223 protein-coding genes, 1 tRNA gene and 1 pseudogene (2 of these 225 running past the window's edge) are annotated in these 227,110 nt (G+C 70.7%); 159 read left to right on the forward strand and 66 right to left on the reverse strand.

Annotated elements, in window-relative coordinates; genetic code table 11:
• The 3 genes from AS029_RS08950 to AS029_RS08960 all read left to right on the forward strand — a co-directional run.
• A protein-coding gene (locus AS029_RS08950; RefSeq protein WP_058232244.1) for a hypothetical protein crosses the window boundary here: on the forward strand, window positions 1–150 show its end. Its footprint begins 219 nt before the window's first position; 150 of the gene's 369 nt are visible here — the last part of the coding sequence; the start codon falls outside the window, past its left edge; it ends in the stop codon at window positions 148–150.
• Window positions 151–364: 214 nt separating this feature from the next.
• On the forward strand, window positions 365–784 hold the full coding sequence (locus AS029_RS08955; RefSeq protein WP_058232245.1) for a hypothetical protein: 420 nt from the start codon (window positions 365–367) through the stop codon (window positions 782–784).
• Entirely contained in the window at window positions 781–1,725 is a 945-nt protein-coding gene (locus tag AS029_RS08960) for a bifunctional riboflavin kinase/FAD synthetase (RefSeq protein WP_058232246.1), read from the forward strand. The genes AS029_RS08955 and AS029_RS08960 overlap by 4 nt, the downstream gene beginning before the upstream one ends.
• 445 nt (window positions 1,726–2,170) lie before the next feature.
• Here AS029_RS08960 and AS029_RS08965 read toward each other — a convergent pair whose 3' ends face one another.
• Window positions 2,171–3,526 carry an MFS transporter gene (locus AS029_RS08965; protein WP_058232477.1) on the reverse strand — a complete coding sequence of 452 codons (1,356 nt, stop codon included), beginning with the start codon at window positions 3,524–3,526 and terminating at the stop codon, window positions 2,171–2,173.
• Between the two features lie 323 nt (window positions 3,527–3,849).
• Between AS029_RS08965 and AS029_RS08970 the strand changes: the two genes are divergently transcribed.
• The 4 genes from AS029_RS08970 to AS029_RS17595 all read left to right on the forward strand — a co-directional run bounded on the left by AS029_RS08970 (window position 3,850) and on the right by AS029_RS17595 (window position 10,604).
• Window positions 3,850–6,396 carry a heavy metal translocating P-type ATPase gene (locus tag AS029_RS08970; protein ID WP_058232247.1) on the forward strand — a complete coding sequence of 849 codons (2,547 nt, stop codon included), beginning with the start codon at window positions 3,850–3,852 and terminating at the stop codon, window positions 6,394–6,396.
• A 300-nt stretch (window positions 6,397–6,696) separates the two neighbouring features.
• The gene (locus AS029_RS08975; RefSeq protein WP_058232248.1) at window positions 6,697–8,856 is read left to right on the forward strand and encodes a DEAD/DEAH box helicase; all 2,160 of its coding nucleotides are present in this window, start codon (window positions 6,697–6,699) and stop codon (window positions 8,854–8,856) included.
• A 463-nt stretch (window positions 8,857–9,319) separates the two neighbouring features.
• Entirely contained in the window at window positions 9,320–10,348 is a 1,029-nt protein-coding gene (locus AS029_RS08980) for a 6-phosphofructokinase (protein ID WP_058232249.1), read from the forward strand.
• 97 nt (window positions 10,349–10,445) lie between these two features.
• Complete coding sequence (locus tag AS029_RS17595) at window positions 10,446–10,604, forward strand: hypothetical protein (protein ID WP_167345253.1); 159 nt, start codon at window positions 10,446–10,448, stop codon at window positions 10,602–10,604.
• A gap of 133 nt (window positions 10,605–10,737) precedes the next feature.
• Here the strand turns inward: AS029_RS17595 and AS029_RS08985 are convergent, their stop codons facing one another.
• Both AS029_RS08985 and AS029_RS08990 read right to left on the reverse strand, forming a co-directional pair.
• Window positions 10,738–11,583, reverse strand: a complete 846-nt coding sequence (locus AS029_RS08985) for an endonuclease domain-containing protein (RefSeq protein WP_058232250.1) — start codon at window positions 11,581–11,583, stop codon at window positions 10,738–10,740.
• A 286-nt stretch (window positions 11,584–11,869) separates the two neighbouring features.
• Window positions 11,870–13,984, reverse strand: coding sequence for a S9 family peptidase (locus tag AS029_RS08990; RefSeq protein ID WP_058232251.1), 2,115 nt, complete (start codon window positions 13,982–13,984; stop codon window positions 11,870–11,872).
• A gap of 209 nt (window positions 13,985–14,193) precedes the next feature.
• On the opposite strand from AS029_RS08990, the gene AS029_RS08995 reads away from it, so the two are divergent.
• The 4 genes from AS029_RS08995 to AS029_RS09010 all read left to right on the forward strand — a co-directional run bounded on the left by AS029_RS08995 (window position 14,194) and on the right by AS029_RS09010 (window position 18,612).
• On the forward strand, window positions 14,194–15,411 hold the full coding sequence (locus AS029_RS08995) for an inorganic phosphate transporter (protein ID WP_058232252.1): 1,218 nt from the start codon (window positions 14,194–14,196) through the stop codon (window positions 15,409–15,411).
• Entirely contained in the window at window positions 15,411–15,740 is a 330-nt protein-coding gene (locus tag AS029_RS09000) for a hypothetical protein (RefSeq protein WP_058232253.1), read from the forward strand. Before AS029_RS08995 ends, AS029_RS09000 begins: the two co-directional genes overlap by 1 nt.
• Window positions 15,741–15,946: 206 nt before the next feature.
• The gene (locus AS029_RS09005; RefSeq protein ID WP_058232254.1) at window positions 15,947–16,846 is read left to right on the forward strand and encodes a phosphodiesterase; all 900 of its coding nucleotides are present in this window, start codon (window positions 15,947–15,949) and stop codon (window positions 16,844–16,846) included.
• A 302-nt stretch (window positions 16,847–17,148) separates the two neighbouring features.
• Complete coding sequence (locus tag AS029_RS09010) at window positions 17,149–18,612, forward strand: aspartate ammonia-lyase (RefSeq protein WP_058232255.1); 1,464 nt, start codon at window positions 17,149–17,151, stop codon at window positions 18,610–18,612.
• A 317-nt stretch (window positions 18,613–18,929) separates the two neighbouring features.
• Here AS029_RS09010 and AS029_RS09015 read toward each other — a convergent pair whose 3' ends face one another.
• Window positions 18,930–19,796: a fumarylacetoacetate hydrolase family protein gene (locus AS029_RS09015; protein ID WP_058232256.1), complete on the reverse strand. Its 867-nt coding sequence runs from the start codon at window positions 19,794–19,796 to the stop codon at window positions 18,930–18,932.
• Window positions 19,797–19,881: 85 nt separating this feature from the next.
• Here AS029_RS09015 and AS029_RS09020 point away from each other — a divergent pair, with 85 nt between their 5' ends.
• The 3 genes from AS029_RS09020 to AS029_RS09030 all read left to right on the forward strand — a co-directional run bounded on the left by AS029_RS09020 (window position 19,882) and on the right by AS029_RS09030 (window position 22,286).
• A complete protein-coding gene (locus tag AS029_RS09020; protein ID WP_058232257.1) occupies window positions 19,882–21,042 on the forward strand; it encodes a PrsW family intramembrane metalloprotease in 1,161 nt (386 codons plus the stop codon).
• Window positions 21,043–21,209: 167 nt separating this feature from the next.
• Window positions 21,210–21,575: an FKBP-type peptidyl-prolyl cis-trans isomerase gene (locus tag AS029_RS09025; RefSeq protein ID WP_013583439.1), complete on the forward strand. Its 366-nt coding sequence runs from the start codon at window positions 21,210–21,212 to the stop codon at window positions 21,573–21,575.
• Window positions 21,576–21,725: 150 nt separating this feature from the next.
• The gene (locus AS029_RS09030; RefSeq protein WP_058232258.1) at window positions 21,726–22,286 is read left to right on the forward strand and encodes a YceI family protein; all 561 of its coding nucleotides are present in this window, start codon (window positions 21,726–21,728) and stop codon (window positions 22,284–22,286) included.
• Window positions 22,287–22,411: 125 nt separating this feature from the next.
• Here AS029_RS09030 and AS029_RS09035 read toward each other — a convergent pair whose 3' ends face one another.
• The 3 genes from AS029_RS09035 to AS029_RS09045 form a co-directional block, all read right to left on the reverse strand.
• Window positions 22,412–23,359, reverse strand: a complete 948-nt coding sequence (locus AS029_RS09035) for a DMT family transporter (RefSeq protein ID WP_058232259.1) — start codon at window positions 23,357–23,359, stop codon at window positions 22,412–22,414.
• Between the two features lie 136 nt (window positions 23,360–23,495).
• The gene (locus tag AS029_RS09040) at window positions 23,496–24,800 is read right to left on the reverse strand and encodes an MFS transporter (RefSeq protein ID WP_058232260.1); all 1,305 of its coding nucleotides are present in this window, start codon (window positions 24,798–24,800) and stop codon (window positions 23,496–23,498) included.
• Window positions 24,797–25,018 (reverse strand): DUF167 domain-containing protein, encoded by a 222-nt coding sequence (locus AS029_RS09045; RefSeq protein ID WP_058232261.1) that lies wholly within the window; start codon window positions 25,016–25,018, stop codon window positions 24,797–24,799. The genes AS029_RS09040 and AS029_RS09045 overlap by 4 nt, the downstream gene beginning before the upstream one ends.
• Before the next feature lie 189 nt (window positions 25,019–25,207).
• On the opposite strand from AS029_RS09045, the gene rpsO reads away from it, so the two are divergent.
• Window positions 25,208–25,477 (forward strand): 30S ribosomal protein S15, encoded by a 270-nt coding sequence (gene rpsO, locus AS029_RS09050; RefSeq protein WP_013583433.1) that lies wholly within the window; start codon window positions 25,208–25,210, stop codon window positions 25,475–25,477.
• A gap of 478 nt (window positions 25,478–25,955) precedes the next feature.
• On the opposite strand, the gene AS029_RS09055 is transcribed toward rpsO, so the two are convergent.
• Complete coding sequence (locus AS029_RS09055) at window positions 25,956–26,966, reverse strand: isopenicillin N synthase family dioxygenase (protein ID WP_058232262.1); 1,011 nt, start codon at window positions 26,964–26,966, stop codon at window positions 25,956–25,958.
• A gap of 192 nt (window positions 26,967–27,158) precedes the next feature.
• Here AS029_RS09055 and efeU point away from each other — a divergent pair, with 192 nt between their 5' ends.
• The 6 genes from efeU to AS029_RS17600 all read left to right on the forward strand — a co-directional run bounded on the left by efeU (window position 27,159) and on the right by AS029_RS17600 (window position 33,829).
• Window positions 27,159–28,265 (forward strand): iron uptake transporter permease EfeU, encoded by a 1,107-nt coding sequence (gene efeU / locus AS029_RS09060; protein ID WP_058232263.1) that lies wholly within the window; start codon window positions 27,159–27,161, stop codon window positions 28,263–28,265.
• Window positions 28,262–29,491 carry an iron uptake system protein EfeO gene (efeO, locus tag AS029_RS09065; protein WP_058232264.1) on the forward strand — a complete coding sequence of 410 codons (1,230 nt, stop codon included), beginning with the start codon at window positions 28,262–28,264 and terminating at the stop codon, window positions 29,489–29,491. Before efeU ends, efeO begins: the two co-directional genes overlap by 4 nt.
• Before the next feature lie 2 nt (window positions 29,492–29,493).
• A complete protein-coding gene (efeB, locus tag AS029_RS09070; RefSeq protein ID WP_058232265.1) occupies window positions 29,494–30,804 on the forward strand; it encodes an iron uptake transporter deferrochelatase/peroxidase subunit in 1,311 nt (436 codons plus the stop codon).
• A gap of 329 nt (window positions 30,805–31,133) precedes the next feature.
• Window positions 31,134–32,366 carry an LLM class flavin-dependent oxidoreductase gene (locus AS029_RS09075; RefSeq protein ID WP_058232266.1) on the forward strand — a complete coding sequence of 411 codons (1,233 nt, stop codon included), beginning with the start codon at window positions 31,134–31,136 and terminating at the stop codon, window positions 32,364–32,366.
• A 1-nt stretch (window position 32,367) separates the two neighbouring features.
• A complete protein-coding gene (locus AS029_RS09080; RefSeq protein ID WP_058232267.1) occupies window positions 32,368–33,012 on the forward strand; it encodes an FMN reductase in 645 nt (214 codons plus the stop codon).
• Window positions 33,013–33,226: 214 nt separating this feature from the next.
• Window positions 33,227–33,829, forward strand: a complete 603-nt coding sequence (locus AS029_RS17600) for a class I SAM-dependent methyltransferase (protein WP_058232268.1) — start codon at window positions 33,227–33,229, stop codon at window positions 33,827–33,829.
• Window positions 33,830–33,915: 86 nt separating this feature from the next.
• Here AS029_RS17600 and AS029_RS09090 read toward each other — a convergent pair whose 3' ends face one another.
• Together AS029_RS09090 and AS029_RS09095 are read right to left on the reverse strand one after the other, a co-directional pair.
• Window positions 33,916–34,626, reverse strand: a complete 711-nt coding sequence (locus AS029_RS09090) for a Pr6Pr family membrane protein (RefSeq protein ID WP_058232269.1) — start codon at window positions 34,624–34,626, stop codon at window positions 33,916–33,918.
• Window positions 34,627–34,725: 99 nt separating this feature from the next.
• Window positions 34,726–35,508 carry a DNA/RNA non-specific endonuclease gene (locus AS029_RS09095; RefSeq protein ID WP_058232270.1) on the reverse strand — a complete coding sequence of 261 codons (783 nt, stop codon included), beginning with the start codon at window positions 35,506–35,508 and terminating at the stop codon, window positions 34,726–34,728.
• A gap of 46 nt (window positions 35,509–35,554) precedes the next feature.
• Between AS029_RS09095 and AS029_RS09100 the strand changes: the two genes are divergently transcribed.
• A complete protein-coding gene (locus AS029_RS09100) occupies window positions 35,555–36,316 on the forward strand; it encodes a fructosamine kinase family protein (RefSeq protein ID WP_058232271.1) in 762 nt (253 codons plus the stop codon).
• 166 nt (window positions 36,317–36,482) lie between these two features.
• Here AS029_RS09100 and AS029_RS09105 read toward each other — a convergent pair whose 3' ends face one another.
• On the reverse strand, window positions 36,483–37,094 hold the full coding sequence (locus tag AS029_RS09105; protein ID WP_058232272.1) for a DedA family protein: 612 nt from the start codon (window positions 37,092–37,094) through the stop codon (window positions 36,483–36,485).
• 122 nt (window positions 37,095–37,216) lie between these two features.
• Here AS029_RS09105 and AS029_RS18030 point away from each other — a divergent pair, with 122 nt between their 5' ends.
• On the forward strand, window positions 37,217–39,184 hold the full coding sequence (locus AS029_RS18030; protein WP_058232273.1) for a GDSL-type esterase/lipase family protein: 1,968 nt from the start codon (window positions 37,217–37,219) through the stop codon (window positions 39,182–39,184).
• A 129-nt stretch (window positions 39,185–39,313) separates the two neighbouring features.
• On the opposite strand, the gene AS029_RS17895 is transcribed toward AS029_RS18030, so the two are convergent.
• Window positions 39,314–40,642: an aggregation-promoting factor C-terminal-like domain-containing protein gene (locus tag AS029_RS17895; RefSeq protein WP_175456646.1), complete on the reverse strand. Its 1,329-nt coding sequence runs from the start codon at window positions 40,640–40,642 to the stop codon at window positions 39,314–39,316.
• Between the two features lie 305 nt (window positions 40,643–40,947).
• Between AS029_RS17895 and AS029_RS09120 the strand changes: the two genes are divergently transcribed.
• The 5 genes from AS029_RS09120 (at window position 40,948) to AS029_RS09140 (ending at window position 46,546) form a co-directional block, all read left to right on the forward strand.
• Complete coding sequence (locus tag AS029_RS09120; protein ID WP_058232274.1) at window positions 40,948–43,245, forward strand: polyribonucleotide nucleotidyltransferase; 2,298 nt, start codon at window positions 40,948–40,950, stop codon at window positions 43,243–43,245.
• Window positions 43,246–43,477: 232 nt separating this feature from the next.
• Window positions 43,478–44,503, forward strand: coding sequence for an aldo/keto reductase (locus AS029_RS09125; protein ID WP_058232275.1), 1,026 nt, complete (start codon window positions 43,478–43,480; stop codon window positions 44,501–44,503).
• 77 nt (window positions 44,504–44,580) lie between these two features.
• On the forward strand, window positions 44,581–45,183 hold the full coding sequence (locus AS029_RS09130) for a histidine phosphatase family protein (protein ID WP_058232276.1): 603 nt from the start codon (window positions 44,581–44,583) through the stop codon (window positions 45,181–45,183).
• Between the two features lie 101 nt (window positions 45,184–45,284).
• A complete protein-coding gene (dapB, locus tag AS029_RS09135; RefSeq protein WP_058232277.1) occupies window positions 45,285–46,097 on the forward strand; it encodes a 4-hydroxy-tetrahydrodipicolinate reductase in 813 nt (270 codons plus the stop codon).
• On the forward strand, window positions 46,094–46,546 hold the full coding sequence (locus tag AS029_RS09140) for a hypothetical protein (RefSeq protein WP_058232278.1): 453 nt from the start codon (window positions 46,094–46,096) through the stop codon (window positions 46,544–46,546). The genes dapB and AS029_RS09140 overlap by 4 nt, the downstream gene beginning before the upstream one ends.
• A gap of 24 nt (window positions 46,547–46,570) precedes the next feature.
• Here the strand turns inward: AS029_RS09140 and AS029_RS09145 are convergent, their stop codons facing one another.
• From AS029_RS09145 to AS029_RS09160, 4 genes are all read right to left on the reverse strand, one after another.
• The gene (locus AS029_RS09145; RefSeq protein ID WP_058232279.1) at window positions 46,571–47,491 is read right to left on the reverse strand and encodes a TIGR01777 family oxidoreductase; all 921 of its coding nucleotides are present in this window, start codon (window positions 47,489–47,491) and stop codon (window positions 46,571–46,573) included.
• Window positions 47,484–47,909 carry an OsmC family peroxiredoxin gene (locus tag AS029_RS09150; RefSeq protein WP_058232280.1) on the reverse strand — a complete coding sequence of 142 codons (426 nt, stop codon included), beginning with the start codon at window positions 47,907–47,909 and terminating at the stop codon, window positions 47,484–47,486. Before AS029_RS09150 ends, AS029_RS09145 begins: the two co-directional genes overlap by 8 nt.
• A gap of 135 nt (window positions 47,910–48,044) precedes the next feature.
• Window positions 48,045–48,614 carry a DUF4395 domain-containing protein gene (locus tag AS029_RS09155; RefSeq protein ID WP_058232281.1) on the reverse strand — a complete coding sequence of 190 codons (570 nt, stop codon included), beginning with the start codon at window positions 48,612–48,614 and terminating at the stop codon, window positions 48,045–48,047.
• Entirely contained in the window at window positions 48,607–49,044 is a 438-nt protein-coding gene (locus AS029_RS09160) for a thioredoxin family protein (protein ID WP_058232478.1), read from the reverse strand. The genes AS029_RS09155 and AS029_RS09160 overlap by 8 nt, the downstream gene beginning before the upstream one ends.
• A 182-nt stretch (window positions 49,045–49,226) precedes the next feature.
• Between AS029_RS09160 and AS029_RS09165 the strand changes: the two genes are divergently transcribed.
• From AS029_RS09165 to AS029_RS09175, 3 genes are read left to right on the forward strand one after another with little or no spacing between them, the layout of a single operon-like run.
• The gene (locus AS029_RS09165) at window positions 49,227–50,036 is read left to right on the forward strand and encodes a thymidylate synthase (protein WP_058232282.1); all 810 of its coding nucleotides are present in this window, start codon (window positions 49,227–49,229) and stop codon (window positions 50,034–50,036) included.
• A complete protein-coding gene (locus AS029_RS09170) occupies window positions 50,033–50,524 on the forward strand; it encodes a dihydrofolate reductase (RefSeq protein WP_058232283.1) in 492 nt (163 codons plus the stop codon). The genes AS029_RS09165 and AS029_RS09170 overlap by 4 nt, the downstream gene beginning before the upstream one ends.
• 1 nt (window position 50,525) lies before the next feature.
• Window positions 50,526–51,278: an SDR family NAD(P)-dependent oxidoreductase gene (locus AS029_RS09175; RefSeq protein ID WP_058232284.1), complete on the forward strand. Its 753-nt coding sequence runs from the start codon at window positions 50,526–50,528 to the stop codon at window positions 51,276–51,278.
• A gap of 20 nt (window positions 51,279–51,298) precedes the next feature.
• On the opposite strand, the gene AS029_RS09180 is transcribed toward AS029_RS09175, so the two are convergent.
• Complete coding sequence (locus AS029_RS09180) at window positions 51,299–51,835, reverse strand: NUDIX domain-containing protein (protein WP_058232285.1); 537 nt, start codon at window positions 51,833–51,835, stop codon at window positions 51,299–51,301.
• A gap of 95 nt (window positions 51,836–51,930) precedes the next feature.
• Here AS029_RS09180 and dapA point away from each other — a divergent pair, with 95 nt between their 5' ends.
• The 10 genes from dapA (at window position 51,931) to AS029_RS09230 (ending at window position 62,361) form a co-directional block, all read left to right on the forward strand.
• A complete protein-coding gene (gene dapA, locus AS029_RS09185) occupies window positions 51,931–52,908 on the forward strand; it encodes a 4-hydroxy-tetrahydrodipicolinate synthase (protein ID WP_058232286.1) in 978 nt (325 codons plus the stop codon).
• 106 nt (window positions 52,909–53,014) lie between these two features.
• Window positions 53,015–54,691, forward strand: coding sequence for a ribonuclease J (locus AS029_RS09190; protein ID WP_058232287.1), 1,677 nt, complete (start codon window positions 53,015–53,017; stop codon window positions 54,689–54,691).
• 303 nt (window positions 54,692–54,994) lie between these two features.
• Complete coding sequence (locus AS029_RS09195) at window positions 54,995–55,486, forward strand: GNAT family N-acetyltransferase (RefSeq protein ID WP_058232288.1); 492 nt, start codon at window positions 54,995–54,997, stop codon at window positions 55,484–55,486.
• Between the two features lie 50 nt (window positions 55,487–55,536).
• Window positions 55,537–58,257 carry an FtsK/SpoIIIE family DNA translocase gene (locus AS029_RS09200; protein WP_058232289.1) on the forward strand — a complete coding sequence of 907 codons (2,721 nt, stop codon included), beginning with the start codon at window positions 55,537–55,539 and terminating at the stop codon, window positions 58,255–58,257.
• Entirely contained in the window at window positions 58,257–58,844 is a 588-nt protein-coding gene (gene pgsA / locus AS029_RS09205; RefSeq protein ID WP_058232290.1) for a CDP-diacylglycerol--glycerol-3-phosphate 3-phosphatidyltransferase, read from the forward strand. The genes AS029_RS09200 and pgsA overlap by 1 nt, the downstream gene beginning before the upstream one ends.
• Window positions 58,841–59,368 (forward strand): CinA family protein, encoded by a 528-nt coding sequence (locus AS029_RS09210; protein ID WP_058232291.1) that lies wholly within the window; start codon window positions 58,841–58,843, stop codon window positions 59,366–59,368. Before pgsA ends, AS029_RS09210 begins: the two co-directional genes overlap by 4 nt.
• 173 nt (window positions 59,369–59,541) lie before the next feature.
• Entirely contained in the window at window positions 59,542–59,850 is a 309-nt protein-coding gene (locus AS029_RS09215; RefSeq protein ID WP_055835145.1) for a helix-turn-helix domain-containing protein, read from the forward strand.
• Between the two features lie 10 nt (window positions 59,851–59,860).
• Window positions 59,861–60,085, forward strand: coding sequence for a DUF3046 domain-containing protein (locus AS029_RS09220; protein WP_058232292.1), 225 nt, complete (start codon window positions 59,861–59,863; stop codon window positions 60,083–60,085).
• 312 nt (window positions 60,086–60,397) lie between these two features.
• Window positions 60,398–61,447: a recombinase RecA gene (recA, locus tag AS029_RS09225; protein ID WP_058232293.1), complete on the forward strand. Its 1,050-nt coding sequence runs from the start codon at window positions 60,398–60,400 to the stop codon at window positions 61,445–61,447.
• Window positions 61,447–62,361 carry a regulatory protein RecX gene (locus AS029_RS09230; protein WP_058232294.1) on the forward strand — a complete coding sequence of 305 codons (915 nt, stop codon included), beginning with the start codon at window positions 61,447–61,449 and terminating at the stop codon, window positions 62,359–62,361. Before recA ends, AS029_RS09230 begins: the two co-directional genes overlap by 1 nt.
• Window positions 62,362–62,392: 31 nt before the next feature.
• On the opposite strand, the gene AS029_RS09235 is transcribed toward AS029_RS09230, so the two are convergent.
• Entirely contained in the window at window positions 62,393–64,954 is a 2,562-nt protein-coding gene (locus AS029_RS09235) for a helix-turn-helix transcriptional regulator (RefSeq protein ID WP_058232295.1), read from the reverse strand.
• A 172-nt stretch (window positions 64,955–65,126) separates the two neighbouring features.
• On the opposite strand from AS029_RS09235, the gene miaB reads away from it, so the two are divergent.
• Genes miaB through dapF form a run of 4 tightly spaced genes read left to right on the forward strand, consistent with a single transcriptional unit; the run spans window position 65,127 to window position 68,910 of the window.
• Window positions 65,127–66,674 (forward strand): tRNA (N6-isopentenyl adenosine(37)-C2)-methylthiotransferase MiaB, encoded by a 1,548-nt coding sequence (gene miaB, locus AS029_RS09240; RefSeq protein ID WP_058232296.1) that lies wholly within the window; start codon window positions 65,127–65,129, stop codon window positions 66,672–66,674.
• Window positions 66,671–67,600 (forward strand): tRNA (adenosine(37)-N6)-dimethylallyltransferase MiaA, encoded by a 930-nt coding sequence (miaA, locus tag AS029_RS09245; protein WP_058232297.1) that lies wholly within the window; start codon window positions 66,671–66,673, stop codon window positions 67,598–67,600. The genes miaB and miaA overlap by 4 nt, the downstream gene beginning before the upstream one ends.
• Entirely contained in the window at window positions 67,597–68,046 is a 450-nt protein-coding gene (locus tag AS029_RS09250) for a GNAT family acetyltransferase (protein WP_228375916.1), read from the forward strand. The genes miaA and AS029_RS09250 overlap by 4 nt, the downstream gene beginning before the upstream one ends.
• Window positions 68,047–68,055: 9 nt before the next feature.
• Window positions 68,056–68,910, forward strand: coding sequence for a diaminopimelate epimerase (gene dapF / locus AS029_RS09255; RefSeq protein WP_058232298.1), 855 nt, complete (start codon window positions 68,056–68,058; stop codon window positions 68,908–68,910).
• Window positions 68,911–69,094: 184 nt separating this feature from the next.
• Here dapF and AS029_RS09260 read toward each other — a convergent pair whose 3' ends face one another.
• Window positions 69,095–69,739 (reverse strand): class I SAM-dependent methyltransferase, encoded by a 645-nt coding sequence (locus tag AS029_RS09260; protein WP_058232299.1) that lies wholly within the window; start codon window positions 69,737–69,739, stop codon window positions 69,095–69,097.
• Window positions 69,740–69,826: 87 nt separating this feature from the next.
• Here AS029_RS09260 and hflX point away from each other — a divergent pair, with 87 nt between their 5' ends.
• The gene (gene hflX, locus AS029_RS09265) at window positions 69,827–71,344 is read left to right on the forward strand and encodes a GTPase HflX (RefSeq protein WP_058232300.1); all 1,518 of its coding nucleotides are present in this window, start codon (window positions 69,827–69,829) and stop codon (window positions 71,342–71,344) included.
• A gap of 98 nt (window positions 71,345–71,442) precedes the next feature.
• On the opposite strand, the gene AS029_RS09270 is transcribed toward hflX, so the two are convergent.
• Together AS029_RS09270 and lexA are read right to left on the reverse strand one after the other, a co-directional pair.
• Entirely contained in the window at window positions 71,443–73,335 is a 1,893-nt protein-coding gene (locus AS029_RS09270) for a S9 family peptidase (RefSeq protein ID WP_058232301.1), read from the reverse strand.
• A 115-nt stretch (window positions 73,336–73,450) separates the two neighbouring features.
• Window positions 73,451–74,137 carry a transcriptional repressor LexA gene (lexA, locus tag AS029_RS09275; RefSeq protein WP_058232302.1) on the reverse strand — a complete coding sequence of 229 codons (687 nt, stop codon included), beginning with the start codon at window positions 74,135–74,137 and terminating at the stop codon, window positions 73,451–73,453.
• Between the two features lie 258 nt (window positions 74,138–74,395).
• On the opposite strand from lexA, the gene AS029_RS09280 reads away from it, so the two are divergent.
• The 7 genes from AS029_RS09280 to AS029_RS09310 all read left to right on the forward strand — a co-directional run bounded on the left by AS029_RS09280 (window position 74,396) and on the right by AS029_RS09310 (window position 80,154).
• A complete protein-coding gene (locus AS029_RS09280) occupies window positions 74,396–74,746 on the forward strand; it encodes a LysM peptidoglycan-binding domain-containing protein (RefSeq protein ID WP_058232303.1) in 351 nt (116 codons plus the stop codon).
• Window positions 74,747–74,840: 94 nt separating this feature from the next.
• Window positions 74,841–75,926 (forward strand): histidinol-phosphate transaminase, encoded by a 1,086-nt coding sequence (locus AS029_RS09285; RefSeq protein ID WP_058232304.1) that lies wholly within the window; start codon window positions 74,841–74,843, stop codon window positions 75,924–75,926.
• Entirely contained in the window at window positions 75,923–76,537 is a 615-nt protein-coding gene (gene hisB, locus AS029_RS09290; RefSeq protein ID WP_058232305.1) for an imidazoleglycerol-phosphate dehydratase HisB, read from the forward strand. The genes AS029_RS09285 and hisB overlap by 4 nt, the downstream gene beginning before the upstream one ends.
• Window positions 76,534–77,184 carry an imidazole glycerol phosphate synthase subunit HisH gene (hisH, locus tag AS029_RS09295; RefSeq protein ID WP_058232306.1) on the forward strand — a complete coding sequence of 217 codons (651 nt, stop codon included), beginning with the start codon at window positions 76,534–76,536 and terminating at the stop codon, window positions 77,182–77,184. The genes hisB and hisH overlap by 4 nt, the downstream gene beginning before the upstream one ends.
• A gap of 45 nt (window positions 77,185–77,229) precedes the next feature.
• Entirely contained in the window at window positions 77,230–77,976 is a 747-nt protein-coding gene (priA, locus tag AS029_RS09300) for a bifunctional 1-(5-phosphoribosyl)-5-((5-phosphoribosylamino)methylideneamino)imidazole-4-carboxamide isomerase/phosphoribosylanthranilate isomerase PriA (protein ID WP_058232307.1), read from the forward strand.
• Window positions 77,960–78,805 (forward strand): SseB family protein, encoded by an 846-nt coding sequence (locus AS029_RS09305; RefSeq protein ID WP_058232308.1) that lies wholly within the window; start codon window positions 77,960–77,962, stop codon window positions 78,803–78,805. The genes priA and AS029_RS09305 overlap by 17 nt, the downstream gene beginning before the upstream one ends.
• 74 nt (window positions 78,806–78,879) lie before the next feature.
• Complete coding sequence (locus tag AS029_RS09310) at window positions 78,880–80,154, forward strand: glycosyltransferase (protein ID WP_058232309.1); 1,275 nt, start codon at window positions 78,880–78,882, stop codon at window positions 80,152–80,154.
• Between the two features lie 277 nt (window positions 80,155–80,431).
• Here AS029_RS09310 and AS029_RS09315 read toward each other — a convergent pair whose 3' ends face one another.
• Window positions 80,432–80,857 carry a DUF1844 domain-containing protein gene (locus AS029_RS09315; RefSeq protein ID WP_058232480.1) on the reverse strand — a complete coding sequence of 142 codons (426 nt, stop codon included), beginning with the start codon at window positions 80,855–80,857 and terminating at the stop codon, window positions 80,432–80,434.
• A 245-nt stretch (window positions 80,858–81,102) separates the two neighbouring features.
• On the opposite strand from AS029_RS09315, the gene infC reads away from it, so the two are divergent.
• The 31 genes from infC to AS029_RS09475 all read left to right on the forward strand — a co-directional run bounded on the left by infC (window position 81,103) and on the right by AS029_RS09475 (window position 111,885).
• A complete protein-coding gene (gene infC, locus AS029_RS09320) occupies window positions 81,103–81,729 on the forward strand; it encodes a translation initiation factor IF-3 (RefSeq protein WP_074615899.1) in 627 nt (208 codons plus the stop codon).
• A gap of 47 nt (window positions 81,730–81,776) precedes the next feature.
• Window positions 81,777–81,971, forward strand: a complete 195-nt coding sequence (rpmI, locus tag AS029_RS09325; protein ID WP_058232311.1) for a 50S ribosomal protein L35 — start codon at window positions 81,777–81,779, stop codon at window positions 81,969–81,971.
• Between the two features lie 29 nt (window positions 81,972–82,000).
• Window positions 82,001–82,384 (forward strand): 50S ribosomal protein L20, encoded by a 384-nt coding sequence (gene rplT / locus AS029_RS09330; RefSeq protein ID WP_058232312.1) that lies wholly within the window; start codon window positions 82,001–82,003, stop codon window positions 82,382–82,384.
• A gap of 179 nt (window positions 82,385–82,563) precedes the next feature.
• Complete coding sequence (locus tag AS029_RS09335) at window positions 82,564–83,361, forward strand: TrmH family RNA methyltransferase (RefSeq protein WP_058232481.1); 798 nt, start codon at window positions 82,564–82,566, stop codon at window positions 83,359–83,361.
• A 76-nt stretch (window positions 83,362–83,437) separates the two neighbouring features.
• Window positions 83,438–84,199, forward strand: coding sequence for an amino acid ABC transporter ATP-binding protein (locus AS029_RS09340; RefSeq protein WP_058232313.1), 762 nt, complete (start codon window positions 83,438–83,440; stop codon window positions 84,197–84,199).
• 132 nt (window positions 84,200–84,331) lie between these two features.
• The gene (locus AS029_RS09345; RefSeq protein ID WP_058232314.1) at window positions 84,332–85,252 is read left to right on the forward strand and encodes a glutamate ABC transporter substrate-binding protein; all 921 of its coding nucleotides are present in this window, start codon (window positions 84,332–84,334) and stop codon (window positions 85,250–85,252) included.
• 76 nt (window positions 85,253–85,328) lie between these two features.
• Window positions 85,329–85,979, forward strand: coding sequence for an amino acid ABC transporter permease (locus AS029_RS09350; RefSeq protein ID WP_058232315.1), 651 nt, complete (start codon window positions 85,329–85,331; stop codon window positions 85,977–85,979).
• Window positions 85,976–86,902 carry an amino acid ABC transporter permease gene (locus AS029_RS09355; protein ID WP_058232316.1) on the forward strand — a complete coding sequence of 309 codons (927 nt, stop codon included), beginning with the start codon at window positions 85,976–85,978 and terminating at the stop codon, window positions 86,900–86,902. The genes AS029_RS09350 and AS029_RS09355 overlap by 4 nt, the downstream gene beginning before the upstream one ends.
• A gap of 55 nt (window positions 86,903–86,957) precedes the next feature.
• Window positions 86,958–87,998: a phenylalanine--tRNA ligase subunit alpha gene (gene pheS, locus AS029_RS09360; RefSeq protein WP_058232317.1), complete on the forward strand. Its 1,041-nt coding sequence runs from the start codon at window positions 86,958–86,960 to the stop codon at window positions 87,996–87,998.
• Complete coding sequence (gene pheT, locus AS029_RS09365; RefSeq protein ID WP_058232318.1) at window positions 87,998–90,508, forward strand: phenylalanine--tRNA ligase subunit beta; 2,511 nt, start codon at window positions 87,998–88,000, stop codon at window positions 90,506–90,508. The genes pheS and pheT overlap by 1 nt, the downstream gene beginning before the upstream one ends.
• Before the next feature lie 282 nt (window positions 90,509–90,790).
• On the forward strand, window positions 90,791–91,840 hold the full coding sequence (gene argC, locus AS029_RS09370; RefSeq protein WP_058232319.1) for an N-acetyl-gamma-glutamyl-phosphate reductase: 1,050 nt from the start codon (window positions 90,791–90,793) through the stop codon (window positions 91,838–91,840).
• Complete coding sequence (gene argJ, locus AS029_RS09375; RefSeq protein WP_058232320.1) at window positions 91,837–92,994, forward strand: bifunctional glutamate N-acetyltransferase/amino-acid acetyltransferase ArgJ; 1,158 nt, start codon at window positions 91,837–91,839, stop codon at window positions 92,992–92,994. Before argC ends, argJ begins: the two co-directional genes overlap by 4 nt.
• Window positions 92,991–93,893, forward strand: a complete 903-nt coding sequence (argB, locus tag AS029_RS09380; protein WP_058232321.1) for an acetylglutamate kinase — start codon at window positions 92,991–92,993, stop codon at window positions 93,891–93,893. Before argJ ends, argB begins: the two co-directional genes overlap by 4 nt.
• Complete coding sequence (locus AS029_RS09385; protein WP_074615900.1) at window positions 93,890–95,137, forward strand: acetylornithine transaminase; 1,248 nt, start codon at window positions 93,890–93,892, stop codon at window positions 95,135–95,137. Before argB ends, AS029_RS09385 begins: the two co-directional genes overlap by 4 nt.
• A complete protein-coding gene (gene argF, locus AS029_RS09390; protein ID WP_058232322.1) occupies window positions 95,134–96,057 on the forward strand; it encodes an ornithine carbamoyltransferase in 924 nt (307 codons plus the stop codon). Before AS029_RS09385 ends, argF begins: the two co-directional genes overlap by 4 nt.
• The gene (locus AS029_RS09395; protein WP_082642243.1) at window positions 96,036–97,190 is read left to right on the forward strand and encodes a heparan-alpha-glucosaminide N-acetyltransferase domain-containing protein; all 1,155 of its coding nucleotides are present in this window, start codon (window positions 96,036–96,038) and stop codon (window positions 97,188–97,190) included. The genes argF and AS029_RS09395 overlap by 22 nt, the downstream gene beginning before the upstream one ends.
• Before the next feature lie 9 nt (window positions 97,191–97,199).
• Window positions 97,200–98,630, forward strand: a complete 1,431-nt coding sequence (gene argH, locus AS029_RS09400; RefSeq protein ID WP_058232323.1) for an argininosuccinate lyase — start codon at window positions 97,200–97,202, stop codon at window positions 98,628–98,630.
• 51 nt (window positions 98,631–98,681) lie between these two features.
• The gene (locus tag AS029_RS09405) at window positions 98,682–99,329 is read left to right on the forward strand and encodes a SatD family protein (protein ID WP_058232324.1); all 648 of its coding nucleotides are present in this window, start codon (window positions 98,682–98,684) and stop codon (window positions 99,327–99,329) included.
• Window positions 99,326–100,036 carry a hypothetical protein gene (locus AS029_RS09410; RefSeq protein ID WP_058232325.1) on the forward strand — a complete coding sequence of 237 codons (711 nt, stop codon included), beginning with the start codon at window positions 99,326–99,328 and terminating at the stop codon, window positions 100,034–100,036. The genes AS029_RS09405 and AS029_RS09410 overlap by 4 nt, the downstream gene beginning before the upstream one ends.
• A 95-nt stretch (window positions 100,037–100,131) precedes the next feature.
• Entirely contained in the window at window positions 100,132–101,445 is a 1,314-nt protein-coding gene (gene tyrS, locus AS029_RS09415; RefSeq protein WP_058232326.1) for a tyrosine--tRNA ligase, read from the forward strand.
• A 1-nt stretch (window position 101,446) separates the two neighbouring features.
• On the forward strand, window positions 101,447–102,250 hold the full coding sequence (locus tag AS029_RS09420) for a DUF4184 family protein (protein WP_058232327.1): 804 nt from the start codon (window positions 101,447–101,449) through the stop codon (window positions 102,248–102,250).
• Window positions 102,251–102,624: 374 nt separating this feature from the next.
• Window positions 102,625–103,527 (forward strand): ParA family protein, encoded by a 903-nt coding sequence (locus tag AS029_RS09425; protein ID WP_058232328.1) that lies wholly within the window; start codon window positions 102,625–102,627, stop codon window positions 103,525–103,527.
• Entirely contained in the window at window positions 103,511–104,512 is a 1,002-nt protein-coding gene (locus tag AS029_RS09430; protein WP_058232329.1) for a segregation and condensation protein A, read from the forward strand. The genes AS029_RS09425 and AS029_RS09430 overlap by 17 nt, the downstream gene beginning before the upstream one ends.
• Window positions 104,502–105,203, forward strand: coding sequence for an SMC-Scp complex subunit ScpB (gene scpB / locus AS029_RS09435; RefSeq protein ID WP_228375917.1), 702 nt, complete (start codon window positions 104,502–104,504; stop codon window positions 105,201–105,203). Before AS029_RS09430 ends, scpB begins: the two co-directional genes overlap by 11 nt.
• Window positions 105,200–106,000, forward strand: a complete 801-nt coding sequence (locus tag AS029_RS09440; RefSeq protein ID WP_058232330.1) for a pseudouridine synthase — start codon at window positions 105,200–105,202, stop codon at window positions 105,998–106,000. Before scpB ends, AS029_RS09440 begins: the two co-directional genes overlap by 4 nt.
• Window positions 106,001–106,055: 55 nt before the next feature.
• Window positions 106,056–107,189, forward strand: a complete 1,134-nt coding sequence (locus AS029_RS09445; protein WP_058232331.1) for a prephenate dehydrogenase — start codon at window positions 106,056–106,058, stop codon at window positions 107,187–107,189.
• Complete coding sequence (cmk, locus tag AS029_RS09450; RefSeq protein WP_058232332.1) at window positions 107,182–107,907, forward strand: (d)CMP kinase; 726 nt, start codon at window positions 107,182–107,184, stop codon at window positions 107,905–107,907. Before AS029_RS09445 ends, cmk begins: the two co-directional genes overlap by 8 nt.
• Complete coding sequence (der, locus tag AS029_RS09455; protein WP_058232333.1) at window positions 107,897–109,420, forward strand: ribosome biogenesis GTPase Der; 1,524 nt, start codon at window positions 107,897–107,899, stop codon at window positions 109,418–109,420. Before cmk ends, der begins: the two co-directional genes overlap by 11 nt.
• A 445-nt stretch (window positions 109,421–109,865) precedes the next feature.
• The gene (locus AS029_RS09465) at window positions 109,866–110,300 is read left to right on the forward strand and encodes a DUF805 domain-containing protein (protein WP_058232335.1); all 435 of its coding nucleotides are present in this window, start codon (window positions 109,866–109,868) and stop codon (window positions 110,298–110,300) included.
• Between the two features lie 106 nt (window positions 110,301–110,406).
• Window positions 110,407–110,850: a DUF805 domain-containing protein gene (locus AS029_RS09470; RefSeq protein WP_058232336.1), complete on the forward strand. Its 444-nt coding sequence runs from the start codon at window positions 110,407–110,409 to the stop codon at window positions 110,848–110,850.
• Between the two features lie 132 nt (window positions 110,851–110,982).
• Window positions 110,983–111,885: an NUDIX domain-containing protein gene (locus AS029_RS09475; protein ID WP_058232337.1), complete on the forward strand. Its 903-nt coding sequence runs from the start codon at window positions 110,983–110,985 to the stop codon at window positions 111,883–111,885.
• A 186-nt stretch (window positions 111,886–112,071) separates the two neighbouring features.
• Here the strand turns inward: AS029_RS09475 and AS029_RS09480 are convergent, their stop codons facing one another.
• Complete coding sequence (locus AS029_RS09480; protein ID WP_058232338.1) at window positions 112,072–112,455, reverse strand: RNA-binding S4 domain-containing protein; 384 nt, start codon at window positions 112,453–112,455, stop codon at window positions 112,072–112,074.
• A 98-nt stretch (window positions 112,456–112,553) separates the two neighbouring features.
• Entirely contained in the window at window positions 112,554–113,132 is a 579-nt protein-coding gene (locus tag AS029_RS09485; RefSeq protein ID WP_058232485.1) for a GNAT family N-acetyltransferase, read from the reverse strand.
• Between the two features lie 228 nt (window positions 113,133–113,360).
• Here AS029_RS09485 and AS029_RS09490 point away from each other — a divergent pair.
• Together AS029_RS09490 and AS029_RS09495 are read left to right on the forward strand one after the other, a co-directional pair.
• Window positions 113,361–113,434, forward strand: a tRNA-Pro gene (locus AS029_RS09490).
• A 258-nt stretch (window positions 113,435–113,692) separates the two neighbouring features.
• Window positions 113,693–114,766, forward strand: coding sequence for a DUF1266 domain-containing protein (locus AS029_RS09495; protein WP_228375918.1), 1,074 nt, complete (start codon window positions 113,693–113,695; stop codon window positions 114,764–114,766).
• A gap of 50 nt (window positions 114,767–114,816) precedes the next feature.
• Here AS029_RS09495 and AS029_RS09500 read toward each other — a convergent pair whose 3' ends face one another.
• From AS029_RS09500 to AS029_RS09525, 5 genes are all read right to left on the reverse strand, one after another.
• Window positions 114,817–115,980: an acyltransferase family protein gene (locus AS029_RS09500; RefSeq protein WP_058232340.1), complete on the reverse strand. Its 1,164-nt coding sequence runs from the start codon at window positions 115,978–115,980 to the stop codon at window positions 114,817–114,819.
• Between the two features lie 426 nt (window positions 115,981–116,406).
• Entirely contained in the window at window positions 116,407–116,706 is a 300-nt protein-coding gene (locus AS029_RS09510; RefSeq protein WP_058232342.1) for an Rdx family protein, read from the reverse strand.
• 64 nt (window positions 116,707–116,770) lie between these two features.
• The gene (locus AS029_RS09515; protein ID WP_058232343.1) at window positions 116,771–117,145 is read right to left on the reverse strand and encodes a DUF732 domain-containing protein; all 375 of its coding nucleotides are present in this window, start codon (window positions 117,143–117,145) and stop codon (window positions 116,771–116,773) included.
• A 64-nt stretch (window positions 117,146–117,209) separates the two neighbouring features.
• Complete coding sequence (locus AS029_RS09520; RefSeq protein WP_058232486.1) at window positions 117,210–118,199, reverse strand: zinc-binding metallopeptidase family protein; 990 nt, start codon at window positions 118,197–118,199, stop codon at window positions 117,210–117,212.
• A gap of 166 nt (window positions 118,200–118,365) precedes the next feature.
• Window positions 118,366–118,806 (reverse strand): DUF2000 domain-containing protein, encoded by a 441-nt coding sequence (locus AS029_RS09525; RefSeq protein ID WP_058232344.1) that lies wholly within the window; start codon window positions 118,804–118,806, stop codon window positions 118,366–118,368.
• 48 nt (window positions 118,807–118,854) lie between these two features.
• Between AS029_RS09525 and AS029_RS09530 the strand changes: the two genes are divergently transcribed.
• Window positions 118,855–119,634 carry a helix-turn-helix transcriptional regulator gene (locus AS029_RS09530; RefSeq protein ID WP_058232345.1) on the forward strand — a complete coding sequence of 260 codons (780 nt, stop codon included), beginning with the start codon at window positions 118,855–118,857 and terminating at the stop codon, window positions 119,632–119,634.
• Between the two features lie 35 nt (window positions 119,635–119,669).
• Here AS029_RS09530 and AS029_RS16925 read toward each other — a convergent pair whose 3' ends face one another.
• A complete protein-coding gene (locus AS029_RS16925) occupies window positions 119,670–119,858 on the reverse strand; it encodes a hypothetical protein (RefSeq protein ID WP_074615901.1) in 189 nt (62 codons plus the stop codon).
• A gap of 242 nt (window positions 119,859–120,100) precedes the next feature.
• Here AS029_RS16925 and AS029_RS09535 point away from each other — a divergent pair, with 242 nt between their 5' ends.
• The 3 genes from AS029_RS09535 to AS029_RS09545 all read left to right on the forward strand — a co-directional run bounded on the left by AS029_RS09535 (window position 120,101) and on the right by AS029_RS09545 (window position 121,814).
• Entirely contained in the window at window positions 120,101–120,445 is a 345-nt protein-coding gene (locus tag AS029_RS09535; protein ID WP_058232346.1) for a YnfA family protein, read from the forward strand.
• Between the two features lie 23 nt (window positions 120,446–120,468).
• Entirely contained in the window at window positions 120,469–120,678 is a 210-nt protein-coding gene (locus AS029_RS09540; protein WP_058232347.1) for a hypothetical protein, read from the forward strand.
• A gap of 323 nt (window positions 120,679–121,001) precedes the next feature.
• Window positions 121,002–121,814 (forward strand): shikimate 5-dehydrogenase, encoded by an 813-nt coding sequence (locus tag AS029_RS09545; protein ID WP_058232348.1) that lies wholly within the window; start codon window positions 121,002–121,004, stop codon window positions 121,812–121,814.
• 206 nt (window positions 121,815–122,020) lie between these two features.
• Here the strand turns inward: AS029_RS09545 and AS029_RS09550 are convergent, their stop codons facing one another.
• Window positions 122,021–123,835: a Na+/H+ antiporter gene (locus AS029_RS09550; RefSeq protein ID WP_058232349.1), complete on the reverse strand. Its 1,815-nt coding sequence runs from the start codon at window positions 123,833–123,835 to the stop codon at window positions 122,021–122,023.
• Between the two features lie 64 nt (window positions 123,836–123,899).
• Window positions 123,900–125,348 (reverse strand): aminotransferase-like domain-containing protein, encoded by a 1,449-nt coding sequence (locus AS029_RS09555; protein WP_058232350.1) that lies wholly within the window; start codon window positions 125,346–125,348, stop codon window positions 123,900–123,902.
• 19 nt (window positions 125,349–125,367) lie between these two features.
• Between AS029_RS09555 and AS029_RS09560 the strand changes: the two genes are divergently transcribed.
• A complete protein-coding gene (locus AS029_RS09560) occupies window positions 125,368–125,793 on the forward strand; it encodes a hypothetical protein (RefSeq protein ID WP_058232351.1) in 426 nt (141 codons plus the stop codon).
• A 73-nt stretch (window positions 125,794–125,866) separates the two neighbouring features.
• Entirely contained in the window at window positions 125,867–126,949 is a 1,083-nt protein-coding gene (locus AS029_RS17605; RefSeq protein ID WP_058232352.1) for a DUF222 domain-containing protein, read from the forward strand.
• Here the strand turns inward: AS029_RS17605 and AS029_RS09570 are convergent.
• The 3 genes from AS029_RS09570 to AS029_RS09580 are packed head-to-tail and all read right to left on the reverse strand — an operon-like array spanning window position 126,888 to window position 132,434.
• The gene (locus tag AS029_RS09570) at window positions 126,888–130,238 is read right to left on the reverse strand and encodes an ATP-binding protein (RefSeq protein ID WP_058232353.1); all 3,351 of its coding nucleotides are present in this window, start codon (window positions 130,236–130,238) and stop codon (window positions 126,888–126,890) included. The genes AS029_RS17605 and AS029_RS09570 overlap by 62 nt on opposite strands.
• Complete coding sequence (locus AS029_RS09575; protein ID WP_414683039.1) at window positions 130,235–130,972, reverse strand: DUF4194 domain-containing protein; 738 nt, start codon at window positions 130,970–130,972, stop codon at window positions 130,235–130,237. Before AS029_RS09575 ends, AS029_RS09570 begins: the two co-directional genes overlap by 4 nt.
• Window positions 130,959–132,434, reverse strand: coding sequence for a DUF3375 domain-containing protein (locus AS029_RS09580; RefSeq protein WP_058232354.1), 1,476 nt, complete (start codon window positions 132,432–132,434; stop codon window positions 130,959–130,961). Before AS029_RS09580 ends, AS029_RS09575 begins: the two co-directional genes overlap by 14 nt.
• A gap of 511 nt (window positions 132,435–132,945) precedes the next feature.
• Between AS029_RS09580 and AS029_RS09585 the strand changes: the two genes are divergently transcribed.
• A complete protein-coding gene (locus tag AS029_RS09585) occupies window positions 132,946–134,154 on the forward strand; it encodes a hypothetical protein (RefSeq protein ID WP_139168074.1) in 1,209 nt (402 codons plus the stop codon).
• Between the two features lie 20 nt (window positions 134,155–134,174).
• Entirely contained in the window at window positions 134,175–135,740 is a 1,566-nt protein-coding gene (locus AS029_RS09590) for a S8 family peptidase (protein WP_139168075.1), read from the forward strand.
• A gap of 72 nt (window positions 135,741–135,812) precedes the next feature.
• On the opposite strand, the gene AS029_RS09595 is transcribed toward AS029_RS09590, so the two are convergent.
• Window positions 135,813–136,610, reverse strand: coding sequence for an alpha/beta fold hydrolase (locus tag AS029_RS09595; RefSeq protein ID WP_058232357.1), 798 nt, complete (start codon window positions 136,608–136,610; stop codon window positions 135,813–135,815).
• Between the two features lie 57 nt (window positions 136,611–136,667).
• Between AS029_RS09595 and AS029_RS09600 the strand changes: the two genes are divergently transcribed.
• The 6 genes from AS029_RS09600 (at window position 136,668) to AS029_RS09625 (ending at window position 140,618) form a co-directional block, all read left to right on the forward strand.
• Window positions 136,668–137,234, forward strand: coding sequence for a mismatch-specific DNA-glycosylase (locus tag AS029_RS09600; protein ID WP_058232358.1), 567 nt, complete (start codon window positions 136,668–136,670; stop codon window positions 137,232–137,234).
• Between the two features lie 68 nt (window positions 137,235–137,302).
• Entirely contained in the window at window positions 137,303–137,731 is a 429-nt protein-coding gene (locus AS029_RS09605) for a ribosomal maturation YjgA family protein (RefSeq protein WP_058232359.1), read from the forward strand.
• 27 nt (window positions 137,732–137,758) lie between these two features.
• Window positions 137,759–138,055, forward strand: a complete 297-nt coding sequence (locus AS029_RS09610) for a DUF1905 domain-containing protein (RefSeq protein WP_058232360.1) — start codon at window positions 137,759–137,761, stop codon at window positions 138,053–138,055.
• A 105-nt stretch (window positions 138,056–138,160) separates the two neighbouring features.
• Window positions 138,161–138,622 carry a prepilin peptidase gene (locus AS029_RS09615; RefSeq protein ID WP_058232361.1) on the forward strand — a complete coding sequence of 154 codons (462 nt, stop codon included), beginning with the start codon at window positions 138,161–138,163 and terminating at the stop codon, window positions 138,620–138,622.
• A gap of 189 nt (window positions 138,623–138,811) precedes the next feature.
• A complete protein-coding gene (locus AS029_RS09620) occupies window positions 138,812–139,885 on the forward strand; it encodes a YhjD/YihY/BrkB family envelope integrity protein (RefSeq protein WP_058232362.1) in 1,074 nt (357 codons plus the stop codon).
• Entirely contained in the window at window positions 139,878–140,618 is a 741-nt protein-coding gene (locus AS029_RS09625; protein WP_074615903.1) for an NAD(P)H-hydrate epimerase, read from the forward strand. The genes AS029_RS09620 and AS029_RS09625 overlap by 8 nt, the downstream gene beginning before the upstream one ends.
• Before the next feature lie 188 nt (window positions 140,619–140,806).
• On the opposite strand, the gene AS029_RS09630 is transcribed toward AS029_RS09625, so the two are convergent.
• Window positions 140,807–141,562 carry a glutamine amidotransferase gene (locus AS029_RS09630; protein ID WP_082642244.1) on the reverse strand — a complete coding sequence of 252 codons (756 nt, stop codon included), beginning with the start codon at window positions 141,560–141,562 and terminating at the stop codon, window positions 140,807–140,809.
• A gap of 193 nt (window positions 141,563–141,755) precedes the next feature.
• On the opposite strand from AS029_RS09630, the gene AS029_RS09635 reads away from it, so the two are divergent.
• Both AS029_RS09635 and AS029_RS09640 read left to right on the forward strand, forming a co-directional pair.
• Window positions 141,756–141,983, forward strand: a complete 228-nt coding sequence (locus tag AS029_RS09635) for a hypothetical protein (RefSeq protein WP_058232363.1) — start codon at window positions 141,756–141,758, stop codon at window positions 141,981–141,983.
• Window positions 141,980–142,624, forward strand: coding sequence for a CYTH domain-containing protein (locus AS029_RS09640; RefSeq protein ID WP_058232364.1), 645 nt, complete (start codon window positions 141,980–141,982; stop codon window positions 142,622–142,624). The genes AS029_RS09635 and AS029_RS09640 overlap by 4 nt, the downstream gene beginning before the upstream one ends.
• Window positions 142,625–142,786: 162 nt before the next feature.
• Here AS029_RS09640 and lpdA read toward each other — a convergent pair whose 3' ends face one another.
• Window positions 142,787–144,184, reverse strand: a complete 1,398-nt coding sequence (gene lpdA, locus AS029_RS09645; RefSeq protein WP_058232365.1) for a dihydrolipoyl dehydrogenase — start codon at window positions 144,182–144,184, stop codon at window positions 142,787–142,789.
• A gap of 9 nt (window positions 144,185–144,193) precedes the next feature.
• Window positions 144,194–144,832 carry a copper resistance CopC family protein gene (locus AS029_RS09650; RefSeq protein ID WP_058232366.1) on the reverse strand — a complete coding sequence of 213 codons (639 nt, stop codon included), beginning with the start codon at window positions 144,830–144,832 and terminating at the stop codon, window positions 144,194–144,196.
• A gap of 253 nt (window positions 144,833–145,085) precedes the next feature.
• Here AS029_RS09650 and AS029_RS09655 point away from each other — a divergent pair, with 253 nt between their 5' ends.
• The 3 genes from AS029_RS09655 to AS029_RS09665 all read left to right on the forward strand — a co-directional run bounded on the left by AS029_RS09655 (window position 145,086) and on the right by AS029_RS09665 (window position 146,899).
• Window positions 145,086–145,571 (forward strand): FHA domain-containing protein, encoded by a 486-nt coding sequence (locus tag AS029_RS09655; RefSeq protein WP_058232367.1) that lies wholly within the window; start codon window positions 145,086–145,088, stop codon window positions 145,569–145,571.
• Window positions 145,571–146,257, forward strand: a complete 687-nt coding sequence (gene ftsR, locus AS029_RS09660; RefSeq protein WP_058232368.1) for a transcriptional regulator FtsR — start codon at window positions 145,571–145,573, stop codon at window positions 146,255–146,257. Before AS029_RS09655 ends, ftsR begins: the two co-directional genes overlap by 1 nt.
• A gap of 96 nt (window positions 146,258–146,353) precedes the next feature.
• Entirely contained in the window at window positions 146,354–146,899 is a 546-nt protein-coding gene (locus AS029_RS09665) for a MerR family transcriptional regulator (RefSeq protein ID WP_058232369.1), read from the forward strand.
• 410 nt (window positions 146,900–147,309) lie between these two features.
• Here the strand turns inward: AS029_RS09665 and AS029_RS09670 are convergent, their stop codons facing one another.
• On the reverse strand, window positions 147,310–148,122 hold the full coding sequence (locus tag AS029_RS09670; RefSeq protein WP_058232370.1) for a ParA family protein: 813 nt from the start codon (window positions 148,120–148,122) through the stop codon (window positions 147,310–147,312).
• Window positions 148,123–148,190: 68 nt separating this feature from the next.
• Here AS029_RS09670 and AS029_RS09675 point away from each other — a divergent pair, with 68 nt between their 5' ends.
• From AS029_RS09675 to AS029_RS09685, 3 genes are read left to right on the forward strand one after another with little or no spacing between them, the layout of a single operon-like run.
• Window positions 148,191–151,598: a pyruvate carboxylase gene (locus tag AS029_RS09675; protein ID WP_058232371.1), complete on the forward strand. Its 3,408-nt coding sequence runs from the start codon at window positions 148,191–148,193 to the stop codon at window positions 151,596–151,598.
• Window positions 151,599–151,644: 46 nt separating this feature from the next.
• A complete protein-coding gene (locus AS029_RS18035) occupies window positions 151,645–154,149 on the forward strand; it encodes a nucleotide-binding protein (protein WP_323339524.1) in 2,505 nt (834 codons plus the stop codon).
• Entirely contained in the window at window positions 154,146–154,637 is a 492-nt protein-coding gene (locus tag AS029_RS09685) for a peptide deformylase (protein ID WP_058232372.1), read from the forward strand. Before AS029_RS18035 ends, AS029_RS09685 begins: the two co-directional genes overlap by 4 nt.
• A 141-nt stretch (window positions 154,638–154,778) precedes the next feature.
• On the opposite strand, the gene AS029_RS09690 is transcribed toward AS029_RS09685, so the two are convergent.
• Window positions 154,779–156,605: an AMP-dependent synthetase/ligase gene (locus tag AS029_RS09690; protein ID WP_058232373.1), complete on the reverse strand. Its 1,827-nt coding sequence runs from the start codon at window positions 156,603–156,605 to the stop codon at window positions 154,779–154,781.
• 166 nt (window positions 156,606–156,771) lie between these two features.
• On the opposite strand from AS029_RS09690, the gene AS029_RS09695 reads away from it, so the two are divergent.
• Genes AS029_RS09695 through AS029_RS09705 form a run of 3 tightly spaced genes read left to right on the forward strand, consistent with a single transcriptional unit; the run spans window position 156,772 to window position 159,773 of the window.
• Window positions 156,772–157,707 (forward strand): ROK family glucokinase, encoded by a 936-nt coding sequence (locus tag AS029_RS09695; protein ID WP_058232374.1) that lies wholly within the window; start codon window positions 156,772–156,774, stop codon window positions 157,705–157,707.
• 2 nt (window positions 157,708–157,709) lie between these two features.
• On the forward strand, window positions 157,710–158,423 hold the full coding sequence (locus AS029_RS09700; protein WP_058232375.1) for a lysophospholipid acyltransferase family protein: 714 nt from the start codon (window positions 157,710–157,712) through the stop codon (window positions 158,421–158,423).
• A 9-nt stretch (window positions 158,424–158,432) separates the two neighbouring features.
• Window positions 158,433–159,773, forward strand: a complete 1,341-nt coding sequence (locus AS029_RS09705; protein ID WP_058232376.1) for a class II 3-deoxy-7-phosphoheptulonate synthase — start codon at window positions 158,433–158,435, stop codon at window positions 159,771–159,773.
• A gap of 213 nt (window positions 159,774–159,986) precedes the next feature.
• Here the strand turns inward: AS029_RS09705 and pknB are convergent, their stop codons facing one another.
• Both pknB and AS029_RS09715 read right to left on the reverse strand, forming a co-directional pair.
• Complete coding sequence (pknB, locus tag AS029_RS09710; protein WP_058232377.1) at window positions 159,987–161,939, reverse strand: Stk1 family PASTA domain-containing Ser/Thr kinase; 1,953 nt, start codon at window positions 161,937–161,939, stop codon at window positions 159,987–159,989.
• A gap of 54 nt (window positions 161,940–161,993) precedes the next feature.
• Window positions 161,994–162,983, reverse strand: a complete 990-nt coding sequence (locus AS029_RS09715) for a lytic transglycosylase (protein WP_058232378.1) — start codon at window positions 162,981–162,983, stop codon at window positions 161,994–161,996.
• Window positions 162,984–163,131: 148 nt separating this feature from the next.
• Here AS029_RS09715 and AS029_RS09720 point away from each other — a divergent pair, with 148 nt between their 5' ends.
• Window positions 163,132–163,476, forward strand: coding sequence for an Rv2175c family DNA-binding protein (locus AS029_RS09720; protein WP_058232379.1), 345 nt, complete (start codon window positions 163,132–163,134; stop codon window positions 163,474–163,476).
• A 32-nt stretch (window positions 163,477–163,508) separates the two neighbouring features.
• Here AS029_RS09720 and AS029_RS09725 read toward each other — a convergent pair whose 3' ends face one another.
• Window positions 163,509–164,588 carry a polyprenyl synthetase family protein gene (locus AS029_RS09725; RefSeq protein ID WP_058232380.1) on the reverse strand — a complete coding sequence of 360 codons (1,080 nt, stop codon included), beginning with the start codon at window positions 164,586–164,588 and terminating at the stop codon, window positions 163,509–163,511.
• A gap of 64 nt (window positions 164,589–164,652) precedes the next feature.
• Here AS029_RS09725 and AS029_RS09730 point away from each other — a divergent pair, with 64 nt between their 5' ends.
• The 19 genes from AS029_RS09730 (at window position 164,653) to AS029_RS09820 (ending at window position 183,792) form a co-directional block, all read left to right on the forward strand.
• Window positions 164,653–165,042, forward strand: coding sequence for a DUF3040 domain-containing protein (locus tag AS029_RS09730; protein ID WP_058232381.1), 390 nt, complete (start codon window positions 164,653–164,655; stop codon window positions 165,040–165,042).
• A 345-nt stretch (window positions 165,043–165,387) separates the two neighbouring features.
• Window positions 165,388–165,819, forward strand: a complete 432-nt coding sequence (gene mraZ / locus AS029_RS09735) for a division/cell wall cluster transcriptional repressor MraZ (RefSeq protein WP_058232382.1) — start codon at window positions 165,388–165,390, stop codon at window positions 165,817–165,819.
• Between the two features lie 99 nt (window positions 165,820–165,918).
• Window positions 165,919–166,872, forward strand: a complete 954-nt coding sequence (gene rsmH / locus AS029_RS09740) for a 16S rRNA (cytosine(1402)-N(4))-methyltransferase RsmH (protein ID WP_175456653.1) — start codon at window positions 165,919–165,921, stop codon at window positions 166,870–166,872.
• Complete coding sequence (gene ftsL / locus AS029_RS09745; RefSeq protein ID WP_058232384.1) at window positions 166,869–167,495, forward strand: cell division protein FtsL; 627 nt, start codon at window positions 166,869–166,871, stop codon at window positions 167,493–167,495. Before rsmH ends, ftsL begins: the two co-directional genes overlap by 4 nt.
• Window positions 167,496–167,500: 5 nt before the next feature.
• Window positions 167,501–169,291 (forward strand): peptidoglycan D,D-transpeptidase FtsI family protein, encoded by a 1,791-nt coding sequence (locus AS029_RS09750; RefSeq protein ID WP_058232385.1) that lies wholly within the window; start codon window positions 167,501–167,503, stop codon window positions 169,289–169,291.
• Between the two features lie 64 nt (window positions 169,292–169,355).
• A complete protein-coding gene (locus AS029_RS09755) occupies window positions 169,356–170,768 on the forward strand; it encodes a UDP-N-acetylmuramoyl-tripeptide--D-alanyl-D-alanine ligase (RefSeq protein WP_058232386.1) in 1,413 nt (470 codons plus the stop codon).
• The gene (gene mraY / locus AS029_RS09760; RefSeq protein ID WP_058232387.1) at window positions 170,765–171,871 is read left to right on the forward strand and encodes a phospho-N-acetylmuramoyl-pentapeptide-transferase; all 1,107 of its coding nucleotides are present in this window, start codon (window positions 170,765–170,767) and stop codon (window positions 171,869–171,871) included. Before AS029_RS09755 ends, mraY begins: the two co-directional genes overlap by 4 nt.
• A complete protein-coding gene (gene murD, locus AS029_RS09765; RefSeq protein WP_058232388.1) occupies window positions 171,868–173,388 on the forward strand; it encodes a UDP-N-acetylmuramoyl-L-alanine--D-glutamate ligase in 1,521 nt (506 codons plus the stop codon). Before mraY ends, murD begins: the two co-directional genes overlap by 4 nt.
• An 11-nt stretch (window positions 173,389–173,399) precedes the next feature.
• The gene (ftsW, locus tag AS029_RS09770) at window positions 173,400–174,647 is read left to right on the forward strand and encodes a putative lipid II flippase FtsW (RefSeq protein ID WP_058232389.1); all 1,248 of its coding nucleotides are present in this window, start codon (window positions 173,400–173,402) and stop codon (window positions 174,645–174,647) included.
• 135 nt (window positions 174,648–174,782) lie between these two features.
• Entirely contained in the window at window positions 174,783–175,856 is a 1,074-nt protein-coding gene (locus tag AS029_RS09775; RefSeq protein ID WP_058232390.1) for a UDP-N-acetylglucosamine--N-acetylmuramyl-(pentapeptide) pyrophosphoryl-undecaprenol N-acetylglucosamine transferase, read from the forward strand.
• A gap of 423 nt (window positions 175,857–176,279) precedes the next feature.
• Window positions 176,280–177,686 carry a UDP-N-acetylmuramate--L-alanine ligase gene (murC, locus tag AS029_RS09780; protein ID WP_058232391.1) on the forward strand — a complete coding sequence of 469 codons (1,407 nt, stop codon included), beginning with the start codon at window positions 176,280–176,282 and terminating at the stop codon, window positions 177,684–177,686.
• Window positions 177,687–177,688: 2 nt separating this feature from the next.
• On the forward strand, window positions 177,689–178,621 hold the full coding sequence (locus tag AS029_RS09785; RefSeq protein WP_058232392.1) for an FtsQ-type POTRA domain-containing protein: 933 nt from the start codon (window positions 177,689–177,691) through the stop codon (window positions 178,619–178,621).
• Between the two features lie 151 nt (window positions 178,622–178,772).
• The gene (gene ftsZ, locus AS029_RS09790) at window positions 178,773–179,960 is read left to right on the forward strand and encodes a cell division protein FtsZ (RefSeq protein WP_058232393.1); all 1,188 of its coding nucleotides are present in this window, start codon (window positions 178,773–178,775) and stop codon (window positions 179,958–179,960) included.
• Window positions 179,961–180,031: 71 nt separating this feature from the next.
• A complete protein-coding gene (locus AS029_RS09795; RefSeq protein WP_058232394.1) occupies window positions 180,032–180,715 on the forward strand; it encodes a YggS family pyridoxal phosphate-dependent enzyme in 684 nt (227 codons plus the stop codon).
• Between the two features lie 31 nt (window positions 180,716–180,746).
• Window positions 180,747–181,220 carry a cell division protein SepF gene (locus AS029_RS09800; RefSeq protein ID WP_058232395.1) on the forward strand — a complete coding sequence of 158 codons (474 nt, stop codon included), beginning with the start codon at window positions 180,747–180,749 and terminating at the stop codon, window positions 181,218–181,220.
• A gap of 6 nt (window positions 181,221–181,226) precedes the next feature.
• The gene (locus AS029_RS09805) at window positions 181,227–181,529 is read left to right on the forward strand and encodes a YggT family protein (RefSeq protein ID WP_058232396.1); all 303 of its coding nucleotides are present in this window, start codon (window positions 181,227–181,229) and stop codon (window positions 181,527–181,529) included.
• A 132-nt stretch (window positions 181,530–181,661) separates the two neighbouring features.
• Window positions 181,662–182,279 (forward strand): DivIVA domain-containing protein, encoded by a 618-nt coding sequence (locus tag AS029_RS09810; RefSeq protein WP_058232397.1) that lies wholly within the window; start codon window positions 181,662–181,664, stop codon window positions 182,277–182,279.
• 9 nt (window positions 182,280–182,288) lie between these two features.
• The gene (gene lspA, locus AS029_RS09815) at window positions 182,289–182,867 is read left to right on the forward strand and encodes a signal peptidase II (RefSeq protein WP_058232398.1); all 579 of its coding nucleotides are present in this window, start codon (window positions 182,289–182,291) and stop codon (window positions 182,865–182,867) included.
• Window position 182,868: 1 nt separating this feature from the next.
• On the forward strand, window positions 182,869–183,792 hold the full coding sequence (locus AS029_RS09820) for an RluA family pseudouridine synthase (protein ID WP_058232399.1): 924 nt from the start codon (window positions 182,869–182,871) through the stop codon (window positions 183,790–183,792).
• Window positions 183,793–183,848: 56 nt separating this feature from the next.
• Here AS029_RS09820 and AS029_RS09825 read toward each other — a convergent pair whose 3' ends face one another.
• The gene (locus tag AS029_RS09825; RefSeq protein ID WP_058232400.1) at window positions 183,849–184,322 is read right to left on the reverse strand and encodes an NUDIX hydrolase; all 474 of its coding nucleotides are present in this window, start codon (window positions 184,320–184,322) and stop codon (window positions 183,849–183,851) included.
• Window positions 184,323–184,422: 100 nt separating this feature from the next.
• On the opposite strand from AS029_RS09825, the gene dnaE reads away from it, so the two are divergent.
• The 5 genes from dnaE (at window position 184,423) to AS029_RS09850 (ending at window position 192,539) form a co-directional block, all read left to right on the forward strand.
• On the forward strand, window positions 184,423–187,935 hold the full coding sequence (gene dnaE, locus AS029_RS09830; protein WP_074615905.1) for a DNA polymerase III subunit alpha: 3,513 nt from the start codon (window positions 184,423–184,425) through the stop codon (window positions 187,933–187,935).
• A gap of 95 nt (window positions 187,936–188,030) precedes the next feature.
• Complete coding sequence (locus AS029_RS09835; RefSeq protein WP_058232401.1) at window positions 188,031–189,311, forward strand: hypothetical protein; 1,281 nt, start codon at window positions 188,031–188,033, stop codon at window positions 189,309–189,311.
• A 392-nt stretch (window positions 189,312–189,703) separates the two neighbouring features.
• Window positions 189,704–191,005, forward strand: coding sequence for a histidinol dehydrogenase (gene hisD, locus AS029_RS09840; protein WP_058232402.1), 1,302 nt, complete (start codon window positions 189,704–189,706; stop codon window positions 191,003–191,005).
• 2 nt (window positions 191,006–191,007) lie between these two features.
• Window positions 191,008–191,508, forward strand: coding sequence for a transcriptional regulator NrdR (nrdR, locus tag AS029_RS09845; RefSeq protein ID WP_058232403.1), 501 nt, complete (start codon window positions 191,008–191,010; stop codon window positions 191,506–191,508).
• Between the two features lie 5 nt (window positions 191,509–191,513).
• Window positions 191,514–192,539 carry a quinone-dependent dihydroorotate dehydrogenase gene (locus AS029_RS09850; protein WP_058232491.1) on the forward strand — a complete coding sequence of 342 codons (1,026 nt, stop codon included), beginning with the start codon at window positions 191,514–191,516 and terminating at the stop codon, window positions 192,537–192,539.
• A 163-nt stretch (window positions 192,540–192,702) separates the two neighbouring features.
• Here AS029_RS09850 and AS029_RS09855 read toward each other — a convergent pair whose 3' ends face one another.
• Window positions 192,703–193,275 (reverse strand): DUF3043 domain-containing protein, encoded by a 573-nt coding sequence (locus AS029_RS09855; protein ID WP_058232404.1) that lies wholly within the window; start codon window positions 193,273–193,275, stop codon window positions 192,703–192,705.
• Window positions 193,276–193,321: 46 nt separating this feature from the next.
• Between AS029_RS09855 and AS029_RS09860 the strand changes: the two genes are divergently transcribed.
• The 6 genes from AS029_RS09860 to AS029_RS09885 all read left to right on the forward strand — a co-directional run bounded on the left by AS029_RS09860 (window position 193,322) and on the right by AS029_RS09885 (window position 199,185).
• Window positions 193,322–194,716, forward strand: a complete 1,395-nt coding sequence (locus tag AS029_RS09860) for a dipeptidase (RefSeq protein WP_058232405.1) — start codon at window positions 193,322–193,324, stop codon at window positions 194,714–194,716.
• A gap of 71 nt (window positions 194,717–194,787) precedes the next feature.
• A complete protein-coding gene (erpA, locus tag AS029_RS09865) occupies window positions 194,788–195,153 on the forward strand; it encodes an iron-sulfur cluster insertion protein ErpA (protein WP_058232406.1) in 366 nt (121 codons plus the stop codon).
• Window positions 195,154–195,320: 167 nt separating this feature from the next.
• Entirely contained in the window at window positions 195,321–196,202 is an 882-nt protein-coding gene (gene ctaC / locus AS029_RS09870) for an aa3-type cytochrome oxidase subunit II (RefSeq protein ID WP_082642245.1), read from the forward strand.
• Window positions 196,203–196,204: 2 nt separating this feature from the next.
• Window positions 196,205–197,968 carry an aa3-type cytochrome oxidase subunit I gene (ctaD, locus tag AS029_RS09875; protein ID WP_058232492.1) on the forward strand — a complete coding sequence of 588 codons (1,764 nt, stop codon included), beginning with the start codon at window positions 196,205–196,207 and terminating at the stop codon, window positions 197,966–197,968.
• Between the two features lie 4 nt (window positions 197,969–197,972).
• The gene (locus AS029_RS09880; protein ID WP_058232408.1) at window positions 197,973–198,389 is read left to right on the forward strand and encodes a cytochrome c oxidase subunit 4; all 417 of its coding nucleotides are present in this window, start codon (window positions 197,973–197,975) and stop codon (window positions 198,387–198,389) included.
• Window positions 198,390–198,393: 4 nt separating this feature from the next.
• On the forward strand, window positions 198,394–199,185 hold the full coding sequence (locus AS029_RS09885; RefSeq protein WP_058232409.1) for a PP2C family protein-serine/threonine phosphatase: 792 nt from the start codon (window positions 198,394–198,396) through the stop codon (window positions 199,183–199,185).
• Between the two features lie 280 nt (window positions 199,186–199,465).
• Here the strand turns inward: AS029_RS09885 and AS029_RS09890 are convergent, their stop codons facing one another.
• From AS029_RS09890 to ctaE, 6 genes are all read right to left on the reverse strand, one after another.
• Window positions 199,466–200,431 carry an alpha/beta fold hydrolase gene (locus AS029_RS09890; RefSeq protein ID WP_058232410.1) on the reverse strand — a complete coding sequence of 322 codons (966 nt, stop codon included), beginning with the start codon at window positions 200,429–200,431 and terminating at the stop codon, window positions 199,466–199,468.
• Window positions 200,432–200,532: 101 nt separating this feature from the next.
• Entirely contained in the window at window positions 200,533–200,940 is a 408-nt protein-coding gene (locus AS029_RS09895; protein ID WP_058232411.1) for a rhodanese-like domain-containing protein, read from the reverse strand.
• A gap of 175 nt (window positions 200,941–201,115) precedes the next feature.
• Entirely contained in the window at window positions 201,116–202,948 is a 1,833-nt protein-coding gene (gene qcrB, locus AS029_RS09900) for a cytochrome bc1 complex cytochrome b subunit (RefSeq protein WP_058232412.1), read from the reverse strand.
• On the reverse strand, window positions 202,945–204,003 hold the full coding sequence (qcrA, locus tag AS029_RS09905; RefSeq protein WP_058232413.1) for a cytochrome bc1 complex Rieske iron-sulfur subunit: 1,059 nt from the start codon (window positions 204,001–204,003) through the stop codon (window positions 202,945–202,947). Before qcrA ends, qcrB begins: the two co-directional genes overlap by 4 nt.
• Window positions 204,004–204,042: 39 nt before the next feature.
• Window positions 204,043–204,855 carry a cytochrome bc1 complex diheme cytochrome c subunit gene (qcrC, locus tag AS029_RS09910; protein WP_058232414.1) on the reverse strand — a complete coding sequence of 271 codons (813 nt, stop codon included), beginning with the start codon at window positions 204,853–204,855 and terminating at the stop codon, window positions 204,043–204,045.
• A 16-nt stretch (window positions 204,856–204,871) separates the two neighbouring features.
• A complete protein-coding gene (ctaE, locus tag AS029_RS09915; RefSeq protein WP_082642246.1) occupies window positions 204,872–205,543 on the reverse strand; it encodes an aa3-type cytochrome oxidase subunit III in 672 nt (223 codons plus the stop codon).
• Window positions 205,544–205,676: 133 nt separating this feature from the next.
• Here ctaE and trpD point away from each other — a divergent pair, with 133 nt between their 5' ends.
• The gene (gene trpD, locus AS029_RS09920; RefSeq protein WP_058232416.1) at window positions 205,677–206,738 is read left to right on the forward strand and encodes an anthranilate phosphoribosyltransferase; all 1,062 of its coding nucleotides are present in this window, start codon (window positions 205,677–205,679) and stop codon (window positions 206,736–206,738) included.
• A 6-nt stretch (window positions 206,739–206,744) separates the two neighbouring features.
• The gene (locus AS029_RS09925) at window positions 206,745–207,737 is read left to right on the forward strand and encodes a PHP domain-containing protein (RefSeq protein ID WP_058232417.1); all 993 of its coding nucleotides are present in this window, start codon (window positions 206,745–206,747) and stop codon (window positions 207,735–207,737) included.
• A 3-nt stretch (window positions 207,738–207,740) separates the two neighbouring features.
• Here AS029_RS09925 and AS029_RS09930 read toward each other — a convergent pair whose 3' ends face one another.
• Window positions 207,741–208,652 (reverse strand): 5'-3' exonuclease, encoded by a 912-nt coding sequence (locus tag AS029_RS09930; RefSeq protein ID WP_082642247.1) that lies wholly within the window; start codon window positions 208,650–208,652, stop codon window positions 207,741–207,743.
• Between the two features lie 96 nt (window positions 208,653–208,748).
• Between AS029_RS09930 and AS029_RS09935 the strand changes: the two genes are divergently transcribed.
• The 5 genes from AS029_RS09935 (at window position 208,749) to AS029_RS09955 (ending at window position 211,613) form a co-directional block, all read left to right on the forward strand.
• The gene (locus tag AS029_RS09935; protein ID WP_058232418.1) at window positions 208,749–209,294 is read left to right on the forward strand and encodes a phosphoribosyltransferase family protein; all 546 of its coding nucleotides are present in this window, start codon (window positions 208,749–208,751) and stop codon (window positions 209,292–209,294) included.
• A 23-nt stretch (window positions 209,295–209,317) separates the two neighbouring features.
• Window positions 209,318–209,716, forward strand: a complete 399-nt coding sequence (locus AS029_RS09940; RefSeq protein WP_058232419.1) for a YchJ family protein — start codon at window positions 209,318–209,320, stop codon at window positions 209,714–209,716.
• 73 nt (window positions 209,717–209,789) lie between these two features.
• A complete protein-coding gene (locus tag AS029_RS09945) occupies window positions 209,790–210,173 on the forward strand; it encodes a PPOX class F420-dependent oxidoreductase (RefSeq protein ID WP_058232420.1) in 384 nt (127 codons plus the stop codon).
• A gap of 1 nt (window position 210,174) precedes the next feature.
• Window positions 210,175–210,840, forward strand: a complete 666-nt coding sequence (locus tag AS029_RS09950; RefSeq protein WP_058232421.1) for an SDR family oxidoreductase — start codon at window positions 210,175–210,177, stop codon at window positions 210,838–210,840.
• Window positions 210,837–211,613 (forward strand): isocitrate lyase/PEP mutase family protein, encoded by a 777-nt coding sequence (locus tag AS029_RS09955; RefSeq protein ID WP_058232422.1) that lies wholly within the window; start codon window positions 210,837–210,839, stop codon window positions 211,611–211,613. Before AS029_RS09950 ends, AS029_RS09955 begins: the two co-directional genes overlap by 4 nt.
• A gap of 176 nt (window positions 211,614–211,789) precedes the next feature.
• Here the strand turns inward: AS029_RS09955 and AS029_RS09960 are convergent, their stop codons facing one another.
• The 3 genes from AS029_RS09960 to AS029_RS09970 all read right to left on the reverse strand — a co-directional run bounded on the left by AS029_RS09960 (window position 211,790) and on the right by AS029_RS09970 (window position 214,023).
• Window positions 211,790–212,446, reverse strand: coding sequence for an LON peptidase substrate-binding domain-containing protein (locus AS029_RS09960; RefSeq protein ID WP_058232423.1), 657 nt, complete (start codon window positions 212,444–212,446; stop codon window positions 211,790–211,792).
• A 102-nt stretch (window positions 212,447–212,548) separates the two neighbouring features.
• A complete protein-coding gene (locus AS029_RS09965; protein ID WP_175456648.1) occupies window positions 212,549–213,604 on the reverse strand; it encodes an FUSC family protein in 1,056 nt (351 codons plus the stop codon).
• Window positions 213,605–213,666: 62 nt separating this feature from the next.
• Entirely contained in the window at window positions 213,667–214,023 is a 357-nt protein-coding gene (locus AS029_RS09970) for a DUF2834 domain-containing protein (RefSeq protein ID WP_058232424.1), read from the reverse strand.
• Between the two features lie 53 nt (window positions 214,024–214,076).
• Here AS029_RS09970 and AS029_RS09975 point away from each other — a divergent pair, with 53 nt between their 5' ends.
• The 3 genes from AS029_RS09975 to AS029_RS09985 all read left to right on the forward strand — a co-directional run bounded on the left by AS029_RS09975 (window position 214,077) and on the right by AS029_RS09985 (window position 216,081).
• Entirely contained in the window at window positions 214,077–214,418 is a 342-nt protein-coding gene (locus AS029_RS09975; RefSeq protein WP_058232425.1) for a TraR/DksA family transcriptional regulator, read from the forward strand.
• A 23-nt stretch (window positions 214,419–214,441) separates the two neighbouring features.
• Window positions 214,442–214,657, forward strand: coding sequence for an SCO4848 family membrane protein (locus AS029_RS09980; protein ID WP_058232426.1), 216 nt, complete (start codon window positions 214,442–214,444; stop codon window positions 214,655–214,657).
• A gap of 176 nt (window positions 214,658–214,833) precedes the next feature.
• Window positions 214,834–216,081, forward strand: coding sequence for an MFS transporter (locus AS029_RS09985; protein ID WP_058232427.1), 1,248 nt, complete (start codon window positions 214,834–214,836; stop codon window positions 216,079–216,081).
• Between the two features lie 30 nt (window positions 216,082–216,111).
• On the opposite strand, the gene AS029_RS09990 is transcribed toward AS029_RS09985, so the two are convergent.
• Window positions 216,112–216,846: a YidC/Oxa1 family membrane protein insertase gene (locus AS029_RS09990; RefSeq protein WP_058232428.1), complete on the reverse strand. Its 735-nt coding sequence runs from the start codon at window positions 216,844–216,846 to the stop codon at window positions 216,112–216,114.
• 125 nt (window positions 216,847–216,971) lie between these two features.
• Window positions 216,972–217,250: a DUF6412 domain-containing protein gene (locus AS029_RS09995; protein WP_058232429.1), complete on the reverse strand. Its 279-nt coding sequence runs from the start codon at window positions 217,248–217,250 to the stop codon at window positions 216,972–216,974.
• A gap of 59 nt (window positions 217,251–217,309) precedes the next feature.
• On the opposite strand from AS029_RS09995, the gene AS029_RS10000 reads away from it, so the two are divergent.
• Window positions 217,310–217,822, forward strand: a complete 513-nt coding sequence (locus tag AS029_RS10000; protein ID WP_058232430.1) for a glycine cleavage system transcriptional repressor — start codon at window positions 217,310–217,312, stop codon at window positions 217,820–217,822.
• A 116-nt stretch (window positions 217,823–217,938) separates the two neighbouring features.
• On the opposite strand, the gene AS029_RS10005 is transcribed toward AS029_RS10000, so the two are convergent.
• Window positions 217,939–218,322, reverse strand: a complete 384-nt coding sequence (locus AS029_RS10005) for a DUF3054 domain-containing protein (RefSeq protein ID WP_058232431.1) — start codon at window positions 218,320–218,322, stop codon at window positions 217,939–217,941.
• Between the two features lie 54 nt (window positions 218,323–218,376).
• Between AS029_RS10005 and AS029_RS10010 the strand changes: the two genes are divergently transcribed.
• A complete protein-coding gene (locus tag AS029_RS10010) occupies window positions 218,377–218,880 on the forward strand; it encodes a metallophosphoesterase family protein (protein ID WP_058232432.1) in 504 nt (167 codons plus the stop codon).
• A 116-nt stretch (window positions 218,881–218,996) separates the two neighbouring features.
• Here the strand turns inward: AS029_RS10010 and AS029_RS10015 are convergent, their stop codons facing one another.
• The 3 genes from AS029_RS10015 to AS029_RS10025 all read right to left on the reverse strand — a co-directional run bounded on the left by AS029_RS10015 (window position 218,997) and on the right by AS029_RS10025 (window position 220,924).
• Window positions 218,997–220,223, reverse strand: a complete 1,227-nt coding sequence (locus tag AS029_RS10015; protein ID WP_228375919.1) for a fatty acid desaturase family protein — start codon at window positions 220,221–220,223, stop codon at window positions 218,997–218,999.
• 196 nt (window positions 220,224–220,419) lie between these two features.
• A complete protein-coding gene (locus AS029_RS10020) occupies window positions 220,420–220,623 on the reverse strand; it encodes a cold-shock protein (protein ID WP_013583139.1) in 204 nt (67 codons plus the stop codon).
• 16 nt (window positions 220,624–220,639) lie between these two features.
• Window positions 220,640–220,924, reverse strand: a complete 285-nt coding sequence (locus AS029_RS10025) for a hypothetical protein (protein WP_058232433.1) — start codon at window positions 220,922–220,924, stop codon at window positions 220,640–220,642.
• A 228-nt stretch (window positions 220,925–221,152) separates the two neighbouring features.
• On the opposite strand from AS029_RS10025, the gene AS029_RS10030 reads away from it, so the two are divergent.
• Window positions 221,153–221,479 (forward strand): hypothetical protein, encoded by a 327-nt coding sequence (locus AS029_RS10030; RefSeq protein WP_058232434.1) that lies wholly within the window; start codon window positions 221,153–221,155, stop codon window positions 221,477–221,479.
• 87 nt (window positions 221,480–221,566) lie between these two features.
• Window positions 221,567–222,058, forward strand: a complete 492-nt coding sequence (locus tag AS029_RS10035; protein ID WP_058232435.1) for a pyridoxamine 5'-phosphate oxidase family protein — start codon at window positions 221,567–221,569, stop codon at window positions 222,056–222,058.
• Between the two features lie 170 nt (window positions 222,059–222,228).
• Here AS029_RS10035 and AS029_RS17985 read toward each other — a convergent pair whose 3' ends face one another.
• Entirely contained in the window at window positions 222,229–222,360 is a 132-nt protein-coding gene (locus tag AS029_RS17985) for a hypothetical protein (RefSeq protein WP_267127752.1), read from the reverse strand.
• A 112-nt stretch (window positions 222,361–222,472) separates the two neighbouring features.
• On the opposite strand from AS029_RS17985, the gene AS029_RS16935 reads away from it, so the two are divergent.
• Window positions 222,473–222,628, forward strand: a complete 156-nt coding sequence (locus AS029_RS16935; protein ID WP_074615906.1) for a DUF2256 domain-containing protein — start codon at window positions 222,473–222,475, stop codon at window positions 222,626–222,628.
• Complete coding sequence (locus tag AS029_RS10040) at window positions 222,625–224,064, forward strand: cryptochrome/photolyase family protein (RefSeq protein WP_058232436.1); 1,440 nt, start codon at window positions 222,625–222,627, stop codon at window positions 224,062–224,064. The genes AS029_RS16935 and AS029_RS10040 overlap by 4 nt, the downstream gene beginning before the upstream one ends.
• 293 nt (window positions 224,065–224,357) lie before the next feature.
• On the opposite strand, the gene AS029_RS10045 is transcribed toward AS029_RS10040, so the two are convergent.
• Window positions 224,358–224,573, reverse strand: a complete 216-nt coding sequence (locus AS029_RS10045; protein WP_058232437.1) for a hypervirulence associated TUDOR domain-containing protein — start codon at window positions 224,571–224,573, stop codon at window positions 224,358–224,360.
• Between the two features lie 179 nt (window positions 224,574–224,752).
• Here AS029_RS10045 and AS029_RS10050 point away from each other — a divergent pair.
• Window positions 224,753–226,282, forward strand: a pseudogene (locus AS029_RS10050) (catalase).
• A gap of 65 nt (window positions 226,283–226,347) precedes the next feature.
• Here AS029_RS10050 and AS029_RS10055 read toward each other — a convergent pair.
• Together AS029_RS10055 and AS029_RS10060 are read right to left on the reverse strand one after the other, a co-directional pair.
• Complete coding sequence (locus tag AS029_RS10055) at window positions 226,348–226,935, reverse strand: DUF2238 domain-containing protein (RefSeq protein WP_058232438.1); 588 nt, start codon at window positions 226,933–226,935, stop codon at window positions 226,348–226,350.
• A gap of 43 nt (window positions 226,936–226,978) precedes the next feature.
• Window positions 226,979–227,110, reverse strand: partial view of an endonuclease/exonuclease/phosphatase family protein gene (locus AS029_RS10060; protein WP_058232439.1) — the final stretch only. It continues 702 nt past the right edge of the window; the window shows 132 of its 834 coding nt (coding positions 703–834); its start codon lies off the right edge, out of view — the gene reads right to left on this strand; the stop codon is at window positions 226,979–226,981.

The following is a 227,110-nucleotide window of genomic DNA, read 5'->3' on the forward strand; positions in this document are numbered from 1 at the left end:
GTGTCGGCGGCGCTCGTGCCGATCGCGGGCGCGGCGTGGGCGCTGCTCGAACGCAGCCGCTGGAGCACCGTCGTCATGGGCGTCGCCGCCCTCGCCGTCGCCGTGATGGTGTGGCGCATGCACCAGATCTGGACCGTCCAGATCGCCTGACGGCCGGATGCCGCGGTGCCCGGCCGCGTGGGTTCCGGTCTCTTCGACGGGCTCAGGGACCTGAGGAGCGCCGGCGGCAGAGGGAGGCGAGGCGGAAGCTCAGAACGTCGGGAGGTGGCTGAGCCTGTCGAAGCCCCCGGTCGCTGCGCCCGTCGAAGCCATCGGCGCCGGACGCCGGGCGCCGGGGGCGCGGGCGAACTAGAATCGAGGGGTCATGGCATCCACCACTCCCACCCGCACCCGGGGGATGACCGGCATCGGCCGTGTCCTCGTCGTCGTCTACGGCATCATGGCGCTGGCCGCCACGGGCCGCTCGTTCGTGCAGATCGCGCGCGAGTTCGACGACGCCCCGCTGGCTTATTCGCTGTCGGCGCTCGCCGCGGTCGTCTACATCCTCGCGACCCTCGCGCTGATCTTCTCGGCGCGGCCCGCCTGGTACCGCGTGGCGTGGATCGCGATCGGCTTCGAGCTGGTCGGCGTGCTCGTCGTCGGCACGCTCAGCCTGGTCGACCCGGCTCTGTTCCAGCACCCCACCGTCTGGTCGGTGTACGGCTACGGCTACCTGTTCATCCCTCTCGTGCTGCCGTTCCTCGGGCTGTGGTGGCTCATGCGCCACCGTCGGGCGACGACGTGATCGTGTTCCGTGATCCCGCGGAGATCCCCGCGGGTTTCGGGCCGTCGGTCGTCGCGATCGGCAAGTTCGACGGCGTGCACACCGGCCACCGTGCGGTCATCGACCGCGCGCGCGTCGACGCCTCCGACGGCGCCGAGGTGGTCGCGGTGACCTTCGACCGCAATCCGCTCAGCGTCCTGCGTCCCGATCGCTGCCCGCCCGATGTGATCGGCCCGCATCAGAAGCTCGACCTGCTCGAACGCGCCGGAGTGGATGCCACCCTGCTGCTGACCTTCGACGACGCTCTCGCGTCGATCCCGGCGGAGGAGTTCGTGCGCGGCATCCTCGTCGACGCCCTGAACGCGCGGACGGTGCTGGTCGGCCGCGACTTCCGCTTCGGTGCCGCCGGGGTGGGGGACCCCGCCCTTCTCGAGCGCATGGGCGCCGAGCACGGCTTCCGCGTCGACGTCGTCGACGATGTGCGCGCCGTGCACGCCGACCGGCGCGTGTCGTCGACGTGGATCCGCGAGGCGCTGAGCGCGGGAGACGTCACCACCGCCGCACGTCTGCTCGGTCGCGCTCCGTCGGTGTGGGGCGAGGTTGTCCACGGCCTCAAGCGCGGGCGCGAGCTGGGCTACCCGACCGCGAACCTCTCCCACGACCTCGAGGGCTTCGTACCTGCCGACGGCGTCTACGCCGGCTGGCTCGTCGATGTCGACGGGACACGTCGCATCAGCTATCCGGCCGCGATCAGCGTGGGCACGAATCCGACGTTCGATGACGTGCACTCCCGGCAGGTCGAGGCGTACGTCTTGGACGAGACGGACCTCGACCTGTACGGCCACCACGTCGAGGTGCGCTTCGTCGAGCGCGTCCGCGGGATGACGGCGTTCGACGGCATCGACGCGCTGCTGGTGCAGATGGCCGACGACGTGGAGCGCACGCGCGCGATCCTGCGCTGAGGCGTCGCGCGCCTCGGCGGGGTGCGCGCCGGGTGGTGGAGGCGTCGCCTCGGCGGGGTGCGCCGCGGGTGCCGGGCCCTGGGGTGCGCCCTGGGCGTTGAGGCGTCGTTCCAGCGGTGAGTTGCGGCGTGTGCTCGCGGGGGTGCGTGTGGGGCGGGCGTTCGCCGCAAGTCACGGTGGGCGTTGGGTGTGCGCTCGGCGGCGGGGGTGTGCGCTCGGCGGTGAGTTGCGGCGTGTGCTCGCGGGGGCGCGTGTCGGGCGGGCGTTCGCCGCAAGTCACGGTGGGCGTTGGGTGTGCGCTCGGCGGCGGGGGTGTGCCCCTGGCGGTGAGTTGCGGCGTGTGCTCGTGGGGGTGCGTGTGGGGCGTGCGTTCGCCGCAAGTCACGGTGGGCTGGGCGTGATCGCGGCGCGAGTCACGAGGGGTGGGGCGCACGTGCGCCGGAGGTCAGTCCGCGCGCGACAGGTGATTGCGGATGCCGAGGAACGACGCCGCGCCGCCGAGCACCATCAGCGCGGCGGTGACGATGGCCGCGCGATGGAAGCCGTCGAGGTCGAGCGCGCCGCCGACGACGGCCGACACGGCGGCGATCGCGAGGAGCCCCGCGACGCGCGACACGGCATTGTTGACCGCCGAGGCGATACCCGATCTCTCGCTCTCGATCGCGCCGAGCACGGCGGCCGTGAGCGGGGAGACGGTCGCGGTCAGACCCAGGCCGAAGACGACGATGCCGGGGAGCACCTGCGTCCAATAATCGAACTCGTTGCCGACGCTGAGCAGCAGGAGCGATCCCACGGCCATCACGAGCGGCCCGAGCGTCATGAACAGCCGCGGGCCGTATCGACCGGCCAGGGATCCCATGCGCGAGCTCAGCACGATCATCAGGATCGTGCTGGGCAGCGACGCGAGCCCCGCGAGGGTGGCGGGCAGTCCCGCGCCCTGCTGCAGATACACGCTCACGACGAAGCCGTTGAGCGACAGAGCGGCGTAGACGAAGACCGTGGCGAGGTTGCCGGCCCAGAAGTTGCGCGAGCGGAAGAGATCCAGCGGCATCATCGGGTCGCGGGCGAGTCGCTGCCGCACGAGGAAGCCCGCGAAGGCGGCGGCGCCGATGAGTCCCGGCATCCAGATCACGGGGGAGGCCCAGCCGAGGTTCGGCTGCTCGATCAGCGCGAACACCACGCCGCCGAGCCCCGCTGCGCACAGTACGGCCCCGACCACGTCGACGCGGGAGTCGGGGCGACGGTGATCGCGGTGGCTCAGGCGCGCCAGCAGCCACATCGTCACGGCGATCGGCAGGACGTTGACCAGGAACACCAAGCGCCACGACAGCGTGTCGACGAACACACCGCCGATGAGCGGACCGGCGATCATCGCGACGGTGGTGGCCCCGGTCCAGATGCCGATCGCGCGCGCCTGGGCGGGTCCGCGAAAGGTGGAGGTGATGAGCGCGAGGGAACTCGGGACCAGCAGTGCTCCCGCGATGCCCTGCAGCGCCCGCGCCACGATGAGGAATTCGGCCGTGGGCGCAGCCGCGATCGCGACCGACGTGATGCCGAAACCGATCAAGCCGACCCGCAGCACGACCACTCGACCGAAGACGTCGCTGAGGGATCCGGCGACGAGGATGAACGCGCCCAGGGTCACGAGGTACGCGTCGACGACCCACTGCTGGGTCGACAGGCCCCCGCCGAGGTCTTCGGCGATGGCGGGAAGGGCGACGGTGACGACGGTGCCGTCGAGGAACGACACGAACGAGGCGAGCACGGCGATGGCGAGCACGGTGCGCTGCTCGCGCGTCATCGTCTCGGCCACGATTCCAGCGTAGGGTCGCGCGGCCACGCCGGGGCGGATGGCGGGCACGCGGAGGGGACATGGCCGCGGGAGGCGGGAGCCACGGCGGAGCGGTCGGCCGCACCGTGGTGCGCAGCTGCGGACTGTCCGCGATGCGCGGGTGAAGGGGCGCCTGCGCCGGGACACGACGCAGGAGATCCGGCCTCCGTGGCGCACCACGACGCGCCGAGCGATGACTCGACCGGCGAGACTCCTGCATTGGGTCGGGCGATCAGGCGAGGAATACCCCCAGGGGGTATCCTGTTGGCGACGAGGTGACCGGAGAGGAAGCCATGAGCGAGAACACGGATGCCACCGCACCCGCAGCCGAGGCGGTGCTCGACATCGAGGGCATGACGTGCGCGAGCTGCGTCGCCCGGGTCGAGAAACGGCTGGGCCGCGTCGAGGGTGTCACGGCCGCCGTGAATCTCGCGACCGAGACCGCCCGGGTGCGGTATCCCGCCGGGCTCGATACCGCGGCGCTCGTCGGCGCCGTGCGGGCCGCGGGCTATGACGCGACCGTGCGAGCGCGCGGTGGGGCGCGCACGACCGGCGGCCCCTCGTCGGCCACCGCGGAACCGACTCGGGATGCCGAGACGACGGCGCCCCGTGCCGTGCCTGTTCCGGCGCCGGGCGGCGAGATCGACGCGACGACCGGCCGCCCGCTCGACTCGGCTTCTGCTCCGTCGCTCTCTCCTCACCCGGCAGCGGCGTTCGCCCCCGGCGAGCGCGAGTCCGCTCGCACACACGGGGTCGCCGCCGGCGCCCACGAACACGCGTCGGGCGACGAGAACCTTTCCGGCGCCCACAGCACCGCACCCGGCGCCCACGAGCACGCGTCGGCCGACGCGCACGTCCACGTGCACGACACGGCCGACGCTCCGGGCACGACCCCGCTCCGCGTGCGCCTGTGGGTGTCGCTCGGACTCGCCGTGCCGGTGGTCGCCCTGGGCATGATCCCGGCGTGGCAGTTCCCGGGCTGGCAGTGGGTGTCGCTGGTGCTCGCCACCCCCATCGTGCTGTGGGGCGGATGGCCCTTCCACCGTGCGACGCTGCGCAACGCGCGCCACGGCGCCGCCACGATGGACACCCTCATCACCCTGGGCACCTTCGCCGCCTACCTCTGGAGCGTCTGGGCCCTCGTCTTCGGCAGCGCCGGGCGCATCGGCATCCGTCACGAGGTCATGCTGTTCGGCCCCGTGCACGACGCCACGTCGGTGGTCTACTTCGAGGTCGCGGCGGCGGTGACGGTGTTCCTGCTGCTCGGTCGCGTCATCGAGCAACGATCCACCCGCCGGGCGGGGGCAGCGCTGCGGGCCCTGCTCGATCTGGGGGCGCGCGAGGCCGAACTCGCCGACGGGCGCCGCATCGACATCGACGCGCTCGCCGTGGACGACGTCTTCGTCGTGCGCCCGGGTGCCACCGTCGCCACCGACGGTGTGGTGCTCGAGGGGCGCGCGTCGGTCGACGAGAGCATGCTGACCGGCGAATCGTTGCCGGTCGACGTGGGTCCGGGCTCATCGGTCACGGGCGGCACGATCGCGTCGGGCGGCCGGCTCGTGGTGCGCGCCACGGGCGTCGGCGAGCAGACGCGGCTCGCCCGCATCGCGCGTCTGGTCGAAGACGCGCAACTCGGTAAGAGCCGGGTGCAGCGCCTCGCCGACCGCATCTCGGGCGTGTTCGTGCCCGTGGTCATCGTGCTGGCGGCGCTCACACTCGTCGCCTGGATCGTCGCCGGCCAGCCCGTCGCGGCCGGCTTCACCGCGGCCGTGGCGGTGCTCATCATCGCCTGCCCCTGCGCGCTGGGGCTCGCCACGCCGATCGCGATCCTCGTCGGCACCGGCCGCGGCGCCCAGCTCGGCATCCTGGTCACCGGCCCCGCAGCCCTCGAATCGGCCGAGCGCATCGACACGATCGTGCTCGACAAAACAGGCACCCTGACCTCGGGTCGCATGAGCGTTGCACGCGTCACGCCGGCGGAGTCCCAGGATGCCGCTGACGCCCTGCGCCGCATCGCCGCGGTGGAGCGCGGTTCGGAGCACCCCGTCGCTCACGCGATCGTCGCGGCGGCGGGGGAGGGGCCCGTTGCCACGGACCTCGAGTCGTTGCCCGGCCGAGGCGTCGTCGGCACCGTCGACGGGGTGCGCGTGTTCGCGGGGCGTCCCGAACTCGCGGCAGAGCTCGGGGCCGCGCTGCCGGACGCGCTCGCCGCGGCGGTCGCCGACGGCGAGCAGCGCGGCACGGTGGTCGTCGCCGGATGGGCGGATGCCGCGGGGGCGATGCGGGCGCGGGCGGTGATCGAGGTCGCCGACACCGTCCGGCCCGAGAGCGCCCGCGCCGTCGCGGAGCTTCGCGCGATGGGGCTCGAGCCGGTGCTCCTCACCGGAGACAATCCGCACGTCGCCGCAGCGGTCGCGGCCGAACTGGGCATCGAGCGCGTCCGCGCGGGCGTTCCGCCCGAGGGCAAGCTCGCCGAGATCGCGGCCCTGCGCGGCGAAGGACGCACCGTCGCCATGGTCGGCGACGGGGTCAATGACGCCGCCGCGTTGGCATCCGCTGACCTCGGGATCGCGATGGGAGGGGGGACGGATGCCGCGCTGCACGCCAGCGACGTCGCCCTCATGCGCGACGACCCGCGCGGCATCGTCACCGCGGTGCGCCTCAGCCGACGCACGATGCGGGTCATCCGCGGCAACCTCTTCTGGGCGTTCGCGTACAACGTCGCCGCCCTGCCGCTGGCCGCTCTCGGACTGCTCAACCCGATGCTCGCGGGCGCGGCGATGGCGTTCTCGAGCGTCTTCGTCGTGCTGAACAGCCTGCGTCTGCGCCGGGCGGCGTGACGGTGGCCAACCGGGGCCCAGTTTTGGGGCGGGATCGGCCGTTCGGGGCGGAGAAATGCCGCCCCGAACGTCGAAACGCGCCCCGAACCGCTCAGGACCGACGTATCGGCGGCCGAGGCCGCTAGAATGGAGAGGATCCCGACATCCGCTGTCTCGCGAGCCGTTCCGGCGTAGACGCGTCGCGGGTCGCCGACACCGCTTCTTCGGCGGCGGTTCGTGCGACGCATTCCGGGGTCACTGATCCACCGGCACACGCCGGACGCTCCGGATTGTCATCCGGACGACACGCTCAGGAGGAGCATGCCGACCACGGCAACCGCCGCCCGTAGCTCGAACCAGCGGCGCAGAAAGACCACGTCATCCCGACGCGACGACGAAGCCCCCGTCATCCCGATCCTCGCCCGCAAGGTGCGCGAGGTCGAGGCGAAGGCGCAGCGCGGCAAGCTCGGGCCCACCAACCGCGTCAAGTTCCAGGTGATCGCCTTCCTCGTGCGCGAGGAGCGCGCCCGGGTCAAGGCCGACACCGAGATCACCGATGCCGCCCGCGCCGAGCTGCTCAAGCGCCTCGACGGTGTCGCGACGATCCTCGCCAAGACCGCCGCGCGTGACACCTCCCTGATCCAGCTGCTCGAGGTCGATCAGGCCACCTCGCCCGTCGCCCGCCGCATGCGTCGGGACTGGCTGCTCGAGTCCGGTGCCGAACTGCCGCCCGACGAGCTGATCATCACCGACAACACGCCCAAGATCGCCCCGGTCGTCCCGGCGGCGCTCGCCGAGAAGCAGGTCGTGCCGGCATCCATCGAGGCGCGCCAGATGGCGAACCCGTTCCTCGCGCCCGACCTCACCCCCCGCGCCAGCGGCGATGCCCCGCGACGCCGCCTCGACGGCTGGGAGCTCATGGGCCCCCTGTACAAGGCTTTCGAGACCGGCGCCGGCGGGTCGGCCGCCAGCATGGAGCTGCCGCCCGTGCCCGAGTTCGACCGGCTGTCGCCGCGCGGGCTCGAGGTCATGCCGCACCAGTCGCGCTTCCTCGAGGCCGTGCGCCAAGGGCACCGCTCATTCCTGCTCGCCGACGAGCCGGGCCTCGGCAAGACCGCCGAGTCGGTGCTCGCGGCATCCGTCGCCGACGCGTATCCGCTGCTGGTCGTCGTCCCGAACGTCGTGAAGATGAACTGGGCCCGCGAGGTGAAGCGGTGGACGCCGCAGCGTCGCGCCACCGTCATCTCCGGCGGCGGTGCCGACATCGACGCCTTCGCCGACGTCTTCATCGTCAACTACGAGATCCTCGACCGGCACCTGTCGTGGCTGTCGTCGATCGGGCTGAAGGGCGTCGTCGTCGACGAGGCGCACTTCATCAAGAACCTCACGTCGCAGCGCTCGCAGAACGTGCTGGCCCTGGCATCCCGTGTCCGTCAGCAGACGCGCGACCCGCTCCTGCTCGCCCTCACCGGTACCCCGCTGATCAACGACGTCGAGGACTTCGACGCGATCTGGCGTTTCCTCGGCTGGACGAACGGTGAGAAGCCCGGTGCCGAGCTCATGGAGAAGCTGGATGCCACGGGCCTGACCCCCGCCGACAAGGCGTTCTACCCCGAAGCGCGTGACGCGGTCATCTCGATGGGCATCGTGCGGCGCAAGAAGAAGGACGTCGCCGCCGACCTGCCCGACAAGCTCGTGGCCGACCTGCCCGTCGAACTCGACGACGAGTACGGCCGATCGATCCGTCAGGCCGAGCGCGAACTCGGCGCCCGCCTCGCATCGAAATACCGCCGCATCATCGAGGCGCGCGGCGACCGGGGCCTCGCTGCCGGTGAGATCGACGACGACATCGTGCGTCTCGTGGCGCACGGCGAGCTCGAGGAGTCGAAGGCCGCGGGCTCGGGCAGCGAGAACGTGTTCACGATGGTCCGCCGCATCGGTCAGGCCAAGGCGCACCTCGCTGCCGACTACGCCGTGCAGCTCCAGCGCTCGGTCGGCAAGGTCGTCTTCTTCGCGAAGCACATCGACGTGATGGATGCCGCGGAGGCCCACTTCAAGGCCTCCGGCCTCAAGGCCGTGTCGGTGCGCGGCGAGCAGACCTCCACCGCGCGCCAGGCCGCGATCGACGCGTTCAACGGTGATCCCGAGGTGGGCATCGCGGTGTGTTCGCTGACCGCCGCCGGCGTCGGCCTCAACATGCAGGCCGCCTCCAACGTCGTTCTCGCCGAGCTGTCGTGGACCGCCGCCGAGCAGACGCAGGCGATCGACCGCGTGCACCGCATCGGCCAGGAGGAGCCCGTCACGGCGTGGCGCATCATCGCTGCGCACACGATCGACACGAAGATCGCCGAGCTCATCGACTCGAAGGAGGGCCTCGCCGCCCGCGCCCTCGACGGCCAGGCCATCGAGCCGGGCTCGAGCGACTCGGTGCAGCTGTCCGCGCTCATGCACCTGCTGCGTCAGGCGCTCGGCAAGGCCTGACCTTAGCGTGGCGGACGCCCCGGTGCTTCGGCGCCGGGGCGTTCGTGCGTCCTGGCGGGGCGGGCGTCGTCACGAGAACAGGGAGTTCGACGAGAACAGGCCGATCTCGGCTGAAACAGCCTGTTTTCGTCGCAACCCCCTGTTTTCGTCACGCAGGCGAGGAAGAATCCTGGCGGATCGCGGCGTCCGGTGTGGTCGTTTCGCCGGTGGTGGTTGCGCATCGGCGTTTCTGCGTCCGGCGCGCTCGTCACGCCGTTCGCGGCCGATCGGGGCGTCGGTGATCCGGCATCCGGTGTGCTCGTCACGCCATGTGCGGCGGGCCGGCAGTGGACATCGGCATCGGGGTCTCGGCATCCATCGGCCCTCCGTCACCGTGTGGCAGCGGTCCCGCCCGCGGCGATAGGGTCGAAGACGGCAACGGCGCCGACCTCCACCCGAACCACAGCACTTGAGGACTCTGCCCATGAAGATCGGCATCCTGACCAGCGGCGGCGATTGCCCCGGGCTCAACGCGGTCATCCGTGGCGTCGTGCTCAAGGGCACGACCAACTACGACATCGAGTTCGTCGGCATCCGCGACGGGTGGCGGGGCGTCGTCGACGGCGACTTCTTCCCCCTCACGCGTCACGAGGTGAAGGGGCTGTCCAAGGTCGGCGGCACCATCCTCGGCACGAGCCGCACCAACCCCTACGAGGGCACGCGCGGCGGCGCCGAGAACATCTCCAAGACGATGTACGGGCACCGGCTCGACGGCATCCTGGCAATCGGCGGCGAGGGCACCCTGGCCGCGGCCGACCGCCTGTCGAACGACGGCATCAACGTGATCGGCGTTCCCAAGACGATCGACAACGACCTGCGCGCCACCGACTACTCCTTCGGCTTCGACACGGCCGTCAACATCGCGACGGATGCCATGGACCGCCTTCGCACGACCGGTGACTCCCACCAGCGTTGCATGGTGGCCGAGGTCATGGGTCGTCACGTCGGCTGGATCGCGCTGCACGCGGGTATCGCCGCGGGTGCGCACGTCATCTGCATCCCCGAGGTGCCGATGTCGATCGACGAGATCGTCGAACAGGTCTCGCGCGCCCACGACCGCGGCCGCGCTCCGCTGGTCGTCGTCTCGGAGGGCTTCAAGCTGACCGGCATGGACGAGGCGTTCAGCGACAAGGGGCTCGACGCCTTCAACCGTCCCCGTCTCGGCGGCATCGGCGAACTGCTCGCACCCGAGATCGAGCGTCTGACGGGCATCGAGACCCGCGCGACGGTGCTCGGCCACATCCAGCGCGGCGGATCGCCGTCGGCCTTCGACCGCGTTCTCGCGACCCGCCTGGGTCTGCACGCCGCCGACGCGCTGCACGAGGGCGCCTGGGGTCAGATGGTCGCGATGCGCGGCACCGACATCGTGCGCGTGCCCTTCGCCGACGCTCTCGGTGAGCTCAACAGCGTGCCCCTGTACCGCTACGAGGAGGCCGCCGCGCTGTTCGGCTGAGCCTGCCGCCTCGACGCCCCGTCCCGCTTCGCGCGGGGCGGGGCGTCGTGCTGTGCGCCGCGACGCGGCGTCCCGGCGCTGTCACGAGAACAGGCTGATGCGTTCAGAACAGGGCGATCGGGGTGGTTTCGTCCTGTTCTCGTGGCATCCCCTGTTCTCGTGGCGCTGGAAGGGTGCGGCGTCGGATGGACGGGCTGCGGGGGCGGTGCGTCGGTGCGTCGAGCTGCGGCGTCGGTGGGTCGGGCTGCGGGTCTGAAGCCCGTGCGTCCTGTGGGCGGCTGTCAGGAGAACAGGCTGATGCGCCCGGAACAGGGCGATCGGGGTGGTTTCGCCCTGTTCTCGTGGCATCCCCTGTTCTCGTGACGCGTGAGGCGACGAGGTTGGGCGGCTCAGCGAGCCACGGCGAGGTGGCGGCCCTGTGCCATCGCGAGGCGGACGGTGTCGATCACGTAATCGGGCTCGAAGAGGATCTGCACGTAGTCGAAGCGCAACACGGTGTATCCGCGCAGAAGCAGTCGGGCGTCCTGGCGGATGTCGCGGCGTCGGTCCGCCGGTGAGCTGTGGAAGGCGAACCCATCGATCTGGATCGCGAGGCGCTCGCCGATCACCGCATCGACCGGGTGCCCATCGATCCACACTTGCTGCCGCAGGCTGACGCCGATCGCGCGCATCATCTCGCGGAAGTGCGTCTCGAGGCCCGAGTCGGAGAGGAACGTCGCGACGCGAGCGAACCTCGATGCGCGGGTCGATCGCCAGACCACCGCCGCCAGGGTGTCCGCATCGACTTTCTTCGACCGCAGTGCGGACTCCCACACGGCGAGAGCATCGACGGGAGGAAGGCAGCGCGCGACGTGGAACAGCACGTTGATCAGCGGCTCGAGGGCATCGGTGCGGATGAGGGGTACGGGGGCAGTGGCGCGATGCAGTCGCATCCCTGTGCCGTCGAGCCGCGAGGCCGTGGCGGGCACCCACACGTGCACGTCTTCGCTCCTCGGTGTCCACAGGCCCATGTCGTGGGCGGCGCTCACGCAGGTCGACCGGCCGCCGACGGATGCCGCTCGCTTGCGGCTCGACGGACAATCGGGCGCGACGATCCAGGAACGCCGGACGCGTTCGACTTCCGACGCTGCCACGGCCGCCGCGATCGCCCGCGGGCCGAAACCCGCGTCAGCAGCCGAGGACGTGTGAGCGACGCCGCCGCGTCCCGTCAACCATGCGATCAGGTCGGGTGTCATCGCATCAGGCTCGCGGCTGCGAGACGTCCGTCATCTGCGGGCGCCATGAAATGGGGATGACGGGGAAGAACAGCGGCCTGGGGAGGAGGGGCTGCGAAGGCTGTTGAGCTACGCCGATCGTCACGAGAACAGGAAACGCGACGAGAACAGGACGAATGGGCCCGTTTCGTCCTGTTCCCGTGACTTCCCCTGTTCTCGTGACGCGTCGACCGGAACCGGGACGCCGAACGCCCCGCCGCTCGGAGCGGCGGGGCGTTCGAGGACCGGGTTCGGGCGGACCGCGCGCCTACTCCGCGAGGCCGAGCACGTCGAGCAGCCACGCCAGCTCGAACGCGCGCTCGCGCCAGGCGTTGTAACGGCCGCTGACGCCGCCGTGGCCGGCGACCATCTCGCACTTGAGCATCGCGTCGGCGCCGACCTCGCGCAGGCGCGCGACCCACTTGGCAGGCTCGACGTACAGCACGCGGGTGTCGTTGAGCGAGGTGACCGCGAGGATCCGCGGATAGGTGACGCCGTCGCGGACGTTCTCGTACGGCGAGTACGACTTCATGTATGCGTAGACCTCGGCGTTGTGGAGCGGGTCGCCCCACTCGTCCCACTCGATGACGGTGAGCGGCAGCGACGGGTCGAGGATCGTCGTGAGCGCGTCGACGAACGGCACATCGGCCAGGATGCCGGCGAACAGCTCGGGCGCGAGATTCGCGACCGCGCCCATGAGCAGACCGCCCGCGCTGCCGCCCTCGGCGACGACGCGATCGGGGGTGGTGTACCCGGCATCCACGAGGTGACGCGCCGCGGCGACGAAGTCGGTGAAGGTGTTGCGCTTGGCGAGCAGCTTCCCGTCTTCGTACCACTGGCGACCCATCTCGCCGCCGCCGCGCACGTGGGCGACGGCGAAGACGACGCCGCGGTCGAGCAGCGACAGACGCGGCACCGAGAAGCCGGGCTCGATCGAGTGCTCGTAGGAGCCGTAGCCGTAGAGGTGCACGGGGCGAGGGGACGTGCCGGGCTCACCGAACGAGCGCTTCCACACCAGCGACACGGGCACCTCGGTGCCGTCTTCCGCCGGGGCCCAGACGCGGGCCTGCCCGTAATCGGCCGGGTCGAAGCCCCCGAGCACCGGCTGACGCTTGCGCAGCAGCAGCTCGCCGGAGTCGACGACGTAGTCGTACACCGTGCCGGGGGTGACGAACGAGCCGTAGCCGAGGCGCAGCACCGGGGGAGCCCACTCGGGGTTGCCGCCCGTTCCGACGCTGTACAGCGGCTCGTCGAACGCGATCTCGGTCACCGCGCCGTCGGTGTACGACAGCATGCCCAGGCGCGCGAGGCCGTCGCGGCGGTAGCCGACCACGCCCCAGTCGCGGAACGTGTCGACGCCCAGGAGCCGATGGCCGGTGCGGTGCGCGATGACCGTCTCGCGCGCCCCTTGGGGGTCGGATGCCGAGACCCGCACGAGCTCGAAATCGAGGGCGCCGTCGTTGTGCAGGATGAAGAGCACGTCTTCGCCGTCGACCACGGCGTGCGAGGAGGAGTACTCGACGCCCTCCCGCCGCGGCCACACCACGCGCGGCTCGCCGCGGAGGTCGTCGGCGTCGAGGATCCACTCCTCGCTCGTGATCGACGAGCCCATCTCGATGACGAGGTAGCGGTCGCTGCGGGTGAAGTCGGCGCCGACCCAGTAGCGGTCGTCGCTCTCGTGGAAGAGCTTCACGTCGGCATCGACGGGGGTGCCGATCTCGTGCAGCCACACGGTGTCGGGCCGCCAGGCGTCGTCGACCGTGGTGTAGACGATGAAGCGGCCGTCGGGCGAGAAGGAGGCGCCCGAGAACGTGTCGGGGATCTCATCGGGGAGCGTCTCACCGGTGGCGAGGTCGCGAACCCGCAGGGTGTAACGCTCGTCGCCGGCGACATCGATGCCGTAGAGCATGCGCGTGCCGTCGCGGGAGACCTCGAAACTGCCGAGCGAGAAGAAGTCGGTGCCCTCGGCCTCGATGTTTCCGTCGAAGAGCACCTGCTCGCCGGGGACGGGTCGGTCGGGGGAGAGGGTCGGCGGGGTCCAGTCGTCGGGGGAGTCGAGCGGCGCGCGGCACTGGATGCCGTACTGCGCTCCCGCCACGGTGCGGCCGTAGTACCACCAGTCGCCGCGTCGGGCGGGGACCGACAGGTCGGTCTCGAGGGTGCGACCCTTGATCTCGCCGAAGATCGCGTCGCGCAGCGGACCCAGCGCGGCGGTGCGCGCCGTCGTGTAGGCGTTCTCGGCCTCGAGGTGGGCGACGACCTCGGCGTCGTCTTTCGCGCGGAGCCACTCGTACGGGTCGTCGAACGTGTCGCCGTGGTGGGTGCGCGGCGCGGGGCGGCGTTCGGTGACGGGCGGGGTCGGCTGGTGCTGGAGGTCGGTCACCGTTCCACGGTAGTCCGCCGTTCCGACATCGGCCCGAGAGGACGCTCCGGATGCCGCGCCGCCCACGCCGTGCGCGTTTGACCATCGCCGCCGCCGGTGAAAGGATGTCGTCGCGACCTCGTTGAACGAGTGTCGAACTCCAGGTGAACTCTTCGTTCGTCACGCCGGTCCCGTCGGCATCCCTTCTTCCTTCTCACGGAAAGCGAACGGTGGAGAGCGCAGCCCTCATCATCGTGCTGGTCATCGCGCTGGCACTCTTCTTCGACTTCACCAACGGCTTCCACGACACCGCGAACGCGATGGCCACCCCCATCGCGACCGGTGCGCTGAAGCCCAAGGTGGCGGTCCTACTCGCCGCGTGCCTCAACCTCGTCGGCGCCTTCTTGTCGACGGAGGTCGCCAAGACCATCTCGGGCGGCATGATCCGCGAAGACCAGTTGAGTCCCGACATCTTCCCGCCGATCATCTTCGCCGGCCTCATCGGTGCGATCACGTGGAACATGCTGACCTGGCTCCTGGGGCTCCCGTCGAGCTCGTCGCACGCCCTCTTCGGCGGACTGATCGGCGCGACGCTGGTGGGCGTCGGGGTGAGCGCGATCGACACGGGCGTGGTGCTGAGCAAGGTGATCCTGCCGGCGCTCATCGCGCCCCTGACGGCGGGCATCATCGCCTTCACCGTCACGAAGATCGCCTACGGCGTCACCCGTCGCTACGACATGAAGGCCGACGGGCGCGACGGCTTCCGCTGGGGGCAGATCTTCACGTCGTCGTTGGTCGCCCTCGCCCACGGCACCAACGACGCGCAGAAGACGATGGGCGTCATCACCCTGGCCCTCATCACGGTGGGCTGGCAGTCGACATCGAACCCCGACCCGCAGCTGTGGGTGGTCTTCGCCTGCGCGATCACGATCGCCCTCGGCACCTATATGGGAGGCTGGCGCATCATCCGCACTCTCGGCAAGGGCCTGACCGACGTCAAGCCCGCCCAGGGCTTCTCGGCCGAGACGTCGACGGCGGCGACCATCCTGGCATCCAGTGCCCTCGGCTTCGCCCTGTCGACCACGCAGGTCGCCTCGGGATCGGTCATCGGATCGGGCCTCGGCCGCCGCGGATCGACCGTGCGATGGAACACCGTGGGGCGCATCATGGTCGGCTGGGTGCTGACCCTTCCCGCGGCCGGTGCCGTGGGCGCGGCGGCGGCGCTGATCGTGGTGTGGCTGGGCGGCTGGGGCGTCGCCGTCGACGCGGTCATCGCGGTCGTGATCATCCTGGGGCTCTTCCTTCGCTCGCGCCGCGACTCGGTCACGTCGGCCAACGCCATGAGCGAGGTCGCCGACTCGGGAGCGGCGGTCAAGGTGCCCCGCAAGCCCGGGCCCACGCGTCGCCAGCGTCGCCTCGACCGCGCGAAGGCCGGGAAGGACGCCTGATGCTCATCAACTGGGAAGCCTTCCTGCAGGTCTTCGTCGCCGCCCTGCTGGGCGCCTCGATCGTCGTGACGTTCTACGCCCTGGGCCTGCGCCTGCTCGTGCGCGGCGGGCGGCCGCCGCTGGTGGCACCGGCGGAGTTCACGGATGCCATCACGGTGCTCTCCGACAAGCAGCGGCGCCGTCATGAGAAGGCCGTCGCGAAAGCAGCGAAGAAGAACCCCCTCGGCGAGGGGCAGAAGCGCCTGTCGCTCCTGGGCGCCTACGCGTGCTTCGCGGTGTGCGCGGCGGCGGTGATCGGCGCGCTGCTGCTCATCCTCTTCAACCACTGATCGGATGCCGGTGCCCTTCCACTCGTGAGGCCATCGGCCGCATCCGCCGGACGCGGTCTGTGGCGTCTCGAGGTCGCCGCGCGGGCGCGCCCGCCACGAGGTCGCGTGGCCGCCCGCCACGATCTTTCCGCGCGGGCGCGCCCCTCACGGCGTCTCCGCGCGGGCGCACCGGACGCGATGTCGGAACCCCCTCCTAGGCTGAGGACATGGCATCCGTGCAGTTCGGTCAGCACGCGCCCGCGGCGCGCGTGATCCTCCACCTCAGCGACACCCACCTGCTGGGCGGCGACCGTCTGCTCGGCGAGCGATACGACACCGCGCGGCACCTGCGCCGCACCCTGCGCGCCGCCGAGGCGACCGGTGTGCGACCGGATGCCGTGGTGTTCACCGGCGACCTGACCGACCTCGGCGAACCCGAGGCCTACCAGGCGCTCCGGGCCGAGGTGGAGCCGTGGGCCGAGCGACTCGGTGCGCCGGTGGTGTGGGTCGCGGGCAATCACGACGAGCGTCCGGCTCTGCGCGCAGAACTGCTCGACGCGGAGGCGACCGAAGAGCCCGTGACCGGGGTCTGGAACCTCGATGGGCTCCGCCTCATCGCCCTCGATTCCACCGTTCCCGGGTGGCACCACGGCGACCTCGACGCGGAGCAGCTGGCGTGGCTGCGCGCCGAGCTCGCCGAGCCCGCCCCGTTGGGCACGATCCTGGCGCTGCATCACCCGCCGCTTCCCACGCACATCCCGTTCTTCGACATCCTCGAGCTGCGCGATCAGCCCGGTCTCGCCGATACCATCCGGGGGAGCGACGTGCGCGCGATCCTCGCGGGTCATCTGCACTACTCCACCTCGGGGACCTTCGCCGGGGTTCCGGTGAGCGTGGCCGCCGCGTCCTGCTACACGATGGATCTCGCCCGCCCCGCCGACGAAGTGAACGGGATGGATGCCGGGCGCTCGTTCCATCTCGTGCACGTGTGGCACGACACGATCACGCACGCCGTCGTGCCGGTCGTCGACGCGGAGGCGTCGGGATACTTCACCCCCGAGTGGACGGCGCGCATGGCCGCGCTCAGCCCCGACGAGCGGCTCGAGGCGTTCTCACGCAAGCGATAAGCACGCGTCCGGTGCGGTCGTCGTCGCAGCGGCGCGACGCGCTGGCAGCGTCTGAATGCGGCGACGCCAGCGGCTCGATGCGTCGCCAGCGTCGAGCGCGCCGCCAGCACCTGAGCGCGCCGCCAGCGTCTTGATGCGTCGCCAGCGGCTCGGTGCACCGGCAGCGGCCGGACCAAGCGGTGCAATAGACGCGCCGGACGGTGCGGATCCGACGGCAGGCCGTGACGGCCAGGGCGGTGGCCGATAGCGGTGGTTAGGCTCGTGGCATCCCTGCTCGCCGTGACACCCACAAGGACGTACCCATGGCCCTGGACGCTTTGACGCGCACCCGTACCGAGACCGACTCCCTCGGATCCCTCGAGATCCCCGCCGACGCGTACTGGGGCATTCACACCGCGCGGGCGCTGGAGAACTTCCCGATCGCCAAGCGCCCCATCTCGGTCTATCCCGATCTCGTGCGCGGTCTCGCGATGGTCAAGCAGGCGTCCGCACGTGCCAATGCCGAGATCGGTGTCCTCGACGAGGCCAAAGCCGATCTGATCGACCGCGCGGCGCAGCGCGTCATCGACGGGGAGTTCCACGACGAGTTCACCGTCGGCGTCATCCAGGGCGGCGCCGGCACGTCGACGAACATGAACGCCAACGAGGTCATCACCAACATCGCCCTCGAGATGGCGGGCCGCGAGAAGGGCGACTACGCCTTCCTGTCGCCGATCGACGACACCAACCGCAGCCAGTCGACGAACGACGTCTACCCGACCGCGATCAAGATCGGTCTCTCGCTCACGCTGCAGAGCCTCCTCGAAGAGCTCGCGCTGCTGCGGCAGTCGTTCCTGCGCAAGTCGGAGGAGTTCCACGACGTCTTGAAGGTCGGCCGCACCCAGCTGCAGGATGCCGTTCCCATGACGCTCGGGCAGGAGTTCCACGGCTTCGCGACCACCCTCGGCGAGGACTACAGCCGCCTCACCGAGAACGCGTACCTGATGTACGAGATCAACATGGGGGCCACCGCCATCGGCACGGGCATCACCGCGCACGCCGGCTACGGGGGAGCGGTACTGCGGCACCTGCGGGCGATCACCGGGCTCGACCTCGAGACCGCGAGCGACCTGGTCGAGTCGACGAGTGACACGGGGGCGTTCATGTCGTTCTCGTCGTCGCTCAAGCGCAACGCCGTGAAGCTGTCGAAGATCTGCAACGACCTGCGTCTGCTGTCGAGCGGTCCGCAGGCCGGTCTCGGCGAGATCAACCTCCCGCCCCGCCAGGCGGGGTCGAGCATCATGCCGGGCAAGGTGAATCCCGTCATCCCGGAGGTCGTCAATCAGGTCGCCTTCTCGGTCGTCGGCGCCGACATGACGGTCACCATGGCCGTCGAAGGCGGTCAGCTGCAGCTCAACGCGTTCGAGCCGGTGATCGCTCACTCGATCTACCAGTCGATCACCTGGATGCGCCAGGCCATGTGGACGCTCCGGGTCAACTGCGTCGACGGCATCACGGCCAACCGCGAGCGACTGGGGGCCATGGTGGGCTCCTCGGTCGGCGTGGTCACGGCACTGACCCCGTTCATCGGCTACTCGGCGGCCGCGGCCCTCGCCAAGACGGCGCTGCTGACGCACCGCAACGTCGCCGATCTCGTGGTCGAGGCGGGGCTCATGACACGCGATGAGGTCACGAAGCAGATCTCGCCCGCGCGTCTGTCGGGCCTGCAGACGGTCACGGCGGCGATCCCCGTCATCCGTTCCGCCGACAGCGTCGTCGAGGAGTGACGCGCTAAGCGCGTGGCGCTGAGCGCGCGGCGACCTGCCCGGGCTGAGCGCGCGTCGGTCGGCCCGCGCTCAGCGCGTGCGGTGCGTTCGCGCCGCGTCGCGAGACGGCATCTCGCAGACATCTCGTTCGCGGCCTGCGACCGAGGTGCCAGCGAGGTGCAGTCTCGAGCCGAGGCATGTGCCCGCGCGCTCCGCGCTTCAGCCCCGTGCCCGCGCGCTCCGCGCTTCAGCCCAGCGCCCGCGCGCTCCGCGCTTCAGCCCCGCGCGCTCCGCTCGGCGCCGCGCCCCGCCGTGCTCCCGCGCCCCGGGCCTTCGCCTCAGTCGAGGATGCGGCAGTGCGTGGTGAGTTCGCCGATGCCGTCGATGCCCACGGTCACGGTCGAGCGGTCGCGCAGGAAGATCTGCGGGTCGCGCGAGTAGCCGGCGCCGCCGGGGCTGCCGGTGGAGATGAGGGTGCCGGGCAGGAGCGTCACCGACTCCGACAGCTTGTGGATGAGGGTCGCCACCGACCGCACCATCTGGCCGGTGCTGGCATCCTGCACGGTGTGTCCGTCGACGACGGTCCAGATGTGCAGGTCTTGCGGGTCGGGGATCTCGTCGGCCGTGACCACGAACGGACCCGTCGGGGTGAAACCGTCGAACGACTTGCAGCGCGACCACTGCGCCTCGGAGAACTGGATGTTGCGGGCGGTGATGTCGTTGACGACGGTGTAGCCCCACACGTGCTGCAGAGCATCGGCCTCGGAGATGTCGCGACCGGGGCGGCCGATGATCACGCCGAGCTCGGCTTCGTAGTCGACGGCCTCGCTGAGCGTGCGCGGCCAGGAGGTGGTGGCCTCGTGGGCGGTGAGCGAGTTGGGCCACAGCACGAAGACGGTGGGGCCGGCATCGGTCTTCAGCCCGAGCTCGCCCGAGTGGGCCGCGTAGTTCAGGCCCACCGCGAGGATCGAGGGGGGAGCGAGCACGGCCGAGGCGAATCGGATGCCGGGGAGGGGATGCCGCGGTGCCGCCGGCGCGGCCTCGCGCACGCGGTCGAGCAGCGCGTCGCCGCCGGCGATGAGCTGCTCGAGCGTGGACGGCGCGCCGTCGAAGAGCGCGTCGACGAAGACGAACTCCTCGCCGTGGACGGAGATGAGACGGGGGGCTTCGGCCCCTTCCTCGGACTGGGCGTGGGCGAAGCGCATGCCTCCACGCTACCCGTGCGGGCGCGGAACCGGGGAGCTCGCAAGCCCCGGATGCCATGTCGGAGGCCGCATCTAGGCTGTGCGCATGAGTTCCCCCTCGCCGTTCTCCCGACCCGGTTCGGGTGAAGCCACGCGCATCACGGCGGCACCGCAGGCGGCCGCGTCCGCCGCTCCGCCGCGATCGCGGCGCGGGGGTGTGGCGCTGTGGGTGGTCGCCGTGCTCCTCGTGCCCCTGCTCGCGCTGCTGGTGCGGTACTTCACCGGATTCCTGGGCACCGCGGCATCCTTCATCGGCCTGGTCCTCGCCGCGATCCCGTTCGTGATCGTGTGGGTCGCGGTGCGCTACATCGACCGGTGGGAGCCGGAGCCGCGTCGGCTGCTCATCTTCGCGACGGCGTGGGGAGCGATCGCTGCGGTGGTCATCGCCCTCGGTGTCGATCTGCTCGTGACACTGGTGACCGGGGGCCTGCCGCCCGCCTTCAGCTCCGTCGTGCAGGCGCCGATCGTCGAAGAGATCGCCAAGGGCCTCGGCGTGCTGCTCATCTTCGCGTTCGCGCGCCGCGCCTTCGACGGTCCCGTCGACGGCATCGTCTACGGCGCCCTCATCGGTGCGGGTTTCGCGCTCACCGAGAACGTGCAGTACTTCGCCATCAGCTACCTCGAGGGCGGCCCCGGGCAGGTGGCGAGCACCTTCTTCCTGCGGGCGGTGCTGTCGCCCTTCGCCCACGTGATGTTCACCTGCCTGACGGGCTTCGCATTCGGCCTGGCCGCGCGGCGCGGGCTCAGCACGGGTGCCGCACTCCGTTACGGCATCCCGGGTGTCATCGGGGCCATCGTCCTCCACGCCCTGTGGAACGGGTCGGCCACGTTCTTCGACTTCTTCGAGCTCTACGCCGCGCTGCAGGTGCCGTTGTTCGTGTTGTTCATCCTCGGCATCCTGGCGCTGCGCCGAGAAGAGACCCGGCTGACGCGCGCGCGGCTCGGCGAGTACGCGACAGCGGGCTGGTTCACCCCGCAAGAGGTCGACATGCTCGCGACCGGGCCGGGCCGCCGCTCCGCCGTGGCGTGGGCGCGCACCCTCCCCGGTGACCGCTCGGCGGTGATGAAGACCTTCATCGCGGATGCCACGGCTCTCGCGGCCGCACGTCAGCGCTCGCTGTCGGGTCGCGACCCTCACGCGCCGGCCACCGAACGCTATCTGCTGGAACGCACGATGGCGGCGCGCACCGCTTTGCTCGGTCGCTGACCGCGGCGCGGGTCTTGACACCGCGGCCGGGTGAGCGCACCATCGATGTAGGCCAACTCAGCGCCCGGGAGACACGCAGGCATCGCCGCGGCACCGGGCGCTGAGTCTTTCTCCGGGGGCGTTGTCCAGGGGCTTCGCGAGTGGCGTCGGCGTGCTTGGATGGAGGCATGACTGATCGCACCAAGCCGGAGTTCGACGCTCCCAGCGGCCCCGCCCCCTCCGACCTCGTCATCCGCGACATCATCGTCGGCGACGGCGACGAGGCCAAGCCCGGCGACACCGTCACCGTGCACTACGCCGGTGTCGAGTACGAATCGGGTGAAGAGTTCGACTCCTCGTGGGGTCGTGGCGAGAGCATCCAGTTCCCCCTCCGCGGCCTGATCCAGGGCTGGCAGGACGGCATCCCGGGCATGAAGGTCGGGGGACGCCGCGAGCTCGTCATCCCTCCGCACCTGGCCTACGGTCCCGCCGGCGGACACTTCCTGGGCGGCAAGACCCTCATCTTCATCATCGACCTGCTCAAGGTCGGCTGACCAGGCTTTCTTCATCGAGAGTTCACGAACCCGAGGGGGCTGCGGCCTCCTCGGGTTCGTTGTTTTCCTCGATCGTGGAATACATTCGTGTGAATGGGAGTTGATGCTCGGCAGGACGCCGACACGGCTCCCCAGACCTCAAGGAGTGACATGACCGACACCACCACCCTCGACATCCCCGGCTACAAGGCGGGCACCTGGGTTCTCGACCCGTCGCACAGCGAGGTCACCTTCTCGGTGCGCCACATGATGATCTCGAAGGTCCGCGGCACCTTCGGCATGAAGAGCGCGACCATCGTCGCCCCCGAGAACCCGCTCGAGGCCACCGTCGAGGCCTCCGTCGACGTCACCTCCGTCGACACCAAGGACGAGGGCCGCGACCAGCACCTGCGGTCGGCCGAGTTCTTCGACGTCGAGACCTACCCGACGATGGACTTCCGCTCCACCGGCGTTCGTCTCGAAGACGGCGACTTCCTCGTCGACGGCGACCTGACCATCCGCGGCATCACCAAGCCCGCCACCTTCGCGCTCGACTTCGGCGGCTTCGGCACCGACCCGTGGGGCAACTACAAGGCCGGCGCGACCGCGAAGACGGTCGTCAACCGCGAGGACTTCGGCCTCACCTGGAACGCCGCGCTCGAGACCGGCGGCGTGCTCGTCGGCAAGGACGTCACCATCGAGCTCGACCTGCAGCTCGCGCTCCAGGCCTGATCGATCCGCAGCGCGCGCTGCGGGACGGTTCCCTCCGACGGCCCCGGATGCTTCGGCATCCGGGGCCGTCGTCGTCTCCGCCGAACAGGCGAGCGAGTGGGGCGCGGGGCGAGGACTCGCGGCCGTCAGGTACGGGCGCGATGCGGCAGGCGGATCCGCTGCTGCACGAGCAGGATCCCGACGAACACGACCGCGGCCCCCACCGGCTCGTTCCAGGAGATGCGCTCGCCCAGGATCAGGATGCCGAGCGCCACCCCGACCACCGGCGTGATGTACGTGACGGTCGAGGCCCGCGTCGGGCCCCAGGCACGCAACACGTTCTGGTTCCAGACGTAGGCGAAGCCGGTGCCGAGGACGCCGAGCGTGACGATGCTGCCGACGACGGGCGGCGTGAGCCGCATCGGCTCGGCCAGGATCACCGGCGACAGCAGCACCATGAGGGCCGCAGCAGGCGCGATGTACCCGAAGGCGAGGGAGATCCCCGACAGTCCCGTATCACCGAGGAATCGACGCATGTAGGCGAGGCTGAAGCCATAACAGGCGGTGGCGCCCAGCAGGGCGAGCTGCGCGACGGTGCTGTCGGCGATCTCGCCGACGGCGCCCGGGGCGATGATCACGACCACCCCGACGATGCCGACGGCGATGCCCGTCAGCTGGCCCACCTTCAGGCTCTCGACGCGGAACACCGCCCACGCCATGATCGCGGTCATGATCGGGGTCGTCGCGTTGAAGATGCTCGCGAGTCCCGACGGGACGTGCTGCTCCGCCCACGCGAACAGCAGGAACGGGATGACGCAGAACGTCAGGCCGAGCAGGCAGAGGTGCGCCCAGATCCGTCGCCCCCGTGGGAGACGCTCCCGACGGATCGCGACGATCGCCGCGAGTGTGACCGCGCCGAAGAACAGGCGCCCGCCCGCAACCTGCGCCGGCGTCATGCCCGTCAGTGCGACCGCGATGAAGAGGAAGCTCGAGCCCCACACGATGCCGGCCAGCACGAACTGCACGGTGACGCTGACGGGGGACGAGGGAGGTCGGGATGCCACGTCTCCGACCCTAGAACCGACCCGCGACATCGCGCGGGCCGAGCGAGTGCGACGGCCGGAATCCGCCGATGGTCGGCAGTCTTGTCTTTGCGGGTGCCGTACCGGGAGCAAGGCGGTGCCGGATCGCTGTGTCGCTCATCGCACCGGTCAGCGTCGTCGCACGGCGTCAGGGCTGCGGATCGAGGGCGTCGTAGTGGCGGAAACGGGGGGAGAACCTCACGAGCGTGCCGACCAGGCCGAGGATGAGGATGCCGCCGAACAGCGGTGGAACCCAGAGTGCGGCGATCGTGGCGAGCGTGCCGGCGTAAAGGGCGCCGACGCGTGGGCCACCGGCCACCACGACGATGAAGATGCCCTGGAGGCGGCCGCGCATGGCATCCGGAACCGCCGCCTGCATCATGGTCGAGCGATAGATCGCGCTGACGTTGTCGGCGGCACCCGAGACGGCGAGGACGAGGGCGGCCAGCACGATGAGCGCGACGGCGGCGTGGGACTCGTCGACGATGTCGGGGCGCAGCCAGCCGAGGGTGGCGGCGAGCAGGACGAGCCCGAAGGCGCCGATGGACAGCCCGTAGACCTGGATCGCGCGTTCGATTCCGAGGCCCTGTCGGCGCACGCGTCCGATCGGGCCCGAGAACAGGCTCGACAGGAACGCCCCCGCCGCGACGGCCGCCGTGAGCACACCGGTGGTGATGGCGCCGCCGCCGAGCAGGACGGCACCGATGGCAGGGAAGAGGGCGACGGGTTGTCCGAACGTCATCGCGATGATGTCGAGGATGTACTGCAGCCGGATGTTCGGCGCGCGCTTCAGGAAGCGGATACCGTCGCGCAACGACTCCAGGCCGGGCCGCACCACCTCGCCCTCCGGTCGGAGTCTCGGTAGAGACCACAGCCCCAGGAACAGCGAGGTCATGAGCAGCACATCGAGCGAGTACGTCCAGGCGTAGCCGGCGAACGCCACGAGCACTCCGGCGAGGGCGGGGCCGGCCATCACCATGATGCCGACGGTCACCCCCTGCAACGCCGCAGCGGCGGGCAGGAGGTCTCGGGGGATCAGGCGCGGGGTGATGGCCGACTTCGTCGCCATGACGATGGAGTTCGCGGCAGAATTCACCACGCTGAGCACGAAGAGCCAGCCCACCGTCTCGAGCCCCGACCACGCCAGGACCGCGAGCAAAGCGGTGGACGCGAACGTCACCACCGCCGCGAGCAGGGCCACGGTGCGCCGGTCGAAGGCGTCGGCGAGCATGCCGCCGTACAGGCCCGCGACGATCATCGGCAGCAGCCCCGCCACCGCGATCATCGATACCGCGAAGGTGCTCTGGGTCAGTTCGAACACGTGCAGCATGACGGCGACGACCGTGAGCTGGCCGCCGAGCCCCGCCAGCGTCGACCCGATCCACAAGCGTGCGAACGCCGGGGAGGTGGTGAGCGGACGCAGGTCGATAAACGCGCTCTGGCGCACGCTCACGCGTCGACCTCGACGCGCTTCACCCGAGCCGTGTGGCCGCGGAGGATCTCGATGTCGCGGGGCGCGACGGCGAAGTGGGTGGCGAGGGCCTTCACGACCCCGGCGTTCGCGGCGCCGTCGACCGCACGCTCGCGCACGTGGACGACGAGGCCGTCGGCGGTGTCTTCGACGAGGGGACCGCGGCGGCTTCCGGGCTTGACGCGAACGGTGAGCTGCACGGATCGAGGCTACGCCAGGCCTACGACATCGGACCGCGGGTGACCGGACGGGGGCGTTGCCGGGCGCTGCGTTCATGGCATCCGGATGCTGGTATACTCATGCGGTTGCCGTTCGATCGGCCGCGGATAAAGAGAGCTCGCACATCGTGTGACGGGCGCCGCGCAATGAGAAGGAAGGGGATCCCATCTATGGCACTCGAAGCAGACGTCAAGAAGGCGATCATCGAAGAGTACGCGACGCACCCCGGTGACACCGGATCCCCCGAGGTGCAGGTCGCGATGATGACGCAGCGCATCAAAGACCTGACCGAGCACCTCAAGATCCACAAGCACGACCACCACTCGCGCCGTGGACTCTTCCTGCTCGTCGGTCAGCGCCGTCGCCTGCTGGGTTACCTGCAGGACGTCGACATCAACCGTTACCGCTCGCTCATCGAGCGTCTCGGTCTGCGTCGCTAATCGCACCAGCGTTCTATCGCGCAAAACATTCTTGGAAGGCCGCCCCACGGTGTGGGGCGGCCTTCGGCGTTTCGGGACGCTCGCCCGCGCGACACCCGCGCTGCGCGGGGTTTTGTCGCGCTGTCGCCCTTCGCGCCGCCACCGCGCGGCGTCCCGCTCCGCGACAAACGCCGCCCCGTGCGAAAAACGCCCTGTCGAGGCGTGTCTCGCACGAGACGGCGTTTCTCGCGGCACCGAGCGCGTCCGACCCCCGCGCAAGCCGCGCTTGACGCCTGCGCAAATCGCGGTCGTCTCCGGGCGGCGTCTCCCGCTGTGAGAAACGCCGCCCCGTGTGAGAAACGCCCTGTCGAGGCGTGTCTCGCGCGAGACGGCGTTTATCGCCACGCAGAGCGCGGGTGCCCCGGCGCAGAGCGCGTCTGCCCTGGCGCGGTGCGCGAGCGGATGACCCAGGCGCCGAGCGGACGCGACCGGCCCGGGGTCAGGATGCCGCGCGGGCGGCCAGGAGGTCGGGATGCCAGCGCTCGGCCACGTCGGGGTGGGCCCGCAGACGCGACTTGAGGGCGTTCTCACCGTAGGTCGCGTGGATGGGATTCGTCGGATCGTCCTCGACCCCGCGCGCCTCGGCGGCGAGCTCGGCCGGCAGCTCGATGATCGGCAGCCGGGCGTCGAGGGCCGGATTGAAGAAGAACGGCACCGAGATGCGCTCGTCGGGGAAGCGCGGTGAGATCACGCGGTGGTTCGTGGCGCGCAGGTAGCCCTGCGTGGCGTACTCGAGCAGCTCGCCGATGTTCACCACGAACGCGCCGGGAACCGGGGGAGCGTCGACCCATTCGCCGTCACGCTCGACCTGCAGTCCGCCCTTGCCGGGCTCGACCCAGAGGAGCGTGAGGACGCCGGAGTCCTTGTGTGCGCCGACCCCTTGTTGCGGAGTGGGGTCGTCCTTACCGGGGTAACGGACGATCTTGATGAGGGTCTGCGGGTCGCCGAAGTGGCGGTCGAAGTACTGCTCCTCGGCGCCGAGCGCGAGGGCCCAGGCGCGCAGCAGTTTGCGCGCGACGCCGGTGAGGTGGTCGTGCCATTCGGTGACGACGTCCTTCAGTTCGGGTTGAGCGCCAGGCCAGAGGTTGGGGCCGATGAGCCGGTTGTAGCCCGGGCCGCCGGTGATCGCGGCGCGCTCGGGCCCGATGTCGATCTGCTCGCGCCAGTCGACGCGGCCCTGCGTGCGCTCGCCGCCGACGCGCGTGTAGCCGCGGAAGTGCGGGCTCGTGACGTTCTCGATCGAGAGCTTCTCGGCCTCGGGGAGTGCGAAGAAGTCCTTCGCCGCCTGCAGCAGGCGCGCCTCGAGTTCGGCGCCGACCCCGGTGCCGGTCAGGTAGAAGAAGCCGACGTCATGGGTCGCGGCGCGCAGGTCGTCGCGGAAGCGGGCCGCGGCATCCGGTCCTTCATCGAGAAGGGACAGATCGAGGACGGGGAGATTCAGCTCGGACATGCGACGAGGCTAGGTCGGGCGCCCGATCGGTGGGGCGAATGTTGCCGACGATTACCTCGCCCGATCCTGGCCCGGGGAGTCGGGCGTGCGCGAAGCGGCGAAAGTGCGTAATCTGTCACAGTCAGGTGAGGCTGTCCTTACCTGACCCGCAGCGTCGCGGCCCCTCTGAACCCGAAAGTCGGACCACCGCCCGTGCTCGCCAGCTTCTTCGCCACCTTCCTCATCGGCCTCCGCGAAGGCCTCGAGGCCGCGCTCGTCGTCGGCATCCTCGTGGCCTACCTGACCCGCGTCGGACGCCGCGACGCCCTGCCGAAGCTGTGGACCGGTGTCGGTCTCGCGATCGCCCTCGCCCTGGGCGTCGGCGCGATCTTCACCTTCGGCGCGTACATGCTGACGTTCGAGGCGCAGGAGCTGCTCGGCGGTGGACTCTCGCTCCTCGCCGTCGCGATGGTGACCTGGATGATCTTCTGGATGCAGAAGGCCGGCCGCACGCTGAAGGCGGGCCTCGAGGGCGGCGTCGAGAAGGCGCTCCGCAGCGGCGTGTGGGCGCTGGTCGCGATCGGCTTCGTCTCGGTCGCGCGCGAGGGTGTGGAGACGACGCTGTTCCTGTGGGCGATGGTGCAGTCGTTCCAGGACCAGTCGGAGGCTCTGCTCGGCGCCGTGGTCGGGCTCGGCGTCGCCGCCGTGCTCGGCTGGCTCATCGCTCGGGGGATGCTCCGTCTGAACCTCGCGCGCTTCTTCGCGTGGAGCGGTGGCTTCCTCGTCGTCGTGGCCGCGGGTGTGCTGGCCTACGCGATCCATGACCTGCAGGAGGCGGGCGCCCTGCCCGGCCCCTTCGGGGTGGGCGCACCGCTCGATCCCGTCACCGGCGGTGTCGCCACCGGCTGGGCGGGGTTCCCCTTCGGCTGGGCGTTCGACGTCTCGGCGCAGATCGCGCCGTCGGGACCGCTCGCCGCGCTGCTGCAGGCCACGGTCGGGTTCATGCCCGCCATGACGTGGCTGCAGGTGGCCGCGTGGGTTGTGTACATCGCCGTCGTCGTGCCCCTCTTCGTGCGCGGCGTGCGTGCGAAGCAGTGGCCGCGTTCGTCTTCGGAGGGGGATGCCACGTCGCCCGGGGCCGGCGAGACCGTAGGGTCTGCATCGCCCGCGGACGATGAGCCCGCGACCGCACGCCTGTCCGGCGCCGCGGCCTCCGCGACTCCGCGCCCGTCCGGCGCCGACGCCGCCTCTCAGACCCCCGGCTCCCGCGACGTGCCCGACGCCGCGGCATCCGCCCTCCACCCGAACGGAGCATCATGACCTCGACCCGCCTCCTCGCGGCCACCGCCCTGGCCGGCGTCGCCGCGCTCGCCCTCTCCGGTTGCGTCGCCAAGACCGACGCCGCTGCGGGCGGAGCGCTCACCGTCACTTCGACCGCCGACGGGTGCGCGGTGTCGGCCGCGTCGGCCCCGAGCGGAACCGTCGCCTTCGACGTGAGCAACCAGAGCGACCAGACCACGGAGTTCTACCTGCTGGCATCCGATGGGCTCCGCATCGTCGGCGAGGTCGAGAACATCGCCCCCGGCGCGTCACGCAGCCTGACGGTCGTCGCGCAGCCCGGCGAGTACTACACGCTGTGCAAGCCCGGCATGGTCGGCGACGGTGTCGGGCGCGCGAGCTTCTCGGTGACCGGCGAGGCCGTCGCGGTCGAGGGCCCGGATGCCGAGCAGAAGCAGCAGGCCGTCGACCTTTACGCCGCATTCGTGAAAGACCAGGTCGGCCAGCTCATCCCGGCCGTGCAGACCTTCGCCGCCGCCTACGAGTCGGGCGACGACGCGGCCGCGCGCGAGCAGTTCCCGCGCGTGCGCGCGTACTACGAGCGCATCGAGCCCATCGCCGAGGCGCTCGGCGACCTCGACCCGCGCATCGACTACCGCGAGGTCGACGCCGTGGCCGAGGGCCTGGACTGGACGGGCTTCCACCGCATCGAGAAAGACCTGTGGGTGCCCGCGCAGGACGCGCTGAACGCCGACGGCGAGACCCCGGCGTGGACGAACTGGGCGCCGTCGACCCCCGCCGAGCGTGCGACGTACGGAGACAAGCTCATCGCCGACACGCAGGAGCTCTACGACTACGTGCACGGTGAGGAGTTCACCCAGGCGCTCGACGCGCAGGGTGTCGCGGGCATCTCGAACGGCGCCATCGCGCTGCTCGACGAGGTCGCCACCGGCAAGATCAGCGGCGAGGAGGACTGGTGGTCGGGCACCGACCTCTACGACTTCGCGGCCAACGTCGAGGGGTCGAAGATGGCGTTCTCGCTCGTGCGCGACTTCGCCGCGTCGAAGGGCGACAAGGGCGCGGAACTGGTCACGCGCATCGACACGGGCTACGCCGACCTCGAGGCGGCGCTCGCTGCCCACGGCTCGGCCGACGCCGGCTTCGTGCCGTACGCGCAGCTCACCGAGGCCGACAAGCGGCAGTTCACCGACCTCATCAACGCCCTCGCCGAGCCGCTGTCGCAGCTGACGGTCACGATCCTCGAGTGAGCATGGGCGAGCAGCAGATCCCGGATGCCACGGACCCCGCGTCCGTGGAGCCGGAGCCTCAGCGCGGTCTGTCTCGCCGCGGCCTCATGGGCCTGGCCCTCGGCGCGGGAGCGGCCGGTGTCGCGCTGGGCGCCGGTGGCGGCGTCGTCGGGGGCATCGCTCTCGGCCGCGATCAGGCGCAGGCGGCGACGGATGCCGTGGCCCCGGCCTCCGGCATCCATCAGCCCGGCATCACGACGCCGGTGCAGGATCACCTGCACTTCGCGGCGTACGACATGATGGCGCGGACCACCCGCGACGACCTCGCCGAACTGCTCGCCGACTGGACGTACGCGGCCACGCGCATGATGCAGGGGCTCGACGTCAGCGCGACGGGCGCGGTCGGCGGGTCGCCCGAGGCGCCGCCCGACGACACTGGCGAGGCGCTGGGGCTGCCCGCGAGCAACCTCACCATCACGTTCGGGTTCGGCCCGTCGCTCTTCGACTCCCGGTTCGGGCTCGAGGGGCAGCGTCCGGCGGGGCTCGAGCGCCTTCCGGCGTTCCTCGGCGACGACCTCGACCCGCTGCGCTCCGACGGCGACCTGTGCATCCAGGCCTGCGCCGATGATCCGCAGGTCGCGGTGCACGCGATCCGCAATCTCAGCCGCATCGCCTTCGGGCGCGCGACGATCCGATGGTCGCAGCTGGGGTTCGGCCGCACGTCGAAGACCACCTCGGATCAGGCGACACCGCGCAACCTGTTCGGATACAAAGACGGAACGGCCAACATCCTCGCCGACGACACGGCCGCGCTGGACGAGAACGTGTGGGTCTCGGCATCCGAGGGACCGGCATGGCTCGCGGGCGGGTCGTATCTCGTCGCGCGGCGCATCGCGATGCTCATCGAGACCTGGGACCGCACGCGCCTCGCCGAGCAGGACCGCGTGGTCGGCCGCGACAAGGCGAAGGGCGCGCCGCTCTCGGGCGGTGACGAATTCACGGCGCCGGACTTCGCGGCCGTCGGCAGCTCGGGGAAGCCGGCGATCGACGCCCGCAGTCACGTGCGTCTCGCGCACCCCGACAACAACGGCGGCATTCGGATCCTGCGGCGCGGCTACAACTTCGTCGACGGCACGACCGACCTCGGGCGGCTGAACGCGGGACTGTTCTTCCTGTCGTTCCAGAAGAGTCCCGACAGCTTCATCACGCTGCAGAGGGCCCTGTCGACGGATGCCATGGGCGAATACCTGCGCCACGTCGGGTCGGGGCTCTGGGCCGTTCCGCCGGCCCCCGCGGCGGGCGCATCGGTGGGAGCGGGGCTGCTCGGGGCGTGAGCCTGGGCGCCACAGCTCCCGGGGGCGTCGCGCGGGCCGCGGCTTCTCGGCGCGCGAGCCATGGCGCGGCGCAGGCCGGTCCGGCGCGTGAGCCAGGGGACGTCGCGCGGGGCGGTGCCGCCCGGGGCGAGCCCGGATCCCGGTGGGCTCGACGCCGTGGCCTCGAACGCGACAAACGCTCCCTGCCGAAAGAAACGTCGTCTGCACGCGTTTCTTGGAGCAGGGAGCGTTTCTCGCTGACAGGGATGCCGTGAGACGAGTACGGAATAAACCTCGGCGCGATGCGTTCCACCATGTATATTCAGATGCATACAAACAGGAGGCGCATCATGAGTGAGAGCAGCAACTGGCCCGGAATGCAGTTCGGCGTCATGACGGTGAGCGACATCACCCAGGACCCGACCACGGGCAAGACGCCGAGCGAGGCTCAGCGCATCAAGGACACCCTCACGATCGCCAAGCACACCGAAGAGGTGGGCCTCGACGTCTTCGCCCTCGGCGAGCACCACAACCCGCCGTTCTGGTCGTCGTCGCCGACGACGACGCTCGCGTACATCGCGGCGCAGACCGAGCGGCTCATCCTCACGACCTCGACGACCCTCATCACCACCAACGACCCGGTGAAGATCGCCGAGGACTTCGCGATGCTGCAGCACGTGTCGGGCGGTCGCGCCGACCTCATGCTCGGCCGCGGCAACACCGGTCCCGTGTACCCGTGGTTCGGCAAAGACATCCGTCAGGGCCTGCCGCTCACCATCGAGAACTACGACCTGCTCCACAAGCTGTGGCGTGAAGACGTCGTCGACTGGGAGGGGAAGTTCCGCACCCCGCTGCAGGGCTTCACCTCGACCCCGCGCCCGCTGGACGGCGTGCCCCCGTTCGTGTGGCACGGCTCGATCCGCACGCCCGAGATCGCCGAGCAGGCCGCCTATTACGGCAACGGCTTCTTCGCGAACAACATCTTCTGGCCCAAGGAGCACTACCAGCGCCTCATCACCCTGTACCGCGAGCGCTTCGCCCACTACGGCCACGGCACGCCCCAGCAGGCGATCGTCGGCCTCGGCGGCCAGGTGTTCATGCGCGCGAACTCGCAGGACGCGGTGCGCGAATTCCGCCCCTACTTCGACAACGCGCCGGTGTACGGTCACGGCCCGAGCCTCGAGGACTTCAGCGAGATGACGCCGCTGACCGTCGGCTCGCCGCAGCAGGTCATCGACCGCTACGCCGCGATGCGCGAGACGTTCGGCGACTACCAGCGCCAGCTCTTCTTGATCGACCACGCGGGTCTGCCGACCAAGACGGTGCTCGAGCAGCTCGACATCCTCGGGTCGGAGGTCGTGCCGGTGCTGCGCAAGGAGCTGCAGAAGAACCGTCCGGCCGAGGTGCCCGACGCGCCGACCCACGCCAACCTGGTCGAGAAGATCTATGCCGGCGCCGCCCCGCGCCAGGCCGTCCCCGGCGCCAACCGCGGCGACAACATGGTCGCGGGCAGCCCCTACCAGGATGCCGCTCCGCGCTCGGGTAGCGCGTTCGGGGCTGCCGCGTCGAAGGTCGGTGCCTGACATGGCCACCCGTCGCATCGCGGTGGTCACCGCCGGGCTGTCGACCCCGTCGTCGACCCGCATGCTGGGCGACCGCCTGGCGCACGCCGCGCTCGCCGAGTTGCGCGAGCGCGGGATCGATGCCACCAGCGACGTGTTCGAGCTGCGCGACTACGCGCACGAGCTCACCGACAACCTGCTCACCGGCTTCGCTCCTCCGGCGCTCGAGCAGATGATCAACACGGTCGTCTCGGCCGACGGCATCATCGCCGTCACGCCCATCTTCTCCACGAGCTACTCGGGGCTGTTCAAGTCGTTCATCGACGTGCTCGACCCGCAGGCCCTCAACGGCACGCCCGTGCTGATCGGTGCGAACGCCGGTACCGCACGGCACTCGCTCGCGATCGACTACGCGATCCGTCCGCTCTTCACCTATCTGCACGCCGACCCGGTGCCGACGGGTGTGTTCGCGGCTTCCAGTGACTGGGGATCGAGCGCCGACGAGGTGGCCCCGCTCGGCTCGCGCGTCGACCGCGGCGCCCGGGAGTTCGCGGATGCCATCGCGGCCCGCGAGCCCGTGCGCGACGCCGACCCGTTCGACCCGTCGTCGTACCTCGGCGAGGGGCGCTCGTTCGGTCACCTGCTGGGTGGTCTGTCGGGGGAGTGAGCCCCCGCCGGAGCCCCGTCACCCGTGTGGGTGGCGGGGCTTCTTCGCGGTGCACGGGGTGTGCGTGCACGACGCGCCGACGGGCACCGGATTCGCAAGATGTGCATCGGATCGGGCGCCGATCTTCGGATCCGACGCCCCTCCCCGGATCCGCTGCGCCGCCCGCAGACCACCGCGCGCGGTTCTAGGGTGGCAACGACGAGAGGGAACCCGAATGGATGCCGCGCAGTGGGACGAGCGATACCGAGCCTCCGCCGGGGGAGTGTGGGCGACGCAGCCGCCGGCCGTCGTGCGCGAGATCACCGCGACGCTTCCGCCCGGGACCGCGATCGACGTGGCGACCGGTGACGGGCGCACCGCGCTGTGGCTCGCCGAGCGCGGGTGGGACTGCACCGGCGTGGACTTCTCGAGTGCGGGTCTGGCGCTGGCGGCGGCGCGACCCGGCGGTGACGCCGTGCGCTGGACCCCGGGTGACGTCCTCGAGTGGCAGCCCGAGGCTCAGGTCGACCTGGTGGTGTCGTGCTACCTGCACCTGCCCGACAGCGCCGCCGCCGTCGCCCGCGTCGCGGAGTGGGTCGCGCCCGGGGGGACGCTGCTCGTGCTCGGCCATGACGTCGACAACATCGCCGCGGGCGGGCACGGCCCGTCCGACCCGGCCATCCTGTACACACCCGATCTGCTGCGCGGTGCGCTGGACGACAGGTTCCGCATCGAGCGGTGCGAGCGGGTCGTCCGTGCGAGCGGCGATGCCGAGTTGCGCGACGGGCAGCACGCGGCCGCGATCGACACGCTGCTGCACGCGGTGCGCGTGCGCTGAAAGATATCTCGCGCGATCCGACCAGAGGCTCGAGGGTGCGGCGCCCCGCGACACCCGAGCGTACTCGCGTCGTCGTGCGCGGCGGGTCAGCGGCTCCGGCTGCGGTCACCGAACGGCTTGTGCCGATCGGCGACGAGGTAGCCGATGCCGACCATGAGGAGCAGAGCGAAGACGAAGGCGATCGATCCCACGATCTCGACGGGGGGCGCCGTGGCCGGGTCGAGAAACGGGTACGGATAATTGCTCGGTTCGGGCGCGAAACCGGTGAAACGGGGATCGAAGAACGCCCCTCGGATCATCGTGTACGCGAGCCACAGCACCGGCCAGACGAGGAAGGCGAGGTCGCCGCGCCGGAAACCCTGCCGCGGTTCCACGAGGAAGAAACCGATGAGTGTCAGCAGCGGCGAGGCGTGATGGAACACCTGGTTGTAGACCGCAGCGAGTCCGGTCAGGTGCACCGACCGCGCGAGGAAGAGCACGTAGACGATGCCCGTGACGGTGATGCCGGCCAGTGCCGCCAGGCGGAGAAGTCGCCACCATGTCGATCCCGAGGGTCGTGGGCGTACGCACATGAGGGCGGAGGTGACGAGGACCAACACGTTCGACTGGATCGTGAAGTAGCTGAAGGTGTTCGCGAGACTGCGTCCCTCGGATGCCGTCAGGATGCACTGGGCGATGAGGGTCACGGCGAGCCCGACCGCCATGAGGCCGAAGAAGATACGGACGACCCGCTGCCGGCGCGCACTCACGGGCGGCAGGGCATCGACGGGGGAGGGGCGGCCGCTCACCCGCTTCATGGTAGAGCTCCTCTCACAGGTCGTCACCGGCATACGCTATTCGGACGAGCGGTGCGGGTGCCTGAGGTCGTCGTGACGGGCCGGCGCACCGCCCGTGCGTCACAGCACGATGTCGTCGACCCCCTGCAGCTCCCGCGCGACGACGGGACGCAGCCCGCGCCGCACGAACGTGTCGGCCGCGGCGAGCGGGCCGACGTCGAGACCCGCCTCGGCGGCGATGTCGGCGATCGGCGACTGGAAGGTGCGGAACGCGCCCAGGCGCGAGACGGTCAGCCCCTGACGAGTGTCGACCAGGTCGGTCTGGTCGAGCACGAATCCGGCCGCCGCGAGCGCGTCGCCCTCGCGCCAAGCGGCGATCTTCCAGAACCGCAGGGGCACGCGGATGCCGCGGTACGGCGGATCGGCCTCGTCGAGCACCGGAGCGGTGAACACCGCGATGCGCTGGTCGGTCGTCTCGGCATAGGCGAGCACGTGGTCCTCCAGCCCGCGCCAGAGGTCTTTGGATTGGTTGAAGCCAGCGGCCTGCGGGGCGGCGTTCGTGTAGAAGAACGTCGCCTCGGTGGCATCCCGAGCCTCTGACGCGGAGCCCCAGCCCGGATCGCGCCGGCGCACGAGGTGACCGCGATCGAGGTCGTTGCGGCTGTAGACCTCGGGCCCGGCCTGGGCGTCGTCGTCGACACGCGGGTCGAGGCGCCACTCGCCGGTGCGGGGCTGGTCGCGCAGGCTCGCTCCGTCGATCACGACACCGGTGACGGCGGCGAAGCGCCGCTCTTCGTCGAGCAGCACCGAGAACCGCGGGTAGTCGAGCCGGGTCGTGGGGCGCTCGTGCGCGGGAAGGGGGAGGGGGATGCCGAGGAAGTCGGAGTCGTAGCCGTCGCTCATGCGTCCATCGTGCCCGGGACCTCCGACATCGCGACAGACTGACGAGATGGAACAGCACGTGAAGACGAGGTCCGACGCGCCCGCCGGCTTCTTCGCCGTCGAAGCAGCCGGCTTGCGGTGGTTGGCAGAGGCCCGGGGAGCGCGTGTGGCCCGGGTCGCCGGCGTGGCCGACGACCGCATCGCGCTCGAGCGCGTCCCGGAAGGGCCCCCGACCGAGGCTGCTGCCGACGCCTTCGGTGCGGCGCTCGCCGCGACGCACGCGGCCGGCGCCGACGCGTTCGGCTCACCGCCGCCCCGCTGGCACGGTGACATCTTCATCGGCCGGCGGTCGCAGCCCGCCCGTCCGATAGCCACCTGGGGTTCGTTCTACGCCGCCCAGCGCGTCGAGCCGTTCCTTCCCATCGCCGTCGCCGCCGGCAACCTGTCGGCATCCGGTGCCGAGGTCGTCCGACGGGCGTGCGCCGTGATCGCCGACGGTGCGTTCGACGACGACGAACCGCCCGCCCGCCTGCACGGCGACCTGTGGGCGGGGAACGTGTTGTGGTCGCACGACGGCGTCGTGCTCATCGACCCCGCGGCGCACGGCGGACATCGCGAGACCGACCTCGCGATGCTCGCGCTGTTCGGGTGCCCGTTCCTCGAACGCATCCTCGCCGCCTACGACCGCGCCCGGCCGCTCAGGAAGGGATGGCGCGACCGCGAGCCGCTTCATCAGCTGCACCCGCTCGCGGTGCATGCGGCGGGCCACGGCCCTTCGTACGGACGCGCGCTCGTGAGCGCCGCCGAGCGGACGCTCGCACTGGTGTGAGCGCCGGAGTCGCGGCATCCGTTCCTCCCGCTCGTCGGCGGGTGCGCCGGTGCACGACGCAGGAGATCGAGCGTCACGGGCGTCCCCGCGCCCCGCACGACGCGGAGAGGCCGGCGGACATCCTGCGTCGTGTCCGGTGACGGCCCGCGCGCCGCCGCCGGGTCACTCACCCCCGCGCCGCCGCCCGCCGTCTCGCCCGCCGCGCGAGCACGAGGTCGATGCCCACGCCGATGCCGACCGCCACGACGATCGACACGATGACCGCGACCACCGGCCCGCCCGGGACGACCGCGGCCACGATCGCCCCGATCACGGCCTGATACGCCGCCCAGGCCAGCGCCGCCAGCGCTGCGACGCCGAGGTAGCGCCCGGGATCCACACGCGCCGCGCCGGCGGCGAGGTTCACCGCGAGCCGGGCGAACGGCACGAACCGCGCCGTGAACAACACGACGGCGGCGTTGCGCTCGAGCCGGGCCCGCGCCCACTCCAGGGCGGCGCCGACACGCGGGCCCCGCATCCACGCCCAGCGTTCGACGCCGACCGTGCGCCCGACGAGGTAGCAGCACGCGTCGCCCGCGAAGGCCGCGGCGGCGGCGACGACGACGACGGATGCCAGCGGGAACGTCGCATGGGACACCGCGAGCGCACCGAACGCGGTCACCGCCGCCTCGCCCGGGACGACGACGAGGAACGCGTCCGCGAACACCAGCGCAGCCATGCCGACCAGGGCCCACGGGCTCGCCGCGATCGCCTGCAGCCACGCGTCGACACCGTCCATCCGGTCACTCTCCGCCTCGGATCGAGACGCCCGGCCGACCGAGCGGTGACGACCGGCGGAGCATCCGGTGAACATCGCGAACGTCGCGCGAGAAGCCCGGCGATGCGTCCCACCCTGGTCTCGTGAGAGTCGCGCTGCTGGCCGAATCCTTCCTCCCGCACATGAACGGGGTCACCGGTTCCGTTCTCCACGTCCTGCGCCATCTGGCGGAGGCGGGCCATGAGACGCTCGTCATCGCCCCGAAGGCGGGCGACGTCACCGCCGACCTGCACGGCGCGCGTGCCGAGCTGCTGCGCTCCGTGCCGCTGCCGTCGTACCCCGAGGTGCGCGTGGTCTTCGCCCGCGCAGCACGCCTGGGCGCGCTGCTGCGCGACTTCGATCCCGACGTCGTGCACCTGGCATCCCCGTTCGTGCTCGGATGGCAGGGGCTCGCGGCCGCCGACGCCCTGAAGATCCCCTCGGTCGCGATCTACCAGACCGACGTCGTCGCCTACGCGCAGAAATACGGGGTGCCCCACGCCACCGCGCTGGTGGCCGGTCATGTCGCGCGGCTCCACCGTCGGGCGACCCTCACCCTCGCTCCCTCGTCGGCCTCGACACGGCAGCTCGAGGGCCTCGGCGTGGACCGCATCCGCCGGTGGGGCAGGGGAGTGGATGCCGTGCGCTTCGCCCCCGAACACCGCGACGCCGCCTGGCGGGACGCGGTGGCTCCGGGAGGAGAACGCATCGTCGGCTACGTCGGACGCCTCGCGCCCGAGAAGCAGGTCGACGATCTACGGGCGCTCGCCGACCTGCCCGGCACCCGGCTGGTCATCGTGGGCGACGGGCCCTCCCGCCCGGCGCTCGAAAGGGCGTTCCCGGATGCCGTGTTCACCGGCCACCTGTCGGGTGCCGCGCTGGCGCAGGCCCTGGCGGGGTTCGACGTGTTCGTGCACCCGGGCGAGAGCGAGACGTTCGGACAGACGATCCAGGAGGCGCTCGCCAGCGGCGTCCCCGTCGTCGCCACGGGCGTCGGCGGCCCCCTCGACCTCGTGCGCTCCAGCGTCGACGGGTGGCTCTACCGGCCCGGCGACCTCGACGACCTCCGCGCCCGCGTCGCCGACCTCGTGGGCGATGACGCCAAACGCCGGGCGTTCGCCCGCGCGGCGCGCAATGGGGTGCAGGGCCGCACGTGGGAAGCCCTCACCTGCGACCTCGTCGGACACTACGAGGATGCCGTCGCGCTCCGCCGCATCGACGACAGCCTTCTACGGCGCGGAGGCCCCCGTCCGGCCGCGCCCGCGGCATCCCGTGCCCGGGGGCGGTGGACGCGCTACGTCGCGCTCGGCGACTCGCTCACCGAGGGTCTCTGCGACGCGTCGCGCATGCCGGCGGGACAGTTCCGCGGCTGGGCCGACCGCCTGGCCGAGCTGTTGGCGCACACGAGCGATGCAGGCCCGTTCCGCTACGCCAACCTGGCCGTGCGCAGTCGCCGGGTGCGTCACGTGATCGACGAGCAGATCCCCGACGCCCTCGCGCTCGAGCCCGATCTCGTGTCGATCCTCATCGGCGCCAACGATCTGCTCGCACCGACCGTGGTCATGCCGGCCCTCGTCGCCGAGGTCGAGTCGGCGGTGCGCGCCGTGCGGCGCACCGGCGCGGACGTGCTGCTCGTGACGACGTTCCTGCCGCGGCGCCCCGCCGCCCGCCTGCTGGCGCGGCGCTTCGCGACGTACAACGTGCACCTGCGCCGCATCGCCCACGAGCAGGGGGCGATCCTGCTCGACCTCGAGGCGGTCGCCGACCTGGGTGAGCTGCCGCTGTGGGCCGACGATCTCGTGCATCTGCGGTCGTCGGGGCACCGCCTGATCGCCTACCGGGCCGCGGAGGCGCTGGGGGTGCCCGACGCCCGCGCGCTCCTCGATCTCGACGAGGCGCTGCACGCCGACACCGACGAGGCACCGCGGGGTACCTGGCTCACCCGCGACGCTCTGCCCTGGGTGTGGCGCCGCGTGCGCGGGCGGACCGCCGGCGACGGCATCCGGGCGAAGCACGCCGGGTACGTCGAACTGCCGACGCGCGGCGATCGGCAGCGCGCGCGCACGACCTGACGCGGGTCGGACCGTCCCGCCACCTGGCTGCGGAGGACCCTGAGCCCGTCGAAGGGTCCGGGGACGTCGGGACCCGGTGGCTTCGACGGGCTCAGCCACCTCACGAACGGCGTCGACGAGCTCGGCGGCTCAGTACCAGCCGGTCTGCTCGGAATGGTTCCACGCACCGCAGGGGTTCCCGTACCGTGCGTCGATGTACGACAGGCCCCACGAGATCTGCGTCGCGCCGTTGGTGCGCCAGTCGAGTCCCGCGGACGCCATCTTCTCGCCCGGCAGCGCCTGGGGGATGCCGTACGCGCCGCTCCAGGGATTCTGCGCCTGCACGCGCCACCCCGACTCGCGGTTCCACAGCGAATTGAGGCACGAGAACTGGTCGTCGCCCCAGCCGTAGCCGCGCATCTGCACACGGGCCTCGGCGCGCGCCTCGTCGGGCGTCATGATCGCGGTCGTCGGGGGAGGGTTCGTCGTGCCGCCGCCTCCGGAGCCGCCGCCGGTGTCACCGCTACCCGATCCGCTCCCGCCGGACCCGGTGCCAGAGCCCGATCCGCTCCCGCCGGACCCTGTCCCGCCGGACCCGCCGCTCGCCCCCGACCCGCCGCTCGACCCGGACCCACCCGAGCTCGACCCGCCCCCGCCCGCCGACCCGCTTCCGGCGTTCGCGCCACCGGAGGTGCCGCCGCGGCCCGCTCCGACGGAACCGCCACCGGTCGCGCCACCGGGCGCCGCGGCATCCTGCTGCGCCTTCTCCCGCTCGCGGGCCGCTTTCTCCGCCGCGGCCGTCGTGGCCCGCAGCGCCGCGAGCTGGGCGTAGAGATCGTCGAGGCGCGCCTGCGCCGCGGCGACGCTGTCCGCCTCGGCATCCGCCTCGCCCTGTGCCGCATCAGCGGCCGCGCGCGCGTCGTCCGCGAGTCGCGCGGCCTCCACTCGCGCCGCGTCGGCCTGGGTGCTGAGCGATGCGGCGACGTCGGCGGCGCTTCGCGCCTGACCCGCCGTCTGAGCCGTGACGGTCGCGACGCGGTCGAGGATGCCGAGGCGCTCGAGGAGCGAATCGGGATCGGCGTCGGTGAGCAGCTGCGCGACCAGCGGTCCGCCGCCGACGGTGCGGTACAGGCGCGCCGCGCTCGCCCCCGCCCGCTCGATCTTCGCGGACGAGTCCGAGGCGGCCGCGGCGCTCTGCGCGGCGAGGGCGTCGGCACGCGCTGCCGTCGAATCGGCCAGAGCGCGGGTGCGCTCCGCGGTCGCCGACGCGTCCAGGGCACGGCGCGAGGCCTGCGCCGCCGTGGCCTCTGCGGCATCCAACTGCTGCTTCACCTGGGCGACGGCCGATTCGTCGACGGCCGCCCGCGGAGTCACCGCCCGCGGGGAGAGGGCCTCGGCGCTCGCCGGAGCGGGCAGCAGCGCCGCCACCATCACGACGCACGCGAAGAGGGTGTGACCGGTGCGACGGATGGGACCCATGAGGTCACGGTAGAGCACGAGTCCCCTCCGCGCCCAGCCCGGAGGGGCTTGCGCTGATAGGGTGGAACGGAATGCCGTCTTGGCATCCGCTCAACTACATATGAGCTCACGGAGCAGGCCGGCAGACGCTGGTCCCCTGTGGTGGACTCCCCGTCGCGATCGCCGGGTGGTTTTCTACTGGTGGCCAGTCGCCGGGATTTCCGGGCCGACACGTCGGCGCGCCCTTTCTGCCTGTTCCTGCTCCTTCGCATGTCAGCTCGCCTCTCACACGGGGCGGCGAGCCTAAACAAAGAAGGAGGGACCTCTTGGAAGGTCCAGAAATCACCGCCGCCGAAGCCGTTCTCGACAACGGCCGGTTCGGTACCCGCACCATCCGTTTCGAGACCGGACGCCTCGCCCAGCAGGCCCAGGGCGCCGTCGCCGCCTACCTCGACGAAGAGACCATGCTCCTGTCGGCCACCAGCGCCGGCAAGCACCCGCGTGAAGGCTTCGACTTCTTCCCGCTGACCGTCGACGTCGAAGAGCGTTCGTACGCCGCGGGCAAGATCCCCGGCTCGTTCTTCCGCCGTGAGGGTCGCCCCTCGACCGAGGCCATCCTCGTGTGCCGTCTCATCGACCGCCCGCTGCGTCCGTCGTTCGTCGACGGCCTGCGCAACGAGGTGCAGATCGTCGTCACCGTGCTCTCGATCGCGCCGGGCGAGTTCTACGACGCCCTCGCCATCAACGCGGCATCCATGTCGACCCAGATCTCGGGCCTGCCGTTCTCGGGCCCCATCGCGGGTGTGCGCCTGGCGCTCATCCCCGGCCAGGGCGAGCACGCCGACCAGTGGGTCGCGTTCCCCACCGTCACGCAGCTCGAAGACGCCGTCTTCGACCTGATCGTCGCGGGCCGCGTGCTCGACGACGGCGACGTCGCCATCATGATGGTGGAGGCCGAGGCCACCGAGGGCAGCTGGAACATGATCAAGGGCGGTGCGACCAAGCCCAACGAGCAGGTCGTCGCCGAGGGTCTCGAGGCCGCCAAGCCGTTCCTGCGCCAGCTCGTCGACGCGCAGAACGAGGTCGCTCGCACCGCGTCGAAGGAGATCCAGTCGTACCCGGTCTTCCCGGCCTACAGCCAGCAGACCTACGACTTCGTGGCGGGTCGCGCCTACGACCGTCTGGTGCCGGTGTACCAGATCGCCGACAAGCAGGAGCGCCAGAACGCCGACGACGAGGTCAAGACCTCGGTCAAGGAGCAGCTGCTCGCCGCCGTCGAGTCGGGCGAACTGCCCGCCGTCGCGACGCTCGAGTTCGCCGCCGCCTACAAGTCGGTCACCAAGACGATCGTGCGCGGTCGCATCCTCTCCGAGGGCGTGCGCATGGACGGCCGCGGTCTCGCCGACATCCGTCCGCTCGACGCCGAGGTGCAGGTCATCCCGCGCGTCCACGGCTCGGCGATCTTCCAGCGCGGCGAGACCCAGATCCTGGGCGTCACCACGCTGAACATGCTCAAGATGGAGCAGCAGATCGACTCGCTCTCGCCCATCACGAGCAAGCGCTACCTGCACCACTACAACTTCCCGCCGTACTCGACCGGTGAGACCGGCCGCGTGGGCAGCCCGAAGCGTCGCGAGATCGGCCACGGCTTCCTCGCCGAGCGCGCGCTGGTTCCGGTGCTTCCCAGCCGCGAGGAGTTCCCCTACGCGATCCGCCAGGTGTCCGAGGCTCTCGGCTCCAACGGCTCGACGTCGATGGGCTCGGTCTGCGCCTCGACCCTGTCGCTGCTGAACGCGGGTGTGCCCCTTCGCGCCCCCGTCGCCGGTATCGCCATGGGCCTGGTGACCGACGAGGTCGACGGCCAGACGCGCTACGCCGCGCTGACCGACATCCTCGGCGCCGAAGACGCCCTCGGCGACATGGACTTCAAGGTCGCCGGTACCTCGGAGTTCATCACCGCGATCCAGCTCGACACCAAGCTCGACGGCATCCCGTCGTCGGTGCTGGCCGCCGCCCTCACCCAGGCCAAGGAGGCTCGCCTCACGATCCTCAACGTCCTGAACGCCGCGATCGACGCGCCCGACGAGATGGCGCCCACCGCGCCCCGCGTCATCAGCGTGCAGATCCCGGTCGACAAGATCGGTGAGCTCATCGGCCCCAAGGGCAAGACGATCAACGCCATCCAGGACGAGACCGGCGCGCAGATCTCCATCGAGGAGGACGGCACCGTCTACATCGGCGCGACCGACGGCCCCTCGGCCGAGGCCGCCCGTGCGCAGGTCAATGCGATCGCCAACCCGACCAACCCCGAGGTGGGCGAGCAGTTCCTCGGAACCGTCGTCAAGATCGCGACCTTCGGCGCGTTCGTCTCGCTCCTGCCCGGCAAGGACGGCCTGCTGCACGTCAGCGAGGTGCGCAAGCTCGCCGGTGGCAAGCGCGTCGAGAACGTCGAAGACGTGCTCTCGGTCGGCAAGAAGCTCCTCGTGCGCATCACGAAGATCGACGACCGCGGCAAGCTGTCGCTCGAGCCCGTGATCGACGACGAGGTCACGACGCCCGAGCCCGCCGACACGCAGAGCTCGGCCGCCGCGAGCGAGGGCCCCGAGGCTCCCGCCGAAGGCTGATCCTCACGTCACCGGATGCCCGTCCCGCCTCGTGCGGGGCGGGCATCCGTCGTGTGACGGATGTGACGCCTGGTGCCGATGCGACTGCGCCGCGCGCAAGCGTTATCCAATGTTTATCGCCGAGCCGGGTGAAAGGTCAGCGGCCTGCGGGTGAGCGCCTAACCTCGAAGTACGTCGGGGGGCGTGCTGATACGGCGTGGGTCGTACCGTCGCCCGACACGGGGAGGATCCCATGAGCGGCTCGGGCGTCGAGAAGACGGCCACGCCGCGCCTGCGCCGCGACCGGGCGCCCCACCCCTCCGCGCCGATCACCCTGCAGGGGCCGGGCCTCGGCTCGCACGTGCGGGTCCCGCTCGGCGAGACGGGTTTCGAGGTCTTTCCGCTCTTCCTCGGTGGCGGCGAGTTCGGCTGGAACGTCGACGCCCGTGCGAGCCACGACATCCTCGACGCGTACGCCGAACTCGGGGGCAACGCCCTGCACACCGCCGACAGCTACGCCGCCGGTCGCAGCGAGTTCATCATCGGCGAATGGCTGCGCACGCGGCGCATGCGCGACGAGGCCGTGCTCACCGTGCGCGTCGGCGGCCACCCCGACCACCCGGGTCTCGATTCCGTCAACCTCGTGCGCGCCGTCGAGGCCTCTCTCACGCGTCTCGGCACCGACCGCATCGACGTTCTCTCGCTCGACGCCGCGCGGGGCGACCGCGGGATGCTCGAGGACACTCTGGCCACCAGCGAGTGGTTGGTGGAGTCGGGCAAGGTCCGCGCGATCGGCGCGCACGGCTACACCGCGGCGCAATTGGTCGAGGCCCGCATCCTCTCATCGGCGGGGTATCCGCGCATCACCGTGCTCGACGTGCCGTACAACGTGCTGAGGCGCACGGAGTTCGAGGGCGACGTGCGCCTGATCGCCTCCGCCCAGAACATGGCCGTCACCCCATCGCACCCCCTCTCGCACGGCTTCCTCGCCGGTGAGACGCGCACGCGCGGGCAATCGTCGCAGTCGGTGCGCGGAACGCAGGTCGCCGCGCAGCTGAACCGTCGCGGTTCGCGGGTGCTGCGCGCGCTCGACGCCGTGGGCAACGAACTCGGGATCCCGGATGCCGCGGTGGCGGTGGCCTGGCTGCTCGCTCAGAAGATCGTGACGGCCCCCATCGTCAACGCGTTCGCGCCGCGCCACGTCGTGGAGTGCATGCGCGCCGTCGGTGTGCGTCTCAGTCGCGCCCAGCTCTCGGATATCGCGCGCGCCGCCGAGTGACCGCCCTGCCGTCGGGGTGTGACGTAGGCTGGAAGGACCGGCCGGGGGGCGGCAGATCGACGACGGAGTGAGCTGACGTGACGCACTACATCTACCTGGTGCGCCACGGCGAGCATCAGGATGCCGAGCACGGACTCACCGACGGGCCCCTCTCTCCGCGCGGGCAACGGCAGGCAGCACTTCTCGCCGACCGCCTCTCGGGGCTTCCCCTCGACGCCGTGTGGCATTCGCCCCTCGAGCGCGCCGCCCAGACGGCGCGCGCGGTCGCCGATCGACTGCCGTCGGTCTCGCCGGAGTCGTCGGCGCTGCTGTTCGACTGCGTTCCCACGGGCATGACCCCCGAGACGCCCGCGGCGTACGAACCGTTCTTCGGGTCGGTGACCGAGGCGGAGATCGACGCGGGCCGCGCGCAGATGGCGGACGCCACGGCGGAATTCCTCGCCCGTAAGGCCGGCGAGACGCACGAGCTCATCATCACGCACAACTTCGTGATCTCGTGGTTCGTGCGCGAGGTGCTCCAGGCCCCCGACTGGCGCTGGATGACGATCAACCAGGCCTACTGCGGACTCACCGTCATCGCGCAGAAGAAGGGCCGCCCCTGGACGCTGCTGTCGCACAACGACCTCGCCCACCTGCCGGTGGAGCTGCGCACGGGGCTGGTGGATCCGCTTCCGGTCTGACACCGCCGTGCTGCACCGTCGGCACCGCCCAGGCGGAGTGTCGCGGCGCGTCTGTGGACAACGCCCGGCCGCGGTGTCCGCCGCCGCCTAGGCTGGAACGCATGACGACACGCGTGGCCATCGTGGGCGGAACCGGCAAGCTCGGCCGGGTGATCCGCGAGGTGATCGAGGCAGAAGAGGCGTACGAGGTCGCCGCGGTGCTGGGCTCGCGGTCCGACCTCGCCGAGCTCGAGGGCGCCGACCTCGTCGTCGACGCCTCGACGCCGGCCGTTTCGATCGACGTCGTGCGCGCGGCGATCGAGCGCGGCATCAACGTGCTCGTCGGCACGTCGGGGTGGTCGAACGAGCGGATCGCGCTCGTGCGTCCCCTGGTGGATGCCAGCGGCACCGGCGTCGTGTTCATCCCCAACTTCTCGCTCGGCTCCGTGATCGGCAGCGCGCTGGCGGCCGCCGCGGCACCGTTCTTCCCCTCGATCGAGATCATCGAGGCGCACCGCGAGACCAAGATCGATTCGCCCAGCGGCACCGCCGTCCGCACGGCCGAGCTGATCGCGGCCGCCCGCGCCGACGTCGGACCTGTCGAGTCGCCCCACGTCGACCAGCGCGCGCGGGGTCAGCGTGTGGCATCCGTTCCGATCCACTCGCTGCGGCGCCCGGGCGTCGTGGCGCGGCAGGAGACGATCCTCTCGGGAGCCGGGGAGTCGCTGACCATCGCGCACGACACCATCGATCCGGCGACGGCCTACGCGCCCGGCATCCGCATCGCCCTCGCGGCGGCCCGCGACGCGCGGGGCGTCGCGATCGGCCTCGACAGCTTCATCGACATCGGCGTGCGCACGCGTCCCGCCGAGCCGGAGGCACCCGTCGCCGACGGCGACGTGTCGGGCCAGGTGGCCGGCGCCACCAGCGCATGAGGGTGCGCGTCGCCGTCGCGATCATGACGGTGCTGTTGCTGCTCTACGTCGTGCTGGCCGGCCAGCGCGCGCTCGTGCTGCTCACCAGCGCCGAACCCGTCGCGATCGCGATGGGCGTCGCGCTCCTCGTGCTGCCGCTGCTGGCGCTCTGGGCCATCGGACGCGAGCTGTGGTTCGGCGTCCGCGCGCAGCAGCTCGGCGACCGACTGGACGCCGAGGGCGGACTGCCCGACGACGACCTCCCCGTGCGACCCAGCGGCCGCATCGAACGCGAGGACGGCGACGCGCTGTTCCCGAAGTACCGGGCCGACGTCGAGGCGCATCCCGACGACTGGCGTGCGCGGTATCGTCTCGCGCTCGCCTACGACGCGGCCGGCGACCGGAGGCGGGCACGTTCCGCCGTCCGCACGGCGATCCGGCTCGAGGGCGCGGAGCGTCGGGCGGGCTGAGACGAGCCTCTGCGTGCGGCGTCGCTAGGCGGCGTCGCGGGCGGGAACGGCGGATGCCACGGCGTCCTCGACCGTGCGGTGCCGGAAGGTGAAGCCACTCTTCTCGAGCACGGCCGGCCGCACGTCGGCATCCGACGTCAGCAGGGCTTCCGTCGCGTCCGCGCCGAGCGCGAGCTTGACGCCCCACACCGGTGCGCGCAGCACGTACGGGCGGTTCATGCGCCGCGCGAGCGCGAAGCCGAGGTCGTTCGCCGTGGCGCGGGTCGGTCCGGTGAGATTCACGGGGCCGTCGAGGTCGGAGTCGATGACGTGTCGGATGGCGCGCACCTCGTCGTCGAGGGTGATCCACGGCCAGACCTGCGTACCGCGTCCGATGGGTCCGGAGACGCCGAGCTTCGTCAGCAGCAGGAGGGGCTTGAGCACGCCCCGCTCGTGGACGACCGGCGCGGTGCGCAGCAGCGCGACGCGCGCACGGTCGCCGGCGGCGCGGGCCTCGCGCTCCCAGTCGACGCAGATGTCGACGAGGAAGCCCTCGCCGCGCGGAGATTGCTCGGTGAGCACGGCGCCGGGCTGCGAGCCGTAGTAGCCGGTGGCGCTGGCGTTGATGAGCGCGGGAGCATCATCACCCAGCGCGCGGATCGCCGTCGCCAGGGTGCGGGTCGGCGTGATGCGCGACCAGAGCAGCGTGCTCTTGTAGGAGGGCGTCCAGGGGAAACGGCCGATGGAGGCGCCGTTCAGGCAGACGACCGCATCGGCGCCCGCGAGCACGTCGGGGTCGAGAGGTGCCGCATCTTGCAACCACTGCACCTCGTGCGCGCCGTTCGGCGCGTGGCGGACGAGTGAGGTGACCTCGACGCCATCGCCGCGTAGCGAGTCGACGAGGGCGGAGCCGATGAGGCCCGACGCGCCGGCGATGACGACGCGTCGGGCGGGAGTCTCAGGCAAGCGTCGCCTCGAGGGTGATCTCGATGCCCGCGAGCGCCTGCGACACGGGGCAGTTGGCCTTGGCGTCGGCGGCGATCTTCTGGAAGGTCTCGTCGTCGAGGCCGGGCACGACGGCGTTGACGTTCAGGTGGCTGCCGGTGATGCCGGTGCCGGGCTTGAACGTGATCGACGCGGTCGTGTCGACCGACTCGGGCGCCGTGCCGTTGTCGGCGAGGGCGTTCGACAGCGCCATGCTGAAACAGGCCGAGTGCGCGCCGGCGAGCAGCTCTTCGGGCGTGGTGACCGAGCTCGAGCCCTCGCTGCGGGCCTTCCAGTTCACGTCGAACGTGCCGATGCCCGACGAGGTGAAGGTGACCTCACCCGATCCCTCGAACAGGCTGCCCTTCCAGGCGGTGGCGGCTTCGCTCGTGACGGCCATGGGAACCTCCGTGGTGTCTGCGCGGCCGGGGCGACCGCGACGTGGTGCGCACGGTCCGGGTGACCGCGACCCGGCCAGCCTAGTGAGGGCGTCGGACACCGCCCGGGTCTTGACAGCCCCCGTCGGCCCGTCCCCTCAGGCGGCGGCCGGACCCCGTCGCCCCACCAGCCCGGCGCGTTGCAGGAGCAGGTAGAGCTGGCATCCGAGGCACAGGCCGAAGGCGGCGTTGAGGAAGGCCGCGACGAACGCCATCGCGGCGGCGGTGGGAAGTGCCCAGGGAACCCCGGCCACGTGAAGCAGCAGACCCACCGCCGTCACGAACAGCCCGACTCCCTGGGCGAACCGCGGCGGGCGGGGGTCTTCGAACTCGGTGGGCGGCGCGAGACGCGGCTGCACGACACGGCGGTAGAGCACGCTCCACGGCGCCGTCCGCGGTGAGGCGACGCCCCAGACGAAGAGCAGAGCCACGGCCAGGAGCACGAGGAACCCCGGGTCGGCGATCCGCTCTGCCACCGAAGCCTGCTGCACGGCCCAGGGCGAGGGGGCGAACGAGGCACCCGACAGGGGCTGATAGGCGAAGAACCCCTGCGTGGCGCGCGGAGAGAGGCCGAGCAGGCTCAGCAACGTCGCCACGAGCAGCAGGGCTGCGGTGAGGGATGCCGCGAAGCGCGGGCCGCGGGCATCGATTCGTGTGTTCTCAGGCACGGGTGTCCTCCTTCTGCAACGTGTCGAGTTCGCGCTCCACCGCCGCGCGGTCGAGCGTCCCGCCGAAGCGGGTGCGGATCACCCCGCGCCGGTCGAGGACGAGGGTCGTGGGTGTCTGCAGCACGCGGAAGTGCTGGGCGAGGTCGGGGCGATGGGTGAGGTCGACATCGAGGTGGTGCACGCCGTCGCGGGAGCCGGCCACCTCCGACAGCACCCGACGCACCCCGGGGCAGCGCGAGCACATCTGGGTGCTGAACTGCACGAGAGTCGCCTCCGCGCCCCAGCGGGCCGTCCCGAGCAGGTCGGGGTCGACGACCTCGGCGGAGTCGACGCTGCGGGCACGTCCCTGGCGAGCGCGCAGCACGAGCCCCGCCGCCGTCGTCAGCACGACGAGGAGCCCGACCGCCAGAAGAGCGAAGGTCACATCCACGACCGACAACGCTAATCCGGCGACGGCGGTGACAGGGCCGATGAGTCGTCGCGTGACGCCGCGGTCCGCTGCTCCGCCGGGCTCTCGGCATCCGTCCTCCCCAGAGCGCGCCCGCGCGCCGGCCTCCACCGACCTCGTCCGCGACACCCGGCCGCAAGCGCTCCGGCGGTATCGTGAGGGCCGTGACCGTCGAGATCCCCACCCCCTACGAAGACCTCCTCCGCGACGTGCTCGAGACGGGCGTGCACAAGTCCGACCGCACCGGAACGGGCACCACGAGCGTCTTCGGGCGGCAGATCCGCTTCGACCTGGCCGCGGGCTTCCCGCTCATCACGACGAAGCGCGTGCACATGAAGTCGATCGCCTACGAGCTGCTGTGGTTCCTGCGGGGCGAGTCCAACGTGGGCTGGCTGCAGGAGAACGGCGTGTCGATCTGGGACGAGTGGGCGGACGCCGACGGCGAGCTCGGTCCCGTCTACGGGGTGCAGTGGCGCTCGTGGCCGACCGCCGACGGCGGCACCATCGACCAGATCGCGCAGGTGATCGAGCAGATCCGGCGCGACCCCGACTCGCGTCGCCTGATCGTCTCGGCGTGGAACCCCGCCGACATCCCCGACATGGCGCTCGCCCCCTGTCACGCGCTGTTCCAGTTCTACGTCGCCGACGGCAGACTGTCGTGCCAGCTCTACCAGCGCAGTGCCGACATGTTCCTCGGCGTGCCCTTCAACATCGCCTCCTACGCGCTCCTGACCCTGATGGTCGCGCAGCAGACGGGGCTCGAACCCGGGGAGTTCGTCTGGACGGGCGGCGACTGCCACGTCTACGACAACCACCGCGAGCAGGTGCAGCAGCAACTCTCCCGCGAGGCGTACCCGTATCCGACGCTGCGTTTCGCCCGGAAGCCCGAGTCGATCTTCGACTACACCTACGACGACATCGTCGTCGAGGACTACCAGCACCACCCCGCCATCCGCGGAGCCGTCGCGGTATGACCACCGTCGGACTCGTCTGGGCGCAGGCCCACGACGGCGTGATCGGCGCCGATGGGGGGATGCCGTGGCACGTGCCCGAAGACCTCGCGCACTTCCGCGCGGTCACCGGATCGTCCGACGTCATCATGGGCCGTCGCACGTGGGAGTCGCTTCCCCCGCGGTTCCGGCCTCTGCCGGGGCGACGCAACATCGTCGTGACGCGCTCGCCCGACTGGTCGGCCGACGGCGCCGAACGAGCGCCGTCGCTCGATGACGCCCTCGCCCTGGCCGACGGCGATGAGGTGTGGGTCATCGGCGGCGGTCGCCTCTACGCCGAGGCCATCGAGCGAGCCGATGTGATCGAGCTGACCCGCCTCGACGTCGCCGTCGCCGGTGACACCTTCGCCCCCGCGATCGACGGCTGGGGTCTCGAGGCCACCGACGGCTGGCACACCTCGTCGAGCGGCATCCGGTACCGCTTCGAGACGTACCGGCGGCCGGGGCACTGAGATGGCGACCGCGCTGATCACGGGCGCCAGCTCCGGCCTCGGCGCCGAGTTCGCCCGCCAGCTCGCCGCCCGCGGGGCCGACCTCGTCGTCGTCGCGCGTGATCGCGGCGCGCTCGAAGCGCTCGCGGCCGACGTGGGCCGTCGTCACCGGGTAGGGGTGGAGGTGCTCGTCGCCGACCTGCTCGACCCCGAGGCGCTCGCCCGCGTCGAGGCCCGTCTCGCCGAGGGCGTCGACGTGCTCGTGAACAACGCCGGCTTCGGCCTCGACCTCGCGTTCGCCGACAATCCGATCGACGCCGAGGTGCGCCACCTGCGCCTGCACGTCGAGGCCGCGTTGCGCCTGACCCACGCCGCGCTCGGTCCGATGCTGGCGCGGGGGAGCGGGCGCGTCGTCAACGTCGCCTCGGTCGCGGGCTTCGTGCCGCGTGGCACGTACGGCGCCGCGAAGGGGTGGCTGATCTCGTTCAGCCGATGGGCGAACGTGGTCTACCGCTCGCGCGGCGTGACCGTGACCGCCGTCTGCCCCGGGTTCGTGCACACGAACTTCCACGAGCGGCTCGGCCTCGCCCCCGGTGCGGAGGGCGTCGCGCCGGGACTGTGGCTCGACGCGTCGACCGTCGTGCGCCAGGGTCTGCGGGCCGCCGCGCGCGGGCGGTCGGTCAGCGTGCCGTCCTGGCGCTACAAGCTGCTCGTCGCCGGGTCGCGTCTGCTCCCCGACCGCGTCGTCGTGCGCGCGGCCGCGCGGGGACGCTGAGTCCGGCCGACACGCGGGACCTACCGGAAACGCCCCAGCCGAATGCCCGCGAACGCCAGCGCCGCGATCGTCTCCCCGTCGGTGATCTCCCCGTCCGCGATGAGGTCCAGCGCACCGGCGAACGGCACCCAGCGCACCGCGTCGATGCCCTCCTCGTGCTGCGAGGCCGTGGCATCCGTGATCGTCAGATCCCGCGCGAGGAACACGTCCTCCGGCGCATCGGCGATGCCGTTCAAGGCGTTCATGCGTCCGAGATGGTGCCACGTGGATGCCGTGATGCCGGCCTCCTCGAGCAGCTCGCGCTGGGCGGCCACCAGCGGATCCTCGCCGTCGGAGCCGCCCGCGGGCACCTCGATCGAGCGCCCGGTCGTGTAGCGGTCGAGCTCGACGAGGCACACGCGTTCGCGGTCGTCGAGGGCGATGACGAACACCGCCGGATGCTGCATGCGCACGACGCCGTAGATCCCGTCGCCGTGCGGGCCGGTGACGTCGTCTTCGCGCACGTGGATCCACCGGTTCTCGTACACGGTGCGCGATGCGCGGGTGCTCCAGGCCATGCCGCCCACCCTAGGCGGCACCGCGGTCACGGATTGTTCATCCCCCGCGTGCGAACCGCCGGGGGAGGGGGCCGCCGACCCGATAACCTGGGAGCATGACGCACTCCGGCAATCCCTTCGGTCAGGTGCTCGTCGCGCTCATCACCCCGATGACCGCCGACGGCGAAGTCGATTGGCCCGCCACCGAGAAGCACATCGACGACGTCATCACCGCCGGCGCCGACGGCATCGTCGTCACCGGCACCACGGGTGAGACCTCCACCCTCACCGACCCTGAGAAGCTCCGCCTCGTCGAGGTCGGCAAGAGCGTCTCGGCCGGTCGCGCCAAGATCATCACGGGCGGCGGCTCGAACGAGACCGCGCATGCCATCGAGCTCTACAAGGCCAGCGAGAAGGCCGGCGCCGACGGCATCATGATCGTCACGCCGTACTACAACAAGCCCACGCAGGCCGGCATCCTGACGCACTTCCGTCTCGTCGCCGACGCGACCGACCTGCCGGTGATCCTGTACGACATCCCCGGCCGTACCGGTGTGCCGATCAAGTACGAGACGATCCTGCGCCTGGCGAAGCACCCCAACATCCTCGCGATCAAAGACGCCAAGGGCGACTTCAGCGAGGTCAGCCGCGTGCTCAACCAGACCGACCTGATGTACTTCTCGGGCGATGACGCCAACGTGCTGCCGCACCTGTCGATCGGCGCCTCGGGTCTGATCGGCGTGACCGCGAACATCGCGGCCGCTCCGTATCGCACGATCGTCGATGCCGTGAATGCCGGCGACCTGGCCTCGGCCACCGCCGCGCACAAGGGCCTCGAGCCGCTCGTGCGCGCCGTCATGACCCACGTCCCGGGTACCGTCGCGGCGAAGTACATCCTGCACGGCCTCGGCCGCATCGGCAGCCCGCGCGTGCGTCTGCCCCTGGTCGGCCCCGAAGAGTGGGAGGCCGCCGTGATCGAAGACGAACTGGCCCTCGTGAAGAACGTGGCCGGCGCAGACTTCTCCAACTTCCGGCCCGACCGCAACGCGGCCGCCGGCGGTGCCCTGCCGAAGGTGCACGGCACCACGCGATAGACATCGGAGTCCGCCGCTCCGCGGCTCGGGACGCAATATAGAGGGGTGCCGCGAGGCGGCATCCGAAACGAAGGGATGCCACGCGGTGGCATCCGAGGAGGCACATATGCCCACGACCGTTTACGATCCCCCCGCGCTCGCCCCCGGAACCCTGCGCGTCATCCCGCTCGGCGGCCTCGGCGAGGTGGGCCGCAACATGACGGTGTTCGAGTACGAGGGCAAACTGCTCGTCGTCGACTGCGGCGTGCTGTTCCCCGAGGAGCACCAGCCCGGCGTCGACCTGATCCTGCCCGACTTCGAGCCGATCAGGCACCGCCTCGACGACATCGTCGGTGTCGTGCTCACGCACGGCCACGAAGACCACATCGGCGCGGTCCCCTACCTGCTGAAGCTGAAGGGCGACATCCCCCTCATCGGATCGGGCCTGACGCTCGCGCTCATCGAGGCGAAGCTCAAAGAGCACCGGATCCGGCCGTACACGCTGACGGTCGAAGAGGGGCAGCGCGAGAAGGTCGGCCCGTTCGACCTCGAGTTCGTCGCGGTGAACCACTCCATCCCCGACGCGCTCGCCGTCGCGATCCGCACGCCCGCGGGTCTCGTGCTGGCCACCGGCGACTTCAAGATGGACCAGCTTCCGCTCGACGGCCGCATCACCGACCTGCGGGCCTTCGCTCGGCTCGGCGAAGAGGGCGTCGACCTGTTCCTCGTCGACTCGACCAACGCGGACGTCCCGGGCTTCACGCCGACCGAGCGCGGCATCGGTCCCGTGCTCGACCAGGTCATCGCCCGCGCTCCGCGCCGGGTCGTGGTCGCGAGCTTCTCGAGCCACGTGCACCGCGTGCAGCAGGTGCTTGACGCCGCCCACGCCAACGGCCGCCGCGTGGCGTTGCTCGGCCGCAGCATGGTGCGCAACATGGGCATCGCCGCCGACCTCGGTTACCTCAACGTGCCCGAGGGCGTGCTCATCGACTACAAGAAGGCGCGCGACCTCCCCGACAACCAGATCGTCTACATGTCGACCGGGTCTCAGGGCGAGCCCATGGCCGTGCTCAGCCGCATGGCCAACCTCGACCACGCGATCGAGCCGGGCGAAGGCGACACCATCATCCTGGCATCCAGCCAGATCCCCGGGAACGAGAACGCGATCTACCGGGTGATCGACGGACTGACGAAGCTCGGCGCGACCGTCGTGCACAAGGGCAACGCCAAGGTGCACGTCTCGGGGCACGCCGCCGCGGGCGAGCTGCTGTACTGCTACAACATCCTCAAGCCCAAGAACGTGCTCCCCGTGCACGGCGAGTACCGCCACCTCATGGCGAACGCCAAGCTCGCGCGCGAGACCGGCATCCCCGAAGAGAACACGATCCTCGGCGAGAACGGCACCGTCGTCGATCTGCGCGACGGCGTCGCCTCGGTCGTGGGGCAGGTCGACATCGGCTTCGTCTACGTCGACGGCTCGTCGGTGGGCGAGATCACGGATGCCGATCTGAAAGACCGTCGCATCCTCGGCGAGGAGGGCTTCATCTCGGTCATCGTGGTCGTCGATTCGGCAACCGGCAAGATCGTCTCCGGTCCCGAGATCCACGCCCGCGGCGTCGCCGAGGACGACAGGGTCTTCGACAGCGTCAAGCCCAAGATCGCCGCAGCCCTGGCCGAGGCGGCGAAGTCGGGCGTCCGCGACAACCACGCGCTCTCGCAGGTCGTGCGTCGAACGATCGGCCGCTGGGTGAATCAGTCTCTGCGTCGTCGGCCCATGATCGTGCCGATGGTCATCGAGGCCTGATCGATACGACGCGCCGTGGGAACGCTCCGCGGCGCGTCGTCGTTTCGGCCCCGAAGGTCTCCGTACGGATGCCGGCGGGGGCCGCCGAGAGGAGCCCGGACCCACGCCCGGTGGGGCCGCCGCGACGTCCCGGTACGGCCGCCCGGCGGTGATCCGACGAAGCGGTCCGCCCCTGGCCCATCGTCGTGCCGGCTCGCGGCGCTCCGGTGCTTCAGCTCGACCGTGCCGTCGCGAGGCGCGTCGGCGGCGAGGCGGGGAGCCCATCGTTCTCGCGCGGGCCCGCGCAGTCGCTATCATGCGGGCATGCCCGCTCTCCCGATCCGCGCGGCGCTCCGGTCCGACGGTGTCTTCCTCGCCGACATGGCCGCCGAAGCCGCCAATTGGCGCGCCGGTGCGGCGCGTCCGCGGCACGAGATCATCAGCAGCCCCGACTACCGGCGGTACATCGCCGGGTGGATGCGACCCGGTGACGCGGGGTTCGTCGCCGAGGCGCCCGGCGCTGAGCCGGTGGGGGCCGCCTGGTATCGCATGCTGCCCCGTGACGAGCCCGGGTTCGGCTGGGTGGGCACCGGCGTCCCCGAACTCATCATCGGCGTGAGGCCGGTGTGGCGCGCCCACGGCGTCGGACGAGCGTTGCTCCGGCGACTGGCCGACCACGCGCGCGGTGAAGGGTACGCCCGCCTCAGCCTCAGCGTCGAGCGCGACAACTACGCGGTCTCGCTCTATCGCTCCGAGGGTTTCGCGGTCGTGCGCCGGGGCATCGGGCGCGACGTCATGGTCAAGCGGCTGGGCTGAACCCCGCGTCGGTGCGAGCGAATGTCGGGCGTCCCGCCTACCGTGGAGGAATGGCTCGCACCTCGTCCCCGTCCGGCGGCCGCGCCCCCGCGAAGGGGTCGCCGCGCTCGAAGGCCCCCGCTCCCGCACCCAAGCGCTACGTCGACGAGCCCGAGAAGCCCGCGATCGCCGTGCGCGCGTGGATGGCTGTGGCCCACGGGGTGGGGGGCATGTTCCGGGCGTTCGGTCCCGAGAGTCTCGAACGCGACCAGCGTCGTGACGGTTTCCCCTTCTTCCTTGTCGTGCTCGCCGTCATCGGCGCGGTCGTGGAGTGGTTCTTCATCGGAACCGATGCCGCGGCGCTCATCAGCGCGTACAGCTTCGGAGCGCTCGTCGGACGGGTGGCGTTCGTCCTCCCCGTCCTCCTGCTCCTTCTGGCCGGCTGGTTGTTCCGGCATCCCGCGTCGGTCCACGACAACGGCCGGGTCGGGATCGGGTTCGGCCTGCTGGTCGTCACGCTCGCGGGTTTCCTCCACGTCGCGGGCGACCGACCGGTCCCCAACCAGGGTGGCCTGCCGGCATTGAGCCCGGCGGGCGGTATCGCCGGGTGGATCATCGGTGAACCTCTCGCTCTCGTGCTGACCGCGGTCGGCGCCTACATCGCGTTGTCGCTGCTCGCGGTGCTCAGCATCCTGATCCTCACCAAGACGCCGCCCAACCGCATCGGCCGCCGGCTCGGCGACCTCTACGCGTGGATGTTCGGGGTCGAACGCACCGAAGGTGCCGACCGACCCGACCCGGCGACGAAGGTCCTGCCCGCCGACGGCGAAGACGAGCCGGCCGAGAAGTCCCTGCCCTGGTGGCGTCGCAACAAGTCCGGGCGCGAAGACGACACCGACGGCTCGCTCGGATCCGACGACCTCACCGAGCTGTTGTCCCCGGGCACGCCCCAGGGGGGCTTCGAGTCGGCCGTCGTGGCCCCCGAACCGGTGGCGCCGCGTGCGGCGACGCCCCCGCGGCCTCCGGCGCCCGAGGCGCTCACCGAAGTGCTTGACCCGCGCGTCCTTCAGGCGGCGGCGTCGGGCCGCGGTCTGCACGACGACTCCCCGATCGATGACGGCGTCGGCGACGACGAACTGCCCGGCATCTCGGGACTCGGCGGCGACAACGCCGGCGCACCCCCGGCGGCGAACTATCGTCTTCCCGCCGTCACGGCGCTGGCGAGCGGAACGCCGCCCAAGGCGCGCTCCGCCGCGAACGACGCGGTCGTCGCCGCCATCGAGAGCGTCATGCAGCAGTTCAAGGTCGACGCGCGCGTCACGGGTTTCTCACGCGGTCCAACGGTGACGCAGTACGAGATCGAGGTCGGCCCGGGCGTCAAGGTCGAGCGCATCACCGCCCTGACCAACAACATCGCCTACGCGGTCGCCTCCAACGAGGTGCGCATCCTCGCGCCCATCCCGGGCAAGAGCGCCATCGGCGTCGAGATCCCCAACGCCGACCGCGAGATCGTGACCCTGGGCGACATCCTCCGATCGGATGCCGCCACCAGCTCGACCCACCCGATGACCATCGGCGTCGGAAAAGACGTGGGCGGCGGCTTCGTCGTGGCCAACCTCGCCAAGATGCCGCACCTGCTGGTCGCCGGTTCCACCGGTTCCGGCAAGTCGAGCTTCGTCAACTCGATGATCACGAGCCTGCTCATGCGGGCGAAGCCGTCGGACGTGCGGATGGTGCTCATCGACCCCAAGCGCGTCGAGCTGACCTCCTACGCGGGTGTCCCGCACCTCATCACCCCCATCATCACGAATCCCAAGAAGGCCGCCGAGGCGCTGCAGTGGGTCGTGAAAGAAATGGACATGCGCTACGACGACCTCGCGTCGTTCGGCTTCCGGCACATCGACGACTTCAACCGCGCCGTCGTGGCGGGCGAACTGCAGCTGCCCGCGGGCAGCGAGCGCGTGCTCAAGCCGTACCCCTACCTTCTGGTGGTCGTCGACGAGCTCGCCGACCTGATGATGGTCGCGCCCCGCGACGTCGAGGATTCGATCGTGCGCATCACCCAGCTCGCGCGCGCGAGTGGCATCCACCTGGTCCTGGCGACGCAGCGCCCCTCGGTCGACGTCGTGACGGGCCTCATCAAGGCCAATGTGCCGTCGCGCCTCGCCTTCGCGGTCACGAGCGTCACCGACTCGCGCGTCATCCTCGACCAGCCGGGCGCCGACCGCCTGATCGGCCAGGGAGACGGACTCTTCCTCCCGATGGGGGCGTCGAAGGCGCTTCGCGTGCAGGGCGCCTGGGTGAGCGAGCAGGAGATCGAGAAGGTCGTCGCCCACGTCACGCAGCAGGCGCGTCCCGAGTATCGGTCCGACGTGCAGGCCGCGGCCGAGAAGAAGGAGATCGACGCCGACATCGGTGACGACCTCGAGCTGCTTCTCGCCGCCGCCGAGCTCGTCGTCTCGACCCAGTTCGGCTCGACCTCGATGCTGCAGCGCAAGCTGCGTGTCGGGTTCGCGAAGGCCGGTCGCCTGATGGACCTGCTCGAATCGCGCGAGATCGTCGGCCCGTCCGAGGGGTCCAAGGCGCGCGACGTGCTCGTCACCAATGAACAGCTGCCGGCGGTCCTCGCCCGGCTCCGCGGTGACGAGGCTCCCCCCGCTCCCACCGCGGCAGCCGACGACGATCGCTACGGCGACGACCCGATCGAAGCGCAGTTCGAGGGTCTCCCGGTCGTGAATCACGACGACGACGAAGGCTCCGAAGACGCCTGGCAGCTGACGGGGCGCGACTGATGGCCGTGCACCCTCAGGTCCCGAACGCGATCACCATCGCGCGCATCCTCTGCGCGCCCGTCTTCCTCTGGATGCTGCTGGCTGACGGCGGTGCGGGCGGCGGTCTGCGGTGGGCGGCCGGGGTGCTCTTCATCGTCGCCATCGCCACCGACGGCGTCGACGGATACATCGCGCGCCGCTACAACATCGTCAGCGACCTCGGGAAGCTGCTCGACCCCATCGCCGACAAGGTCCTCACGGGTGTCGCTTTCGTCGGCCTGTCGATCCTGGGCGAGCTGCCCTGGTGGGTGACGATCGTCGTGCTCGTGCGCGAGATCGGCATCACCGTCTACCGCTTCGTCGTCGTGAGCGACCACGTTCTCGCGGCCGCGTGGATGGGCAAGCTCAAGACCGTGTTCCAAGCCGTGGCGCTCTCGATCGCTCTCCTGCCGCTGGCGAGCCTGTCCGACGCCGAGGCCTGGCAGACGAGCGTGTGGTGGGCGAGCGTGGTGACGATGACGATCGCGGTCGTCCTCACCATCGCGTCGGGCATCGACTACGTCATCACCGAGGCACGCGCGGCACGAAAGGCGCGCGGCAGTCGATGATCGACAGCATCCCCGAGGACTTCGACGAGACCGTGGTGCGCACCCCTCGAGAGAGCGCCGCCCTGCTGGTGGACCGTCTGCGCGAACTCGGCTGGACCATCGCGGTCGCGGAATCGCTCACGGGCGGACTCGTCGTCTCCTCTCTCGTCGACATCGCCGGTGCATCCCGCGTGGTGCGCGGGGGAGTGGTGGCCTACGCGACGGATCTCAAGCACGGTGTGCTGGGCGTGGACCAGGCGCTGCTCGATGCGCACGGCGCCGTCCACCCTCGCGTCGCCCGACAGATGGCCCGGGGCGTGCGCGACGTGCTCGGTCGCGACGGGATCGCCGCCGACGTGGGCATCGCGACGACAGGCGTCGCCGGGCCTGACGAGCAGGACGGTCAGCCCGTCGGCACGGTTCACATCGCGGTGTCCACGCCCCTCGGCACGCGAGTCGACTCGCTCGTCATCGCGGGCGACCGTGATCGCGTGCGGCGTGAAACCGCTCACCTGGCCGTTCGACGCGCCCTCGCCGCCCTCTGATGGTCCACCGACGACGCGTCCAGCCGAGAAACGGGAACAAATGATCGCACATCTCCGTTTCGTTCAGCGATTCCCATCCGGTGCACAGCGCGCGGCATTAGGGTGACCACAGACGGTGTTTCACAGCTGTCCACTCGGACAGCGACGGAATCAGCAGTGAGGAGGGCCCCCAAATGATCCTGGTTCGTCAAGAGATCGGCGAAGTCCTGCGTGACCTCCGCCAGCAGAAGGGGCGCACCCTCCGCCAGGTCGCGAGCCGCGCCAGCGTCGCCCTCGGTTACCTCAGCGAGGTCGAGCGCGGTCAGAAAGAAGCCTCGAGCGAGATCCTCGCGTCGGTCGCAGAGGCGCTCGACGTGCCGATCTCGACCATCATGCGCGAGGTCGGCGACCGCCTCTCGGTGCTCGAGGGCCTGCAGACCTTCCCCGACGTCGTTCCCGACGAGCTCGTCGCATCCGTCGAGCCCGAGCTGTCGTTGCGCTGACCGCGCGACCATGCGTCGAAGCGAATTCGATCGCGCCGTCGCCGACGAGTTCGGTGCGCGTGGCGGATCACTGTTGACCGATCTCGTGCTGTCCGCCGTCGGCGGTCGCACGAGTGTCGACGCCCTCGCGGCGGGTGTCGATCCGCGTGAGGTGTGGCTGGCTCTGTGCGCCGAGACCGACGTGCCCGAGCATCGTCGGTACGGTGTCGGGCGGCTGGAGCCGCGGCGTTCCTGATGACGCCCCGACGCCGCGCCGAACCGCGTCAATCCGCGGTGCCGCGCCGGTGAGGGATGGTCACGGAACATCCGTCCACCTCGGAGCGGCGTGTCATCGAAACTACGTTCGATTGGGGGCGTAGTCTTCTTCACAGCAGGAGAAGTGACGCGGTCATCCCCAATCGGGGGCGCTTCCGGACGCCAATGTCGGAGGCCCTCCCTAACGTGGAGAACGTCGAACGACACCTGAACGCCTTGTCGGGTCGACCCACCGTCGGTGGGAGGCGCGACAGCCTATAGGCGACCGGAACGCACGCAGAAAGAAGATGTCATGCCCTCACCCGCAGAGCGCGAGAAGGCCCTCGAGTCGGCCCTCGCCCAGATCGACCGCCAGTTCGGAAAGGGCTCGGTCATGCGACTGGGCAGTGATGATCGCGCACCGATCGAAACCATCCCCACGGGCTCCGTGGCGCTCGATGTCGCTCTCGGCATCGGCGGCCTGCCGCGCGGCCGCATCATCGAGATCTACGGGCCCGAGTCCTCGGGTAAGACGACGCTGACGCTGCACGCGATCGCCAATGCGCAGCGCGCCGGAGGAATCGCCGCGTTCATCGACGCCGAGCACGCGCTGGATCCCGAATACGCCAAGAAGCTCGGGGTCGACATCGACGCCCTTCTCGTGTCGCAGCCCGACACGGGTGAGCAGGCCCTCGAGATCGCCGACATGCTGATCCGCTCGGGTGCGATCGACCTCGTCGTCATCGACTCGGTCGCCGCCCTCGTGCCCGAGGCCGAGATCAAGGGTGAGATGGGCGACTCGCACGTCGGCCTCCAGGCTCGCCTGATGTCGCAGGCCCTGCGCAAGCTCACCGGTGGCCTGAACACCACGAAGACGACCGCGATCTTCATCAACCAGCTGCGCGAGAAGATCGGTGTGTTCTTCGGTTCGCCCGAGACCACCGCCGGTGGAAAGGCGCTGAAGTTCTACGCGTCGGTCCGCCTCGACATCCGTCGCATCGAGACCCTGAAAGACGGCACCGAGGCCGTGGGAAACCGCACGCGTGTCAAGGTCGTGAAGAACAAGATGGCTCCGCCCTTCAAGCAGGCGGAGTTCGACATCCTCTACGGCGTGGGCATCTCGCGCGAGGGCAGCCTGATCGACTTCGGCGTGGAGCACGCGATCGTGAAGAAGTCGGGTGCCTGGTACACCTACGAGGGCGAGCAGCTCGGACAGGGCAAAGAGAACGCCCGCAACTTCCTCATCAAGAACCCCGACATCGCGGCCGAGATCGAGTCGAAGATCAAGACGAAGCTCGGTATCGGCGGGGCTCCTGCCGCCGCCTCCGCGGACGACGAGCTGGCCGCGCGACGCCCGGCCTGATGACCGACGACGACAACGGTTCCGGCCGTCGCCCGTTCAACCGATCGGGCGACGGCCGCCGGCCCGATAGGGCGACGGGGGCATCCGCGCGCGGCGACCGCGTCGTCCGCGGGCTCGCCGGTGCGGGCGACGGCGAGGGTCTCGCGCCCGTCACCCCCCTTTTCGGCGCGCGGGGGCGGCCCGTCGCGGCGCATCCTTCGTGGGGGGCCGGTCGCGCGACCGCGGCGGCGGACGACGCCGTCGACGCGGCCGATGCGCTCGGTGCCCGACGACCGCGACTCCGGCCCCTCCGCAGCCTGGGGGCGACGTCCGGCGAAGACGGGCAGACGGCGGGCGCTGACGACGCGGTGCGAGACCGCGCGGTCCGCGCCGACGAGACGCCGGCGGCGGAGATCCGCGAACGCGCCGAGGCTGTGCTCGTACGCAAGCTGAGGTCGCGGTCGCTGTCGCTGTCCGAGGCGCGCGGAGTGCTGCGGAGCATCGACGAGGTCGACGACGTCCTGGTCGACGAGATCGTCGACCACTTCGTCGACCTCGGCTATCTCGACGACGCGACATTCGCCGAGCAGCTGGCGATGTCCGCGGTCGAGAAGAAGGGCGAGGGTCGTCGCGCGGTCGCCGAGACTCTGCGAAAGCGGGGTATTCCTCGCGAGATCGCCGAGGCGGCGCTCGCGGCGCTCCCCGACGACGACGCGGAACGCGCACTGGAGTTCGCGCGGACGAAGGTTCGCGGCGTCGAGGGCGCGGAGTTCGACACAGCGCTGCGCCGCCTGGCCGGACAACTCGCCCGTCGCGGATACCCGTCGTCGATCGCGTTGACCGCCGCGCGAACGGCGTTGAGCGAAGCCGGCGTCGGACGCTCGCGATCGTTCACCCGCCCTGCATCGGGCGTGCGTTTCACCCCCGACGACTGATTGGAGGCGGTTCACGCGGATCCGGTCCGCGTCACGCGCGCTTGAGGTCTGCCTCACCCCGGCTCTCGTCCCGGCTCGTCCCCGCGGCCACCATGCGCCCCAGCTCTCGTCGAGAGGGTGCTCCGACCTTCGTGCGCGCCTGGTAGATGTGCGACTCCACCGTGCGTACGGACAGGAAGAGACGCCCGGCGATCTCGCGATTGGTCAGGCCCGCGCCGGCCAGCACGGCGATCTCCTGCTCGCGCGCGGTCAGGCCGCCCCAGCCTTCCGCGCGCGCCGCCGGTGGTGGCGCGTCGTCCGCGGCATCCTGTTCCGGCGTCTCGTCGCCATCCGTCGTCGACCACAGCGCGTGCAGGCGCAGTTCGTCGACGGGCAGTCCCTGTTCCGCCGCCGAGCGCGCCGATGCGCGGCGGACGGCATCCGCCGCCAGCGGCAGGTCGGTCGTCGCGGCGAGTTGCACGAGCTCGTCGACCTCGTCGTCCGTGGCCGCCTTGAGGGCCGTCAATCGGAACAGGTCGCGGATGCGCAGGGCGGCGGCCGAGCGTCCGCGCGTGAGATCCGCCGCGGCGCGGGCGGCGTTGCGTGCCGCAGCACGGCATCCCTCCGCCGCGAGAACGGTCGTCTGCACGTACAACCGGCTCCGGCGCAGCAGCGGTGCGCCGAGGTCGTCGAGTCGCCCGAGAATGGCGCGCGCCTCGCCGAGCCGGCCGGCCATCGCCAATTCGTCGGCGACGCCCAGTTCGATCATCGTCGCGTCGATGTCGGCGACGGCCGACGGCGTGCGCGACCTCGCCGATTCCAGCTCGCGACGCGATTCGACGGCGCGCCCCGCCCCCGCGAAAGCGATGGATGCCGCGGCGCCGGCGAGAGTCAATTCGGCGCTGTCGCCCTCGCGCGCGGTTGTCGCCAGTTCACGGTCGAGCGCGGCGCGCAGCGCGGTCCCGTCGGCGCCGGCGATCTGGTGCCCCGCCAGCATGAACATCACCGCGGACAGCCGGTCGCGAGCCCCGATCCCCTCGGGGGTCCGACGCGCGTCGAGCATGCGCTCGGCGCCTCGGTAGTACGTCCGCGCGTGTCGCCAGCGTCCCGCGACCGCCTCTGCCGTGCCCGCCGCGACGAGGGCGCGCAATCGCGCGGCGGGTGTCGCCGCCGCCTCGGCGACGGCGCGTCCCGCGGTCTCGGCTGCGGCACCCCAGTCGAGCTGGGCGCCCTCCCGCATGGCCTGGGCGAGCAGCTCCTCGACACGGGTGTCGGCGAGAGCGCGCTCGTGCGACGAGTGACCCGCGGATTCTCCCCCCTCGCACTCGGCGAGCGAGCGCGCGATGCGCAGCCGCACCCGCACGTCGGCGGCGTCGCCGGCAGGAGAGGTGGACGCGGCTTCCGTCGCGAGTTGGGCTTCGAGGCGCAGCGGGGCGGTGTCGGCGGCCCGTCGTCCGCGGGCCGCGTGCGCGGCGGCGTGCGCGGTGTCGCCGCGGTCATTCGCCTCCCGCGCGGCATCCAGTGCGACGCGTGCCCGCAGGGCGGGCGACAGATCGCTTTCGCCCGACGTCTCTGGACCGAGTCGGTGCCACCGCTGAGCGAGGGCCACCGCGACAGGGGGGCTCCACCATTCGTCGGCTTCGGCGAGCATCCGACGACCGGCATCGTGCACGAGAGCGTCGATGAGCGCTCCGCCGACGCGGCGCTGCGCCTCGTGGGCGATGAGATCGTTCGCGGAGAGGCGCCGCTGCGGGGATGCGTCCGCGTGCAGGGTGCCGCGCGCGACGAGAGCGTGGACGCTCTCCGCCTCGAGGAGTCGGGTGGCGACCGCCATGTCGAGACGGGGGAGGCGGCGGATCGCCGCAAGAGTCTTGAGGTCCACGAGCGGGAACTCGGCGACGTGGCGCTCCAGGGCGATCGCGAGGGGGCTGTGCGGGGTGATCGTTCGAGGTGCCGCGAGCGGGTCGCGCCCTGCTCGTGCGTCGTCCGCCGCCTGACGCATCAGGTGGTGCAGGAGTGCTCGCGACCCGTCGGCGCGCCACACCAGACCGGCACGTGTCGCACTGTCGAGCAGCCCGGCGTCGGCGAAGCCGTCGATGGCGGCGTAGCCCTCGTCATCGGTCAGGTCCGCGAGGTCGACGCGCTCGGTCAGCCCCTCGACCCCCAGGTCGAGGAAATATCGGCGCACCTCGTCCCGCTCATCGGCGGGTTCCAGGGCGCGCGGCCTCGCGGTGCGCAGCGCGAGCACCGCCGTCAGGCGGCGCGACGCGACCGCGCGCGCGATCGCGCGCGCGGTTGCCGGATCGAGCAGTTCGACGTCGTCGACCACGAGCACGCCGTCGACCACCTCGCCGTCGTTGTTCTCATCGCGCAGAGTGGACAGCGCGGGATGCGCGGCGGCATCCAGCGCGCCGTAGGGCACTGCCGACAGGATCGACGCGGCTCGCACCACGATCGTCCTCGTCCCGCGGCGCTGGATCTCGCCGATCGCCGCGCGAAGAGCGTGGCTGCGGCCACTGCCCCGCGGACCCGCCACGAGGACCGATGTCCCCCCGAGTGCCCGCACGGCCAGAGTCCTGGCATCCGGTCCCGCCGTGGCCGAACCCATCTTCATGCTGCCCCCCTGGCACCCGCGGGCACCGTGTTCCACAATATCGCGGTGCACGCAACGAAGTCCGGCCGGGAGGCGCAGGCTTCTGCCCGCTACACGACCGAAGCGGCGCACCAGCGCGCAGAAGACGTCACTGAGCGGGTGTGGAACCCGGCCGCTTAGACTTGCACGCATCATGACCACCCCTGTCTCGACCCCGACGCTGATCGCGCCGTCCCCCGCCGCGCAGGGCGCGCAGGGACCGCGTACGTACGAAGTCCGCACCTTCGGATGCCAGATGAACGTCCACGACTCCGAACGCCTCTCGGGCTCGCTCGAAAGCGCCGGCTACGTGCGCGCCGACGCCGGGACCGAGGCGGACGTCGTCGTCATCAACACCTGCGCCGTGCGCGACAACGCCGCGGGCAAGCTGTACGGCACGCTCGGGCACCTCAAGTCGCGCAAGGACGCGCGCGCGGGCATGCAGATCGCGGTCGGCGGGTGCCTCGCGCAGATGGACAAGGATGCCGTCCAGCAGAAGGCGCCGTGGGTCGACGTCGTCTTCGGCACGCACAACATGGGATCGCTGCCCGGCATGCTCGAGCGCGCGCGCCACAACGGCGAGGCCGAGCTCGAGATCCTCGAGTCGCTCGAGATCTTCCCGTCGACGCTGCCGACCAAGCGCGACTCCGTGCACAGCGGGTGGGTCTCGATCTCGGTCGGCTGCAACAACACGTGCACGTTCTGCATCGTGCCGAGCCTGCGCGGCAAAGAGAAGGACCGGCGGCCCGGCGACATCCTGAACGAGATCCGCCTGCTCGTCGACGACGGCGCAATCGAGGTCACCCTCCTCGGCCAGAACGTCAACTCCTACGGCGTGGAGTTCGGTGACCGTCTGGCGTTCGGCAAGCTCCTGCGCGCGGCCGGCGAGATCGAGGGTCTGGAGCGCATCCGCTTCACCAGCCCCCACCCCGCGGCCTTCACCGACGACGTCATCGCCGCCATGGCCGAGACCCCGGCGGTCATGCCGCAGCTGCACATGCCGCTGCAGTCGGGTTCCGACCGCATCCTCAAGGCCATGCGCCGGTCGTACCGCAGCGACAAGTTCCTCGGCATCCTGGATCGCGTCCGTGAGCAGATCCCGCACGCGGCCATCACGACCGACATCATCGTCGGGTTCCCGGGCGAGACCGAGGAGGACTTCCAAGAGACGCTACGCGTCGTCGAAGCGTCGCGATTCTCGAGCGCCTTCACCTTCCAGTACTCGATCCGCGAGGGCACACCGGCGGCGACCATGCCCGACCAGGTTCCCAAGGCCGTGGTGCAGGAGCGCTTCGAGCGCCTCGTCGCGCTGCAGGACCGCATCTCCGCCGAAGAGAACCTGAAGCAACTCGGTCGCACCCTCGAGGTGCTCGTGTCGACGGGCGAGGGCAAGAAGGATGCCGAAACGCACCGGCTCACCGGTCGCGCCGAAGACAACCGCCTGGTGCACTTCGAGCTGCCCGCGGGCTCGCCCGTGCCGCGCCCGGGGGATGTCGTGTCGGTCACGGTGACGCACGCCGCCCCCTTCCACCTGCTCGCCGACGCCCCCGACGGCGCCCCCCTGCGCATCCGTCGCACCCGCGCGGGCGACGCCTGGGACCGCTCGCAGGCCGAGTCGTGCGGTGTGCCCGCTCCGGCGGGGGAGGCCGGCGGCCCGCGCGCGGTGTCACTGGGGCTTCCCACCCTGCGCGTCGGCGTGTGACCGAGCCCCGGCTCTGGGCGGTCGTCGGGGCCACGGGGACCGGCAAGACCGGCCTCTCCCTCGACCTCGCCGAGGCGCTCACCGCTCGCGGACGCCCCGCGGAGATCGTCAACGCCGACGCCATGCAGCTCTACCGCGGCATGGACATCGGAACCGCGAAGATCCCCGTCGACGAGCGTCGTGGCATCCCGCATCACCTGTTCGACGCGCTGGCCGTGACCGACGACGCCGCGGTGGCCTGGTATCAGGATGCCGCCCGCGCGGCCATCCGCGCCGCGCACGGCCGCGGCGCGGATGCGATCCTCGTCGGGGGTTCCGGCCTGTACGTGTCCAGCGTGCTGTGGGACTTCCGCTTCCCCCCGCGCGACGAGGCGTTGCGGGCGCGGCTCGAGGCGGAGCTCGAGAGCGAGGGCGCGGGAGCGCTCTACGCCCGCCTGCGTCGAGCCGACCCGGCTGCCGCCGAGCGTATCGACGCGCGCAACGGCCGCCGCGTCGTGCGGGCCCTGGAGGTGTTGGCGCAGGGAGGCGAGACGCACGGAGGCGCCCTGCCCGAGGAACCGGTGCTCTGGCACCCGTCGACACGCATCCTCGCCACGCGCATCGACCGCGACGAGCTGGTTCCGCTGCTCGACGCCCGCGTCGAGAGTATGTGGGCGGGGGGGATGGTCGACGAGGTCGCGGCGCTGCGCGCCGAGGGGCTCGAGCGCGGCGTGACCGCGGGACGCGCGATCGGCTACGCCCAGGCCCTCGGCCAACTGCGCGGCGATCTGACCCGCGACGAGGCCGTCGCCGAGACACAGGCGCTCACGCGGCGCTATGCCCGTCGGCAGGTCTCGTGGTTCCGACGCTACGCCGGGGCCGAATGGGTCGATGCGCGGACGGTGGATGCCGGGGTCGTGGCATCCGGAGCGGGGGAGCGGCCGTGATCGGGATCCGCGCCTTCGCCTCGACCGATGAAGACGCCGTCGTCGCGCTCTGGGAGGAGGCGGGACTCACGCGCCCGTGGAACGACCCGCGGGTGGACATCCGCCGCAAACTCACCGTTCAGCCCGAACTGTTCCTCGTCGCCGTCGAAGACCGTCGGGTGATCGGCAGCGTCATGGCCGGCTACGACGGGCATCGCGGCTGGCTGTACTACCTCGCCACGGCCCCGTCGTCCCGCGGCCGCGGTGTGGCCCGCGCGCTGGTCGCCGAGGCCGAACGGCTGCTCGAGGCGATGGGCTGCCCCAAGGTGCAGCTCATGGTGCGTCCCGACAACACCGGTGCCCGCGGGCTGTACGACGCGCTCGGGTACGAGCCGTTCGACACCTGGGCGACCGGCAAGCGCCTCATCGTCGACGACCTCGGCGGAGGGTCCGCCTCGGCTCCCTAGACTGGATGCATGGCGACTCTCGCGTTCACCAAGGGCCACGGCACCGGCAACGACTTCGTGGTGGTGGCCGACCCCGACGGGGAGCTCGACCTCTCCGACGCGCAGATCGCGGCCCTGTGCGACCGGCACTTCGGCATCGGTGCCGACGGTCTGCTGCGCGTCGTGCGTTCGACGGCGATCGACGAGGGGGCGGATGCCGCGGCGTCCGGCGCCGAATGGTTCATGGACTACCGCAACGCCGACGGTTCGAAGGCCGAGATGTGCGGCAACGGCACCCGTGTCTTCGCGCGGTACCTCACCGACACCGGACTCGCCTCGATCGACGAGGGGCTCCGCATCGGCACCCGAGCCGGGGTGAAGACGCTCACGCGCAGCGACCGCGGCTTCGAGGTCGACCTCGGCGTGTTCACCGTGGATGCCGACGAGACCCTCGTGCGCGCCAAGGGACTTCCGGTCGCGCGTCCGGGCGTCGGCATCGACGTCGGCAACCCGCACGTGGTGGTCGCGCTGTCATCCGACGCCGAGCTCGACGGACTCGACCTGGTTTATCAGCCGGTGCTGGATCCTGCTCCGCGGCACGGGGCGAACGTCGAGTTCGTCGTGCCCGCCGATCCGCTGGTGCGCGACGGCGTGGGAGCCATCCGCCTGCGCGTGTTCGAGCGCGGCGTCGGCGAGACGCTGAGCTGCGGCACGGGCGTCGCCGCGGCGGCGCTCGCCGTACGGCACTGGGCGGGTGCGGCCGCACCCGATCACTGGATCGTCGACACCCCGGGTGGAACGCTCGGCGTGCGGGTGTCCGACGGGCGGGTCTTCCTCTCGGGTCCGGCGTCGCTGGTGTTCACCGGCGAGGTCGCCCTCGCCTGAGATCCGCCTCGCGCTGCCGGGGGATCGCGAGCAGACGATCAGCCCGAGCGTGCGTGGACGGTGAGCGCGCAACTGCCCGGATGACGTGCGCTTCGGCATCCGGCCGGGTGTGTCTACGGCGTGCGCGCGGTATCGCACACGACGTGCGCTCTCGGTATCCGGCCGGACGCGGGTACTGCCGCGGTCAGGCGATGACGTCGATCGGCTCGCTGGGCGGCGACCCGTGCTTGCGTACCCGCAGAACGCGGAAACCACGGCCGGTCGCGGCCCGCTGCACGCTGTAGCCGTCGGCGAAGGTTGCGGCCAGCCAGCGCTGCAGCGAGTCGGAGCCGAGGTTGCGCTGCACCACGAACCATCCGTCGGAGCGCTCCGACAGGCGCGGAATCCAGTGCTGCAGCATTCCGTGCAGTTCGTTCTTGCCCACGCGGATCGGCGGGTTGGAGCGGATGGTGCGGAACGACACATCGTCGGGAACATCTTCCGGACGGACGGCGTTGATGTTGGTGAGGCCCGACGCCTGCGCGTTGCGCCTCACGAGATCGAGAGCACGCTCGTTGACGTCGACCGCCCACACGGTCGCGTGCGGTGAGGCGAGCGCGAGCGACAACGAGATCGGACCCCACCCGCACCCCAGGTCGAGGACGTGCCCGCCGGCGGGAGGGGGAGGGGTGTTGGCCAGCAGCACTCCGGTACCGGCATCCACATGATCGGGGCTGAAGACGCCGCCCGCCGTGACCACCTCGAGCTCACGACCGGCGAGCGTCACGCGGATGCGGCGGAGCTGCTCGGGACTCGACGGCGACGCGCTGAAGTAGTGCTCGCTCCCCATGCCCCCAGGATATCGGACCGGCCCCCCGGGCGCCGGGACGGATAAAGTGCCAGAACACGCGGAAACACCCGCGAACGGAAGGAACACATGACCGAACAGACCACACCCCCGAGCACCGACGCGTCCGCCGTGGATCCGGTGGACCGTGTGCTGTCGCGCGCCGAAGCGCACCGCGGGGTCCGGGTCTTCGGTGCAGCGCAAGCGCTCCAGGACGCCACGACCGCGTACGGCGGCGACGCCGACGGCGACCAGTGGGATCGCGAAGAGCGTGCGGCCCTGCGGCGCGTCGTCGGCCTCTCGACCGAACTCGAAGACGTCACCGAGGTCGAGTACCGCCAGCTGCGCCTCGAGAACGTCGTGCTCGTCGGCGTGCACCCGCAGGGTGAGCAGACGGATGCCGAGAACTCGCTGCGCGAACTCGCGGCGCTGGCCGAGACGGCCGGTGCCGTCGTGCTCGACGGCGTGCTGCAACGGCGTCCGCACCCCGATCCGGCGACGTACGTCGGTCGCGGCAAGGCGGCGGAGTTGCGCGACATCGTCGCCGCGGTCGGCGCCGACACCGTCATCGCCGACACCGAACTCGCGCCGAGCCAGCGTCGCGCGCTCGAAGATGTCGTGAAGGTGAAGGTGATCGACCGCACGACGGTGATCCTCGATATCTTCAGCCAGCACGCCAAGAGCCGCGAAGGAAAGGCGCAGGTCGAATTGGCCCAGCTCGAGTACCTCCTCCCGCGTCTGCGCGGATGGGGTGACTCGATGTCGCGCCAGGCCGGTGGCCAGGTCGGTGCCGGCGGCGCCGGCATGGGCTCGCGCGGACCGGGTGAGACGAAGATCGAGCTCGATCGCCGTCGCATCCGCACCAAGATGGCCCTGCTGCGCAAGCAGCTGCGCGACTTCGCCCCCGCCCGCGAGGCCAAGCGCGCCGAGCGCAAGCGTCACACGATCCCGTCGGTCGCCATCGCCGGCTACACCAACGCCGGCAAGTCCAGCCTGCTCAACCGCCTCACCAGCGCGGGCGTGCTGGTCGAGAACGCCCTGTTCGCGACCCTGGATGCCACCGTCCGCCGTTCCGAGACGAGCGACGGACGCGTGTACACGCTGACCGACACGGTGGGCTTCGTGCGCAACCTGCCGCATCAGCTCGTGGAGGCGTTCCGGTCGACGCTGGAGGAGGTCGGCGACGCCGACGTCATCCTGCACGTGGTGGACGCCTCGCACCCCGACCCGGCGGCGCAGCTCATGACGGTGCGCGACGTGATGGGCGACGTCGACGCGAACTTCGGACAGGAGATCGTCGTCTTCAACAAGGCCGACCTGGTCGGCGAAGACGATCGGCTCGTGCTGCGCGGACTCGCGCCCAAGGCGAAGTTCGTCTCGTCTCGCACCGGCGAGGGCATCGACGAACTGCGCGCGGCCATCGAAGAAGCGCTGCCGCTGCCCGCCGTCGAGGTGCAGGCGGTCGTGCCCTACGACCGCGGCGACCTCGTCTCGGCCGTCCACGAGAGCGGGCTCATCGTGGCGCAGGAGCACCGCGAGACCGGGACGTTCCTGCACGCCCACGTCGGTGCGCGCCTCGCGGCGGAGCTGGAGCCGTACGCCGCCTGAACCCCGTGCCCGCCCCCGCAGGCCCCCGCGCTTCGGCGCGGGGGCCTGCTCGTTCCCGGGGCGCATACTCCGCCCTCACCGCGTCGGGGCCGCCCGTCTCAGTCGAGTTCCAATGCGGGGATCCCCGGTGTGTCGAAGCCGAACACCGCCCCGAGGAACCCCAGCTCGCGTCGCAGCGAATCGACCACCGTCTCGGCCCGGCGGAAGCCGTGGCCCTCACCCTCGTAGAGCACGTACGCGTGGGGAACTCCGTGCGCCGCGAGGGCTTCGCGGATGGCCTCGGCCTGCGACGGAGGAACGACGCGGTCTTCGGAGCCCTGCAGGATCAGGAGGGGAACGCGGAACCGTTCGGGACGACTGAGCGGGGACCGCTCGACGTACACCGACTCGGCCTCCGGGAGGGGCCCGATGAGTCCGTCGAGATAGCGGGCCTCGAAGTCGTGGGTGTCTTCGGCCAGCGCGCGGGCGTCGCCGACGCCGTACCTCGAGATGCCGGCCGAGAACACGTCGGTGCGGGTCACGGCGGCCAGCACCGTCCACCCGCCCGCGGAGCCGCCCGCGATGGCGAGGCGCTCGGGGTCGGCGAGTCCGGCGCCGGCGAGGGCGGATGCCGCGGCGGCGACGTCATCGACATCGACGACGCCCCACTGTCCTTTCAGACGGTCTCGATACGCGCGGCCGTAGCCGGTGGACCCGCCGTAGTTGACGTCGAGCACGCCGATGCCGCGGCTGGTGAAGAAGGCCGTCTTCGCCGACGGTGCGGGCCCGACGTGCGAGGTCGGCCCGCCGTGGACGAGCACGACGTACGGCGGACGCTCGCCCGGTGCCGGCGTGACGCCGGGGTTCGTGGGGGCATACGCGAAGGCGTGCACCGGCCCGTGAGGGCCGTCGGCCGACAGGGCGCGGGCCGTCGGCATCCATTCGCCGCCCCAAGAGCCCGCGCCGCCGGTGACGAGCTCGACCGCACCGGAGTCGAGGTCGACGATCCACAGACCCGCGCGGCCGTCGGCGTCGGATCCCGACACGAGGACACGGGCGCCTCGGACGTCGTCGACCGCGGCGCCCGCGACAACGGGGACGTCGACCGCACGCACGCCGGTGGGGGCGATCTCGACGATCTCGTCACCGCCGTCGGTGCGGACGGCGACGACACGGCCGTCGGCGGCGGCACCGAACCATCGCGTTCCGAGAACCCAGAGGCCGCCGCCGGTGTCGGCGTCGGCGGGGGCGAGCGCCTGCGCGTCGCCGCTCAGGGGTCGGCGGAAGAGGTTCCAGCGACCATCGGGGTCGTCGGCGTACAGCAGCTCGTCGTCGGCGACCCAGACGGGCTGCAAGGGGGCGCGGTCGCGACCGCTCGCGATGTCGACGACCTCCCCGGTCGGCAGGTGGGCGACCCGCAGAGTCGTGGTGTCCCACGGCATGTCGGGGTGGTTCCAGGCGACCCACGCGAGGCGGGTCCCGTCGGGGGAGAGAGCGGGCTGCGCGAGGAAGTCGCTCCCGTCGGCGAGCACCTCGACCGCCTGGGGGCCGTCGGTCGCGATGCGCACGATCGCCCGCGCCGGGACGCGCGCGTCTCCGTGCGTCTCGCGCACGGCCAGGAGCACGCCGTGTTCGAATCGGAGGCCTCCGTGCCGCACGGCGTCGTCAGCGGGCGTCAGCGCGCGCGCCTCGCGGCCGGGGCGCAGCGCATAGACCCGCTGGTCGGTCTTCTCGACGTAGAACAGCTCGCCCTCGTCGGACGCGGTCCATGCGCCTCCGCCGTACTCGTGCACGGCGGAGCGGGCATTGGCGGGAGCGGGGAGCACGGTCTCGACCGAGCCGTCGGCGAGACGGCGCTTGACGGCGACGCGACCCGCCTCGGCCGGCACGGACTCACCCCACCAGACCTCGTCGCCCACGAGTCGGGCTCCGTCGATGCGCGGAGAGGACTGCGCCACCGACTCGGGCGTGATGGGCGAGGGCCAGGAGCCGTAGGGGAGGGTGTCTGCCATCTCTCCAGCCTAGGGAGGGCGTCCGACATCGCCGCGGGAGCCCGGGGCGCGCCGGCCGACCGATCGCGAGCAGCGCATGGTGCGCCGACATCGCCGACCGGTCGCCGACGTGGCCTCACACCGCGCGCAGCACCGCCACGACGCGCCCCAGCACGACGGCCTCGTCGCCGAGGATGGGTTCGAACGCACTGTTGCGCGGGAGCAGCCAGGTGTGGCCGTCGCGGCGGCGGAACGTTTTCACGGTCGCCTCGCCGTCGAGCATGGCCGCGACGATCTCGCCGTTCTCGGCATTCGCCTGCGAGCGCACGACCACCCAGTCGCCGTCGCAGATGGCCGCGTCGATCATCGAGTCGCCCGAGACCTTCAGCATGAACAGCTCGCCCTTGCCCACGAGCTGGCGGGGGAGGGGGAAGATCTCCTCCACCTGCTGGTCGGCGGTGATGGGCACACCCGCGGCGATCCGGCCGACCAGCGGCACGAGGGCGGCGTCGCCGAGTGCGGGCGCGGTGTCGGCGGGGTTCTCTGCGGCGGCGCCGGGGAGGTCGATCAGCACCTCCATGGCGCGGGTCTTGCCGGGGTCGCGCCGGAGATAGCCGCTGATCTCGAGCTGGTTCAGCTGGTGGGTGACGCTCGACAGCGACTTCAGGCCCACGGCGTCGCCGATCTCGCGCATGCTCGGCGGATACCCGTGACGGGCGATCGAACGCTGGATGACCTCGAGGATCGCGAGCTGTTTGTCGCTGAGGCTCTTGCGCCGGCGCGTCTGCGGTCGGTCGCGGCCGGCGGTCGTCGCGTCGGTCATCTGATGCTCCCCTCGCGCCGCGGAGGGCGGCGGAAATTCGAATGTCGGAGGTTGGTGATGAGGTCTCCGTGTCGAAACCGTATCCGGTCGACGCATCGAATGACACGGAGCTCCACGCGTGTCGCGTTCGATCCGTCTCCGAGAGCGTCGACTGTTGACACCCGCACAGTATCGAAGATAGATTCGGAAGACAGGTTCGCACCACCGCCCTCCCGGCCGAGGGCGGGGTGCGAATCTCTCCCCACTGAGGAGCACACCATGAGCAGCATCGCCATCACCGCCCCCACGACCCGTCTGCGCATCACGGCGCGCGGTCGCCGCGTCGTCGCCTTCCTCGTCGCGCTGCCGATCGTCGTGGCGCTCGGCCTCGCCGTCGTCGGCGGAGGGTCCGCTCTCGCGTCCAACGACGCCGGTGCGCCCGCCGGTTCCTTCACCGAGATCACGGTGATGAGCGGTGAGACGCTGTGGTCGATCGCCGAAGAGCTGGCGCCCGCGGCCGATCCGCGCGACGTCGTCGCCAAGATCTCGCGTCTCAACGCTCTGTCCGGCGGCTCGGTGGCGGCCGGCCAGCGCATCGCGATCCCTACCGAATACGCACCCGCCGGCTGAGCGCGCCGTTCTGCGCCTGAACGGCCCCCACGGCGACCGACACCGATCGGTGCCTCGCGAGTCCGTCGCCCGACGGCCACCTACGATGGGTGGGGTGACCGTACGCCTCGACGACCTCCCTCTGCGCGACGATCTGCGGGGCATGACCCCGTACGGAGCGCCCCAGGCCCCGCTGCCCGTCGCGCTCAACGTGAACGAGAACACGCATCCCGTTCCGTCCGACGTGGCGGACGACATCCTGGATGCCGTCGCCCGGGCGCTTCGCGACGTCAACCGCTACCCCGACCGCGAGTTCACGACCCTCCGCGAGGCGTTCGCGCAGTACCTCGGCCACGGCCTGGGTGTCGAGCAGATCTGGGCCGCGAACGGCTCGAACGAGGTCCTGCAGCACATCCTGCAGGCGTTCGGCGGCCCCGGCCGCACGGCGATGGGATTCGCCCCCACCTACTCGATGTACCCGATCCTCACCCGCGCCACCGGAGCGCGGTGGATCGCGGGGGAGCGCGAGCACGACTTCGCCTTGAGCGCCGACTCCGCGGCCGCGCAGGTGCGCGCGCACCGGCCCGACATCGTCTTCCTCTGTGCGCCGAACAACCCCACGGGCACCCCGCTCCGGCTCGACGTCATCGAGGCCGTCTACGACGCCACCGACGGCGTGGTGATCGTCGACGAGGCCTACGAGGAGTTCGCGCCCCGCGACGAGCCGTCGGCCGTCACGCTGCTGCCGGGACGACCGCGTCTGGTGGTTTCGCGCACCATGAGCAAGGCGTTCGCGTTCGCCGGCGCGCGCGTCGGATACCTCGCCGCCGACCCGGCGTTCGTCGATGCTCTGCGTCTGGTGCGCCTGCCCTACCACTTGAGCGCTCTCACGCAGGCCGCGGCGACCGCCGCCCTCGGCCACGCCGACACGATGCTCGCGATGGTCGACGAGATCGTCGCCCAGCGCGACCGCATCTCGGCGACCGTCTCGGCGCTCGGCTACACGGCGCACGAGTCGTGGACCAACTTCGTGCTCTTCGGAGGGGTCGACGACCCCGCCGCGACGTGGAAGGCGCTCTACGACCGCGGGGTTCTCATCCGCGACGTCGGCATCGCCAACCACCTGCGCGTGTCGGCCGGCACCGAAGACGAGACCACCGCGTTCCTCGACGCGCTGGCCTCGGTAGGATCGCGGTCATGACCGGCCCCGCCTCGCCCCGTACCGCCTCGATCACCCGCGAGACGAGCGAGTCGCACATCCAGCTCGAGCTCGACCTCGACGGGCGCGGTGCCAGCGACATCGAGACGACGGTGCCGTTCTTCGACCACATGCTGACCGCATTCGCGAAGCACTCGCTGACCGACCTGCGGGTGCGGGCGACGGGCGACACGCACATCGACGCCCACCACACGGTGGAAGACACCTCGATCGTGCTCGGCCAGGCCATCCGGCAGGCGCTCGGCGACAAGTCCGGTATCGCGCGCTACGGCGACGCCCTCGTCCCGCTCGACGAGGCGCTGGCGCAGGCCGTGGTCGACATCAGCGGGCGTCCGTACCTCGTGCACACCGGCGAGCCCGCGGGCTTCGAGCACCACCTCATCGGCGGGCACTTCACCGGATCGCTCGTGCGCCACTCATTCGAGGCCATCTCGATCCACGCCGGACTCACCGTGCACGTGCGCGTGCTGGGGGGCCGCGACCCCCACCACATCGCCGAGGCGGAGTACAAGGCCCTCGCGCGTGCCTTCCGTCAGGCCAAGGCGCTCGATCCTCTGGTCGACGGCATCCCCAGCACCAAGGGCGCACTGTGACCGCCAAACCGGTCGTCGCGGTCCTCGACTACGGGTCCGGCAATGTGCACTCGGCCGTCAAAGCGCTGGTCGAGGCCGGTGCCGATGCGCGCCTGACCTCCGACCGCTCGCTGCTGCTCGACGCCGACGGACTGCTCGTGCCGGGCGTGGGTGCCTTCCAGGCGGTGATGGACTCGCTGAACGCCAGTCGTGGCGGCGAGATCATCGACCGCCGTCTCGCGGGAGGGCGTCCGGTGCTCGGCATCTGCGTCGGTATGCAGGTCATGTTCGAGCGCGGCATCGAGCGCGGTGCCGACACCCCGGGCCTGGGGGAGTGGCCGGGCACGATCGCCGAGCTGCAGGCCCCGGTGCTGCCCCACATGGGCTGGAACACCGTGACCGTCGGGGAGGGCTCCCGCCTGTTCGAGGGCATCGAAGACGAGCGCTTCTACTTCGTGCACTCCTACGGCGCACAGGAGTGGTCGCTCGAGGTCACGCCGCCCTTCCCGCAGCCGTCGGTGACGTGGTGCACCTACGGCGCCCCGTTCATCGCGGCGGTCGAGAACGGGCCCCTGGCGGCCACGCAGTTCCACCCCGAGAAGTCGGGCGAAGCCGGCATCCGCCTGCTCGCCAATTGGATCGACGGGCTGCGCACGACTACTGTGTGACCTCGTGCCCGGCTCGGCGAGATGCGCCGGAGGGTGCGAGGAGCCATGAACGATTTCGCGTCCACGCCCGAACTTGTGCTGCTTCCCGCGGTCGACGTCGCCGACGGCAAGGCCGTCCGTCTGACCCAGGGTGAGGCCGGTACCGAGACCAGCTACGGCGACCCCGTCGACGCCGCCGCGGACTTCGCCCGCCAGGGTGCGCAGTGGATCCACCTCGTCGACCTCGATGCCGCCTTCGGCCGCGGCAGCAACGCGAACGTGATGCGCAAGGTCATCAAGCAGGTCAAGGGAGTCCAGGTCGAGCTCTCCGGCGGCATCCGCGACGACCGCACGCTCGAAGCGGCCCTCGAGAGCGGCGCCAGCCGCATCAACCTCGGCACCGCCGCGCTCGAGAACCCCGAGTGGGCGGCCGACGTCATCAACCGCTACGGCGAGGCGATCGCCGTCGGTCTCGACGTGCGCGGCACCACCCTCGCGGCCCGCGGCTGGACCCGCGACGGCGGCGACCTGTGGACCGTCCTCGAGCGTCTCGAAGACGCCGGCTGCAGCCGCTACGTCGTCACCGACGTCACCAAGGACGGCACGCTGCGCGGCCCCAACATCGAGCTGCTGCGCGAGATGACGCAGCGCACCCCCAAGCCGATCGTCGCCTCGGGCGGCGTGTCGAGCCTCGACGACATCGCGGCGCTGCGCGACCTCGTGCCCCTGGGCGTCGAGGGTGCGATCGTGGGCAAGGCGCTCTACGCGGGGCAGTTCACGCTCGCTGAGGCCCTGGATGTCGCCGGACACTGACGGCACCCCCGACCACGGTCGATCGCGCGGCGACGGCTCGCACGACCAGGGCGCGCACGGTCCCTCCGCGGCCGGTTCCGACTCCGCCGGTGTCCCGTGGGAGGGCCGCAGCTTCGAGGCCAACCCGCACGCGGGCGACGACGGCTCGGCCGATCCGTCGCTGCTGTCGGCTCTGCTGGCGTTCCGCGCCGGCGAGGGCGGAGCGGGCGCCGTCGTCGACGCCTATCGCGAGGCCCGTCTGCTGATTCCGCTCGTCGCCGAGAAGGGCGACCACGGTATCGGTGCGCACGGGCTCGAGGTCGACAAGACGCAGGAGCTGTCGATCGTCACCGTCGCCGCCCCTGACGGCCGCAAAGTGCTGCCGGTGTTCACCTCCGTCACGGCGTTGCAGACGTGGGATGCCACGGCGCGTCCGGTTCCTGCAGACGGTCGACGTACGGCCCTGGCCGCGGCCTCGGAGGACACCGATCTCATCGTCATCGACCCGGCCTCGGAGACGGAGTTCGTCATCCGTCGACCCGCGGTCTGGGCCATCGCGCAGGGCGAGCCGTGGGAGCCGGCGCACACGTCGCCGACGATCTTCACGGGTCTGCAGGAGAGCATCTCCGGCGAGCTGGCCGTGCTCGATCTGGCCGTCGAGTCGGGGGACCCCACGGGTCGTCTGCGCGGCCCCGAGCTCGTCGTGCACCTGCAGCTGATGGCGGGTCTCGAGCAGGACGAATTGGATGCCGTGCTGGCGCGCGTCGCCCGCCGCTGGGCCGCCGACGACCGCATCGCGGTGCTGGTGGATTCGCTCACGGTGAAGCTGCACCGCAGCACCGCCGCCTGACGCGGCCCGCGGCGCGTGCGCCGACCGCGCCGACGCTACCGTGAGAGCGACCATCCCACGGAAAGGGTCCGCCCATGGTGACCGTTCTGCTCGCCTCGAACCCGATCCACGGGCACGTCGGCCCGATCCTGCAGGTCGCCGCCCACCTCGTGCGCGCGGGGCACCGGGTCGCCGTGCTGACCGGTACCCGCTTCCGCGAGCGGGTGGCATCCATCGGGGCGGAGTTCCGAGCGCTCGGCGGAGTGGCCGATTACGACGACCGGCGCCCCGACCTGTACCTGCCCGAGCGCGAGAAGTACCGGGGCCTGAAGCAGGCGCAGTACGACATCCGCACGATCTTCATCGAGCCCATCCCCGACCAGTACGCGGCGCTGTCGGAGGCGATCGACTCCCTGCGTCCCGACGCCGTCCTCGTCGACGGCGCGTTCGGCGGCATCCTTCCCGTCCTGGAGCGGGATGCCGACCGCCCGCCGATCCTCGCGCTCGGGGTCACGCCGTTGTCGCAGTCGTCGCGCGACCTGGGACCGTACGGCATGGCGCTTCCCCCCGCCCGCAACGCGGCCGATCGCACGCGATACGCGGTGCTGAACGTCGTCGCCCGTCGACTCGTCTTCCGCCCCACTCAGCGGGCGGCGGTGCGCGCACTGGCGCGCTGCGGAGCGGGGCCGCGCGGTTTCGTCATGGACCTGTCGGGGCAGTTCGATCGCTTCTTGCAGACGGGGCCGGCGAGCCTCGAGTACCCCCGCCCCGACCTTGCAGCCACCACCCGCTTCGTCGGCGTCCTGCCGCAGGCGGGCTCCGGTGCGCCGCTTCCGCCGTGGTGGGACGATCTCGACGCGACGCGCCCGATCGTCCATGTCACGCAGGGCACGATCGACAACCACGACTTCGGCCGCCTCGTGCGTCCGACGCTCGCGGCGCTCGCCGATCGCGACCTCACCGTCGTCGTCAGCGCCGGTGGCCGCGAGGTCGATGACCTCGGGCCGCTGCCGGCGAACGCCCGCGCGGCGAGCTACCTGCCGTACGACCTGCTGCTGCCTCGCACCGACGTCTTCGTCACGAACGGCGGCTACGGGGGCGTGCAGGCGGCGCTGGCCGCGGGCATTCCGGTGGTGGTGGCCGGCGACACCGAGGACAAACCCGAGGTCGCCGCGCGCGTCGCGTGGACGGGCGCCGGTATCGACCTGCGCTCCGGAACCCCCGGCGCCGCCGCGATCGCCAAGGCGGTGGATGCCACCCTCTCTGACCCGTCCTACCGTTCGGCGGCCCACCGCCTCGCCGCCGACGCCGCCCGGCACGACGCCCTCGCCGAGATCGCCCACCACCTCCTGACGACCCGCCCCCGCTGACCGTTCGCACCGGATCGCGGCCGTGCCTCGTTGCAAACGATCCGGTCAGGCGCCCGCCGCGCCGCCCCGAGTCGTCCCGCAGGACAGGTGAGGGGTCCCCCTCGTCGGAGGCCACCGGGGGAGGGCTCCCCATTTCATACCCTCCGGGTGTCACGGAGGAGTCGTCCTGCGGCACAGGCGAAGGGGTGCCCCTTGTCTGAGGTCGATCGGGGAAGGGGCCCCGTTCTCGACCTCAGACAAGGGGCACCCCGTAGCCGGTACCCCCAGAACGAACGACCTACGTGACGGGACCCGTCCATTTCTCTCCCGGCCCCTTCCCGATCGGGTCCTGAATCGTCGACGCCTCACGGAACGCCAGCTGCAGCGACCGCAGTCCGTCGCGCAGCGATCGCGCGTGCATGTCGCTGATCTCGGGGGCGCCGGCGGTGATGAGGCCGGCGAGGGCGTTGATGAGCTTGCGGGCCTCGTCGAGGTCGAGTTGCTGCCCCGGGTCGTCGGCGAGGCCGGTCTTGACGGCCGCGGCGCTCATCAGGTGCACGGCGGCGGTGGTGATGACCTCGACGGCGGGGACGTCGGCGATGTCGCGGGTGGCGGAGGATGCCGCGCGTTCCTGCTCTTCCCAGCGCGCGAGACGCTCGTCTTCGGCTCCGTGGCGGTGCGCGGAGCGGTCGTCGGCGGGCTGGTCGGAGGGGATCGTGTCCACGTGCATCTCTCTGTTAGACTGTTGCGGGCTTCGGAGCTTTCCGCTCCGTACGAAAGAGGATCACATCCCACCCGCGCTTGCCGCTCCAGGCTACCGGGTTCCCGCACTCCGCTCCGTTTCGCACGGTGTCGTCTGGGTGCAGAAGCCGGTGCTGACAGCACTGTGCCGGGTGGCGTGTCTCTCCTCTTCGCCCGCGGTCCCGATGGACCGCGGCGGCCACCACCCGCACACAAGAGGAGTTCCGCATCAGCGATCCCCGCACCAACGAGCGCATCCGAGTCCCGGAGGTCCGTCTCGTCGGACCCAACGGCGAGCAGGTCGGCATCGTCCGCATCGAAGCTGCGCTGCGCCTGGCCCAGGAAGCGGACCTCGACCTGGTCGAGGTTGCGCCGAGCTCGAAGCCGCCCGTGGTCAAGATCATGGATTACGGCAAGTTCAAGTACGAGGCCGCTCAGAAGGCCAAGGAAACGCGTCGTAACCAGGCGAACACCGTCCTCAAAGAGGTGCGGTTCCGCCTGAAGATCGAGGCTCACGACTACATCACCAAGCTCAAGCGCGCCGAGGGCTTCCTCCAGGCGGGCGACAAGGTGAAGGCCATGATCCTGTTCCGCGGTCGCGAGCAGTCGCGTCCCGAGCAGGGTGTGCGCCTGCTCCGCAAGTTCGCGGAAGACGTCGCCGAGTTCGGCACCGTCGAGTCGAACCCCACGATCGACGGTCGCAACATGGTGATGGTGGTCGCTCCTCACAAGAACAAGTCCGAGGTCAAGACCGAGCAGAACGCGCAGCGCGCGGCGAACCGCGAGGCTGCGCGCAGCGCCGCTCGTGGCGACTCGGCCCCGGAAGCAACGCCCACCTCGGCCCCCGCCGAGTAAAGCCTCCAGACTCCCGCTCCGGCGGGAACACCAACGAAGGAAGACAGATGCCGAAGCAGAAGACCCACTCGGGCGCCAAGAAGCGCTTCAAGCTCACCGGTAGCGGCAAGCTCATGAAGCAGCAGGCCGGCATGCGCCACAACCTCGAAGGCAAGGCCTCGAAGCGCACCCGCCGCCTGAACCAGGAGCAGGTCCTGGCCGCCGGTGACTCGAAGGTCGCCAAGAAGCTCCTCGGCCTCTGAGCGCCGACGCACGTTAGGAAGAAACAGAAATGGCTAGAGTCAAGCGGGCAGTAAACGCCCACAAGAAGCGTCGCGTCATCCTCGAGCGCGCCTCCGGTTACCGCGGTCAGCGTTCGCGCCTGTACCGCAAGGCCAAGGAGCAGGTCACCCACTCGCTCGTCTACGCGTACCGTGACCGTCGCAAGCGCAAGGGCGACTTCCGTCGTCTGTGGATCCAGCGCATCAACGCGGCATCCCGTCAGAACGGCCTCACGTACAACCGCTTCATCCAGGGCCTCGGCCTCGCGGGTGTGCAGGTCGACCGTCGCATGCTCGCCGAGCTCGCCGTGAACGAGCCCGCCGTGTTCGCCTCGCTCGTGCAGACCGCCAAGGCGGCGCTGCCCAGCGACGTCAACGCTCCGAAGTCCGCGTAAGTCGCGTCTTCTCCCGGAACGGGCGTCCTCTTCGGAGGGCGCCCGTTCCGTCGTTTCCCGCCTTCGTCGTTCCGCATTCCGCGGGGGAGGCGGTGCGTCCAGCCGATCCCTCCTCCCCGGCGCGCGTCGCCTCCGCGCGGCATCCGAAGCGCATGCCGGCGGAGCCATACACTGAGAGCGTGCTGGAGAACCCTCGTTCACCCCGCGTGCGTGCCGTGGCGAAGCTGAGCAAGCGCGCCGCCCGTCAGGAGACCGGTCTGTTCCTCCTCGAGGGGCCGCAGGCCGCGCGCGAGGCGCTCGCGTTCGCCCCCGAGACGGTGCTCGAGGTGTACGCCACTCCGACCGCTCTCGAGAAGCACACCGACGTGCGCGACGCGGCGGAGAACGCCGGCATCGACCTGCAGTACACGACCGAGGCGGTCCTGGATGCCATGGCCGACACGGTCACCCCGCAGGGCATCGTCGCGGTGGCGCGGCAGTCGCCCACCGCGCTGAAGGACGTGCTGGCGGCGGGTCCGCGTCTGGTCGCGATCTGCGAGGAGGTGCGCGATCCGGGCAACCTCGGCACCATCATCCGCGCGGCCGACGCGGCGGGTGCGGATGCCGTGATCCTCACCGGCCGGACGGTCGATCCGTACAACCCGAAGGTCGTCCGCTCGACCACCGGCTCGCTGTTCCACCTGCCGGTCGTGGTCGACCTCGAGCTCGCCGACGTCGTGGAGCGCATGCACGAGACGGGCCTGCGCGTGGTGGCCGCCGATGTGCAGGGCGAAGACTTCCTGGCATCCCGCGAGCTCCTCTCCGAGCCGACCGCGTGGTTGTTCGGCAACGAGGCGCGCGGCCTCGAGGACGAGGCGCTCGCGCGCGCCGACCTGGCGCTGCGGTTGCCGATCTACGGCCGGGCCGAGTCGCTCAACCTGGCCACCGCGGCGAGCGTCTGCCTCTACGAGACGGCGTTCGCGCAGCGCGCGCGCTGACGGCCGCTGTTACAGAACGGTTAAGGCGCGCGCCGGAAGGTGGTCGGTCGCTCGGCATCCTCATAGGGTTGTGGTCATGGCATCCGTTCCCCCGACGAGCTCCGAGCCCCTGGTCGTCGTCTCCGACGTCCAGAAGCACTACGGGCAGTTCCAGGCTCTGAAAGACATCGATCTCACCGTCGACCGCGGCGAGGTCGTCGTCGTCATCGGTCCCTCGGGGTCCGGCAAGTCGACGCTGTGCCGCACCATCAACCGTCTCGAGACGATCACCAGCGGTTCGATCACCATCGACGGCAAGGAGCTTCCCAAAGAGGGGAAGGGCCTGGCCGAGCTGCGCGCAGACGTGGGCATGGTCTTCCAGTCGTTCAACCTCTTCGCGCACCTGACGATCCTCGAGAACGTCACGCTGGGCCCCATCAAGGTCCGCAAGATGAAGAAGGCGGATGCCGAGAAAGAGGCGCGTGCGCTTCTGGACCGGGTCGGCGTCGGGCACCAGGCCGACAAGCTCCCCGCCCAGCTCTCCGGCGGGCAACAGCAGCGCGTGGCGATCGCCCGCGCCCTGGCGATGAAGCCGAAGGTCATGCTGTTCGACGAGCCCACCTCGGCCCTCGACCCGGAGATGATCAACGAGGTGCTCGACGTGATGGTCGGTCTCGCCAAGGACGGCATGACCATGATCGTCGTCACGCACGAGATGGGCTTCGCCCGCAAGGCGGCGAACCGCGTCGTCTTCATGGCCGACGGGCAGATCGTCGAGCAGGCGGTTCCGGAGCAGTTCTTCACCAATCCGCAGTCCGACCGGGCCAAAGACTTCCTGTCGAAGCTCATCACGCACTGACGGCACCCCCATGACGGCGACGAACGAGGAGGTTCTTTGCCGAAGCGCGAGCGTCCCCATCCGCGGGAGCTTCGCCGCGCCGTCCCCCAGACCCATCCATCCGCACAGCACACGTAACCAAGGAGACATCACATGCGTAAGACACGTTTTCTCGCCGGCGCGAGCATCGTCGCCGCCGGCCTGCTGGCCCTGACGGCCTGCAACAGCGGCACCCCCGGTTCGACCGAGCCCGGCGCGGGCGGCGGCGCCGGTGATGAGCCCGTCTACGGCGCGGTGGCCTCCGACGTCACGATCGAGGGCAGCCCCACGTTCGACAAGATCACCTCGGCCGGCAAGATCGTCGTCGGCGTGAAGGAAGACCAGCCCGGTCTCGGCTACCTCGACCCGGTCTCGGGCGAGCGCAAGGGCTTCGACGTCGACGTCGCGCGCTGGATCGCCGCGTCGCTCGGCTTCGACCCCGCCGACTCGTCGAAGGTGGAGTACAAGGCGATCGCCTCCGCGAACCGCGAGCAGGCCATCATCAACGGCGACATCGACTACTACGTCGGCACCTACTCGATCACCGACAAGCGCAAAGAGCAGATCGCCTTCGCCGGCCCCTACTTCCTCACCGGCCAGGGCCTGCTCGTCGCCGCCGACAACGACACCATCACCGGCAAGGACTCGCTGACCGCCGAGACGACCGTGTGCTCCGTCACCGGTTCGACGCCGATCCAGCGCATCCGCGAGCAGACCCCCGCCCAGGTCGTCGAGTTCGACACCTACTCGCAGTGCGTCGAGAAGCTGAAGAACGGCGAAGTGGATGCCGTCACCACCGACGAGGCCATCCTCCTCGGCTACGCGGCGCAGGACCCCGACAACCTCAAGATCGCGGGCGAGCCCTTCAGCGAGGAGCGCTACGGCGTGGGTCTGGCCAAGGGCGACACCGCTTTCCAGGAGTTCGTGAACACGATGTTCACCGACGGCGGCTCCACCTGGCAGGCCATCTTCGAGGCCAACCTCGGCGCCTCGGGCGTCTCCGGCGAGCAGCCGGCGGTCGACCCCGTCAGCTGAGCCACGGGTGCGGGCGGCGCTCGGCGCGCCGCCCGCACCACCCGAAGAATCGACGACAGAGAACGGACAGCGTGCGGTGAATCAGATCTTCGACTACCCCGACCTGTGGGCGCAGGCGTTGTGGGGAACGGTCGTGCTCTTCTTCGGCGGTGGCCTCATCGCCCTCGTGCTGGGCTTCATCGTCGCCGCGATGCGGGTTTCACCGGTTCCGATCGCGCGCGCCGTGGGGGCGGTCTATGTCAACTGGATCCGCAACACCCCGCTGACGCTGGTGTTGTTCTTCTTCGCCTTCTGCGTGCCCTTGCTCGTCGACGTGCCGCGCGGGAGCTTCCTGCAGCTGGCGGTCGTGGGTCTGGGCATCTACACGGCGACCTACGTCGCCGAGACGATCCGTTCCGGCATCAACACCGTTCCTGTCGGGCAGGCGGAAGCAGCGCGAGCGCTCGGCCTCGGGTTCGGCCAGGTCATGACGCTCATCGTCCTCCCTCAGGCGACTCGTTCCGTCATCCCCCCGATGATGAGCGTCTTCATCGCACTCCTGAAGAACACCACGGTCGCCGCAGGCTTCTCGGTGGTCAACCTGGGAAACATCCGCGCCACCATGAGTGAGAACGGCGAGAACCAGCTCGTCACGATCCTGCTGGTCATGGCGGTGTTCGTGGTTCTGGTCCTGGTGCTGGCAGCGCTGCAAAACGCGGCCGAGAAGAAGTGGAAGGTCGCCCGATGAGCTCCTCGGTCCTCTACGACGTCCCCGGTCCTCGGGCGCAGCTGCGCAACCGCATCCTGGGCGTCCTCACCCTCGCCGTCGTGGCGGCCATCATCGGCTTCGTCATCTGGCGGTTCATCGACACCGGGCAGTTCTCCGCCGCCAAGTGGAACGTCTTCACCTACACCGCCATCTGGGTTCGCTTCGGCGAAGCGACGCTCGCAACCCTCGCCGCATTCGCCGTCGCCGCCGTCGGAGCCCTGGTCCTCGGGTTCGTCCTCGCCATCGGACGTCTGTCGGATCATGCCTGGGTCCGGATGCCGGTGGGGTGGGTGGTCGAGATCCTCCGCGCCATCCCGGTCCTCATCTTCATGCTGCTGCTGTACTACGGTCTCCCGGTCATCGGCATCAAGATGTCGTCGTACTGGGCCGTCGTCATCGCTCTCATCGCGTACAACGGCTCCGTCCTTTCCGAGGTCATCCGCGCCGGCGTCGAAGCGCTGCCTCGCGGGCAGAGCGAGGCCGGTTACGCGGTCGGGCTGCGCAAGTCGGGAGTCCTGCGTCTGATCCTGCTCCCGCAGGCGATCCGCGCGATGCTGCCGGTCATCATCGCCCAGCTCGTCGTGACACTGAAGGACACCGCGCTCGGCTTCATCATCACGTACCCGGAGTTGCTGTACTTCGCGCGCCTGCTCGGGTCGAACGGCGAGTACGGGTCGCCGTTGATCCCCGCGGCGATGGTGGCCAGCGTCATCTACGTCGCCATGTGTCTTGCGCTGTCGTACACGGCGCACCGGGTCGAGATCGGTCTGCGTCGCTCCCCGAAGGGGGCCCGCGTGGCCGGTGCGCAACCTCCGGGGCAGACCGGCACCGACACCGAGCTGATCGCGGCGCAGCGAGGCGTCGGCAAGTTCGACTCCAACGGCGGTGGGGCCGGGTTCTGAGCCACTCTTCCGACGGGCGGGGGAGTGTCCCCGCCCGTCGGTAGACTCTCATCTCGTGTCCGACGCACCCGAGATCACCCCCGAGGCCGTCGCCGCCGCGGTCGATGAGGCTCTTGCCGCCATCGCCGCCGCCGCGACCACGGCCGAGCTGAAAGCCGCCCGTTCCGCGCACACCGGTGAGCTGTCCGCCCTCGCGCGGCTGAACGCCCAGATGCGCCACGTCGCTCCCGACCAGAAGGCCGCGGTCGGCAAGCTCGTCGGCCAGGCCCGCGGCCAGGTCAACCAGGCGCTCGCCGCCCGCGAGAGCGAGCTCGCCGAAGCCGAGACCGCCGCGCAGTTCGAGGCCGAGCGCATCGACGTCACGGCGCTCCCGCAGCGCGCCCGCGTCGGAGCACGGCATCCCATCTCGCTCCTGCAGGAGCAGGTCTCCGACATCTTCGTCGGCATGGGGTGGGAGATCGCCGAGGGCCCCGAACTCGAGCACGAGTGGTTCAACTTCGACGCGCTGAACTTCGACGTCGACCACCCCGCGCGGCAGATGCAGGACACCTTCTTCGTAGACCCGGTCGCTCGACACCTGGTGCTGCGCACGCACACGAGCCCCGTGCAGGTGCGCTCCATGCTCGAGCGCGACCTGCCGATCTACGTGCTGTGCCCGGGCCGTGTCTATCGCACCGACGAGTTCGACGCGACGCACCTGCCGGTGTTCACGCAGTTCGAGGGTCTCGTCGTCGACAAGGGCATCACCATGGCCCACCTCAAGGGCACGCTCGACCACGCCGCGCGCGTGCTGTTCGGACCCGAGGCCAAGACGCGCTTCCGCGCCAACTTCTTCCCGTTCACCGAGCCGAGTGCCGAGCTCGATCTGTGGCATCCCACCTTCAAGGGCGGGGCGCGCTGGATCGAGTGGGGCGGCTGCGGCATGGTGAACCCCAACGTCCTGCGAGCCGCCGGTATCGACCCCGAGGAGTACTCGGGCTTCGCGTTCGGCATGGGCATCGAGCGCACGCTCATGTTCCGCAGCGACGTGCAAGACATGCGCGACATGGCCGAGGGCGATGTGCGCTTCAGCGAGCAGTTCGGAATGGTGGTCTGATGCGCGTCCCCCTCTCTTGGTTGCGCGAGTACGTCGATGTGCCCGCCGACGCCTCGCCCGACGACGTGCTCGCGGCCCTGGTGTCGGTCGGCTTCGAAGAAGAAGACGTGCACCGCTTCGAGCTGTCCGGCCCCATCGTCGTCGGCGAGGTGCAGCAGTTCACCCCCGAGCCGCAGTCCAACGGCAAGACGATCCGCTGGTGCCAGGTCGACGTCGGCGCCGAGCACGGGGGAGTGCGCGGCATCGTCTGCGGTGCCGGCAACTTCTTCGCGGGCGACAAGGTCGTGGTGACCCTGCCCGGCTCCGTGCTGCCCGGGCCCTTCCCGATCGCGGCCCGCAAGACTTACGGCCACGTGTCCGACGGCATGATCGCCTCCGCGAAAGAGCTGGGTCTCGGGAGCGAGCACAGTGGCATCCTGCGTCTGGTCGACCTCGGGATCGATGCGCCGGTCGGAACGGATGCCATCGCGCTGCTGGGTCTCGACGACGTCGCCGTCGAGATCAACGTCACACCCGACCGCGGCTACGCGCTGTCGCTGCGCGGGGTGGCGCGCGAGTACTCGCACGCGACCGGCGCCGACTACCGCGACCCGGGTGCGGGCCACGACGACGCCGTGTCGCGCACGCCCGCGGGCTTCTCGATCACGGTCGACGACCAGGCTCCCATCCGCGGCCGCGACGGTGCCACCGAGTTCGTCGCGCGCATCGTCCGCGACGTGGACCCCTCGCGCCCGACCCCGCCGTGGATGATCACGCGCCTGTCGCTGGCCGGGATCCGCTCCCTCGGGGTGCTCATCGACATCACCAACTACGTGATGCTCGAGCTGGGTCAGCCGATCCACGGCTACGACCTCGACCGCCTGCAGGGCGGCATCACGGTGCGTCGTGCCGCGCAGGGCGAGAAGCTCGAGACGCTCGACGGCCAGGTGCGCTCGCTCGACGCCGAAGACCTGCTGATCACCGATGAGTCCGGCCCGATCGGTCTCGCCGGCGTCATGGGCGGCGGCCCCACCGAGATGAGCGACGCGACCCGCAACGTGCTCATCGAGGCGGCGACGTTCGACCAGGTCTCGATCGCGCGCACCGCGCGTCGGCACAAACTGCCGTCCGAGGCGTCCCGCCGCTTCGAGCGCGGTGTCGACCCGCTCGTGCCGTATGTCGCCGCCGAGCGCGTGGCGTCGCTGATGGTGGAGCTGGCCGGCGGCACGCTCGACACCGAACTGGGTGGCTCGCTCGGCTCGGCCTACCGCCGCGAGGCCATCACCCTTCCCGCCGGCTTCGTGTCGGGTCTGATCGGCGTCGACTACACCGACGACGAGACCGTGTCGGCGCTGCAGCTCATCGGCTGTACGGTCGAGCAGCGCGACGGCGGCTGGGGCGTGACCGCGCCGTCGTGGCGTCCCGACCTCACCGACAAGTGGACGCTCGCCGAAGAGGTCGCGCGCATCGAGGGTTACGACCGCATCCCCTCGGTGCTGCCCACGCCGCCGTCGGGTCGCGGCCTCACCGCCGCGCAGCAGGGGCGTCGCCGCGTGTCGAACGCTTTGGCCGCCGCGGGCTTCGTCGAGACGCCGTCGTTCCCGTTCACGACCGAGGAGCAGAACGCCCTGCACGGTTCGCCGTCGGGTGACAGGCTGCCGAGCGTCAAGCTCGCGAACCCCCTCGACGGTCTCGCGCCGTTCCTCCGTCGATCGCTCGTGCCGGCACTGCTGCAGGTGGCGCACCGCAACGTCTCGCGCGGCATCGTCGACCTCGCGCTGTTCGAGGTCGGAACCGTGTTCCTGCCCAAGCCCGGCGTGCAGTACGGCACCGCGTCGGTGCCGCCCCTGGCGGTGCGTCCGGATGCCGCGACCCTCACGGCCCTCGACGCCTCGATCCCGCCCCAGCGTCGGCACGTCGCCGTGCTGCTCACAGGACACACCGTGCCGAAGCAGCCCGGGCAGGCGGCCATCGCGGCCGACCTCGCGGATGCCGTCGACGCGGTGCGCGTGCTGGCCGCGGCCGCCGGTCTCGACATCGAGCTGGTGCAGGCGCAGCGCGCAGCCCTGCACCCGGGGCGCACCGCACGCGTGCTCGCCGCGGGGACCGACATCGGCTACGTCGGCGAACTGCTGCCCGCCGTCTCGGCCGACGCCGATCTGCCGGGCCGTGTGCTCGTGGCCGAGCTCGATCTCGACGCGATGCTCGATCTCGCCCAGGCGCGCGTGGTCGCGGCATCCCTCTCCGGCTACCCCGCGGCGACGCAGGACGTCTCGCTGACGCTGCCGGTCGAGGTGTCGGCGGGTGCCGTGCGGGCGGCGCTGCTCGAGGGCGGCGCTCCGCTGCTCGAGGGCGCTCGCCTGGTCGACGACTACCGCGGGCCGGGTGTCGCCGCGGGCGCGAAGAGTCTGACGTTCGCGCTGCGCTTCCGCGCCGACGACCGCACGCTGACCGCGGCCGAGGCCACCGAGGCGAAGCTCGCGGGCGTCGCCGTCGCCGCCGACCGTTTCGGCGCGGCGATCCGCGACTGAGAATCCGACGCCGAAGCGCCGCCGGCTTCCGCCCGGCGGCGCTTCGGCGTTCGCGCCGTCCGCGTCGATTTGCCCGCCCGCCCGCCAGGCGGCTAGCCTCGCCACATGTCGTCGAACACCGTGCGCACCGAGGAGCTCTTCGTGAGCACCGGTGGCGAGCGTCGACGTCGGGTCACGCGCCGACTCTCGGCGACCTCGTAAACCCGCCGACGGTCGGGCATGCGGGCGTCGCCGCCCCGGTTCACGCTGATTCAGCACAGTCCCGACTCCTAAGGTAGGAACATGACCCTCTCGGTCGCCGTCTCCGGCGCTTCCGGCTATGCGGGCGGCGAGATCCTGCGCCTGCTCGCCGCCCATCCCGATGTCGAGGTCCGCACGGTCACCGCGCACTCCAGCGCCGGCCAGCCCCTCGTCGCCCACCAACCGCACCTGCGCTCGCTCGCCCACCTCGAGCTGCGGGCGACCACGCCCGAGGTGCTCGCCGGGCACGACGTGGTCTTCCTCGCCCTCCCGCACGGGCAGTCGGCGCAGTACACCGCTGCCCTGGCCGACACCCCGCTGGTGATCGACGCGGGCGCCGACCACCGGCTCACCTCGCCCGACGACTGGGCGGCCTTCTACGGTGGGGAGCACCCCGAGCCGTGGGCATACGGCGTGCCCGAGCTCACGATCGACGGCGGCAAGCAGCGCGAGCACCTTCGCGGCGCCACGCGCATCGCAGCCCCGGGATGCAACGCCTCGACCGTCGCGCTGTCGCTCGCCCCGGGTGTCGCCGCCGGCGTGATCGACGCGGGCGACATCGTCTCGGTACTCGCCGTCGGCCCGAGCGGCGCAGGCAAGGCGGCGAAGACGAACCTCCTCGCGAGCGAGATCCTCGGCACGGCGAACCCGTATGCCGTCGGTGGCACACATCGCCACATCCCCGAGATCCGGCAGGCACTCGCCGCCGCGGGTGCCCCGGCCGATGGCATCCGCATCTCGTTCACCCCGGTGCTCGTGCCGATGGCGCGCGGCATCCTCGCCACCTCGACCGCCCCGATCGCCGGCGGCGCCTCGGATGCCGAGATCCGTGCTGCGTGGGAGGCCGCTTACGCCGACGAGCCGTTCGTCGAACTGCTTCCCTCGGGCACGTTCCCGCGCACGGCCGACGTGCTGGGGGCGAACATCGCCTCGCTCGGCCTCGCGATCGACCGGGCCGCGAACCGCGTGATCGTCGTCGCCGCGGTCGACAACCTCGTCAAGGGCACCGCCGGAGCCGCGGTGCAGTCCATGAACATCGCGCTGGGCCTCGCCGAGACCACCGCCCTGCCTGTGAACGGAGTCGCCCCGTGAGCGTGACCGCCCCCGCCGGATTCGAAGCGGCTGGAGTCGCCGTCGGCCTGAAGTCGACCGGTGCGCGTGACGTCGCCGTCGTCGTGAACCGCGGCCCGCTCAAGGTGGGCGCCGCCGTCTTCACCTCCAACCGCGCGAAGGCGAACCCGATCCTGTGGTCGGAGCAGGTCGTGAAAGACGGTGTCGTCGAGGCCGTGGTGCTCAACTCCGGCGGCGCGAACTGCTTCACCGGATCGTTCGGCTTCCAGACCACGCACCAGACCGCCGAGCGCGCCGCCGAGCTGCTCGGCGTCGGTGCGGGCGATGTCGTCGTGTGCTCGACGGGGCTCATCGGCACAGGTGACGAGGTGTTCCGCGCCAAGGTGCTCGACGGCGTACAGCAGGGGGTCGCCGCTCTGTCCGCCGCGGGCGGAGAAGACGCGTCGCTGGCGATCATGACGACCGACTCGAAGCCCAAGCGCGCGGTGCACGTCGGCGACGGCTGGACGATCGGCGGCATGGCCAAGGGCGCGGGCATGCTCGCGCCGGGCCTGGCGACGATGCTCGTCGTCATCACGACCGACGTGGTTCTCGACGCGGCCGAAGCGGATGCCGCGCTGCGCGCCGCCACGCGCGTGAGCTTCGACCGGCTGGACTCCGACGGCTGCATGTCGACCAACGACCAGGTCACGCTGATGGCGAGCGGGGCCAGTGGCATCCATCTGCCGGCCGACGAGTTCGCCGCCGCCCTCACCGCCGTGTGCGACGACCTCGCCGCCCAGCTGCAGGGCGATGCCGAGGGCGCGAGCCACGACATCACCATCCGGGTCGTCAACGCCGGGAGCGAAGACGACGCCGTCGCGGTGGGTCGCTCGATCGCCCGCAACAACCTCTTCAAGGCCGCCATCTTCGGCAACGACCCGAACTGGGGGCGCGTGCTGGCGGCCATCGGCACGACCGACGCGGCGTTCGACCCCTACGACGTCGACGTCTGGATGAACGGCGTGCGCGTGTGCACCGCCGGCGGCCCCGACCGCCCCCGCGAAGACGTCGACCTCACTCCTCGCGCCACCGACCTCGTCGTCGACCTGCGCGTCGGATCGGCCGCGGCCACGATCCGCACCAACGACCTCACGCACGATTACGTCCACGAGAACAGCGCCTACTCCTCATGACACACGTCGACCTCCAAGACACCGATCCCGCCGAGGCGAGCGATCGGGCCATCACGCTCGTCGAGTCGCTGCCGTGGGTGCGCAAGTACCGCGACCAGGTCGTGGTGGTGAAGTACGGCGGCAACGCCATGGTCAGCGATGAGCTGCAGGACGCGTTCGCCGCCGACATCGCCTACCTGCGCTACGTGGGCGTCAAGCCCGTCGTGGTGCACGGCGGCGGGCCGCAGATCTCGTCGATGCTCAACCGGCTTGAGATCCCCAGCGAGTTCCGCGGCGGTTACCGGGTGACCTCGACCGAGGCGATCGGCGTCGTGCGCATGGTGCTCACCGGCCAGATCAACCCGCAGCTCGTGGCCAAGGTCAACGCGCACGGACCGCTGGCCACGGGCCTGAGCGGCGAGGACGCCGGACTGTTCGGCGGGCGCCGTCGCGGCGTCGTCGTCGACGGGGTCGAGCACGACCTCGGCCGTGTCGGCGATGTCGTCACCGTCGACCCGCAGCCGGTGCTCGACCACCTCGCCGCGGGACGCGTGCCGATCGTCTCGAGCATCGCTCCCGACCTCGACCACCCCGGCACCTCGTTGAACGTGAACGCGGATGCCGCCGCCGCAGCGCTGGCCGTGGCGCTCAACGCCAAGAAGCTCGTCGTGCTGACCGACGTGCCCGGGCTGTACGCCGACTGGCCGAACCGCGACTCGCTCGTGTCGCACCTCACCTCCACGGAACTGCGCGGCATGCTCCCGAAGCTGGAGTCGGGGATGATCCCGAAGATGCAGGCCTGCCTCGACGCGGTCGAGGGGGGCGTGCCGACGGCCGCCATCATCGATGGACGTGTACCGCACTCGGTGCTCGTCGAACTGTTCACCAGCAAGGGAATCGGAACGGAGGTGGTCGCGTGAACGCGGACACGACTCAGGAACCCACGACGACGCGCGCCCCGTGGCAGGAGGATGCCGGTCGCGACCTCGTGCGCAGCTTCGGCGACCGCATGGCGCTGTTCGTGCGCGGCGAAGGTGCGTACGTCTGGGACGGCGACGACAAGAAGTACCTCGACTTCCTCGCCGGCATCGCCGTGAACGCGCTCGGGCACGCCCACCCTGTCTTCGTCGAGGCGCTGACCGCGCAGGCGTCGACGCTGTCGCACGTGTCGAACTACTTCGCCACCCCGCCGCAGCTCGCCATGGCCGCACGCCTCAAGCGTCTCGCGGGCACGGGGGAGTCGGGCCGGGTCTACTTCGGCAACTCCGGCGCCGAGGCCAACGAGGCGGCGTTCAAGCTGGCGCGCCTGCACGGGCGCGGCACCGACCGCACCCGGGTGCTGACGCTGAAGGGCGGCTTCCACGGCCGCACGATGGGCTCGCTCGCCCTCACCGGCAAGCCCGCGCTCCAGGCCGACTTCCTGCCCATGGTCCCGGGTGTCGAGCACATCGACGCCACGATCGAGGCGCTCGAAGCCGCGATGGACGAGCGCGTCGCCGCGCTCCTCGTCGAGCCCATCCAGGGCGAGGCCGGCGTCGTCGAGCTGCCCGAGGGCTACCTCCAGGCCGCGCGTGAGCTCACCGAGCGCCACGGCGCGCTGCTGATCGTCGACGAGATCCAGACCGGCGCGGGCCGCACCGGCGCCTGGTTCGGGTTCCAGCACGCCGGCATCACGCCCGACGCGATCACCGTGGCCAAGGGCATCGGCGGCGGCTTCCCGATCGGCGCGCTCATCACCTTCGGCGCCGCGAGCGACCTGTTCTTCCCGGGGACCCACGGATCGACCTTCGGCGGCAACGCCCTGGGCACCGCCGTCGGCGGCGCCGTGCTGGCCGAGATCGAGTCGGCCGGGCTCGTCGACAACGCCGCCCGCCGCGAGACGCAGCTGCGCGACGGGATCGCGGCGCTTGGTTCGCCGCTGGTCGCGGGCGTCCGCGGTCGGGGTCTGCTGCTCGGCATCGGCCTGACCAGCCCGGTGGCGAAGGCCGTCGTGGCCGCCGCTCAAGAGCACGGTCTGATCGTCAACGCCGCGAACGACGACACCATCCGCATCGCCCCGCCCCTGACGATCGGGGATGCCGAGGTGGCCGACTTCCTCGAGCTCTTCGGCGCCGCGCTCGCCACCGTCTCCGATGCCCTGATCCTCGAAGGAGCCCCCGCGTGACCCGCCACCTGCTGCGCGACGACGACCTGACCCCGGCCGAGCAGGCCGAGATCCTCGACCTCGCGATCGAGCTGAAGAAGGACCGCTGGGCGCAGAAGCCGCTCGCCGGCCCGCAGACCGTCGCGGTGATCTTCGACAAGTCGTCCACCCGCACGCGCGTCTCGTTCGCCGTCGGCATCGCCGACCTGGGTGGGTCGCCCCTGATCATCTCGACCGCCAACAGCCAGCTCGGCGGCAAGGAGACACCCTCCGACACCGCGCGGGTGCTCGAGCGCCAGGTGGCCGCGATCGTCTGGCGCACCTACGCGCAGGCGGGCCTCGAAGAGATGGCGCGCGGCACCCGCGTGCCGGTCGTCAACGCGCTCAGCGACGACTTCCACCCCTGCCAGCTGCTCGCCGACCTGCTCACGATCCGCGAGCACAAGGGCGAGCTGAAGGGGCTGACGCTGTCGTTCTTCGGAGACGGGCAGAGCAACATGGCCCACTCCTACGTGCTCGCCGGCGTCACCGCGGGGATGCACGTGCGCGTCGCCGCCCCCGCCGACTACGCGCCGCGGTCCGACGTGATCGCGGATGCCGAGCGCATCGCCGCCTCGACCGGCGGATCGATCACCCTGACCGACGACCCCGAGGCCGCGGCATCCGGGGCCGACGTCGTGGTCACCGACACGTGGGTGTCGATGGGCAAAGAAGAGGAGAAGATCGCGCGCATCCGCGACCTGGGCGGATTCAAGGTCACCACCGACCTCATGACCCGGGCCGCCTCCGACGCGATCTTCATCCACTGCCTGCCCGCCGACCGCGGCTACGAGGTCGACGCCGAGGTGATCGACGGACCGCAGAGCGTCGTGTGGGACGAGGCCGAGAACCGACTTCACGCCCAGAAGGCGCTGCTGGTGTGGCTGCTGCGTCAGCAGTGACCTCCTCGCCGATCGGTCGGGCCTGGGCGCGTTTCGACGGCCCGGGCCGACTGGTCGGCATCGATCTCGCGCGCGGCCTCGCCGTGCTCGGGATGCTGGCCGCGCACCTGCTCGACACCGATCGCCGGCTCACCATCGACCCCGATACCTGGGTCACGCTGGTGAACGGCCGATCGTCGATCCTGTTCGCCACTCTCGCGGGCGTCTCGATCGCCCTGGTGACGGGGGGACCCCGGCCGCTCCCGCCGGAACGCCGCCCCCGCGCGGCCGCGCGCCTGGCGCTGCGCGGGGCGCTGCTGTGGGTCATCGGGATGCTGCTGATCGCGACGGGGGTGCCGGTCTACGTCATCCTCCCCGCGTACGCGCTGCTGTTCGTGCTGGCGCTGCCCTTCCTGGGGATGCGGCCGCGAGGGCTTTTCGCGACGGCCGGCGCGCTGGCGCTTGTGATGCCGTGGATCCAGCCGGTGCTCGACGCCGCCCCCCTGTGGTCCGGGCGAGCGGGCGCGGAGATCGGCGCGGCGCTCGGCTGGCATTACCCCTTCACCGTGTGGATCGCGTATCTGCTGGCGGGGATGGGCCTCGGACGGCTCGACCTGCGGCGGTTGGAAGTGCAGGGCGCTCTCGTCATGGCGGGCGGGGCGCTCATGCTGTTCGGCTACGGCGCGGCCCTCTTCACGGCCCCGGCATCTGTCGGGAACCGATATCTCGCGGCCGTCCTGACGGCGGAGGATCACTCGCAGGGGCTGTGGGAGGTCGTCGGGTCGGGCGGTTTCGCCCTCGTGGTGATCGGCGTGTGCCTGCTGGTGTGCCGCACCCCGCTGCGGTGGCCGGCCGTTCCCCTGCGGGCCGTGGGGTCGATGCCGCTGACGGCGTACGTGCTGCAGCTGGTGGTGTGGGCGATCGTCGCGCTCGTCCTGCTCGGCGACACGGGCGACCTCTTCGGCATCCGGGAGGCGGGGCTGTTCGTTCCCCTCACCGTGGGCCTCGTCATCGGCTGCACGGTCTGGGCGCTCACCCTCGGGCGCGGCCCGCTCGAGTGGGTGATCGACACGGTGGTGCGTCTCGTCGTCGGGCGGGACCGGGATGCCGATACCTCCGCCACGGTCTCCGGCGGTGTCGGCGGCCCTCGGTAGGCTGGGGGCATGAGTCACGAGAGCGGTCAGACGACGAACGAGGGTGCTCTGTGGGGCGCCCGTTTCTCGGGCGGACCGTCTCCCGAACTGGCGGCGCTGAGCCGCTCCACCCATTTCGACTGGGATCTCGCGCTCTATGACATCGCCGGGTCGCACGCGCACGCCGCCGCCCTCGAGGCCGCCGGCTATCTGACGGCCGACGAAGCGCAGACCATGCACGACGGCCTCGACGAGCTCGCCGCGCGCGTGCGCGACGGATCCCTCGTCGCCGCCCCCGGCGACGAAGACGTGCACGGCGCTCTCGAGCGGGTGCTCATCGAGACCGTGGGCCCCGCCGTCGGCGGCAAGCTCCGCGCCGGCCGCAGCCGCAACGACCAGATCGCCACCCTCGTGCGGCTCTACCTGCTCGACCACGCCCGCACCATCACCCGCGAGGTGCTGCGCCTCGTCGACGCCCTCGTGGCCCAGGCCGAGGCGCACGAGGGCGCCATCATGCCCGGGCGCACCCACCTGCAGCACGCGCAGCCGGTGCTTCTCGCTCATCACCTGCAGGCCTACGGCTGGGCGTTCACGCGCGGCATCGAGCGCTTGCGCGACTGGTCGGCGCGCGCCTCGGTCTCGCCCTACGGCGGCGGTGCCCTGGCCGGAGCCACCCTCGGGCTCGACCCGCAGCTCGTGGCCGACGAGCTGGGGCTCGCGCGTCCCGCCGAGAACTCCCTCGACGGCACCGCCTCGCGCGACGTGGTCGCCGAGTTCGCCTTCATCACCGCGATGATCGGCGTCGATCTTTCGCGTCTGTCCGAAGACGTCATCCTGTGGAACACGCGCGAGTTCGGCTTCGTCACCCTCGACGACGCGTACTCGACCGGGTCGAGCATCATGCCGCAGAAGAAGAACCCCGACATCGCCGAGCTCGCGCGCGGCAAGGCGGGCCGCCTCATCGGCAACCTGTCGGGCCTGCTCGCCACCCTCAAGGGCCTGCCGCTGGCCTATAACCGCGACCTGCAAGAAGACAAAGAGCCCGTCTTCGACTCCGTGCGCACGCTCGAGCTCGTGCTTCCGGCCTTCTCGGGCATGATCGCCACGCTCCGCTTCCACACCGAGCGCATGGCAGAGCTCGCCCCCCAGGGGTTCTCGCTGGCCACCGACGTAGCCGAATGGCTCGTGCGGCAGGGAGTCGCCTTCCGCGACGCCCACGAGATCTCGGGCGCCCTGGTGCGGGCGTGCGAGGAGCGCGAGATCGGCCTCGAAGACGCCGACGACGCGCTGCTGGCATCGGTGTCGCCGTCGCTCACCCCGGCCGTGCGCGAGGTGCTCACCATCGAGGGGTCGGTCGCCAGCCGCACCGGTGCGGGCGGCACGGCCCCGGAGCGTGTGCGCGAGCAGCGGGAAGAGCTCGTCGCGCGCGCGCAAGCGGCCGCTCGTACGCTCGTCTCGTAGATATCAGTTATTCGCTTATCAAACTGAGAAAATAAGCGATAAACTTATCTCATGACCGTCGCAGTGATCGCTGACATCGTCGCATCTCGACGGCTCGACGATCGCGCCGCTGCCCAGCGGCAGATCGCGCGAGTCATCGAGCACGTCGAGACCGACCTGCCGGCGGCGCGCCAGCCCCTCACCCCGACGGTCGGTGACGAACTGCAGGGGCAGTACGACCGCCTCGACGACGCGCTCGCCTCGCTGCTGCTGGTGCGACTCGCCCTGCCCGACGACATCGACTGCCGCTTCGGGGTGGGGGTGGGCGACGTGCGCCCGATCGTGCTCGACGACCGCACGGTGCCCGAGGGGCCCGCGTGGTGGGCGGCACGCCAGGCGGTCGAGACCGTCGAGCGGATGCAGCAGCGCGCCGCGCCGTTCGCGCGCACCTGGATCACCGCCGCCGAGGGGGAGGATGCCGCCATGGTCGATACCGTCACCGTGGCCAATGCCTACGCTCTCGCGCGTGATCAGCTCGTGTCGGCGATGAGCGAGCGCACGCGGCGTCTGACCGCCGGGCGGTGCCTCGGGCGTTCGCAGCGCGATCTCGCGGAGGGTGAGGGCATCAGCCAGTCGGCGGTGTCGCAGGCGCTCGCGTCGGCCGGCTCCGCGGCGATCGTCGAAGGTTTCGCCGTCCTGACGCGGGGGGCGCGCGCGTGATCGCCGCGGGACTGCTGCTGCTCGCCGTGGGCGCGGTCGATCTGCTGCGCCAGATGATCCGCGCGCGACGTGCGATCGCGTTCACCGTCGCGGCGGTGCTGCTCGTCGTCGTCGCGGCGGGTCTCGACGCCGTCGTCGCCGGCGTGCTCGCCGTCGCCGTCGCTGCGATCTGGACGTGGGTGATCCCCGAGCAGGGCCCCGCCCGCGCCGGGCTCTGGCCGGTCGCGCTGCTGGCGCTCGCCGCCGCGGCGTGCGTCGTGGTCGCTCCCGGTCGGGCGCGCCCCGGCATCCTGGGCGAGCTGTGGGCGTCGTATCGACCGGGCGAGGCCGTGTCGGCCGATGTGGTGGTGCTCGTTATCGGGTGCCTGGTGTTCCTGCTCGAGTCCGGCAACGCCGTGGTGCGCATCGCGCTGCGCTCGGAGATGGGCACGCGCGAGAATCCCGACGAGACCGTCGCGCCGACGCTGAAGGGCGGCCGGCTCATCGGACCGCTCGAGCGCATCCTCGTCTTCGCGCTCACGCTGGCGGGCGCCTACACCCTCATCGCGGCGGTGCTGGCGGCCAAGGGCATCGTGCGCTTCCCCGAGATCTCGCGCGACGGAGACGGCGGCGACCGCGCGGAGTACTTCCTCATCGGCAGCCTCGTGAGCTGGGTCGCCGCCCTCGCCGCGGCGTTCCTGGTCTCGTGGGGCATCGCCCCGGGCTGACGCGGCACGCTCGGATCTGCGGCACGGGTCGCGCCACCGTGGCGGCCGGGTGGACGGCATCCGGAGCCCGAAACCCGCGCTGATACCCTCGTCTGGTGTCTGCACCGATCGACGCGGCGCCCGTGAGCGCCCTCCAGCCCGCCAACGACCCGACTTTCGACAACGTCTGGGACGAGCTGGCCTATCGCGGACTCATCCACGTCTCGACCGACGAGGGTGAGCTGCGAGAGCTGCTTGCGGGCGACCCGGTCGTGTTCTACTGCGGCTTCGACCCGACCGCACCGAGTCTGCACCTGGGGAACCTCGTGCAGCTGCTGACCATGCGCCGCCTGCAGCTCGCCGGACACCGTCCCCTCGGTCTCGTCGGTGGTTCGACGGGTCTCGTCGGAGACCCTCGCCCCACCGCCGAGCGCACGCTGAACACGCGTGAGACGGTCGCCGAGTGGGTGGCGCGCCTGCGCGCGCAGGTGGAGCGCTTCCTGAGCTTCGAGGGCGAGAACGCCGCCCGCATGGTCAACAACCTCGACTGGACGGCGCCACTCAGCGCCATCGACTTCCTGCGCGAGATCGGCAAGCATTTCCGCGTCGGCACGATGCTGAAGAAAGACGCGGTCAGCGCGCGTCTGAATTCCGAGGCCGGCATCAGCTACACCGAGTTCAGCTACCAGATCCTGCAGGGCATGGACTACCTCGAGCTGTACCGCCAGTACGGCTGCGTGCTGCAGACCGGCGGAAGCGACCAGTGGGGCAACCTCACCAGCGGCACCGAGCTCGTGCGCAAGGTCGAGGGGGTGTCGGTCCACGCCATCGGCACGCCGCTGATCACCAACAGTGACGGCACCAAGTTCGGCAAAAGCGAGGGCAATGCCATCTGGCTGGATGCCGAGATGTGCAGCCCGTGGGTGATGTACCAGTTCTGGCTCAACACCGACGACCGCGACGTGGTCGAGCGCCTGAAGGTGTTCACCTTCCTCACGCGCGCCGAGATCGAGGAGTACGCGAGCCTGGTCGAGACCGAGCCGTTCCGCCGCGCCGCGCAGAAGCGCCTGGCCCGCGAGGTCGTCACGACCGTGCACGGGGTCGAGGCGACGGAGGCAGTGATCGCGGCGACCGAGGCGCTCTTCGGTCAGGGCGATGTGACGGCTCTGGATGCCACGGTGCTGCGCACCGCGCTCGAGGAACTGCCGCACGCGACGGTCGGCGCGGGCAGCACGGTGCTCGAGGCGCTCACCGCGACGGGCCTGTCGTCGAGCCTGAGCGACGCGCGCCGCGCGGTCGCCCAGGGCGGCGTCACGCTCGACGGGGCGAAGGTGACCAGCGACGACCAGGTCGTCGAGGGGACTCTTCCGGGCGGGGTGTCGGTGCTGCGACGCGGCAAGAAGACGCTCGCGGGGCTGTTCCTCAGCTGACATGCCGTTCACCGTCAGCCACGCGGTCGTCGCGCTGCCGTTCGTGCGCACGCCGCTGGTGCCGGCGGCGATCGCGATCGGGGCGATGACCCCCGATCTGCCGCTGTTCCTGCGCGGGATCGTGCCCGGCTACGCCGTGACGCACGATCTCGCGTGGCTGCCCGTGACGGTGATCATGGCGTTCGTTCTGCTGCTCGTGTGGCGGTGCGTCCTACGCTCCGCGACGCGGGAGCTGGTACCGCGGCGCATCGCCGAGCGACTGCCCGGCGAGTGGGATGCCGGAGCCCTCGCGGCCGCACGCGAGACGCTGAGCGGGGGAGTCGTCGGCATCCTGTGGCTCGTGCTCTCGCTCGCCTTCGGCGTGGTCACGCACGTCGCCTGGGACTTCTTCACCCATGAGGGTCGGGCGGGTGACGCGCTGTTCCCCGCGCTCGAGCAGCAGTGGGGTCCGCTGCTGGGCGTGAAATGGCTGCAGTACGGCTCGGGCGTGCTCGGGCTCGCGGGGCTCGGGCTCTTCGGGCTGTGGTGGCTCTCGCGCCGCTCGGCGGCGCCCGTGCGTCGGGTGGTTCCGGATGCCGTGCGGTGGGCGTGGTGGCTCTCGCTTCCGGTCGCGTTGGTCGCGGCGACCCTCGTCGCGCTGGCCGTCGAGGGCGGCTTCGACGCGGACTACACGCCGACGCACCTCGTCTACGGCGTGCTGGTGAAGGTCGCGGCCGTGTGGGGTGTGGCGACGCTCGCGCTGGCGCTGCTCGTGCAGGCGCTGAGGAATCGGCGCGAGGTCGAAGTTTCGCGCGCGGCCGGTTGAGGACTGCCGGCGTGTGCACAAAGTCAGTGATGCGCGCGAAGGAAGTCAATCGCGACGGTTCGGGGCTGAGGTTGTGCGCATCGCGGAGATTGTGAGCGCGGGGGTCGCGCGTCGCGGTCGTCTAGGCGGGCTCGGGGGCGGTCACTCCGGCGGGCTCATGCAGCGGCGGGTTCGAGTGCAAAGTCAGTGATTCGCGCGAAGTGAGTCCGTCGCGACGGTTCGGGGCTGAGGTTGTGCGCATCGCGGAGGTTGTGAGCGCGGGGGTCGCGGTCCCTTCGACAGGCTCAGGGACCTGGGGCGGCCCGCGGGGAACCGCACCCGCCCGCGGGTCACGCCGGGCGGCGGAGCGGGCGGCGGCTAGACTCGACGACGTTATGACGAAGGCGGGAGACTCGGTGTCGGCGAGCACGAAGGGCACGAAGAAGGGCGCAGACGAGGTCATCCTCGGCCCCACCGGACGCCCCTACCAGGGGTTCCCCACCCCGAAACCGCTCGATGGTCACGGCCCCGCCCGCATCATCGCGTTGTGCAATCAGAAGGGCGGCGTCGGCAAGACGACGACGACCATCAACCTCGCGGCCTCCCTCGCCGGCTACGGTCGCCGGGTGCTGGCGATCGACTTCGACCCGCAGGGGGCGCTGTCGGCGGGTCTCGGCATCCAGACGCACGACGCCGCCACGATCTACGACCTGCTGCTCGACACCAAGCGCGACCCGCACGAGGTGATCGTGCACACGCGTGTCGAGGGTCTCGACGTCATCCCGGCCAACATCGACCTCTCGGCCGCCGAGGTGCACCTGGTCAACGAGGTGGCGCGCGAGACGATCCTGGCGCGGGTGCTGCGCAAGGTCGCGGCCGACTACGACGTCATCCTCATCGACTGCCAGCCCTCGCTCGGCCTTCTCACCGTGAACGCGCTGACCGCGGCGCACGGCGTGCTGATCCCTCTCGAGTGCGAGTTCTTCGCCCTGCGCGGCGTCGCCCTGCTGGTCGAGACGATCGATAAGGTGCGCGATCGCCTCAACCCGGCGATCGAGCTCGACGGTGTGCTCGCCACGATGTACGACCCCCGCACGCTGCACTCGCGCGAGGTGCTCGAGCGCGTGGTCGAGGCGTTCGGCGACGACGTGCTCGAGACGGTCATCGGTCGCACGGTGAAGTTCCCGGATGCCTCGGTCTCGGGCATGCCGATCACGGAGTTCGCGCCCGAGCACGCCGCCGCCCAGGCCTACCTGCGGTTGGCGCGGGAGCTGGTCGCGCGTGGCGCCGTCGCCTGACGACACTTCCGCCGGCGACGCCGGTCCCGGTGGCTTCGACGGGCTCAGCCACCTCTCGAGCGGCGCGGCCCTCGCGATGGAAACCCCGACGTCCGGTGGCTTCGACGGGCTCAGCCACCTCTCGAGCGGCGCGGCCCTCGCGACCGAGGCATCGACCCCCGCGGCCGAGGTCCCTGAGCCTGTCGAAGGGACCGGAACCGACTCCCCGGGCTTCCGCGTCACGCTTCCCGTCTTCGACGGACCGTTCGACCTGCTGCTCACGCTCATCTCGCGCGCCGAGCTCGACATCACCGAGGTCGCGCTCAGCCGCGTCACCGACGAGTTCATCGCCTACCTGCGCGCGATGGGCCCCGAGGGCGACCTCGACGAGGCGAGCGAGTTCCTCGTCGTCGCCGCGACCCTTCTCGACATGAAGATCGCGGGGCTCCTCCCGCAGGGCGAGCTCGTGGATGCCGAGTCCGTGGCGCTCCTCGAAGCGCGCGACCTGCTGTTCGCCCGTCTGCTGCAGTACCGCGCGTTCAAAGAGGTGTCGGCGTGGTTCGCGCGCTGCCTGCAGCGCGAAGACAGACGCCATACCCGCAACGTCCGGCTCGACGAGAAGTACCGCAGCGCCGTGCCGCAGCTCAGGTGGACGCTCAGCGCCGACGACTTCGCCGCCCTCGCCGTGGTGGCGATGGCACCGAAGCAGGTCCCGACCGTCGGGCTCGACCACTTGCACGCCCCGCTCGTCAGCATCCGCGAGCAGGCCGCGATCGTCGTGACGCTGCTGCGCTCGGCCGGAACGCTGAACTTCCGCGACCTCGTCGCCGGTGTCACCGAGACCGGTGTCGTCGTCGCCCGGTTCCTGTCGATCCTCGAGCTGTACCGCCACGCCGCGCTGTCGTTCGAGCAACTCGAACCGCTGGGGGAGCTGACCCTGCGCTGGACCGCCGAGCGGTGGTCGGAAGAGAACCTCGCCGCCCTGGGAGCCGACTATGACCGCTGAACCCGTGACCCCGCCCGACACCGCGCCCGCCGACGCCGCGCCCGCCGACGCCGAGACCGCCGATGCCTCCCGCTCCGCCGCTGACGCCCCCGCCACCGCGGCGGCCCCGATCGCTGCGCCGCGCCCGAGCGATGCGGCATCCGTCGCCCGTCGCCTCGAGGCGATCCTGCTCGTCGTCGACGAGCCGCAGAGCCTCGTGAGCCTCGCCGCCGCCGTCGGCGCGCCCGTGCCGGCGGTGCGGCACGCGGTCGAGGCGCTCGTGGCCGACTACGACGGCGAGACCGGGGGACCGGTCCGCGGCTTCGAGCTGCGCGAGGTCGGCGGCGGCTGGCGGCTGTACGTGCGCGAGGAGCACGACGACGTCGTGTCGGAGTTCGTGAACACGCAGGCGCCCTCGCGTCTGTCGCAGGCGGCGCTGGAGACCCTGGCCGTCATCGCGTACAAGCAGCCCGTGACGCGCGGGCAGGTGGCATCCATCCGCGCGGTGAACGTCGACTCGGTCGTGAGGACACTGCTGGCCCGAGGTCTCATCACCGAGGTCTTCACCGATCCCGACACGGGCGCGATCCACTACGGCACCACCGACCAGCTGCTGGTGCACCTGGGCATCAACTCGCTCGACGAGCTGCCCCACATCTCGCCGTTGCTCGACGACGGCGCCGACGGATTCGACGGAGAGGTTCTGAAATGAACGATGACGCTTCGACAGGCTCAGCGACCGGGGGCACGGGCGCGGCGAGCGACGACGGCATCCGCCTGCAGAAGGTCCTGGCCAACGCGGGGGTGGCCTCGCGCCGTGTCGCCGAGCAGATGATCGTCGAGGGGCGCGTGCGCGTCAACGGCGAGACGGTGACCGAGCTCGGCCGCCGCATCCACCCCGAGACCGACCTCGTCGACGTCGACGGCACCGCGATCCAGCTCGACGGGTCGAAGCGCTACGTCATCCTGAACAAGCCCACCGGTGTGGTCAGTTCGATGAACGACGACCGTGGGCGCCGCGACCTGCGCGAGTGGGCCGACCAGTGGGACGAGCGGCTCTACAACGTCGGACGACTGGATGCCGACACGTCGGGCCTGCTCGTGCTGACCAACGACGGCGCCCTCGCGCACGTGCTCGCCCATCCCTCGTTTGGGGTGACGAAGGTGTACATCGCCAAGGTCGACGGACAGGTGCTGCCCCAGACGATCCAGCGCCTCATCAAGGGCGTCGAGCTCGAAGACGGGCGGATCGCGGCCGACAAGGCGCGGCTGCTCGACTCCTCGCGCGGCGAGAGTCTGGTCGAGCTGACGCTGCACTCGGGCAAGAACCGCATCGTGCGTCGCATGATGGCAGAGGTGGGCCACCCCGTGATCGAGCTGGTGCGTCGTCAGTTCGGGCCGCTTCACCTGGGAACTCTCCCGGTGGGTCAGGCGCGCGAGTTGACTAAAGTGGAACGCGGTGCCCTGCTCACGCTGTCCCGTCGGGACGGTGACGCTCCCTCGGAGTGAGCCCGGTGGGCGTCTCGCGGTGCGTCTGGCACCGCTCAGGGCAGCAGGAGACCCGATGACCGAACCGAACGGAACGTCCGCGCGCGCGGCCGGGCCTTTGGCGACCCGCACCAGCGGCACGGTCCGCGTCGTCGGTTCGGGGCTCCTCGGCGCGAGCATCGGCCACGCCCTGACCGCCCGCGGAGTCGACGTCGTGCTCGTCGACGCGTCGCCCGCCCAGCTGCGTCTGGCGATCGACTACGGGGCCGGCCGCGCCGAGCGCCCCGACGACCAGCCGTCGCTCATCGTGGTCGCCACGCCTCCCGACGTGATCGCCGACGTCGTACAGCGCGAGCTGGAGGCGTTTCCGGATGCCGTCGTGACCGATGTGGCGAGCGTGAAGCTCGAGCCGCTGCGCACGCTGCGCGAGCGCGGCGTCGACCTGACGCACTACATCGGCTCGCACCCGATGGCCGGTCGTGAGCGCGGGGGTGCGATCTCGGCCCGCGCCGACATCTTCATCGGTCGCCCGTGGGTGGTGTGCCGGGATGCCGAGACCTCCGCGCACGACCTCTCGCTCGTTGAGGGACTCGCTCTCGACCTCGGCGCGACCCTGATCGAAATGACGCCCGAGGAGCACGACGAGTCCGTCGCGCTCATGTCGCACGTGCCGCAGCTGGTCGCGAGCCTGCTCGCCGGCCGGTTCGTCGAGGCACCCGACGGGTCGCTGCGGCTCGCGGGCCAGGGCGTGCGCGACACGACGCGCATCGCGGCATCCGCTCCCGAGCTGTGGGTGCAGATCCTCGGCGCGAATGCGGCACCCGTCGTCGCGGTGCTCGATCAGCTCGCCGCCGACCTGACCGACGTCGCCGAGGCGTTGCGCGACCCCGACGTGCCGGGCGCGCGCCGCGCGGTCGCCGACACCATCCGTCGCGGCAACGAGGGCGTGGAGCGCCTGCCCGGCAAGCACGGCCAGAACCGCCGTTTCGACACCTTCGTCGTCATGGTCGACGACACCTCCGGCCAGCTGGGTCGCCTCTTCGGCGAGCTCGGCGACCTCGACGTCAACGTCGAAGACCTGCGCCTCGAGCACTCGCCCGGCGCCCCGTTCGGCCTCGCCGAGATCAGCGTCGTGCCCGACGCTTTCCGGCGTGCCGTCGACGGGCTCCAGCAGCGCGGATGGCGGATTGCGAGCACCACCCATGACTGAACCCACTCCGTCGTCGACCACGGCGCCCGCGGACACCGCCGCGCCGATCGTCGTCGCGATCGACGGACCCGCCGGCAGCGGCAAGTCGAGCGTGTCGAAGGCCGCGGCCGTGCGGCTCGGCTACGGCTTCCTCGACACCGGTGCGGCCTACCGCGCGCTCGCCTGGCACGCCCTCGCGCACGGCGCCGACACCTCCGACGCCTCGGCCGTGCTCGATGTGTTCGGCGACTTCGACTACGCCATCTCGCTCGACACCGACGACCGCTGGGTGCGCGTCGGCGAGACCGACGTCACGACCGCGATCCGCGAGCCGCGCGTGACCGACGCGGTGAGCGGCGTGGCCCGGGTCGCCCCGGTGCGCAAGGCCGTGAACGAGCTGTTCCGCCGGCTCGTGGCATCCTCGGGTCTCCCGGGGGTGGTGGTCGAAGGCCGCGACATCACCACCGTCGTCTACCCCGATGCGCCCGTGCGCATTCTGCTGACCGCGGCTCCCGAGGTGCGGGCCGCGCGACGCAGCAAAGAACTCACGAACCAGGATGCCGCCGCGGTCGCGGCTGCCCTGCACCGGCGCGACGCCGCCGATTCCACGGTCGTCGACTTCCTCACCGCCGCCCCCGGCGTCGAGGTCGTCGACTCGACCCACCTCGATTTCGAACAGACCGTCGACGCCGTGCTGAGCGTCGTCGAGACCACGATGGGAGCCCGCGATGGGCGTTGAAGACGAGTACGAAGGCGGGCCCGACCAGCTCGCCGAGAAGATGGAGAACCTCGACGAGGTGCTCGCCGAGCAGCGGGCCGAGGCCCTGCGTGCGGGCCTCGAGGACTTCGACCTCGACGAGGACGACGCGGCGCTGCTCGCCGGTCTCGCCTCGGGCGAGGGCGCGATCGAGTTCCTGCCGGCGCTGCCCGTGGTCGCGATCGTCGGGCGCCCGAACGTCGGCAAGTCGGCGCTGGTGAACCGCATCCTCGGCCGCCGCGAGGCCGTCGTCGAGGACACCCCGGGTGTCACCCGCGACCGCGTCACGTACAAGGCCGAGTGGCTCGACCGCCGCTTCTCGCTGGTCGACACCGGCGGGTGGGAGCCCGACGCGAAGGGCATCGACCGCTCGGTCGCAGCCCAGGCCGAGGTCGCGATCGACCTCGCCGACGTTGTGCTTTTCGTGGTGGATGCCACGGTGGGCGCGACCTCGACCGACGAGCACGTCGTGAAGCTGCTGCGTAAGAGCAGGAAGCCCGTCTTCCTGATCGCCAACAAGGTCGACGACGCGCGCCAGGAGCCCGAGGCCACGGCCCTGTGGAACCTCGGCCTCGGCGAACCGCACCCGGTGTCGGCGATCCACGGCCGCGGTGTCGCCGACCTGCTCGACGAACTGATGAAGGTGCTGCCCGAGGTCTCGGCAGTGGCGAAGTACGAGATCGGCGGGCCGCGTCGCGTCGCGATCCTCGGCCGGCCGAACGTCGGCAAGTCGTCGCTGCTGAACAAGGCCGCCGGTGAGGAGCGCGTCGTCGTCAACGAGCTCGCGGGCACCACCCGTGACCCCGTCGACGAGGTCGTCGAGCTCGGCGGCAAGCTCTGGACGCTGGTCGACACCGCCGGCATCCGTCGTCGCGTGCACCTGTCGCAGGGTGCCGACTTCTACGCGTCGCTGCGCACCTCGACGGCGCTGGAGAAGAGCGAGGTCGCGGTCGTCGTGCTCGACGTGTCGCAGCCGATCAGCGTGCAAGACCTGAACATCATCGACCTCGTGCTCGAGTCGGGTCGCGCGCTCGTGCTGGCGTTCAACAAGTGGGACCGCCTCAACGACGACGACATGGAGAACCAGGACCGTCGCCGCTACCTCGAGCGCGAGATCGAGCAAGACCTCGCGCACGTCGCCTGGGCGCCGCGCGTGAACATCTCGGCCCGCACGGGCCGCCACCTCGACAAGCTCGTGCCCGCGCTCGAACAGGCGCTGGAGTCGTGGGACACCCGCATCCCGACCGGCAAGTTCAACGCCTTCCTGTCGGAGCTCGTCGCCGAGCACCCGCACCCGCTGCGCGGCGGCAAGCAGCCCCGCATCCTGTTCGGCACGCAGGCGGCGACGCGTCCGCCGACATTCGTGCTGTTCACGACCGGGTTCCTCGACCCGGGCTACCGCCGGTTCATCCAGCGACGCCTGCGCGAGATCTACGGCTTCGAGGGCTCGCCGATCGTGCTGAACATGCGCATCCGCGAGAAGCGCCAGCGCTGATCGCGCGTCGCGAGCGCCCCGGTCCCCGCGTGGGAGCCGGGGCGTTCGCGCGTCGGGGACCGGTACCCGCGCTGCATCTATCGTTGGCCGGCGCGGAGGTCCCTGAGCCTGTCGAAGGGACCGGCGCCCTCCTCTGTGTCATCGGTTGAGGTCAGGTCCCTGAGCCTGTCGAAGGGACCGGTACCCGCACTTGATCTCTCATTGGCCGGAGCGGAGGTCCCTGAGCTCGTCGAAGGGACCGGTGTCGTCCGTCCCGGTGGCATCGACGGGCTCACCTACCTGTGCGGCGGTGTCGTGGACGGCCCCTCCCTCGTCGACGAGAGAACACGTGTCGCGCGATGGGCGCCCCGCGGGCGTCCGCAAGCGCGGGCGTTCTGCCGCGTAGCCCCGGTACTCTTCCTCGACGGTGCCGTCGTGGCATCCGGAATCCGCAGGGGAGACACGCATGACCCACATCGCACCGACCCTCGACCAGCCGCACTACGGCGCTCCGCTCGGCGCGGCGGTGCGCCGAGGATTCGCGAAGTACGCCACGTTCCGCGGACGGGCGAGTCGCAGCGAGTACTGGTGGTGGGTGCTGTTCGCGGCCGTCGTCGGCAGCGTGCTGAACGCGCTGCCGACCCTGACCGACGGGGTGCGTCTCGAGACCGACGGATCGCTGACGGTGACGGGTCCGCTCGGGATCATCCTCACGTTCGTCTGGGCGATCTGGGCGGTGGCGACGGTCATCCCGACGCTGGCGGTGCTCGTACGGCGGCTGCACGACACCGGCCGGAGCGGCTGGTGGGTGCTCATCGGGGCCGTGCCGCTCGTCGGCATCCTGATGCTCGTCGTCTTCACGGTGCTCGGGCCTCGACCGGAGGGCGCGCGCTTCGACTGAGGGAGTTCGTTGCGCGAAGCGGCCGAATGATGCCGATATCGTTCACCGTGAGCCCGTCGGGGCTCGCACTCGCCGCGTCGTCGCGGCCCGATGTCTGGGGGAACCGATGACCGATCTGCGCACTGAACCGCCTCTCGACCGGCCGTACTACGGGGCCCCGTTGTCGGCGGCCGTGCGCCGGTTCTTCCGCAAGTACGCGACCTTCAGCGGACGGGCCAGTCGCAGCGAGTACTGGTGGTGGTTTTTGGCGTCGGTCGTCATCACGGGTGTGCTGCAGCTGCCGGCCGTCGCGACGGGCGCGATCGAGATGCAGTCGAACGGCACGTACACGGTCGTCGGCGGCCCGGGTCTGATCTTCGCCGTGCTGTACGTCGTCTGGGGTCTGGGCACGATCATCCCCTCTCTGGCGCTGCTGGTGCGCCGGCTGCACGACACCGATCACAGCGGGTTCTGGGTGTTCATCGCGCTGGTGCCGCTGATCGGCGCGATCGTGCTGTTCGTGTTCACGGTGCTCGGTCCACGGCCGGGCGGGGAGCGGTTCGACCGGTAGGGCGCTCTGCCTCGCGTGCGCCGCCCGCGGCGCGGTGCCTTCGGTCGGGCGACGACGAAGCTGCGCGCGACCCGCGGCGCCATGTGACGTTCGGCGGTCCTCGCGCAGCCGGGGTGTGGGAGGCTGAGGGGGATGACCATCGAGCCTCCCGCCCCGGGCGAACCGCGGCGTCCGCACGGGCCCCGCGACCCCGGCGACGCGTGGGTCGTCGCGCCCACCGGTGAGAAGTACTGGGGTCGCTTCGGCGCCGCCGGCCTTCTCGCCGTGGATGCCGAGCGGGGCGTGCTGCTGCAGCACCGCGTGGCGTGGAGTCACTTCGGCAACACGTGGGCGCTGCCCGGCGGGGCGCGACACGAGGGCGAGTCGGCCCGGGATGGCGCGTTGCGCGAATCGGGCGAAGAGGCGGGTGTGCCGGCGGATGCCGTGCAGGCGCGCTTCGAGAGCGTGCTGGATCTGGGCATCTGGTCGTACTCGACCCTCGTCGCCGACGTGACGGTGCCGTTCGAGCCGGTGATCAGCGATCCCGAGAGCGTCGCACTGGAATGGGTGCCCGTCGACCAGGTCGAGACGCTCCCGCTGCATCCGGGTTTCGCGTCGGCGTGGCCGGCGTTGCGCGCGGCCTTGGACGCCCGGCCGGCGATCCTCGTCGACGTCGCCAACGTCATGGGGTCGGTGCCCGACGGGTGGTGGAAGGACCGCGCCGGTGCCGCCGGACGACTGCTGACGCGCCTGTCGAGCCTGGCGCACGGGGGAGTGGATGCCGCGGAGCTCGGGCTGACGGCGACCCGGTGGTTCCCCTTCGTGGGTGCCGTGCTCGAGGGCGAGGCCCGCGCGGCGGACGTCTCCCACGACCTGGTCGCGGTGTGGCGGGCGTCGGGTTTGGGGGATGACGAGATCGTGCGGGTGGCGCAGAAGCTGGTGGGTTCGTGGAACCCGGTGATCGTCGTCACGAGCGACCGGGAACTCGCCGCGCGTGTCGAGGCGCTGGGCGTGTCGGTGCGCGGGGCGCGGTGGCTGCGGGAGCAGCTGGACTGACGCGAACCGCGCACGTGGGCGTGGCGGCGGCTCCGGGAGCCGCGTGTTCCGGTCCCTTCGACGGGCTCAGGGACCTGACGGGGCGGTGACGTCTCTCGTGTTGTGGGTTCGGTCCCTTCGACGGGCTCAGGGACCTGGGGGGCGAGGAGGCTGAGCATGTCGAAGCCTCCGGAAGCAGCGTCCCCGCTACTCGAGCTCGCGTCCGCGCAGCTTCTCGATCTCACGCCGATCACGCTTGGTGGGGCGCCCGGCGCCGCGGTCACGCACGGGCACGAACGGCATGCTCTCCTTCGACGGCGGCGGGGGAGTGCGGTCATCGACCGATTCGGCGACGAGCGCGGCGCCGACCCGCTTCGCGATGGTCTTCTTCACGACGAGGATGCGATCGAAGCCCTGGATGCGCACACGCAGCTCATCACCGGGCCGCACGGGTTGCGCGGCCTTCGCCCGTTCGCCGTTGACGCGCACATGGCCCGCACGGCACGCGGTCGTCGCCGCCGAGCGCGTCTTGTAGACGCGCACCGCCCACAGCCACGCGTCGACGCGCGCGGTGGTCGTGGCATCCGTCATCTCAGGTCCTTCGGGGGCGAACCTCCATCGTAGAGCGGGCGCCGCGAGGGAGCCGGAGCGGGTTCTCGCGTCGGCTGCGGCCGGGTGAGGGGGAGCGGTCACTCACGCAGCGTGAGGGCGACGAGCGCGCGGTCGGGTTTCGGGCGGGCGACGACGTCGAACCCCGCGTCTTCGAACACCGACACGGTGCCGCGGAACAGCTGATTCGCCGAGCGGTTCGACACGGTGGGGTCGAGGGGATACGCCTCGACCACGCGCGCACCGCCGTCACGGGCCGCAGAGACGGCGGCATCCAGAAGCTGCGTCATCAGGCCCTGACCGCGGTGCTGATCACGCACGACGAAGCACGACACGGCCCAGACATCCTCGGCGTCGAGCGGTTCGGCCGTAGCGGTGGTGACGTCGCGCGTGCGGCCCAGACGGGGCTGCGCGGTGCGGGGGCCGACGCGCACCCACCCGGCGGGTTCGCCGTCGACGTAGGCGATCAGACCCGGGGGACGGATGCCGTCGAACTCGGCGCGGAAGCGCTCCTCGAGCTGATCTCGGCTGTTCTTCTCGAACTCGGCGTTGGTCAGCAGCCACCACTGGCACTGGCACGCGGGGCCGTCGCCGCTGTCGAGTGCCGTCTCGGCGTCGTCGAATCGGTCGCCGGTCGCGGGCAGGATCTCGATCGTCATGTCGCGACCGTAGCGACGGGGTCCGACATCGATCAACGCGTTGCGCGCAGCCGGTCCGGCGCGGAACCCGCCGGTCGAGCACGACCGATCGCGCACGCGCCCGCCCGTGACGCCGGTGTCGCCGCGATGTGCACGCCCTCGCCGACCGCCGCACACGCCCGGGGTGCCGCTGGTTCGCGAGACGCCCGCGGAGCGGCTAAGATAGACGAGTTGCCCGCTCGCGGGTAACGGGATGTGGCGCAGCTTGGTAGCGCACTTGACTGGGGGTCAAGGGGTCGCAGGTTCAAATCCTGTCATCCCGACAGAGAGGGCCGGAATCCTGCGGGATTCCGGCCCTGAGTCGTTTGCGGGCAGGACGACGAGCACGAGGTTCTCGACCGGACGGGCGTTCAGGGCGGGCTCCTGGTTCTGCTCAGCTTCTTCCATGCCGGGGCCTCGTCGCGGGCGTGCCGGTTGTCGAAACGGCCGCGCCGTCGGGGAACGGTGCGCTGCCTCGAGGACTCCATCAGCGGCGTGAGAGAAGCCGTCGCGCGATGGCGCGTTGCGGCAGACTGGGGGGCGTGCCGAGGCCTGAGAGTGTGCTGCAGAACCATATCGGTGACGTCGAGTTCCCCGTGCGGCGGCGGCGGCGCTACGCCGCGGCTCTCGACGCCGCTCGACGGGAGGATCAGAAGGCCCTCGGCCGACGGGCTCTCGGGCTGACACTCTTCGCGGGCCCCCTCGGACTCATCGCCTTCCTCGTGGCGCTGACCGTGTATCCGCAGGGCACGGAGTTCTCCAACCCGTTCGTCGTCTTCGTCGGCGGACTCATGGTGGGGCTGCTCGTCGGCGTCGTCTTCTTCGCCATCCGCGACGCGGGCGCGCCGCTGAGGGCGCAACGCCAGTACATCGCGCTGAGCGGGCGGCAACCGCTCACGCTGCGCCAGCAGCAGATCCTCGCCCTCGACGCCTCCAGCGACCTCTCTTTCCGGGGCTGGAACTCCTCCCTCGCGTTCGCGCCCACGTACATCGAACTCCCTGAGGAGGTGCGACAGCGTCACCTCGACGGGCAGAAGGGCGGGCCCTGGGTGGCCTTGCCCGTCCTGCCCGTGTCCGCTTATCGCGCGGCGCTGGATGAGCAGTTCAAGATCGCCTCCCGTACCGACGCCGAAGTGCTCGCAGCCGACGCGCGCGCCGTGGGGCTCTGGTCTCAGCGCTTTGCAGCTGTCGCGTCCAGCCCCGACGGCGAGGCGATGATGTCGCGCGTGGCGGCGCTCACGGGAGTCGACGTGTTCGACCTCATCGAACTGACCCACCCGACCGACGACGCTCCCGCCACACTCCTCCTCGCCGGTGACACCGAACGCGCGATCGGCGCTCTGAGATACGCCTACGCCAGCGGCTACCTCACCGCCGAGCACACGTGGCAGCTGCTCGAACCCCTCGCCGACCGCGTCTTCGCGACGTACACCGGGTGGGATGCGTACTGGCGCGACGTGCTCATCGCGACCGCCTTCCGGACTGATTCGCTCGACGCCGTTCAGCAACAACGCGACAACCTCCGTCACCTCGCCGCCTCCGACTGGCCCGCCGGTTCCCTCCCCTTCCCGCGCGTCGATTCACCGCGCCGGGCGGTGCCGCGCGACACCGCGTAGCCGCCCCGGTCGTCAGCGCTTCGGCGCGCATGGGGTCGCCGAGGCGTGAATCAGCAGGTCGTCCGCGCCCGCTCGCGCATCGTCAGCAGTGACGCCTGCGGCGCCCGGCGACCGGTCAACAGGAACCGTAGGCCGGGCGTGAGGTTGACCAGCTCGTACGCCAGAGCGGAGAGAGCGAAGGCCGCGACCACCGTCACGGCCCACCCGGCGAGGCCGAACACGCCGAGGGTGAAGAGGCCGACGGCCAGCGCCAGGATGATCGGCTGGTGCACGATGTAGACGACGAGCGACGCGTCGACGAGCCAGCGGATGACGCGGCGGGGCCGGTCGAGCAGACGACTCGCGATGCCCACGGCGACGACCGCGGCGGTCAGACCGACGGTGGTGCTCGCCACCGAGCGGACGACGGCGCCGATCGCGGAATCGGGTGCCGACACGACGAGGAGCGAGGCGGTGATCGCGACGAGGGCGAAGGCGACGGTCGCCACGCGGGCGGTGATCAGGGCGAGAAGGGCTCGGCGGCATCCGAGGAGCACTCCCACGGCGAACGCCGGGGCGAATGACAGGAGGTCTCTCGAGACCAGACCGTTCAGCACCTCTTCGAGTTGCAGAACCCTCCACACGGCACGTCCGAACAGAACGCACGCCGCTGCGCTCAGCAGCACGACGGCGGTCGTGAGGGCGGGGCGGCGGCGTACGGCATCCACGATGAAATCACCGCAACGGCCGAGAACCGGGCGCAGCGGGCTCGCCACGGCCATCGCCAGGACGGCGCAGTACAGGAGCAGATCGAGCAGGAACCACAGGTGCAGAACCCACCAGTCGCTCGGCGCGGCAGCCAGGCGCCCGACGAACCACCAGGTCTGCGGCCACGTGCCGTAGCGGAAGAGGCCGACGAGGATCCATTGAAGGGGCACGGTGAGGATCATCCCGGCGATGAGCGGCATGCCGAGGCGGGCGAGTCGTCCGCGGAACCAGGGACCGGGTCCGCGTCGGCGGATGACGAGCCCGGCGAAGAAACCCGCGACGAGGAAGAACGCCGGCATGCGCCACGCATGGAGGAAATCGGCCATCGCGGCGAGCGCTGGGGCGTCGACCGGCGACGAGACGAGCCATCCGCCGCCGGAGAACGCGAGCGCGGCGTGGAAGGGGATGCCGAGAAGCATCAGTCCCGCACGGAGGCCGTCGAGGTGATCGATGCGGCCGGGGGTCATGTCATCGAGCGTATCCGCGCGGTCTGCCGCGCCCTCGGGCGCCGCTCCTCGCGGGGGCGTGAGGTGGATGACACGCTCACATCACCTGATCGTCCTGCGCGAGCGCTGAGTGGGCGTGGGAGCAGAAGCCGGGGTGACCGGCCGCGCGGGACGTCCGTCGCGTCACCACGATCTCGCATCGCGGCTCCGACATCTCTCCCTGTGCGCCGTACGCGCAGAGCATCGGACGGTCGAGACGCTCCTGCGCCCGACGCACGAGTTTTCCTAATGCCGGCTCGCCGATGAGCATCGTCGTCCCCCTGATTTCGAGGTGACCAGGAGCCCCCACCTGGTCACCTTCGGGACAACTATCACCCACCTCTCCTCGCGGAGGGGCGAATTAGGTAGTTACTGCGGGGGGAATCACGCAACCACCCACTCGGCGCATCATGCACCCGCGCGCGTGGCCGCGCGGTCGGCGTGACCGAGCACGCGGTCCGGTGCGATGCGGTCGCGCACCCGGCGCTTGAGCTCGACGATGTCGGGAAAGCCGCCGTCCGTCCTCCTCGACCACACGCGCTCGTCGTCGGCGTAGACCTCGAAGATGCCGCCGGTGCCCGGCATGAGGGTGGCGCCCCCGCCCATGAGCTCGTCCTGGAACGTGGTGAGCAGCTCCTGCGCGATCCAGGCGGCGCGCAGCATCCACGCGCACTGCGTGCAGTAGACGACTCGAATGGTGTGCGGCATCCGGAATCTCCCCTCGCGGCACGCGCGGACACGCGTGAAGCGATTGTAGAAGCCGAGCGCGGCGCTACGGGGTGGGCGCGTATTCCGGACACAGGTGGATGCCGGAGATCACGACCACCGCGCTCGCCTCCGGTTCCGACAGCCCCGCGTCTTTCAGGGAGTCGAACATCTCCTTCGGGGTCATCGCCTCGTCGAACCCCTTGCAGACGGCGCGACCGAGATCGATCCAAAGCTGGGGTGAGGAGAAGTCGGTCGTCCGCAGCTGCTGGCGGAGGGCGCTCAGATAGGCCGATTCTTGAGCGAAGGCCTCTGCAGCCCGGGACTCGGCGACGGCCGTCGGCGTCGGAGACGCGGCGGAGCGGCCGACGGGGAGCGCCCCGCAGCCGGTGAGACTCGCGGTCAGCAGGAACGTCGCGGCGACGGCGCCGATCTTCCTCATGGGGCGAGCGTAGGCCTGCGCGCGCCGCGAAGCGAGGGGGCCGGCCGAGCGGCGCGGCGCATCATCAGCTCCGCGGCCGCAGCGACGCGATGAAGTCGAGCTTGTCGAGCACCGGATCGGGGATGACGAAGGGGTAGAGATCGGCCTTGCCCATCGACCGGTTCACCATGTTGAGCGCGGTGGACAGAGGCATCCACGTGTCGGTCACGAACGCGCGGAACGTGGGGGAGTCCTCGGGGCCGGCGGTGCGCGCCAGCCCGTAGATGTGGGCGGTCTCGACCGTGTCGGTCATGTGGAGGAAGTGCGCCCAGGTCTCGGCGAAGTCCTCGTACGGGTGCATGGTCGCGTAGGTCGAGATGTAGCGCTCGGGCCAGTCGGCCGGCGGTCCCTCGGAGTAGTGGCGGTCGATCTCGGCCTGGTAATCGGCGGTCTCGTCGCCGAAGAGGCGGCGTGCCTCGGCGAGGCGGTCGGTGCCCTCGACGAGACGCCACTCCATGTAGTGCCCCACCTCGTGGCGGAAGTGTCCGAGCATCGTGCGGTACGGCTCGCCGAGCTGCTCCTGCACGCGCACGCGGTACGCGTCGTCGCTCTCGGCGAGGTCGATGGTGATGACACCGTCGGCGTGACCGATCGTGACGTCCTCGGCGACGCTCGACAGCAGGTCGAAGCAGAGGCCGCGCTCGGGATCTTCGGCCTTGCCCACGACGTCGAACCCGAGCCGATCGAGATCGACCAGCAGCCATCGTTTCGCGCGTTCGGCGACCGGGAATTGCGACAGGCCCTTGGCATCCGCATCGTTGGGTCGCACGCGGGTGAGATCGCACGCTTCGCACTGCCCGCCCTCGAAGCGCGCGAGCCAGGTGCACCCCGACAGGTTGAGGTTGCGGCACACGTGCCAGATGAGGCCCGCGGCATCCGTGTACCGTCCGTTTCCGTCGACGGGGACGATTTCGCGCTCCGCGCGCGAGTAGCCGAGACCCGTACCGCACGAGAGGCAGACGGAGTTCTCGAAGTACAGGACATTCGCGCAGACGCGGCACCGGAACGATTTCATCCGGCGATCCTGCCAGAGCGTCGAGGTGCGCCCGGTCGGGGTTGCGCCGGCGGTGAGCGGGCTGCCGACCACGCGGCCGGCGAGGAGCCGGCTCTCAGCCCGCACGCCGGTGGCAACCGGACCTTCACCCCGCCCGTCCGTGCGACAGGTCGGGGTGTTCCCGGTCTCAGGCGTGGAAGGCGGCGCCCTTCACGATGCGATCGACGGCGTTGCGGGGCCCGCGCAGCGCGATGCCGACGAGGTCCAGGTCGGCGGCGGCCACGGCGGCCACGGCGGCCCGGTTCGCGGCATCGTGCGAGGTGCCGAACAATTCGCGCGTGTAGACGGCGAGTGCGATGTCGTCGCGGGCCGCCGCTTTTATCCGCATGCCCGCGAGCATCGCTGAATCGGCCGTGAGGACCATCACGGGTTGACGCAGCATGGGCAGGTAGACGGTGCCGTCGGCGTCGCGGTAGGGCTCGCCGACGAGGTCGGGAGCGCTGGTGGCGATACCCGAGGCGACGAACGCGGTGACGTTCAGTTCCTGCCAGGCGGCGAGGCCGTCAGCGAGGACGACGACCACCTTCGTGTCGAAGGAAGGAGCAGCGGGGGTCTGGGCATCTGTCATGCCTCCAGCATCGGCTCGCGGCATCCGCCGGTCTTGTACGTTTCTTGCATGGATGACCGGGTGCGCGCGTGGCACCCTCGCGTGCCGATGCTGCGCGAGGTCTATCACGCGAGCTTCGCGCACACGTATCCGCTGCATACCCACGACGACTGGGCCGTCATGCTCGTCGACCGCGGTGCCGTCACCTATGCGCTCGACGGTGCGGAGCACCAGGCGACGCCCGCGGCGCTGACGCTGCTGCCTCCGGGGGTCGCGCACGACGGTCGTCCGGCGATCACCGGTTCGGGCTACCGCAAGCAGGTGCTCTACCTGCAGAACGCGTGGCTGCCCGACGACCTGACCGGCCGCATCGCGCACCGTCCGACTCTGAGCGACCCGGTTTCGAGCACGGCCGCCAGGAGGGTGCACGCGGCACTCGCGCACCCGGGCGACGAGATGGCCGCTGAGCATTGGCTGCTCGTGGTGCGCGACGCGGTGTACCGTCACGCGGAAACCGCGCGGCCCGCGCCCCGTGACGTCCCCCTCGCGCGCCGCCTACGCGACGTGCTCGACGACCGGTTCGCTGAATCGTTCACGATCGCCGAGATCGCCCGACAGCTCGGCGCGCACCCGAGCCACCTCGTGCGAGTTTTCTCGCAGACCTACGGCATCGCCCCCCACCGCTACCTCGTGGGGCGTCGCGTCGACGCCGCGCGTCGACTGCTCGTGGATGGATGCCGCCCGGCCGACGCCGCCGCGCGCACGGGCTTTCACGACCAAGCGCATCTCACCCGGCACTTCCGGCGGGTATGGGGTGCGACGCCCGGCGCGTTCGCAGCCGGTCGCTGAGGGTGCCGGTCGAACCGTCGCCATACCCGCCCCGCCTACCGGGGCGCGGGGTCGTTGAGCAGGGAGATCTCGCGCACATCGAAGAGGCCGCGCCGGGCGCGGACCATCGACACGCCGCGCCCGCGTAGCACGTCGGCGAGTTCGGGGGTCAGCGGCCCTTCGGACGCCTTCTGCCAGCCGGTCTGAAGGGTGTAGGTGTGTGTCACTTTTCGGGGTCGGGACATGAGCACCTCCGAACCGAAACGTATCCAAAGGAATGGCTCCCGTTCCGAGAACTTCCCCAAGCGTCATCGGGGGTGCCCTCCCGCGTAACGCGGGCGGGTGGAGACGGTCGCCCGGGCCGCAGCCTCATCCCGGTGCCTCCCACGTAACGCGGGCACCCCCACCGATCACGGCGCGGCGGCGTCCCGCGGGGTTCCTTGTCGATGAGACCGCTCGCCCGACCCGGCCGCCGGATAATGGCGGCATGACCACGGCCCGCATCGTCGTCCTCTTCGCGCTCGCCGCCGTCGCCGAGATCGGCGGCGCGTGGCTCATCTGGCAGGCGGTGCGCGAGAACCGGGGGTGGTGGCTCGCGCTGCTCGGCATCCTGGCCCTCGGTGCCTACGGCTTCATCGCCGCGCTGCAGCCCGACGCGCATTTCGGACGGGTGCTCGCCGCGTACGGGGGCGTGTTCGTCGCGGGGTCGCTGGCGTGGGGCATCGTGGTCGACGGGTTCCGCCCCACGATGTGGGACTACATCGGATCGGCCGTGGCCCTGGTGGGGGCAGGGATCATCGTGCTCGCCCCGTCAACGCCTGTGTCGGAATAAGCGCCCCGCGTACGCTGACGACCATGACGAACGTTCCGGGGGATGCGAACCGGTTGCGCGCGGTGATCGCGAAGATCGACACCGACAATCCGCTCAAGGTGCCCTTCAGCTTCAATCAGGGGCACATCAGCCCACGCCTGGACCGCCTCGAGGCGAAGCTGGCCTACATGGCGGAGTACATCGCGTACCTGGAACAGCGGATCGAAAGCCTAGAAGAGCAAGTAGTTAGCTAGGCGAGATATCTCCGTGTGTCAAGCGGCGTGCCCATCGCCGTGTGCTCCGCCACACTCGTGACATGAAGAACGAGAACGCGCCTCACGAGGGCCTCGCCGACGACTTCGCCGCCACCGAGACCGAACGGCCCTTCGGGTCGTACCTGTCGGTCATCAACGGCGGGCTGTAGCCGTCCGAACCTCCTCGTGAGGTTCATCACGACAGGGTCGGATGCCGCAAGGCTCCGGCCCTTCGTCGTGCGTGGGCCGCGACGGATCCGGGTGGTCATCCCGCCCCGCCGTAGCATGAGAGATCCACCCGCGACCGAGACGAGACAACACCCGTGCCCGAGCTGAGCAAAGACACCACCCTGTGCATCTCGTTGTCGGGGCGCCCGTCGAACATCGGCACGCGCTTCCACAACTTCCTCTACGCCGAGCTCGGCATCGACTTCGTCTACAAGGCCTTCACCACCACCGACATCGCCGCGGCGATCGGGGGAGTGCGAGCGCTCGGCATTCGGGGCTGCTCCGTGTCGATGCCGTTCAAAGAGGCCGTGATCCCGCTCGTCGATCGCATCGAAGCGTCGGCCGCGGCGATCGGCTCCATCAACACGATCGTGAACGACCACGGGGTGCTCACCGCGTCGAACACCGATTACGAAGCCATCGCGAGCCTGATCGAGAGCCACCGGCTCGACCCCGCGGCATCCGTTCTCGTGCGCGGGTCGGGCGGCATGGCCAAGGCCGTCGTCGCCGCCTTCCACGGAGCGGGCTTCACCGACATCACCGTCGTGGCCCGCAACGCCGAGGCGGGCCCCGCGCTCGCCGCGACGTACGACGCGCGGTGGGTGGCCGACGATCCCGGGCCCGGCGCCGACATCATCGTCAACGTCACGCCGCTGGGCATGGACGGAGCGGATGCCGAGACTCTGGCGTTCTCGCCCGCGCACATCGCCGCGGCCGGAACCGTGTTCGACGTCGTCGCATTTCCCGCCGAGACGCCGCTCATCCGTGCCGCGCGCGCCGCGGGAAAGCCGGTGATCAGCGGTGCGGAGGTGATCGCCCTGCAGGCCGCGGGCCAGTTCGCGAGGTACACGGGAGTCACTCCCACTGCGGAGCAGGTGCAGCGCGCGTCCGCGCACTCCCGGGTCTGACACCGAAACCGCGTGGGCCGGGCCCTCTGCCGGTTCCTCACCGCCCGGGCCGGGGCTTCGCGGCCGGTCCCCCCGCCGCTCGGCCGGGGCTTTGCGGCCGGTCCCCTCGCCGCTCGGCCGGGGCTTCGCGGCCGGTCCCCTCGCCGCTCGGCCGGCTGCTCTCTCGCCGGTCACTCCACGGCTCGGGCCGGAAGCCTCCCCGCCGGTCACTCCACCGCTTTGTCGGCCCCGCGGGCGCGGATCTCTTCCAGGTCGAGGCCGGCCAGGATCTTGCGCGCCACGAGATCGTCGATGGTGCCTTCGCGTCGCAGGCGCAGCAGCACTTCGCGCTTGCGGTCGAGGATGGCGAGGCGCAATCGCTGCGCCTCCTTGTGGCGCAGCAGCGGCGAACGCTGGGTGACGTCGATGTCGTCGCTGACCGCGATCATCTCGAGCGGGCCCGACGCGAAAGGCCCGTCACCCGTGCCGGACGGCACGCTCGTCGGTGACCCGGACGCCGTGTTCGCGGACGCCGGCTTCGGGCCGGAGCGAGCGTCGTCTTCGGCGGCCCCGGGCGGTACGGGGCCCATCGTCGAGGGGGCGTCGTCGTCGAGCGACGCGTCGAGCTCGGCCAGGTCGCGTTCTTCCGCGGCGCGCTGACGGGCGACCGCCCGGGCGTTGGCCAGCTCGAGTCGCTCATAACCCTCGCGTCGCGCACGGTCGCGGACGCGGTCGCTCACACCGTGCTCGGCTGCGAGGTCGTCGAGCGAGGCCAGGGCGGCACCCGAGATCGCCCGCTCGGCGAGCTCGTACTCCTCGACCGCGGCGTCGTCGCTCGGCAGCTTCGCCCACCGGATGACCACGGGCAGCAGCGGGCCCTGCACCAGCAGGGTCAGCACGATGACGCCCGCCGTGACGAACACGACGGCATCCCGACCCGGCACGGGTTCGCCGGCGGCGGTCACCGTCGGCACCGACAGAGCGATCGCCAGCGACACGGCCCCACGGAAACCCGCCACCGTGCTCACCACGCGCGACCGGTGCCGGAGAGATCTCGACGAGCCGGCGGGCGGCCGCGAGAACGGCGAGAACAGCCACTGGAAGAGGTAGCGCACCACTCCCAGCGCGAGCCAGGCCGCCACCGTGACGAGCAGCAGGATGCCGATCTCGGAGGGTGAGATCTCGTGCAGCACGAGCTGCACCTCGAGGCCGATCAGCACGAAGAGCGCGCCGTTGAGCAGGTAGACGCCGAAGGGCCACGTGGCATCCGCCGCCCGCCGGGAGATCGCGGTCGTGATGCGCGGCGACACCCACGCCACGATGAGACCGGCGAACACGACGGCCAGGACGCCCGACGCCTCGATCAGTTCGGCGATGAGGAACGCGACGAACGGAACGAGCACCAGGGTCAGATTGATCGTGAGGGTCGACTGCATGCGACGCAGTGCGAAGAAGGCCAGCACGGCGACGGCGATGCCGGCGGCGGCGCCGCCGAGGTACGACAGCAGCACCATGCCGGTGATCTGCAGCGGCGTGATCTGGTCGCCGAGCAGGAGCGCCACGGCGATGGCGTAGAGCACGAGCGCCGTGCCGTCGTTGGTGAGGCTCTCGGCCTTCAGCTTCATGAACGTCTTGGCGGGGAGCAGGCGGCCGAGCGCGGCGACGGCGGTGGCGTCGGGTGGGGCGACGGCGGCGCCCAGCACGAGCGCGGCTTCCCACGGGACGCCCATCCAGGTCGCGACGCCCGCGACGGCGAAGGCGGATGCCACGACCAGCAGCGTGCTCATCGGGATGATGTAGCGCAGCGACCGACGTACCGAACGCAACGACGTCGTCCACGCCTCGCGGAAGAGCATGACGGGCAGGAACAGCAGCAGCACGGTCTCGGGCGGCAGCTCGATGGCGCGCAGTTCCGGAATGAAGCCGAGCGCGAGGCCGATGACGAGGAGAACGAGCGGCGTCGCCACACGCAGACGCGGTGCGAGCACCGTGCCCACGAGCATGGCCAGGCCCAACAGAACCGTGATCTCGAGTCCCTGCATGCGTCCCGCCTTTCGCCGCGCCCCTCACCTCAGCGTAGAGAGGGGGTCGGACATTCCCGGGGGATCACGCGTGCGACGTCGTGCGGTACTGCCGCCACGCTTCGCCGAGCCGGGTCAGCCCCTCGTCGAGGAGCGAGGAGGTGATGGGGATGCGGATGTGGTCGTCGGTGTCGACGTCCGATGAGAACTGCGTCGACCCGGCCACCGAGACGCCGAAAGCGGCGGCGTGGCGTGCGAAGACGGAGGCGGAGCCCGTCGGCATCCGCGCCCAGATGCACAAGCCTCCCCGGGGAGGTCGCCACTGCCACTCGGGCAGGTGCGCGCGTACGAGGGTCCCCGCGAGGACGGCGGCCGCCCGGTGGGAGACGGCGGCGTCGCGGCGGAGCGCGGGTGCTTCGGCGAGCAGGTCGAGCGCGAGCAGCTGAGCGGGCACGCTCGTCGAGAGGTCGCTCACCTGACGAAGGCCGCGCAGTCGTCGCACGAGTACCGGGTCTGCGCGCATCCATCCCACCCGCAGCCCCTCCCATGCCCATTTCGACAGCGACTCGACGACGACGATGGGCGCATCCGGGCGCAGCGCGGCCAGCGACGGGGGAGTGCGTCCGTCGAACGAGATGTGGGCGAGCACGCGGTCCTCGACCACGGTGACGCCGTGTTCCGCAGCGAGATCGGCGATCCGCTGCCGCACGCGCGGAGGCGTCTGCAGCCCGGTGGGATTGTGGTTGTGCGGATTCAGGACGATGAGAACGGGCCGACGGATGACGATCGCCGCTTCGAGTTCGTCGACGTCGACTCCGTCGGGGGTCAGGCGGATGCCGTGCACCCGGCCTCCGCGTCGCCGCACGGCATCCGTGAGTCCGGGCCAGCTCACGTCCTCGGTCAGAACCGTGTCGCCGGGCGCGACGAGTTCGTCGACAAGGAGGCTCAGCGCCTGCTGACCGCCGTGCGTGACGAGGATCTGCGCGGCTGTCGTACGCGTGCCGTCATCGGTCATCGTCCGCGCGATGAGATCTCGCAGGGCGGGGAGTCCCGCGGGGTCCGCTTCGACCGTGGTCGCGTCGAGCACGGGTCGGTGCCGATGCACGATCTCGACGGCGCGAGGTGCGATCGCCGGCACCGCGCGGAGCAGGTCGATGTTCGACGACAGCGACGCGTACAACGCCTCGCCGCGGCCGGCGGCTTGCCGAGGCGTGGCCGGTGCCGTGCCCGCAACGCGCGTTCCACTGCCCTGCCGGCGGTCCAGGATGCCGTCGTCGTACAACCGTGCGTAGGCGCTGACGACCGTGCCACGCGAGACGGCGACGGTGGCGGCGAGCGTGCGCTCCGAGGGCAACCGGTCGCCGCCTCGCAGTTCGCCATCGCGGACGAGGCGGGCGATGCCGTCGGCGAGGCTCGCCGCCAGGGTCGCGTCCGTGCTCGCCCACTTCCCCAGGCGCTCGGAGAGGCGTTCGGCCGAGACGATGGCCGTGCGGTGGTCCACCAGGCCGGAAGTGGCTCTGTCGACGAGGGTCATACCCCCCGATTCTGGGCCAATGACCCGATCGATCTCGCCCCAGTCCCCGTTCTTCGGTCCACTCGCCCCCTATTGGACCATCACCCGTCTTCTCGAGTGGGTGGCCTCCGACGACGCTCACTGCCATGACGAGCGTCTGTCGGACGTGATGGATGCCGCGGCGCAGGCGCTCGGCGCGCAGCCGGCGGGGCCGGCGATCGGTGTCGTCGCGCGCGTCCGGCTGCTCGCATCGCGGGTGGCGGCGGATGCCGCGGCGGGCGAGCGCACGCTGAGCAGTGTGATCGCGGCGCGCGGGGAGTCGGGTTGGGGAGCGGTGCCGGTGCCGGTGCCGATGGAAGTGTCGGCGGCTTCGGCTTCGGCTTCGGCTTCGGCTTCGGCCTCGCCGACGCGGACGCCGGCGGCGACGTCTTCGAGGGCCGGGGGCGGGGCGTTGGTGGGCGCGTGAGGCGGTGAGCCGTCCCGCGTCGTCGGAGCCCGGACCAGGGCCCGATGTCGGAGCCCCTCGCTAGCGTGGAATTATGCAGATCACGACTCCGCAGGGCGACCGGCCGAAGCCGGATCTTTCGTCCTGGGGTGTGCCGTGGCCGAGTGCCGACGACCTCCAGCGAGACGCCGATACGGCGTGGGCCGTCGAGGTCGGCTTCGCCGACCCGGGTGCCTTCGGTGTCGACATGGTCGCTGATCTCGACCCGGGTGCTTTCGATGTCGACACGGTCGCCTTTCCCGAGCCGGCGGGGTCGGACGCCGCGATGCCGGGGCAGCTGCTCGACGAGTTGGAGCGTCAGGTGCGAGAACGTCACCGTGCGACGGCTGCGGAGTATCGGCTCATTCGGCTCCTGCTCGATCGGGCGGCGCCCGATCCGGTGCCGTGGGTGGGTCCCGACCCGACCCTCGACCTGGCATGGAGCGATACGCGCGGCCGAACCGTCGCTGCCGTGCGACGCGACCGACGCGACGTCGCCGAGCGTGCGGCGATCGCCGAGATCGCGACGCGGCTACGCCTGTCGGAGCAGACCGTGCGAGCGCGTGCCGCCCGGGCTGAGGTGCTGCAGACGCGCTGCCCCGATGTGTGGGGCGCGTTCTCGGAGGGGAACATCTCCGAGCGTCACGCCGTCGAGGCCGCGCGGTTGGCGACCTCGCTTCCCGACGCGGAGGACACACCTGTTGCGGAACCGGTCGCTTCGCCGGACGAGGCCGGGCTCATCGCGGGCGACGTGGAGCCCGCGGACGACGACGGCGATGCGGGCGACCACGGGTCGCCCTCGAACTCCGCCGCAGCCGAGATGGAGTGCGACTCTCCACCCAGCGAGCACGCGTCGTGGCGCGTGTTCGACGAGGGTGCGCTCGACCGCGCGATCCGGCTGCCTCCCGCACGCTTCGCCGTCGCCGCGCGCTCGCTGCGAGATGAAAGGGTCCTGACGGGCGAGAGCGCCGCTCGCCGTCGCCGCGTGCCTCAGCTGGCGGTGCGAGAACCTCACCCCTTCGACGGCAGCCCCACCTTCGCCTCGCCGCGTGCCTCAGCTTGCCGGTGCGGGAACCTCACCCCTCCGCCGGCAGTCCCACCTTCGCCTTCGCCCACGAGCGTCCCCGAGTGTCTTTGAGGATGTCGTACTCGACATCGACATGCGGCTCGATCGCGCTGTACTTGTCGTTCGGTGCGCCGATGACCAGCTGGAACCCGAGGCCGCGCCACGCGCCGATCGCGCGCTTGGTGAAGTGCGCGTCGGCCTTGATGAGCGCCTCGTCGAGGAACACGGGGGCGTACCGCGGCCGCTCCGCCCCGGCATCCCCCAGCTGATAGCGCAGGGCCGCACCGACGATGAAGGCGATCAACTCCTGAGACTCGCCGCCGGACTTCTCGCCGATGTGGTCGTAGAGGGCGACGTGCTCGCCGGTGCCGGCGCGGAAGCGCTCGGCGCTCACCCGCACGTGATTGCGCACGTCGACGAGGTCGGCGTAATCGGGCGCGGTCGGCCGGATCCGCCCGATCAGCCTCGCCATGCGCCCGTAGACCGCCTCGCGTTCCTCGTCGGAGGAGGCCGCGTCGATCGCCGCTCGCACGTCCCGCAGCTCGCGCCGGAACCGGCGCCGCACCTCCGACTGGTTCTCGCGCGGCACGATCTGCAGCCGGTGCTCGTCGTCGTAGAACGGCAGGTCCTGCATGATGTCGTTGATCGGCGCGATGCGCTCGCGGATCTCACGAAGCGCCCGCGTGAGCGCCGAGTCGAGGCTCGTGAGGTCGTTGCCCGACAGGCGCAGCAGCGAATCGCGCCACTCCGCCTCGAGCTCGTGCAGACCGCTGGCTTCGAGGTCGGCGAGGATCCTCTCGAAGTCCCCGAGCGACTCGTCGGGGTCTGCGAGCAGGTTGGGGCTCGGCCACCGATCGGTGAACGCGGTCAGCGTGCGCCGCAGGCTCTCGCGCTGGTCGGCGAAGGTCTCCTGCGCCGCACGCTGCTCCTCGAGCAGACGCTTCGACGCCGATTCCAGTGCGGCGTCGAAGCGCGAAAGCAGCTGCGAGGGCGAGGCGTCGTCAGACGGCGCGACGAACAGTCCGTCGAGGTACGCGGCTTCCTCCGCCGAGAGCACGAGGTCGGCGTCTTCCGCCCGTTCGATGCGCTCGTTGGCGGCGTCGACGTCGTCCGTGATCTCCGCCCACCGCGCCGCGAGCGCCTGCTGCTCGGTCTTGGCCCCGCCGATCTCCTCGCGCAGCCGCGCGGCGCGAGAACGCGTCCCCGAGATCTGTTCCTGCAGCTCCGCGATGCGTGGATTTCCCGCGGTGATCTCGACGATCGTCTCGTTCCAGCGTTCGAGATCGCGCAGAACGGATGCCGTGTCCACCTGCCCCCATGACAGGTCCGCGATCTTCTCGAAGGCGCTGCGCCGCTCATCGAACGCATCCAGGGCGGCCCCTGCCTCATCCACCGCGGCCTTGGCCGTGGCGAGGTCGCGACGCACGGTCACGATCTGCTCGCCGAGCTCGGTCAGACGCACGCGAGACGAGAAGCCGAGCACGCTGTGCCGGGTCGAGCCGCCGTGCGCGCCGCGCGAGCCCTGGCTGGTCTGGCCCGAGATGGTCAGCGCCAGGCGATGAACGGCCAGCTCGGCGGGCGAATCCACACACACGAACGCGAACTGCTGCTCGAGCCGGTCCTGCAGCCAGCCGGTGAAGGGGGAGCGGCGGTACTCCAGACGGCCCGGCAGCGCCGCCGGATCCAGCCCGGTGCGCTCGGGGAGTCCCGTCGACACGCCCTCGAACCGCAGGCGCTCCGACAGCCGCACGCCGTCGATCGCGGAACGGAAGGATGCCAGGTGCGCGGCATCCACGAGCAGCGTCGTCGCGAAACCGCCGAGCGCGAGCGTGAACGCCCCGCGCCACGGCTCGAACTCGGTGCGCACGTCGACGAGTTCGGCGACGAACGGCAGCTCGGCGGCCGTCAGCCCCGCGGCCTCGGCCAGCGCCTCGCGCGCCTCGTGCAAGCGCGGGGGGATGTTGTCGTCGCGTGTCTGCGTGCGCCGGTGCTCGGTCTCGAGCGCGGCGAGCTGCCGGCGCAGGTCGGTGTGCGTGCTGCTCGCGGCGACGAACGCGTCGCGCACCGCGGTCTTGGCATCCGCGTCGGCAAGCGTTCGGCGGGCCTCGGCGACGAGAGCGTCGAACTGCTTCGCCGAGGAGACCTCGACCGACAACACGCTCACGGCCGTCTCGAACCGCTCGCGATCGCGTCGCATGCCGGCGAGCCGCTGCTCGAGCGCGCGCAGCTCGCGCTGCGCCGCGTCGAGCCGGTCGCCGCCGGCCGCGCGCAGCACGTCACCGAGCCCCTCGCGTTCAGCCTCGGCGGCGTCGGCGAGGGCCTGTCGCTCGCGCACGAGCGCGTCGGTGGCGTGCGTACGCTCGCGCAGTTCGTCTTCGACGGCGCCGAGCAGGTCGACCCGCCGCTGCGCCCGCCACAGCGACGCGCGCGATTCGGGGTCGCCGAAGCGCCCCAGCTCGTCCAGCAGACGCAGCCGCTCCGACGCCTCGTCGATGCGCGCCTTCATCGTGCGGATCGGCTGCAGCGCCCGCACCTGCTGGCGCGCCTCGAGCATGCGCGTGCGCGTGGACTCGAGCCCGTCGAAGTGCGACACGACGGCCTCGGCCACCGCCAGCGTCTCGGGCTCCTCGAGCACCATGCGCTTGTAGAGGTCGTCGACGGTGGTGATCTGCTGCCCGGCCTGGATGCGCGCGAGCAGGCTCATCGCCTTCGTGCCCGCCCCCGCCGCACCGATGCCGAGCACCGCGTGCAGGCGGGCCGAGAACTCGCGGTCGGTCGCGAGGGTCTCGAGCCCCGTCGCCCGCACCGCCGAGTCCGCCAGGTGACTCTGCGCCGCCGTCTCCAACGAACGCAGGTCGAAGGCGCCGTGCACGGTGGCGCGCACCTTGACGGCGTCGTCGAGGGTGCGTGCCGCGGCCGGGATGTACCAGGCCCGCACCGCCGTGAACCGGGCGCCGTCGTGGTCGGCCCAGGTCATCGCGATCGCCGTCCACGTGTCGACGCCGTCGCCGCGCAACACCCGCACCTTCGTGCCCTCGTCGGTGCGCGATTCGTCAAGCTTGCCGCGGCCGTACGACAGGATGTTGCGCTGCTCCTGCCCACGCGGACGCCCCACGACCGCGCCGTTCGACGCGCCGTTGAAGGGGGTCGTGTGCGGCATCATCAGCGCGACGTACGCGTCCATCAGCGTCGATTTGCCCGACCCCGATCCGCCGCACAGCAGCGTCGCGGTCGGCGCGAACCGCACGCGGTGGGTGCCGTCGTATCCGCCCCAGTTGATCAGCTGCAGGTCTTCGGCCACCCACTGCTGTCCGCGGGAGGCGGCGGGGATGAGCCCGAAGAGGGTCTCGAGCATGGTCATGGGAGAACTCCCTCGGGGGTGTCGGCGGCGGGGGAGGACTCGGTCTGCTCGTCGAGCCAGCGCTGCAGGTCTCGCAGCACATCCGCGCTCAGCACGACCTCGATGAGCGGCCCGATGCGGTAGCGCCCCTCGGACTCCTCCTCGATGATGCCCTCGCGATCCAGGCGCGCGATCGCCGTGCGCACGGCGCGCTGCTGGCTGGCGCGCGTGCCGTCGGACTCGGCGAAGTAGGTGAGCACGGTCTGCTCGACCTCTTCGACATCGACGCGAGCGGATGCCGTGCCGGCGGTCGTCTCGCGCTGGAACACGGTCCGCAGGTAGACGAGCACGAGCGTCTCGGCGCGCGAGTACGCCTCGTCCTTCAGCAGGATCGGCACGTCGACCTCGTCGCTGCGCACCTGTTCCTTGTAGGCGACGCCCCGTGCGTGGTCGACGACGAGCCGCACGAACAAGTCGTTCAGGCGAGACTCGATCATCTGCTGGTGCTCCAGCAGCAGCTTCCACTCGGCGGGGGAGTTCTCGGCCAGCAGGAACCGCCGCTGCAAGATGCGTACGAGCACCCGTCGCACCTCGGCGTCGAGCGTGCCGCGGTCGCCCGCGAACAGGGCGTCGGGGTCGTTCTCCATCGCGACCGGGGAGATGAAGACGGGGGTCGACGGTTCCCGGGTGTCGTCGACGTCCGCACCGGTTCCGGCCGCGGGCGCTGCCGGGGTCTCCACGTCACTCATCGGCATCCTGTTCTGTGAGGTTTCCTGCTCTGACCGCCCCGAAAGCGAACCGGCGCGTCGTACCGTCGGGACGCACGGCCTCGACGATCGAGACGTCGTCGGTCTCGGTCAAGCCGCCGCGATGCACGATCTCGAGCAGGCCCACGAGGTCGACGGGGCGGCGGGTCTCGGCATCCGCTCCCGAGAAGGCCTCGGCGAGGTCGAAGCCGTCGCCCAGACGCGCCACGTACGCCTCGAGCTCGGCGTAGTGCGGCCCGCCCCACGCGCGCGTGTCGACGCCCGCGAACTCGACGTCGTCTGCTCCGGATGCCAGGGGCTCGGGCGCTCCGGCAGGTCGGATGTCGCTGATCGACTGGCGCAGGTGCCCCACATCGGCGAGCGGCAGGGTGCGCACCGGCTCGACGCGACCGGGGGAGCGGGTCTGGCTCCAGCGGTGCAGGCCGGCCATCACGCCGCGCAGCAGGTCGTCGACGTGGCGGTCGCGGATCGGGTCGTGCGTACGCACCTGCGCGGTGATGACGTGCGAGGCGCGCCGTTGGGCCGTGAGCACCTCCTGCACACCCGCTTCGACGCGGCGGGCGATGGCATCCAGCTCTCCGCGCTGCTCCTGGGTCATCAGGCGCGAGAAGGGCTGGGTGAGCACGGCGTGCAGCTGATCGGTGAGGTCGTCGATGTTCTCGGGGTCGCCGATCAGGCGCAGGGCGCCCTGGAACGCCCGGCCCTCGGGCGTCGCCTGCATCACCTGTCGACCGCGTTCCAGATACTCCCGCAGCACCTCGCCGGTGGGGCGCACGTCGCGGCGCAGCTCGGCGACCACGTCGCGCTGCATCGCGGCGATCGATTCCGCGACGCGCGAGAAGTCGGCCGGGAGCTCCCGGGCGAGATGGATGACGTTCTCGGCCTCTTCGAGCAGGTGGTCGTCGTCGAGCGGCTCGACGATCCCCTCATCGAGCGCGGCGAGCTCGGCATCGAGTGCCGCACGCTCTTCGAGCAGGGCCTCGCGTCGGCGGGTGGGATCGCTCTCGGCGTCGCGGGCGAGACGATCGACCGCGTCGAGCAGCGTGCGCACGCGCGATCGTGACACCCTCGCACGCCCCCCACCGGCGCGACCGGCGATCTCGAGCGCGCCGACCGCGTGCGCCGAGAGACGGTACACCTCGACGTCGTCCTCGATCTGCAGGCCGAGCCAGCCCACCCGCACCCAGCCGCGACAGATGTCACGCGCGGAGCCGGCGGGGATGCGGCGATCGTCGTCGGTGTCGTACCCCGCGGTGCGCAGCTCGTCGATCGCCTCGGCGACCTCGACGTGCGCGTCGGCGACCGCCACGGCGGGACGGTCGGGTGAGAACACCACCGACAGCACGGCCACGACGAAGGGCGCGAACCGGCCGTGCAACAGATCGAGCGTGGGGTTCTTGAACGCCGTGACCGAGCGCAGATAGGCGGCTTCGGCTCGGGTGCGGGTCACTGGCTGGAGTCTACCGGCGGTGTCTGCCTCCCACGATTCGACGAGGCGTCGGCTGCGGTCGGCCCCGGTCTCCCCGCTTCGCACAGCGCACCGCGCCTCGGGGCGAGGTCACGGGTGAATTCTGCTGGCAGGCGACCGTCATGCCGCCCGCGGGACGTTCCGCGCGGAGACGGCGGGGGGATGCCATCCGTCGGCCTCTCACCCCGCGTCCGGCCCGCGGGGGAGTGGCGATCGCGGACCCGCTGGGCGGCATCCTCGCGAGACGTCGTCTGCCCCGCGAAGCACCCGGCGCGGTCGGCACAGAAAGGACGGACGTTCCGTGTCCCCCGCCGCACACCTCCCGCGTCCGCCGGTCCCCCGGACGTCTGTCGCATCGCGTGCGTCGCCCGTACCGGCCGGGGCGCCGGCCCCCGGTCCCGCCCGTCGGACTTTCCTGCACGCCGCTGCCTGGTCGGTCCCGGCCATCGCCCTCGTCTCCGCCTCGCCGGCGGCGGCCGTCTCGGGCCCCGCGTTGACCTTTTCGTCGGCGTCCTACGCCGGCGTCGCGTGCGCCGCGATCGTCGATGCCGTCGTGCGCCTCGCCGACGGCACCGAGGTCGTCGCCGGGGCCACCGTGGTGCTGCAGCTGGCTGGGGGCTATACCTTCGACGCGGGCGCCGTCACCGCCACGGTCGTGACCGGCGGCGACGGCACGGCGTCCTGCGGCGCGATCCACGTGCCCGCCGGCGGCGCGGCCGGCAGCATCGCCGCCACCGCGTCGGGTGCCACCGGGGCCACCGCGACGCTCACCGCGTTCGACGCGCGACTGCTGGCATCCCCGCGGGGACTGTCGGATGCCGACCTCATCCCGGTCGGCGCGACACCGGTCGCTCTCGACCTGTATCTGTCGGCGGGCGCGCTGTACCGCTCGGGCGTCGGCGCTGTCGCAACGGGAATCGACGCGGTGGGGGCGCTCGCCCCCTCGGCGGACGACGCGTCCGCCTTCCTGCTGCCGCTGCGTCTCGGCGACGGCAGCGCAGCGGTCTTCGACACCGTCTCGAACACGACGAGCACCATCGGCGGCATCCCCTCGGATGCGACGCCGGTCGCCGCAGACCTGTTCCTCTCCGATTCGACGCTCTACCGTGGGGGCGCCGTCGTCGCCTCCGACGTCGATGCCTGCGGGCAGCTGATCGAGCACGACGCCGACGCGGCGGCACGTCTGTATCTGCCGTACCGCGCGACCGACGGAACCCCGCGGCTGCTGCGCCTGCCCGACGGCGACACGCGGACCGCCTTCGAGTACGGCACCGCCGGCGGTCCGCCCGCGGGTGCCACGCCGGTCGCCGACGACCTCTTCATCGCCGCCGGCGCCCTTCATCGCGTCAGTTGGGACGGCACCTCGGCCTTCGGCGCCGGCGTCGTGGCATCCGGGATCGTCTCGTGGGGTGCCCTCACCCCCAACCCGGTCTACGCCGGCGAGCGCCTGCTGCCGGTCATCACCACGGCGGGGGAGGCCGCGGTGTTCATGGTGTCGGGCAACACCCTGCGCCTCGCACGATCCGTGCCCGCGGGAGCGGCGGCGGTGGGGGCCGACCTTTTCCGCGTCGGCTCGACGATCCATCAGGACGGTGTCGGTCTGGTGGCGTCCGACGTCACCGCCGTCGGCGACGCGTCACCGGCGTCGCGCGGCGGATCGCGAGTGGTGGTGCCCCTCGGTTCGGCGGTGGCGTCGTGCTGAACGAACGAGAAGGAGAGTCCGTGTCGTATCGTCCCCGTCCCGCGAGCCGGCGTCGCTGGTGGGCGCTCGGCATCGTCGGCAGCCTGTTGATGGCGACGGGCGTGACCGCCGCGATGTGGCCCGCCGGCGATGATGTCAGATCGAGCGTCGCATCCGAAGAGCGCGCGTCCGCACCCCGCCTCGCCGCCACACCTGACCCCGCGGCCGTCGGGTCGTGGTCGGACGCCCTGGGCATCCCCGCGGATGTCACCGACGACGAACGTCTGCAGATCAAGCTGTCATATGACCTGATCGCCGTCCCCGTCGCCCAGCTCGACCGGCTGCAGACGATCCCGGGCGTCGACATCGTCAGTCCGCGAACGCTCCACGACACCGTCTACGCCGCCGTACGCGACACCGATGTGGCGGCCGTCCGTGCCGCGCTCCCCGATGTCGAGGTCACTCCGAACCAGACGTTCGAGGCCGACGACGCGCAGGCCCCGGTCCCCTCGTGGGGCCTGGATGCCGTCGACAACACCGACGCCGCCGCCGACGACAACTACCTGTACGACTCCACGGGGGCCGGCGTGACCGCGTTCGTGCTCGACAGCGGCGTGCAGTCGGATCACCCCGACTTCGGCGGGCGGGTCGATGCGGCCGCCGGGCACGACGAGGTCGGCGATGGACGCGGGACCGAGGACTGCAACGGGCACGGCACCCACGTGGCCGGCACCATCGGCAGCACCACCTTCGGCGTCGCGAAGACCGCGCGGATCGTGCCGGTGCGCGTGCTCGGCTGCGACCGCGCGGGGTCCATCCTCGACCTGCTCTTCGGCATGCTGTGGATCTATCAGAACAACGATCCCGAGCAGTCGGTGGTCAACATGAGCGTCAGCAGTCCGAAAGTCCAGCAGGTCAACAACTTCGCCGACGGCCTGACCGAGGCCGGCTTCGTCGTCGTCGTCGCCGCAGGCAACGAGAGCCAGGATGCCTGCAACACCTCGCCCGCGAGTGCCGACCTGCCGCTGACCGTGGGGGCGTTCGACACCACGCGGACACTCGCCTGGTACAGCAACTGGGGGTCATGCGTGGACATCCTCGCGCCGGGCTCCGACATCACCTCCACCTGGATCGGCAGCCAGGTCGCGACCATCAGCGGCACCTCGATGGCGTCCCCTCACGTGGCGGGTCTCGTCGCGCGCCTGCTGGAGCTGCACCCGACATGGACGACGACCGAGGTGCAGCAGGAGCTCACCACGGTCGCCGCGACCGGTCATATCGCGGGGCTCCCCGCCGGCACCCCGAATCTCGTGGCGGCCGTCCCCGGCCTTCCGCGCATCGCATCGCTGGCGGTGACGGCCGATCCCGCGGGCCTCGCGCTCGTATGGACCACGAACAGGATCGGCGCCTTCTCCTCCTTCGCGCTGACGGTCGTGGATGCGACGACCGGGCAGGAGTATCCGGTCACCGTCTCGGCGACGCGCTCGTCGACCGTGTTCACCGACGTGCGGTCCGGGCACGCCTACACGGCGAGCGTCGCCGGAACCGCGACGATGCCATCGGGTGCGGTCGTGACGACCGACCCGGTCACCGCGACCGGGCCCTGAGGACGTCGGGTGCGTCCGGATCGTCGCCTCGGAGGCCGTTCTGGCCCGAGGGCGGCCCCGTCGCGCGTTCGGCTAGCGCGAGCGCCCGAGGAACTCCATGCCCGCCTCGCGGAACGTGCGTGCTCCCGGAGCGTTGACGTGGTGACGGCCCGGAATGTCGGCGAATTCACCCTGCGGCAGCAGTGACGCGAGATGCGCCGACTGGTCGTGGATGGGGTCCTGCGTCCCCGTGGCGATGAGCACCGGCTGCTGCGGCGGCGAGGCGGGGTCGGGATCGGTCTCGCCCAGCCGCATGCCCTCAGCGATCGCGACCAGGGCGCGCAGGTCGTTGCCGGGCACCCGCTCGGCGAGCGAGACGTAGCGCAGGGTCGTCGCATCCTCCACCGGCGTGCCGTGATCGAGGAAGGCGCGCGCCTGGTCGACCTTCAGCCGGGCCAGGGGACGACCGTCGGGGATGCCGCCGAGCACGGCCCGTTCGACATGCTCGGGGGCGTCGACCGCGAGCTGCCAGCCCACCCGTCCCCCCAGGGAGTAGCCGAGGTAGCGCACCGCATCGAGCAGATAGGTGTCGAGCACGGCGACCAGGTCGGACACCAGGGTCGGCATCGTGTACGACACGGCGTCGATCGGCTTCTCGCTGGATCCGTGACCGCGCTGATCGACCGCGACCACGCGGAACCCGGCGCGCAGCAGGTCGCGCACCCAGCCGGTGTTGACCCAGTTGTCGCGCGTGCTCGAGCCGAAGCCGTGCACGCACAGGACGGGGTCGGCGTCGGGGTCGCCCCACGTGTAGGTCGCAAGGCGCACGTTGTCGCCGACGATGACGTACTGCGGCGCGGGCATCTCGGTCAGGGCGGGCACGGCATCCATTCCTCCGATCCTGGCAGACGCACAGCTCACGCCCGGGGTAGTGGTCATAGTGGTCACATGGGTTACACGCGTGCCGAGCTCGAGTCGTTCCGGGATGCCACGATCCCCGACCTCGTGGAGCCCGGGGTGCGGCTGCTCTTCGTCGGCATCAACCCGGGTCTGTGGACGGCCGCGACGGGCACCCCGTTCGCCCGCCCCGGCAATCGGTTCTGGCCCGCGCTCGTGGAGGCCGGCATGCTGCCCCGGCTGCCGCGGTACGCCGAGGCCCTCAGCGCGGAGGACCGCCGAATGATCATCGACGCCGGTATCGGGGTGAGCAACCTCGTCGCCCGGGCGACCGCGCGCGCCGACGAGCTGTCGCGCGACGAGCTGCGGGCGGGCGCGGTGACGCTCGCGAAGCGCGTCGCGCAATGGCGACCGCGTGCGGTGGCCGTGGTCGGACTGACCGCGTACCGGCAGGGCTTCGACCGGCCCCGCGCCGTCGCCGGCAGGCAGCACGAGACGATCGCCGACGTGCCGACGTGGGTGCTGCCCAACCCCAGCGGCCTGAACGCGCACGACACCGTCACCACCCTTGCCCGCGCCTATGCCGAACCCGCCCGCGCGGCGGGAGTTCTCGCGTGATGCCCGCGCGACGCCGAGGTGCGGATGCGGTCCGCGGCTCGCGCGTCCGCCCGACACGGCGCTCCGACGTGGACGAGCGGCCCGCGCGACGGCGGTGGGCGGCACTCGCGGCGCTCGTCGCGGTGGTGGTCGCGGGGCTGATCGTGTCGCGGGCATCGCCGTCGTCGTCGGCGACCGACATCGCCGGAGACGCGCTCTACGCCGTCGCCGCCTACACGGGTCTCGTGCTGCTCATGCCGCGCGCGCCTCGATGGGCGATCGCGCTCGCCGCGGCGGGGTGGTGCGTCGCGGTGGAGCTTTTGCAACGCACGGGCCTTCCCCTCGCGCTGGCCGAGCACGTGCCGCTCGTCGCGCTCGTGCTCGGCACCGGCTTCGACGTCCGCGACCTCGTGGTGTACGTGCTCGCGGTGATCGCGGCGGTCTCGATCGATCGGGTCGTGAGCGCGCGCCTCCTCCCCAGGGGACCGTCTCCGGACGGCGTCCGAACGCCCGAGTAGGGTGACCCGCGACGAGAGGAGACCCGCGTGATCGTACGGTTCGAGGGCGACGTCTTCCGGTGGGAGGCCCGCAACGACAGCGACTGGTACTTCGTCGCACTCCCGCCGGAGCTCAGCGACGACATCCGCGAGACGCAAGCCTTCCGTCGCGGCTTCGGCGGGGTGCGCGTGGAGGCGACGATCGGCGGCTCGACCTGGCGCACGTCGATCTTCCCGCAGGCGGGCGGTGAGTACGTTCTGCCCCTGAAACGGGCGGTGCGCGCCAGCGAGGGGATCGACCCCGGCGCGACCATCGACGTCGACCTCGTCGTGCTCGACGCCTGAGTGCCTGATGCCGCGGTGCCACGCTCGTCGTCCGGTGACCTGGCCGTTCGGGTACTCGGTGAACGCCCCGGTCTCGCACGACCCGTCGTGAGAAGCAGGTGACGGATGCCGTGGTGTCTCGCTCCCGCCCTGGCGGTGTTCGCGGTGCTCAGCGTCGCGCTCGCGGTGGTCGATGTCCGCACCCACCGTCTCCCCGACGGCATCCTGGTGCCGGGTGGCGGGATCGTGCTCGTCCTGATGGCGGGGGCGGCGGCGGTCACCGGCTCGCCGCATCGCCTGATGGGGCTCGGCGGGGGAGTCGTGGCCGCGTTCGTCGTCTGTCTCGCGGTACACCTCGCACGCCCCGCGGCCTTCGGCGGGGGCGACGTCAAGCTGGCGGCCGTGTGCGGCGGCGTGCTCGGGTGGGTGGGCCCGGAGGCCGTGGCATCCGGGATCGCCCTGGCTTTCGTCGCGGGCGGCATGGCCGGGGCGGGAGCCGTCGCCGCGGGGGCCCGCGGAACGACCATCGCGTTCGGGCCGTTCCTGCTGGGGGCGACGTGGGTGAGGCTGCTCTCGGGGCCGTGGTGACGGCCGACTCCGCAGGCCACACGAGAGTCGGTGTCGGGGCCATCGGCCCGCGGCCGCCCCAGGAAGGGAACGGGTTCACGCGGCCGGCGCTCCCCGCGGCGAAGAGCGGGGGCACGGTTCGCCGTGCCCCGCTGGCGCGCCGCGGTCAAGCCTGCCGGAGCGTCCGCGCCGCGTCGATACGCTGACCCCATGCTCGACCTCATCCGTCGCGTCACCGCGTGGGCGCTGTCGCTCCGCCTGGTGCGCGCCTTCCTCGTCTACTCGGGCGCGCGCGGGCCGACACTGGCCGACAGCGTCACCTACCGCACGCTGTTCAGCCTGTTCGCCGCGGTCCTCATCGGGTTCTCGTTCGCGGCGCTGTGGCTCTCGGGAAACCCCGAGGGGCTCAGCGCGCTCGTGCGGTCGGTGAACAGCGTCGTCCCGGGGCTGGTCGGGCCCGACGGGCTGATCAAGGTCGACGACATCGAGGCGCCCGGTGGCCTCACCATCGCCGGTGTCCTCGGAACGATCGGACTGATCGGTGCCGCGATCGGCGCCATCGGATCGCTGCGCGCGGCTCTCCGTCAGATCGCCGGGGTGACCACCGACGACACCCTCATCGTCTGGGTGCTGTTGCGCAACCTCGCCCTCGCCATCGGCATCGGTCTCGCCCTCGTCGCGGGCGCGGCCGTGACCTTCCTCGCCACGGCGGGGCTGACGTTCATCCGCGAACTGCTGGGCATCTCCGCCGACTCCTGGATCACCGCCGTCCTCACGTGGCTGCTGTCGACCGTCGTGGTGCTCGCGCTCGATTCCGCGGCCATCGCCGCCGCGTTCGCGCTGCTGTCCGGAGTGCGCGCTCGCCGCAGCACGCTCATCCGGGGCTCGCTGCTGGGTGGTGTCGGACTGGTCGTGCTGCAGCAGCTGTCAGGACTGTTCGTGGGCGGCGCGAGCAGCAACCCCCTGCTGGCGACCTTCGCCTCGCTCATCGCGCTGCTGCTGTGGCTGAACCTGTCGAGCCAGGTCATCCTCATCGCCGGTGCTTACATCACCGTCGCCACCGAAGAGGATCACGACCGCGTCCGGGCCAAGTACGGCGCGGCGACGATGATCCAGTTCCGCGTGCGACGCGCCGAGAAGGCCGTCACCGCGGCCATGGGCGAGCTCACCGCCGCCCGCGAGGCCGAAGCGACGGAGCGCGAGACGCTCGCGAAGACCGACCCCGCCGCCGCGGCGCGGGAGACGCAGGCCGAGCGCGACGCCGAGGTCCGCAGTGATGCCTGACATTCCGGCAGCCGCGGCCACCGGCCCTGCAACGGTTGACCGCACGCCGGCCTACACCGCTGACGCGGTCCGAACCGCCGAGGCTCCCTTTCTCGCCGAGGGGCGTCCGCTCATGCGTTGGGCGGCGGAAGCGCTCGCCGAGATCGTCGCGCGCGAACTCGATGCCGCGCCCGGCGTCGTGTTGGTGCTCGCGGGCGCGGGCGACAACGGGGGAGACGCGCTCTACGCGGCTGCCGATCTCGCGCGCCGCGCCGACCGCGTCGACGTCGTCCTCGTGCGCGATCGCGTGCACCGCGGTGCGCTGGATGCCGCCGTCGCCGCCGGCGCCCGCGTCGTCTCCGCCTCCGACGTGTGCGTCCGCCTCGACGAGTACGTGCTGGTGCTCGACGGCATCCTCGGTATCGGGCGGCTCGCCGACCGCCGCCTGCGCGGGTCGGCCCGGGCTCTCGTCGAGTCGCTCCTCGCCCTGGCCGAACGTCCGCGCGTGGTCGCCGTCGACCTGCCCAGCGGCCTCGACCCCGACGACGGCACAGCGGATGCCGCCGTGCTCCCCGCCGATATCACGGTCACCTTCGGCGCGCTGAAGGCCGGACTCGTCCGTGGGCGCGGTCCCGAGCTCGCGGGGCTCGTGCACCTCGTGGACCTCGGTTTGGAACCTGCTCTCCGGCGCACGCATCCCGCCGTCACCACCCCGATCCCCGTCGTGCGGGTGCCGGCGCGTCATCGGCTCTGACCGCGGGGCGTAAGCCGCCCGCGGGGGTGCTGGCGCGTCATCGGCGGTGGTCGCGCGTTTGCGAGCCGCCGGGCGGGTGCTGGCGCGTCATCGGCGGTGGTCGCGCGTTTGCGAGCCGCCGGGCGGGTGCTGGCGTCATCGCCGGTGGTCGAAGGTGGGGGAGCCGTCGCGCCCGTGTCGACGATGGTTCAGCGGGCGTAGCGCTCCACGAACGTGCGCAGCATGCGCGACGGTGCAGTGACCGGGGCTCGCCGCACCGCGGCGAGTGTGAGCGCGAGCTCGTCGGCGGCGAAGTAGCCGTACCCGGCATAGGCGTGGATGCGCGTCACGATGCCGTCGACGTCGAGCTCGGGGTGGAACTGCGTCGCGTAGACGTTCCGACCCACGCGGAACATCTGCACCGGGCAGGTGGGGGAGGACGCCAGCAGCACGGCCTCGGCGGGGAGGTCGGTGATCGCCTCCTTGTGCCCCACGAAGGCGGGGAAGGCGTCGGGCAGCCCCGCGGTGAGCGGATCGGCGCGGCCCTCGGTCGTGAGCGACACCTCCACCACGCTGATGGGCTCGGCGAACGTGCCGTCGATCGTGGCATCCAGATGCGTGCCCAGCGTGCCGACGCCGTAGCAGGCGCCGAGGAACGGCAGGTCGCGGGCGACGACCTCGTCGACGAGCCCGGCCATCTCGGCCTCGACCCGTCGCTGCACCGACGACTTCTTCTCGATCGGGTCGGACGCGTTGAAGGGGCTGCCCCCGACCAGGATGCCGGCGATCTCATCGAGGTCGAACGCGGGCATCGCCTCGCGTTCGAGACGCACGCGGAGCAGACGCTCCGCGGGCAGTCCGGTGTAGCGCAGGAAGAGCGCGTACTCCTCGTCGGCCGGGAGGTCTTCGGCTCGCGTGGCCAGCAGGACGAACGGGCGCTCACCGGGCAGATCGGTCCAGGTCACCCGAGCGATTCTAGGTCAGCCGGTGCGGGGCGTCGGGCTGCCGCGTTCGGACTCGCGGCCGGCTCACCGCGCGCCGTCGGCGGCGAGCCGATGGGGGGAATCGAGCGGCCCGTGCGGGCGTCCGCGTCATCGTGGCCGCGAGATCCTGTCAAGGCACCCGGGCGGTGTCGGAACCGCCGTCTACGCTCATGCCATGGCTATTGCACGACTGACCGGAGGCCCGCTCGACGGGCAGGTGATCCCGCTCGACAACGAGTCCGACGACACGCTGATCATGCCCTACAGCGAGGGACAGCTCGTCTACCGCCGACAGGGCGAGCCGACGAACACCGGCGAGTCCGACGGGCCGACGCAGGCCGTCTTCGCCTTCTCGGAGGAGACCGAAGACATCAATCCCGACGCCGACGGACGCGACGATTGAGCGCAGCCTCGCACGGCGCGTCGAGCGTCGAGGTCGAAGCGAAGTTCGACGTCGACGACGTCACGCCCCTGCCGGATTGGTCGGCGCTTCCGGGAGTCGTGCGCGTCGGTGATGCCGAGCCCCGTGACCTCGACGCCCGCTACGTCGACACCGCCGATGCCGCGCTCGCCCGCGCCGGTGTCGCCGTACGCCGACGCCGCGGCGGCCCCGACGAAGGCTGGCACGTGAAGGGTCCGGCGCAGGCCGGCGGACGCACCGAGCGCCAGTGGCCCCTCGGCGAGATCGCCGACGACGACGCCGACCCCGGGGTGCCTCCGGCGGTTCAGGATGCCGTGGCCCCGATCGCGGCGCCCCCGTTCACTCCGCTGGCCCGCGTGCGCAACAACCGCACGGCGTACGCGCTGCTCGACGCCGACGGGGGTGAGGTCGCCGAGTTCGTCGACGACCGCGTGCGTGCCCTCGATGAGCGCCGGGGCGTCGAGTCCGCGTGGCGCGAGTGGGAGGTCGAGCTCGGCCCCGCCGCCCCCGCCGACGACGAGGCACGCGCGGCGTTCTTCGCCGCGGTCGAGGCGGCGGTGTTCGCGGCGGGTGGCCGACACGCGGCATCCGGATCCAAGCTCGCCCGCGCGCTCGGGCACTGAGCTCCAGCGTCGGGCGGAGGCATTCTCCGCGGTGGGGCTCGAGACTTTCGATTGGTCGGTGGGTCACCGCCGGCCGGCGCCTCCGTGCTGTGGGGGCGGGGCGGGGACGAGACGACGAAGGCCCGCCCGGTCGAACCGGGCGGGCCTTCGAGGGTCACGCGATCAGAGGTTGATCATGTGTCCCGTGAGGCCGTGGAAGGCCTCCTGCAGGCCTTCCGACAGCGTCGGGTGGGTGTGCACGTTGCGGGCGGCCTCGAGAGCGGTGAGGTCCCACTTCTGCGCGAGGGTCAGCTCGGGCAGCAGCTCCGACACGTCGGGGCCGATGAGGTGCCCGCCGATGAGCTCGAGCGTCTCGGCGTCGGCGACCAGCTTGACGAAGCCGACGGGCTCGCCGAGGCCGTTGGCCTTGCCGTTGGCCGAGAAGGGGAACTTGGCGACCTTGATGTCGTGGCCGGCATCGCGCGCCTGCTGCTCGGTGAGACCGAACGAGGCGACCTGCGGGTTGCAGAAGGTGGCGCGCGGCATGTTGCGGTAGTCGCCGAGCGTCTGCGTCTCGGCGTCGCCGATGGTCTCGGCGGCGACGACGCCCTGCGCCTCGGCCACGTGGGCGAGCTGCAGCTTCGCGGTGACGTCGCCGATGGCGTAGATGTGCGGCACGTTGGTGCGCATGCGGTCATCGATGTCGATGGCGCCGCGCTCGGTGAGCTTCACACCGGTGTTCTCGAGACCGAAGCCGTCGACCTTGGGCGCGAAGCCGATCGACATGAGCACGCGGTCGGCGTCGATCGAGCCGGCCTGGCCGTCTTTGCCGGTGTAGGCGACGGTGACCTTGTCGCCGTGGTCGGTGACCGACTCGACCTTGGTGGAGGTGAGGATGTCGACGCCGTAGCCCTTGTACTGCTTCTGGATCTCTTTCGAGACGTCGGCGTCTTCGTTGGGGAGGGCGCGGTCGAGGAACTCGATGATCGTGACCTTGACGCCGTAGTTCGTCATCACGTAGGCGAACTCCATGCCGATGGCACCGGCGCCGACGATGACGATCGACTCGGGAAGCTCACGGGTGAGGATCTGCTCCTCATAGGTGACGACGTTCTCGGAAAGGGTGACCCCGGGGAGGAGACGAACGGTCGAGCCCGTCGCGATGATGACGTTGTCGAAGGTGACCTGCTCCTTCGAGCCGTCGGTCTTGGTCACGTCGATCGTGTGGTCGTCGGCGAAGTATCCGCGCCCCTCGTACTCGGTGACCTTGTTCTTCTTCATCAAATAGTGGATGCCCTTGACGTGGCCGGCGGCGACGCTCCGCGAGCGGTCGAACGCCTTGCCGAAGTCGAAGTGCACGTCACCCGAGATGCCGAACAGGTCGGCCTTCGCGTGGAACGTGTGCGCGAGGTCGGCGTTGCGCAGCAGCGCCTTGGAGGGGATGCAGCCCACGTTGAGGCACACACCGCCCCAGTACTTCTCTTCGACGATCGCGACCGACAGTCCGAGCTGTGCGCCGCGGACGGCGGCGACGTACCCGCCGGGACCCGCACCAAGAATGACCAGATCGTAATGAGGCATGCGCCCAGCCTATCGCCCGGCGCCGCCCCCTCCGGCGGTGTTCCGCGGCCCGCGCGACGCGAAGACGTAGACGAGCGCACCGGCCACGATCACCAGCGCCACGACGAGCAGGATCCACGGCAGCGGTGACGCCGGGGCATCCGATTCCAGGGGGATCGTCACCTCCGTCGTCGCGGCCGGAGACGCCCCCTCGCTCGCCGCGGCGGTCGCCGAGGCGCTCGGCGTCGCCGACGGGGTCGGGGTGGGGGTGGACTCCGGTACCGAGAACGCGAACTCGCCGTCGATGGGGTGGCCGTCGCTGGACACGACGCGCCACTGCACGGTGACGGTCCCGGATGCCGGGCCCGCCAGCGCCTGGGTCACCTCGCTCCCCGAGACCTCGGGAACACCGTCGGTCAGGGAGGTGCCCGCGGCGTCCGTGACCTCGATCACCGTCGCACCCGCATCCGTCAGCACGTCGGCGCTGTACGACAGGGTGATCTGCTCGGGGAGGGTTTCGAGCACGGCATCGGATGCCGGGTCGGTGCCGATCAATTCGTCGTGGGCGGCTGCGGGGAGAGCGGGAACCAGCAGCGCGGCAGCGGCAAGGAGGACGGTCGTCAGGACGGCGGGGAGGGTGCGCCGGCGCGGCGTCTGGGAGGACCTCATCCTCCGACCCTAGCTACGGCATCCGACGAGGGGCCTGAGAACCTGAGGCATTCACCCGCGCGCGGCGTCACCCGGACTCGACACGGGCGTGCTCGGGTCGGTAGGTTCGAGTGTCTCGTCGGCGGCTTCGCGCCCCGAACCGCGATGCCGGTGTCGACGAACAATGACACATCACGCATCACCAAGGCCTGCTCGAGGCCGTTCGCCCTCCCCGTGCGAATCGGTCGGTTATGGTGAGGGAGAAGGAGAAGCCGTGGACGAGACCAGCCGATTCGAGCGAGACGACATCCGGCGCGCGGGCGAAGCCGCCGCCGCCCGTCCGCACGACACGACGCAGACCCACGACGCCGACCTGTCGTTCGTGCCCTTCGGTGCCGACCTCACCGAGGCCGAGCTCGAAGCCATCGACGCCCTGCCGTCGGGCGCCGCGTTGCTCATCGTGCGCTCCGGGCCCACCACCGGCGCGCGCTACCTCCTCGACACCGACACCACCACGGTCGGACGCCACCCCGAGGCCGACCTGTTCTTCGACGACGTCACCGTCTCGCGACGGCACGCCGAGATCATCCGCACAGGGACGGCGTTCGAGATCGTCGACCAGCGTTCGCTCAACGGCAGCTACGTCAACGGCGAGCGCGTCGACCGCGCCGCGCTCGTCAACGGCGCCGAGGTGCGCATCGGCAAGTTCCGCCTGAACTTCTTCGGTTCACCGGTCGACCTGCCGGCGGCTGCGCACTGATGGCGGCAGCCCCGTCCCGTAGTCGTCAGACGGCTGCGGGGCTGCTCAGCATCGGTCAGGTGCTCGCGCGTCTCACTCCGGATTTCCCGGCGCTCACCTCCAGCAAGCTCCGTTTCCTCGAGGTGCAGGGGATCGTCTCGCCGACGAGGACCGAGTCGGGCTACCGCAAGTTCTCACCCGCGGACCTCGAACGACTGCGCCTGGCGCTGACCCTGCAGCGCGACCACTACCTTCCGCTCGTCGTCATCCGCGACTACCTGGCCGACCTCGACGCGGGCCGCAACCCGGCACCGCCCACCTCGATGCCGTCCATGACGAGCGCCCCGCGTCGTTACCGCCGCGACGAGCTGCTCGCCGCCGCCGGCGCCGGTCCGCAGCTCCTCAACGACGCCGTGAGCACCGGTGTCATCGCCGCGGCCGAAAGCTACCCCGAGCAGGCGGTGACGCTCCTGCGCGCCCTCGTCGCCCTCGACCGCCACGGGATCGAGCCGCGGCACGTGCGCGCCCTGCGTCAGAGCGCCGAGCGCGAGGTGTCGCTGGTGGAGTCTGCGCTGTCGGCGCTCCTGCGTCGACCCGACGCGCCGTCGCGGGCCCGCGCGAGCGAGCTCGCCCCCGAGCTCGCGGCGCGGCTCGACGAGGTGCGCACGTTGTTCGTCCGCGACGCGCTGGAGCGGATGCTGTCCTGATCGCGACACGCCGCGGCCCTCGGAGCGGATGTCATTGCCGGGGGACCCTCGCTGATCTAGCGTGGAAGCAACGAGCCGATGAGGAGGGACGCGAGCATGAACGCTGGCGACGCACTCGGTGAACCCCGGTTCGCCACCGACCTCCTCTTCACCGACGGTCTGCCCGAGATGGACGACGACACCGGCTACCGCGGGGCCGTCGCCGCGCGCGCGGCCGGCATCACCTACCGCCAGCTCGACTACTGGGCACGCACCGAGCTCGTCGTCCCGACCGTGCGCGGCGCGAGCGGATCGGGCTCGCAGCGCCTCTACGGGTTCCGCGACATCCTCGTGCTGAAGCTCGTCAAGCGTCTGCTCGACACCGGCATCTCGCTGCAGCAGATTCGCACCGCGGTCGAGCAGCTGCGCGCCGCCGGCATCCGCGATCTGGCCGGCACGACGCTCATGAGCGACGGCGCCTCGGTGTACCTCTGCACCTCGAACGACGAGGTCATCGACCTCGTCAGCCGCGGTCAGGGCGTCTTCGGCATCGCCGTGGGCAAGGTGCTCCGCGAGGTCGAGTCCACCCTCGTGGACTTCGAGACCGCGCAGCCCGACGCCGTCGACGAGCTCGCCGCGCGTCGCGCCGCCCGCACCGCCTGAGCGCGACCCCGACTCTCCCGACGTGCGGATGCCACGGCATCCCGGTCTTCCGCCGTCTGCGTGCGGTGTCCTCGGTCGAGAAACGCGACCCGCGGGCGGAAACGCCGCGTCGACGCGTTCTTCGCGGCGGATACCGTTTCTCGCTGGGCTGCGCTGCGCTGCGCCGGCCCGGGTGCCTCGTGGTGCCGTCGCGGTGCTTCGCGGCGCCGGCGTGGTGCGGGCGTGGCGGGAGCGTCGATAAACGCGATTCGCGGGAGGAAACGCCGCGGCAATGCGTTTCTCGCAGCGGATGCCGTTTCTCGCGCGCGATCCACCCGGCGGTCGTGCCCGAGCGAGGCGAAACCGCGTCGAGAACGACAGACGCCGCCCGGCTGCGGGGCAGCGGGACGGCGTCTGGTGGAGCGCGGGGCTCAGGCCTGCGGGGCCTCGTTCGCCACGGGGATGCGGCCGGTGCGCACGATGCGGTCGAGCAGCGCGTCGAAATCGGCGGCCAGCTCCTGGGCGGAGTCGCCGGGCCACACGTGCAGCGGCTTGGCGGCGCCCTGCGCCTGCTGCAGCGACGTGCGCTCCGGCAGCTGCGGGTTGAGCACGAGGGGGCCGAACATGTCGCGGAGCTCCTTGATGCGGAACTGGTGCTCGATCGACTGCGGGCGCACGCGATTGACCACGACACCGAGCGGCTGGAGGCGGGGCGAGAGGCCGCGGCGGATCTCTTCGATCGCGCGGAGGGCGCGGTCGGCGGCGGCGACGGAGAACAGGCCCGGCTCGGTGACGACGATGACGCGGTCGCTCGCCGCCCACGCGGTGCGCGTGAGGGCGTTGAGCGACGGGGCGCAGTCGATGAGCACGAGGTCGTACTCGCTCTCGATGGTCGCCAGGGCCTCTTCGAGCTTCCACACGTCGCGGACGCTGGGATGCGGGCCGTCGAAGTTGATGGCCGAGGGACTGCCGATCAGCACGTCGATGGTGCCGGGGTGCACCTTCGCCCACCCGCTGGAGGTGATCGCCTGACGCACGACCTTCTCTTTGGGGTTCGCCAGGACGTCGGCGATGTTGAGTCGGCCGGCCACCGAGATGTCCATGCCGGTCGACACGTCGGATTGGGGGTCGAGGTCGACGACGAGGGTGCGGACGCCCCGCGCGAAGGCTGCGGAAGCCAGCCCGAGTGTCACGGTCGTCTTGCCGACCCCGCCTTTGAGAGAGCTGACGGAGAGTACGTGCACGAGAGTCAACGTTACCTTCCCCTAGGCTGTGAGCACATTCAGCCCCGCCAGATCGACGTGAGGTGCGCATGTTTTCGAAGATCCTGGTCGCCAACCGCGGCGAGATCGCCATCCGTGCGTTCCGCGCCGCGTACGAGGTCGGAGCGCGCACGGTCGCGGTCTACCCCTACGAGGACCGCGCGTCGCTGCACCGGCTGAAGGCCGACGAGGCCTACCAGATCGGCGAGCGCGGCCACCCCGTGCGCGCCTACCTCGACGTCGACGAGATCATCCGCGTCGCGCGCGAGTGCGGGGCGGATGCCATCTACCCGGGGTACGGCTTCCTGTCCGAGAACCCGGAGCTCGCCGAGAAGGCGCGCGCGCACGGCATCACCTTCATCGGCCCGCCCGCCGAGGTGCTCTCGATGGCCGGCAACAAGGTGACGGCCAAGGAGCACGCGATCGCCGCCGGCGTTCCGGTTCTGCGCTCCACGGCGGCCTCCGACGACATCGACGCGCTGCTCGTTCAGGCCGACGAGATCGGCTTCCCGCTGTTCGCCAAGGCCGTCGCGGGCGGCGGCGGTCGCGGCATGCGGCGCGTCGAGGCGAAGGGCGAGCTGGCGCCGGCCCTGGCCGAGGCGATGCGCGAGGCGCAGAGCGCGTTCGGCGACCCGCGCATGTTCCTCGAGCAGGCCGTGCAGCGTCCGCGTCACGTCGAGGTACAGATCCTCGCGGATGCCACCGGCGAGACGGTCCATCTCTTCGAGCGCGACTGCTCGGTGCAGCGGCGCCACCAGAAGGTCATCGAGATCGCTCCGGCACCGAACCTCGACGAGAGCGTCCGTCGCGACCTGCACCGCTACGCCGTCGCCTTCGCCCGCTCGATCGGGTATCAGAACGCCGGCACCGTGGAATTCCTCCTCGAGACGGCGGGCCCGCGCGCGGGCGAGGTCGTCTTCATCGAGATGAACCCCCGCATCCAGGTCGAGCACACGGTGACCGAGGAGGTCACCGACGTCGACCTGGTGCAGTCGCAGATGCGCATCGCCGCCGGGCAGACCCTCGCCGACCTCCATCTGCTGCAGGACGACATCCACCTGCGCGGCGCCGCCCTTCAGTGCCGCATCACCACCGAGGACCCCACGCAGGGCTTCCGCCCCGACACCGGCAAGATCACAACGTACCGCTCGCCCGGTGGCGCCGGCATCCGTCTCGACGGCGGCACGACCGCCGCCGGGTCGCAGGTCAGTCCGCACTTCGACTCGATGCTGTCGAAGCTGTCGTGCCGCGGTCGCGACTTCCCGGCCGCGGTCGCCCGCGCCCGCCGTGCCCTGGCCGAGTTCCGCATCCGCGGCGTCTCGACCAACATCCCGTTCCTGCAGGCCGTGCTCGATGACCCGGCGTTCGTCGCCGGCGATCTCAGCACCTCGTTCATCGACGAACGGCCGGAGCTGCTCAAGGGGCGCGAGTCCAAGGACCGCGGAACGAAGATCCTCTCGTGGCTGGTCGACACCACGGTCAACCGCCCGAACGGCGAGAACCCGCTCTCGATCGACCCCGGCGCGAAGCTGCCCCGGCTCGACCTCGCCGACCCCGCCCCCGCAGGATCGCGTCAGCGCCTGCAGCAGCTCGGCCCCGCCGGCTTCGCGAAGGCGCTGCGCGAGCAGACCGCGCTGGGCGTCACCGAGACGACCTTCCGCGACGCGCACCAGTCGCTGCTGGCCACGCGCGTGCGCACCCGCGACCTCGTGCGCGTCGCTCCTCACGTCGCCCGCCTGACCCCGGAACTCCTGTCGGTCGAGGCGTGGGGCGGGGCGACGTACGACGTCGCGCTGCGCTTCCTCGGCGAAGACCCGTGGGAGCGCCTCGACGCGCTCCGCGAGGCGCTGCCGAACATCGCGATCCAGATGCTGCTGCGCGGGCGCAACACGGTGGGATACACGCCCTACCCCACCGAGGTCACCGATGCCTTCGTCGCCGAGGCGGCGGCATCCGGAGTCGACATCTTCCGCATCTTCGACGCCCTGAACGACGTGTCGCAGATGCGTCCGGCCATCGACGCGGTGCTGGCCACCGGCACCTCCGTCGCCGAGGTGGCCGTCTGCTACACGGGCGACCTGCTCGACCCGGCCGAGAAGCTCTACACGCTCGACTACTACCTCGGTCTCGCCGAGCAGATCGTCGACGCGGGGGCGCACATCCTCGCCGTCAAAGACATGGCGGGCTTGCTGCGCCCCGCCGCCGCGGCGAAGCTCGTGTCGGCACTGCGCGAGCGCTTCGACCTGCCCGTCCACGTGCACACGCACGACACCGCCGGCGGACAGCTCGCCACCTTGCTGGCCGCGTCGGCGGCGGGGGCGGATGCCGTGGATGCCGCGGCGGCGCCGATGGCGGGCACCACGAGCCAGCCGTCATTGTCGGCGCTCGTCGCCGCGCTCGCGCACACCGAACGCGACACCGGCCTCGATCTCGGTGCCGTGAGCGACCTCGAGCCCTACTGGGAGGCGGTGCGTCATCTGTACCGACCGTTCGAGTCGGGTCTCGCAGGTCCGACCGGCCGCGTGTACCGTCACGAGATCCCCGGCGGGCAGCTGTCCAACCTGCGTCAGCAGGCGATCGCGCTGGGTCTCGCCGACGATTTCGAGCTCATCGAAGACATGTACGCCGCCGCCGACCGCATCCTGGGACGGGTGCCCAAGGTTACGCCGTCGTCGAAGGTCGTGGGCGATCTCGCCCTGCACCTCGCCGCGGTCAAGGCCGACCCGGCCGATTTCGAACAGAACCCCGAGAAGTACGACGTGCCCGACTCCGTCGTGTCGTTCATGGCCGGCGAACTCGGCGACCTGCCGGGCGGATGGCCCGAACCGTTCCGTTCCAAGGTGCTCGCGGGGCGGGATGCCAAGACGGGCGTCACCCCGCTGTCCGACGACGACACCACCGCATTGGCGGGGGAGTCGGGTGAGCGGCGAGCGCGCCTGAACCGCCTGCTCTTCCCGGGGCCGACGCGCACCTTCGACGAGATGCGCGCGAGCTTCGGCGACCTCAGCGTGCTCGACACCGCCGACTACCTGTACGGACTGCGCCCGGGCGGAGAGCACGTGGTCGAGATCGAGCGAGGCGTGCAGTTGTTCGTCGGGCTCGAGGCCATCGGCGACGCCGACGACAAGGGCATGCGCACGGTCATGACGACCCTCAACGGTCAACTGCGACCGGTGTTCGTGCGCGACCGCTCCATCGACGTCGAGGCGCGCCAGGCCGAGAAGGCCGACACGTCGAAGCCGGGTCAGGTCGCGGCGCCGTTCTCGGGCGTGGTGACCTTGAAGGCGGCGTCCGGCGATCGCGTCGCGGCGGGGCAGGCGGTGGCCTCGATCGAGGCGATGAAGATGGAGGCGGCGATCACCTCCCCGATCGACGGGGTGGTCGAGCGTGTCGCAATCGGTACCACACAGCAGGTGGAAGCGGGAGACCTTTTGCTGGTGATCCGCCCCGCGCAGTAGCCTGGGAGGGGGCGCTTTCGCGCCCTCTTCCCGTTTGGAGACTGCAGTGACCCCCGACCGCACCGACGCGAACCCCGACGAGAACGCCGAGCACGGCGTCCTCGACGAGAGCGGGAATCTCGACACCGCGAGCATCACGATCCTCGGTGGGCACATCGCGCAGGTCAACGTCGACCTGCCGATGGCCGCGGACGACGACGTCGACGACGACGTCATCGAAGACGAGATCCCCATCGACGCCGCCGACCTCCCCCTCCTCGACGCCCCGTACGAACGGCGTCCCGACGGCGCGCAGCACGAGATCGCCCACGCACACCACGTCGAGACGCTCCCGACCGGCGACATCATCCTCGAACCGCACGACGACACACCTCACGGCGACGACTCGTCGAACGGGGAGCACGCCTCGGGCGACGTGCACGATGCGGAACTCGTCGACGAGGGCGACGCTGACATTCCGTCGACCGGTTTCGAGTCGTCCCCAGCGGATGCCGATGGACGCACCGCGTCCGAGCCGGCGGCCGAGGCCCCTGCCGACCACGGCCAGTCCGTCTGGAGCGAGCCCGAGGAGCACGACGCCGGCGAGGCGTCGGGGAACGGTGATGTCGGTCACGCTGTCGCCGCGCAGACGGACGACGGTGCGTCGGATGCCGGGGGCATGGACGTCCGCGCAGACGACCTGCATGACGCGGACATCGTCGACGACGTGGAGCTCTTCGAAGCCGACGCGGTCGACCCTGGGGACATCGACGTCATGAGCAAAGACGAGGCGCCGGCCGACGCGGCCGAGCCCGTCGACGGCGACGTCACGGACGCGGACGAGGTGCCGGCCGACGCGACCGAGCCCCTCGACGGCGACGTCTCGGGTAAGTCACCGGCCGATGGAGGCTTCACTGACCGCGAACGCACCGACGCCGCCGAGACCGCCGACGGAGCCGCACTGACCCACGCGCCGTGGGTGCCCGCGACCGTCCCGGCCGTCGCCGACGTGCGCCCCGCCGATGAGCGCGCCGCGGCGAACGCGTCGGTCGATTCCGGCGAGCGCGAGCGAGACGACGACGTCGCCGACGCGCACCTCACGAACGCGGTGGAAGACGAGCCGGTGACGGATCAGACGGAGGACGACGTGGCATCCCCCCAGGAGAACGACACCGCCGGCGCAGTGAGTTCCGATCGGAACCCGGCCCGCTCCTCGGGCGAAGCTGAGCCGGCGACCGCCCCCGTCGCGGCGGTTACCCCGGTCACGGGCTCCGTGCCGCCGGCCGCTCCCGGTACCGGTGCCGTTCCGACGGGCGCTCCCGCCACGGGTTCCGCGCCGGTGACCGCACCCGCTGCCGGTCCTGCGTCCGGCTCGGGCTCAGCGCCGGCGGCCGATTCCCCGGCGCCCACGGGGCCGGTTCCCGCCACCCGCGCCGAGCGCGCGGCAACCGGGGCGATCGGCACCGTCCCGCTCACGCGGCGCGGCGCGCACCAGGCCGACGAGGCGGCGCGCGCCGCCGACGAGGCCGCCCGCGTCGACCGCGCGCACGCGATGGAACGCGTGCGCACGCCCGCGGCCGAGGTCACCCTGACCTCGAAGCGCATCGGCCAGATCGACGACGCGCGCGAGAGCTCCGATCTGCTCACCGCCGACCGGCTGCTCGACCCGCGCCAGATCGCCAAGCCCGAGCCCGAGGGGCTCTGGCAGCAGCTGGTGTATTCGATGTCGGGGCACCGCATCAACCTCGGCGACGGCCGCAAGGCGCGTGAGCGCAAAGACCTCGACCGCCGGATCGCCGCTCCGCTCGCGGGCGGGGCGCGCTTCGTGCCCGTGCTCTCGCGCAAGGGCGGCGTCGGCAAGACCACGGTCACCTCGCTTCTGGGCATGGCTCTCGCCGATGCGCGCGACGACCGCATCATCGCCGTCGACGCCAACCCCGACCGGGGCACGCTCGCCGATCGTGCTGGCCGGCCCAACGGACGCACCGTTCGCGACCTGGTGCGCGCCCACGAGGAGGTCGCGGGCTACAACGACGTCTCCTCGATCGTCGCGCGCGACGCCACGCGCCTCGACGTGCTGGCATCCGATGCCGATCCGCGGGTGTCGGAAGCCTTCAGCGACGACGACTATCGGCGGGTCGCCGATGTGGCCGCGCACTACTACTCCATCGTTCTCACCGACACCGGCACGGGGATCGTCCACTCGGTGATGGGGGCGACCCTCGAACTCGCCGACACCATCGTCATCGTCGCCGGGCTGTCGGTCGACGAAGCACGCCTGGCATCCGAGACGCTCACGTGGCTCGAGACGAACGGCTACGCCGCCCGGGTGCGTGACGCCGTGGTGGTGCTGAACAACTCGCGCCCCGGGGCCCCTCTCGTGCGCGAGAGCGAACTCGAAGCGCACTTCCGCTCGAGGGTGCGCACCGTCATCCGGATGCCGTACGACGCACGGATCGCCGCGGGCAGCGCCATCGCCTTCCGCGACCTCCAGCCGTCGACCCGTCAGGCCGCGCGCGAGCTCGCCGCCGCCGTGGTCGAGGGCCTGCGTTCCCCGGTGGCGGCGGCATGACCGTCCGTCCGATCCGCCTGTTCGGCGACCCCGTCCTGCGCGCCGTCAGCGCGCCCATCGACGAGATCGACGACGGCATCCGCGCCCTCGTGCAGGACCTGATCGACACCGTCGAGCTGCCCGGCCGCGCCGGTGTGGCCGCGCCGCAGATCGGCGTGGGCCTGCGCGCGTTCAGTTACAACATCGACGGCGACATCGGATACGTGCTCAATCCCGTGCTGGTGGAGACGCGCGGCGAGCCGCAGCCGGTGGGGGAGGGATGCCTCTCCGTACCGGGTCTCTGGCATGAGGCGATCCGCTACCCCTGGGCGAAGGTCGTCGGCATCGACCTCGACGGCAACGAGGTCGTGCTCGAGGGCGAGGGGCTGCTCGCCCAGGCTCTGCAGCACGAGACCGACCACCTCGACGGGATGCTGTACCTCTCGCGGCTGCCCGCCGACACCCGCCGTGAGGCGATGCGGCAGGTGCGCGAGAGCGACTGGTTCTGATCCGTCGGTGCCACGAGAACAGGGATCGCGCCGAGGACAGGCCGTTCACGCGCACAGCGCCCTGTTCTCGTCGCATCTCCTGTTCTCGTGACGCGAGACGGCCCGGCCCCCGAGGGGACCGGGCCGTCGTCGTCGCGGGCGTCAGGGGAGCGACACGTTGGTCGTGTTGACCGGGACCGCGTAGATGTCTTCGATGTCCTCGGCGAAATCGGAGACGATGACGTTGCGCTTGATGCTCATCTTCGGCGTCAGGTGTCCGCTGGCCTCGGTCCACTCGGTGGGCAGGATCGTGAACTTGCGGATCGACTCCGCGCGGGAGACGCGGGCGTTGGCCCGGTCGATCGCTCCCTGCACCTCGGCGCGCACCTTGTCGTTCGTGCTCGCCTCGGCCAGCGACATGTCGGCGGGCAGGCCGTTGTTCGCCAGCCAGGTCGGCAGCATCTCGGGGTCGAGGGTCACGAGGGCGGCGATGAAGGGCTTGTGATCGCCGACCACGACGACCTGGCCGACGATCGGGTTCGCGCGGATGGGGTCCTCGAGGGCCGCGGGGGCGACGTTCTTGCCGCCGGCGGTGACGATGATCTCCTTCTTGCGGCCGGTGATCGCGAGGAAGCCGTCGTCGTCGAACGCGCCGATGTCGCCGGTCTTGAACCATTCGCCGTCGAACGCCTCGGCGGTGGCCTCGGGATTCTGCCAGTACTCGCGGAACACGTTGATCCCGCGCACCTGGATCTCGCCGTCGTCGGCCAGGCGCACGCCGACACCGGGGAGCACGGGACCGACGGTGCCGATCTTCGCCTTGGTGGCGAGATTGACCGTCGCCGGGGCCGTGGTCTCGGTGAGGCCGTAGCCCTCGAGGATGACGACGCCGAGGCTGCGGAAGAAGTGGCCGAGGCGGGGGCCGAGCGGTGCCGACCCCGACACCGCGTAGACGACGCGCCCGCCCATGGCATCCCGGAGCTTGGAGTACACGAGCTTGTCGAAGAGCGCGAACTTCAGCTTGAGGGGGAGGGGGATCTTCTTCCCCTCCTGCAGGCGCTGTGAGTGCTCGATGGCGGTGTCGGCGGCGGCGCGGAAGATCTTGCCCTTGCCGCCGGCTTCGGCCTTCTGCTCCGCGGAGTTGTAGACCTTTTCGAACACCCGCGGGACGGCGAGGAGGAAGGTCGGCTGGAAGGTGCCGAGCGCGGGGAGCAGCTGCTTGGTGTCGGGCTGATGGCCCGTCTTGACGCCGGCGTGGATGTTCAGCAGCGAGATGAATCGTGCGAACACGTGTGCCGTCGTGATGAAGAGCAGCGTCGAGGAGCCCGGGGTCTCGACGACCTCGTGCAGCGCCTTGGCGGAGTTGCGCGCCAGCTCGACGAAGTTGCTGTGCACCAGCACGCATCCCTTGGGGCGCCCCGTCGATCCGGAGGTGTAGATGAGCGTGGCCACGTCCGACGCCTTCGCGAGGTGACGGCGCCGCTCGATCTCTTCGTCGGTGATGTGCGTCGCGTTGGCCACCAGGGTGTCGAGGTCGCCGGCGTGCATCGCCCACACGGCGCGCACGAGCGGCAGATCGCTGCGCACCTCGTCGAGGCGCTCGGCGTGCTCGGCGGACTCGAGCACCACGGCGACCGCGCCGGAGTCGGAGAGGATCCACGAGATCTGCGACGGCGAGCTCGTCTCGTAGACCGGCACCATGACGGCACCCGCATAGAACAGCGCGAAGTCGACCAGGGTCCAGTCGTAGGTCGTGCGGGCGATGAACGCGACCTTCTCGCCCGGCTGCACGCCCGCGGCGACGAAACCCTTCGCGAGGGCGATGACCTGGCGTTCGAACTCCGCGGCGGTGACATCACGCCAGCCGCCGGCGTCGGGGACGGCGAACAGCGGGCGCTCCGGCGTCGCGCGGACGCGGTCGGCGAGCAGGTCGGAGGCGTTGGCATCCGGATCCGCGGGGACGAGAGGGGGACGGTCGAACTGGATCACGGCAACTCCTTCGGTACCGGAAAGATGTCGATCAGGTCCGTCGAGTCTATCCGCGTCTATCCACCGGTCTGCGGCCCACACCGCGAGGGAGCGTTCCCGCGCGAGGCTTCCGGGGTGGCTAGACTGCTCCGGGCCGAGCCGCGCGGCCGGCCCGGAAGGGAGCGCGGTGCGCAACGTCGGCATCGATATCGGGGGAACGAAGATCGCGGGGGGCGTCGTCGACGACGACGGCACCATCATCGAGAAGCTCCGCGTCGACACCCCCATCGACCCCGCAGCCCTCGTGGATGCCGTGGTCGACATGGCCGACCACCTGCGCCGCGCCCACGATGTCCACGCAATCGGCGTCGCGGCGGCGGGGTTCATCAGCCTGGATCGCAGCACGGTCATCTACGCCCCCAACATCGACTGGCGCGACGAGCCGCTGCGCGCCCGCCTGGAGCAGCGCCTCGACGCGCCCGTGACCATCGAGAACGACGCCAACGCGGCTGGCTGGGGCGAGTACCGCTTCGGCGCCGGCCGAGGCGTGCGCGACATGGTCATGCTCACCATGGGCACGGGCGTCGGCGGCGCCGTGGTCAGCGGCGGCGAGCTCTTCCGCGGCGGTCACGGAATCGGCGGGGAGCTGGGCCACATGCGCTTCGTCCGCGGCGGGCACCCGTGCGGGTGCGGGCAGAACGGATGCCTCGAGCAGTACGCTTCGGGCCGCGCCCTGCAACGCGAGGCCAACGCCATCGCCGACGAGGGCGGCATCGGGGCGGCGCTGGCGGCGATCCGCGAAGAGAAGGGCGCGATCCCGGGTCCCGCCGTCTCGCGACTCGTGCTCGCCGGCGACCCCGGCGCGATCGAGGCGCTCCGCCGCGTCGCCACCGCCCTGGGTGAGGCGTGCGGCGGCTTCCAGGCCGTGCTCGACCCGGAGCTGTTCGTCATCGGCGGTGGTGTCGCCCAGCTGGGGGCCGATCTGCTGGCTCCGGTGAAGCTCGCGTACGAGACGTCGCTGCCGGGGTACGGTGAACGTCCGGTCGCCGATTTCGCCATCGCGCGACTCGGCAACGACGCCGGTCTCATCGGGGTCGCCGACCTCGCCGGGAAGGAGCGCTGACGATGTTCTACTGGCTGATGAAGTACGTGGTGATCGGGCCGGTGATCAAGGCCGTGTTCCGCCCGTGGATGGTCGGCCGGCGCAACATCCCGGCGGAGGGGGCGGCGATCCTCGCCAGCAACCACCTCTCGTTCTCCGACTCGATCTTCCTGCCGCTCATGATCGACCGCCGCATGGCGTTCCTCGCCAAGAGCGACTACTTCACCGGCAAGGGCATCAAGGGGTGGGCCACGCGGATGTTCTTCACCGCGACGGGTCAGCTGCCCATCGACCGCTCGGGAGGAAAGGCGTCGGAGGCCTCGCTGAACACCGGGCTGGGCGTCCTCGGCCGCGGTGAACTGCTCGGCATTTACCCCGACGGCACGCGCAGCCCCGACGGCACTCTCTACCGCGGCCGCACCGGCATCGCCCGCATGGCGCTGGAGGCCCGCGTCCCCGTCGTGCCGGTCGTCATGGTCGACACCGGCTCGGTGATGCCGATCGGTCAGCGCCTTCCCCGAGTCGGACGCGTGGGCATCGTCATCGGCGAACCGCTCGACTTCTCCCGTTTCGAGGGCATGGAGGGCGACCGCTACGTGCTGCGCAGCGTCACCGACGAGATCATGGTGGCCCTGCAGCGCCTGGGTGAGCAGCGGTACGAGGACGTCTACGCCTCCACGGTGAAGGACCGCCTGGCGACCGCGCAGGCGGCGAAGGCGCCGACGTCGCGCCACTAGACTTCAGGGGTGAATCAGCAGCTCCTCCACGACCTCGACCACTGGCGAACCCTGCCCATCAAGCAGCAGCCGCAGTGGTATGACGAGGGCGCGGTGGCCGCGGCATCCGAAGAGCTGTCGACCCTCCCGCCGCTGGTGTTCGCCGGCGAGGTCGACATCCTCCGTGAGCGCCTCGCTCGCGCCGCCGCCGGTCAGGCGTTCCTCCTGCAGGGCGGTGACTGCGCCGAGACGTTCGCCGGTGCGACCGCCGAGCAGATCCGCAACCGCATCAAGACGGTGCTCCAGATGGCGGTCGTGCTGACGTATGGCGCCTCGATGCCCGTCGTCAAGATGGGTCGCATGGCGGGGCAGTTCGCCAAGCCCCGTTCGAGCGACACCGAGACGCGCGGCGACGTCACCCTGCCGGCCTACCGCGGCGACATCGTCAACGGATACGACTTCACCGAGGAGTCGCGCAAGGCCGACCCCGGCCGCCTGCTCAAGGGCTACCACACGGCGGCGTCGACTCTGAACCTCATCCGCGCGTTCACGCAGGGCGGGTTCGCCGACCTCCGCGAGGTGCACAGCTGGAACAAGGGCTTCGCCAGCACGCCCGCCAACCAGGCCTACGAGCGTCTGGCCACCGAGATCGACCGGGCCATCAAGTTCATGGAGGCCGCGGGCGCGAACTTCGACGAGCTCACGCGCGTGGAGTTCTACACCGGCCACGAGGGCCTCCTCATGGACTACGAGCGTCCGATGACCCGCATCGATTCGCGCACGGGACTGGCCTACAACACCTCGTCGCACTTCCAGTGGATCGGTGAGCGCACGCGCGAGCTCGACGGCGCGCACGTCGACTACTTCTCGAAGATCCGCAACCCCATCGGCGTGAAGCTCGGTCCGACGACGACGCCCGAGACGGCGCTCGCGCTCATCGACAAGCTCGACCCCGAGCGCGAGCCCGGCCGACTGACGTTCATCACACGCATGGGCGCCGGCAAGATCCGCGACGCTCTGCCGCCGCTGCTCGAGGCCGTGCGCGACTCGGGAGCTGTGCCGCTGTGGGTCACCGACCCGATGCACGGCAACGGCATCACCACGCCGACCGGCTACAAGACGCGTCGTTTCGACGACGTCGTCGACGAGGTGCGCGGGTTCTTCGAGGCGCACCGTTCCGTCGGCACGCACCCCGGCGGCATCCACGTCGAACTCACCGGCGACGACGTCACCGAGTGCCTGGGCGGCTCGGAGCAGATCGACGAGGCCACCCTCGCGACCCGCTACGAGAGCCTGTGCGACCCGCGTCTGAACCACCGTCAGAGCCTGGAGCTCGCGTTCCTCGTCGCCGAGGAGCTCGAGAAGCGCTGACCCGCGGCCTGTCTGCGCGATGCCCCCGATCCGTGTGGTCGGGGGCGTCGTCGTTCGACCGGTGTCCGGTCCCTTCGACAAGCTCGGGGACCTGGGTGCGGCGCCAGGACGAGCGCACTGCCCGCTGCGGCGACCGAACTCGCGCCGCGGCGGACCGGTCGGAGGTGGTCGATCCCGTCGAGACCACGACCCGCGCGCGCACGCCGCCGCGAGCTACAGCGTCGGCGTCAGCGTGATCGTCGACCCCTTCGGCGCGGTCGTTCCGGCCTTGGGATTGGTGGCGCGCACCTTGTAGATGTCCCAGTACTTGAACCCCAGCGGCAGGGTGCCGTCGTCGATGCCGGCGTTGACCTCGAAGCCGAGGCCCTCCAGCGCCGTCACGGCCTCGCGGATCGTCATGCCCACGACGTTGCCGGGGATCTCCACGGGCTCGGGTCCGAGGGAGACGATCACGGGCACGGTGTCTCCCGGGCGCCAGTTGCCCTCGCCGTCGCGGTCGCCGATGCCGATGACGACCCCGGATGCCACGCTGTTGCTGTAGCGCTCCGAGAACGAGGTCTCCATGCCGACCTGGCTCAGGATGCGTTCGGCGGAGGACCGCGATTCGCCGGAGACGTCGGGGAGCGGGCCGAGGGAGACGACCAACGACGCCGCATCGCCCTCGTACACCGTGCAGCCCTCGGTGCACCCGACGGCGTCGCCGCCCGATCGCGGGATGACGGATGCCGACAGCACGGTGCCGTCGGCGGCATCCGAGAACTCCCGGGCGGGGTCGGCCGCGACGCCCACGAAGGCGGCTTCGAAGATGCCGTTCACCTCGTCGACGCTCTTGCCCGAGAGGTCGGGGATCTGGTGGGTGGCAGGGCCCACGGAGACGAAGACGGTCACGACCGTGTTCTTGTCGAGACGCTCGCCGGGGGCGGGATCGGAGCCGACGGTGGTGCCCGAGGGGATCTCGCGGTCGTTCACCTCTTGCGGCTGCGCGACCAGCTCGTTTGCCGCCAGCAGCGCCTCGGCGTCGGCATAGCTCCGCTGCGAGACGTCGGGCACCGCGACGAGAGAGCCCGGCCCACTGCCGAAGTACCACCCGGTCCCCGCCGCAGCCGCGGCCAGCAGCAGCACGAGCACCAGCGTCCAGACGCCGCGGGCCGAGCGCCGCTTGGTGCGCGTGCGCAGGCGCGCGGCGTTGTCGGGCTCGTCGGCGGTCGCGATGGGCAGCGACGCGGTCTGGGGGAGGACCTTGGTGAGCTCGCGCGACTCCGCGGCGCTGGTGGTGCCCGTGGTGCCGACGGCGACCGCGCGGGCGACCTGCGGCGCGAGACCCAGGTCTTTCTCGACCGCGCGGAGGCGCTCCAGCATGCTGCCCGCGTCGAGCGGACGGTCGTCGGGCTGTCGCTCGGTCGCCCATAGCACCAGCTCGTCGAGCTGCTCGGGGACGGCGGGGTTCTTCGCGCTCGGGCGCGGCACGGAGTCGGTCGCGTGCTGGTAGGCGATCTGCATCGGCTGCTCGCCCTTGTAGGGCTGCTCGCCGGTGAGCATCTCGTAGAGCATGATGCCGAGCGAGTAGATGTCGCTTCGCGCATCGGCGGTGCCGCGGGTGACGAGCTCGGGCGCGAGGTAGGCGATCGTCCCCATGAGCTGCGCGCCGCTGGCGGTGTTGGCGGTCGTCGCGCGCGCGAGGCCGAAGTCCCCGATCTTGATGCGGCCGTCTTCGGCGAGCAGCACGTTCTCGGGCTTGACGTCGCGGTGCACGATGCCCGCGCGGTGGGCCGCGGCCAGCCCCGAGAGGATGGCATCCATGATCGTCAGCGTCTGGTCGATCGTGAGGCGCCGGTGTTCGCGCAGCAGCTCGCGCAGGGTGATGCCGGGCAGGTATTCCATGACCAGGTAGGCCATGTCGCCGTCCTGGCCCTGGTCGAAGACGTTGACGACGTGGGGGTCGCTCAGGCGGGCGGCCGAGCGGGCCTCTTGGATGAACCGACTCTGGAACACGGTGTCGTCGCTGAGGTGGCCGTGCATGACCTTGAGTGCGACACGGCGCTCAAGGCGCAGGTCGGTCGCGACGTACACGGTCGCCATGCCGCCGCGCGCGATGCGCGCGCGCACCCGGTATCGACCGTCGACGAGACGGCCGATCAGCGGGTCTGCCTGCTGACTCGTGCTCACGTAGCGAGTCTACGGAGCGGCCCCTGTGAGCCCCGGCAACGGCTCACCCTCACCTCAACCGAGAACCGCGAGCCAGGTCGTGGCGGGCTGCTCCCACTGGGCGTAACGGTCGGGATAGGCCGAGATCTGCACGGCCTGTGCGGCATCGGCGTAGGGCATCTGCTCCCAGCCCGGGATGTCGAGCAGGCCGCGGGTCTGCCACCCGTTCGGGTCGGAGGGTCCACCGTAGAAGACACGGGTCGAGCGCTCGCGATCGAGGATCTGCTCGCGGGTGCCCCAGCCCATGCTGGGACGCTGCTGGAAGAGCCCGAGCGAGTCGCGGTCGCCCCAGTCGATGTTGCGCAGCCACGACTCCTGCATGGCCGTTCCGAGGGCGATCCGGATGCCGTGGTCGGAGACGCCGAGCTCGCGCCCGATGCGGATGATCAGCCGGGCGTTGTCGGACTGCTCGACGTCGAGGCCGGGGGCGGTCGCGGGTGCGACGGCCGCGGGGGCTGCGGCGGGGGAGCCGGAGGGGATCTGCAGCACGTCGCCCGGGTAGATGATCGAGGCGCGGGTGAGGCCGTTCGCGCTCAGCACCGCGTCGAGCGAGACGCCGTTCGCGCTCGCGATCGCCGAGACGGTGTCTCCGGGCTGGACCTCGTGCGTCACGGCGGCGGGAGCCGGCGCGGGGGCTGCGGGGGCGACGGGCGTCGACGAGGCGGGAGCGCCGCCGAGCACCAGCACCTGGCCCGGGCGGATGACGCTGTCGGCACCGAGGCCGTTCGCGGCCTGCACCGAGGCGACGTCGAGCCCGTTCGCGCGAGCGATCCCCCACACGGTGTCGCCGGGCTGCACCGTGTAGGTCGTCGGTCCGCTGAGGGAGGCGAGCGCGGGGAGGGTCTTGATCGGCGATGTCGGCAGGGAGCTGAGCGGCGGAGTAGGCGGCGCCGCGTGGGCCGCACCCTCACCGGCGAGGCTGAGGGCGATGGTGCCGGCGACGGCCGCCGGCCAGGTGGCGACCACGCGTCGGGTCGGCAGGGGAGACAGAGTGAGTCGGCGCATGGTGGGGGGTTTCCGTTCGTCGGACTGCCCGCCACGCTGACACGCTCTGAGGCGGATGTCAACGTGTGAGGCGCATGTGACGTGTGTGACGAACGTGAACATCCGGTCGGCTCGATCCTCGGTGGCATCGGGATGAGATAGTTGCATCGTGACCGAGACCACCCGTTACGAGACCGACTGGCTGACCATCCCCGACCTCGTCGAGCTGCTCGACGAGCCCCTGGGGCGCGTCCGCCGACTCCTCGACGAGAACTACCTCGTCGGCTCGCGCCGCGACGGCGTGTTCAAGGTCCCGGCGGTTTTCCTCGTCGACGGGCGACCGATCCCGGCCCTCCGCGGCACCATCATCGTGCTGCACGACGCCGGGTTCGATCCCGACGAGACCATCGACTGGCTGCTCGAGCCCGAGGACACCATCGGCGTGGCCCCGATCGAGGCGCTGCGCGCCGGTCGCAAGAGCGAGGTGCGACGGGTCGCGGCGACCCTCGCCTGAGGGCGGATCCCGGCGGGTGCGCCGGGCGCTGGTCAGGCCGCGCGCTCGGTCGCCGCGCGGGCGAGCGCGCGCAGGTTGCCGACGGCCTCGTTATCCAGCGGGGCGTTCTGCAGGGCCAGATCGGCGCGCCGCGCGTAATCGGCGATGAGCTCCTCGGTGCGCGCGAGCGCCCCGGTGTCGACGATGGTCCGCTGCAGGATGCCGATCTGCTCGGCATCCAGAGCCGGATCGCCCAGACGCGCGTCGATCGCTCGCCGCTCGTCGGCCGTGACCGCCTCGCGCGCGTAGGCGACGAGCACGGTGCGCTTGCCCTCGCGGAGGTCGTCGCCGACGGGCTTGCCCGTCACCGCGGTGTCGCCGAAGACGCCGAGCACGTCGTCGCGCAGTTGGAAGGCCATGCCGACGTCGTGTCCGAAGCGGCCGAGAGCGTCGAGCTGGGCGTCGTCGGCACCGCCGAGCGCCGCGCCGATCTGCAACGGCTGCTGGATGCTGTAGCGCGCCGACTTGTACGACGCGACGCGCAGCGCACGCTCGGCGTGCGTGTCGTCGGGGTAGACGGTGTACGCGGACTCCTCGGCGACGTCGAGGAACTGGCCGATGGTGACGTCGCGGCGCATCTGCGCGTAGGCCCGTCGCGTCGCCGCGGCGGTGGCGGCACCGTTCAGGCCCTCTTCGAGCAGGTCGTCGCTCCACGCGACGAGGAGGTCGCCGAGCAGGATCGCGCCCGACCGTCCGAACGTGTCGGAGTCGCCGGTCCAGGCGGCATCCCGATGCGCGTTCTGCAGAGCCCGGTGGGCGGCGGGCTGGCCGCGACGGGTGTCGGAGTTGTCGACGAGATCGTCGTGCACGAGGGCGGCCGCGTGGAAGATCTCGAGCGAGGTCGCCACGGCGAGGGCCGCGTCGGTGAAACCGCTCGCCGACGGCTGCACGGCACCCCAGCCGGTGAGGCAGAAACGGGCGCGCAGACGCTTGCCTCCCCGTAGCGCAGAAGCGCCCGAGCGGGTGAGCATCTCGGCCTCGGGGCCGAGTGCGGCGGCGTACAATAGCTGTTCGGAGAGGAACGTGTCGAGTCGCTGGGAAACAGCTTCGATCGGTTCCGGCGAGGTCGGCACGGGCCTAGCCTAGTGATCCTCGCCCCACGTAGAATCGTCCACACCGAAGAATAGAGGGGGATGCATGCCACTCTCCGAACAGGAGCAGCGTCTGCTGGATGAGATGGAACGCCATCTCATGAGTAACGACACCGACGTCGTGTCGGCCCCCAGTCGCGCCCTGAGTTACCGCAACATCGTCCTCGGCTCGATCATGGTGCTCGCGGGTCTCGGTGCCCTCGTGGTCGGCGTGTCGATCGGTTTCAACACGGGCTTCCTCGGCATCGCGATCGGTGTCCTCGGCTTCGTCCTCATGGTCGGCGGGGTCGTGTTCGCGGTGACCCCCACCCGTGGTGCCGTCGCCACCGCCCCGTCCGCCTCCGCCGGGTCGAAGCCCCGCGGCCCTCGCGCGTCCGGCTCGTCGTTCATGGATCGCATGAACGAGCGCTGGGACCGCCGGCGCGAGAACCCCTGACCCGCCTGTAACGACAACGCACCGGCTCTTCGGAGCCGGTGCTTTTTCGTGCGCCCGGCGATCCACGCGTCGCGCGCGATCCCTGAGCGCCGGGCGTCACGACCCGTGCGCACGTGACGCGGCGCGCGGATTCCTCCCTTTTCCTCCACCGACGGGCCGCACCGGGTGGAGAAGGGTCGAGGATCCGCATGTTTCCGCGCCTGTCGGCCGTTGCACCTCAGCGCCGCGACACAGTACACACCGCCGCTTCCGGGCGAAAGACCCCTGTTTTCGATAGCCAAGTGGAGGGCTGTGGAGTAAAGTGGGGGAAACTTCGCTGGCCGGACGAAGGGGGTGGACGCCCGAATGCTGCTCGGTACGCACAGCCCCAAGCTCGACGACAAAGGGCGCGTCATCCTGCCCGCGAAGTTCCGTGACGATCTCGGCGCCGGAGTGGTGATCACCCGGGGGCAGGACCGCTGCCTCTACGTGTTCAGCACCGAGGAGTTCGAGCGCGTGCACGAGCGGATCCGCGAGGCTCCGCTCAGCAACAAGCAGGCCCGCGACTTCCTGCGCATGTTCCTCTCGGGGGCCAGCGCCGAGAAGCCCGACAGCCAGAACCGCATCACCGTTCCGCCCGCCCTGCGGGCCTACGCCGGCCTCGGCCGCGAGCTCGTCGTCACCGGCGTCGGGGCGCATGCCGAGATCTGGGACGCCGAGGCCTGGAACGCCTACGCGGAGAGCAACGAAGAGACGTACGCCGAGATGGAGCAGGAGGTGATCCCGGGACTGTTCTGACCCTCCGGCTGTGATGCCCAGCCGCACGCCCTGACGCACTTCCCCGGCGCCAGGTCGATGCGGATGGGGATCAGAGCCGAAGGAGCCGCCCCCGTCATCATGGACATCCGCGACATCCACACCCCCGTCCTGCTCGAGCGCTGCGCCGAGCTGCTGGGTCCGGCCCTGCAGAAGCCCGGCGCCGTCTTCGTCGACGGCACCCTCGGCATGGGCGGGCACTCCGAGGCGTTCCTCGAGCGCTTCCCCGAGGCGCGCCTGATCGGCCTCGACCGCGACACCGACGCCCTGCGCATCGCGGGGGAGCGGCTGGCGCGCTTCGGCGACCGCGTGACCCTCGTGCACACCGTCTACGACGGCATCGCCGAGGCCGTGGCATCCGCGGGAGTGTCCACGGTCGACGGCATCCTGTTCGACCTCGGGGTGTCCTCGCTCCAGCTCGACGAGGCCGCGCGCGGGTTCGCCTACGCGCAGGACGCCCCCCTCGACATGCGCATGGATCAGACCCAGGGCGTCACCGCGGCCGAGGTGCTCGCCACCTACGGCGAGGGCGATCTGCGCCGCATCTTCGAGCGGTACGGCGAAGAGAAGCTCGCGGGCCGGTACGCCCGCGCCATCATCGCTGCGCGTCAGAAGGCGCCGCTCGAGCGCTCCGCTCAGCTCGTCGAGGTGCTGCAGGAGGCCACGCCCGCGGCGGTGCTGCGCGAGCGACACCCCGCCAAGCGCGTCTTCCAGGCCCTGCGCATCGAGGTCAATGCCGAACTGTCGGTGCTCGAGCGCACGATGCCCGCGGCCCTGAGCGTGCTGGGGGTCGGCGGACGCATCGTCGTGCTGTCGTACCAGTCGCTCGAAGACCGTCTCGTCAAGCGCGTGTTCGCCGACGCCTCGACCTCCACCGCCCCCCGGGGTCTGCCGGTCGAGCTCCCCGAACACGCACCGACGTTCCGGCTGCTCGTGCGCGGCGCCGAGCTCGCGAGCGACGACGAACGCGCGGTCAACCCCCGCGCCACCCCCGTGCGCCTGCGCGCAGCCGAGCGGATCCAGGAGGACGTATGAGTGCAACCCCGGCCATCGATCCCCGGATCGACGAGGCGTTCCTCCCCGACTTCCCGACGCCCGTTCGCGAGCGTCGTCTCACCGTCGTACCCGCGCCCGCGCGTCGGCGGGTGCCGCGCCGGCTGTTCGGCATCATCGCCGTGACGGGGGCGCTGGTGATCGTGCTCGCGCAGATGGGTCTCGGCATCCTGACCACGCAGAGCTCCTTCGAGATCGCCTCCCTCACCCAGCAGCAGCGCGACCTGACCTACCAGAAGCAGATCCTCTTCGACGAGACGGCGGGCCTCAGCTCGCCCCAGTACCTCGCCGCCAACGCCGCCGCCCTCGGCATGGTCATCGATGAGTCGCCCACCTACCTGCGCCTGAGCGACGGCGCGGTGGTCGGATCCGACAAGCCGGCCGACACGACCTCGTCGGTGGATGCCAAGGGGCGCGGCTCCGTCGGCAACTCCCTCATCGCCGGTGTGCCGCTGGTCACCGACCCGTCCGCGGCGACGACCGAGACGGGGGGCACGGCACCGGAAGCCGCGGCCACCGCTCCCGCCGACGCCACGGCGCCGGAGACCGTATCCACGACACCCCCGGCGATCAGCGACGGTCTGCCCACACCCGCGACACGATGAGAACCATGACGACAGTCACCTCCCGGTCCCCGCGGCGTCGCACCGTCGTCGCTCTCGCCGTCGTCTTGATCGTTCTCGTCGCCTTCGTCGTCCGACTCGTCGACATCCAGGTCGTCAACGCTCGTGAACACGTCGACGACTCGCTGGCGATGGGCCTGGAATCGTCGCGCACGCTGTACGGCTCGCGGGGCGCCATCGTCGACGCGAACGGCACGCCGCTGGCGGCCAGCATCAATCGCTACGACGTGCAGATCGACCCGATGCTCGCCGTCGACGGCATCGAGACCTACGACGGTGACGAGAAGATCACGACCGCCTGGCCCGAGCTCGCCGGGCGCATCGCCGCCGTGCTCGGCATGAGCACCGGCGACGTGCAGAAGATCGTCGCGGACGCCCTGACCGACAACCCCGACTCTCGGTACGCGGTCATCGCCAAGGCCGTCTCCACCGAGCAGTACCGGGCCCTCGCCGACCTCGGGCTGCCGTTCCTCAGCTTCCCGCCGCAGGCGGGCCGGGTCTACCCCGACGGCGCCGTGGGCGGCAACCTCCTCGGCTTCGTCGGCAGCGACGGGCAGGCGCTCGCGGGCCTCGAAGCGGCGGACGACTCGTGCCTGGCATCCACCAACGGCAAGGTCGTCTTCCAGAAGAGCCCGTCCGGTGTCGTGCTCCCCGGCACCGAGGTCGTGACGCAGCCCGCCGCCGACGGCGGCACCCTCCAGCTCACCATCGACCGCGACCTGCAGTGGTACCTCGGCCAGCTCATCGCCGAGCAGGTGCAGAACACCGGGTCGCTGCGCGGCACGATCACCGTCGTCGAGGCCAAGACGGGGAAGATCCGGGCGCTGGCGGAGTACCCCACGGTCGACCCCAACGACCCCACGGCCACGCCCGAGACCGATCGCGGCAGCGCCGCCTTCGGCGATCCGAACGAGCCCGGCTCCACGATGAAGGCCATCACCGCGGCCATCGGACTCGACAGCGGGGCTTTCGACGCCGGCACCACCGTGACGGCATCGTCGCGCGAGGTGCTCGACGGCGGCGCGCGCATCTCCGACTCCTTCGCGCACCCCGAGAACCGCTACACCCTCACCGGCGTGCTCATCGACTCCTCCAACGTCGGCATCTCGAAGTTCGGTGAGAAGATCCCGCTCGACACCCGCATCGCCTACCTGAAGAAGTTCGGGCTCACCGACCTGACGGCGGTCGGCTTCCCCGGCGAGTCGTCCGGCATCCTGCGCGACCCCGCGAGCTGGGACAAGCAGACCTTCTACAACACGACCTTCGGACAGGGCCTCGCGGTCACGGTGCCCCAGCTCGCCGGTGCGTACCAGACCATCGCGAACGGGGGAGTGCGCATGCCGCTCTCGCTCGTCGAGGGGTGCACCGCCGCCGACGGCACCGTGACCGACGTGCCCGACGCCCAGGGCGAGCGCGTCGTGTCGGAGGAGGCTGCGCGCACGGTCTCGCAGATGCTCGAGAACGTCGCGACCCAGGGAACCCTCGCCGACCAGGTCGCGATCCCCGGCTACCGCGTCGCGATCAAGACCGGAACCGGTGAGAAGACCGACCGCGACACCGGCGCGTACAAGTCGGACGCGTATTTCACCACGATGATCGGTTTCGCCCCCGCCGACGACCCGCAGTACGTCGTCGAGGTCAACCTCGACGAACCGCGGACGGTAAAATCGTCGGCGGCCACCGCGCCCGCCTTCCAGAAGGCCCTCACGCAGGTTCTCAAGACCTACCGGGTCATCCCGTCTGGAACCACGACCCCCGAACTGCCCAAGTTCGGCTGAGACACCCGGATGCCGGTCTCGTCTCGGTAACGAATGCGACATCGGAAAGGGCGTCCGCACAGCAATGATCTCCACGAGCCTCTCCCACATCGCCGACGTGCTCGGCGGTCGCCTGATCGCACGCCGCGGCGACACCGGCGACACCGTCGTGTCGGGCCTCGTCGACACCGATTCGCGCCTCATCGAGCCCGGCGGGATCTTCGTCGCCAAGCCCGGTGAGACCACCGACGGTCACCTCTTCGTCGGCACCGCCGTCGAGCGCGGCGCCGCCCTGGCGATCGTCGAGCGCGAACTCGACGACGACGTCAGCCAGATCGTCGTCCCCGACGTCGTGACGGCCCTGAGCGACCTCGCCCGCGACGTCGTCGATCGCGTGCGCGCCGGCGGCGAGCTCAAGATCGTGGGGATCACCGGGTCCAACGGCAAGACCACGACCAAGAACCTCCTCGCGCGCATCCTCGCCGACGAGGGCGAGACCGTGTCGCCCCGCGCCTCGTTCAACAACGAGGTCGGCGCGCCCCTGACGATGCTGCGCGTGACGGATGCCACCCGGTTCCTCGTCAGCGAGTTCGGTGCCAGCGCGCCCGGAGCGATCGCCCACCTCGCGGGACTCGTCACCCCTGACATCGGCGTCGTGCTGATGGTCGGCATGGCCCACGCCGGCGGTTTCGGCGGCATCGAGTCGACCTTCCACGCCAAGAGCGAGCTCGTGAAGGCCACCCGCGAGGGCGGCCTCGCCGTGCTCAACGCCGACGACCCGCGCGTCGCCGCCATGGAGCCGATCGCGCGCGAGCGCGGGCAGGGCGTGCGGTGGTTCGGCCGCGGCGAGCGGGCCGAGGTGCGCGCCGTCGACGTCGAGGTCTCGGCATCCGGAACCCGCGCCGACCTGCTCGTCGACGGGCAGGCCTACACCCTCACCCTGCGCGTGCTCGGAGAGCACCACGTCATGAACGCTCTCGCGGCCCTCGCGGCGGCCACCGCTCTGGGGGTGCCGGCAGCCGACGCGATCGCGCGTCTCGAGACCGTCGAGATCGCCGAGCGGTGGCGCATGCAGCCGCTCGGCTCCGAGCGCGTGCGCATCATCAACGACGCCTACAACGCCAGCCCCGACTCCATGGCCGCAGCTCTTCGCACCCTCGCGCAGATCACCGGCCCCGGCGAGCGCACGGTCGCCGTGCTCGGGGCGATGAGCGAGCTCGGCGAGTACGCCGACGAGGAGCACGACCGCGTCGGGCTGCTGGCCGTGCGTCTTCGCATCCAGCGCATCGTCGTCATCGGCCCCGAGGCGCGCCGCATGTACCTCGAGGCGATCGCCCAGGGCTCGTGGGACGGCGAGGCCGTGTTCTTCGCCGACGCCGACGCTGCCTTCGACTACCTCTCGACCGAACTGCGCGACGGCGACCGCGTGCTGGTGAAGTCGTCGAACTCGGCGGGGCTCCGGCACCTCGGCGACCGTCTGGGAGACTTGTTCGCGTGAGATCACTTCTGACAGCAGCGGCGATCTCGCTCGCCTTCACCCTCTTCCTCACCCCGGTGTTCCTCCGGTGGTTCCGCCGGTGGGGCTGGGGGCAGGTCATCCGCACGCCCGAGAACGTGCACAACCCCTCGCACGGTGCCAAGCGCGGCACGCCCACCATGGGCGGCACGATCTTCATCCTCGGCACGATCATCGGCTACCTCATCGGCTCGTACGCCGGCAACAACCCGCCGACCCTGTCGGGACTGCTCGTGCTGTGGCTCATGCTCGGATTCGGCGTCGTCGGCTTCATCGACGACTTCATGAAGGTGCGCCACCAGAACAGCCTCGGGCTCTCGGGCTGGCGCAAGATCGCCGGCCAGATCATCGTGGCCGTACCCTTCGCCGTCGTGGCGCTGAACTTCCCCAACAGCATCGGGCAGACCCCGGCGTCGGAGTACATCTCGGTGTTCCGCGACATCCAGGTGCTTTCGCTCTTCGCCCTCGGCCCCGTGCTGGGTTGGCTGCTGTACCTGGCGTGGATCTCGTTCATCGGCACCGCGGCATCCAACTCCGTCAACGTGGCCGACGGACTCGACGGTCTGGCCGCGGGATCGGGCATCTTCGTCGTGGGCGCCTACAGCCTCATGGCCTTCTGGCAGAACAAGCAGATGTGCGCCGATGCGCTCGACCCGACGGTGCAGGCCGGATGCTACGCGGTGCGCGACCCGTTCGACCTGGCGATCGTGTCGGCGTCGTTCGTCGGAGCGCTGGTCGGGTTCCTGTGGTGGAACGCGCCGAAGGCGAAGGTCTTCATGGGCGACTGCGGCTCGATGGCCATCGGCGGTGTGATCGCGGCGATGGCGATCCTCACCCGCACCGAGATCCTGCTCGTGCTCATCGCGGGCGTCTACGTCATCGCCTCCGGGTCTGTCATCCTGCAGCGGGTCTACTTCAAGGCCACGAAGGGCAAGCGCCTGTTCCTCATGAGTCCGCTGCACCACCACCTCGAGATGCGCGGGTGGCCCGAGGTCACGATCGTCGTGCGCATGTGGATCATCGCGGGTCTGCTCGCCGTCTCGGGCATCGGTTTCTTCTACGTCGAATGGCTCTCCCTCGTATGACCGATCTCTCCTCGCTCACCAGCTGGCACGCCGACTGGAAGGGCCTGCGCGTCGCGGTGCTCGGCCTGTCGGTCACCGGGTTCTCGGTCGCCGACACGCTCGCCGAGCTCGGTGCCGCCGTGCTCGTGGCGACCGAACGGGCGGATGCCGAGTACGCCCGGCTCCTGCCGGTGCTGGGCGTCGACCTGTACGAGGGCCCGTTGGATGCCGTGCCCGCCGCCCTCGTCGACTTCGCGCCCGAGGTGGTCATCGCCTCGCCCGGCTTCGCGCCGCATCACCCCGTCATCCGGTGGACGAGGGAGCAGGGCATCGCGCTGTGGGGCGACGTGGAGCTGGCGTGGCGCGTGCGCGACAAGGTCGTGCGCCCCGATGGGCGCCCCGCCGACTGGGTGCTCATCACGGGCACGAACGGCAAGACCACCACCACCCGGCTCACCGCCGAGATGCTCGTGACGGCGGGCCTGCGCGCCGCCTCCGTCGGCAATATCGGTACGCCCGTGCTCGACGCCGTGCGAGACCCGGGCGGCTTCGACGCCCTGGTCGTCGAGCTGTCCAGCCACCAGCTGTGGTACCTCAACCTGCAGGACGGCCCCGACGCGCTCTCGCCGCACGCGGCGGTGTGCCTCAACCTCGCCGACGACCACCTCGAGTGGCACGGCGGCGCCGACGCGTACCGCGACGCGAAGGCCGGCGTGTACGCCCGCACGCGCGTGGCCTGCGTCTACAACAAGGCCGACCTCGCCACCCGCGGCATGGTCGAAGACGCGGAGGTCATGGAGGGCGCCCGCGCCATCGGCTTCGACCTGGGGGTGCCGGGTCCCAGCGACCTCGGCGTCGTCGACGGCATCCTCGTCGACCGCGCCTTCCTCGAGGAGCGGGCCACCTCCGCGCTCGAGCTGACAACCGTCGCCGATCTCGCCGCGCGCGGGCTCGCCGCCCCTCACGTGGTCGCCAACATCCTCGCCGCGAGCGCCCTGGCGCGCTCGCTCGGGGCCTCGCCGGCGCACATCCACGACGCGCTCGAGCGGTTCCGTCTCGACCCGCACCGCATCCAGGTCGTCGGCGCGCACGCCGGCGTCACGTGGGTCGACGACTCCAAGGCCACCAACCCGCACGCGGCCGCGTCGTCGCTGGCGGCCTACCCCGGGGCCGTCTGGGTCGTCGGGGGACTGCTGAAGGGCGTCGACCTGAGCGATCTCGTCCGATCCCGCGGCGGCGCCGTGCGTGCGGCCATCGTCATCGGCACCGAGCGCGGCGACATCGTCGCGGCGTTCGCGCGACACGCCCCGGCGGTGCCGCTGTTCGAGGTCGACCACGCCGAGACTGAAGACGTCATGGCCGAGGTCGTCGAACTGGCGGCGGGTGTGGCCCGGGACGGAGACACCGTTCTCCTGGCTCCCGCGGCGGCATCCTTCGATCAGTTCGCGTCCTACTCCGACCGCGGTGAGCGCTTCGCCGACGCGGTGCGGGCGTGGATCGCGGACCACGGCGACGGAGCATCTTCACCGCACGACTGAGGGGGACACGCGTGACCACGACGGCGCCTCCTGGCCGGCAGACCTCCGACGACCAGCCCGAGCGCGGCGGACTCATCGCCCGCGTCTCGCTGGGTCGGGCGTTCCGGCCCGTGTCGAGCGAGTTCCTGCTGATCACCTCGGCCGCACTGCTGTTGACCGGCTTCGGCCTCGTGATGGTGCTGTCGGCCACCTCGGCCCTCGACAACGGACAGAGCCCGTTCGACCACGTCATGAAGCAGAGCGTGTTCGCCGTCGTCGGCATCCCGCTGATGTTCGTGCTCAGTCGCGCCCCGATGCGGTTCTGGCAGCGGATCGCGTGGCCCGCCCTCATTCTCGCGACGGCGTTCCAGCTGCTCGTGTACGTGCCCGGCCTCGGAATCGCCGCGAACGGCAACCGCAACTGGGTGGCCATCGGCGGCTTCCAGTTCCAGCCCGCGGAGTTCCTCAAGCTCACGCTGGCGCTGTGGATGGGCGCGGTGCTCTACCGCAAGCGCCGGCTGCTCACCTCGTGGGCGCACGTGTTCATCCCCGTCGTGCCGGTCTCGGTGCTCGTGATCGGCACGGTGCTCGGCGGCAAAGACCTCGGCACGGTGATGATCCTCGTGCTCGTGGTGCTGGGCGCGCTGTTCTTCGCGGGCATCAAGCTGCGCATGTTCATCCTGCCGGCCCTGCTGTCGGTGGTCGTGGTGCTGCTGTCGGCCGTCGGCAGCGAGAACCGCATGGAGCGCATCGGCAGCCTCTTCGCCCCCGATGACGCCTCGTGCTACTACTCGACGTGCTACCAGTCGCTGCACGGCATCTGGGGACTGGCGAGCGGCGGCCTGTTCGGTCTGGGACTCGGCAACTCGAAAGAGAAGTACGACTGGCTCCCCGCCGCCGCCAACGACTACATCTTCGCGATCATCGGCGAGGAGCTCGGCCTCATCGGCTGCGTCGTCGTGCTCGTGCTGTTCGCCCTGTTCGCGATCGGCGCGTTCCGCATCATCCGCCGCACCGACGACACGTTCGTGCGCATCATCGCCGGAGCGATCACCCTGTGGATCGTCGGCCAGGCACTCGTGAACATCGGCGTGGTGCTGCGCATCTTCCCCGTGCTCGGCGTCCCCCTGCCGTTCATGTCGCAGGGCGGCACGTCGCTGCTGTCGGTGCTCATCGCGTGCGGCGTGCTGCTGTCGTGTGCACGCACGCTGCCGGATCGCCGCGCCGTCGCGGAGGTCCCGGCGCGCGCCGCCGGGCGTTCCGGGCGGTCGCGGGGCTGAACCGACACCGTTCGCAGAACGGTTCGAGCCCCGCAGGCCCCTGCGCGGACCCGTCTGCCGATCGCGCCCACCGCGGCGATGCGCTCCCCGGGAGACCAGCACGCTCACCGGCCCCGACCTCGTTAGGGTCGTACGGTGACGACTTACCTCCTCGCCGGCGGCGGTACCGCCGGCCACGTCAACCCGCTCCTGGCCGTCGCCGACGGTCTTCGCGCACGCGACGCCGCCGCCGAGGTGCTCGTGCTCGGCACGCGCGAGGGACTGGAGGCCCGTCTCGTGCCGATGCGCGGCTACGAACTGCTCACCGTGGCGAAGGTGCCGTTCCCGCGTCGCCCCGACCGTGCCGCCGCGGCCTTCCCGACCCGGTTCCTCCGCGCCATCGCCCACGTGCGCCGCCTCATCCGGGCGCGCGGCGTCGACGTCGTCATCGGCTTCGGCGGGTATGCCGCCGCTCCGGCGTACCTCGCCGCGCGCCGGGAGCGCGTGCCGTTCGTCGTGCACGAGGCCAACGCCAAGCCGGGTCTGGCGAACGTGCTCGGTGCCCGCGGTGCGGCGGGCGTGGGCGTCGCGTTCGAGGGCACGCCCCTGCGCGGCGCGCGCGAGGTCGGGATGCCGCTGCGTCGCGAGATCGTCGAGCTCGACGCGGCCGCCACGCGCTCCGAGGCCGCCGCACATTTCGGACTGGATGCCGCGCGGCCAACCCTCCTCGTGTTCGGCGGCTCGCTGGGAGCCGTGCGCCTGAACACCGCGTTCGGGGGCGCCTGGCGCGACGTGCTCGACGCCGGCTGGCAGCTGTTGCACGTCACAGGACAGAACTCCGACCTGCCCGACCCGGACGCTGCGGGCTACGCCGTCGTGCGCTACGTCGACCGGATGGATCTCGCCTTCGCGCTGTCCGACCTCGTCGTCTCGCGCTCGGGTGCGGCGACCGTCAGCGAGATCAACGCCCTCGGCATCCCCGCCGTGTACGTGCCCTACGCGGTCGGCAACGGCGAGCAGAGCCTCAACGCCGCCGCCTCCGTGCGCGCGGGTGCCGCGATCCTCATCGCCGACGCCGATCTGACGCCCGAGCGCGTGCGCGGCGAGATCGTGCCACTGCTGCGCGACGACGCCCGACGCGCGGCGATGCGCGACGCAGCCGGCCGCACCGGCATCCGAACCGGCACCGAGAACGTGATCGCGCTCGTCGACGAGGCCCTGGCGCGCTGACGCCCGCGGGTCGGCTGTCGCTCACCCCGCACGGCCGACCAGAGCGGATGCCGCGTGCGCTGCCGCTGATGCCGCACCGCCGACCCGAGCGGATGCCGTGGTCGAGCTGCCGCTGATGCAGCACCGCCGACCAGAGCGGATGCCACGAGCCTTGCCACGAGAACAGGGGATGTCACCGGGAACAGGGCGTTTGCCGACGTATCGGCCTGTTCTCGTGGCATCCCCTGTTCTGGTGACGGCGGGGCCGGGCGTCCGCACCGCGCCGGCCGGCGACCGCGGCGCCGGGGGCCCGCACCGCGCCGGCGGGCCCCGGGCTGCGGCGACGCCTCGCACCATCGAATGTGGCGTCGGCGGGCCCCGCGCGACCGACGCGGGCGTGCCGGGGCGTGCGCGCAGGGTCGGCGACGTAAACTCGCAGACGCCATGATCAGACCCGACCTGAGCCTCCCCATCCCCGAGGACATCGCCTCCGCCCACTTCATCGGAATCGGCGGTTCGGGCATGTCCGGGCTCGCCCGCATGTTCCTCGACCGCGGCATCCGCGTCTCCGGCTCCGACCGCTCCGACAGCGCCGCCCTGCGCGACCTGGCGGCGCGAGGCGCCACCGTGCATGTCGGCCACGACGCCGCGCACCTCGGCGATGCCGACACGGTCGTGCACACCGGTGCCATCTGGCCCGAGAACCCCGAGTTCGTCACGGCGAAGCAGCGCGGGCTCCACGTCATCCACCGTTCGCAGGCGCTGCACTGGCTCATCGGCGGCCGCCGTCTGGTGTCGGTCGCGGGAGCCCATGGCAAGACCACTTCGACGGGCATGATCGTCACGGCGCTGCGCGCGCTGGAGATCGAGCCCACCTTCGTCAACGGGGGAGTGATCGCCGACCTCGGCGTTTCCAGCGGCACCGGGAGCGACGACCTCGTGGTGATCGAGGCCGACGAGTCCGACGGCACGTTCGAGCTGTACGACACCGCCGTCGCGCTCATCACGAACGTCGACCCCGACCACCTCGACCACTACGGCTCGCGCGATGCGTTCGACGCCGCGTTCGCCCGGTTCGCGGATGCCGCGAGCGAAGCCGTCGTCATCTCGGCCGACGACGCGGGGGCCCGCGCCGTGCGCGAGCGCATCACGCACGCGAACGTCGTCACCTTCGGCGAGGACTCCGATGCCGACGTTCGTCTCAGCGGCATCCGCACCGACGGCCCGGTGGCCTTCACGCTCACCGCCGGCGGCGAGAGCGTCGACGTGCAGCTGCGCGTCCCGGGCGCCCACAACGCGATCAACGCCGCGGGCGCGGTCGCGGTGCTCCGCGTGCTCGGCCACTCGCTCGCCGACGCGGCGCGCGCGGTCGAGGGCTTCGGCGGCACGGTGCGGCGCTTCGAGCTGCACGGGGTGCAGCAGGGCGTCAGCGTCTACGACGACTACGCGCATCACCCCACCGAGGTCGCCGCCGCGCTGTCGGCCGCCCGCACCGTCGTCGGCGAAGGACGCATCATCGCGATCCAGCAGCCCCACACGTACTCCCGCACGCAGGAGATGTTCCGCGAGTTCGCCGAGGTCCTCGAGACCCACGCCGATCACACTGTCATGCTCGACGTGTACGGCGCGCGCGAAGACCCGGTGCCCGGGGTCACGGGCGAGCTGGTCAGCGGCGCCTTCGCCGATCCCGCCCACGTGCACTACGTGCCCGACTGGCAGGCGGCGGCGGAGTACACGGCTGAGATCGCGCGCCCCGGCGACTACGTCATCACTCTCGGGTGCGGCAACGTCTACCAGATCATCCCGCAGGTGCTCGAGGCGCTCTCCCGCACCGAGGCCGCGGCGGTCTGAGCGTGAAGCGGCCCTCGCCCCTCCCGCAGCAGCCGGAGTCCGTCCGCCCCGCCCCGCGGGTCGCGCGGGCGGCCGCTCGGGATGACGCCACGGCCGAGCAGACCGCACCGGTGACGCCCCTCGCCCGTCCCGGATCGGTGGATGCCGCGGAGCAGCCGTCCGTCGGCGGCGGCGCGGGTCTTCGCGACGTGTGGCGGGCCTCGCGGGCCCGTCGACGGGTGATGAAGGCCGAGGTCAAGCGCTTCACGGTACGCAGTCGCCGTCGCCGCAACATCTGGATCGGCGTGGGCGCCGCGATCCTCGTCACCGTGGTCGGCACCGCGGGTGCGGCGTACAGTCCGCTGTTCGCGGTCGAGCGCATCGACGTCGTGGGCGCCTCGCAGCTCGATGCCGCGGCCGTCACCGAGGCGCTGAACGGGCAGCTCGGCACCCCGCTGGCGCTCGTCGACGACAGCGCCGTGAAGGCCGCCCTCGTGCGCTTCCCGCTCGTCGAGTCCTACACGCTCGAGGCGCGGCCCCCGCACGACCTCGTCGTGAACGTCGTCGAGCGCACACCGATCGGCGCGATGCAGACGGCAGCGGGCTTCACTGTGGTGGATGCCGCCGGCGTCGCCCTGTCGACGACGCCCGACGCGCCGGCGGGCCAGCCGGTCCTCGAGATCGCCGAGGGCACGGGATCGGCGGCGTTCCACGCGGCCGGTCGCGTCGTGCGCGCCCTTCCGGACGCGGTGCGATCCCAGGTGACCGGCGTCACGGCATCCACTCCCGACGACGTCACGCTGACGCTGGGCGCGTCGGGGTCGAAGGTGGTGTGGGGCAGCGCCGATCGCTCGGCCGAGAAGGCCGTCGTACTCGACCGGTTGATGCAGAAGAGCCCGCCCGATCGGGCCAAGGAATACGACGTGACGTCGCCGGAGGCGGGCGTCGTCCGCTGATCTTCGCGGCGAATATCCGACACGCCGCGTGTCGGGCGGGCGGGGTCGGATCCGCCACCTACCTTCGAGCTAAGGAATTGCATACCGGGCAATTCTTTAACCCTCAACATGAGGTTTAGAGTTTCGGGTTCGGGGACAAACGGAGGCCGGCATGAGCCACAACCAGAACTACCTCGCCGTGATCAAGGTCGTCGGTGTGGGCGGGGGCGGCGTCAACGCCGTCAACCGCATGATCGAGCTCGGCCTGCGCGGCGTGGAGTTCATCGCGATCAACACCGACGCGCAGGCGCTGCTCATGAGCGACGCCGACGTCAAGCTCGACGTGGGTCGCGAGCTCACCCGGGGACTCGGCGCGGGTGCCGACCCCGAGGTCGGCCGTCGCGCCGCCGAAGACCACGCGGAAGAGATCGAAGAGGCCCTGCGCGGCGCCGACATGGTCTTCGTCACCGCGGGCGAGGGCGGTGGCACGGGCACCGGTGGTGCGCCGGTGGTCGCCAAGATCGCCAAGTCGATCGGCGCCCTGACCATCGGTGTCGTCACCAAGCCCTTCTCGTTCGAGGGTCGCCGTCGCCAGAGCCAGGCCGAGGCCGGCGTCGGTCGCCTGAAAGAAGAGGTCGACACCCTCATCGTCGTCCCCAACGACCGCCTGCTCGAGATCAGCGATCGCGGCATCTCGATGATCGAGGCCTTCGCGACCGCCGACCAGGTGCTGCTCGCGGGTGTGCAGGGCATCACCGACCTCATCACCACCCCGGGTCTGATCAACCTCGACTTCGCCGACGTCAAGAGCGTGATGCAGGGTGCGGGCTCGGCCCTCATGGGCATCGGCTCCGCCCGTGGCGCGGACCGCGCGATCAAGGCGGCCGAGCTGGCCGTCGAGTCGCCCCTCCTCGAGGCGTCGATCGAGGGCGCGCACGGTGTGCTGCTGTCGATCCAGGGTGGCTCCAACCTCGGCATCTTCGAGATCAACGACGCCGCCCAGCTCGTCAAAGAAGCGGCCCACCCCGAGGCGAACATCATCTTCGGAACGGTCATCGACGACACCCTCGGTGACGAGGTGCGCGTCACGGTCATCGCGGCCGGATTCGACGGCGGCGAACCCTCGCTGCGCATCGATCCCGTCGCCGCCCAGCGTCCGGCATCCGCGCCCGTGCTGCCGGCGATCCCGGCCGACGACGTCGCCCGCGATCTCGACGCCGCCGAGGAGCAGAAGGCCACGACCGAGCGCGCTCCCGAGCGTCGCCCGGAGCCGGCCCCCGTCGCCGCGCGCGTCCCCGAGACCTCGTACGACAACGGCTACGCCGACGACGACCTCGACGTGCCCGACTTCCTGAAGTAAGCACGCACGATCTCTCCGACGAAAGCGGGTCCGGTCTCCACCGGGCCCGCTCTCGTCGTCGAAGGAGCCCCATGGACACCGCCCTGGCCGATCGGCTCGCCGCCGTCGACGAGCGCATCCGGGATGCCGCCCGCGTGGCGCACCGCGACGTCGCCGACATCACCCGCATCGTGGTGACGAAGTTCCATCCCGCCGCCCTCGTCGCCGAGCTCCACGCGCTCGGTGTGCGCGACGTGGGGGAGAACCGCCAGCAGGAACTCACCGCCAAGCGCGCCGAGCTCGCCGGCATCCCGGATCTGACCTGGCACTTCATCGGCCAGGCGCAGACGAACAAGGCCCGCGCTGTGCGCGCGGCGGCGGATGCCGTGCACTCGGTCGACCGCGCCCGCATCGCCGACGCGCTGGACGCCGCCGACGGCGCCGCCCCGCTCGACGTCCTGCTGCAGGTGAACCTGACCGACGACACCGGGCGCGGCGGGGTCACGCCGGAGGGCGTCGAGGAGCTCGCGGCACATGTCGCGGGACGGCCGTCGCTGCGCCTGCGGGGCGTCATGGCGGTCGCCCCCCTCGACGAAGAGCCCGCGCGCGCGTTCGAGCGGCTGCGGGCGTGCGCCGACGCCGTGCGCGCCGTCGTGCCCGACGCGCGGTGGATCTCGGCCGGGATGACGGGCGACTTCCCCGAGGCGATCGCCATGGGCGCGACACACCTGCGGATCGGCTCCGCAATCACGGGCCCGAGGCCTGCGCGCGACTAGCCTCGGACCAGACGAGCGAACGGAGGATGCGATGTCGAACCCCCTCAAGAAAACGATGGTGTACCTGGGCCTCGCCGACGAGGAAGAGACCTATGAGGAGACAGCGCCGCAGCCCATCGCGCGCAAGCAGCCCGCGCCGACTGCTGCTCCCGTCGAGAAGGCCGCGCCGGTGACCCCGCTGCACCGCCCCGCCGTGGTGCGTCAGCCCACCGCCGGGCCCGTCAGCGAGATCCTCACGGTGCACCCCAAGCAGTACCGTGACGCGCAGACGATCGCCGAGAACTTCCGCGAGGGCATTCCGGTCATCATCAACCTGTCGCAGATGAGCGACGCCGACGCGCGTCGCCTGATCGACTTCGCGAGCGGACTCTCGCTCGGGCTGTACGGCCGCATCGAGCGGGTGACGAGCAAGGTGTTCCTGCTCTCGCCCGAGAACATCGCCGTTTCCGGCGACGGTGCGATCGCGCAGGCCGACCCCGAGGTCGCGCCCTTCGCGTCCCAGTAACGCGCCGTGGCCGTGGTGAGCCTGATCGGCTCCATCCTCAGCACGATCCTGTTCATCTACATCGTGATCCTGCTCGCGCGCCTCGTGCTCGAGTACATCCCGATGTTCAACCGGGAGTGGCGCCCGCGCGGCGCCACCCTGGTGCTCGCCGAGATCGTCTACACCGTGACGGATCCGCCCATCAAGCTGATCCGGCGTGTCATCCCGCCCCTCCGCATCGGGGGCATCGCGATCGACTTCGGTTTCGCGATCGTGATGTTCGCCTGCTTCCTGCTGCTGAGCGTCACCCGCTCCCTCGCAGCCGTGTGAGCTCAGAGCCGCCGCTCTTCCGTCGGTGCTTCGACACCGGCGGAGGGCGGCGGCTATGCTGTTCCGAAGCGGTACGCCCCGGTGCGACACCCCCATCCCTTCTTCATCAGAGCTCTCGAAAGAGGAATCACCATGGCACTGACCCCCGATGACGTCGTCACCAAGCAGTTCCAGCACGTGCGCTTCAAGGAGGGCTTCGACCCCGACGAGGTCGATGACTTCCTCGACGAGATCGTCGTCGAGTGGCGCAAGACCATCGCCGAGAACGAAGAGCTGAAGAGCAAGCTCGCGGCCTACGAGTCCGGTGACGCCACCCCCGCACCCGCCGAAGCGCCCGTCTCCGAGGCCCCCGTGGCTGCCGAGCCCGTCGTCGAAGAGGCCCCGGCTCCCGTCGCGTCGACGCCGACCTCCGACCTGGAGCCCGCCGCCCAGAGCGCCGGCATCATCGAGCTCGCTCAGCGCCTGCACGACGAGCACGTCGCCGAGGGTCGCACCCAGCGCGACCAGCTCATCAGCGAGGCTCAGGCTCAGGCGGCATCCATCGTCGCCGAGGCCGAGCAGAAGGGCCGCGAAGAGCGCGCCCGTCTCGAGAAGGAGCGCACCACGCTCGAGGGCCGCATCACCGAGCTCCGCAACTTCGAGCGCGACTACCGCTCGCAGCTGCGTTCGTACATCGAGGGCCAGCTGCGCGACCTCGACACCACCGCGACGTCCTCGGGCTCGACGCCGGTGTCGGCGATCGGTCTGTAGGACGACTCTTTGCGCAGTCGATCTCCTCTGCGTCCGGCGGCGGCCGGCATCGTCATCGCGATTCTCGCGGTGCTGGTGCTGGCCGCCGACCAGTTGGCGAAGACCGTCGCCATCGACAACCTCCCCCCGGAGCGCGTCGTTCCGGTCCTGGGCGACGCCCTGCAGTTCTACCTCGTCCGAAACCCCGGGGCGGCGTTCTCGCTCGGCGAGGGCGTGACGTGGATCTTCACGATCGCGCTGGCGGTCGTCGCCGGCGTCATCGTCTTCTTGGCGGTGCGTCGTGTGCGTTCGCGCCTCTGGGCCGTCGTCCTGGGCCTTCTTCTGGGCGGCGTCCTCGGAAACCTCACCGACCGACTCGTTCGCGAGCCCGGATTCCCGGTCGGCCATGTCGTCGATTTCATCTCCACGCCGTGGATGATGCCCGCCATCTACAACGTCGCCGACATCTTCATCGTCTCGATGATGATCTCGGTCGCCATCCTCGTGCTCGCGGGACTCCGCCTCGACGGAACGCGGGAGACCCGCTCGTCGCGGGCGGCCGATGACGGCGCCGATGTGGAGCCGTCGCCCGAGACCGGCACCCGCTGACATGGAATCGCGCAGCCTCCCCGTCCCCGACGGGCTCGACGGAACACGCATCGACCAGGCGCTCGCCAAGATGCTCGGGTTCTCGCGCACGTTCGCGGCCGACGTCGCCGATGCCGGCGGCGTGAGCGTCGACGGTCGCACCGTCGGTCGGTCCGATCGCCTGCGCGCGGGCAGCTGGCTCCTGGTCGAGTGGGAACCCAAGCGCGATCCCGAGATCGTGCCGGTCGCGGTTCCCGACCTCGGCATCGTGCACGACGACGACGACATCGTCGTGGTCGACAAGCCCGCCGGCGTCGCCGCGCATCCCTCGCTCGGGTGGGAGGGCACGACGGTCCTCGGGGCTCTGGCCGCCGCCGGCTTCCGCATCGCCACGAGCGGCCCCGCCGAGCGCCGTGGCGTGGTGCACCGCCTCGATGCGGGCACGAGCGGCCTGATGGTCGTGGCGAAGACCGAGCGCGCCTACACGTTGCTCAAGAGCGCCTTCAAAGAGCGCGAGGTCGAGAAGATCTACCACGCCGTCGTGCAGGGCCACCCCGATCCGCTCGCGGGCACCATCGACGCGCCGATCGGTCGGCATCCGCACCATTCGTGGAAGTTTGCGGTCACCCCCGACGGCAAGGACTCGGTGACCCACTACGAGACGCTCGAGGCCTTCCCGCGCGCGTCGCTCCTCGAGATCCATCTCGAGACCGGTCGCACCCACCAGATCCGCGTGCACATGGCCGCTCATCGTCACCCCTGCGCGGGCGATCCGCTGTACGGCGGCGATCCCACCCTGTCGGCGCGGCTGGGGTTGACCCGGCAGTGGCTGCACGCGCACCGGCTCGCCTTCACGCACCCCGGCACGGGGGAGTGGGTGTCGTTCGAATCGCCGTACCCGGCCGATCTGGCGCACGCACTCGACGTGCTCGGCGACGGCGTCTGAGACCGGACCAGCGGGCGGGTCGACGCCCCGGCGGCGCCCGTTTCGCATCCTGACGGTCAGCGTCCGCCCGCGAAACGCGTCGGCCCGGCGCTCAGCGCCGCCCGCACCCGCGCCACCATCTCGGCATCCAAGATCTCCTCGATCTCCGAGACCGGATGCCACCCCACCTCGGTCATCTCGCCGTCCACCGGCACGGGGTCGCCCGAGACCCAGGTGCACGCGAACGTCAGGTCGAGGTAATCGCTCTGATCGCCGTTGGCGTAGGTGACGCGGGGGATCTGGTGCACCCAGGCCAGTCTCTCGGCCCGGATGCGCACGCCGGCCTCCTCCTCCGCCTCGCGCACCGCCGCGTCCGCGGGCTCCTCCCCGGGGTCGACGATGCCGGTGATCGGCGTGAGCCGTCCGGTGTCGCTGCGCCGGCCGAGGAGCACCCGGTCGTCGCGCACGATGACGGCGGTCACCCCCACGAGGGCGAGAGGGGCGGTGCCGACGTGTCGGCGCAGTTCGAGCACGAATTCCGGGGTGGGCACGCGCCCACCGTAGCGGAGCCGCGCGCGGAGGTCGGCGCCGACTGGGCGTCCGCCGCGAACATCCGGGGGCGATGTCGGAGGCCGAACGTACACTCGATACGTGGCAGCAGACTCCTTCGTTCACCTTCACGTGCACAGCGAGTATTCGATGCTCGACGGCGCGGCGCGCATCGGCCCGATGGTCCAAGAGGCCGTCAAACAGGGCATGCCCGCGATCGCCGTGACCGATCACGGCAACACCTTCGCCGCCTACGAGTTCTACAAGACCGCGAAAGACGCGGGCATCAAGCCGATCATCGGCATCGAGGCCTACGTCACCCCCGGCACGCACCGCTCCGACAAGACGCGCGTCCGCTGGGGATCGCCCGAACAGCAGAGCGACGACGTCTCGGGGTCGGGTGCGTACACGCACATGACGTTGCTGTCCGAGACGACCGAGGGCATGCACAACCTGTTCCGCCTGTCGTCGAGGGCGAGCATGGAGGGGTACTACTTCAAGCCGCGTATGGATCGTGAGCTGCTGCAGACCTACAGCAAGGGTCTGATCGCGACGACGGGCTGCCCCTCCGGCGAGGTGCAGACCCGCCTGCGGCTGGGGCAGTACGAGGCCGCCCGTGCCGCGGCGGCCGAGTTCCAAGACATCTTCGGCAAAGAGAACTACTTCGCCGAGATCATGGACCACGGGCTCTCGATCGAGCGTCGGGTCATGGGCGACCTGCTCAAGATCTCGAAAGACCTCGGCATCCCCCTCGTCGGCACGAACGACCTGCACTACACGCACCAGCACGATGCCACGAGCCACGCCGCCCTGCTGTGCGTGCAGTCGGGGTCGACGCTCGACGACCCGAAGCGCTTCAAGTTCGACGGCGACGGCTACTACGTCAAGTCGCCCGCCGAGATGCGACAGGTCTTCCGCGACAACCTCGAGGCGTGCGACAACACGCTGCTCATCGCCGAGCGGTGCGACGTCGCGTTCGACACCTCGGCCAACTACATGCCGCGCTTCCCCGTCCCTCCGGGCGAGACCGAGGGGAGCTGGATGATCAAAGAGGTCGAGAACGGCCTTCACGACCGCTACCCCGGCGGCATCCCCGACGACGTGCGCAAGCAGGCCGAGTACGAGACCGACGTCATCCTGCAGATGGGTTTTCCGGGCTACTTCCTCGTCGTCGCCGACTTCATCAACTGGGCCAAGCGCAACGGCATCCGCGTCGGTCCCGGCCGTGGCTCGGGCGCCGGGTCGATGGTGGCCTACGCGATGAAGATCACCGACCTCGACCCGCTGCAGCACGGGCTCATCTTCGAGCGCTTCCTCAACCCCGACCGCGTGTCCATGCCCGACTTCGACGTCGATTTCGACGACCGTCGTCGCGGCGAGGTCATCCAGTACGTGACCGAGAAGTACGGCGACGAGCGCGTGGCGCAGATCGTCACCTACGGCACCATCAAGGCGAAGCAGGCGCTGAAAGACGCCGGCCGCGTGCTGGGCTTCCCGTTCAGCATGGGCGACAAGCTCACCAAGGCCATGCCGCCCGCGGTGATGGGCAAAGACATGCCGCTCGACGGCATGTTCAACCCCGAGCACCCGCGCTACAAAGAGGCGAGCGAGTTCCGCACGCTCATCGAGACCGACGCCGAGGCCAAGACGGTCTTCGACACCGCGCTGGGTCTCGAGAACCTCAAGCGCCAGTGGGGTGTGCACGCGGCCGGCGTGATCATGTCGAGCGAACCGTTGATCGACATCATCCCGATCATGCGTCGCGAGCAAGACGGCCAGATCGTCACGCAGTTCGACTACCCGGCGTGCGAATCGCTCGGGCTGATCAAGATGGACTTCCTGGGGCTGCGCAACCTCACCATCATCAACGACGCCCTCGACAACATCGAGGCCAACCGCGGCCACCCGCTCGTGCTCGAAGACCTCGCCCTCGACGACGCGGCGTCGTACGAGCTCCTCGCCCGCGGCGACACGCTGGGCGTCTTCCAGCTCGACGGCGGCCCGATGCGCTCGCTCCTGCGTCTCATGCGCCCCGACAACTTCGAAGACATCTCGGCCGTGCTCGCGCTGTACCGTCCCGGCCCCATGGGCGTGAACTCGCACATCAACTACGCGCTGCGCAAGAACAAGCAGCAGGAGATCGAGCCGATCCACCCCGAGCTCGAAGAGCCCCTGGCCGACATCCTCGACACCACCTACGGTCTCATCGTCTATCAGGAGCAGGTGATGGCGGTGGCCCAGCGGGTCGCCGGGTACACGCTCGGTCAGGCCGACCTGCTGCGCCGCGCGATGGGCAAGAAGAAGAAGAGCGAGCTCGACAAGCAGAAAGAGATCTTCTTCGGCGGCATGACCGAGCGCGGGTTCGGCGACGTCGCCCAGCAGACGCTGTGGAAGGTGCTCGAGTCCTTCGCCGACTACGCCTTCAACAAGGCGCACACCGCCGCCTACGGACTCGTGTCGTACTGGACGGCGTATCTCAAGGCGCACTATCCCGCCGAGTACATGGCCGCCCTGCTGACCAGCGTCGGCGACTCGAAAGACAAGATGGCGGTGTACCTCAACGAGTGCCGTCGCATGGGCATCAAAGTGCTGCCGCCAGACGTCAACGAGTCCATCCGCTTCTTCGCGGCCGTCGGCGAAGACATCCGCTTCGGTCTGGGCGCTGTCCGCAACGTCGGCACCAACGTCGTCGACGGCATCGTCGCCGCCCGCCAGGATGCCGCCTACACGTCGTTCCACGACTTCCTGTCGAAGGTCCCGGTACACGTCGCCAACAAGCGCACCGTCGAATCGCTCATCAAGGCCGGGGCGTTCGATTCGCTGGGATCCACCCGTCGCGCGCTGATCGAGGTGCACGAAGACGCGTGCGAGGGCGCGGTGCTCGACAAGCGTCGCGAGGCGAACGGCGAGGTCGGGTTCGACTTCGATTCGCTGTGGGACGAACCGCAGCAGGTCGTCAAGGTGCCCGAGCGACCCGAATGGACGAAGAAAGACAAATTGGCGTTCGAGCGCGAGATGCTCGGACTCTACGTCTCCGACCACCCTCTCGCGGGTCTCGAAGTGCCCCTGGCAAAACACGCATCGACGTCCATCCACGACCTCCTCGCATCCGAAGACGTGCAGGACGGCGACCAGGTCACCGTGGCGGGGCTCCTCACGAGCGTCCAGCACCGTGTCGCCAAGCAGAGCGGCAACCCCTACGGCATGGTGACCGTCGAGGACTTCAACGGCGAGGTGACCGTGATGTTCATGGGCAAGACGTATGCCGAGTTCGCACCGATCCTGCAGGGCGACGCGATCATGGTCGTGCGCGGCCGGGTGTCGCGGCGCGACGACGGGTTGAACCTCCACGCGCAGAGCGCGTTCGTGCCCGATCTCGAAGGACTCGACGAGTCGGGCGGGCTCACGCTCGTCGTCCCCGAGCAGCGCGCCAACGAGGCGCTTGTCGGTGAGCTCGCCGAGATGCTGCGCCGGCACTCCGGCTCCACCGAGGTGGTGCTGAAACTGCACAAGGGAGGCACGGCGAAGGTCTTCGAAGTGCCGATGCCGGTGCGCGTGACGGCCGATCTGTTCGGGGAGCTGAAGGGCCTCCTGGGCCCGAACTGCCTCGGCTGAATCGTCCTCGTCGTTTCCGCTGCAAGCCCAGCGGATGCCGAAGAGCCCGTGACTAGGATGACCAGGCGCTCCGGCGCCCTGGTGAAAGGATCATCGTGACCGATCAGACCCCCCACGACGGGATCACGCCCGACGATCGTGAGCGTCTCGCCGCCTCCGCCGACGAGACAGCCGACCGCGACCGCCCCGTCTCCGCCGTGCGCGCCGAGGAGCACCGCTCCGTTCCGGCGTCGGCGCACGCCAACTCCGGTTCCCACGACAGGAACGACAGCCCCACCGGCCGGGCCCCGCAGTACGGGGTCGGTCCGTTCTCCGTCCGCGAGGTCGCACTGCTCGGTATCTGGGTGGTCGCGTTCTTCGTCTCGTTCTTCCGCACGAACCTCCTCGACTCGCCGTCGGGAGTGCTCGTCGGCGGTGTCAACGTCTGGCTGTCGGGCCTGTGGTGGATCCCCACGATCGCGCTGCCGACCGTCGCCGTCGGTCTGCTGGTGCTGCGTCGCCTCTCGCCCCAAGGAATCCGCCGCGTCGGCTCGCTCGGCATCGACCAGTTCGCCTCCGTCGCCTTCACCGTCTCGGCGCTGGTGTGGATCGCGTGGGTCTGGGACACCGTCGTCGTCTTCGACGAGACCGGTATCTGGACGCGCTCGTGGGTCATCTGGGTCGAGGCCGTCGTGCTGCTCGCCGGTGTCGTCCTCACCGTCTTCGCACCCCTCATCCCCCCGTTCTCCCAGGACTTCCGCGACCGCGAAGACGTCCCGGCGCACCGCAACGCCCGTCCGATCCGTCCCGTCGTCGCCCGTCCGCGTGCGCCGCGCCCGCCGGCGCGCAGCCACAGCGGACATCGCGCGCCGCAGGCGGGGGAGGAGCACACGGCCGTCCACGACGACGCGCCCACCCCCGGGAGCTACACGGGGTCGACCGACCTCGCGCACGATGACGCCGCCCCGCGCACGACGGTGCTGCCAGCGCACGCCGCCGACGACAACGACACCGACGTCTTCGCCCCGCTTCGCGCCGGGCGCGACGAGGACCGCCACGACGAGAGCCCGCGTGTCGAGTTCACTCACGACGAGCACCGCGACGACTCCGACCGCGACGGCCACGGCGCCGCCCGCTCCGCGAGCGAGACGGCGTACGGACGCGAGGATGCCGTTGGCGACCGCCACGACGAGCGGGAGCACGCGCACGCACAGGCGTTCTGGGCTCTCGCGCCCGTCGAACGCGAGGTCGTCGACGACTACGGCACGCCGATCTTCCGCATCGGTCCGACCGCGTGGGCGCTCGTCGTCGAGGATCGCGGTGAGACCTTCGTCGTGCGTCACGACGACGGCCGTATCGGCTACCTGCACGACGTCTCCGGCGTCACGCGCGGCTGATCGCCGTCCGCGAGCCGCCCGCCGCACGCGGGCGGCTCGCGGACGGGCGCGTTTGCCGTCAGGCCGACGCCGCACCGGGCGAGACCGCGAGCAGACGACGGCCCGGCGTCCGTGGGCCGACGCTGGGCGCCGCCCGCAGGCCGTTCGGCTCCCGCCGCCCGCGAGCTGCCCGCGGAACACCGCCCACGAGCCGTGGGGCTCCCCACCGCCCGCGGGTTTTTCGGCTCCCCGCGTCCCGCCGGTCCTCGTTTCCCGCCGCTCGCGAGCCTTTCCGGCTCCCCGCTTCCCGCCGGCCCTCGACTCCCCGCCACCCGCCAGCCCCCGGCTGAACACCGCCTGCGAGCCGCCCGCGACGCGCGAGGCGGCGCGAGGACGGCCGGTAACCTGGACGCATGCTCCGCACGATCGATCTCCGCGGCCGCGTGCTCTCGCCGGCCGAGCTCCTCGCGGTGGTTCCCCGCGCCGACGCCGCGCGCGACGAGGCCCTGGCCACGGCCGCGCGTCTGGTCGACGACGTCGCCCACCGCGGCGAAGAGGCGCTGCGCGAGCAGGCCGCGCGTTTCGACCGGGTGAGCGACCACGCCATCCGCGTCCCCGCCGACCACCTCGCCGAGGCTCTGCGAGACCTCGCCCCCGAGATCCGCGCGGCTCTCGAAGCCGCGATCGAGCGCGTGCGCACGGCATCCGCCGCCCAGGTGCCCGCCCCAGTCGTCACCGAGCTCGGCGCCGGCGCCCGCGTCACCCAGCGGTGGCAGCCGGTCCGTCGCGTCGGACTGTACGTTCCCGGCGGCAAGGCGGTCTATCCGTCCAGCGTCGTGATGAACGTCGTCCCCGCTCAGGTCGCCGGCGTGCGCGAGGTCGCGCTCGCATCTCCTCCCCAGGCCGAGTTCGGCGGGCGTGTGCACCCGGTCATCCTCGCCGCCGCCCGCCTGCTCGGGGTGACCGAGGTCTACGCGATGGGCGGAGCCGGTGCCATCGGCGCGTTCGCGCACGGGGTGTCCGAGATCGGCCTCGACCCGGTCGACGTCGTCACCGGGCCGGGCAACAACTTCGTTGCATCCGCGAAGCGGGCCGTGGCCGGCCGGGTCGGCACGGACTCCGAGGCCGGCGCCACCGAGATCCTCGTCGTGGCCGACGGCACCGCCGCCCCTGCTCTGATCGCCGTCGACCTGGTGAGCCAGGCCGAACACGACGAGCAGGCGTCGGCCGTGCTGGTGACCGACTCCGCTGCCCTCGCCGACGCCGTGCAGGCGGCGCTCCCCGCGCGCGTGGACGCGACCCGTCACAGCGAGCGGGTGACCGCGGCCTTCCACGGCCCGCAGTCGGCCGTCGTGCTCGTCGACGACATCGCGCAGGCGACGGCATTCAGCAACGCGTACGCCCCGGAGCACCTCGAGCTGCACCTCGCCGACCCGCGTCCCGAGGACTTCGTGAACGCGGGGGCGGTCTTCGTCGGTCCGTACACGCCCGTGAGCCTCGGCGACTACCTCGCCGGCAGCAACCACGTGCTCCCCACCGGTGGTCAGGCGCGGTACGGTTCCGGCCTGTCGGCGGCGACGTTCCTGCGGCCCCAGCAGGTCGTGGAGTACGACCGCGCGGCGCTGTCCGAGGTGCGGGATGCCATCGTCATCCTCGCCGAGGCGGAAGCGCTCCCCGCGCACGGTGAGGCCGTCACGGCCCGTTTCGAGGCGTAGTCGTGCATTGCCCCTTCTGCCGCAACCCGGACTCCCGCGTCATCGACTCGCGCACGAGCGACGACGGTCTCAGCATCCGCCGTCGTCGGCAGTGCCCGAAGTGCGGTGGTCGTTTCTCGACGGTCGAGACAGCGAGCCTCAACGTCATCAAGCGCTCCGGCGTGGTCGAGCCGTTCAGCCGCGAGAAGGTCATGTCGGGCGTCCGCAAGGCCTGCCAGGGACGGCCGGTGACCGACGCGGATCTGGCGGTGCTCGCCCAGCGTGTGGAGGAGGCGATCCGACAGACCGGGTCGTCGCAGATCGAGGCGAACGAGATCGGGCTGTCGATCCTCGGTCCGCTCCGTGACCTCGACGAGGTCGCGTATCTCCGTTTCGCGAGCGTCTACCAGGCCTTCGACTCGCTCGACGATTTCGACGCGGCCATCGCGCAGCTGCGCGCCGATCACGCCCATCGCGCTGCCGCCACCGTGAACGACGAGGTCGACGGGCGTCCAGTAGCCTGACGGTGATGTATCCCCTTCTCTTCCGCACGGTTCTCACCCGCTTCGATCCCGAGTTCGCGCACCACCTCGGCGCCCTCGTCATCCGCGCCGCGGGCGTCGAGCCGGTGGCATCCGTCGTCCGGCGTTTCACGGCGCCGACGCCCGACCAGCGTGTGCACGCGCTCGGGCTCGACTTCGCCTCGCCGTTCGGCGTCGCGGCGGGTTTCGACAAGAACGTGACGATGGGGCGGGGCCTGGGAGCCCTCGGCTTCGGCCACGTGGAGGTCGGCACCGTCACGGCGCTGCCGCAACCGGGCAACCCCAAGCCGCGCCTGTTCCGCCTGGTCGCCGACCGCGCGGTCGTCAACCGCATGGGCTTCAACAACGACGGCGCCGCTGCCGCCGCGGCCAAGCTCCGCCGCCTTCGTCGATCGCGGACGTGTCCGGTGATCGGCGTCAACATCGGCAAGAGCCGTGTGGTCGCCGTCGAAGACGCCACCACCGACTACGTGCGCAGCGCGAAGCTGCTGGCGCCTCTCGCCGACTACCTGGTGGTCAACGTGTCGTCGCCGAACACCCCCGGTCTGCGCGGGCTGCAGGCGGTCGAGACGCTGCGTCCGCTGCTGACGGCCATACGGGACGCCGCCGGTGCGACGCCGCTGCTGGTGAAGATCGCGCCCGACCTCGACGACGCCGAGGTGCAGGACATCGCCCGCCTCGCCGTCGACGCCGGTCTCTCGGGGATCATCGCGACCAACACCACGATCGAACGTTCCGGACTGCGCACGGATGCCGCGACGGTCGAGGCCGCGGGTGTCGGCGGCCTTTCCGGTGCCCCGCTGAAGGCACGCGCGAGCGAGGTCCTGCGGCTCGTCCGCGAGGCCGTTCCGGCGGACTTCGTCGTGATCTCGGCCGGGGGAGTGGAGACCGCCGACGATGTGCGCGAGCGCCTCGCGGCGGGCGCCACTCTGGTGCAGGGGTACACGGGCTTCCTGTACCGCGGTCCGCTGTGGGCGCGACAGATCAACCGCGGCCTCGCGCGCACCCGCTGACCCGCCCCGCCGTCGCCGTCCCGGCACACGCCCGCCCCGCACCCGCTGACCCGCGCGCCGCGCGAGCGGCCTCGGGGCTCCGGTCTCGGAACGGGCCGACGGGCGGGGAGAACAGAAACGGCGCGCCCGAAGGCGCGCCGTTCCCGACGATTCGAGGGGCCGATCAGACCGGGTACTGCCCGCGCTTGACCTGCGCCTTGGGCAGACGCATGAAGCGCATCTGCACGGTGCGCATCGCCGCGTACCAGCCGAGGCCCTTCTCGAGCTTGCTCTCGCCGAACTTCTCCTTCGCGGCCTTCTTGACGCGGATGGAGGTGATGATCATGTCGCCGACGACGAACAGGATGAAGATCCACAGCGCCACGAACGACCAGTACTGGAAGATCGACATGGGGATCAGGGTCGCGACGATGACGAGCACCATGAAGGGCATGACGCCCTCACCGAGATGCCAGCCGGCATCCACGAAGTCGCGCGCGAATCGGCGCTGCGGCCCGCGATCGCGCACCGGGAGGTAGCGCTCCTCGCCGGCGGCCATGCCGATGCGCGCCTTCTCGCGCTGGGCGGCGAGCTCGGCGCGGGCGCGCGCCTTCGCCTCCTTGGTGTCGGGTACGAGGGGCCGCTTGCGCGCGGCCTCCTGCTCGGCTCGCGACGGGGTCGCGCGCCCCTTGCCCGTGCCGATCTCCGTCGGGTCGACGGGGGTGTCGTTGGGAGCGGGGGCGGGAGACTTTGCCACGGGAGACCTCGGAAGTTCGCTGATCGGGAGATTTAAGATTACCCGCATGACCCTCGACCTGTCCCGGCAGGACGCTGTGCAAAAAGCAGCGGACGCCGGCATCCCCGCCGCCCTCGCCGATCTCGGCTCGCTCGTTCGCATCCCCTCGATCGCATGGCCTGCGTTCGACCAGTCCGCCCTGGTGAAGAGCGCCGACGCCGTCGCGGCCCTCCTCGAGGGCACGGGCGTCTTCGACACGGTGAAGGTCGCTCGGGCCGCGATCCCCGGTACCGACGAGACGGGGCAGCCCGCCGTGCTCGCCTCCCGTGCCGCGCGCAACGGACGCCCGACCGTACTGCTGTACGCGCACCACGACGTGCAGCCCCCCGGAGACGAGGCGCTGTGGGACTCCCCGCCCTTCCAGCCCACCGTCCGCGACGGTCGCCTCTACGGACGCGGTGCCGCCGACGACAAGGCCGGGATCATGGCGCACGTCGGCGCCATCCGGGCCGTGGCCGAGGTGCTCGGTGACGACCTCGACCTGGGACTGGCCGTCTTCATCGAGGGGGAGGAGGAGTACGGTTCCCGGTCCTTCGCCCAGTTCCTCGCCGACAACGCCGATGTGCTCCGCTCCGACGTCATCGTCGTCGCCGACTCCGGCAACTGGGACGAGCGCACCCCGGGTCTCACCGTGTCGCTGCGCGGCAACGCGCGCTTCACGCTGACCGTCCGCACCCTCGCGCACGCATCGCACTCGGGCATGATGGGCGGCGCGGTCCCGGATGCCATGCTCGCCACCGTCAAGCTGCTCGCGACCCTGTGGGACGATGACGGCGCGGTCGCGGTCGATGGGCTCGCCGTACGCGACGCCGAGACCCCCACCTATGACGAGACCACCCTGCGTGAGGAGTCCGGACTGCTCGAGGGCGTCCGGCCCATCGGTCGGGACTCGATCCTCAGCCGCATCTGGAACAAGCCGTCGGTCACGATCACCGGATGGGATGCCACGCCCGTGGCGTCGGCATCCAACACCCTCGCTTCCGAGACGAGCGTCGTCATCAGCGCGCGCGTCGCGCCCGGTCAGGATGCCGAGCAGGCCTTCGCCGCGATCGAGAAGCACCTTCGCGCGCACGCGCCGTTCGGTGCCCACCTGGAGTTCAGCGACGTCGACTGCGGCGACTCGTTCCTCGTCGACACGAGCGGCTGGGCGGTCGGTGAGGCGCGCGCGGCCTTCGCCGACGGCTACGGCGTCGATTCCGTCGACGTCGGCATCGGCGGCTCGATCCCCTTCATCTCCGACCTCGTGCGGGAGTTCCCGGCGGCGCAGATCCTCGTGACGGGGGTCGAAGACCCGCACGCCCGGGCGCATAGCCCGAACGAGTCCCTGCACCTCGACACGTTCCGCAACGCCCTGGTCTCAGAGGCGCTGCTTCTGGCGCGGCTGAACGAACGCACCATCTGACGGGGCCGCGGGGGCGGGATCGGCGTAGACTCGACTCGTCCCCGCGACCGATCAACCCGAAGGGCATCGCCATGACCGACACCACTCTGTCGTCCTCCGCCGAGACCCGCGAGCACGGCGTGGGCCTGACCGCCGCCGCCTCCGACAAGGTGAAGAGCCTGCTCTCGCAGGAGGGTCGCGACGACCTGCGCCTGCGCGTGGCCGTGCAGCCCGGCGGCTGCTCCGGACTCATCTACCAGCTCTACTTCGACGAGCGCTACCTCGACGGCGACAAGGTCGTCGACTTCGACGGCGTCGAGGTCATCGTCGACGACATGAGCGTGCCGTACCTCGATGGCGCGAGCATCGACTTCAAAGACACGATCTCGGAGCAGGGCTTCACGATCGACAACCCCAACGCGCAGGGCTCCTGCGCCTGCGGCGACAGCTTCCACTGAGCTCTGCCGCCGCTCGACGGCGCCGCTTTCGAGAACCCCCGGGACCCACGGATCACACCGTGGAAACCGGGGGTTCTCGATGTCTCGGCACTGGACGAATGGCCTGAGAACAGTGAGAGGTTGCCGTAGACTGTCAAAGCTTCATCCACGACCCGGAAAGGTGCATTGTGCCCTCCAAACGTCGCCTTCGCTGGGCAGCGCTCCCTCTCGGGATCGCGTCCGTCGCACTCCTCTCGGGCTGCACCACGACCCAGCTGCACGGATTCCTGCCCGGCTTCGTCGATGACGGCACGCCCGCGACGAACCACACCGACATGGTCGCCGGCCTGTGGGTCAACTCGTGGATCGTGCTCCTCGCCGTGGGTGTCATCACCTGGGGCCTGATGCTGTGGTCGGTCATCGCGTACCGCCGTCGCAAGGGCCAGTCGGGCCTGCCGGTGCAGCTGCGCTACAACATGCCGGTCGAGATCTTCTACACGATCGTCCCGCTGATCCTGGTCGTCGGTTTCTTCGCCTTCACGGCGCGCGACCAGAACACGCTCGAGACGCAGTACGACGACCCCGACGTGTCCATCACGGCCTACGGCAAGCAGTGGGCGTGGGACTTCCAGTACAACGGCGAAGAAGAAGACAACTCCGACGCCGTGTACTCGATGGGCGTCCAGGCCAAGGCCACCTCCGACGGGTACGACCTCGACGACGTGCCCACCCTCTACCTGCCGGTGAACAAGACGGTCAAGATCGACCTCCGCTCGCGCGACGTCATCCACTCCTTCTGGATCATCGACTTCCTGTACAAGAAAGACATGTACATCGGCCGCGACAACGAGTGGTCGTTCACGCCCACCCGTGAGGGCACGTACGAAGGCAAGTGCGCCGAGCTGTGCGGTGAGTACCACTCCGCCATGCTCTTCAACGTCAAGGTCGTCAGCGAGGCCGAGTACGAAGACTACCTCGACTCCCTGCGTCGCGCCGGCGACGTGGGTGACATCAGCGACCTGTCGCGTCTGCAGAACCTGACGACGACCGGTACCGAAGGGAACGAGTGATCATGGCCACGACGCTTCCGCTCCAGGGGACGGGCCCTTCGCGGCCGACGACTCTCCCGCCGCGTCAAGCCGCACTGCTGAGCACCACGCGTGTCGAGCAGAAGGGCAACCTGGTCGTCAAGTGGATCACGTCCACCGACCACAAGACCATCGGGTACATGTACCTGATCGCCTCCGTCATGTTCTTCATGCTCGGTGGAGTGATGGCGCTTATCATCCGTGCCGAGCTGTTCGAGCCGGGCATGCAGATCATCCCGACCAAAGAGCAGTACAACCAGCTGTTCACCATGCACGGCACGATCATGCTCCTCATGTTCGCGACGCCGTTGTTCGCCGGCTTCGCCAACGCCCTGCTCCCGCTGCAGATCGGTGCGCCCGACGTGGCGTTCCCGCGTCTGAACGCGTTCGCGTTCTGGCTCTTCCTGTTCGGCTCCACGATCGCCGTGTCGGGCTTCCTCACCCCTCAGGGTGCGGCCGGCTTCGGATGGTTCGCCTATCAGCCGCTCGCCAACGCGAGCTTCTCCCCGGGTGTCGGTGGAAACCTCTGGATGCTGGGTCTCGGCATCAGCGGTTTCGGCACGATCCTCGGTGCGGTGAACTTCATCACCACGGTGCTCACCATGCGTGCACCGGGCATGACGATGTGGCGCATGCCGATCTTCTCGTGGAACACGCTCATCACGAGCATCCTGATCCTGCTCGCGTTCCCCGTGCTGGCCGCGGCCATCTTCGCCGCCGCCGCCGACCGTGTGCTCGGCTCGCACATCTACAGCCCCGAGAACGGCGGCGTTCTGCTCTGGCAGCACCTGTTCTGGTTCTTCGGTCACCCCGAGGTGTACATCATCGCGCTGCCGTTCTTCGGCATCGTTTCCGAGATCTTCCCGGTGTTCAGCCGCAAGCCGATCTTCGGCTACAAGACGCTCGTATACGCGACCATCGCGATCGCCGCCCTGTCGGTGGCCGTGTGGGCGCACCACATGTACGTCACGGGTGGTGTGCTGCTGCCGTTCTTCGCCCTCATGACGATGCTGATCGCGGTGCCGACCGGTGTGAAGATCTTCAACTGGATCGGAACGCTGTGGCGAGGCTCGGTCACGTTCGAGACACCGATGGTGTTCGCTCTCGGCTTCCTCGTGTCGTTCGTGTTCGGTGGTCTGACCGGTGTCATCCTGGCTTCGCCCCCGCTGGACTTCCACCTCTCCGACTCGTACTTCGTGGTCGCCCACTTCCACTACGTGGTCTTCGGCACGGTCGTGTTCGCGATGTTCGCCGGCTTCTACTTCTGGTGGCCGAAGTGGACCGGCAAGATGCTCAACGAGCGTCTCGGCATGGTGCACTTCTGGATGCTGTTCATCGGCTTCCACATGACCTTCCTCATCCAGCACTGGCTCGGTGTCGACGGCATGGTCCGCCGCTACGCCGACTACGCCGCTGCCGATGGGTGGACGTGGGAGAACCAGCTGTCGACGGTCGGTTCGATGATCCTCGGCGCCTCGATGATCCCGTTCCTCCTCAACGTGTGGATCACGGCTCGCAAGGCACCGCGCGTGACGGTGGACGACCCGTGGGGCTACGGCGCATCGCTCGAGTGGGCGACGTCCTGCCCGCCGCCCCGTCACAACTTCACCTCCATCCCGCGTATCCGCAGCGAGCGCCCCGCGTTCGACCTGAACCACCCCGAGGCCGGTATCCCGGTCGGTGTGGGCCCGGCCAAGGACGCCCCGGATGCGCCCGTCGTGGATGCCGCTGCTGGAGAGGTCAAGTAAGCCGATGCGTACCAATACCAACCTCTGGTGGATTCTCGCGGTCTTCTCCTTCCTGATCGCCGCCGTCTACACCGTCTGGAGCCTGCTCCAGCACGGCGGCGTCGAGTGGGTCGGCACGGTCGCCCTGGCGTTCCTCGGTCTCATGTCGACGATGATCGCCTTCTACATCGGGCGCGTCCTCAAGGCGCAGCGCGGTGAACTGCCCGAAGACACGCTGACGGCCGACATCGACGACGGCGACCCCGAGATGGGTGAGTTCAGCCCGTGGTCGTGGTGGCCGATCGTGCTCGCGGCTTCCGCGGCGATCGCCGTGATCGGTCTCGCCGTGGGCAGCTGGCTCGTCCCCGTCGGATTCGCGGTCTTCGTGGTCGCCATCGTCGGCTGGGTGTACGAGTACTACCGCGGGTACTTCGCGCGCTGATCCTGTGCCCGTTCGGCTGATAACGGCCGCCGTCTCGGATGCCGGCGCCCACCGTCCCACCAACCAGGACGCCGCCTTCGCGGCGTCCTGGGGTGCGGCCGTCGCTGATGGCGTCGGAGGCGGTCCGTCTGGTGATCTCGCGTCGGCGGCCTTGGTGCATCGCCTGGTGGCGACACGCGGTGGGGGTCTCGATGCCGATGGGCTTCTCGTGCGTATCCGCGAAGCGAACTGGGACATCCGAGCGCACGTCGAGCGTGACCCGGCTCTCGAGGGCATGGCCACCACGTTCACCGGCATCTTCCTGAGTACGACCGGAGATCTGCTGCTCGCGCACACGGGCGACTCGCGCGCCTACCTCTTGCGTGACGGCGAATTCTCTCGCGAGACGCGCGATGACTCGTACGTGCAGGCGCTGGTCGACCACGGCATCATCCCGCCCGAGGCGGCGGCGGCGCACCCCCGACGCAACATCATCACGGCGTCACTGGGTGGCGCAGAAGGCGACGTCGTGTCGGTGGCGGAGCGCCCGCCGCGGGTCGGCGACCGCTGGGTCCTGTGCAGTGACGGGCTCACCGACTACGTGCCCGAAGCCGACGTCGCGCGTCTCATCGCCGACGCCCACGATCCGCGCGCGGCAGCTGCGTCCGCCGTGGCCCTCGCACTCGAGGCGGGGACGCGCGACAACGTGACGGTCGTCGTCTGCGACGTCGTCGACGACGATGACACGGTGACGACGGAGCCCGTGTTCTTCGGTTCCGCCGCTCGCTGGTTCGCAGAGGACGTCGAGACGGCCTGACGACGGCGCCCGGGGTGCTTCCTGCTGGTGTGGGTCCCATGTCTCGCGCTGCACGCTTCCATCGGTCGCGTTGGCGCTTGCGTTCGCGTGCGCGCTTCCGGCAGGGCGAGGCGGCCTCGCATCCCCGTGGACGCCCGCTGAGCCTCCGAGCGCGCGCCGACAGCCTGATCGTTCCGTCGTGTGACGGAACGGGCCGCTGGCGCGCTCTTTGGCGCGTGTGGCGGTCGGTCGCGAGTCCGGCTATCCGTCGCCTCGGGCGTAACGGTGTGCGCCCTACACCTCAGCTCACGCTGTGCTCGAGCGCGGCACGCGCGAAGGCGTCGATCGCTGCCCCGGCCAGCTCGGCGCTCCGCGGGCCTCCGTGTCCGTCCTCCTCGACGATCTCGAGGCGGCTGCCGGGCCACGCGCGGTGCAGTTGCCAGGCGGTGAGGGCGGGCCCGCTGATATCGCGCCGCCCGTGTACGAGCACCCCGGGGATGCCCCCTAGTTCGTGGGCGCGGGGGAGGACCGCCTGCTCGCCCGGCAGGAAGCAGTCGCGGGCCCAGTAATGCGTCGCCAGCGTCGCGAAGTTGAGACGGTGCCGCGCGTCCTCGTGGAGGGGGCCCGGTTTCGCCAGGGGACCGAGCGAGATGTGAGTCGCCTCCCAGGCATCCCATCTGTCGCCGGCGTCGATGCGCACCCGCGGGTCGTCGTCTGTCAGCAGACGTGCGTATCCGTCGATGGTCCGCTCGTCCGTTCGCAGTGGCTCGCGCAATCGCTCGTGCGCTTCCGGAAAGACCGGAGCGATCCCGTCGGTGATCCAGTCGATCTCCCACCGGCCGCCGGTCGTCACGGCCAGGTTCACGATGGCGGATACACGCCGTGGGTGAGCCAACGCGTACGCCAGGGCGAGCGTGGAACCCCATGAGACGCCGTGCACGAGCCATGCGTCCACGCCGAGGTGCTGGCGGAGCGCTTCGATGTCGTCGACCAGGTGCGCGGTGGTCTGGATCTCGAGGCTCGCGAGGTCGTCGCACGCCCATGGTGTGCTCTTCCCGCATCCGCGCTGGTCTAGGCCGATGATGAGGTGGAGTTCCGGATCGAAGCGCCGACGATAACCGCCCTTCCCGAGTCCTCCGCCCGGGCCACCGTGGAGATACAGGGCCGGTCGACCCGCCGGGTTGCCCGAGGCCTCCCAGTACAGCAGGACCCCGTGAGGGCGCTCCAGGAAACCATGCGTGAAGGGCTCGAGAGGCGGGTGCTGCATCCCGGCATCCTATGGCAGGGGACGAGGGATGCCGTGGGCGCACCGGTCCGACGTCACGACGGGCGGAAGACACCGGGTCTGCCACCGGGCGCTGGTGCGTGTCAGTGCCGCACCACCATCACGGTCGGATCGAACACGCGCTCGCACGGTCCGCCGTCGTTCTCGAACGGTTGCCCCTCGCGAACCCAGTACTCGTAGCCGCCGATCATCTCCTTCACCGAGTAGCCGAGCTGGGCGAAGGCGAGAGCGCCCTTCTGCCCGGCGTTGCAGCCGGGGCTCCAGCAGTAAACCACCACGGGAGTGCCCCGGTCGAGCTCGAGGGGCGCGCGCTCCGCGATCTGTCGGTAGGGCATGTGCACAGCGCCCGAGATCCGCCCCTGCGCCCACGCCTCGTCGCCGCGCACGTCGACGAGCACGAACCGTTCTCCCGCCCTCTGCGCGGCGTAGACGTCCGACGGGTCGGTCTCGACGGCGAGGCGGTTCTGGAAGTACTGCACAGCATCGGTCATGCCTCAACGCTAGAGAGAAGCGGGCCCCTGGGGGAGTGATGAGGATGCCACGGTGCCGCGGGTTCCTGCCAGAGCGCCGCCGCCACCACGTCGTAGCGAGGAGAGCCCACGCCGAATGCACCGCGCGAACGACGAAGCCCCGGTGTCGATGACACCGGGGCTTCGTCGGAGGCGCTTACTCGTTCTTGTCGCGCGGTCCGTTCAGGCCCTTGGGGGCCGGGAACTCGACCTCGACCCGCTCGCCGACGGCGTTGCGGGGGCGACCGTCTTCGTCAGCACGGGCATCGGCGCCGGCGATCTCGTCGGCCTCTTCGTGAGCGATGTGGTCGAGCTCGTGGTGCTGGTGCGCCACCGCGGCGTCGATCTCGGCCTGCGTCAGCGGAGCGAGACGGTCCTCGAAGAACCAACGCGACACCGAGGCGCGAACGTTCTCGTGCCAGGGGATCTGACCCTTGTCGTTCGGGCGGACGACGAGAGGCTCGTACGTCTCGTTGTCGACCAGCTTCCAGCGCTCGTACTCGTCGACGGGCTGGTGGACCTCGATGTACTCGCCGCCGGGGAGGCGCACGATGCGGCCCGACTCGTAGCCGTGCAGAGCGATCTCGCGGTCCTTCTTCTGCAGCGCGATGCACATGCGCTTCGTGACGAAGTAGGCGAGGATCGGGCCCAGGATCAGCAGGGCCTGCAGGGCGTGGATGACGCCCTCCATCGTGAGGTGGAAGTGCGTCGCGATGATGTCGGACGACGCGGCGGCCCACATGACGGCGTAGAACGTGACACCGGCCGCACCGATCGCGGTACGCGTCGCGGCGTTGCGCGGACGCTGCGCGATGTGGTGCTCGCGCTTGTCGCCCGTGACCCACGCCTCGATGAAGGGGTAGACCAGCACCAGCACGATGAACAGACCGAGCACGGCGACGGGGAAGATGATGTTCCACGACCACGTGTGGCCCCAGAGCACGAACTCGAGGTGCGGCGGCACGAGACGCAGGGCGCCGTCTGCGAAGCCGATGTACCAGTCGGGCTGCGTACCGGCCGACACGGGGGAGGGGTCGTACGGGCCGTAGTTCCAGATCGGGTTGATCGTCACCAGCGCCGCGATGAGCACGATGACACCGAACGTGATGAAGAAGAAGCCACCCATCTTGGAGGCGTACACCGGCATCATCGGGTAGCCCACCACGTTGCTGTTCGTGCGGGCGGGGCCGGCGAACTGCGTGTGCTTGTTGATGATCATCAGCATGAGGTGCACCGCCAGCAGCGCGACGAGGATCGCCGGCAGCAGGAGGATGTGCAGCGTGTACAGGCGACCGACGATCGCGGTGCCGGGGAACTCGCCGCCGAAGAGCAGGAACGAGGTCCAGGTGCCGATGATCGGCAGACCCTTGATCATGCCGTCGATGATGCGCAGACCGTTGCCCGACAGCAGGTCGTCGGGGAGCGAGTAACCGGTGAAGCCCTCGGCCATCGCGAGGATGAAGAGGATGAAGCCGACGACCCAGTTGAGCTCGCGGGGCTTGCGGAACGCACCCGTGAAGAACACGCGCAGCATGTGCACGCCGATGCCGGCCACGAACACGAGGGCGGCCCAGTGGTGGATCTGACGGACGAGGAGGCCACCGCGCAGGTCGAACGAGATGTGCAGCGCCGACTCCATGGCGGCGGACATCGCGATGCCGCGCATGGGCTCGTACGCACCGTTGTAATGCGTCTCGACCATGGATGCCTGGAAGAAGAACGTCAGGAAGGTGCCGGATAGCAGTACGACGACGAAGCTCCACAGGGCGATCTCGCCGAGCATGAACGACCAGTGGTCGGGGAAGACCTTGCGGCCCAGCTCTTTGACGATGCCCGACATGCTGGTGCGCTCGTCGAGATAGTTCGCCGTGGCGCCGACGAAGCGGCCGCCGAGCGGCTTGCCGTCACGCCCCGCGGGAGCCTGCGGCGGACCCGAGTAGACGGCCGGTTCGGTCGTGACGTTCTCGGTGGGGTGAGTACCGGTGCTCATGAGCGCTCCCAGAAGCTGGGGCCGACGGGCTCGTGGAAGTCACTCTGCGCGACGAGGTAGCCCTCGGCGTCGACGGTGATGGGGAGCTGCGGCAGGGGACGGGCGGCCGGGCCGAAGATGACGGCCGCACCGTTGGCGACGTCGAACTGCGACTGGTGGCAGGGGCACAGGAGGTGGTGGGTCTGCTGCTCGTACAGCGCGACGGGGCAGCCGACGTGCGTGCAGACCTTCGAGTACGCGATGATTCCGTCGTACGACCAGTCCAGGTTGTTGGTCTCGGGATTGAGCTGCTCGGGCTGCATACGCATGAGCAGGACGATCGCCTTGGCCTTCTCTTCGAGGTAACCCTCGTCGTGCCCGAGGCCCGCGAGTTCTTCCGGGATGACGTGGAAGGCGGAGCCGAGGGTGACGTCGGCCGCGCGGATCGGACGACCCGAGGGGTCGTGCGACAGGCGCATGCCCTCTTTCCACATGGTGTGGCTGAGGAGCTTGACCGGATCCTGGTCCTGCGGCGCGAGACCGCGGAACAGGGTGATGCCGGGGATGATGGAGGCCGCCAGCGCGGCGAACATCGAGTTGCGGATGATCTCGCGACGTCCGAATCCGGAGTCCTTGTCGGCCTCGGCGAAGACGTTGATCGCACCCTCGCGAACCTCGTCGCGGCCGCGGGTCGCGTGGCGGTCCTCGATGTACTCCTTGTCGGACATGACCGACTTGCCCCAGTGGATGGTGCCGATGCCGATCGCCAGCAGCGCGAACGCGATGCCGAGCCCGATGAAGAGGTTGTTGTAGCGGATGTCGATCATCGCGCCCGACTCGATCGGGAAGATCATGTAGGCGATGCTCGCCCAGATGCTGGCCGCGACCGAGACGTAGAACAGGGTGTAGACCGTGCGGACCGCACGCTTCATCTCCTGCGGATCCTTATCGGTCATCCGCTGGCGGTGACCGGGAAGACCGGGGTTCTGTGCGGCGTCGGGAACCGCGACGGCGAGCCCCGAGCCGGGCTTCCAGGAAGCCCTCCCGTGCTCGAGTGCGTCGTCCTCGTGTGCCATGGTGCTCCTCGTGCGTTTACGTAATGTCGAAGACGACGGTCAGTTGGACTTCGCCGTGATCCACACGGTCAGGGCGATGAGCGCCCCGATACCGAAGATCCAGATGAACAGACCCTCGGAGACCGGGCCCAGAGACCCGAGGGCGTAGCCACCGGGGGAGTCGGTCTTCTGCAGGTACATCAGGTACGAGATGACGTCGCGCTTGTCTTCGGGGGTGAGGTTGAGGTCGTTGAACACCGGCATGTTCTGCGGACCCGTCACCATCGCCGCGTACATGTTGACCGGGCTGACGGTGTGCAGGTCGGGTGCCCACTTGCCCTCGGTGAGGGCGCCGCCCGCGCCGGCGACGTTGTGGCACATGGCGCAGTTGATGCGGAACAGCTCGGCGCCGTGGGCGAGATCGCCCTCGCCGTCGACGAGCTCTTCCGTCGGGTACTGCGGACCGGGGGCGGCCGACTGCACGTACGCCGCGATGGCGTTGATCTGCTCGTCGGTGAACTGCACCGGCTTGACCGGAGCCTGCGGCCCCTGTGCCTGCAGCGGCATACGACCGGTCGAAACCTGGAAGTGCACCGACAGCTCGCCGACGCCGAACAGCGACGGTCCCTGCTGGCTGCCTTCGAGGTCGAGACCGTGGCACGTGGCGCAGTTCGCCTGGAAGAGCTTCTGGCCCTCTTCGACCGCGGTGGCGGAGTTGGCCTCGCTGACGGGCGTGCTGGAGGTGGCGGCCATCGCCGCCGATGCGCCGGCGTAGACGCCTCCGGTCAGGAGGAGTCCGATACCGATCAGCGCGGCGGCGGCCAGGGGGCTACGGCGCCCGGACGCCCGACGAGTCTTCTTCTCGCGTGCCATGTGGAGTACAGCTCTCTTACTTGAGGAAGTAGATGACGAAGAACAGGGCGATCCAGACGACGTCGACGAAGTGCCAGTAATAGGACACGACGATCGAGGTGGTCATCTCTTTGCGGCCGAAGTTCTTCACGGCGTACGCGCGACCGATCACGAGCAGGAAGGCGATGAGGCCACCCGTCACGTGCAGGGCGTGGAAGCCGGTGGTGAGGTAGAAGGCCGAGGCGTAGGGGTTGGCGCTGATGGGCATGCCCTCCGCCACCAGCGTCGCGTACTCCCACACCTGACCCGACACGAAGACCGCGCCGAGGATGAAGGTGAGGTAGAACCACTCCACCATTCCCCAGCGGCGCCAGAAGGAGTTCGCCTTGACCGTGTACGGCTGGTACCGCTCGGCGGCGAAGACGCCCATCTGGCACGTGACCGACGACAGCACCAGGATGATGGTGTTGACGGTCGCGAAGGGGACGTTGAGCAGCTGGGTCTCTTCGGCCCACAGGGAGGCGGAGGTGCTGCGCAGGGTGAAGTAGATCGCGAACAGGCCGGCGAAGAACATGACCTCGCTGCCCAGCCACACGATGGTGCCCACGGCGACCGGGTCGGGTCGCTTCACGGCACGCACGGCCTGGGAATACGTCGCTGAGGTCGTCACCGTTCCATTATGCGCGATCCGCAGGCCCGATCTTCCCATCCCGAAGATGAGTTATTCCATCGTCGAGACTTAGGGAAGCCTCAGAATCCGCAAGGAATCCCCGGTACGGCCCGACTTCGCCCGACGGCCACCTCGGCACGGTCGCGCCACACGCGTGTGAAAGGATCATGGCATGGCGGAACGCTTCACCTGGCCCGATCTGCTCTCGTCGCTGCTGGCGGGCGACGACCTCAGTGTCTCGGAGTCCACCTGGGCGATGCGACAGGTCATGGCGGGTGAGGCGACGCCCTCCCAGCTCGCGGGATTCCTGATCGCGCTGCGGGCGAAGGGCGAGACCGTCGAGGAGATCGTCGGCTTCCGCGACGCGATCCTCGAGGCGGCCGTTCCTCTCCCCGTGCGAGCGGAGGTACTCGACATCGTCGGTACGGGCGGTGACCGCTTCGGCACCGTGAACGTCTCGACCATGGCGGCGGTCGTGGCCGCGGCATCCGGAGTTCCCGTCGTCAAGCACGGCAACCGAGCGGCCAGCTCGGCGTCGGGATCGAGCGACGTGCTGTCTTCTCTGGGCATCGCCCTCACGCTGGCGCCGGAGCAGGTCGCCGAGACGCTCGAGCGCACGGGCATCACCTTCGCGTTCGCGTCGGCGTTCCACCCCGGGTTCCGCCACGCCGGTCCCACCCGGGCCGAGCTCGGCGTGCCCACCGTCTTCAACTTCCTCGGGCCCCTGTGCAACCCCGCGCGCGCCGAGGCCAACGCGGTCGGTGTCGCCCACCTCGACCGCGTGCCGCTGATCACGGGTGTGTTCCGCACGCGCGGCGCGACGGCACTCGTGTTCCGCGGCGACGACGGCCTCGACGAACTCACCACGACGGGCCACAGTCGCCTGTGGGAGATCAGCCGCGGCGACGTGCACGAGCACGACCTGGATCCGCGAGACCTCGGCATCCCCCTCGCCGACATCGACGATCTGCTCGGCGGATCGCCGGATCACAACGCCGACGTCGTGCGCCGGGTGCTGTCGGGCGAGACCGGACCGGTCCGCGACATCGTCCTGCTGAATGCGGCGGCGGGCCTGGTGTCGTACCGCTTGTTCCAGGATGCCGCCGAGGTGCAGCGTCCGATCCTGGAGCGCCTCGCCGAGGCTATGGCCGACGCCGCCGCAGCGGTCGACGACGGCCGGGCCTCGGCCAAGCTGGGTGACTGGGTCGAGACGACGAAGGCCCTGGCGGAGTAGCGCACGATGCACCCGCTCGACGCGCTCACCGAGATCGCCTATCTGCTCGAGCGGGAGCGATCGTCGCGCTACAAGTCGAAGGCGTTCCGTACGGCCGCGAAGGCGATCGAGGGACTGAGTGACGGCGAGCTGCGTGACCCCGGGCTTCGTCGTCGGCCGGGCATCGGCGAGTCCACCTTCGCGGTCATCCAGCAGACGCTGGCGGGGGAGGTTCCCGAGCGCCTGGCGACACTTCGCGCCGAGAACGCGCCCGTGGGTGGGGCCGCGCTGCGGGCGGAGCTGCGGGGTGACCTGCACAGCCACAGCGAATGGTCCGACGGGCTCACCCCGATCGACGCCATGGTCGCGGCCGCCCGCGGGCTGGGGCACGAGTACCTCGCGTTGACCGACCACTCGCCGCGGCTCACCGTGGCGAACGGACTGTCACCCGAGCGCTTGCGCGCGCAGATGGAGATCGTCCGCACCCATCGCGGTGGCGGCTTCACCCTGCTGACCGGCATCGAGGTCGACATCCTCGACGACGGCGACCTCGACCAGGAGGACGACCTGCTGCGCGCCCTCGATGTGGTCGTGGCATCCGCTCATTCGAAGCTGCGCATGGAGCGCGGGCCGATGACGCGTCGTCTGGTGGCGGCAGCCTCCGACCCGCGGGTCGATGTGCTCGGGCATGTGACCGGTCGACTCGTGGAGGGGTCGCGGGGGACGCGCCCGCCGTCGGAGTTCGACGCCGACGCCGTGTTCGCGGCGTGCGCGGCGTCGGGGGTCGCGGTGGAGATCAACTCGCGCCCCGAGCGGCAGGACCCGCCCGACGAGCTGCTGCCCGTCGCCGTCGACGCCGGGTGCCTGTTCTCGATCGACTCCGATGCGCACGCGCCGGGGCAGCTGTCGCTGCTCGACTACGGCGCGGCGCGCGCCGAGAAGGCGGGGGTGCCGGCCGACCGCATCGTCACGACGTGGCCTCTCGAACGGCTGCGGGAGTGGCTCGAACGGCCGCGCTGAGCGTCAGCGCGCGAGCGCGGCGAGGACCCGGGTCATCGACGAGCCGAGGTTCCACTTCTCGGCGAGCGCCTCTGCGGCGTCGATGTCGACATCACCCAGGCGATCGTCGAACGGGGCGAAGGTGAGATCGCGGGCGACACGGACGACGGCGGGAGCGACGTCGAGGTAGTCCGAGGCGGCGGCGATCTTGGCGCGCTGGGCCGGCGTGCCCCCGGTTCCCTGTGCCGCGGCCGCGCGGATGTCGTCGAGCGAGCCGTGGGCGGAGAGGAGCGAGGCGGCCGACTTCTCGCCGATCCCCGCGACGCCGGGGAGTCCGTCGGAGGGGTCGCCGCGCAGCACCGCGAAGTCGGCGTATTGGGCTGCGCGCACGCCGTACTTCGACACGACGGCGGCGTCGTCGACGATCTCGAGGTTGCTCATCCCGCGCGCGGTGTAGACGATCCGGATGCCGCGCGCGTCATCGATCAGCTGGAACAGGTCTCGGTCGCCAGTGACGATGTCGACCGGCGAGTCCGCCGCGGTGGCGAGGGCGCCGATGACGTCGTCGGCCTCGTGCTCCGCCGCGCCCACGACGGGGATTCCGAGGGCGGCGAGGACGTCACGGATGACGGGGATCTGCGCTTCGAGGGGATCGGGGACCTCCTCGATGTCGGTCCCCGCGGGCACGGCCTCGACGACGCGATGCGCCTTGTAGCTCGGCAGGAGGTCGACGCGCCAGGCCGGGCGCCAGTCGTCGTCCCAGCACGCGACGAGCCGGGTCGGCTCGTAAGCCGTGACGAGCTTGGCGATCATGTCGAGCAGCCCCCGGACCGCGTTCACCGAGGTGCCGTCGGCCGCCTTCACCTTGTCGGGAACGCCGTAGAAGGCGCGGAAGTACAGCGACGCGGTGTCGAGGAGCATGATGCGGTCGGTCACGGATGCGATCCTGTCACGATCGAGGCGGCGGCCGGGGACGTCGGCGGGCCGGCGGGGTCGGTCGTCGGGGGTCGCGAGGACCGGCCATGATGAACCGTGTCCGATCTCCACGACAACCTCCGCCGCACCTTCCGTTGGCTCGGCGACCGCACCGACGACACCTCCGCAGCCGATCTCACCGGGTGGTGGCGTGAGCCGGGGATCGTGGCGCAGATCGGCCCGGGCCTCGCGGCGCTGTTCCCGGACGACGCGCCGACGGTCGTCATGGGGCCGCAGTCGCGCGGCAGCCTGCTCGGTGCGCTCGTGGCGCACGCGCTGGGCGTGGGGCTCGCCGAGGTGCGGAAGGACCCCGCGCAGAACGTCGACAGCGACGCGTGGTGGGAGGTCACGACCGCGCCGGACTATCGGGACCGCCATCTCCGCCTCGGACTCAGACGGACACTGCTGCGGTCGGGGGACCGCGTGATCTTCGTCGACGACTGGGTCGATACGGGTGCGCAGCTGGAGGCGTGTCGGCGGCTGGTCGATGTCAGCGGCGCCTCCTGGATCGGTGCGGCCGTCGTCGTCGACGCTCTGCAGCGATCGGACCTGCGACACAACCTGCGGGTGCGCTCGTTGCTGCACGTGCGCGAGCTGCTGTGAGGCGCTCGGCCTAGAGTGGCGGGATGTCCTTCGGCTCGGCATCCGTGCGTCCGTCCGCCCAGGCGCCGTGCCCGTGCGGGGACGGAGCGTTCGGCGCATGCTGCGGCCCGATCCTCGACGGGGCGGCCGCGCCGACGGCCGAGAGGCTCATGCGCTCGCGCTACACCGCCTTCGTCGTCGGCGACGCGGCGCATCTGGTGCGGTCATGGCATCCGCGGACCCGTCCCGACGATGTCGTCGCCGACGACGGCACCGTGTGGCGCAAACTCGTCATCGAGGGAGCCGAGGAGCACGGGGATGCCGCGACGGTGACGTTCCGCGCATCCTGGCGGCAGCACGGAGTCGATGGAGAACTGCGCGAGCGGAGTCGGTTCGTCCGCCGCGGCGGGCGGTGGGTCTACGTCGACGGCGACATGGACTGAGGCGTCAACCCCGCCGGTCGATGTCGGGGGTGCTGCGTAGGGTCGTGCTCGCACACTCGGCGAAAGGACACGGATGATCCCCGACGCGCAGCGCGACCTGCTCGAGAACCCCAACTACGGCAGCCTCGGCACCGTCCGGCCCGATGGCACGGTGCAGGTCAACCCGATGTGGTTCGACTTCGACGGCGAGCACCTGCTCTTCACGCACACCGTGACGCGGCAGAAGTATCGCAACCTGCAGAAGAACCCGTCGATGAGCCTCATGGTCTTCGACCCCGACCAGCCCTACCGCTACATCGAGGTGCGCGGCCGCCTCGTCGAGGCCGTTCCCGACCCGGAGGGCGCGTTCTACGTGCACCTGGGCCAGCGCTACGGCAATGCCGATCAGGAGGCGCCGCCCGACCGCGCCGACCGGGTGGTTCTGAAGATGTCGATCGAGAACGTGGGAGGACAGTGACATGGAACGCATCGTGATCGTCGGAGGGCACGGAAAGGTCGCGCTGCACCTCGCGCACCTGCTCGCCGACCGGGGAGACGAGGCCACCTCGGTCATCCGCAACGCCGAGCAGTCGGCCGACGTCGAACGGGCGGGCGCGACGCCGCTGGTGCTCGACGTCGAGAAGGCCGGCGTCGATGACATGGCGGAGGCGTTCTCGGGCGCGGATGCCGTCGTGTGGTCGGCCGGGGCCGGGGGCGGCGACACCGATCGCACCTACGCCGTCGACCGCGACGCCGCCCAGCGGGCGGTGGACGCGGCATCGAAGGCCGGCGTACGGCGGTTCGTCATGGTGTCGTGGATCGGATCCGCGCCGGATCACGGGATCGACCCCGATGACGCCTTCTTCGCCTACGCCGACGCGAAGCTCGCCGCTGACGACCACCTGCGCGCGAGCGACCTCGACTGGACCATCCTGGGTCCCGGCACCTTGACCACCGAACCGGCGACCGGTCGCATCTCGACCGCACCCCAGGGCAAGGCGGAGGTCGGACGCGCCGACGTCGCCGCGGTCGTGGCGGCGGCGCTGGTGCAGCCCGCGACGATCGGACGCTTCATCCGCTTCGGCGCCGGCGAGACGCTCATCCCCGAAGCCATCGTCGCCGATGGCGCGCGGAGCGACGCGTGAGCGCCCTCGCCGACCGGGCGCGGACGTTCGCCGAGCTGCACACCGCACCCGAGATCCTGCGGGTCGTGAACATCTGGGACGTCGTGTCGGCGCAGGCCGTCGCGGCACTCCCCGAGACGAAGGCCCTGGCCACGGCCGGGCACTCCATCGCCGCGACCTTCGGGTACGAAGACGGCGAGAACATCCCCCTCGAGGTCATGCTCGACATGGTCGGTCGCATCGTCGCCGCTGTCGACGTGCCGGTGACAGCCGATCTGGATGCCGGATTCGGAAACCCCGGCGAGACCACCCGCCGCGCGATCGGTGTGGGCGTCGTCGGAGCCAATGTCGAAGACCGCGTCAAGCCGTTCGACGAGGCCGTGGCGGCGGTGGAGGCCGTGATCGCGGCGGGCGCGGCGGAGGGGGTGCCGTTCGTCCTCAACGCCCGTACCGATGTGTTCGTGAAGGGCGGCGATCGCCCGCTCGACGACAAGATCACGGATGCCGTGAAGCGCGGGCGCGCCTTCCTCGACGCCGGCGCCACCTCGGTCTTCGTGCCGGGTCTGCTCGACGCCGAGACGACGCGCCGTCTGGTCGAGGGGCTCGGGGAGCGCCGCCTGAGCGTCATCGGCTTTCCCGGCGCGCCCTCTGCGGGGGAGTACGAGAAACTCGGCGTCGCGCGCATCTCCTACGGACCGCTGACGCAGCGCGTCGCGCTGACCGCCCTGCAGGATCTCGCTCAAGACCTCTACGGCGACGGCGTGATCCCGTCGTCGGTGCGCGCGCTCAACTGATGTGCGCACCCGGGACACCGCAGCCGCGGTGCTCCCGGGTCTCGCACGAGAGTTCTGCGGCGCGGTGCTCGAGATACCGGGCCAGTGTCAGCACGCAGCGTCGACGTGTCGGCGGACCGCGGGTGCGGCATCCGTGCGAGTCCGCGTGAGCACGCTGAAGCACGCGCGGATTCGCGTCAGTCGTCGTCGGAACCGTCTGCGTCGTCGTCGACCACGATGACCCCGTCGGGAACCGGGTCGGCCAGCAGGGGCTCGGCCGCGAGGGTGAGATCGATGGTCGCCCGCAGCAGCCCGCCCAGGGTCGGCGACCGCAGCAGTTCCATCTGATCGAGTTCGCCGAGCGGGGCGATGGCCGCGACCTGCCACGCCCGGGGGAGGGGGTCTTCCGACAGCTCCACCTCGGGATCCCACCGCGTGCCGCCGAACTGCTGCGCGCGCGACAGGACGCGGCGCACGATCTTCTCCGCCTCGTCGAGGAGCGGGAGCAGGGCGTCGTTCCACTCCAGGTCGGGCAGGGGGCGCACGTCGGCGCGGGGGTAGGGCGCGTCGTCGAGCCACTCGACGATCTCGAAGCGTTCCGTGCCGCGCGCGACGATCTGCATCTGGCCCGCCTGGGGGACGACGTGACTCAGCTGCGCCATCGTGCCGAGGGCGAAGCGCTGGTCGCCGCCGCCCGTCTCGGAACCGCGTTCGATCAGAACGACGCCGAACGCCGGATCCGTCTCGTCGAGCAGGCGGCCGAGCATGACGAGATAGCGCTCCTCGAAGATCCGCAGCGCCAGCGGCGTGTGCGGAAACAGAACGGCTCCGAGGGGGAACATCGCGGTACCCATGCGTCCAGTCAACCAGCGCCCGCGAGCGAGGCGGCCCGGACGGGGGAGATTCGCAGGCGCGAAACCGAACGACGAGTGCGGGGACTCGGCATCCGGGATCTGTCAGAACCCGTCGTCGCGCAGCGTCTCGTGCACGCGGTGGAGGTCGGTCAGCATCGAGCCCACGAGCACCCAATGCGCCGGGGAGGGCATCTGGATCTGCAGCGGGCGGGTCAGCGCCGGTGCCTCGTCCACCGGGCGATCGACGCCGGCGTCCAGCGCGAACGCAAGGCGCACGTCGTGCGCGGCGCGGCGCAGCTGCTCGGCGATCGCGCGCACGGCGGGCTCGTCGGCGATCGAGCGCTCGTAGCCGTCGTAGACCGCCCGGGTCATGCCCACCGTCTGCGTCACGACGGGACTGAAGCGCTCGAGGAGGTCGCCCATCGCGGCGAGATCGGCCCGGTGGCGTCTGCTGCGGGGGTTCAGGGCGAGCGAGTCCTCGCCGTCGCGGAGGGCGTCGGCCGCGGCATCCCGAACCGGCCGGAGCAGGCGCGCCTCGATCAGCAGTCCCTCGAGCGAGGCCGGCGTCTGCGGTGTCTCGAGGGCATCGGCGAGGCGCTCCATCGCGGCGGCGAGCTCGCGCCCCAGGGTGTCGACCTTCTCGCGCGCGGCGGGGACGAGCACCGGAGGGACGAGCACCGCGTTGACGACGATGCCGATCGCCGCACCGATGAGCGTCTCCAGGACGCGGTCGAGGGCGTAGTTGGGGGTGGCGGTGCCGAGGGCGAGCACCAGGAGGGCGCTGATCGCGATCTGATTCGTCGCACCGGGGGAGATGCGAGCCGCCCAGGCCACCACGAGGGCGACGCCGGCCGAGAGCAGGGCGACCCACGGCTGCGATCCGAAGGCCAGGCCCAGCAGCGAGGCGATGACCACGCCCACGATCACGCCCACGCTGCGCTCGACGGCACGTGTGAAGGACTGGTTGACGCTCGGTTGGACGACCAGCAGCGCCGCGATCGCGGCGAAGATCGGCGGCGGCCCCTGTATCAGCCACCCCGCGATCAGCCAGGCGGCGACGATCGCGACGGCGGACTTCGCCACCTGCAGCAGGGGGACGCGGCGGGGGGCGCGGACGTTCAGGCTGCCGCGGACCGCGCGGAGGTCGGGAATGCGCACGTCTCAGTCTCTCCGGGTGACGCTGTCGTCGGGGGCGTCGGAGACCTCCTCGATCGGGGGCATCACGAGGTCCCCCGCTGGTCGGCCCGAGCGCTGAGTCGGCGCTGGCGCATCGCCAGGAACAGCGGGAACGTGAAGGCGAACGCGGTGATCCCCGACAGCACGATGTACAGCCACGCGAACCGCATGCCGAGCCGCCGTGCCTCGACGATGATGAAGATGCTCCCGGCGATCGCGACGACCAGCAGATCGACCGTGATCGACGACACCGCCGGGCCGCTCGAGACGAGGTCGCCGACGAAATCGCGCATCTGCACGATCGCGAAGGCGTTGAAGGTCCAGGTGCCCACGAGCCCGGCCACCGCCAGCACGAGGAACGCCACGGCTGTCGGTGTCCAGTGACGGCGCAGTTCGCTCATGCGCCCGATCCTGCCGCAGCCGCGATGTCGGAGGCAGGGGCTAGCGTCGGAGCATGGATGCCGTCACCGCCACGCGCATGCTCGACGACCGCGAACGCGAGGTCGAGCACCGCCTGAGCCGCTTGCGCGACGACGAGGCCAGTCTGCGGCACGACCGCGCCGACGCCACCGCCGACGACGAGCACGATCCCGAGGGATCGACGCTGTCGGGGGAATGGGCGCAGGTCGACGCCCTTCGTCGAGGCGCCGAGAGCGAGCGCGCCGAGATCCTGGCGGCGCGCGAGCGGGTGGCATCCGGCACCTTCGGCGTCTGCGAGCAGTGCGGTCGGTCGATCGCCGACGAGCGTCTGGAGGCGCGCCCCTTCGCACGTCGCTGCATCGCGTGTGCGACGTGATCGCGGGCGCTTAGGCTCAAGGGGTGGAACCTCTGCTCATCGCTCTGCTGTTCGCCAACGCCGTCTTCAACATCGTCGTGTGGCCACGGTTCTATGTCCGCGTCGCGAAGGACCCCCGGGCGAAGGATGCCGCGGGAAAGCCGACGCCGTTCCTGATCGTGCACACCGTGCTCATCGCGCTGGCGCTCGTGCTGGCGCTGGCATCGCTGATCGCCGCGATCGCCGCGCTGATCGGGTGAGTCGGGGTTCCTCGCCGAGGCGCCGCGGGCCTTTCGGGTCCGCGCCGATGGGCGGAGACGGCACCCCGCGCGGGCGCCGAGGGTAGACTCGTGGAGCGGGATCTTCCCGCTGCACGGTGCATCTACCTGCCCGGTCCGGTAAGGCGGCACGTTCCCCCGCCTCCGGAGACCGAACCATGACATCCCCCGCGCCGCAGCGCGTCGTCGCCCACCGCCCCCTGATCCATCACGCCGGCGCGTGGTACTTCCCCGTCGCCTTCGTGGCCCGGTTGCCCTTCGCGATGATGACGGTGGGCGTACTCGCACTGGTCGTCGCGGTGCGGGAGTCCGTGGCTCTGGGCGGACTGACCTCCGCCGCGGTGGGGATCGGCGTCGTCGTCGCCGGGCCCGTGCTGGGCGACCTCGCCGACCGACACGGACAGTCGCGGGTGCTCGTGCCCACCGGCATCGCGAACGGTCTGCTGCTCGCTCTCTTCCCGGTCGTCGTGAGTTCCTCCGCCGCCGACGCGGTCGTGCTGGCCGTCGCCGTCGGGATCGGTCTCACCGGACCGCAGACCGCGGCCATGTCGCGCGCTCGCGTGATGGCGCTCATCGGCGCGCGGGTCGCCCCCGAGCGGCGTGAACGCACGTTCTCGCGCGCGATGGCGTACGAGTCGGCCGCGGACGAGACGGCCTTCGTCATCGGGCCGTTCGTCGTCGGTGTTCTCGCCGCCGTGATCGCTCCCTGGGCGCCCATCGCCGCGGCTGCCGCCCTCAGCCTCGTCTTCGTCACCGCCTTCGCCCTGCACCCGACGGGTCGGGTCGTACCGACCGCGTCCACGCGCGGTGAGCGGGCGCCCGCGCGTGCGTTGCGGCATCCCCGCCTTCTCGTGCTGGTCGTCGCCGTCTTCGGCGTCGGGGCGTTCTTCGGCTCGACACTCACCTCGCTCACGGCGTTCATGGCCGCCCAGGGTGCACCCGAAGCCGGTGCGTTGCTGTACGGCGCGATGGGGGTGGGGTCGGCGGTGCTCGCGCTCGCGGTCGCGGTCCTGCCCGCGGGATTCGCGCTGCGGTGGCGGCTGGTCGTCTTCGCGATGCTGCTGTTCGCCTCGGCGGGAGCGTACTCCGTGGGCGGCTCGGTGCTCACCGTGACGGTCGTGCTCTGCCTCATGGGCCTGGGCGTCGGGCCGGCGCTGGTGACCCTGTTCAGCCTCGCCGGCACCCGTGCACCGGCCGGACGCACCGCGACGACGATGACGATCCTCGCCTCGGCGCTCACCCTGGCGCAGGCGCTGTCGTCGGCGGTCACGGGAGCCGTCGCCGAGAGCGTGTCGGTGGCGACGGCGATGCTGTTCCCCGCCGCCGCGGCATCGCTCGTGCTCGCCATGGCGGCGGTGAACGCGTCGCGCGCACGGCGGTGGGACCAGGCCCTGCCCGTGGAGTGACGCCCCCTCCGTCATCCCGTCACCGCGCCGTCACGCCCGCGGCAGCGGGTACCGCCGCCGCAGCAGCACGCGCTGCACCAGCGTCCACACCGTCGTCACGGCCAGATACAGCGCCGCCGCGAGCGGCACGAAGAGCGCGACCACCGCGGTCGAGAACGGCAGTGCCCCCGTGATCGTCGTCGTCCAGGCGGGTGCCGCCGGATCGACCGGCGGCCGCAGCCAGCGGCGCGTGAGCTCGACGGCGAAGACGATCACCGCCACCAGCGAGCCGAAGACGACGAGGATCGTCGCCTCCGCCGTGCCCGATGTCAGGGCCGCGACCAGGCTCCGACCCAGCGGAACGCCGAGGAGGTCGTGGGCGAGCAGCGCGTTCGCCTGCCCGCCGACGGTGGGATGCAGGAAGACGGCGTACAGCAGCCCGACGACAGGGGCCTGCGCGAGGAGGGGCAGACAGCCCGCCGCGGGGGAGACGTTCTCGTCGCGGTACAGCTGCATCGTCTCGCGCTGAAGGCGTTCGGGATCGTTCCGCCAGCGTTCCCGGAGGACGCGCAGGCGGGGAGCGAGTCGCGCACGCGTTTGTTCGGCGCGCGCCTGCGACACCCCGACGGGGACGAGGAGCAGTCGCACGATCAGAGTGACGGCGACGACGGCGACCGCCGCTGCGGTCGACCCGACGAGCGGATCGAGGGCGGCGGTCAGGGCGATCATGGCTCGCGTGGCCAGGTCGAGCAGCAGGGTGAGGGGAGGAAAGAGGAAAGGGTCCACGGGCGTCCATTCGTCACGGCGATCACAGGGCGATCGGTCGCGGGGCGCGAGAAGTCGACGCGCGGGCGACCGGCGTCGCCTGCCGAGAACGCCGATGGATGCCGCGAGGCGGCGGGACGGTACGGTCAGGCGACGCGGATCGACAGACCCGGAGCGCGCGGGCGTGGGTGGCCGGACGCATCGGGGTCGCTCTGGGCGAGCGGGGCCGACGGGTCGATGGGCCGCGGCGACGGCGGCGCGATGCCGGCGCCGAGAGCGGGCACGAGGGTGAGGACGACGACGGTCGCGGCGACCACCGCCGCGGCCAGTGCCATCGCGAGCAGCGGCGCACCTCCACCGGGAGTGAGAGCGAGCTCGGTCGCGGCCAGCAGCAGGTTGAGCATGCCGATGAGTGATGCGATCACGTACTCACCCCCTGCCTCGAGAACCCCACGGTAGCAGGGCCGCTCGCTACGCTGGGGCCATGACCACCCTCGTGCTCACCGTCGTCGGAGACGATCGTGCCGGCCTGGTGTCGGCGGTCGCCGAGATCGTCCAGACCCACGGTGGCAACTGGGAGAACAGTGAACTGGCCGAGCTCGCCGGGGCCTTCGCGGGGATCGTCGAGGTCTCGGTCGCGGCCGAACGCGCCGATGCCCTGCGTGCCGCGCTCGAGGGACTGTCCGCGACCCTCGCCGTCACGGTGCACACGGGGGCGCCCGAGGGAACGGCATCCGCGCCCCACAGCGTCACCCTCGATGTCGTCGGCAACGACCGCCCGGGCATCGTGCACGACGTCTCCAGCGCCCTGAGTGCCCGCGGCGTGAGCATCGAGCGCATGTCGACGCAGACGACGGATGCCGCGATGGCCGGCGGACGCCTGTTCGAGGCCTCGATCACCGTCGTCGTCGGTCCCGACGTCGAGGTCGACGACCTCGTCGCCGATCTGGAGCGCATCGCCGCCGAGATCCAGGTCGACGTCATGTTCGCGGACTGAACCCGGCACCCCGACCGGGCGCGGTGCGTCGAATCACGGGCCGACTCGTGACCGACCACCGTCGCGCCGGCTCAGGGCTGCTGGAGCTGCGCGCGCCGTCCCACGACGCTGCGAGGTCAGACCGTGCGCCGACGCCCCGCGAGTCGTGCGACACCCCGCCACCCGAGCAGCAGCAGTGCGAGGGTGAGGGTCGCCACGATGATGAACGCCACCGCGACGCCCTGGCCGCTCAGGGCTCGGAGGACCATGCCGAGCGCGACCGTGATCGCCCACACGGGAAGCCCCGTCCGCACCACGGCCGTCGGGCGGCGCCACGCCCGCGTGACGAGCCAGCCCACGAGGAGGGCCGCGACGAACGGCCACGCCGTGGTCGCCAGACCCGAACCGAAGGGGCCGAGCACATCGCCGTCATGGGTCGCGCGACCGATGGCGGCGAACACGACGACGAGCACGGCGTCGAGCACGAGGGCGAGGGCGGGGGAGCGGCGCGCGGAGGTCACCCCTCCATTCTCGCCGCCGGATCCCCCGTGCCCGCTCGTGGGTAGCGTGGACCCATGCCCACGCGTCTGCTGCTCCTCGCCGACACGCACGTGCCGAAGCGGGCCCGTGCACTCCCCGCGGACGTTCGCCGCATGGCATCCGGAGTCGACCTGATCATTCACGCCGGCGACTGGGTCGAGGCCACCGTCCTCGACGACCTGAGCGCGCTCGGGCCGGTGCTCGGCGTCTGGGGCAACAACGACGGCGACGACCTGCGCGCCCGGCTCCCCGAGGTGGCGCGGGCCGACATCGACGGGGTGCGCGTCGCGGTCGTGCACGAGACGGGCGCGGCGACCGGGCGGGAGAAGCGGATGGATGCCGCCTTCCCCGAGACCGACCTGCTGGTCTTCGGCCACAGCCACATCCCGTGGGATTCGGTGACCCCGGCGGGTCTGCGACTGCTGAACCCCGGTTCGCCCACGGATCGACGACGCCAGCCCGCGTGCACGGTGATGACGGCGACCCTCGACGGCGGGGGCGTGCACGATGTCGTGGCGCACGAGGTGTCGCGGGACTGACGTCACCGCCGATGGGGTCGCGCCGCCTCGCGAGAGGGGACGCCCCAGGCCGCGGCATCCGCATACGACGACGGCGCCACCCCGTGAGGGGTGACGCCGTCGAGACGAATCGCTCGTTACTTCTCGACCGCGAGGTGACGCGATGCGCCGGTCAGCGGGCAGTCGAACGGGTCACGCGCCGCGAGTCCCACGCGGTTGAGGTACTGGATGACGATGCCGTAGGAGCGGAACAGCGTCGTCTCGACGTAGGGCACGTCGAGGGTCTGGCAGTGCTCGCGCACGATCACACGGGCACGGCTCAGGTGCGGACGCGGCATGTTGGGGAACAGGTGGTGCTCGATCTGATAGTTCAGGCCGCCCATGAGCCAGGTGGCCCACCAGCCGCCGCCGATGTTGCGCGAGGTGCGCACCTGCTTGCTGAAGAAGTCGAGCTTCGCGCCCTCTTCGATCACGGGCATGCCCTTGTGGTTGGGGGCGAACGACGCACCCATGTATACGCCGAACACGGCGACGGAGACGCCGAAGAACGCGAACGCGAGACCCACGGGAAGGAAGATGAAGATCGGGGCGATGAAGATCGCGTGACGCAGGGCCAGCAGGCCCAGCTCACCCCAGCGGCCCTTGATGGGCTCGCGCGAGAACAGGTGCCGCAGCGCGAGCACGTACAGGTTGATGCCCTCGAGTGTCAGCAGCGGGAAGAACAGGTATCCCTGGCGCTGGGTGATCCAACGCTGGATGCCGCGGGCCTTGGCGGCATCGACGTCGAGGAACGAGATGGTGTCGATCTCGATGTCGGGGTCTTTGCCCACGCGGTTGGGGTTGGCGTGGTGACGCGTGTGCTTGGAGGCCCACCAGGAGCGGCTCATACCGACGACGCCGTTGCCGATGAGCAGGCCGAGACGGTCGTTCGCGGGGCCGGAGGCGAAGATCTGGCGGTGAGCGGCCTCGTGCGCGAGGAAGGCGACCTGGGTGAACAGGATGCCGAGGGCGGCGGCGACGAAGAGCTGGAACCAGCTGTCGCCGAGCAGGATGAAGCCGGTCACGCAGCCGGCGAAGCCGAGCGTCACGGCCACGCCGACGAGGGCGTAGAAGCCGGGGGTGCGCACCAGGAGTCCGCTCTCACGGACGACCTGCGACAACTCTGTGTAGGCCTTGGTGATCGGGGGGAACTCTTTGGTGCCGGAGTAGGTCTGTCGAACGGGGCCGAGACGGGACTCGACGATGGTGGAGGCGATGGACTGCTCCTCGGGTCGGGGGTGACCGTAGTCAGGAGCCGGGGCGACTACCCGGGCTGTGGCCCACCCTACGTGCCGGTGTATGGGGTCCCCGGCATACATCCACATGTGCAGGAGCCTCACGGCAAACGGTAACCGCGGCGACGCCGTCCGTATCGCTTCCGCGGCGTTGAGCGTCGCTCGCGCGGGCTCTCACTCGGGAGCATCGCGAGGGAGGAGGGGTGCGGCACCCATCGCCCCGAGAACGCCGGAAGCCGGGCCCGACGCGATCGCGACGAGCCCGGCTTCCGGGTTTCAGCGGAGCTTAGAGGGGGCGGATGTTCGCCGCCTGCATGCCCTTGGGGCCCTGCTCGGCGTCGAATTCGACCTTCTGCGCTTCCGTCAGCTCCTTGAAGCCGTTGCCCTGGATCGCGCTGAAGTGCGCGAACAGGTCGGCGGAGCCGTCATCGGGAGCGATGAAGCCGTAGCCCTTTTCGGAGTTGAACCATTTCACGGTGCCAGTGGCCATCGTGTTCTTCCTTTATTCATGTTGGGCCGCAGACGCGGCCGTGGGCGCCGCTCCGGCGCGTGCGGAGCGGACGGGGACGCCGCGAGACCGAGTCGGTACCGCGTACGCGATGCCCGTCGACCGCGGCCTGGGCCGCGTCGACGGACGTGTGGATGCCGAGGTTCTCGCCGAGCGGACCCTGGGCTTCGAAGCCCGAGGTGGCCGCGCCGACGAAACCGGCATAGTCGGATCCGGCCGTCGCGACGAAGACGTCGAGATCGGCCTGACGCCACGACAGTGGCGAGGGGTGAAGCAGAGACACAGGTACTTTCCGCGAGTGCGACGCGAGGACCGAAGCCGTCGAGCGGGGCACGCGATTGATGAAGGTGGGTTTGCTGTCGGAAACGGCTCGGCGCCGTGCGCCCGGCATCTCTACGATGAGGCGGGCGTCGATGAAGCAAGTCCCAGAACGAATGCCCTCACGGTAGCACGGATGTCTGGACAGCGGCGGGGAGTTTCGCCCGGCCGCATCGTGGTCTGCACTGGGGGTATGGCATCCGGGGATCCGAACGAGCACGTCGACGACGAACGCTGGCTCGTCATCGACGGAAGGCGCTGGCGGCGCACCGATCCGGCCCTCCCCGACGACCTGGCCGATCGACTGCGCTCGCACCTGGGGCGCGCGCGCTCGGCGGTCCGCACGGCCAAGCGAGAGGGCGACGATGCGGCGCTCGCGAGCGTCCGGCACCGGGTGGGGCTGGCCAAGGCCGGCCTCGGCGAGCGCGGGCCGCGGTGGTGGGACGACGAGGTGCCCGCGCGCGTGGCCCGCGCCCGGGCGGCTCTGCACGAGCTCGACCGCCTGGCCCCACCGGGGTGAACGAGAGCAGACGAGGCCGACGACGTCAACACGTAGCGGCGGGCGCGCTCGACGCGGTGGGCTGAAGTCTCCGACGAGAGGAACGCCATGTCATCCACCGCATCCGAGCTCGAGAAACTGAACGAGCTGCTGAAGAAGTTCCGCTTCGCGATGGTCACCACCCGCGCCGAGGACGGCGCGCTGCACGCGCACCCGCTCACCGTGCAAGAGACCGAGAGCGACGGCGACCTGTGGTTCATCGTGGGCACGCACGCGTCGGCGGTCGAGCACGTGCTGCGCGATGCCAAGGTCGGCCTGTCGTTCAGCTCCGACAGCACGTGGCTCTCGCTCGCGGGCGAGGCCGAGATCGTCGACGACCTGGCGAAACTCAAAGACCTGTGGTCGACGACCGTCGAAGCCTGGTTCCCCGACGGCCCCGAGTCGCCGGGAGTCACTCTGCTGCGCGTCAACGCGCTGAGCGGCGAGTACTGGGAGAGTGCGGGTGGCCGCTTGGCGACGGCGATCGCACTGGTGACCTCGAAGGTGACGGGGGAGCGTCCTCAGGGCGGCGAGAACGAGAAGTTCGACCTGCCCGGCTGACCGGCCGTGGTGGCCCCGCGCGAGGGGCTACCGCATCCGGCGTCGAACACGGACGCTGCAGCCGCGCCACGACGGACACCCCGCAGGCGTTCGCGGATGCGGCACTCGCGTCACCGCGAATGCTTCACCCGCCTTCGTGCAGACGGTTCGTCCGCGTCGCCGCGGAGGCGTCAGCCGCCGGAGGGGTTGTCGACGGGAGTGCCGTCGTCGTCGGTGGTGGCGGGAACGGTGGGAGCGTCGGCTGTTTCCAGCTCGTCCGGCTCATCGGCGGTGTCGGGGGCGTTGTCCGGTGTGGAATCCATGCCTCCAGCCGACCACGGGTCGGGTGCGGCCCGCGCGGGCCTTGCGCACACTCGATGCCTGTGCCAGCGCAAGCCCCCGTCGCGGTGACATGCGGCTTGCGACGATGACGTCATGTCACGACCTGAGGTGCGTTCCAAGCCCTGCGCCTATTGCGGACGCCCGTTCACCGACCGCAAGCGCTGGAGCGGACGCGACCAGTGGGACCAGGTGCTGTACTGCTCGCGCGGGTGCCGCGCGAAGGCGGCCGCTGCCCGGAGGAGCGCATGAAGGCCGCGCTGATCCTCGCGACGCAGCAGTTCGCCGAGCACCCCGCCTACACCGACGACGACGTCGAGGAGTTCTTCTTCATCGAGTCGGCCCCGCGATGGCGAAAGCTCCCGTACCACCAGCACAAGATCGTGCTGCTCACCTCGGCCATGCGGCATACGGCGGCGCGGCTCGAGGCCGAGGGGAAGACGGTGCGGCGGATCGCGCTCGATGACGACCTCACCTTCAAAGCCGGCCTGGAAAGCCTGCTGAAGACGCACCGCGTCACCGAGCTGCAGTGGATGAGCGACCCCAACCGCCCCGTCGACGAGCGGATCGCGGCGATCTGCGCCGCGCACGACGTCGACACCGACGTGCTCTCGGACGGGTTGTTCCTCACCCCCGAAGAAGAGGTCGACGGCTGGTTCGCGGATCACCCGACGCCGCTCATGGAGGACTTCTACCACTGGCAGCGCCGGCGCACCGGCATCCTGATGGACGGGGGAAAGCCCGCCGGCCGCCGCTGGAACTTCGACGCCGACAACCGCAAGGCGCTGCCGAAGAAGGGGGTCGAGATCCCGCCCGTGCCGCAGCTCGAGCCCGACGACATCACCCGCGCGGTCATCGCCGAGGTCGACCGGCTGTTCCCCGACCACCCGGGGAAGGCCGAGGAGTTCTGGCTGCCGGTGACGCCCGAGGACGCCCGCGACTGGCTCGACGTCTTCGTCGCCGAACGCCTGCACGACTTCGGGCGGTACGAAGACGCGATGAAGGCCGACGAGCCGTTCCTTTTCCACGCGATCATCTCGCCGATGCTCAACACTGGGCTGCTCACCGTCGAGGAGGTGGTCGCCGCCGCCACGCGCACCGATGCGCCCCTGGCATCCGTGGAGGGGTTCGTCCGTCAGGTGATCGGATGGCGCGAGTACATGCGCGGCATGTATCGGGCGCACCCGAAGCTCGAGCACGTCAACGCGCTGCACCTCGAGAAGAGGGTCCAGAAGTACTGGTACTCGGGGGAGCGGATGCCGAGCGACCTGCCGATCCCCGTGCGCACCGTGCTCGAGCGGGTGCACCGCTGGGGCTACGCGCATCACATCGAGCGGCTCATGGTGCTGGGCAATTGGTTCCTGCTGCAGGGGTATGCGCCGCGGCAGGTGAACGCGTGGTTCCTGGCGCTGTTCGTCGACGCCTACGACTGGGTGATGGTGCCCAACGTCATGGGCATGAGTCAGTTCGCCGACGGCGGCTTCGTCGCGACCAAGCCCTACGTGTCGGGAGGCGCGTATCTGCAGAAGATGGGTTCGTGGTGGCCCTCGGCTCAGGATGCCAAGGACTCGGTGTTCACCGACGCGTACTGGGAGTTCCTGGAGCGGCACGAGGACGTGCTGGCCGGCAACCACCGGCTCGGGCTGGCGCTGGCGCAGATGCGCAAGCGCCGCGACGCGAAGGGATAGCGACCGGCGAGGTGGCTGAGCTTGTCGAAGCCCCGGTTCCTTCGACAGGCTCAGAGACCTTCGCGTAAGAGCGGCGGCTGAGCTTTCGAAGCCCCGGTCCCTTCGACAGGCTCAGGGACCTTCGCGTGGGCGGTCGCTGGGCCTGTCGAAGCGCGCGCGGGGTCTGTGGAGATCAGCGGTGGTCGGGCGACGTGCCGCGCTCCGGAGGATCTACGCTCCGAGCCGGTCGGGCCGGCGCGGTCCGGCTCGAATCCGGTGGTTCTCCGGAGCCCGGCACGGCGGGGACCGCGTTCTCAGCTCTTCAGCTTGTTGAGCGCCGAACCCTTGTGGGCGGCCTTCGAGCCCGACTTCTCCGACTTCACGATGTAGGCCGGGTCGTCTTCGGATGCCGTGAACTTCTGGCCGTCGTGCTGGAAGTCCTTCGTCTTCTTCTCCACGACCTCGCCCTGGGTCTTGCCCTGCGGGGTGTCCCAGCTCACGCGGTCGCCCTTCGACAGATCCTTCGACATGCTCTCGTTCCTCTCGTTGGTCCCGCCATGCTGTCGAGATCGACCGGCGCCGATCGGGGGATTGACGGCCCGCCCCCTACGTGGTTCGCGCGGGAACCGCAATACCTCCGCGATGTCGGACCCCCTGCGTAGCGTCGAGGTGGGCCTTTCGTTTCGCGGCCCACGACGTGAGGAGAGCCATGACCGAGCCGACCACCGCCAACAACGGAGCGCCCGTCGCCAGCGACGAGCACTCGCAGAGCGTCGGAGCCGACGGCTCGATCGCTCTGACCGACCACTACCTCATCGAGAAGCTCGCGCAGTTCAACCGCGAGCGCGTCCCCGAGCGGGTCGTGCACGCCAAGGGCGGCGGAGCGTTCGGCACGTTCCGCACCACGGGCGACGTGTCGGCGTAGACGCGGGCGGCGCTGTTCCAGCCGGGCGTCGAGACCGAGATGCTCGCGCGATTCTCGTCGGTCGCCGGCGAGCAGGGGAGTCCCGACACGTGGCGCGACCCCCGCGGCTTCTCGCTGAAGTTCTACACCACCGAGGGCAACTACGACCTCGTCGGCAACAACACCCCGGTCTTCTTCGTGAAAGACGGCATCAAGTTCCCCGACTTCATCCGTTCGCAGAAGCGCCTGCCCGGCAGCCACCTGCGCGACAACACGATGCAGTGGGACTTCTGGACGCTGTCACCCGAGAGCGCCCACCAGGTCACCTGGCTCATGGGTGACCGTGGCATCCCCGCGTCGTGGCGCCACATGAACGGGTACGGCTCGCACACGTACCAGTGGATCAACGCCGAGGGCGAGCGCTTCTGGGTCAAATACCACTTCCACACCGACCTCGGCCACAAGACGCTCATGCAAGACGAGGCCGACCAGATCGCGGGACAGGATGCCGACTTCCACATCCGCGACCTGTACGCGGCGATCGAGCGGGGTGAGTTCCCGACGTGGACGCTCAAGGTGCAGATCATGCCCTACGACGATGCCAAGACCTACCGCTTCAACCCGTTCGACCTGACGAAGGTGTGGCCGCACAGCGACTACCCCGAGATCGAGGTCGGCACGATGGAGCTCAACCGCAACCCGGGCAACTACTTCGCCGAGATCGAGCAGGCCGCCTTCGAGCCGTCGAACTTCGTGCCCGGCATCGACGGCAGCCCCGACAAGATGCTGCAGGCGCGCATCTTCAGCTACGCCGACGCGCACCGCTACCGCGTGGGCACGAACTACCAGCAGCTGCCGGTGAACCGCCCGCACACCGAGGTGCACTCGTACTCGAAAGAGGGCGCGATGCGCTACGAGTACAACCCGCCCGAGGTGCCGGTGTACGCGCCGAACTCGGTGGGCGGCCCGGCGGCCGACCCGCGTCGCGCCGGCGACGGTGGGTGGCAGAGCGACGGCGAGCTCGTGCGCAGCGCCGCGACCCTGCACCCCGAAGACGACGACTGGGGTCAGGCGGGCGCTCTCGTGCGCGAGGTCATGTCGGCCGAGGAGCGCGACCGTCTGGTCGAGACGATCACGGGACACGTCGGCGGCGTGACGCGTGCCGATGTCCGCGACCGGGCCGTGCAGTACTGGAAGAACGTGGATGCCGAGATCGGTTCCCGCGTCGAGGCGGGGCTCCCGCCGCTCGAGGGGTCGACGGCCCCCGGCGAGCAGCTCAGCGAGCCGAACCCCGACGGCGACCTCGTCGGGACGGACGTCGCGGGCAAGATCTGAGCGGCACGGCCGGCGGCGCCATCCGGTGCCGCCGGCCGTCCCCGAGGGTGCGACGGAGTCCGCTCTTACAGCGGTGCGCGATCGTCCCGCGTCAGGCGCCAACGGGATGCGACGACACCGACGATCAGCGCGCCCAGCCCGCCGGCCATCATGTCGCCGATCGTGTCGTCGTACGTGACGAAGATGGCATCCGTGATGAAGCGGTACCCGAACCACTCGATCATCTCCCACACGGCGCTCAGCGCCAGGCCCGCGATCATTGCGACGACGATCGGCGTGCGTCGGCGGCCGGTCGGGGCCACGACCCCGGCGTCGTCGAGCAGCACCAGCGCCACGGCTGCGAGCACGCCGGTGCAGACGAGGTGCACGACGAGATCCCACCCCGTCCACGCACGGTAGAGCTCCAGCACGTTGCTTCCCGCCGCGACGAACACCGTCACGCAGGTCACGAGATCCAGGCCCGAGCGCAGGCCGATCATGCGAGAGAGCATCACGGCGGGCAACGACATCGACAGCACGGCGAAGTCGGTGAAGGGCAGGGTGAACAGCGAAAGCACGACGAGCACGATCGCGATCGCGCGCACCGCGTCGGCGAGCCAGTCGGTCGCGCTCCGCGGGGGACGCTTGAGGTTGGCGTAGAGGGCCCGGATCATCGGCATCCGCCCATCAGGGGATACGAGCGAGCCGGCCGGAGGGTCACGGCGCACCCCCGCCCGGGATGCGCACCACGGCCTGCACGGGCAGGTGGTCGCTCGGCCACTGGGTGCCGGTCGGCCGGGGGTCGATCCCCACGGCGCGCACGCCGACGTCGGGGGTCGCCAGCAGCGC

Source organism: Microbacterium enclense, assembly GCF_001456955.1.
GTDB classification, from domain to species: domain Bacteria; phylum Actinomycetota; class Actinomycetes; order Actinomycetales; family Microbacteriaceae; genus Microbacterium; species Microbacterium enclense.

Coding starts and splice junctions, on each gene's coding strand:
- AS029_RS09005 (WP_058232254.1), top strand. CDS start 15,947: ATGGCATCCGTGCAGTTCGGTCAGCACGCGCCCGCGGCGCGCGTGATC.
- AS029_RS09080 (WP_058232267.1), top strand. CDS start 32,368: ATGGCCACCCGTCGCATCGCGGTGGTCACCGCCGGGCTGTCGACCCCG.
- efeB (WP_058232265.1), top strand. CDS start 29,494: ATGGGCGAGCAGCAGATCCCGGATGCCACGGACCCCGCGTCCGTGGAG.
- AS029_RS16925 (WP_074615901.1), bottom strand. CDS start 119,858: ATGTCCCGACCCCGAAAAGTGACACACACCTACACCCTTCAGACCGGC.
- AS029_RS09100 (WP_058232271.1), top strand. CDS start 35,555: ATGGAACAGCACGTGAAGACGAGGTCCGACGCGCCCGCCGGCTTCTTC.
- AS029_RS17605 (WP_058232352.1), top strand. CDS start 125,867: ATGCAGATCACGACTCCGCAGGGCGACCGGCCGAAGCCGGATCTTTCG.
- AS029_RS09925 (WP_058232417.1), top strand. CDS start 206,745: ATGCACCCGCTCGACGCGCTCACCGAGATCGCCTATCTGCTCGAGCGG.
- AS029_RS09010 (WP_058232255.1), top strand. CDS start 17,149: ATGGCCCTGGACGCTTTGACGCGCACCCGTACCGAGACCGACTCCCTC.
- AS029_RS09215 (WP_055835145.1), top strand. CDS start 59,542: ATGATCCTGGTTCGTCAAGAGATCGGCGAAGTCCTGCGTGACCTCCGC.
- AS029_RS09625 (WP_074615903.1), top strand. CDS start 139,878: ATGCCTGACATTCCGGCAGCCGCGGCCACCGGCCCTGCAACGGTTGAC.
- AS029_RS08955 (WP_058232245.1), top strand. CDS start 365: ATGGCATCCACCACTCCCACCCGCACCCGGGGGATGACCGGCATCGGC.
- AS029_RS09210 (WP_058232291.1), top strand. CDS start 58,841: ATGATCGACAGCATCCCCGAGGACTTCGACGAGACCGTGGTGCGCACC.
- AS029_RS09475 (WP_058232337.1), top strand. CDS start 110,983: ATGACCATCGAGCCTCCCGCCCCGGGCGAACCGCGGCGTCCGCACGGG.
- dapF (WP_058232298.1), top strand. CDS start 68,056: ATGGCGACTCTCGCGTTCACCAAGGGCCACGGCACCGGCAACGACTTC.
- AS029_RS09880 (WP_058232408.1), top strand. CDS start 197,973: ATGCGTACCAATACCAACCTCTGGTGGATTCTCGCGGTCTTCTCCTTC.
- hisD (WP_058232402.1), top strand. CDS start 189,704: ATGCTCCGCACGATCGATCTCCGCGGCCGCGTGCTCTCGCCGGCCGAG.
- AS029_RS09305 (WP_058232308.1), top strand. CDS start 77,960: ATGTCGCCGGACACTGACGGCACCCCCGACCACGGTCGATCGCGCGGC.
- ftsR (WP_058232368.1), top strand. CDS start 145,571: ATGGCGGCAGCCCCGTCCCGTAGTCGTCAGACGGCTGCGGGGCTGCTC.
- AS029_RS09125 (WP_058232275.1), top strand. CDS start 43,478: ATGAGCGGCTCGGGCGTCGAGAAGACGGCCACGCCGCGCCTGCGCCGC.
- AS029_RS08970 (WP_058232247.1), top strand. CDS start 3,850: ATGAGCGAGAACACGGATGCCACCGCACCCGCAGCCGAGGCGGTGCTC.
- priA (WP_058232307.1), top strand. CDS start 77,230: ATGAACGATTTCGCGTCCACGCCCGAACTTGTGCTGCTTCCCGCGGTC.
- AS029_RS17985 (WP_267127752.1), bottom strand. CDS start 222,360: ATGGATTCCACACCGGACAACGCCCCCGACACCGCCGATGAGCCGGAC.
- AS029_RS09500 (WP_058232340.1), bottom strand. CDS start 115,980: ATGACCCCCGGCCGCATCGATCACCTCGACGGCCTCCGTGCGGGACTG.
- rplT (WP_058232312.1), top strand. CDS start 82,001: ATGGCTAGAGTCAAGCGGGCAGTAAACGCCCACAAGAAGCGTCGCGTC.
- AS029_RS09055 (WP_058232262.1), bottom strand. CDS start 26,966: ATGTCCGAGCTGAATCTCCCCGTCCTCGATCTGTCCCTTCTCGATGAA.
- AS029_RS10015 (WP_228375919.1), bottom strand. CDS start 220,223: ATGTGGATGTATGCCGGGGACCCCATACACCGGCACGTAGGGTGGGCC.
- AS029_RS09970 (WP_058232424.1), bottom strand. CDS start 214,023: ATGAGCGAACTGCGCCGTCACTGGACACCGACAGCCGTGGCGTTCCTC.
- AS029_RS09355 (WP_058232316.1), top strand. CDS start 85,976: ATGAGCTCCTCGGTCCTCTACGACGTCCCCGGTCCTCGGGCGCAGCTG.
- ctaE (WP_082642246.1), bottom strand. CDS start 205,543: ATGGGAAGATCGGGCCTGCGGATCGCGCATAATGGAACGGTGACGACC.
- AS029_RS09700 (WP_058232375.1), top strand. CDS start 157,710: ATGTTCTACTGGCTGATGAAGTACGTGGTGATCGGGCCGGTGATCAAG.
- mraZ (WP_058232382.1), top strand. CDS start 165,388: ATGCTGCTCGGTACGCACAGCCCCAAGCTCGACGACAAAGGGCGCGTC.
- rsmH (WP_175456653.1), top strand. CDS start 165,919: ATGGACATCCGCGACATCCACACCCCCGTCCTGCTCGAGCGCTGCGCC.
- AS029_RS09940 (WP_058232419.1), top strand. CDS start 209,318: ATGTCCTTCGGCTCGGCATCCGTGCGTCCGTCCGCCCAGGCGCCGTGC.
- AS029_RS09540 (WP_058232347.1), top strand. CDS start 120,469: ATGACGAACGTTCCGGGGGATGCGAACCGGTTGCGCGCGGTGATCGCG.
- AS029_RS10040 (WP_058232436.1), top strand. CDS start 222,625: ATGAAGGCCGCGCTGATCCTCGCGACGCAGCAGTTCGCCGAGCACCCC.
- AS029_RS09035 (WP_058232259.1), bottom strand. CDS start 23,359: ATGTCGCGGGTCGGTTCTAGGGTCGGAGACGTGGCATCCCGACCTCCC.
- AS029_RS09945 (WP_058232420.1), top strand. CDS start 209,790: ATGATCCCCGACGCGCAGCGCGACCTGCTCGAGAACCCCAACTACGGC.
- AS029_RS09310 (WP_058232309.1), top strand. CDS start 78,880: ATGGTGACCGTTCTGCTCGCCTCGAACCCGATCCACGGGCACGTCGGC.
- ftsZ (WP_058232393.1), top strand. CDS start 178,773: ATGAGCCACAACCAGAACTACCTCGCCGTGATCAAGGTCGTCGGTGTG.
- AS029_RS09620 (WP_058232362.1), top strand. CDS start 138,812: ATGCTCGACCTCATCCGTCGCGTCACCGCGTGGGCGCTGTCGCTCCGC.
- AS029_RS09795 (WP_058232394.1), top strand. CDS start 180,032: ATGGACACCGCCCTGGCCGATCGGCTCGCCGCCGTCGACGAGCGCATC.
- AS029_RS16935 (WP_074615906.1), top strand. CDS start 222,473: ATGTCACGACCTGAGGTGCGTTCCAAGCCCTGCGCCTATTGCGGACGC.
- scpB (WP_228375917.1), top strand. CDS start 104,502: ATGACCGCTGAACCCGTGACCCCGCCCGACACCGCGCCCGCCGACGCC.
- AS029_RS10045 (WP_058232437.1), bottom strand. CDS start 224,573: ATGTCGAAGGATCTGTCGAAGGGCGACCGCGTGAGCTGGGACACCCCG.
- AS029_RS09095 (WP_058232270.1), bottom strand. CDS start 35,508: ATGAGCGACGGCTACGACTCCGACTTCCTCGGCATCCCCCTCCCCCTT.
- AS029_RS09150 (WP_058232280.1), bottom strand. CDS start 47,909: ATGGCCGTCACGAGCGAAGCCGCCACCGCCTGGAAGGGCAGCCTGTTC.
- AS029_RS09555 (WP_058232350.1), bottom strand. CDS start 125,348: ATGACCCTCGTCGACAGAGCCACTTCCGGCCTGGTGGACCACCGCACG.
- trpD (WP_058232416.1), top strand. CDS start 205,677: ATGGCGGAACGCTTCACCTGGCCCGATCTGCTCTCGTCGCTGCTGGCG.
- AS029_RS09405 (WP_058232324.1), top strand. CDS start 98,682: ATGACCGTCGCAGTGATCGCTGACATCGTCGCATCTCGACGGCTCGAC.
- lpdA (WP_058232365.1), bottom strand. CDS start 144,184: ATGCCTCATTACGATCTGGTCATTCTTGGTGCGGGTCCCGGCGGGTAC.
- AS029_RS09685 (WP_058232372.1), top strand. CDS start 154,146: ATGACCGTCCGTCCGATCCGCCTGTTCGGCGACCCCGTCCTGCGCGCC.
- AS029_RS09820 (WP_058232399.1), top strand. CDS start 182,869: ATGGAATCGCGCAGCCTCCCCGTCCCCGACGGGCTCGACGGAACACGC.
- AS029_RS09140 (WP_058232278.1), top strand. CDS start 46,094: ATGAGGGTGCGCGTCGCCGTCGCGATCATGACGGTGCTGTTGCTGCTC.
- AS029_RS09440 (WP_058232330.1), top strand. CDS start 105,200: ATGAACGATGACGCTTCGACAGGCTCAGCGACCGGGGGCACGGGCGCG.
- AS029_RS09615 (WP_058232361.1), top strand. CDS start 138,161: ATGCCGTGGTGTCTCGCTCCCGCCCTGGCGGTGTTCGCGGTGCTCAGC.
- AS029_RS09850 (WP_058232491.1), top strand. CDS start 191,514: ATGTATCCCCTTCTCTTCCGCACGGTTCTCACCCGCTTCGATCCCGAG.
- qcrB (WP_058232412.1), bottom strand. CDS start 202,948: ATGAGCACCGGTACTCACCCCACCGAGAACGTCACGACCGAACCGGCC.
- AS029_RS10035 (WP_058232435.1), top strand. CDS start 221,567: ATGTCATCCACCGCATCCGAGCTCGAGAAACTGAACGAGCTGCTGAAG.
- AS029_RS09960 (WP_058232423.1), bottom strand. CDS start 212,446: ATGGGTACCGCGATGTTCCCCCTCGGAGCCGTTCTGTTTCCGCACACG.
- AS029_RS10020 (WP_013583139.1), bottom strand. CDS start 220,623: ATGGCCACTGGCACCGTGAAATGGTTCAACTCCGAAAAGGGCTACGGC.
- argH (WP_058232323.1), top strand. CDS start 97,200: ATGAGTCACGAGAGCGGTCAGACGACGAACGAGGGTGCTCTGTGGGGC.
- AS029_RS09985 (WP_058232427.1), top strand. CDS start 214,834: ATGACATCCCCCGCGCCGCAGCGCGTCGTCGCCCACCGCCCCCTGATC.
- AS029_RS09570 (WP_058232353.1), bottom strand. CDS start 130,238: ATGACCATGCTCGAGACCCTCTTCGGGCTCATCCCCGCCGCCTCCCGC.
- AS029_RS17595 (WP_167345253.1), top strand. CDS start 10,446: ATGCGTTCAGAACAGGGCGATCGGGGTGGTTTCGTCCTGTTCTCGTGG.
- hisB (WP_058232305.1), top strand. CDS start 75,923: ATGACCGGCCCCGCCTCGCCCCGTACCGCCTCGATCACCCGCGAGACG.
- erpA (WP_058232406.1), top strand. CDS start 194,788: ATGACCGACACCACTCTGTCGTCCTCCGCCGAGACCCGCGAGCACGGC.
- AS029_RS09890 (WP_058232410.1), bottom strand. CDS start 200,431: ATGCAGCACCCGCCTCTCGAGCCCTTCACGCATGGTTTCCTGGAGCGC.
- AS029_RS09675 (WP_058232371.1), top strand. CDS start 148,191: ATGTTTTCGAAGATCCTGGTCGCCAACCGCGGCGAGATCGCCATCCGT.
- AS029_RS10030 (WP_058232434.1), top strand. CDS start 221,153: ATGGCATCCGGGGATCCGAACGAGCACGTCGACGACGAACGCTGGCTC.
- AS029_RS08980 (WP_058232249.1), top strand. CDS start 9,320: ATGAAGATCGGCATCCTGACCAGCGGCGGCGATTGCCCCGGGCTCAAC.
- pheT (WP_058232318.1), top strand. CDS start 87,998: ATGCGCGTCCCCCTCTCTTGGTTGCGCGAGTACGTCGATGTGCCCGCC.
- AS029_RS10010 (WP_058232432.1), top strand. CDS start 218,377: ATGCCCACGCGTCTGCTGCTCCTCGCCGACACGCACGTGCCGAAGCGG.
- AS029_RS09025 (WP_013583439.1), top strand. CDS start 21,210: ATGACTGATCGCACCAAGCCGGAGTTCGACGCTCCCAGCGGCCCCGCC.
- AS029_RS09200 (WP_058232289.1), top strand. CDS start 55,537: ATGGCTCGCACCTCGTCCCCGTCCGGCGGCCGCGCCCCCGCGAAGGGG.
- AS029_RS09525 (WP_058232344.1), bottom strand. CDS start 118,806: ATGACAGATGCCCAGACCCCCGCTGCTCCTTCCTTCGACACGAAGGTG.
- AS029_RS09520 (WP_058232486.1), bottom strand. CDS start 118,199: ATGAAATCGTTCCGGTGCCGCGTCTGCGCGAATGTCCTGTACTTCGAG.
- AS029_RS09575 (WP_414683039.1), bottom strand. CDS start 130,972: ATGCCGATGAGTGACGTGGAGACCCCGGCAGCGCCCGCGGCCGGAACC.
- AS029_RS09650 (WP_058232366.1), bottom strand. CDS start 144,832: ATGAGGTCCTCCCAGACGCCGCGCCGGCGCACCCTCCCCGCCGTCCTG.
- AS029_RS09510 (WP_058232342.1), bottom strand. CDS start 116,706: ATGCCGCACACCATTCGAGTCGTCTACTGCACGCAGTGCGCGTGGATG.
- cmk (WP_058232332.1), top strand. CDS start 107,182: ATGACTGAACCCACTCCGTCGTCGACCACGGCGCCCGCGGACACCGCC.
- AS029_RS09030 (WP_058232258.1), top strand. CDS start 21,726: ATGACCGACACCACCACCCTCGACATCCCCGGCTACAAGGCGGGCACC.
- AS029_RS09530 (WP_058232345.1), top strand. CDS start 118,855: ATGGATGACCGGGTGCGCGCGTGGCACCCTCGCGTGCCGATGCTGCGC.
- AS029_RS10000 (WP_058232430.1), top strand. CDS start 217,310: ATGACCACCCTCGTGCTCACCGTCGTCGGAGACGATCGTGCCGGCCTG.
- AS029_RS09730 (WP_058232381.1), top strand. CDS start 164,653: ATGCCACTCTCCGAACAGGAGCAGCGTCTGCTGGATGAGATGGAACGC.
- AS029_RS09550 (WP_058232349.1), bottom strand. CDS start 123,835: ATGCAGGGACTCGAGATCACGGTTCTGTTGGGCCTGGCCATGCTCGTG.
- AS029_RS09750 (WP_058232385.1), top strand. CDS start 167,501: ATGACGACAGTCACCTCCCGGTCCCCGCGGCGTCGCACCGTCGTCGCT.
- AS029_RS17600 (WP_058232268.1), top strand. CDS start 33,227: ATGGATGCCGCGCAGTGGGACGAGCGATACCGAGCCTCCGCCGGGGGA.
- AS029_RS09220 (WP_058232292.1), top strand. CDS start 59,861: ATGCGTCGAAGCGAATTCGATCGCGCCGTCGCCGACGAGTTCGGTGCG.
- argB (WP_058232321.1), top strand. CDS start 92,991: ATGACACACGTCGACCTCCAAGACACCGATCCCGCCGAGGCGAGCGAT.
- AS029_RS09280 (WP_058232303.1), top strand. CDS start 74,396: ATGAGCAGCATCGCCATCACCGCCCCCACGACCCGTCTGCGCATCACG.
- AS029_RS09560 (WP_058232351.1), top strand. CDS start 125,368: ATGACCCGATCGATCTCGCCCCAGTCCCCGTTCTTCGGTCCACTCGCC.
- AS029_RS09810 (WP_058232397.1), top strand. CDS start 181,662: ATGGCACTGACCCCCGATGACGTCGTCACCAAGCAGTTCCAGCACGTG.
- AS029_RS08965 (WP_058232477.1), bottom strand. CDS start 3,526: ATGACGCGCGAGCAGCGCACCGTGCTCGCCATCGCCGTGCTCGCCTCG.
- miaB (WP_058232296.1), top strand. CDS start 65,127: ATGACCACCCCTGTCTCGACCCCGACGCTGATCGCGCCGTCCCCCGCC.
- AS029_RS09485 (WP_058232485.1), bottom strand. CDS start 113,132: ATGACGATCGAGATCCTGCCCGCGACCGGCGACCGATTCGACGACGCC.
- AS029_RS09600 (WP_058232358.1), top strand. CDS start 136,668: ATGGGTTACACGCGTGCCGAGCTCGAGTCGTTCCGGGATGCCACGATC.
- AS029_RS08985 (WP_058232250.1), bottom strand. CDS start 11,583: ATGACACCCGACCTGATCGCATGGTTGACGGGACGCGGCGGCGTCGCT.
- AS029_RS09235 (WP_058232295.1), bottom strand. CDS start 64,954: ATGAAGATGGGTTCGGCCACGGCGGGACCGGATGCCAGGACTCTGGCC.
- AS029_RS09635 (WP_058232363.1), top strand. CDS start 141,756: ATGGCTATTGCACGACTGACCGGAGGCCCGCTCGACGGGCAGGTGATC.
- AS029_RS09175 (WP_058232284.1), top strand. CDS start 50,526: ATGGCGACCGCGCTGATCACGGGCGCCAGCTCCGGCCTCGGCGCCGAG.
- AS029_RS09170 (WP_058232283.1), top strand. CDS start 50,033: ATGACCACCGTCGGACTCGTCTGGGCGCAGGCCCACGACGGCGTGATC.
- AS029_RS09230 (WP_058232294.1), top strand. CDS start 61,447: ATGACCGACGACGACAACGGTTCCGGCCGTCGCCCGTTCAACCGATCG.
- argC (WP_058232319.1), top strand. CDS start 90,791: ATGACCCTCTCGGTCGCCGTCTCCGGCGCTTCCGGCTATGCGGGCGGC.
- AS029_RS09340 (WP_058232313.1), top strand. CDS start 83,438: ATGGCATCCGTTCCCCCGACGAGCTCCGAGCCCCTGGTCGTCGTCTCC.
- AS029_RS09015 (WP_058232256.1), bottom strand. CDS start 19,796: ATGCGCTTCGCCCACGCCCAGTCCGAGGAAGGGGCCGAAGCCCCCCGT.
- AS029_RS09465 (WP_058232335.1), top strand. CDS start 109,866: ATGACCCACATCGCACCGACCCTCGACCAGCCGCACTACGGCGCTCCG.
- AS029_RS09195 (WP_058232288.1), top strand. CDS start 54,995: ATGCCCGCTCTCCCGATCCGCGCGGCGCTCCGGTCCGACGGTGTCTTC.
- AS029_RS09190 (WP_058232287.1), top strand. CDS start 53,015: ATGCCCACGACCGTTTACGATCCCCCCGCGCTCGCCCCCGGAACCCTG.
- AS029_RS09975 (WP_058232425.1), top strand. CDS start 214,077: ATGGATGCCGTCACCGCCACGCGCATGCTCGACGACCGCGAACGCGAG.
- AS029_RS09445 (WP_058232331.1), top strand. CDS start 106,056: ATGACCGAACCGAACGGAACGTCCGCGCGCGCGGCCGGGCCTTTGGCG.
- AS029_RS09000 (WP_058232253.1), top strand. CDS start 15,411: ATGCTCATCAACTGGGAAGCCTTCCTGCAGGTCTTCGTCGCCGCCCTG.
- AS029_RS09425 (WP_058232328.1), top strand. CDS start 102,625: ATGACGAAGGCGGGAGACTCGGTGTCGGCGAGCACGAAGGGCACGAAG.
- AS029_RS09020 (WP_058232257.1), top strand. CDS start 19,882: ATGAGTTCCCCCTCGCCGTTCTCCCGACCCGGTTCGGGTGAAGCCACG.
- AS029_RS09665 (WP_058232369.1), top strand. CDS start 146,354: ATGAACGCTGGCGACGCACTCGGTGAACCCCGGTTCGCCACCGACCTC.
- AS029_RS09535 (WP_058232346.1), top strand. CDS start 120,101: ATGACCACGGCCCGCATCGTCGTCCTCTTCGCGCTCGCCGCCGTCGCC.
- AS029_RS09715 (WP_058232378.1), bottom strand. CDS start 162,983: ATGCGCCGACTCACTCTGTCTCCCCTGCCGACCCGACGCGTGGTCGCC.
- qcrC (WP_058232414.1), bottom strand. CDS start 204,855: ATGGCACGCGAGAAGAAGACTCGTCGGGCGTCCGGGCGCCGTAGCCCC.
- AS029_RS09105 (WP_058232272.1), bottom strand. CDS start 37,094: ATGGACGGTGTCGACGCGTGGCTGCAGGCGATCGCGGCGAGCCCGTGG.
- dapB (WP_058232277.1), top strand. CDS start 45,285: ATGACGACACGCGTGGCCATCGTGGGCGGAACCGGCAAGCTCGGCCGG.
- AS029_RS09860 (WP_058232405.1), top strand. CDS start 193,322: ATGACCCTCGACCTGTCCCGGCAGGACGCTGTGCAAAAAGCAGCGGAC.
- AS029_RS09260 (WP_058232299.1), bottom strand. CDS start 69,739: ATGGGGAGCGAGCACTACTTCAGCGCGTCGCCGTCGAGTCCCGAGCAG.
- AS029_RS17895 (WP_175456646.1), bottom strand. CDS start 40,642: ATGGGTCCCATCCGTCGCACCGGTCACACCCTCTTCGCGTGCGTCGTG.
- der (WP_058232333.1), top strand. CDS start 107,897: ATGGGCGTTGAAGACGAGTACGAAGGCGGGCCCGACCAGCTCGCCGAG.
- AS029_RS08975 (WP_058232248.1), top strand. CDS start 6,697: ATGCCGACCACGGCAACCGCCGCCCGTAGCTCGAACCAGCGGCGCAGA.
- pgsA (WP_058232290.1), top strand. CDS start 58,257: ATGGCCGTGCACCCTCAGGTCCCGAACGCGATCACCATCGCGCGCATC.
- ctaD (WP_058232492.1), top strand. CDS start 196,205: ATGGCCACGACGCTTCCGCTCCAGGGGACGGGCCCTTCGCGGCCGACG.
- qcrA (WP_058232413.1), bottom strand. CDS start 204,003: ATGGCACACGAGGACGACGCACTCGAGCACGGGAGGGCTTCCTGGAAG.
- AS029_RS09075 (WP_058232266.1), top strand. CDS start 31,134: ATGAGTGAGAGCAGCAACTGGCCCGGAATGCAGTTCGGCGTCATGACG.
- murC (WP_058232391.1), top strand. CDS start 176,280: ATGATCAGACCCGACCTGAGCCTCCCCATCCCCGAGGACATCGCCTCC.
- AS029_RS09595 (WP_058232357.1), bottom strand. CDS start 136,610: ATGGATGCCGTGCCCGCCCTGACCGAGATGCCCGCGCCGCAGTACGTC.
- AS029_RS09800 (WP_058232395.1), top strand. CDS start 180,747: ATGTCGAACCCCCTCAAGAAAACGATGGTGTACCTGGGCCTCGCCGAC.
- AS029_RS09270 (WP_058232301.1), bottom strand. CDS start 73,335: ATGGCAGACACCCTCCCCTACGGCTCCTGGCCCTCGCCCATCACGCCC.
- efeO (WP_058232264.1), top strand. CDS start 28,262: ATGACCTCGACCCGCCTCCTCGCGGCCACCGCCCTGGCCGGCGTCGCC.
- AS029_RS09180 (WP_058232285.1), bottom strand. CDS start 51,835: ATGGCCTGGAGCACCCGCGCATCGCGCACCGTGTACGAGAACCGGTGG.
- AS029_RS09470 (WP_058232336.1), top strand. CDS start 110,407: ATGACCGATCTGCGCACTGAACCGCCTCTCGACCGGCCGTACTACGGG.
- AS029_RS09895 (WP_058232411.1), bottom strand. CDS start 200,940: ATGACCGATGCTGTGCAGTACTTCCAGAACCGCCTCGCCGTCGAGACC.
- murD (WP_058232388.1), top strand. CDS start 171,868: ATGACCGATCTCTCCTCGCTCACCAGCTGGCACGCCGACTGGAAGGGC.
- AS029_RS09950 (WP_058232421.1), top strand. CDS start 210,175: ATGGAACGCATCGTGATCGTCGGAGGGCACGGAAAGGTCGCGCTGCAC.
- ftsL (WP_058232384.1), top strand. CDS start 166,869: ATGAGTGCAACCCCGGCCATCGATCCCCGGATCGACGAGGCGTTCCTC.
- recA (WP_058232293.1), top strand. CDS start 60,398: ATGCCCTCACCCGCAGAGCGCGAGAAGGCCCTCGAGTCGGCCCTCGCC.
- AS029_RS09480 (WP_058232338.1), bottom strand. CDS start 112,455: ATGACGGATGCCACGACCACCGCGCGCGTCGACGCGTGGCTGTGGGCG.
- AS029_RS10055 (WP_058232438.1), bottom strand. CDS start 226,935: ATGATCCGGGCCCTCTACGCCAACCTCAAGCGTCCCCCGCGGAGCGCG.
- AS029_RS09755 (WP_058232386.1), top strand. CDS start 169,356: ATGATCTCCACGAGCCTCTCCCACATCGCCGACGTGCTCGGCGGTCGC.
- AS029_RS09515 (WP_058232343.1), bottom strand. CDS start 117,145: ATGAGGAAGATCGGCGCCGTCGCCGCGACGTTCCTGCTGACCGCGAGT.
- lexA (WP_058232302.1), bottom strand. CDS start 74,137: ATGACCGACGCGACGACCGCCGGCCGCGACCGACCGCAGACGCGCCGG.
- AS029_RS09345 (WP_058232314.1), top strand. CDS start 84,332: ATGCGTAAGACACGTTTTCTCGCCGGCGCGAGCATCGTCGCCGCCGGC.
- hflX (WP_058232300.1), top strand. CDS start 69,827: ATGACCGAACAGACCACACCCCCGAGCACCGACGCGTCCGCCGTGGAT.
- AS029_RS09420 (WP_058232327.1), top strand. CDS start 101,447: ATGCCGTTCACCGTCAGCCACGCGGTCGTCGCGCTGCCGTTCGTGCGC.
- dapA (WP_058232286.1), top strand. CDS start 51,931: ATGACGCACTCCGGCAATCCCTTCGGTCAGGTGCTCGTCGCGCTCATC.
- rpmI (WP_058232311.1), top strand. CDS start 81,777: ATGCCGAAGCAGAAGACCCACTCGGGCGCCAAGAAGCGCTTCAAGCTC.
- rpsO (WP_013583433.1), top strand. CDS start 25,208: ATGGCACTCGAAGCAGACGTCAAGAAGGCGATCATCGAAGAGTACGCG.
- AS029_RS09090 (WP_058232269.1), bottom strand. CDS start 34,626: ATGAAGCGGGTGAGCGGCCGCCCCTCCCCCGTCGATGCCCTGCCGCCC.